This window comes from Paraburkholderia terricola, from assembly GCF_003330825.1.
GTDB lineage: Bacteria > Pseudomonadota > Gammaproteobacteria > Burkholderiales > Burkholderiaceae > Paraburkholderia > Paraburkholderia terricola.
In genome coordinates, this window is record NZ_CP024941.1 from 3,260,676 (window position 1) to 3,488,609 (window position 227,934).

210 protein-coding genes, 1 tRNA gene, 1 other RNA gene, 4 pseudogenes and 1 riboswitch (2 of these 217 running past the window's edge) are annotated in these 227,934 nt (G+C 64.3%); of the genes and pseudogenes, 89 read left to right on the forward strand and 127 right to left on the reverse strand.

Features of this window, described 5'->3' with window-relative positions; translation table 11 throughout:
- Together sodB and xseA are read right to left on the reverse strand one after the other, a co-directional pair.
- A protein-coding gene (gene sodB, locus CUJ90_RS14550; protein ID WP_073427004.1) for a superoxide dismutase [Fe] crosses the window boundary here: on the reverse strand, positions 1-465 show its 5' portion. 114 nt of this gene lie to the left of the window's left edge; 465 of the gene's 579 nt are visible here — the first part of the coding sequence; the start codon lies at positions 463-465; its stop codon lies off the left edge, out of view.
- Positions 466-684: 219 nt separating this feature from the next.
- Positions 685-2,064: an exodeoxyribonuclease VII large subunit gene (xseA, locus tag CUJ90_RS14555; RefSeq protein ID WP_114163115.1), complete on the reverse strand. Its 1,380-nt coding sequence runs from the start codon at positions 2,062-2,064 to the stop codon at positions 685-687.
- Positions 2,065-2,653: 589 nt separating this feature from the next.
- On the opposite strand from xseA, the gene lpxK reads away from it, so the two are divergent.
- The 5 genes from lpxK (at position 2,654) to CUJ90_RS14580 (ending at position 6,720) form a co-directional block, all read left to right on the forward strand.
- Positions 2,654-3,670 (forward strand): tetraacyldisaccharide 4'-kinase, encoded by a 1,017-nt coding sequence (gene lpxK / locus CUJ90_RS14560; protein WP_114163116.1) that lies wholly within the window; start codon positions 2,654-2,656, stop codon positions 3,668-3,670.
- Entirely contained in the window at positions 3,651-3,854 is a 204-nt protein-coding gene (locus CUJ90_RS14565; RefSeq protein WP_007180583.1) for a Trm112 family protein, read from the forward strand. Before lpxK ends, CUJ90_RS14565 begins: the two co-directional genes overlap by 20 nt.
- A 230-nt stretch (positions 3,855-4,084) precedes the next feature.
- Entirely contained in the window at positions 4,085-4,885 is an 801-nt protein-coding gene (gene kdsB / locus CUJ90_RS14570) for a 3-deoxy-manno-octulosonate cytidylyltransferase (protein WP_114163117.1), read from the forward strand.
- A gap of 222 nt (positions 4,886-5,107) precedes the next feature.
- Positions 5,108-5,773: an adenylate kinase gene (gene adk / locus CUJ90_RS14575; protein ID WP_073427000.1), complete on the forward strand. Its 666-nt coding sequence runs from the start codon at positions 5,108-5,110 to the stop codon at positions 5,771-5,773.
- A gap of 188 nt (positions 5,774-5,961) precedes the next feature.
- Entirely contained in the window at positions 5,962-6,720 is a 759-nt protein-coding gene (locus CUJ90_RS14580) for a 3-hydroxyacyl-CoA dehydrogenase (protein WP_114163577.1), read from the forward strand.
- A gap of 111 nt (positions 6,721-6,831) precedes the next feature.
- Here CUJ90_RS14580 and CUJ90_RS14585 read toward each other — a convergent pair whose 3' ends face one another.
- Both CUJ90_RS14585 and murJ read right to left on the reverse strand, forming a co-directional pair.
- Positions 6,832-7,674: a SirB1 family protein gene (locus tag CUJ90_RS14585; protein ID WP_073427222.1), complete on the reverse strand. Its 843-nt coding sequence runs from the start codon at positions 7,672-7,674 to the stop codon at positions 6,832-6,834.
- Between the two features lie 5 nt (positions 7,675-7,679).
- Entirely contained in the window at positions 7,680-9,230 is a 1,551-nt protein-coding gene (gene murJ, locus CUJ90_RS14590; RefSeq protein ID WP_073426998.1) for a murein biosynthesis integral membrane protein MurJ, read from the reverse strand.
- A gap of 515 nt (positions 9,231-9,745) precedes the next feature.
- Between murJ and rpsT the strand changes: the two genes are divergently transcribed.
- Complete coding sequence (rpsT, locus tag CUJ90_RS14595) at positions 9,746-10,024, forward strand: 30S ribosomal protein S20 (RefSeq protein ID WP_020069158.1); 279 nt, start codon at positions 9,746-9,748, stop codon at positions 10,022-10,024.
- Between the two features lie 223 nt (positions 10,025-10,247).
- On the opposite strand, the gene CUJ90_RS14600 is transcribed toward rpsT, so the two are convergent.
- Complete coding sequence (locus CUJ90_RS14600; protein ID WP_073426997.1) at positions 10,248-10,586, reverse strand: DUF3579 domain-containing protein; 339 nt, start codon at positions 10,584-10,586, stop codon at positions 10,248-10,250.
- A 460-nt stretch (positions 10,587-11,046) separates the two neighbouring features.
- Here CUJ90_RS14600 and argF point away from each other — a divergent pair, with 460 nt between their 5' ends.
- Both argF and CUJ90_RS14610 read left to right on the forward strand, forming a co-directional pair.
- Entirely contained in the window at positions 11,047-11,976 is a 930-nt protein-coding gene (gene argF / locus CUJ90_RS14605) for an ornithine carbamoyltransferase (RefSeq protein ID WP_114163118.1), read from the forward strand.
- A gap of 240 nt (positions 11,977-12,216) precedes the next feature.
- Complete coding sequence (locus CUJ90_RS14610; protein WP_114163119.1) at positions 12,217-13,443, forward strand: argininosuccinate synthase; 1,227 nt, start codon at positions 12,217-12,219, stop codon at positions 13,441-13,443.
- Between the two features lie 240 nt (positions 13,444-13,683).
- Here CUJ90_RS14610 and murB read toward each other — a convergent pair whose 3' ends face one another.
- Entirely contained in the window at positions 13,684-14,730 is a 1,047-nt protein-coding gene (gene murB, locus CUJ90_RS14615; RefSeq protein ID WP_114163120.1) for a UDP-N-acetylmuramate dehydrogenase, read from the reverse strand.
- 195 nt (positions 14,731-14,925) lie between these two features.
- On the opposite strand from murB, the gene CUJ90_RS14620 reads away from it, so the two are divergent.
- Positions 14,926-15,411: a YajQ family cyclic di-GMP-binding protein gene (locus CUJ90_RS14620; protein WP_007180572.1), complete on the forward strand. Its 486-nt coding sequence runs from the start codon at positions 14,926-14,928 to the stop codon at positions 15,409-15,411.
- Positions 15,412-15,559: 148 nt separating this feature from the next.
- On the opposite strand, the gene plsY is transcribed toward CUJ90_RS14620, so the two are convergent.
- Positions 15,560-16,207 carry a glycerol-3-phosphate 1-O-acyltransferase PlsY gene (gene plsY, locus CUJ90_RS14625; protein WP_073426993.1) on the reverse strand — a complete coding sequence of 216 codons (648 nt, stop codon included), beginning with the start codon at positions 16,205-16,207 and terminating at the stop codon, positions 15,560-15,562.
- Between the two features lie 149 nt (positions 16,208-16,356).
- Complete coding sequence (ybaK, locus tag CUJ90_RS14630; protein WP_073426992.1) at positions 16,357-16,848, reverse strand: Cys-tRNA(Pro) deacylase; 492 nt, start codon at positions 16,846-16,848, stop codon at positions 16,357-16,359.
- 308 nt (positions 16,849-17,156) lie between these two features.
- Between ybaK and CUJ90_RS14635 the strand changes: the two genes are divergently transcribed.
- A complete protein-coding gene (locus CUJ90_RS14635) occupies positions 17,157-18,719 on the forward strand; it encodes a class I adenylate-forming enzyme family protein (RefSeq protein ID WP_114163121.1) in 1,563 nt (520 codons plus the stop codon).
- Positions 18,720-18,776: 57 nt separating this feature from the next.
- Here the strand turns inward: CUJ90_RS14635 and xerD are convergent, their stop codons facing one another.
- The 3 genes from xerD to queG form a co-directional block, all read right to left on the reverse strand.
- A complete protein-coding gene (xerD, locus tag CUJ90_RS14640) occupies positions 18,777-19,712 on the reverse strand; it encodes a site-specific tyrosine recombinase XerD (protein WP_114163122.1) in 936 nt (311 codons plus the stop codon).
- The gene (locus CUJ90_RS14645; RefSeq protein WP_073426989.1) at positions 19,709-20,179 is read right to left on the reverse strand and encodes a methylated-DNA--[protein]-cysteine S-methyltransferase; all 471 of its coding nucleotides are present in this window, start codon (positions 20,177-20,179) and stop codon (positions 19,709-19,711) included. The genes xerD and CUJ90_RS14645 overlap by 4 nt, the downstream gene beginning before the upstream one ends.
- 84 nt (positions 20,180-20,263) lie before the next feature.
- A complete protein-coding gene (gene queG / locus CUJ90_RS14650) occupies positions 20,264-21,505 on the reverse strand; it encodes a tRNA epoxyqueuosine(34) reductase QueG (RefSeq protein ID WP_114163123.1) in 1,242 nt (413 codons plus the stop codon).
- A 17-nt stretch (positions 21,506-21,522) separates the two neighbouring features.
- On the opposite strand from queG, the gene tsaE reads away from it, so the two are divergent.
- On the forward strand, positions 21,523-22,119 hold the full coding sequence (tsaE, locus tag CUJ90_RS14655; protein WP_114163124.1) for a tRNA (adenosine(37)-N6)-threonylcarbamoyltransferase complex ATPase subunit type 1 TsaE: 597 nt from the start codon (positions 21,523-21,525) through the stop codon (positions 22,117-22,119).
- A complete protein-coding gene (locus CUJ90_RS14660) occupies positions 22,101-23,669 on the forward strand; it encodes an N-acetylmuramoyl-L-alanine amidase (RefSeq protein WP_083083266.1) in 1,569 nt (522 codons plus the stop codon). The genes tsaE and CUJ90_RS14660 overlap by 19 nt, the downstream gene beginning before the upstream one ends.
- 109 nt (positions 23,670-23,778) lie before the next feature.
- Here CUJ90_RS14660 and CUJ90_RS14665 read toward each other — a convergent pair whose 3' ends face one another.
- The gene (locus CUJ90_RS14665; protein WP_114163125.1) at positions 23,779-24,660 is read right to left on the reverse strand and encodes an EamA family transporter; all 882 of its coding nucleotides are present in this window, start codon (positions 24,658-24,660) and stop codon (positions 23,779-23,781) included.
- A 173-nt stretch (positions 24,661-24,833) separates the two neighbouring features.
- On the opposite strand from CUJ90_RS14665, the gene CUJ90_RS14670 reads away from it, so the two are divergent.
- Both CUJ90_RS14670 and trxA read left to right on the forward strand, forming a co-directional pair.
- The gene (locus CUJ90_RS14670) at positions 24,834-25,709 is read left to right on the forward strand and encodes a pirin family protein (RefSeq protein ID WP_114163126.1); all 876 of its coding nucleotides are present in this window, start codon (positions 24,834-24,836) and stop codon (positions 25,707-25,709) included.
- 89 nt (positions 25,710-25,798) lie between these two features.
- Entirely contained in the window at positions 25,799-26,647 is an 849-nt protein-coding gene (trxA, locus tag CUJ90_RS14675) for a thioredoxin (RefSeq protein ID WP_114163127.1), read from the forward strand.
- 49 nt (positions 26,648-26,696) lie between these two features.
- Here trxA and tcdA read toward each other — a convergent pair whose 3' ends face one another.
- Positions 26,697-27,557, reverse strand: a complete 861-nt coding sequence (gene tcdA, locus CUJ90_RS14680; protein WP_114163128.1) for a tRNA cyclic N6-threonylcarbamoyladenosine(37) synthase TcdA — start codon at positions 27,555-27,557, stop codon at positions 26,697-26,699.
- 255 nt (positions 27,558-27,812) lie between these two features.
- Here tcdA and pdxH point away from each other — a divergent pair, with 255 nt between their 5' ends.
- From pdxH to CUJ90_RS14695, 3 genes are all read left to right on the forward strand, one after another.
- Positions 27,813-28,454, forward strand: a complete 642-nt coding sequence (gene pdxH, locus CUJ90_RS14685; protein ID WP_073426981.1) for a pyridoxamine 5'-phosphate oxidase — start codon at positions 27,813-27,815, stop codon at positions 28,452-28,454.
- 140 nt (positions 28,455-28,594) lie between these two features.
- On the forward strand, positions 28,595-29,809 hold the full coding sequence (locus tag CUJ90_RS14690) for an SAM-dependent methyltransferase (protein WP_073426980.1): 1,215 nt from the start codon (positions 28,595-28,597) through the stop codon (positions 29,807-29,809).
- A gap of 111 nt (positions 29,810-29,920) precedes the next feature.
- Positions 29,921-31,141, forward strand: coding sequence for a DUF72 domain-containing protein (locus CUJ90_RS14695; protein WP_114163129.1), 1,221 nt, complete (start codon positions 29,921-29,923; stop codon positions 31,139-31,141).
- 63 nt (positions 31,142-31,204) lie between these two features.
- Here CUJ90_RS14695 and msrA read toward each other — a convergent pair whose 3' ends face one another.
- The gene (gene msrA, locus CUJ90_RS14700; RefSeq protein ID WP_114163130.1) at positions 31,205-31,753 is read right to left on the reverse strand and encodes a peptide-methionine (S)-S-oxide reductase MsrA; all 549 of its coding nucleotides are present in this window, start codon (positions 31,751-31,753) and stop codon (positions 31,205-31,207) included.
- A 256-nt stretch (positions 31,754-32,009) separates the two neighbouring features.
- Between msrA and CUJ90_RS14705 the strand changes: the two genes are divergently transcribed.
- Positions 32,010-32,519, forward strand: a complete 510-nt coding sequence (locus CUJ90_RS14705; protein ID WP_073427221.1) for a flavin reductase family protein — start codon at positions 32,010-32,012, stop codon at positions 32,517-32,519.
- Between the two features lie 114 nt (positions 32,520-32,633).
- Here the strand turns inward: CUJ90_RS14705 and CUJ90_RS14710 are convergent, their stop codons facing one another.
- Positions 32,634-33,149, reverse strand: coding sequence for an Lrp/AsnC family transcriptional regulator (locus CUJ90_RS14710; RefSeq protein ID WP_073426977.1), 516 nt, complete (start codon positions 33,147-33,149; stop codon positions 32,634-32,636).
- 131 nt (positions 33,150-33,280) lie between these two features.
- Here CUJ90_RS14710 and kynB point away from each other — a divergent pair, with 131 nt between their 5' ends.
- The 3 genes from kynB to kynA are packed head-to-tail and all read left to right on the forward strand — an operon-like array spanning position 33,281 to position 36,143.
- Positions 33,281-33,919, forward strand: coding sequence for an arylformamidase (gene kynB / locus CUJ90_RS14715; RefSeq protein ID WP_073426976.1), 639 nt, complete (start codon positions 33,281-33,283; stop codon positions 33,917-33,919).
- Positions 33,920-33,946: 27 nt separating this feature from the next.
- On the forward strand, positions 33,947-35,197 hold the full coding sequence (kynU, locus tag CUJ90_RS14720) for a kynureninase (protein WP_114163131.1): 1,251 nt from the start codon (positions 33,947-33,949) through the stop codon (positions 35,195-35,197).
- A gap of 10 nt (positions 35,198-35,207) precedes the next feature.
- Complete coding sequence (kynA, locus tag CUJ90_RS14725; RefSeq protein WP_114163132.1) at positions 35,208-36,143, forward strand: tryptophan 2,3-dioxygenase; 936 nt, start codon at positions 35,208-35,210, stop codon at positions 36,141-36,143.
- Position 36,144: 1 nt separating this feature from the next.
- Here the strand turns inward: kynA and CUJ90_RS14730 are convergent, their stop codons facing one another.
- The 7 genes from CUJ90_RS14730 to CUJ90_RS14760 all read right to left on the reverse strand — a co-directional run bounded on the left by CUJ90_RS14730 (position 36,145) and on the right by CUJ90_RS14760 (position 44,241).
- Positions 36,145-36,882, reverse strand: a complete 738-nt coding sequence (locus CUJ90_RS14730; RefSeq protein ID WP_083083261.1) for an SDR family oxidoreductase — start codon at positions 36,880-36,882, stop codon at positions 36,145-36,147.
- Positions 36,879-38,423 (reverse strand): FGGY-family carbohydrate kinase, encoded by a 1,545-nt coding sequence (locus CUJ90_RS14735; RefSeq protein WP_114163133.1) that lies wholly within the window; start codon positions 38,421-38,423, stop codon positions 36,879-36,881. Before CUJ90_RS14735 ends, CUJ90_RS14730 begins: the two co-directional genes overlap by 4 nt.
- A gap of 48 nt (positions 38,424-38,471) precedes the next feature.
- Positions 38,472-39,566 carry an alcohol dehydrogenase catalytic domain-containing protein gene (locus tag CUJ90_RS14740; RefSeq protein WP_073426971.1) on the reverse strand — a complete coding sequence of 365 codons (1,095 nt, stop codon included), beginning with the start codon at positions 39,564-39,566 and terminating at the stop codon, positions 38,472-38,474.
- Between the two features lie 37 nt (positions 39,567-39,603).
- Entirely contained in the window at positions 39,604-40,611 is a 1,008-nt protein-coding gene (locus tag CUJ90_RS14745; protein WP_114163134.1) for an ABC transporter permease, read from the reverse strand.
- A complete protein-coding gene (locus tag CUJ90_RS14750) occupies positions 40,598-42,118 on the reverse strand; it encodes a sugar ABC transporter ATP-binding protein (protein WP_114163135.1) in 1,521 nt (506 codons plus the stop codon). Before CUJ90_RS14750 ends, CUJ90_RS14745 begins: the two co-directional genes overlap by 14 nt.
- Before the next feature lie 64 nt (positions 42,119-42,182).
- Positions 42,183-43,136, reverse strand: coding sequence for a substrate-binding domain-containing protein (locus CUJ90_RS14755; protein WP_073426968.1), 954 nt, complete (start codon positions 43,134-43,136; stop codon positions 42,183-42,185).
- Positions 43,137-43,245: 109 nt separating this feature from the next.
- The gene (locus CUJ90_RS14760) at positions 43,246-44,241 is read right to left on the reverse strand and encodes an AraC family transcriptional regulator (RefSeq protein ID WP_083083258.1); all 996 of its coding nucleotides are present in this window, start codon (positions 44,239-44,241) and stop codon (positions 43,246-43,248) included.
- A 382-nt stretch (positions 44,242-44,623) separates the two neighbouring features.
- Here CUJ90_RS14760 and dalD point away from each other — a divergent pair, with 382 nt between their 5' ends.
- From dalD to CUJ90_RS14775, 3 genes are all read left to right on the forward strand, one after another.
- The gene (gene dalD, locus CUJ90_RS14765; protein ID WP_073426966.1) at positions 44,624-46,033 is read left to right on the forward strand and encodes a D-arabinitol 4-dehydrogenase; all 1,410 of its coding nucleotides are present in this window, start codon (positions 44,624-44,626) and stop codon (positions 46,031-46,033) included.
- A gap of 114 nt (positions 46,034-46,147) precedes the next feature.
- Entirely contained in the window at positions 46,148-47,629 is a 1,482-nt protein-coding gene (gene xylB, locus CUJ90_RS14770; RefSeq protein ID WP_114163136.1) for a xylulokinase, read from the forward strand.
- A gap of 90 nt (positions 47,630-47,719) precedes the next feature.
- Positions 47,720-48,667, forward strand: a complete 948-nt coding sequence (locus CUJ90_RS14775) for a sugar-binding transcriptional regulator (protein WP_073426964.1) — start codon at positions 47,720-47,722, stop codon at positions 48,665-48,667.
- A 57-nt stretch (positions 48,668-48,724) separates the two neighbouring features.
- On the opposite strand, the gene CUJ90_RS14780 is transcribed toward CUJ90_RS14775, so the two are convergent.
- The 6 genes from CUJ90_RS14780 to CUJ90_RS14805 all read right to left on the reverse strand — a co-directional run bounded on the left by CUJ90_RS14780 (position 48,725) and on the right by CUJ90_RS14805 (position 54,754).
- Positions 48,725-49,834 (reverse strand): ABC transporter ATP-binding protein, encoded by a 1,110-nt coding sequence (locus tag CUJ90_RS14780; protein WP_073426963.1) that lies wholly within the window; start codon positions 49,832-49,834, stop codon positions 48,725-48,727.
- Positions 49,835-49,885: 51 nt separating this feature from the next.
- Entirely contained in the window at positions 49,886-50,575 is a 690-nt protein-coding gene (locus tag CUJ90_RS14785; RefSeq protein ID WP_083083255.1) for an HAD family hydrolase, read from the reverse strand.
- A complete protein-coding gene (locus CUJ90_RS14790; RefSeq protein ID WP_227470792.1) occupies positions 50,572-51,405 on the reverse strand; it encodes a carbohydrate ABC transporter permease in 834 nt (277 codons plus the stop codon). Before CUJ90_RS14790 ends, CUJ90_RS14785 begins: the two co-directional genes overlap by 4 nt.
- A gap of 38 nt (positions 51,406-51,443) precedes the next feature.
- Positions 51,444-52,379 (reverse strand): carbohydrate ABC transporter permease, encoded by a 936-nt coding sequence (locus CUJ90_RS14795; RefSeq protein ID WP_073426960.1) that lies wholly within the window; start codon positions 52,377-52,379, stop codon positions 51,444-51,446.
- Positions 52,380-52,565: 186 nt separating this feature from the next.
- Positions 52,566-53,888 carry an ABC transporter substrate-binding protein gene (locus CUJ90_RS14800; protein ID WP_114163137.1) on the reverse strand — a complete coding sequence of 441 codons (1,323 nt, stop codon included), beginning with the start codon at positions 53,886-53,888 and terminating at the stop codon, positions 52,566-52,568.
- 83 nt (positions 53,889-53,971) lie between these two features.
- The gene (locus tag CUJ90_RS14805) at positions 53,972-54,754 is read right to left on the reverse strand and encodes an L-iditol 2-dehydrogenase (RefSeq protein WP_114163138.1); all 783 of its coding nucleotides are present in this window, start codon (positions 54,752-54,754) and stop codon (positions 53,972-53,974) included.
- Positions 54,755-55,085: 331 nt separating this feature from the next.
- Here CUJ90_RS14805 and CUJ90_RS14810 point away from each other — a divergent pair, with 331 nt between their 5' ends.
- From CUJ90_RS14810 to CUJ90_RS14825, 4 genes are all read left to right on the forward strand, one after another.
- On the forward strand, positions 55,086-55,562 hold the full coding sequence (locus CUJ90_RS14810; protein WP_073426957.1) for a Fur family transcriptional regulator: 477 nt from the start codon (positions 55,086-55,088) through the stop codon (positions 55,560-55,562).
- A gap of 100 nt (positions 55,563-55,662) precedes the next feature.
- Positions 55,663-56,625, forward strand: a complete 963-nt coding sequence (locus CUJ90_RS14815; protein ID WP_114163139.1) for a metal ABC transporter solute-binding protein — start codon at positions 55,663-55,665, stop codon at positions 56,623-56,625.
- Positions 56,622-57,545, forward strand: a complete 924-nt coding sequence (locus CUJ90_RS14820) for an ABC transporter ATP-binding protein (protein WP_114163140.1) — start codon at positions 56,622-56,624, stop codon at positions 57,543-57,545. Before CUJ90_RS14815 ends, CUJ90_RS14820 begins: the two co-directional genes overlap by 4 nt.
- Positions 57,538-58,320: a metal ABC transporter permease gene (locus CUJ90_RS14825; RefSeq protein ID WP_114163141.1), complete on the forward strand. Its 783-nt coding sequence runs from the start codon at positions 57,538-57,540 to the stop codon at positions 58,318-58,320. Before CUJ90_RS14820 ends, CUJ90_RS14825 begins: the two co-directional genes overlap by 8 nt.
- Positions 58,321-58,374: 54 nt before the next feature.
- On the opposite strand, the gene fghA is transcribed toward CUJ90_RS14825, so the two are convergent.
- The 3 genes from fghA to CUJ90_RS14840 all read right to left on the reverse strand — a co-directional run bounded on the left by fghA (position 58,375) and on the right by CUJ90_RS14840 (position 62,027).
- Complete coding sequence (fghA, locus tag CUJ90_RS14830) at positions 58,375-59,226, reverse strand: S-formylglutathione hydrolase (RefSeq protein WP_114163142.1); 852 nt, start codon at positions 59,224-59,226, stop codon at positions 58,375-58,377.
- A gap of 23 nt (positions 59,227-59,249) precedes the next feature.
- Positions 59,250-60,356: an S-(hydroxymethyl)glutathione dehydrogenase/class III alcohol dehydrogenase gene (locus CUJ90_RS14835; protein WP_114163143.1), complete on the reverse strand. Its 1,107-nt coding sequence runs from the start codon at positions 60,354-60,356 to the stop codon at positions 59,250-59,252.
- Between the two features lie 225 nt (positions 60,357-60,581).
- Entirely contained in the window at positions 60,582-62,027 is a 1,446-nt protein-coding gene (locus tag CUJ90_RS14840; RefSeq protein ID WP_114163144.1) for a xylulokinase, read from the reverse strand.
- 428 nt (positions 62,028-62,455) lie between these two features.
- Here CUJ90_RS14840 and CUJ90_RS14850 point away from each other — a divergent pair, with 428 nt between their 5' ends.
- Positions 62,456-63,865 carry a nucleobase:cation symporter-2 family protein gene (locus CUJ90_RS14850; protein WP_083083249.1) on the forward strand — a complete coding sequence of 470 codons (1,410 nt, stop codon included), beginning with the start codon at positions 62,456-62,458 and terminating at the stop codon, positions 63,863-63,865.
- A gap of 195 nt (positions 63,866-64,060) precedes the next feature.
- On the opposite strand, the gene CUJ90_RS14855 is transcribed toward CUJ90_RS14850, so the two are convergent.
- Genes CUJ90_RS14855 through CUJ90_RS14865 form a run of 3 tightly spaced genes read right to left on the reverse strand, consistent with a single transcriptional unit; the run spans position 64,061 to position 70,064 of the window.
- Entirely contained in the window at positions 64,061-65,611 is a 1,551-nt protein-coding gene (locus CUJ90_RS14855; protein WP_114163146.1) for an efflux transporter outer membrane subunit, read from the reverse strand.
- A 1-nt stretch (position 65,612) separates the two neighbouring features.
- Positions 65,613-68,813 (reverse strand): efflux RND transporter permease subunit, encoded by a 3,201-nt coding sequence (locus CUJ90_RS14860; RefSeq protein WP_114163147.1) that lies wholly within the window; start codon positions 68,811-68,813, stop codon positions 65,613-65,615.
- An 18-nt stretch (positions 68,814-68,831) separates the two neighbouring features.
- Positions 68,832-70,064 (reverse strand): efflux RND transporter periplasmic adaptor subunit, encoded by a 1,233-nt coding sequence (locus tag CUJ90_RS14865; protein WP_073429014.1) that lies wholly within the window; start codon positions 70,062-70,064, stop codon positions 68,832-68,834.
- A gap of 427 nt (positions 70,065-70,491) precedes the next feature.
- Between CUJ90_RS14865 and CUJ90_RS14870 the strand changes: the two genes are divergently transcribed.
- The gene (locus tag CUJ90_RS14870; protein WP_083083246.1) at positions 70,492-71,160 is read left to right on the forward strand and encodes a TetR family transcriptional regulator; all 669 of its coding nucleotides are present in this window, start codon (positions 70,492-70,494) and stop codon (positions 71,158-71,160) included.
- Positions 71,161-71,173: 13 nt separating this feature from the next.
- On the opposite strand, the gene CUJ90_RS14875 is transcribed toward CUJ90_RS14870, so the two are convergent.
- Entirely contained in the window at positions 71,174-71,806 is a 633-nt protein-coding gene (locus CUJ90_RS14875; protein ID WP_114163148.1) for a cysteine hydrolase family protein, read from the reverse strand.
- 198 nt (positions 71,807-72,004) lie between these two features.
- Here CUJ90_RS14875 and CUJ90_RS14880 point away from each other — a divergent pair, with 198 nt between their 5' ends.
- On the forward strand, positions 72,005-73,000 hold the full coding sequence (locus CUJ90_RS14880; RefSeq protein WP_114163149.1) for a helix-turn-helix domain-containing protein: 996 nt from the start codon (positions 72,005-72,007) through the stop codon (positions 72,998-73,000).
- A gap of 292 nt (positions 73,001-73,292) precedes the next feature.
- On the opposite strand, the gene CUJ90_RS14885 is transcribed toward CUJ90_RS14880, so the two are convergent.
- The 6 genes from CUJ90_RS14885 to CUJ90_RS14910 all read right to left on the reverse strand — a co-directional run bounded on the left by CUJ90_RS14885 (position 73,293) and on the right by CUJ90_RS14910 (position 79,115).
- Positions 73,293-74,054 (reverse strand): SRPBCC family protein, encoded by a 762-nt coding sequence (locus CUJ90_RS14885; protein WP_114163150.1) that lies wholly within the window; start codon positions 74,052-74,054, stop codon positions 73,293-73,295.
- A 33-nt stretch (positions 74,055-74,087) separates the two neighbouring features.
- Complete coding sequence (locus tag CUJ90_RS14890; protein ID WP_114163151.1) at positions 74,088-74,480, reverse strand: DUF427 domain-containing protein; 393 nt, start codon at positions 74,478-74,480, stop codon at positions 74,088-74,090.
- A 206-nt stretch (positions 74,481-74,686) separates the two neighbouring features.
- Entirely contained in the window at positions 74,687-75,184 is a 498-nt protein-coding gene (locus tag CUJ90_RS14895) for a carboxypeptidase regulatory-like domain-containing protein (RefSeq protein ID WP_114163152.1), read from the reverse strand.
- A gap of 302 nt (positions 75,185-75,486) precedes the next feature.
- Entirely contained in the window at positions 75,487-76,989 is a 1,503-nt protein-coding gene (locus tag CUJ90_RS14900) for a DegQ family serine endoprotease (protein WP_073429021.1), read from the reverse strand.
- Between the two features lie 157 nt (positions 76,990-77,146).
- Complete coding sequence (locus CUJ90_RS14905; protein WP_114163153.1) at positions 77,147-78,448, reverse strand: ATP-binding protein; 1,302 nt, start codon at positions 78,446-78,448, stop codon at positions 77,147-77,149.
- A 4-nt stretch (positions 78,449-78,452) separates the two neighbouring features.
- A complete protein-coding gene (locus CUJ90_RS14910) occupies positions 78,453-79,115 on the reverse strand; it encodes a response regulator (RefSeq protein ID WP_073429023.1) in 663 nt (220 codons plus the stop codon).
- A 330-nt stretch (positions 79,116-79,445) separates the two neighbouring features.
- Between CUJ90_RS14910 and dacB the strand changes: the two genes are divergently transcribed.
- From dacB to CUJ90_RS14925, 3 genes are all read left to right on the forward strand, one after another.
- Positions 79,446-81,122 carry a D-alanyl-D-alanine carboxypeptidase/D-alanyl-D-alanine endopeptidase gene (dacB, locus tag CUJ90_RS14915; RefSeq protein WP_114163154.1) on the forward strand — a complete coding sequence of 559 codons (1,677 nt, stop codon included), beginning with the start codon at positions 79,446-79,448 and terminating at the stop codon, positions 81,120-81,122.
- Between the two features lie 194 nt (positions 81,123-81,316).
- Positions 81,317-82,267: a sterol desaturase family protein gene (locus CUJ90_RS14920; protein ID WP_114163155.1), complete on the forward strand. Its 951-nt coding sequence runs from the start codon at positions 81,317-81,319 to the stop codon at positions 82,265-82,267.
- A 93-nt stretch (positions 82,268-82,360) separates the two neighbouring features.
- Complete coding sequence (locus CUJ90_RS14925; RefSeq protein ID WP_073429026.1) at positions 82,361-83,521, forward strand: SGNH/GDSL hydrolase family protein; 1,161 nt, start codon at positions 82,361-82,363, stop codon at positions 83,519-83,521.
- Between the two features lie 106 nt (positions 83,522-83,627).
- Here the strand turns inward: CUJ90_RS14925 and CUJ90_RS14930 are convergent, their stop codons facing one another.
- From CUJ90_RS14930 to CUJ90_RS14970, 9 genes are all read right to left on the reverse strand, one after another.
- On the reverse strand, positions 83,628-84,686 hold the full coding sequence (locus CUJ90_RS14930) for an L-threonylcarbamoyladenylate synthase (RefSeq protein ID WP_083083239.1): 1,059 nt from the start codon (positions 84,684-84,686) through the stop codon (positions 83,628-83,630).
- An 8-nt stretch (positions 84,687-84,694) separates the two neighbouring features.
- On the reverse strand, positions 84,695-85,891 hold the full coding sequence (locus CUJ90_RS14935) for a 5-(carboxyamino)imidazole ribonucleotide synthase (protein ID WP_073429028.1): 1,197 nt from the start codon (positions 85,889-85,891) through the stop codon (positions 84,695-84,697).
- Positions 85,892-85,984: 93 nt separating this feature from the next.
- On the reverse strand, positions 85,985-86,503 hold the full coding sequence (gene purE / locus CUJ90_RS14940) for a 5-(carboxyamino)imidazole ribonucleotide mutase (protein WP_083083238.1): 519 nt from the start codon (positions 86,501-86,503) through the stop codon (positions 85,985-85,987).
- A gap of 138 nt (positions 86,504-86,641) precedes the next feature.
- A complete protein-coding gene (locus CUJ90_RS14945; protein ID WP_073429030.1) occupies positions 86,642-87,532 on the reverse strand; it encodes a phosphoribosylaminoimidazolesuccinocarboxamide synthase in 891 nt (296 codons plus the stop codon).
- 144 nt (positions 87,533-87,676) lie between these two features.
- Entirely contained in the window at positions 87,677-88,741 is a 1,065-nt protein-coding gene (fba, locus tag CUJ90_RS14950) for a class II fructose-bisphosphate aldolase (RefSeq protein WP_083083237.1), read from the reverse strand.
- Between the two features lie 248 nt (positions 88,742-88,989).
- Positions 88,990-90,426, reverse strand: a complete 1,437-nt coding sequence (gene pyk / locus CUJ90_RS14955; protein WP_073429032.1) for a pyruvate kinase — start codon at positions 90,424-90,426, stop codon at positions 88,990-88,992.
- Between the two features lie 316 nt (positions 90,427-90,742).
- On the reverse strand, positions 90,743-91,936 hold the full coding sequence (locus CUJ90_RS14960; protein WP_083083236.1) for a phosphoglycerate kinase: 1,194 nt from the start codon (positions 91,934-91,936) through the stop codon (positions 90,743-90,745).
- 281 nt (positions 91,937-92,217) lie between these two features.
- Positions 92,218-92,541 carry an AzlD domain-containing protein gene (locus CUJ90_RS14965; protein ID WP_073429034.1) on the reverse strand — a complete coding sequence of 108 codons (324 nt, stop codon included), beginning with the start codon at positions 92,539-92,541 and terminating at the stop codon, positions 92,218-92,220.
- On the reverse strand, positions 92,538-93,287 hold the full coding sequence (locus CUJ90_RS14970) for an AzlC family ABC transporter permease (RefSeq protein WP_083084193.1): 750 nt from the start codon (positions 93,285-93,287) through the stop codon (positions 92,538-92,540). Before CUJ90_RS14970 ends, CUJ90_RS14965 begins: the two co-directional genes overlap by 4 nt.
- A 314-nt stretch (positions 93,288-93,601) precedes the next feature.
- Here CUJ90_RS14970 and CUJ90_RS14975 point away from each other — a divergent pair, with 314 nt between their 5' ends.
- The 6 genes from CUJ90_RS14975 (at position 93,602) to CUJ90_RS15000 (ending at position 98,564) form a co-directional block, all read left to right on the forward strand.
- Entirely contained in the window at positions 93,602-94,525 is a 924-nt protein-coding gene (locus CUJ90_RS14975; protein WP_114163156.1) for a branched-chain amino acid transaminase, read from the forward strand.
- A gap of 69 nt (positions 94,526-94,594) precedes the next feature.
- Entirely contained in the window at positions 94,595-94,789 is a 195-nt protein-coding gene (locus CUJ90_RS14980; RefSeq protein WP_064268765.1) for a zinc-finger domain-containing protein, read from the forward strand.
- Positions 94,790-95,191: 402 nt separating this feature from the next.
- Positions 95,192-96,217, forward strand: coding sequence for a lipopolysaccharide heptosyltransferase II (gene waaF / locus CUJ90_RS14985; protein ID WP_083083234.1), 1,026 nt, complete (start codon positions 95,192-95,194; stop codon positions 96,215-96,217).
- Positions 96,218-96,384: 167 nt separating this feature from the next.
- Positions 96,385-96,831, forward strand: coding sequence for a nuclear transport factor 2 family protein (locus CUJ90_RS14990; protein WP_073429037.1), 447 nt, complete (start codon positions 96,385-96,387; stop codon positions 96,829-96,831).
- 40 nt (positions 96,832-96,871) lie between these two features.
- A complete protein-coding gene (locus CUJ90_RS14995) occupies positions 96,872-97,999 on the forward strand; it encodes a YheT family hydrolase (RefSeq protein WP_208645224.1) in 1,128 nt (375 codons plus the stop codon).
- Positions 97,992-98,564, forward strand: a complete 573-nt coding sequence (locus CUJ90_RS15000; RefSeq protein WP_083083232.1) for a DUF2946 family protein — start codon at positions 97,992-97,994, stop codon at positions 98,562-98,564. The genes CUJ90_RS14995 and CUJ90_RS15000 overlap by 8 nt, the downstream gene beginning before the upstream one ends.
- Positions 98,565-98,682: 118 nt before the next feature.
- Here CUJ90_RS15000 and CUJ90_RS15005 read toward each other — a convergent pair whose 3' ends face one another.
- Positions 98,683-100,410 carry a M48 family metalloprotease gene (locus CUJ90_RS15005; RefSeq protein WP_114163157.1) on the reverse strand — a complete coding sequence of 576 codons (1,728 nt, stop codon included), beginning with the start codon at positions 100,408-100,410 and terminating at the stop codon, positions 98,683-98,685.
- 187 nt (positions 100,411-100,597) lie between these two features.
- On the opposite strand from CUJ90_RS15005, the gene moaC reads away from it, so the two are divergent.
- Positions 100,598-101,077 carry a cyclic pyranopterin monophosphate synthase MoaC gene (gene moaC, locus CUJ90_RS15010; RefSeq protein ID WP_083083230.1) on the forward strand — a complete coding sequence of 160 codons (480 nt, stop codon included), beginning with the start codon at positions 100,598-100,600 and terminating at the stop codon, positions 101,075-101,077.
- Between the two features lie 43 nt (positions 101,078-101,120).
- Here the strand turns inward: moaC and CUJ90_RS15015 are convergent, their stop codons facing one another.
- The 8 genes from CUJ90_RS15015 to recA form a co-directional block, all read right to left on the reverse strand.
- A complete protein-coding gene (locus CUJ90_RS15015) occupies positions 101,121-102,905 on the reverse strand; it encodes a PglL family O-oligosaccharyltransferase (RefSeq protein WP_083084191.1) in 1,785 nt (594 codons plus the stop codon).
- 137 nt (positions 102,906-103,042) lie between these two features.
- Positions 103,043-103,666, reverse strand: coding sequence for a pilin (locus CUJ90_RS15020; protein WP_083083229.1), 624 nt, complete (start codon positions 103,664-103,666; stop codon positions 103,043-103,045).
- 179 nt (positions 103,667-103,845) lie between these two features.
- Positions 103,846-104,550, reverse strand: coding sequence for a TerC family protein (locus tag CUJ90_RS15025; protein ID WP_073429043.1), 705 nt, complete (start codon positions 104,548-104,550; stop codon positions 103,846-103,848).
- 146 nt (positions 104,551-104,696) lie between these two features.
- Positions 104,697-105,578, reverse strand: a complete 882-nt coding sequence (gene sucD, locus CUJ90_RS15030; RefSeq protein ID WP_073429044.1) for a succinate--CoA ligase subunit alpha — start codon at positions 105,576-105,578, stop codon at positions 104,697-104,699.
- A gap of 126 nt (positions 105,579-105,704) precedes the next feature.
- A complete protein-coding gene (gene sucC, locus CUJ90_RS15035; protein WP_073429045.1) occupies positions 105,705-106,874 on the reverse strand; it encodes an ADP-forming succinate--CoA ligase subunit beta in 1,170 nt (389 codons plus the stop codon).
- Positions 106,871-107,608: a DUF2889 domain-containing protein gene (locus tag CUJ90_RS15040; protein ID WP_073429046.1), complete on the reverse strand. Its 738-nt coding sequence runs from the start codon at positions 107,606-107,608 to the stop codon at positions 106,871-106,873. Before CUJ90_RS15040 ends, sucC begins: the two co-directional genes overlap by 4 nt.
- 117 nt (positions 107,609-107,725) lie before the next feature.
- Positions 107,726-108,481, reverse strand: a complete 756-nt coding sequence (recX, locus tag CUJ90_RS15045) for a recombination regulator RecX (protein WP_083083227.1) — start codon at positions 108,479-108,481, stop codon at positions 107,726-107,728.
- Between the two features lie 7 nt (positions 108,482-108,488).
- Positions 108,489-109,565, reverse strand: coding sequence for a recombinase RecA (gene recA, locus CUJ90_RS15050; RefSeq protein ID WP_073429048.1), 1,077 nt, complete (start codon positions 109,563-109,565; stop codon positions 108,489-108,491).
- A 232-nt stretch (positions 109,566-109,797) separates the two neighbouring features.
- On the opposite strand from recA, the gene CUJ90_RS15055 reads away from it, so the two are divergent.
- From CUJ90_RS15055 to CUJ90_RS15075, 5 genes and pseudogenes are all read left to right on the forward strand, one after another.
- Positions 109,798-110,583, forward strand: coding sequence for a response regulator transcription factor (locus CUJ90_RS15055; protein ID WP_083083225.1), 786 nt, complete (start codon positions 109,798-109,800; stop codon positions 110,581-110,583).
- Positions 110,584-110,593: 10 nt separating this feature from the next.
- On the forward strand, positions 110,594-112,132 hold the full coding sequence (locus CUJ90_RS15060) for a sensor histidine kinase (RefSeq protein WP_083083222.1): 1,539 nt from the start codon (positions 110,594-110,596) through the stop codon (positions 112,130-112,132).
- Positions 112,133-112,359: 227 nt separating this feature from the next.
- Positions 112,360-114,018 carry an MFS transporter gene (locus CUJ90_RS15065; protein WP_073429051.1) on the forward strand — a complete coding sequence of 553 codons (1,659 nt, stop codon included), beginning with the start codon at positions 112,360-112,362 and terminating at the stop codon, positions 114,016-114,018.
- Positions 114,019-114,104: 86 nt separating this feature from the next.
- A tRNA-Met gene (locus CUJ90_RS15070) sits at positions 114,105-114,181 on the forward strand.
- Between the two features lie 366 nt (positions 114,182-114,547).
- Positions 114,548-114,757 (forward strand): annotated as a pseudogene (locus CUJ90_RS15075) (alpha/beta fold hydrolase); the annotation flags it as partial.
- A gap of 114 nt (positions 114,758-114,871) precedes the next feature.
- Here CUJ90_RS15075 and CUJ90_RS15080 read toward each other — a convergent pair.
- The 6 genes and pseudogenes from CUJ90_RS15080 to CUJ90_RS33825 form a co-directional block, all read right to left on the reverse strand.
- Positions 114,872-115,210 carry a hypothetical protein gene (locus tag CUJ90_RS15080; protein WP_114163158.1) on the reverse strand — a complete coding sequence of 113 codons (339 nt, stop codon included), beginning with the start codon at positions 115,208-115,210 and terminating at the stop codon, positions 114,872-114,874.
- Positions 115,211-116,024: 814 nt separating this feature from the next.
- Positions 116,025-117,032 (reverse strand): PoNe immunity protein domain-containing protein, encoded by a 1,008-nt coding sequence (locus CUJ90_RS15090; RefSeq protein WP_083083219.1) that lies wholly within the window; start codon positions 117,030-117,032, stop codon positions 116,025-116,027.
- A gap of 12 nt (positions 117,033-117,044) precedes the next feature.
- The gene (locus CUJ90_RS33235) at positions 117,045-117,890 is read right to left on the reverse strand and encodes a hypothetical protein (protein WP_244219929.1); all 846 of its coding nucleotides are present in this window, start codon (positions 117,888-117,890) and stop codon (positions 117,045-117,047) included.
- Entirely contained in the window at positions 117,884-118,558 is a 675-nt protein-coding gene (locus CUJ90_RS33240; RefSeq protein WP_227470659.1) for a hypothetical protein, read from the reverse strand. Before CUJ90_RS33240 ends, CUJ90_RS33235 begins: the two co-directional genes overlap by 7 nt.
- Positions 118,555-119,784 (reverse strand): DUF2345 domain-containing protein, encoded by a 1,230-nt coding sequence (locus tag CUJ90_RS33820; RefSeq protein ID WP_479724647.1) that lies wholly within the window; start codon positions 119,782-119,784, stop codon positions 118,555-118,557. Before CUJ90_RS33820 ends, CUJ90_RS33240 begins: the two co-directional genes overlap by 4 nt.
- Before the next feature lie 12 nt (positions 119,785-119,796).
- Positions 119,797-121,390: pseudogene (locus CUJ90_RS33825) on the reverse strand (type VI secretion system Vgr family protein); the annotation flags it as partial.
- Positions 121,391-121,774: 384 nt separating this feature from the next.
- Here CUJ90_RS33825 and CUJ90_RS15105 point away from each other — a divergent pair.
- Positions 121,775-122,233: a hypothetical protein gene (locus CUJ90_RS15105; RefSeq protein WP_143326572.1), complete on the forward strand. Its 459-nt coding sequence runs from the start codon at positions 121,775-121,777 to the stop codon at positions 122,231-122,233.
- 351 nt (positions 122,234-122,584) lie between these two features.
- Positions 122,585-122,935, forward strand: coding sequence for a hypothetical protein (locus CUJ90_RS15110; protein WP_073429057.1), 351 nt, complete (start codon positions 122,585-122,587; stop codon positions 122,933-122,935).
- Positions 122,936-123,016: 81 nt separating this feature from the next.
- Here the strand turns inward: CUJ90_RS15110 and CUJ90_RS15115 are convergent, their stop codons facing one another.
- Positions 123,017-123,730, reverse strand: coding sequence for a FadR/GntR family transcriptional regulator (locus CUJ90_RS15115; RefSeq protein ID WP_083083215.1), 714 nt, complete (start codon positions 123,728-123,730; stop codon positions 123,017-123,019).
- A gap of 194 nt (positions 123,731-123,924) precedes the next feature.
- On the opposite strand from CUJ90_RS15115, the gene dgoD reads away from it, so the two are divergent.
- The gene (dgoD, locus tag CUJ90_RS15120; RefSeq protein ID WP_083083212.1) at positions 123,925-125,073 is read left to right on the forward strand and encodes a galactonate dehydratase; all 1,149 of its coding nucleotides are present in this window, start codon (positions 123,925-123,927) and stop codon (positions 125,071-125,073) included.
- Positions 125,074-125,272: 199 nt separating this feature from the next.
- On the opposite strand, the gene CUJ90_RS15125 is transcribed toward dgoD, so the two are convergent.
- Together CUJ90_RS15125 and copC are read right to left on the reverse strand one after the other, a co-directional pair.
- On the reverse strand, positions 125,273-126,202 hold the full coding sequence (locus CUJ90_RS15125) for a CopD family protein (protein ID WP_073429060.1): 930 nt from the start codon (positions 126,200-126,202) through the stop codon (positions 125,273-125,275).
- Entirely contained in the window at positions 126,199-126,576 is a 378-nt protein-coding gene (copC, locus tag CUJ90_RS15130; protein WP_073429061.1) for a copper homeostasis periplasmic binding protein CopC, read from the reverse strand. The genes CUJ90_RS15125 and copC overlap by 4 nt, the downstream gene beginning before the upstream one ends.
- 370 nt (positions 126,577-126,946) lie before the next feature.
- On the opposite strand from copC, the gene CUJ90_RS15135 reads away from it, so the two are divergent.
- From CUJ90_RS15135 to CUJ90_RS15150, 4 genes are all read left to right on the forward strand, one after another.
- A complete protein-coding gene (locus CUJ90_RS15135; RefSeq protein ID WP_073429062.1) occupies positions 126,947-127,678 on the forward strand; it encodes a c-type cytochrome in 732 nt (243 codons plus the stop codon).
- Between the two features lie 21 nt (positions 127,679-127,699).
- The gene (locus tag CUJ90_RS15140; RefSeq protein ID WP_073429063.1) at positions 127,700-128,998 is read left to right on the forward strand and encodes a c-type cytochrome; all 1,299 of its coding nucleotides are present in this window, start codon (positions 127,700-127,702) and stop codon (positions 128,996-128,998) included.
- A 122-nt stretch (positions 128,999-129,120) separates the two neighbouring features.
- Positions 129,121-129,741, forward strand: a complete 621-nt coding sequence (gene trhA, locus CUJ90_RS15145; protein ID WP_073429064.1) for a PAQR family membrane homeostasis protein TrhA — start codon at positions 129,121-129,123, stop codon at positions 129,739-129,741.
- A 211-nt stretch (positions 129,742-129,952) separates the two neighbouring features.
- Complete coding sequence (locus tag CUJ90_RS15150; protein WP_073429065.1) at positions 129,953-131,500, forward strand: DEAD/DEAH box helicase; 1,548 nt, start codon at positions 129,953-129,955, stop codon at positions 131,498-131,500.
- A gap of 46 nt (positions 131,501-131,546) precedes the next feature.
- Here the strand turns inward: CUJ90_RS15150 and CUJ90_RS15155 are convergent, their stop codons facing one another.
- The 3 genes from CUJ90_RS15155 to CUJ90_RS15165 form a co-directional block, all read right to left on the reverse strand.
- The gene (locus CUJ90_RS15155; protein ID WP_073429066.1) at positions 131,547-132,068 is read right to left on the reverse strand and encodes a pyridoxamine 5'-phosphate oxidase family protein; all 522 of its coding nucleotides are present in this window, start codon (positions 132,066-132,068) and stop codon (positions 131,547-131,549) included.
- 105 nt (positions 132,069-132,173) lie between these two features.
- Positions 132,174-133,001 carry a ferritin-like domain-containing protein gene (locus CUJ90_RS15160; RefSeq protein ID WP_073429149.1) on the reverse strand — a complete coding sequence of 276 codons (828 nt, stop codon included), beginning with the start codon at positions 132,999-133,001 and terminating at the stop codon, positions 132,174-132,176.
- A 346-nt stretch (positions 133,002-133,347) separates the two neighbouring features.
- A complete protein-coding gene (locus CUJ90_RS15165) occupies positions 133,348-134,985 on the reverse strand; it encodes a gamma-glutamyltransferase family protein (protein ID WP_114163159.1) in 1,638 nt (545 codons plus the stop codon).
- Between the two features lie 315 nt (positions 134,986-135,300).
- Between CUJ90_RS15165 and CUJ90_RS15170 the strand changes: the two genes are divergently transcribed.
- Both CUJ90_RS15170 and CUJ90_RS15175 read left to right on the forward strand, forming a co-directional pair.
- Positions 135,301-136,080, forward strand: coding sequence for a DeoR/GlpR family DNA-binding transcription regulator (locus CUJ90_RS15170; protein ID WP_083083208.1), 780 nt, complete (start codon positions 135,301-135,303; stop codon positions 136,078-136,080).
- Positions 136,081-136,388: 308 nt separating this feature from the next.
- Positions 136,389-136,586 (forward strand): hypothetical protein, encoded by a 198-nt coding sequence (locus CUJ90_RS15175; RefSeq protein ID WP_073429069.1) that lies wholly within the window; start codon positions 136,389-136,391, stop codon positions 136,584-136,586.
- Between the two features lie 260 nt (positions 136,587-136,846).
- On the opposite strand, the gene CUJ90_RS15180 is transcribed toward CUJ90_RS15175, so the two are convergent.
- The gene (locus CUJ90_RS15180) at positions 136,847-137,221 is read right to left on the reverse strand and encodes a hypothetical protein (protein ID WP_176035727.1); all 375 of its coding nucleotides are present in this window, start codon (positions 137,219-137,221) and stop codon (positions 136,847-136,849) included.
- 201 nt (positions 137,222-137,422) lie between these two features.
- Between CUJ90_RS15180 and glpD the strand changes: the two genes are divergently transcribed.
- The 4 genes from glpD to CUJ90_RS15200 all read left to right on the forward strand — a co-directional run bounded on the left by glpD (position 137,423) and on the right by CUJ90_RS15200 (position 142,345).
- The gene (gene glpD / locus CUJ90_RS15185) at positions 137,423-138,961 is read left to right on the forward strand and encodes a glycerol-3-phosphate dehydrogenase (RefSeq protein ID WP_083083204.1); all 1,539 of its coding nucleotides are present in this window, start codon (positions 137,423-137,425) and stop codon (positions 138,959-138,961) included.
- A 182-nt stretch (positions 138,962-139,143) separates the two neighbouring features.
- On the forward strand, positions 139,144-140,643 hold the full coding sequence (glpK, locus tag CUJ90_RS15190; protein WP_083083202.1) for a glycerol kinase GlpK: 1,500 nt from the start codon (positions 139,144-139,146) through the stop codon (positions 140,641-140,643).
- Between the two features lie 110 nt (positions 140,644-140,753).
- Positions 140,754-141,467 (forward strand): MIP/aquaporin family protein, encoded by a 714-nt coding sequence (locus tag CUJ90_RS15195; RefSeq protein ID WP_073429072.1) that lies wholly within the window; start codon positions 140,754-140,756, stop codon positions 141,465-141,467.
- A gap of 191 nt (positions 141,468-141,658) precedes the next feature.
- Positions 141,659-142,345, forward strand: coding sequence for an HAD family hydrolase (locus CUJ90_RS15200; protein ID WP_114163579.1), 687 nt, complete (start codon positions 141,659-141,661; stop codon positions 142,343-142,345).
- A gap of 105 nt (positions 142,346-142,450) precedes the next feature.
- Here the strand turns inward: CUJ90_RS15200 and ribB are convergent, their stop codons facing one another.
- The 4 genes from ribB to CUJ90_RS15220 form a co-directional block, all read right to left on the reverse strand.
- The gene (gene ribB / locus CUJ90_RS15205; RefSeq protein ID WP_083083199.1) at positions 142,451-143,167 is read right to left on the reverse strand and encodes a 3,4-dihydroxy-2-butanone-4-phosphate synthase; all 717 of its coding nucleotides are present in this window, start codon (positions 143,165-143,167) and stop codon (positions 142,451-142,453) included.
- Between the two features lie 147 nt (positions 143,168-143,314).
- A riboswitch (FMN riboswitch) is annotated at positions 143,315-143,499 on the reverse strand.
- A 127-nt stretch (positions 143,500-143,626) separates the two neighbouring features.
- A complete protein-coding gene (locus CUJ90_RS15210) occupies positions 143,627-144,316 on the reverse strand; it encodes a helix-turn-helix domain-containing protein (RefSeq protein ID WP_073429074.1) in 690 nt (229 codons plus the stop codon).
- A gap of 185 nt (positions 144,317-144,501) precedes the next feature.
- Complete coding sequence (locus CUJ90_RS15215) at positions 144,502-145,668, reverse strand: MFS transporter (protein WP_083083197.1); 1,167 nt, start codon at positions 145,666-145,668, stop codon at positions 144,502-144,504.
- Positions 145,669-145,672: 4 nt separating this feature from the next.
- On the reverse strand, positions 145,673-146,092 hold the full coding sequence (locus CUJ90_RS15220; RefSeq protein ID WP_083083195.1) for a VOC family protein: 420 nt from the start codon (positions 146,090-146,092) through the stop codon (positions 145,673-145,675).
- 120 nt (positions 146,093-146,212) lie between these two features.
- Here CUJ90_RS15220 and CUJ90_RS15225 point away from each other — a divergent pair, with 120 nt between their 5' ends.
- The 7 genes from CUJ90_RS15225 to lnt all read left to right on the forward strand — a co-directional run bounded on the left by CUJ90_RS15225 (position 146,213) and on the right by lnt (position 154,093).
- Entirely contained in the window at positions 146,213-147,196 is a 984-nt protein-coding gene (locus tag CUJ90_RS15225) for a LysR family transcriptional regulator (RefSeq protein WP_083084185.1), read from the forward strand.
- A gap of 128 nt (positions 147,197-147,324) precedes the next feature.
- Positions 147,325-148,725 carry a tRNA (N6-isopentenyl adenosine(37)-C2)-methylthiotransferase MiaB gene (gene miaB, locus CUJ90_RS15230; RefSeq protein WP_083083181.1) on the forward strand — a complete coding sequence of 467 codons (1,401 nt, stop codon included), beginning with the start codon at positions 147,325-147,327 and terminating at the stop codon, positions 148,723-148,725.
- Positions 148,726-148,770: 45 nt separating this feature from the next.
- Positions 148,771-149,850 carry a PhoH family protein gene (locus CUJ90_RS15235; RefSeq protein WP_073429079.1) on the forward strand — a complete coding sequence of 360 codons (1,080 nt, stop codon included), beginning with the start codon at positions 148,771-148,773 and terminating at the stop codon, positions 149,848-149,850.
- Positions 149,851-149,937: 87 nt separating this feature from the next.
- Positions 149,938-150,399, forward strand: coding sequence for an rRNA maturation RNase YbeY (gene ybeY / locus CUJ90_RS15240; RefSeq protein ID WP_114163160.1), 462 nt, complete (start codon positions 149,938-149,940; stop codon positions 150,397-150,399).
- A gap of 60 nt (positions 150,400-150,459) precedes the next feature.
- Entirely contained in the window at positions 150,460-151,113 is a 654-nt protein-coding gene (locus CUJ90_RS15245; protein WP_416448076.1) for a gamma-glutamylcyclotransferase, read from the forward strand.
- A 328-nt stretch (positions 151,114-151,441) separates the two neighbouring features.
- Positions 151,442-152,335: an HlyC/CorC family transporter gene (locus tag CUJ90_RS15250; RefSeq protein WP_073429082.1), complete on the forward strand. Its 894-nt coding sequence runs from the start codon at positions 151,442-151,444 to the stop codon at positions 152,333-152,335.
- Positions 152,336-152,383: 48 nt separating this feature from the next.
- Positions 152,384-154,093 carry an apolipoprotein N-acyltransferase gene (gene lnt, locus CUJ90_RS15255; RefSeq protein ID WP_114163161.1) on the forward strand — a complete coding sequence of 570 codons (1,710 nt, stop codon included), beginning with the start codon at positions 152,384-152,386 and terminating at the stop codon, positions 154,091-154,093.
- A gap of 130 nt (positions 154,094-154,223) precedes the next feature.
- On the opposite strand, the gene loiP is transcribed toward lnt, so the two are convergent.
- Positions 154,224-154,982: a metalloprotease LoiP gene (gene loiP, locus CUJ90_RS15260; protein WP_073429084.1), complete on the reverse strand. Its 759-nt coding sequence runs from the start codon at positions 154,980-154,982 to the stop codon at positions 154,224-154,226.
- Positions 154,983-155,082: 100 nt separating this feature from the next.
- Here loiP and CUJ90_RS32375 point away from each other — a divergent pair, with 100 nt between their 5' ends.
- Positions 155,083-155,370, forward strand: a complete 288-nt coding sequence (locus CUJ90_RS32375; RefSeq protein ID WP_152035352.1) for a hypothetical protein — start codon at positions 155,083-155,085, stop codon at positions 155,368-155,370.
- On the opposite strand, the gene CUJ90_RS15265 is transcribed toward CUJ90_RS32375, so the two are convergent.
- Positions 155,319-155,933 (reverse strand): glutathione S-transferase C-terminal domain-containing protein, encoded by a 615-nt coding sequence (locus tag CUJ90_RS15265; protein ID WP_176035726.1) that lies wholly within the window; start codon positions 155,931-155,933, stop codon positions 155,319-155,321. The genes CUJ90_RS32375 and CUJ90_RS15265 overlap by 52 nt on opposite strands.
- A 344-nt stretch (positions 155,934-156,277) precedes the next feature.
- On the opposite strand from CUJ90_RS15265, the gene CUJ90_RS15270 reads away from it, so the two are divergent.
- The 5 genes from CUJ90_RS15270 to purH all read left to right on the forward strand — a co-directional run bounded on the left by CUJ90_RS15270 (position 156,278) and on the right by purH (position 162,079).
- Positions 156,278-157,684: an aminopeptidase P N-terminal domain-containing protein gene (locus CUJ90_RS15270; protein ID WP_083083173.1), complete on the forward strand. Its 1,407-nt coding sequence runs from the start codon at positions 156,278-156,280 to the stop codon at positions 157,682-157,684.
- A 6-nt stretch (positions 157,685-157,690) separates the two neighbouring features.
- Complete coding sequence (locus CUJ90_RS15275) at positions 157,691-158,920, forward strand: UbiH/UbiF/VisC/COQ6 family ubiquinone biosynthesis hydroxylase (protein WP_083083171.1); 1,230 nt, start codon at positions 157,691-157,693, stop codon at positions 158,918-158,920.
- Between the two features lie 239 nt (positions 158,921-159,159).
- Positions 159,160-160,227, forward strand: a complete 1,068-nt coding sequence (gene dusB, locus CUJ90_RS15280) for a tRNA dihydrouridine synthase DusB (RefSeq protein ID WP_073429087.1) — start codon at positions 159,160-159,162, stop codon at positions 160,225-160,227.
- Positions 160,224-160,457, forward strand: coding sequence for a Fis family transcriptional regulator (locus CUJ90_RS15285; RefSeq protein ID WP_006049915.1), 234 nt, complete (start codon positions 160,224-160,226; stop codon positions 160,455-160,457). The genes dusB and CUJ90_RS15285 overlap by 4 nt, the downstream gene beginning before the upstream one ends.
- Before the next feature lie 56 nt (positions 160,458-160,513).
- A complete protein-coding gene (gene purH / locus CUJ90_RS15290; RefSeq protein WP_083083169.1) occupies positions 160,514-162,079 on the forward strand; it encodes a bifunctional phosphoribosylaminoimidazolecarboxamide formyltransferase/IMP cyclohydrolase in 1,566 nt (521 codons plus the stop codon).
- Positions 162,080-162,206: 127 nt separating this feature from the next.
- Here the strand turns inward: purH and CUJ90_RS15295 are convergent, their stop codons facing one another.
- Complete coding sequence (locus tag CUJ90_RS15295; protein ID WP_083083167.1) at positions 162,207-162,446, reverse strand: hypothetical protein; 240 nt, start codon at positions 162,444-162,446, stop codon at positions 162,207-162,209.
- Between the two features lie 130 nt (positions 162,447-162,576).
- On the opposite strand from CUJ90_RS15295, the gene ruvC reads away from it, so the two are divergent.
- The 3 genes from ruvC to ruvB all read left to right on the forward strand — a co-directional run bounded on the left by ruvC (position 162,577) and on the right by ruvB (position 164,865).
- A complete protein-coding gene (gene ruvC / locus CUJ90_RS15300; RefSeq protein WP_073429090.1) occupies positions 162,577-163,119 on the forward strand; it encodes a crossover junction endodeoxyribonuclease RuvC in 543 nt (180 codons plus the stop codon).
- Positions 163,120-163,190: 71 nt separating this feature from the next.
- Positions 163,191-163,772 (forward strand): Holliday junction branch migration protein RuvA, encoded by a 582-nt coding sequence (gene ruvA, locus CUJ90_RS15305; protein WP_083083165.1) that lies wholly within the window; start codon positions 163,191-163,193, stop codon positions 163,770-163,772.
- Positions 163,773-163,800: 28 nt separating this feature from the next.
- Positions 163,801-164,865, forward strand: a complete 1,065-nt coding sequence (ruvB, locus tag CUJ90_RS15310; protein ID WP_073429092.1) for a Holliday junction branch migration DNA helicase RuvB — start codon at positions 163,801-163,803, stop codon at positions 164,863-164,865.
- A gap of 59 nt (positions 164,866-164,924) precedes the next feature.
- On the opposite strand, the gene CUJ90_RS15315 is transcribed toward ruvB, so the two are convergent.
- From CUJ90_RS15315 to tyrS, 3 genes are all read right to left on the reverse strand, one after another.
- Complete coding sequence (locus CUJ90_RS15315; RefSeq protein WP_083083163.1) at positions 164,925-165,584, reverse strand: histidine phosphatase family protein; 660 nt, start codon at positions 165,582-165,584, stop codon at positions 164,925-164,927.
- A 105-nt stretch (positions 165,585-165,689) separates the two neighbouring features.
- Positions 165,690-166,148, reverse strand: coding sequence for a D-aminoacyl-tRNA deacylase (gene dtd, locus CUJ90_RS15320; protein WP_083083161.1), 459 nt, complete (start codon positions 166,146-166,148; stop codon positions 165,690-165,692).
- 31 nt (positions 166,149-166,179) lie between these two features.
- Complete coding sequence (gene tyrS, locus CUJ90_RS15325) at positions 166,180-167,424, reverse strand: tyrosine--tRNA ligase (RefSeq protein WP_073429095.1); 1,245 nt, start codon at positions 167,422-167,424, stop codon at positions 166,180-166,182.
- A 204-nt stretch (positions 167,425-167,628) separates the two neighbouring features.
- Between tyrS and CUJ90_RS15330 the strand changes: the two genes are divergently transcribed.
- The gene (locus CUJ90_RS15330) at positions 167,629-168,759 is read left to right on the forward strand and encodes an anhydro-N-acetylmuramic acid kinase (RefSeq protein ID WP_073429096.1); all 1,131 of its coding nucleotides are present in this window, start codon (positions 167,629-167,631) and stop codon (positions 168,757-168,759) included.
- Positions 168,760-168,818: 59 nt separating this feature from the next.
- On the opposite strand, the gene erpA is transcribed toward CUJ90_RS15330, so the two are convergent.
- From erpA to rplM, 3 genes are all read right to left on the reverse strand, one after another.
- Complete coding sequence (erpA, locus tag CUJ90_RS15335; protein WP_073429097.1) at positions 168,819-169,184, reverse strand: iron-sulfur cluster insertion protein ErpA; 366 nt, start codon at positions 169,182-169,184, stop codon at positions 168,819-168,821.
- A gap of 267 nt (positions 169,185-169,451) precedes the next feature.
- On the reverse strand, positions 169,452-169,844 hold the full coding sequence (gene rpsI / locus CUJ90_RS15340; RefSeq protein WP_073429098.1) for a 30S ribosomal protein S9: 393 nt from the start codon (positions 169,842-169,844) through the stop codon (positions 169,452-169,454).
- Between the two features lie 11 nt (positions 169,845-169,855).
- Positions 169,856-170,284, reverse strand: coding sequence for a 50S ribosomal protein L13 (rplM, locus tag CUJ90_RS15345; RefSeq protein ID WP_020069304.1), 429 nt, complete (start codon positions 170,282-170,284; stop codon positions 169,856-169,858).
- Positions 170,285-170,957: 673 nt separating this feature from the next.
- Between rplM and CUJ90_RS15350 the strand changes: the two genes are divergently transcribed.
- Complete coding sequence (locus CUJ90_RS15350) at positions 170,958-171,380, forward strand: OsmC family protein (protein WP_073429099.1); 423 nt, start codon at positions 170,958-170,960, stop codon at positions 171,378-171,380.
- Between the two features lie 110 nt (positions 171,381-171,490).
- On the opposite strand, the gene rnpB is transcribed toward CUJ90_RS15350, so the two are convergent.
- The 3 genes from rnpB to pyrC all read right to left on the reverse strand — a co-directional run bounded on the left by rnpB (position 171,491) and on the right by pyrC (position 173,922).
- An RNA gene (gene rnpB / locus CUJ90_RS15355) (RNase P RNA component class A) lies at positions 171,491-171,904 on the reverse strand.
- A gap of 108 nt (positions 171,905-172,012) precedes the next feature.
- Positions 172,013-172,849, reverse strand: a complete 837-nt coding sequence (locus tag CUJ90_RS15360) for a DUF3025 domain-containing protein (protein WP_073429100.1) — start codon at positions 172,847-172,849, stop codon at positions 172,013-172,015.
- 11 nt (positions 172,850-172,860) lie between these two features.
- Positions 172,861-173,922 carry a dihydroorotase gene (gene pyrC, locus CUJ90_RS15365; protein WP_083083155.1) on the reverse strand — a complete coding sequence of 354 codons (1,062 nt, stop codon included), beginning with the start codon at positions 173,920-173,922 and terminating at the stop codon, positions 172,861-172,863.
- 164 nt (positions 173,923-174,086) lie between these two features.
- Here pyrC and CUJ90_RS15370 point away from each other — a divergent pair.
- A pseudogene (locus CUJ90_RS15370) lies at positions 174,087-175,026 on the forward strand (class II glutamine amidotransferase).
- Between the two features lie 134 nt (positions 175,027-175,160).
- Here the strand turns inward: CUJ90_RS15370 and CUJ90_RS15375 are convergent.
- The 6 genes and pseudogenes from CUJ90_RS15375 to CUJ90_RS15400 form a co-directional block, all read right to left on the reverse strand.
- A pseudogene (locus tag CUJ90_RS15375) lies at positions 175,161-175,887 on the reverse strand (amino acid ABC transporter ATP-binding protein).
- A complete protein-coding gene (gene gltK / locus CUJ90_RS15380; protein WP_073429104.1) occupies positions 175,884-176,561 on the reverse strand; it encodes a glutamate/aspartate ABC transporter permease GltK in 678 nt (225 codons plus the stop codon). The pseudogene CUJ90_RS15375 and the gene gltK overlap by 4 nt, the downstream one beginning before the upstream one ends.
- Positions 176,561-177,301: an amino acid ABC transporter permease gene (locus tag CUJ90_RS15385; protein WP_073429105.1), complete on the reverse strand. Its 741-nt coding sequence runs from the start codon at positions 177,299-177,301 to the stop codon at positions 176,561-176,563. The genes gltK and CUJ90_RS15385 overlap by 1 nt, the downstream gene beginning before the upstream one ends.
- 80 nt (positions 177,302-177,381) lie before the next feature.
- Positions 177,382-178,275, reverse strand: coding sequence for a glutamate/aspartate ABC transporter substrate-binding protein (locus CUJ90_RS15390; protein ID WP_073429106.1), 894 nt, complete (start codon positions 178,273-178,275; stop codon positions 177,382-177,384).
- 291 nt (positions 178,276-178,566) lie between these two features.
- Positions 178,567-179,880, reverse strand: a complete 1,314-nt coding sequence (locus CUJ90_RS15395; RefSeq protein ID WP_083083153.1) for a Glu/Leu/Phe/Val family dehydrogenase — start codon at positions 179,878-179,880, stop codon at positions 178,567-178,569.
- Between the two features lie 139 nt (positions 179,881-180,019).
- Positions 180,020-180,982, reverse strand: a complete 963-nt coding sequence (locus CUJ90_RS15400; protein ID WP_083083151.1) for a LysR family transcriptional regulator — start codon at positions 180,980-180,982, stop codon at positions 180,020-180,022.
- Between the two features lie 162 nt (positions 180,983-181,144).
- On the opposite strand from CUJ90_RS15400, the gene purB reads away from it, so the two are divergent.
- Positions 181,145-182,533: an adenylosuccinate lyase gene (gene purB, locus CUJ90_RS15405; RefSeq protein ID WP_073429109.1), complete on the forward strand. Its 1,389-nt coding sequence runs from the start codon at positions 181,145-181,147 to the stop codon at positions 182,531-182,533.
- An 89-nt stretch (positions 182,534-182,622) separates the two neighbouring features.
- Here the strand turns inward: purB and CUJ90_RS15410 are convergent, their stop codons facing one another.
- From CUJ90_RS15410 to edd, 4 genes are all read right to left on the reverse strand, one after another.
- A complete protein-coding gene (locus CUJ90_RS15410; RefSeq protein WP_073429110.1) occupies positions 182,623-183,117 on the reverse strand; it encodes a gluconokinase in 495 nt (164 codons plus the stop codon).
- 10 nt (positions 183,118-183,127) lie between these two features.
- Positions 183,128-184,513, reverse strand: a complete 1,386-nt coding sequence (locus CUJ90_RS15415; RefSeq protein ID WP_073429111.1) for a GntP family permease — start codon at positions 184,511-184,513, stop codon at positions 183,128-183,130.
- A 258-nt stretch (positions 184,514-184,771) separates the two neighbouring features.
- Complete coding sequence (gene eda / locus CUJ90_RS15420; protein ID WP_073429112.1) at positions 184,772-185,413, reverse strand: bifunctional 4-hydroxy-2-oxoglutarate aldolase/2-dehydro-3-deoxy-phosphogluconate aldolase; 642 nt, start codon at positions 185,411-185,413, stop codon at positions 184,772-184,774.
- 2 nt (positions 185,414-185,415) lie between these two features.
- Positions 185,416-187,326, reverse strand: a complete 1,911-nt coding sequence (gene edd, locus CUJ90_RS15425; protein WP_073429113.1) for a phosphogluconate dehydratase — start codon at positions 187,324-187,326, stop codon at positions 185,416-185,418.
- A 315-nt stretch (positions 187,327-187,641) separates the two neighbouring features.
- Between edd and CUJ90_RS15430 the strand changes: the two genes are divergently transcribed.
- Complete coding sequence (locus CUJ90_RS15430; RefSeq protein WP_073429114.1) at positions 187,642-188,487, forward strand: MurR/RpiR family transcriptional regulator; 846 nt, start codon at positions 187,642-187,644, stop codon at positions 188,485-188,487.
- Positions 188,488-188,508: 21 nt separating this feature from the next.
- Here the strand turns inward: CUJ90_RS15430 and CUJ90_RS15435 are convergent, their stop codons facing one another.
- From CUJ90_RS15435 to CUJ90_RS15475, 9 genes are all read right to left on the reverse strand, one after another.
- Positions 188,509-188,925 carry a CopD family protein gene (locus CUJ90_RS15435; RefSeq protein WP_083083147.1) on the reverse strand — a complete coding sequence of 139 codons (417 nt, stop codon included), beginning with the start codon at positions 188,923-188,925 and terminating at the stop codon, positions 188,509-188,511.
- A gap of 106 nt (positions 188,926-189,031) precedes the next feature.
- A complete protein-coding gene (locus tag CUJ90_RS15440; protein ID WP_083083145.1) occupies positions 189,032-190,303 on the reverse strand; it encodes a glutamate-5-semialdehyde dehydrogenase in 1,272 nt (423 codons plus the stop codon).
- A 236-nt stretch (positions 190,304-190,539) separates the two neighbouring features.
- Entirely contained in the window at positions 190,540-191,661 is a 1,122-nt protein-coding gene (gene holA / locus CUJ90_RS15445) for a DNA polymerase III subunit delta (protein ID WP_083083143.1), read from the reverse strand.
- Between the two features lie 54 nt (positions 191,662-191,715).
- The gene (locus tag CUJ90_RS15450; protein WP_073429118.1) at positions 191,716-192,267 is read right to left on the reverse strand and encodes an LPS-assembly lipoprotein LptE; all 552 of its coding nucleotides are present in this window, start codon (positions 192,265-192,267) and stop codon (positions 191,716-191,718) included.
- Positions 192,268-192,421: 154 nt separating this feature from the next.
- Positions 192,422-195,013, reverse strand: a complete 2,592-nt coding sequence (gene leuS / locus CUJ90_RS15455) for a leucine--tRNA ligase (RefSeq protein ID WP_083083141.1) — start codon at positions 195,011-195,013, stop codon at positions 192,422-192,424.
- A gap of 145 nt (positions 195,014-195,158) precedes the next feature.
- On the reverse strand, positions 195,159-195,590 hold the full coding sequence (locus tag CUJ90_RS15460) for an ExbD/TolR family protein (RefSeq protein ID WP_083083139.1): 432 nt from the start codon (positions 195,588-195,590) through the stop codon (positions 195,159-195,161).
- A 27-nt stretch (positions 195,591-195,617) separates the two neighbouring features.
- Complete coding sequence (locus tag CUJ90_RS15465) at positions 195,618-196,328, reverse strand: MotA/TolQ/ExbB proton channel family protein (RefSeq protein ID WP_073429121.1); 711 nt, start codon at positions 196,326-196,328, stop codon at positions 195,618-195,620.
- 71 nt (positions 196,329-196,399) lie between these two features.
- Positions 196,400-197,197: a 4-hydroxy-tetrahydrodipicolinate reductase gene (gene dapB, locus CUJ90_RS15470; protein WP_083083137.1), complete on the reverse strand. Its 798-nt coding sequence runs from the start codon at positions 197,195-197,197 to the stop codon at positions 196,400-196,402.
- A gap of 189 nt (positions 197,198-197,386) precedes the next feature.
- Complete coding sequence (locus tag CUJ90_RS15475; RefSeq protein ID WP_073429123.1) at positions 197,387-198,208, reverse strand: outer membrane protein assembly factor BamE; 822 nt, start codon at positions 198,206-198,208, stop codon at positions 197,387-197,389.
- Between the two features lie 158 nt (positions 198,209-198,366).
- Between CUJ90_RS15475 and fur the strand changes: the two genes are divergently transcribed.
- Positions 198,367-198,795 (forward strand): ferric iron uptake transcriptional regulator, encoded by a 429-nt coding sequence (gene fur, locus CUJ90_RS15480; RefSeq protein ID WP_006051897.1) that lies wholly within the window; start codon positions 198,367-198,369, stop codon positions 198,793-198,795.
- A 113-nt stretch (positions 198,796-198,908) separates the two neighbouring features.
- On the opposite strand, the gene CUJ90_RS15485 is transcribed toward fur, so the two are convergent.
- The 3 genes from CUJ90_RS15485 to CUJ90_RS15495 all read right to left on the reverse strand — a co-directional run bounded on the left by CUJ90_RS15485 (position 198,909) and on the right by CUJ90_RS15495 (position 201,884).
- Positions 198,909-199,421: an ureidoglycolate lyase gene (locus CUJ90_RS15485; protein WP_083083133.1), complete on the reverse strand. Its 513-nt coding sequence runs from the start codon at positions 199,419-199,421 to the stop codon at positions 198,909-198,911.
- Between the two features lie 13 nt (positions 199,422-199,434).
- Positions 199,435-200,445: an allantoicase gene (alc, locus tag CUJ90_RS15490; protein WP_083083131.1), complete on the reverse strand. Its 1,011-nt coding sequence runs from the start codon at positions 200,443-200,445 to the stop codon at positions 199,435-199,437.
- 110 nt (positions 200,446-200,555) lie between these two features.
- On the reverse strand, positions 200,556-201,884 hold the full coding sequence (locus CUJ90_RS15495; RefSeq protein WP_083084183.1) for a C4-dicarboxylate transporter DctA: 1,329 nt from the start codon (positions 201,882-201,884) through the stop codon (positions 200,556-200,558).
- A gap of 226 nt (positions 201,885-202,110) precedes the next feature.
- Between CUJ90_RS15495 and CUJ90_RS15500 the strand changes: the two genes are divergently transcribed.
- Positions 202,111-202,803 carry a FadR/GntR family transcriptional regulator gene (locus CUJ90_RS15500; protein ID WP_083083129.1) on the forward strand — a complete coding sequence of 231 codons (693 nt, stop codon included), beginning with the start codon at positions 202,111-202,113 and terminating at the stop codon, positions 202,801-202,803.
- Positions 202,804-202,884: 81 nt separating this feature from the next.
- Here CUJ90_RS15500 and gap read toward each other — a convergent pair whose 3' ends face one another.
- Both gap and tkt read right to left on the reverse strand, forming a co-directional pair.
- Positions 202,885-203,895 carry a type I glyceraldehyde-3-phosphate dehydrogenase gene (gene gap, locus CUJ90_RS15505; protein ID WP_073429127.1) on the reverse strand — a complete coding sequence of 337 codons (1,011 nt, stop codon included), beginning with the start codon at positions 203,893-203,895 and terminating at the stop codon, positions 202,885-202,887.
- A gap of 95 nt (positions 203,896-203,990) precedes the next feature.
- Positions 203,991-206,012 carry a transketolase gene (tkt, locus tag CUJ90_RS15510; protein ID WP_114163162.1) on the reverse strand — a complete coding sequence of 674 codons (2,022 nt, stop codon included), beginning with the start codon at positions 206,010-206,012 and terminating at the stop codon, positions 203,991-203,993.
- A gap of 279 nt (positions 206,013-206,291) precedes the next feature.
- Between tkt and speE the strand changes: the two genes are divergently transcribed.
- The 3 genes from speE (at position 206,292) to CUJ90_RS15525 (ending at position 208,441) form a co-directional block, all read left to right on the forward strand.
- The gene (gene speE, locus CUJ90_RS15515; RefSeq protein WP_114163163.1) at positions 206,292-207,164 is read left to right on the forward strand and encodes a polyamine aminopropyltransferase; all 873 of its coding nucleotides are present in this window, start codon (positions 206,292-206,294) and stop codon (positions 207,162-207,164) included.
- Positions 207,165-207,267: 103 nt separating this feature from the next.
- On the forward strand, positions 207,268-207,681 hold the full coding sequence (locus tag CUJ90_RS15520; RefSeq protein WP_073429130.1) for a VOC family protein: 414 nt from the start codon (positions 207,268-207,270) through the stop codon (positions 207,679-207,681).
- 19 nt (positions 207,682-207,700) lie between these two features.
- Complete coding sequence (locus CUJ90_RS15525) at positions 207,701-208,441, forward strand: 16S rRNA (uracil(1498)-N(3))-methyltransferase (protein WP_114163164.1); 741 nt, start codon at positions 207,701-207,703, stop codon at positions 208,439-208,441.
- A gap of 196 nt (positions 208,442-208,637) precedes the next feature.
- Here CUJ90_RS15525 and CUJ90_RS15530 read toward each other — a convergent pair whose 3' ends face one another.
- From CUJ90_RS15530 to CUJ90_RS15540, 3 genes are all read right to left on the reverse strand, one after another.
- Complete coding sequence (locus CUJ90_RS15530; protein ID WP_073429154.1) at positions 208,638-209,198, reverse strand: barstar family protein; 561 nt, start codon at positions 209,196-209,198, stop codon at positions 208,638-208,640.
- 16 nt (positions 209,199-209,214) lie between these two features.
- Complete coding sequence (locus CUJ90_RS15535; protein WP_073429132.1) at positions 209,215-209,628, reverse strand: ribonuclease; 414 nt, start codon at positions 209,626-209,628, stop codon at positions 209,215-209,217.
- Between the two features lie 422 nt (positions 209,629-210,050).
- Positions 210,051-212,390, reverse strand: a complete 2,340-nt coding sequence (locus CUJ90_RS15540; RefSeq protein ID WP_073429133.1) for an NADP-dependent malic enzyme — start codon at positions 212,388-212,390, stop codon at positions 210,051-210,053.
- Between the two features lie 228 nt (positions 212,391-212,618).
- On the opposite strand from CUJ90_RS15540, the gene thiL reads away from it, so the two are divergent.
- The 4 genes from thiL (at position 212,619) to CUJ90_RS15560 (ending at position 215,280) form a co-directional block, all read left to right on the forward strand.
- The gene (gene thiL, locus CUJ90_RS15545; protein ID WP_083083126.1) at positions 212,619-213,617 is read left to right on the forward strand and encodes a thiamine-phosphate kinase; all 999 of its coding nucleotides are present in this window, start codon (positions 212,619-212,621) and stop codon (positions 213,615-213,617) included.
- Entirely contained in the window at positions 213,607-214,164 is a 558-nt protein-coding gene (locus CUJ90_RS15550) for a phosphatidylglycerophosphatase A family protein (protein ID WP_176035725.1), read from the forward strand. The genes thiL and CUJ90_RS15550 overlap by 11 nt, the downstream gene beginning before the upstream one ends.
- A gap of 73 nt (positions 214,165-214,237) precedes the next feature.
- Positions 214,238-214,738 (forward strand): CinA family protein, encoded by a 501-nt coding sequence (locus CUJ90_RS15555; RefSeq protein WP_073429135.1) that lies wholly within the window; start codon positions 214,238-214,240, stop codon positions 214,736-214,738.
- 23 nt (positions 214,739-214,761) lie between these two features.
- Positions 214,762-215,280 (forward strand): cupin domain-containing protein, encoded by a 519-nt coding sequence (locus CUJ90_RS15560; protein ID WP_083084181.1) that lies wholly within the window; start codon positions 214,762-214,764, stop codon positions 215,278-215,280.
- An 88-nt stretch (positions 215,281-215,368) separates the two neighbouring features.
- On the opposite strand, the gene pyrF is transcribed toward CUJ90_RS15560, so the two are convergent.
- From pyrF to CUJ90_RS15620, 12 genes are all read right to left on the reverse strand, one after another.
- Positions 215,369-216,184 carry an orotidine-5'-phosphate decarboxylase gene (gene pyrF, locus CUJ90_RS15565; RefSeq protein WP_083083124.1) on the reverse strand — a complete coding sequence of 272 codons (816 nt, stop codon included), beginning with the start codon at positions 216,182-216,184 and terminating at the stop codon, positions 215,369-215,371.
- Positions 216,185-216,336: 152 nt separating this feature from the next.
- Positions 216,337-217,389, reverse strand: a complete 1,053-nt coding sequence (locus tag CUJ90_RS15570; RefSeq protein WP_083083121.1) for an aldose 1-epimerase — start codon at positions 217,387-217,389, stop codon at positions 216,337-216,339.
- 208 nt (positions 217,390-217,597) lie between these two features.
- The gene (locus CUJ90_RS15575) at positions 217,598-218,503 is read right to left on the reverse strand and encodes an SMP-30/gluconolactonase/LRE family protein (RefSeq protein ID WP_114163165.1); all 906 of its coding nucleotides are present in this window, start codon (positions 218,501-218,503) and stop codon (positions 217,598-217,600) included.
- Positions 218,500-219,300: an SDR family NAD(P)-dependent oxidoreductase gene (locus CUJ90_RS15580; protein ID WP_073429139.1), complete on the reverse strand. Its 801-nt coding sequence runs from the start codon at positions 219,298-219,300 to the stop codon at positions 218,500-218,502. The genes CUJ90_RS15575 and CUJ90_RS15580 overlap by 4 nt, the downstream gene beginning before the upstream one ends.
- A gap of 51 nt (positions 219,301-219,351) precedes the next feature.
- Complete coding sequence (araH, locus tag CUJ90_RS15585; protein ID WP_073429140.1) at positions 219,352-220,368, reverse strand: L-arabinose ABC transporter permease AraH; 1,017 nt, start codon at positions 220,366-220,368, stop codon at positions 219,352-219,354.
- Positions 220,369-220,422: 54 nt separating this feature from the next.
- Complete coding sequence (gene araG / locus CUJ90_RS15590; RefSeq protein WP_073429141.1) at positions 220,423-221,961, reverse strand: L-arabinose ABC transporter ATP-binding protein AraG; 1,539 nt, start codon at positions 221,959-221,961, stop codon at positions 220,423-220,425.
- A 304-nt stretch (positions 221,962-222,265) separates the two neighbouring features.
- Positions 222,266-223,264, reverse strand: a complete 999-nt coding sequence (locus CUJ90_RS15595; RefSeq protein WP_073429142.1) for an arabinose ABC transporter substrate-binding protein — start codon at positions 223,262-223,264, stop codon at positions 222,266-222,268.
- A gap of 190 nt (positions 223,265-223,454) precedes the next feature.
- Positions 223,455-224,231, reverse strand: coding sequence for an SDR family oxidoreductase (locus CUJ90_RS15600; RefSeq protein ID WP_073429143.1), 777 nt, complete (start codon positions 224,229-224,231; stop codon positions 223,455-223,457).
- Positions 224,228-224,908: a 2-dehydro-3-deoxy-6-phosphogalactonate aldolase gene (locus CUJ90_RS15605; protein WP_073429144.1), complete on the reverse strand. Its 681-nt coding sequence runs from the start codon at positions 224,906-224,908 to the stop codon at positions 224,228-224,230. The genes CUJ90_RS15600 and CUJ90_RS15605 overlap by 4 nt, the downstream gene beginning before the upstream one ends.
- Positions 224,909-224,944: 36 nt before the next feature.
- Positions 224,945-226,012: a 2-dehydro-3-deoxygalactonokinase gene (locus tag CUJ90_RS15610; protein ID WP_083083116.1), complete on the reverse strand. Its 1,068-nt coding sequence runs from the start codon at positions 226,010-226,012 to the stop codon at positions 224,945-224,947.
- On the reverse strand, positions 226,009-227,007 hold the full coding sequence (locus CUJ90_RS15615) for an IclR family transcriptional regulator (protein WP_083083114.1): 999 nt from the start codon (positions 227,005-227,007) through the stop codon (positions 226,009-226,011). The genes CUJ90_RS15610 and CUJ90_RS15615 overlap by 4 nt, the downstream gene beginning before the upstream one ends.
- Positions 227,008-227,484: 477 nt before the next feature.
- Positions 227,485-227,934: the 3' end of an IS4 family transposase gene (locus tag CUJ90_RS15620; protein ID WP_244219930.1), read on the reverse strand. It continues 720 nt past the right edge of the window; 450 of the gene's 1,170 nt are visible here — the last part of the coding sequence; its start codon lies beyond the right edge, outside the window; its stop codon occupies positions 227,485-227,487.

Sequence of the window (227,934 nt, forward strand, 5' to 3'; positions counted from 1 at the left end):
CGTAACCAGTGCTTTTGCGTCGGTCGTGAGCGGCGTGGCGGCGTTGCTCGTCGACACGAGATCCAGCGAACCGTCTGCCTTCTTCACCAGCCATGCCCAGCCCGAGCCGAAGGTGCCGACCGCGGTCTTCGCGAACTCTTCCTTGAACTTGTCGAACGAACCCCACTTGGCGTTGATCGCGTCAGCCAGTGCGCCGGTCGGCGCGCCGCCACCTTGCGGCGACAGGCTGTTCCAGAAGAACGTGTGGTTCCACACTTGAGCCGCATTATTGAAGATGCCGCCGGAGGACTTCTTGACGATTTCTTCGAGCGACAGATTCTCGAACTCCGTGCCCTTGATCAGATTGTTCAGGTTGGTCACATAGGTCTGGTGATGCTTGCCGTAGTGAAATTCGAGCGTCTCTTCCGACATGTGCGGAGCGAGTGCGTTTTTCGCGAACGGCAGCGGCGGGAGCGTATGTTCCATGGTGCTTTCCTTCTGTCTGTATCTGTTGTGGGGAGTCTGCGGATAACGCTATAGAGCACTCGATTGTAGGCGAGTTGGAATAACCCCGCAAACCAACGGACTTTATGCACGGCATGGGTGAAACCGCCGTGAATAAAGCGTATTGAGTGCTCTCGCATCGCATGTGCCCGCTCCATGCGAGAGCTCGAAATCCCGCTGCCGCAACCTGTCGGCGAAATGTCAGAAACCGTCGGTAAGACGCGGCTGCACATCGGCGAGCGCGATGTCCGCGGCGCCTTCCGCGAGATGCACCGTCAGGCGCCGGCCCGGTTTCAACGACGACGGCGCGCGTATCGCGCGTCCGCTTTGCGCATCCAGCACGGCCGCATAACCACGCTCGAGCGTGCGCTGCGGACTCAGCACTTCGAGCCGTGCGGCGAGCGTTGCGATGCGAGCGGTCTGACGTTCATGGTGGCGCAACAATGCGGCGTCCAGCCGCTGCGTGAGATTGCCGAGCTTCGCCTGATGCGCGGCGAGATCCGGACGCCAACGCTGCCAGCGCATCTGCAGCAACGAAAACCGCGCTCGTGCGTCACGCACCGGCCGCGCGCCCGCCGATGCGAGGCGCATGCTCAGTTGCTGCAAATGCGTGCGTTGCCGCGCGAGGCGCTCGCTCGGCGACACGAGCCTGCGCGCGAGCCAGTCGAGTTGTTGCGCGCGCCGCTCCATCATGCGGCCGAAGCCGCGCGCGAGCGTCGCATGCCGGTGATCGAGCTCGCGCAACAACAGGACACGCTGCGGACTGACGAGTTCGGCGGCGCCGGTCGGCGTGGGCGCGCGCACGTCGGCGGCGAAATCGGCGATCGTGAAATCGGTCTCGTGACCGACGCCGCTCACCACCGGTATCGCGCTTTCCGCGATCGCGCGCGCCAGCACTTCTTCGTTGAACGCCCACAGATCCTCGATCGAGCCGCCGCCGCGGCACATGATCAGCACGTCGACTTCGCGCCGCGCGTTCGCCTTGTCGACCATCGCGGCGAGTTTGGCGCTCACGCCCGCGCCTTGCACGGGCGCGGGGTAGACGATCACCGGAATATGCGGCGCACGGCGGCACAAGGTGGTCAATACGTCGCGCAACGCGGCAGCTTGCAGCGACGTCACGATGCCGATCGCGCGCGGATGCGCCGGCAACGCGCGTTTGCGCTCGGCGGCGAAGAGCCCCTCGGCTTCGAGTTTCGCCTTCAGCTTCAGGAACGCCTCGTACAGACGCCCCTGTCCTGTGCGGCGCACCGCCTCGACATTCAGTTGCAGTTCACCGCGCGGCTCGTACATGGTGACGAGCGCGCGCACCTCGATGCGATCGCCCTCGCGCGGCGTGAACTCCGCGTACTGCGCCCGGCCGCGGAACATCACGCAGCGCATCTGCGCCTGCGCGTCCTTGATCGAGAAATACCAATGGCCGCTCGCGGCGCGCGTGAAGTTCGACACTTCGCCGACCACCCAGACGAGCGGAAACGAGCGTTCGAGCATCGTGCCGATCGCTCGATTGAGCGCGGAGACGGGGACGACAACCTCACCGCCCGGCGTGGCGGACGAAGAAAAAGGACTTTCGGGATTCATGCGGGGACTATCCGTGACTGGCCGGACAGACGATAGACCGAGTGGCTATCGTCGTCCAGCACGGCGGCTGAATTGTTAAAAGTGTCCACATGGCGGGACGCGCTCGGCAAATAGCGCCGGCGCATCCGCCGGAGCGCGCGAATTCGAAGCATGTCATTGATTTATATCGCGTTTCCGTCCCAATAACGAGAACGATTGCCGATAAGTCGCGCTCGCGACGGCCCTCCCAGCCCATTCGATGGCAGGTTCTCCACAAAGTTATCCACAGGCCATGCGCATCGGCTGAAGCGCTCGTCCGCCGCGCGGCGGTGAAGCACGCGACTTGCCGGGCGGGACGCGCGCGCGCTAGAGTGGCGGGTTCGACCGCATGCCGAACGCTGCGCCGGTCGTGCCAGTACGGCCCATCGGCAGGCAATTGCGCGACATGCGGCGCAACTGCATTGGATGCCGCCGCAGCTTCATTTGCGCTTCATTTTTCGATCGCCAGGAGAACCGCGTTGATGTCTGTCCCGCGTATTGCGCCTAGCCTCTCCACGCCGCCGTCCTTTACGACGACGAACGGCGTGCCGCTCGTTCATCCGGCGTGCCGATGAGCAATCTCACCGACCGTCTCGAGGCCCGACTTGCGCGCGAATGGCAACGGCGCGGCCCGCTTGCATGGGCGCTGACGCCCCTCGCCTGCGTGTTCGGCGCAATCGCCGCCGCTCGCCGCGCCGCCTTTGCGCTCGGCTGGCTGAAATCGGTGCGCGTCGGCGTGCCCGTGGTGGTGGTCGGCAACGTGACCGTCGGCGGCACCGGCAAGACGCCGACCGTGATCGCGCTGGTCGAAGCACTGCGCGCGGCGGGCTTCGAACCCGGCGTGGTGTCGCGTGGCTACGGCGCGCGCGTGAACCAGCCGACGCCGGTCACGCCCGCTTCCACGGCGAGCGTCGGCGGCGACGAGCCGTTGCTGATCGCGCGCCGCACCGGCGCGCCGGTGTGGGTCTGTCCAGACCGCGTGGCGGCCGCGCAAACGCTGTGCGCCGCGCATCGCGATGTCGACGTGATCGTGAGCGACGACGGCTTGCAGCACTACCGCCTCGCGCGCGACGCCGAAGTGGTCGTGTTCGATCACCGGCTCGGCGGCAATGGCTTTCTGCTGCCCGCCGGGCCGTTGCGCGAGCCGCTGTCGCGCCGCCGCGACGCGACGCTGATCAACGATCCGTATGCGCGCAGCCTGCCCGCGTGGCCGAACACCTTCGCGCTGCGGCTCGCACCCGCCGACGCGTGGCATCTCGACAATCCCGCGCTGCGCCGTCCGCTCGCGCAATTCCAGGGTGAGCGCGTGCTGGCCGCGGCCGGCATCGGCGCGCCGGAGCGCTTTTTCGCCACGCTGCGCGCCGCCGGCCTCACGCCCGCCACCCGCGCGCTGCCCGATCACTATGCGTTCGAGCGCAATCCGTTTACCGACGTCGACGCCGATGCCATCCTGATAACGGAAAAGGATGCGGTAAAATTGGGGTCCTGGCACGACGCGCGCATCTGGGTTGTCCCGGTCGAAGCCGCGCTCGATCATCGCCTCATTGCATTAGTTGTGGAGAAAATCCGTGGACGCTCGCCTGCTTGAAATTCTCGTCTGCCCGATCTGCAAGGGCCCGCTCAGCTACGACCGCGCCGCGCAGGAATTGATTTGCAACGCTGACAAGCTCGCCTATCCGATCCGCGACGGCATCCCCGTCATGCTGGTCGACGAAGCGCGGCAGACCGTCGAAGGCACGCCGGTGGATTTGAATCCAGGTTCCGTGGCTTGAATTGGCGGGATCGGCGTTGCGCTTGCGAGGTTGCTTCGGTCGCGGCGCCCCGCGGGTTTGAGCGGCAGGTTCGAGCAACGCCGCCAGGTTGCGTCAGGGTCCGCGCGTCTGGTCGGAGCCTCCACCCAGGTTTTCACGCCGCGTCCGCAGTCCTCGTTTGCCGTCTTTCCCATCCGCGACCGCTGCATGCGCGGTCGCTTAATTCCCGTCTTATCGCCGCCCGTCTTTAGATGACTCACGCCAACGTCAGCCCTCCCCCGTTCGTCGCCGTCGTGCCGGCCCGCCTCGCCTCCACCCGTCTGCCCAACAAGCCGCTCGCCGACATCGGCGGCAAACCGATGGTCGTGCGAGTCGCCGAACGCGCGCGCGAATCGGGCGCGCACCAGGTGCTGATCGCGTCGGACGCGCAGTCGGTCCTCGACGCCGCCCGCGAGCATGGCTTCGAAGCCGTGCTGACGCGCGCCGATCATCCGTCGGGCACCGACCGTCTCGCGGAAGTCGCGGCGCGATTCGGCTGGAGCGACGAAACGATCGTGGTCAACGTGCAAGGCGACGAACCGCTGATCGATCCGGCGCTCGTGTGCGGCGTGGCGTCGCACCTCGCGGCCAGCAACGGCTGCGCGATCGCCACCGCCGCGCATCCGATCACCGACCCCGCCGAAATCTTCAACCCGAACGTCGTCAAGGTCGTGATCGATGCGCGCGGCGTCGCGCTCTACTTTTCGCGCGCGCCGATTCCGTGGGCGCGCGACGCCTATCAGCCGCATTGGCCCAGCGTCGGCGCGATGCCCACGCCGCCCGCGCCCGCGATCGTCCACCGGCATATCGGCTTGTACGCGTATCGCGCGCAATTTCTGCGCACGTACCCGAGTCTCGCGATCTCGCCGATCGAGCAAGCCGAGGCGCTCGAACAACTGCGCGCGATGTGGCACGGCGAGCGGATCGCGGTGCTCGTGACCCACGACGTGCCGCTTCCCGGCGTCGACACACCCGCCGATCTCGCGCGCGTGCGGGCTTTATTCGGGTCTTGAGCGTAAAAACCCGTGGCATAATCGGACGGTTGTGCGCGCCTCCTGGCGCCTCCCGTTAAGCAGCGAGAATGAGGGTTTGCCCGGTCGCACCGTTTCCGTCTTGCAGCGCCGTCATAGCCGATGTGCAGCGCGAGACTTGAACGGCAGTTCGATGCGGGCCCCCACGAATCGCGGGATGGCCGCAGCGCCACCAAAGAATTCACATAGATCTGGAGATATCACATGCGTTTGATTCTTTTGGGTGCGCCCGGCGCGGGTAAGGGCACTCAGGCCACGTTCATCAAGGAAAAATTCGGCATTCCGCAGATTTCCACCGGCGACATGCTGCGCGCGGCCGTCAAGGCGGGCACGCCGCTCGGCATCGAAGCCAAGCGTTTCATGGACGCCGGCGAACTGGTCACCGACGAACTGATCATCAATCTGGTGAAGGAGCGTTTGCAGCAGCCCGACTGCGTGAACGGCTATCTGTTCGACGGTTTCCCGCGCACCATCCCGCAAGCGGAAGCGATGAAGCAAGCCGGCGTCGCGATCGACTACGTGCTCGAAATCGACGTGCCATTCGAGGAGATCATCGTGCGCATGAGCGGGCGCCGCTCGCATCCGGCCTCGGGCCGCACGTATCATGTCAGGTTCAATCCGCCGAAAGTCGAAGGCGTGGACGACGTGACCGGCGAACCGCTGATCCAGCGCGACGACGACAAGGAAGAAACGGTCAAGAAGCGTCTGCAAGTGTACGAGGCGCAAACCAAGCCGTTGATCGAGTACTACAACAACTGGGCGAAGAACGGCGATGCCGCCTCCCCGCTGAAGGCGCCGCAATACCGTCGTATCTCGGGTCTCGGTAGCGTCGACGAAATTCGCGAACGCGCGTTCGAGGCGTTGAAGTAACTCGCTCGTCGCTGCATTCGTTGTGCTGGAACCCGCCCATGTCGGCGGGTTTTTTGTTGCGTGCCGCGCGCCCCGCGCTGCCTTGTCGCGCGGCCGCTTTCTTTTATGCGTTGCAGCATAGTCGCTACAATCGATCGTCCAAAACATACTCGATCGACACATTACCGAACCGTAGCAAAGGAGAAGACATGGAGATTCGTGACAACGTATTCCTGATCACCGGCGGTGCATCGGGCCTGGGCGCGGCCACTGCGCGCCTCGTCGTGGAGAACGGCGGCAAGGTGGTGCTCGCGGATCTGAATCAGGATGCCGGCGACGCGCTCGCGAAGGAACTCGGCGGCGTGTTCGTCAAATGCGACGTCAGCCGCGAAGACGACGCCACGCAAGCGGTCGAAGCGGCAACGAAGCTCGGCACGCTGCGCGGCCTCGTCAATTGCGCGGGCGTCGCGCCGGCCATCAAGACGGTCGGCAAGGACGGCCCGCATCCGCTCGATTCATTCGCGCGCACCATCTCCATCAATCTGATCGGCACCTTCAACATGATCCGGCTCGCCGCCGCGGCCATGTCGAAGTACGAACCGAATGCGAACGGCGAACGCGGCGTGATCATCAACACGGCGTCGGTGGCCGCGTATGACGGCCAGATCGGCCAGGCGGCTTACGCGGCATCGAAAGGCGGCGTGGTCGGCATGACGCTGCCGATCGCACGCGACCTGTCGCGCAACGCAATTCGCGTGATGACGATTGCGCCAGGCATCTTCGAAACGCCGATGCTGCTCGGCATGCCGCAGGAAGTGCAGGACGCGCTCGGCGCAATGGTGCCGTTCCCGCCGCGCCTCGGCAAACCGGCGGAATATGCGATGCTGGCCAAACAGATTTTCGACAATCCGATGCTCAACGGCGAAGTGATTCGGCTGGACGGCGCGATCCGCATGCAGCCGAAATAACGAGGTGTCCGGTGTGCTGTTTGACAGGCGCGCCGCAAATTAAAACGCCTGCGCATGAGTCATGCGCAGGCGTTTTGTTTTGGCTCGTCGTTCGGACCGATTGCCGGTCTGTCAGTCGCGATCGTCGGGCTGGGTGCGTTGACGCAGTTCATGCAATTGCGACTCCACCACCGTTGCGTCCTCGGCATCCGGCCGCTCGCCGAGATAACGTTCGAGGTCCTCGAGCGCGGGGCGCAGATAATCGAGCCGCGCATAGGCGAAGCCGCGGTCGCGCACTTCCTCGATGCTTTCCGGCAGCAGAATCACGAGACGCTGCTGCACGGCCAGCAAACGCTGCCAGCGCTCCGTCTGAAGATACGTGGACTTGAGATTGCGCAGCATGCGGGCGAGAATCTCGCGCCGCGTGGCCGGCTGCAACAAGATGCGCAGCGCGCGGCTCACCGACTCGCCCGCCGACGCCACATACGGCTCCAGCATTTCCACCATCTCCGATTCGGACAGCGATTGCCCGCTGGTCGGATCGAGCATCACATCGCCGTCGGGCGTCGTCACACGCAGCAGGAAGTGCCCCGGAAACGACACGCCACGCACCGGAATGCCGATCTGCTCGGCCATCTCCAGATACAGCACCGCCAGCGAAATGGGAATGCCGCGGCGCCGCTTGAGCACGGCGTTCAGGTGGCTGTTGTCGGGGTCGTAGTAATCGTTGAGGTTGCTGGCGAAACCCAGCTCGCGAAAGAAAAACCGGTTCAGGATGCCGACCTTCTGCTTGATGTCGGCGTCGTCCGGCATGCGGCGCTGCAGGCGCACCACCAGTTCGTCGATCTCGGCCAGCGTGCCTTGCAGATCGAGGTCGGGATAAGCGTCCTGCGCGAGCGAGAGCGCCGCCTCGGTCAGCGGCAGGCTCTCGTCCTCGGCGACGAGTGTGCTGAAATAGTCGAGAACCCGCGTCATCGTGATCACTTCACTCGCCTTCTGAAATACGCGTACTTGAAGCCCATCAGCCAAAGCATACCGAAATATAGCGCGGCGAACAGCACGAGGCACGCGCCCAGCAACGCCATCCGGTCGAGCGGCCGGCTATGCATGCCGATCCAGTCGAAGCTGATTGCCAGCCAGTGCATCGCGCCGGCCAGCACCAGACAGGCGCCGAGCAACTGCACGAAAAATTTGGGCCAGCCGTGCGACGGCATATAAATGCCGCGCTTGCGCAAGCCGAGGAACAACAACAGCGCGTTGCCGCAAGCGCCGAGCCCGACGCTCAGCGTGAGGCCGGCGTGCGAGAAAATCGGCACGAACAGATAGTTGCTCAACTGCGTGAGAATCAGCACGCCGACGCCGATTTTCACCGGCGTCTTGATGTCCTGCTTCGCGTAAAAACCGGGGGCGAGGATCTTGATGAGGATCAGGCCGATCAGGCCGACGCCGTAGGCCGACAGCGCGCGAGAGACCATCACGACCGCGTTGCCGTCGAACTTGCCGTAATGAAACAGCGTGGCGGTGAGCGGCTGGGCAAAGAAAAACAGCGCGACCGCGCTCGGCGCGGCCAGCAGGAACGTGACGCGCAGCCCCCAGTCGAGCAGCGACGAATATTCGTGCGGATCGGCGTCGACGTGCGCCTTCGAGAGACTCGGCAACAGGATCGTGCCGAGCGCGACGCCGAGCAGCGCGGTGGGAAACTCCATCAAACGGTCGGCGTAGTTGATCCACGACACCGCGCCGGGACCGATGCGCGATGCAATATTCGTGTTGATGATCAGGCTGATTTGCGCGACCGACACCGCGAACATGGCGGGCACCATCTTGGAGAGCACGCGCTTCACGCCGCGATGCGCGAGCGCCTTCACCGGGTTCAGGCCGATGCGCGGAATCATGTCGATCTTCTTCAGACCCGGCAGTTGCACGGCAAACTGCAGCACACCGCCCGCGATCACGGCCCACGCGAGCGCATAAACCGGCGTTTTCAGATGCGGCGCGACGAACATGGCCGCGACGATGAACGCAACGTTCAGCAGGACCGGCGCGAATGCGGGCAGCGAAAAGTTCTTGTACGTATTGAGCACGCCCGACGCCAGTGACGTCAGCGAGATGAAAATGATGTACGGGAACATGATGCGCGTCATGGTGACCGCGAGCGCGTACGCCTGGCCCTCATGCGCGAGACCCGACGCGACGACGAACACCACGCCCGAGGCGCCCACGACGCCGATCAGCGAGAGGATCGCCAGCGCCCACGCGAGCACCGTCGAGGTCGCGTCGACCAGCGCCTTGGTGGCGTCGTGCCCTTGCTGGTTCTTGAATTCGGCGAGGATCGGTACAAAGGCTTGGGAGAACGCGCCTTCGGCGGAAATGCGGCGCAGCAGGTTGGGGATGCGGAAGGCGACGTAAAACGCGTCGGTATATTGACTGGCGCCGAACGCGCGAGCAATCAGCGTTTCGCGGGCCAGACCGGTCACGCGCGACAGCAGCGTGAAGCCGCTGACCGTCAGCAGGGCTCGGAATAGATTCATGGGGCGCTTATTATACGGGTGCCGCAAAGGCGGACGACGAGCCGGAACGCGATTCGGACCGTTTTTCGAGGTGGACGTTCGCTGAGGTGTCGTCGGCCGAGGCGTTTTTTGTTGCGGAGGGCGCGCGTTTGTTCATCGTCCGCTCATATCGCCGCCCGCTCGTGGACTTCGGCGGGCTGATGGAAACGTGGCCGCGCGAATCGTCAGGCGCATCGGAATCGGCGATTCCCCGTTGTCACGTGCCTGATTTTGTTGCTATAATCGCCGGTTTCGAAGCTCGCTTAACTTTCGGACGGGGTAAAAGTACGCAATCAAGCACGCCGCATTCAAGCGTGAGAAAGCGTCAACCAACCTCGAAGTACGCCGGAACACGGGCCCGCCTTCGCGTAGTTCGATCGAATTTTTCGACACTTTTTGCGCTCTTGGGCAATCGCTTCCAAGAGTTCGGATCTAAAAGCAGCACCTCACCACTTGAAGGTCAGGTACTGGAAACAGGAACAGGATAAGGAACCGTCATGGCTAACTCCGCACAAGCACGCAAGCGCGCCCGCCAGGCCGCCAAGGCAAATTCGCACAACTCGGCACTGCGCTCGAAGTTCCGCACGGCTATCAAGGCTGTCCGCAAGGCGATCGACGCCGGCGACAAGGCCAAGGCCGCTGAAATCTTCCAGGCATCGTCGAAGACCATCGACATCATCGCCGACAAGAAAATCGTTCACAAGAACAAGGCAGCTCGCCATAAGAGTCGTCTCGCTGCAGCCATCAAGGGTCTGCAAGCGTCCGCAGCCCAGTAATTCCGGTCGGCCCGCTCCGGTGGGCCACGTCCTGTTTCCGCTGCACGGAAAAGCCCGCCTCGGCGGGCTTTTTTGCCTCGATTCAACTCCCCCCCGCCGGCTCCGCGACTCGTCTCATACATGAGCGAGACAGGCTGTCCGCTGAAGCTTCCCGCTTTTAGCCACAAAAAAACCCGCTGCTTGCGGGTTTTTTGTTTTTGGCGGCCTTGCGACGACGTGCGCCTTAACGCGTGTTCTTACCTTGCTGCGTGCCGTGCTCAGGCGGCAACTCGCATGCCTCGGTCACCACGAGATCATTGTCTTTCGCGAAGTTCAGAACGAAATCGAAAGCCATAGGTTCGATGTCGCGCAAGCGTGAATCGAGGATCACGCATTTGAGGTCGCCGATCATGGTCGGCCGGACGTACGACGAGTACTGCAGATAAGCGTTCGGCCCCTTTGCACCGGGGCCGAAGCATGACATCACGCCTGCGAGCCGCTCCGACCAGTCGCTCGGCCGAAACCTCTTTCCCGTCGACGTGATGCCCTGAATGAAATATTCGGTTGGAGCTGCTTCGGCCATGTAGGAATACCTGTGTGACTGCCCAGCGGGATGACGGCACCATGACGGCGATGCGGCTCTGAGATGCCTGAGCCCGCCATGCATGCGGCGTTGGCGAACTGCGCCAGGTGCACTGGCGAAGCGCCGGCTAGCTAGCTTGACTGCGTTGCTTGACTGAGCCACCTCGGCGCCAGCCATGACCGCACCCGGGAAGGTTTTTCGAACCGCGTGAGCCATGTCCCGCAAGCGAAATACCAGCCTGCCGGGCTTTGGGATAACTTGCGGATTATAGCGCAGCGTGCCTTTTTCCGCACCGCACACAAGCTTTATCCGACGGGCCCGCGAGCCTTTCGGACAGCTTTCCCAGCCTTTTGCCTGACTCGTCAAATCAGGCGAAATCCTTTATGCTGCATTGAGTTACCACAAACGACGGCGGCGCCGTCCGGCAATCCCTGCCGGGTGAGACCGCCGTATTTGTTTCATGACCGCCAAGAAAATTCGCCACTATCTGCAGTTCAAGGATTTCTCGCTGGAAGACTACGAGTACGTGTTGGAGCGCGCACGCATTCTGAAGCGCAAGTTCAAGAACTACGAGACTTACCACCCGCTGCACGACCGCACGCTGGCGATGATCTTCGAGAAGAATTCGACACGCACGCGCCTGTCGTTCGAAGCCGGCATCTTCCAGCTGGGCGGCCACGCCGTCTTCATGAGCACGCGCGACACGCAGCTCGGCCGCGGCGAGCCGATCGAAGACGCGGCGCAAGTGATCTCGCGCATGGTCGACATCATCATGATCCGCACGTTCGGCCAGGACATCATCCAGCGCTTCGCCGAGAATTCGCGCGTGCCGGTGATCAACGGACTGACCAACGAATATCACCCGTGCCAGGTGCTGGCGGACATCTTCACCTTTTTCGAGCATCGCGGCCCGATTCGCGGCAAGACCGTCGCGTGGGTCGGCGACGCCAACAACATGCTCTACACGTGGATCGAAGCCGCGCAGATTCTCGGCTTCAAGCTGCGCCTGTCCACGCCGCCCGGCTACAAGCTCGACCGCGCGCTGGTCGCTGCCGAAAGCGCGCCTTTCTACGCGGAATTCGACAACCCGAACGAGGCCTGCGCGGGCGCCGACCTGGTCACCACGGATGTGTGGACCAGCATGGGCTTCGAGGCGGAAAACGAAGCGCGCAAAAAAGCTTTCGCCGACTGGTGCGTCGACGCCGAAATGATGGCGCGCGCCAACTCCAATGCGCTCTTCATGCACTGCCTGCCCGCCCACCGCGGCGAGGAAGTCAGCGCGGAAGTGATCGACGGTCCGCAAAGCGTCGTGTGGGACGAGGCGGAAAACCGTCTGCACGTGCAAAAGGCGTTGATGGAGTATCTGCTGCTCGGCAAGCTCAATCACTGAGCGAGCCGCGTTTCAGCAGCTCAGCCGGCCGTTGCGTGCAGTGCGACGGGTTCTCGACTATGAATCCGCGTCGCGCGCGCCGCATCCGGCTGCAGTCCATTGCGCAAGCGGACCGCCGATCACACCGCACCGTCCCAAAAACGCGGGCCGCCGGCGGTTTAGTGTCAAAATAGTGTTTTTCCGTGCTCCGGAACCGCCGGCGCGCCTTGTTTTCCCGCTTTCTCCAGCTACGAGTTCACCATGAGCGATATCAAGAAAGTCGTGCTCGCCTATTCGGGCGGCCTCGACACCTCCGTCATCCTGAAGTGGTTGCAGGACAACTACGACGCCGAAGTCGTCACGTTCACGGCCGACATCGGCCAGGGCGAAGAGCTGGAACCGGCGCGCAAGAAAGCCCTGCAACTCGGCATCAAGCAAGACAACATCTTTATCGAAGACCTGCGCGAAGAATTCGTGCGCGACTTCGTGTTCCCGATGTTCCGCGCCAACACGATCTATGAGGGCGAGTACCTGCTGGGCACGTCGATCGCGCGTCCACTGATCGCCAAGCGCCAGATCGAAATCGCCCGCGCCAGCGGCGCGCAAGCGGTCTCGCACGGCGCAACCGGCAAGGGCAACGACCAGGTTCGCTTCGAACTCGGTTACTACGCGCTTGAACCGGGCATCAAGGTGATCGCACCGTGGCGCGAATGGGATCTGCTGTCGCGCGAAAAACTGCTCGCCTACGCGGAAAAGGCCGGCATTCCGATCGAAATGAAGCACAAGCAAGGCGGCGCGCCGTATTCGATGGACGCGAACCTGCTGCATATCTCGTTCGAAGGCCGTCACCTGGAAGATCCGAAAGCGGAAGCCGAGCCGGAAATGTGGCGTTGGACGGTGTCGCCGGAAGAGGCGCCGGACCAGGCGGAATACCTGGACATCGAGTACGAGCACGGCGATCCGGTTGCGATCAACGGCAAGCGTTTGTCGGCGGCCGAAATGCTGACCGAGTTGAACCGTCTGGGCGGCAAGCACGGCATCGGTCGTCTGGATCTGGTGGAGAACCGTTACGTCGGCATGAAGTCGCGCGGCTGCTATGAAACGCCGGGCGGCACGATCATGCTGAAGGCGCACCGCGGCATCGAGTCGATCACGCTCGACCGTGAAGTGGCGCATCTGAAAGACGATCTGATGGCCCGTTACGCGTCGCTGATTTATAACGGTTACTGGTGGAGTCCGGAGCGCCGCGCGCTGCAGGTGCTGATCGACCATACGCAGGAGAAGGTCAACGGCTGGGTGCGTGTGAAGCTGTACAAGGGCAGCGTCTCGGTCGTTGCGCGCGATTCGAAGGAAACGCTGTTCGATAAGACGATCGCCACGTTCGACGACGACGGCGGTGCTTACAACCAGGCGGACGCTGGCGGGTTCATCAAGCTCAACGCCCTACGCATGCGAATCGCGGAAAACGCGCGTCGTCAGCGTAGCTGACGACGCGCGTTTCGGCGAAGGCTAACTTCGCGCAAGCGAAGTTAAGCGCCGCAAGGCGCGGGCCGAAGCCAAAACACCCCCGTCAGCGCAGCTGACGACGCGCGTTTCGGCGAAGGCTAACTTCGCGCAAGCGAAGTTAAGCGCCGCAAGGCGCGGGCCAGCAACCAAAACGCAGACACAAAAAAGGCGCCGGGAGGCAACTCCCGGCGCCTTTTTCCGTCCCGCGGACAAATCACGCCATCACAAACAAACCGGCTCCGCTTCCAGTTCCACGCCAAAGCGCGTCAGCACATCCTGTTGAATCGCCTTCGCGAGCGCCAGCACTTCTGCGCCGCTCGCGCCGCCGCGATTCACCAGCACCAGCGCCTGCCGCTCATGCACGGCCGCGGCGCCCATCGCGCGCCCCTTCCAGCCGCATCGATCGATCAGCCACCCCGCCGCAAGTTTGACCCGGCCGTCCGGTTGAACGTAGGACACGAGGCCGGGCTCGCGCAGCTTCAGCGCCTCGAACTGCGCCGCCTCGACGACCGGATTCTTGAAAAAACTCCCCGCGTTGCCCAGCTCGAGCGGGTCGGGGAGCTTCGCGCGACGCACCGCGACCACTGCATTGAAGATAGCCTGCGCGCTCGGCGACGCGGCGTCGTCCCCATTGCCGCTCGCGGCCAGTTCACGCGCCAGATCGGCGTAACCGGCGCGCGGCTGCCAAACCTTCGGCAAGCGGAAAGTAACCGACGTAATCACGAAACGGTCGCGCCCTTCCCGCTTGAAAAAACTGTCGCGATAGCCGAACCGGCAAGCCTTCGCATCGAGTTCGACCACCGCCCCCGTTGCCAGCTCCACCGCGCGCAGCGACGCAAACCGCTCGCACATTTCCAGCCCGTAAGCGCCGATGTTCTGAATCGGCGCCGCGCCCACCGTGCCGGGAATCAACGCGAGGTTCTCCAGACCCGGCAGCCCTTGCGCCAGCGTCCACGCGACGAACTCATGCCACGGCTCGCCGGCTGCGGCCTCGACATACCAGGCGTCGCCGTCCTCCCGCACGATGCGGCGGCCCCGCAGCGCCACCAGCAGCAGCAGCCCCGCGAAATCCCCCGTCAGCACGACATTGCTGCCGCCGCCCAGAACGAGGCGCGGCAGGCCGGCGGCGCGCGGATCGCGCACGGCCGCCATCAATTGCTCTTCGCGCTCGATACGGCACGCAAGCTGCGCGCGAACATCGAAGCCGAAGGTGTTGTGCGCCTTTAGCGGATAGCCGGCAATGAACGCGGCGGAAGCGGATTCGGACATCGGAGCGGGAACAATGAAACGACGAATGGGCGGCGGATAAGACCAGATCGAGCCTCGGCCGCGCGACAATGCGCGGCGGCCTTGGGCAAAAGGGAGTGGCGTCGGTAAAATGACATCCGGTCCGTGATTATAGCGAGTGCCCCGTGAGCAGCCGACCGGCCGCGTCATGCACCGCAGCACTATTGGGAGAAAGCAATGCCATCGTTTGACGTCGTCTGCGAAGCGAACATGATCGAAGTCAAGAACGCGATCGAGCAGTCCAACAAGGAAATTTCAACCCGCTTCGACTTCAAGGGGTCGGACGCGCGCGTCGAACACAAGGAAAACGAGATCACGGCTTATGCGGACGACGACTTCAAGCTCGGTCAGGTGAAAGACGTGCTGCTGTCGAAAATGGCCAAGCGCAACGTGGACGTGCGCTTCCTCGACTACGGCAAGATCGAGAAAATCGGCGGCGACAAGGTCAAGCAGGTCATCAAGATCAAGAAAGGCGTGTCCGGCGACCTGTCGAAGAAAATCGTGCGCCTCGTGAAGGACAGCAAGATCAAGGTCCAGGCGAGCATTCAGGGTGACGCGGTGCGCATCACCGGCGGCAAGCGCGACGATCTGCAAAGCGTGATCGCGATGCTGCGCAAGGACGTCACCGACACGCCGCTCGACTTCAACAACTTCCGCGATTGAACGCGTAGTGCGCGCGGTATCGAGCGCGCGCTGAAGGTTTGGCGCACGCGCAGTGGATAGTCATTGCGTCATCGCGCGCCGGCCGCGAAGCGGCCACGATTACAAGTTGGACCAATCAACACCGTTCGACGCGCAACGCAGCTCCCGCTCAAGCTCCGTTGCCCGACGCCGGCCCTCCTGCCGCATCGACCTTCTTTTTCTTGTCGCCGATGCGGCTTTCCTCACCGCGGATCAGCTTGGCGATATTGCCGCGATGACGCCAGATCAGCAGCGAACTCATCACGACGATCGCGAGCGCAATGACGTGCGGCCCGAACAGAAAACCGTCGAAGATCGGCGCGAACGCCGCCGCGGCCAATGCCGCGAGCGACGAATAACGCGTGAAGAAAGCCACGATCAACCACGTCAGCAAAGTCGCAAGGCCGAGAATCGGATTGATCGCGAGCAGCACGCCCGCCGCGGTCGCCACGCCTTTGCCGCCCTTGAAGCGGAAAAAGACCGGATACAGGTGGCCGAGAAACACGGCAACGGCTGCGATGGCAACCGAGGTGTCGTCGAGTCCGTAACGCGCGCCGAAGTGCACGACGAACCATACCGGCAGCCAGCCTTTGAACGCGTCGCCGATCAAGGTAAGGATCGCGGCCTTCTTGCTGCCGCTGCGCAGCACGTTGGTGGCGCCGGGGTTGCCCGAGCCATATGAGCGCGGGTCGTCCAGCCCCATCGCGGCGCTCACGATCACGGCGAACGACACCGAACCGATCAGATAGGCAACGACGGCAACGATCAGATTTTGCATCTAGGACTCTTATAAGGATCGGCGGTCTGAAACTCGATACCCCAACCGCAACAGGGAACGAAACACGGAGCAAAGCGCGGAACAAAGCGCGGAACAAAGCGGCGCACATTCTACCGAACCCGCCCGCCCGAAAAACATTCAGGCAAACGTCAATCGACGCTCGCGCATTGCACCGGTTTCGCCGCCAGCAAATCTGCGAGCACCTTCGGCTCGATACTGACCAGAAAACCGCGCCGCCCGCCGTTCAGCCAGATGGTGTCCATCTCGAGGATGCTCGACTCCACGTAGACCGGCATCGGCTTGCGCGTGCCGAACGGCGACGTGCCGCCGATCAGGTAACCCGAATGACGGTTCGCCACCTCCGGCTTGCACGGCTCGACGCGTTTCGCGCCGATCTGCCGCGCGAGATTCTTGGTGCTGACGGTGCGGTCGCCGTGCATCAGTACGATCAGCGGCTTGGCATGCTCGTCTTCCATGACCAGCGTCTTGACGACGTGATGCTCGTCCACGCCGAGCTGACGCGCCGACTCCGCGGTGCCGCCGTGCTCGACGTAATCATAAGGATGCTCGCCGAACGCGACGCCGTGACGGCGCAGAAACTGCGTCGCGGGCGTTTCGGAGACGTGTCTGGATTTGCTCATCGGCGCATTGTAATGGCGAGTTTGCACAACGGCTATTTGCCGAATGGCCAATTGTGCGGGTCGGGCGCTTGTGGCACGATCGTTCGGGAATGTTCCGGCGCAGTGTACGCCGGGCGCGAGCCGCAAGAGCGGGGAACTGTGGTCGGCTGCTTTGCATGGGACCGGGGTAACGCGCTTTGGCGTGAACTGTGGTCGACCGCCTTGCATGGGACCAGAGTAAGCCGCTAAAGCGGCAACTCTGGTCGACCGCTCTGCATGGGACCAGAGTAAGCCGCTAAAGCGGCAACTCTGGTCGACAGGAGACAGTGTTGAGTATTGACTTATCCACCCGTTCCACCATCGATATCCCCGCGCTGCTGGCGGCGCTGCCCACGCGCATCGCCGAGATTCCGGCGCTCGCGGCCGCGCGCGATCCGCAACACGTCGCGTTGATCGAGGACGCGCGTCGTTTGACCTGCGCGCAGCTCGCGCAGGCAGTCGAAACCGTCGCCGCGTTGCTAAGTGATTGGGGCGTGCGCGGCGGCGATCGCGTGATGATCGTCGCGGAAAACAGCATCGTCCAGATCGTGCTGCTGTTCGCGGCGGCGAGGCTCGACGCGTGGGCGCTCGTGTCCAACGCGCGGCTGTCCGCGGCGGAACTCGACTCGATTCGCGCGCACGCGCAGCCGCGCGTGGTCGCCTATGCGGTGGAAAGCTCAACCGACGCCCAACAGCACGCGCAGCGGCATGAAGCGCAACCGGCGCCGGCCAGCACGCCGGACATCGGCGCATGGTCGTTCACGGTGGACGCCACGGCGAAAGCCGAACCCGTCGAAGCCGCCAACGACCGCCAATGCGCCGCGCTGATCTACACCACCGGCACCACCGGCGCGCCGAAGGGCGTGATGTTGTCGCATCGCAATCTGCTGTTCATCGCCGCGATCTCGAGCCGCTTGCGCAAGGTCGGCCCCGACGACGTCGTCTATGCCGTGCTGCCGATCTCGCACGTGTACGGCTTCGCGTCGGTTTGCCTCGGCAGTCTCCATGCCGGCGCAACGTTGCGGCTCGCGCCGCGCTTCGCGCCGGAAGCCGTGCGCCGCGCACTCGCCGAAGAACACGTGTCGATCTTCCAGGGCGTGCCGGCCATGCACGCCAAACTGCTCGAACATCTGGAGACACACGGTCATTCGTGGTGCGCGCCGCATCTGCGCTTTGCCTATTCGGGCGGCTCGCCGCTCGAGGCCGCGTTGAAGGCGCGCGTCGAAAGCGTCTACGGTCTGCCGCTGCACAATGGCTACGGCATGACCGAAAGCAGCCCGACTGTCTCGCACACCATGCTCGATGCGCCACGCGGCGACTGCTCGGTCGGTGAAGTCATTCCGGGCGTCGAGGTGCGCTTCGTCGGGCTCGACGGCGTCGATGCCGCGCGAGGTGAAATCGGCGAGCTATGGGTGCGCGGCCCGAACGTGATGCTCGGCTATTACCGCAGCCCGGAGCAAACGCGCGCCGTCGTAACCGAGGACGGCTGGCTCAAGACCGGCGACCTCGCGCGCCAGGACGCGGATGGCGCGTTGCATATCGTCGGACGCAGCAAGGAGCTGATCATCCGTTCGGGCTTCAACGTGTATCCGGCCGAGGTCGAACACGTGTTGAACGCGCATCCGCAGGTCGTGCAATCGGCGGTGATCGGACGCGCGGTCGAGGGTAATGAGGAGGTGGTCGCGTTCGTCGAACTGATTGCCGGTGCGCAGGTGACGCCGGCCGAATTGGTCGAGTGGTGCAGCGAGCGTCTCGCGCCGTACAAGCGCCCTGCCGAAGTGAAGGTGCTCGCCGCGCTGCCGGCGGCGTCGACCGGCAAGATTCTCAAGCACCGGCTGCGGGAATTCGTCTGAAGCAAGCGTCGCGACAGCAACGATAACCGCAACCAGCACGGCGCGAACGCCCGCTCCTCACCCCCGCGGATGATGCTGCGCATGCAGCGACTTCAAGCGCTCGCGGGCCACGTGCGTATAGATCTGCGTCGTGGAAATGTCCGTGTGGCCGAGCAGCAGTTGCACGACGCGCAGATCGGCGCCGTGATTCAGCAGATGCGTGGCGAACGCGTGCCGCAGCGTATGCGGCGAAAGCGGCGCATGCACGCCGGCCGTCGCAGCGTGCCGCTTGATGATGTTCCAGAACTGCTGCCGCGTCATGCCCTCCGCGCGGCTGGTGACGAAGAGCGCGTCCGTCGCTCGCGCACCCAGCAGCGCCGGGCGCGCTTCGCGCAGATAGCGCTCGATCCAGCCGTGCGCTTCCTCGCCGAACGGAATCAGGCGCTCCTTGGAGCCCTTGCCCATCACGCGCACCACGCCTTCGTTCAGACCCACTTCCACGGTCTTCAGCGTGACGAGTTCGGTGACGCGCAAACCGCTCGCGTACATCAGCTCCAGCATCGTGCGGTCGCGCAAACCCAAAGGCGTGCCGACGTCGGGCGCGCCGAGCAGCGCTTCGACTTGCGCTTCGCTGAGCGTCGACGGAAAACGCGGCGGCTGCTTGGCCGAGCGGATGCGCAGCGTCGGATCGACCTTCGCGCGATGCTCGCGCACCGCCCAGCCGTAGTAGCGGCGAAACACCGAAAGCCGCCGGTTCGCGGAGGTGGATTTGTCTTTCTGCCGCGCCGCGCTATAGGCATTGAGATCGGCCTCGCTGGCGGTGTCGAGCGACGTGTTGCGGGTTTTCGCGAGCCATTCGCAAAAGAGTCTCAGGTCGCGCCGGTATGCATCGAGCGTGTTGCGCGACAGGCCGTGTTCGAGCCACAGCGCGTCGCAGAACGCATCGATCGACGCGGAGCTCGCCAGAAAAAGAGGTGACGCGATGGGCGCGTCGTCAGCCAGAGTGTCGCTCATGCGTATGGAATGCCTTCATGCGCCAGGAGCCAGCGCTTGACGTTGCGAAAGAAGCCGTCTTCGGCGTGATGCGAAAACCCGCCGATGCCGCTCGAACTCACCACCCGATGGCACGGAATCACGATTGGAAAATAGTTGGCGCCGCACGCCTGACCGACCGCGCGCGGCGCGCTGCCGAGTTGCTTCGCCAACTGCCCGTAGGTGCGCACGGCACCCGGCGGAATGTCGCTGATCGCCTGCCATACGCGCTGCTGAAACGCCGTGCCGACCGATGCCAACGGCAAGTCGAACTTCGCGGACGCCCGCTCGAAATACCGTTCGATCTGTTCGGCCGTCTGTTTCGCCAGTGGCGTCTCGGGCGCGACGTTCGCAATCGAGTCGGGAAGATAGACGATCTCGCGCACGGCATCGCCTTCGAGCCGGATGCCGACCTTGCCGAACGGCGCATCGATCACTGCGTTGAACATGGTTGCCTGCTCCTCACTGGCGGCGCTTTTTTCCGATTTCGCTAGCGTACCTGCATGGCGTGCAGGCGTTCGAGTGCCGCTACTTTACGCCGCTTCCAACGCCCATTCCACATGCTCGCGCACGACGGCGGACGGGTCGTCGGCACGCGAGCGCAGCGCCTCCACGATCGCCTCACGTGCGTCCCCGCTCAGACTTTCCGAAGACGCACGCAGCGCATTGCCCATCCCCACCGCGAGATTGCGCAGCCAGCTCTCGTAACCGATGCGGCGAATCGCGCTGCCCTGCATGCGCGTGTCGAACTCCTGCGCGCTCCATGCAAATAGCTCGACCAGCGACGCGCGATCGAGCCCATGCCGCACGTCGAAATCGTCGACCGGCGCGGCTTGCGCGAACTTGTTCCACGGACACACGAGTTGGCAATCGTCGCAGCCATACACACGATTGCCGATCAGCGGCCGCATTTCCAGGGGAATATTGCCCTTCAGTTCGATCGTCAGATAGGAAATGCAGCGGCGCGCATCGACCTTGTAAGGCGCGACGATCGCACCGGTCGGACAGGCGCCGATGCAGCGCGTGCAACTGCCGCAATGCGAGCCCGGCGTTTCCGGGGCCACTTCGGGCGAGGTCTCGGCATCGGTCGGCAAGGGCACGTCGACGTAGATTTCACCGAGGAAAAACAGCGAACCGGCGTCGCGTTGCAGCAGCAGCGTATGCTTGCCGCGCCAGCCGATGCCGGCCTTTTGCGCCAATTCCACTTCGAGCACCGGCGCCGAATCGGTGAACACGCGGTAGCCGAATACGCCGATCGCGGCTTCGATTTTCTCGGCCAGTTGTTGCAAACGGTTACGCATGACCTTGTGATAATCGCGGCCGCGCGCATAGATCGACACCACCGCCGCCGACGGATCCGCGAGCCGCGCATGCTCGGCCGCGCGCCAGTCTCGCGGTGCGGGCGGCGCGTCCGGCAAGGCGCTTTCGTTCGCCTTTCCGTTCAATGTCCGCGCGGGCAAATAGGCGATGCGCGCGGTAATTACACGTCGCGTGCCGGCCACAAGCTCGGCGGGCCGCGCGCGTTTCATGCCGTGTTTCGCCATATAATCCATCTCGCCGTGGCAACCCGCTTCCAGCCAGGCTGCAAGCGGCGCCTCCGCGGCGGAGAGATCGGTATCACTAATGCCGATCGCCGCGAAACCCAGTTCACGGCCCCACGTTTTGATGTCCAGCGCGAGCGCATGCAGCGCCGCTTCATCCAAACGACGCTCGGCACGCGCATCGTCGTCAGACGCAGGCGTGCGGGACACAGGGGACTCCGGACTTCGGTTCATCACGTCATTTTACGAGAATGCCCGTCAATCCCGATCACGCGATCCAACCGCCCGCGAAGGTCCTGCTCGAACGCACCTTCGCGCTCGCGGACGAAGCCGCCACGCACGCGTTCGGCGAGCGCTTCGCGCTGGCGATCGAAAGCGTGCGCGCGATGGCGCAAGAAGCGTCGCAGGAAGCACAGCGGCACGCTCCGGCCGCTGCCGGCGGCCAGGCATTCCACGGGCTGCAAGTCCAACTCATCGGCGACCTCGGCGCCGGCAAAACCACACTCGTGCGCGCCACGTTGCGCGGCCTCGGCCACACCGGCCGCGTGCGCAGTCCCACGTACACGCTCGTCGAACCTTATGTGCTCGCGCGGCCCAATGGGGAACTCGCGCTCTATCACTTCGATCTGTATAGATTCACCGATCCGGCCGAATGGGCCGACGCGGGCTTCCGCGAATACTTCGACAGCGGCGCGATCTGCCTCGTCGAATGGCCGCAACGCGCGGGCCGCCTGCTTGGCGTGCCGGATCTCGTCTTCTCGCTCGACCTGGACCACGCGGGCGACGGCCGCGTACTCGTCGCACGGGCCTACAGCGAATCAGGAAAGGCATGTCTCGAAAGATGTTGATCAAACCGTTCCGCTCGATCGAATCGGCGGCCACCGCAACGCATAACTGGCGGCGCCGGCAGATGCTGCGCGCGGGCGCATCCACGCTCGTGCTCGGTCTCGTCGCCCCGCGCCTCGCGTGGGCCAGCTCGGTGCTCGGCGTGCGCGTCTGGCCGGCGCGCGACTACACGCGCGTGACGATCGAATCGGATCAGCCTTTGCAAAACGCGCAGCAATTGCTGCAAGGCCCGGACCGGCTGGTGGTCGACCTGAACGGCCTCGATCTGGACCAGGCGCTGAAGGATCTCGTGTCGAAGATCACGCCGAACGATCCGCAGATCCAGTCGGTGCGCGTCGGGCAATATCAGCCGCATGTGGTGCGAATGGTGTTCGACCTGAAGGGTTCGGTGAAGCCGCAGGTGTTCACGCTGCCGCCGGTCGGCGCGTACAAGTACCGGCTGGTGTTCGACCTGTACCCCGCCGTCGCGCCCGATCCATTGATGGACCTCCTCGCGCAGACCGAGCGCAAGGAACAGAGCCTGAATGAAAACAGCGCGCCGCCCGCCACGCTGAGCGGCCCCGGCACCACACCGCCCACCGCGGACAACAGCGAAGCGTTCTTCGAGCGTTATGCGCAGAACGGCGGCTCTGCCGCGCCCAGCGTGCCGCACGCGCCGGCGCCGCTGCCGCCGATTCTCGGCAAGCCGGCCGCGCCCGCCGCGCCCGTCACGCCGCCGAGCGCGATCGCCCGCAACAAGGGCGGCGCCAGCGGCGGAAGCAGCGCCGGCAAGCTCGGCGACGACAACGGCGGCGACGACACCTACGCCTTCACCACGCCGAAACCCGGCAAGAGCAACACGGTGCGTCTGTTGACCGTCGCGATCGATCCGGGTCACGGCGGCGAGGACCCCGGCGCGATCGGCGGCTCGGGCACTTACGAGAAGCACGTCGCACTCGACATCGCCAAGAAGCTGCGCGCGAAGATCGACGCGCAACCGAACATGCGCGCGATGATGACCCGCGACGCCGACTTCTTCGTGCCGCTGAACGTGCGCGTGCAGAAGGCGCGGCGCGTCGGCGCGGATCTGTTCGTATCGATTCACGCGGACGCGTTCACCACGCCCGACGCGAAGGGCTCCTCGGTGTTCGCGTTGTCCGAGCACGGCGCGTCGAGCGCGGCGGCGCGCTGGATGGCGAACAAGGAGAATGCCTCGGATCAGATCGGCGGGATCAACATCAAATCCGCCGACGCCACCGTCAACCGCGCGCTGTTCGACATGTCGACCACCGCGCAGATTCGCGACTCCATGCGCTACGGCAACTTCGTGCTGAAGGAGATCGGCGGCATCAACAAGCTGCACAAGGGCTCGGTCGAACAGGCGGGGTTTGCGGTACTGAAAGCGCCTGACATTCCGTCGATCCTCGTGGAAACCGCCTTCATCAGCAACCCGGACGAGGAGCGCCGCCTGAACGACGACGCCTATCGCGAGAAGATGGCCGATGCGATCATGACCGGCATCAAGCGCTATTTCGCGGCGAATCCGCCGTTGGCGAAGAACCGCATGACTTGACGGCGCGCGCAGTCGCGCCGCCCCGCATCAAGCCGCGCCCTGGTGCGCAACGCAGAACGGCCGCTCGATCGCGGCCGTTCTGCTATCCGGTCTCACATCCGCTCAACGCTCAACGCGCCGGCGACAAACGCTGCACGACCCAGCCGCCGAACACGTTCACCGCCAGCCCCGCCATCACCAGCAAGGCGCCGACGATTTGCGCGACGGACAAGCGCTCGTCGAGAAACAAAGAGGCGGACGCGAGCCCGACGATCGGCACCAGCAACGAGAACGGCGCGACCTGGCTCGCCGGATAGCGCGAGAGCAGCCGGCTCCACAACCCGTAGCCGAGCAGCGTCGCGACGAACGCGAGATAGACGACGGCGAAAATCGACATCGCGCTGATGCCCGAGAGCGCCGCGGCGATTCGCTGCGGTCCCTCGAACGCATACGAGAACGCGAAGAACGGCAATGGCGGAATCAGGCTGCCCCACACCACGAGCCCGACCAGATCGACCTTGCCCACCTTCTTCGTGACGATGTTGCCGAGCGCCCACGAACACGCGGCGCACAGCGTGAGGACGAAACCGGCGAGCGTCATCTCGTGACCGCCTTGCAAGCCGATCAGCGCGAGCCCGCCCGCGGCGATCAGCAATCCGACGATGTTCGGCACGCGAAAGCGCTCATGCAGGAACAGCGCCGCGAACATCAGCGTGAAAAACGCCTGCGCCTGCAGGACCAGTGAAGCGAGCCCCGCCGGCATGCCCACATACATGGCCGAGAACAGAAACGCGAATTGACCGAACGAGATCGTCGCGCCGTAGGCGAGCAGCCAGCCCCACGGCATGCGCGGACGCTTGACGAAAAACACCGCCGGCACCGCGGCGAGCGTGAAGCGCAGCGCGCCGAGCAGCATCGGCGGCACACCATGCAGGCCCACCTTGATCACGACGAAATTGACGCCCCACGCCAGGACGACCACCAGCGCGAGCAGCAAATCCCTGGGCGACATCCCAGTCTCCGATTGGTTGTTCAATCCGGCAGTTTAGCGGAGGCGGCCGCAAGCGATGGGCCGCGCTACGGATTGCCGGAGCGCCGACGTGCTTCGATCCGTCAGCATTCCGCCCTCCGCAGTAGAATCATCCATTGAGCAAAATCCCCCCATCCTTCCAGCCGAGCCGCCCCATGTCCTCCTCGATCAAAGCAGTCCTCAAGCCGCATCTGCGCGACGTCGGCAATCTGACGGTGCGGCGCGTGCTGCCAGCCCTGGCTGCGCGTCTGATCGGGCCGTTCATCTTCTTCGACCACATGGGCCCCGCCACGCTCGAACCCGGTGTCGGTCTCGACGTGCGCCCGCATCCGCATATCGGCCTCGCCACCGTCACCTATCTGTTCGAAGGCGCGGTCATGCATCGCGACAGTCTCGGCTCCGAGCAGAAGATCGTCCCCGGCGACGTCAACTGGATGACGGCCGGGCGCGGCATCGTCCACTCCGAGCGCACGCCCGCCGAAGACCGCGCGAGCGGCCTCACCATGCACGGCATCCAGACCTGGGTTGCGCTGCCGTTAGAGGACGAGGACATCGAGCCGTCGTTCGCGCATCACGCCGCCCACACGCTGCCCGTGGTCGAGCGCAACGGCGTCACGCTGCGCGTGATCGCGGGCACGGCCTTCGGCGAAACCTCGCCGGTCGCGACGTTTTCGGGCACGCTGTACGTCGCCGCGCAGTTCGCGCCGGGCGGCGCCTTCGCGCTCGAACCGGAGCACGAGGAACGCGGCGTGTACCTCGTGGACGGCGACCTGGAGATCGACGGCGCGCCGCTCGAACCGGGTCAGATGGCGGTGCTCGCGCTCGACGAAACGGTCACGCTCGCGAGCACGCAGGGGGCGCGCGTCATGCTGCTCGGCGGTGAGAAACTCGATGGCGAGCGCTTTATCGAATGGAATTTCGTCGCCAGTTCGCGCGAGAAGATCGAAGCCGCGAAGCTCGCGTGGAGCAATCAGGAGATGGGCAAGGTGCCGGGAGAAACCGAATGGATTCCGCTGCCGACCCGAAAATGAACACCGGCAGGCGCGGCCGAACGCGCCGCGTTGAATCCACGGCACTCGCCCCCAACTAGTCAACAAACCGTTTTATCGACGAGGACGCAATGGACACCACTCTGGCCACTTTCGAACAGGACGTCATCACGGCGTCGACACTGGCTCCCGTGCTGGTCGATTTCTGGGCGCCGTGGTGCGGCCCCTGCAAGACGCTCGGCCCGATGCTCGAAAAGCTCGAAGCCGAAGCCGCCGGCAAATGGAAGCTCGTGAAGGTGAACGTGGACGAGAATCAGGAACTGGCCGCGCACTTCCAGGTGCGCAGCATTCCGCACGTCATGGCGTTCGCCGACGGCCGGCCGGTCGATCAGTTCGTCGGCGTGCTGCCGGAAGGCCAGTTGCGCGAGTTTATCGAGCGGCTCGTGCCGCAAGGCGCGGACGCGTCGCGTCTCGAAGCGCAAACCGCGCTGGCCGAAGGCCGCCGTGAAGATGCGTACGATGCGCTGCAAGCCGCGCTCGCCTACGACCCCGGCTTCGACGAAGCGCGCATGGACCGCATCGAAATGCTGCTCGAAGACAACCGTATCGACGAAGCGCGCAACGAAGTCGATCTGCTGTCGCCGAAAACCACGCAAGGCATCGACGCGCGCTTCAACGCGATCAAGACGCGGCTCGACGCGGTGGACGCCGCCGCCGACCTGCCGCCCACGGATGCGCTCGAGGCCAAGGTCGCGTCGAACCCGGACGATCTCGAAGCGCGCTTCGATCTGGCTAGCGCGCTGATCGCGCGCCGCAAGTATGCGGGGGCGCTCGAACACCTGCTGGCGATCGTGCAGCGCGACCGCACGTTCCGCGACGACATCGGCCGCAAGACGATGCTGTCGGTGTTCGATCTGGCCGCGCATCAGCCGGAACTCGTGTCGCAATGGCGGCGCAAGCTGAGCGCTTCGCTGTTCTGATCCGTGCCGCCGTTCAGGTGCGGCCGGTGCGCCGCGCCTGGATGCGCTCTCAAGCTGCTGCCGCCTGCTTCGCCAACGCCCGCAGCACGTGCGCGGCCGCGGCAAACCCGAAGCTCGCCGTCACGCATACGCTCGAACCAAAACCCGCGCAGTTCAGACCGACCGGCCCGGTGTGCCCCGGCGAGGTCGTGACGTGCTCGGCTTCCTCGTCGATATCGCAGACGGCCGCTTCGGGATAGATCAGCGGCTCGTCGGAATACACCGCGCTCACCTTGAACTTCGCCTTCGGCCCGCGCGGAAAACCATGCTGTTTGCGTAACTGTCCACGTACTTTCGAGAGCAACGGGTCCTGGATCGTCAGCGCGAGATCGTCGATGCGAATGCGCGTGGGATCGATCTGGCCGCCCGCGCCGCCCACCGTGATCAACGGCTGTTTCTTCTCGACGCACCATGCGATCAACGCGGTCTTGGTGCGCACGCTGTCGATCGCGTCGACCACATAATCGAAACCGCCGCCGAGCGTCGCCGCGAAGTTATCCGGCTCGACAAAATCCTCCACCAGCCGCACGTCGCAAAACGGATTGATCGCCGCGATGCGCTCGGCCATCGCTTCCACTTTGGGCTTGCCGAAGTTGCCGTCGAGCGCGTGGATCTGCCGGTTGGTGTTGCTTTCGGCGACGTTGTCGAGGTCGATCAGCGTGAGCGTGCCGACCGCGCTGCGCGCCAACGCCTCCGCCACCCACGAGCCCACTCCGCCGATGCCGATCACCGCGACATGCGCGCCTTCGAACGCGGCGAGCGCCGGCGCGCCATACAGGCGAGCGATGCCGCCGAAGCGCCGCGCGCGGTCGGCGGTTTCGCTCCCGTCGACGCTGGTAGTAAGATCGGATTGCGCGGTGGTGCTGGACATGGTGACAAGGCTCGTTGAAAAGAGGCAATACAGAATGGGGCGACGCCTGGGTACTCGCAGTCGGTATTTTGCCTGAACGCGACGGTCGGGATGGCCGTGGGCGTCGCGGCGTCGCCAGCTAACCGAAGGCTTTACGAAAGGCGCGCAAGCGCGAGACGGCATGCCTCGATGCAATGTCCGATCCCTTGATCTGGCCGCGCGCAAAGATTTCGCTCCTTAGCTATACTGGCCGAACTGTAGCGTTCGCATAAGAACATGACCTCACTCGCCGAACTTCGAAAAAATTATTCGCTCGGTTCGCTGGACGTTGGCGATGTCGACCGCAACCCGTTCCGTCAATTCGAAACGTGGTTTCAACAAGCGGTGGACGCCAGGCTGCCGGAGCCGAACACGATGACTCTGGCCACGGTCGACTCGCGCGGCCGGCCTTCGGCGCGCATTGTGCTGATCAAAGGCGTGGACGAACGAGGCTTCGTGTTCTTCACCAACTACCAGAGCCGCAAGGGCCTGGAGCTGGCCGCCAACCCCTACGCCAGCCTCCTGTTCTATTGGATCGAACTCGAGCGCCAGGTGCGCGTCGAGGGCCGCGTCGTTAAAACCAGCGAGGAAGAAAGCGATGCGTACTTCGCGTCGCGCCCGCTCGGTTCACGCATCGGCGCGTGGGCGTCCAATCAAAGTCAGATAATTGAAAGCCGCTCGCAGCTTGAAACACGCGAGCGCGAAATCCGCCTGCAATACGGCGACCAGCCGCCGCGCCCGCCGCACTGGGGCGGCTATCGTCTGGTCCCCGAGGCCATCGAATTCTGGCAGGGCCGGCCGTCGCGTTTGCACGACCGGCTGCTCTACACACGTTCAAGCGAAAGCAGCGACTGGCTGATCTCCCGCCTCTCGCCTTGAACCCGAATACAACGCCGCCAGCGCGTTGCCAACGCAGCAGCGCGCGGCGGCAGGATCGTGCTCGCGGCATGGGAGTTGCGTCGCACTGAGTAACGATCCGCACGAGCTTTGCTTTAGTTCAACAGACACGGAGAAATCACATGTTCTGGGAGAAAAAGCTGGCGCAGTGGGTGGACGATGTAAAAACGAGGGCGAACTTGCCAGCGCGCCTTGTGCTGTGGGACGGCCAGCAACACGACTTCGGGCAGTTCGCCGCGCCTCAGGTCACGCTGCACGTCAAAAGCGCCACGGCGCTGCCCTATCTGCTCGAACCGAGCCTCGACAATCTCGGCGAGGCCTACGTCAAGGGCAAGATCGACATCGAAGGCAAGCTGTCGGACATCATCAATATCAGCTACCAGCTCGCGCGCAGCACCGTCACCAGTGCGAGCAAGCTGGCGCGCGTGCGGCGCTACTTCAATCATTCGAAAGCGTCGGACAAGAAGGCGATCCAGTATCACTACGACGTCTCGAACGAGTTCTACAAGCTGTGGCTCGACGAGAACATGGTGTACTCGTGTGCGTACTTCGAAAACGGCGACGAGGATCTGGCCACCGCGCAGATCAAGAAGATCGACCACATCCTCACCAAGATCCAGTTGCAGCCGGGGCAGCGCCTGCTCGACATCGGCTGCGGCTGGGGCGCGCTCGTATTGCGTGCGGCACGCAAATTCGGCGCGAAGTGCGTGGGCGTGACGCTCTCGCAGAATCAGTACGATCTCGCCACCGCTCGCGTGAAAGCCGCGGGCCTCGAAAGCCAGATCGAGATTCGTCTGCAGGATTACCGCGACGTGGTCGGGCAGTTCGACCGCATCACCAGCGTCGGCATGTTCGAACACGTCGGCCGCAAGAATCTGCCGGGCTACTTCGAGAAGATCCGCGACCTGCTGGTCGACGACGGCATCGCGATGAATCACGGCATCACGTCGAGCGATGCGGACAGCGGCGAGACCGCGCTCGGCGGCGGCGAATTCATCGACCGCTATGTGTTCCCGGACGGCGAACTCCCGCACATCAGCCTCGCGCTCGAATCGATGCAGCGCGGCGGGCTCGAAGCGGTTGACGTGGAAAGCCTGCGCCGTCACTATGCGCACACGCTGGAAATCTGGGCGGAGAACTTCGAGGCGCATGCGGAGGAAGCCCGCAGTCTGGTCGACGACGAAAAATTCCGCATCTGGCGCGTGTATCTGGCCGGCTGCGCGTATGCGTTCGAGAACGACGACGTGTCCATCTACCAGGTGGTGTGCCGCAAAGCCGGCCGCAGCGCGAAAACCTTGCCGTGGTCGCGCCGCTATATGTACGAGAAACCGCTGTGATACGGGTACGCCGCCACGACTTGCCGTGGCGGCGTACCCAGGTTGCGTGACGGGGCGGCGTCCATTGGCGGGCCGACGTGGCGCAACCTTTGAACAGCAGGCCGAACATCGATGGACCAGAGCGGGACGAGTGAAGTGGGAGAGCCGGTGAACGGCGAGCATGACGCGGCAGCCGAGGCCGGGCAATTCGATCTGTTCGGCATGCCGGTGGAGCCCGCGCCATGGCCATCGAAAGCGGCTCAAAACGCACAAGCGGAGCGCCCGGCCGTTCCCGCCGACGCCCCCAAGAAACGCCGCGCCCGCGAGGTGCTGGCGGCCACGCCCTCGCCGGAACTCCTCGCGCTCGCCGCCGAACTGCCGCCGCAAGTCCACCTCGGCACCTCGACGTGGTCGTTTCCCGGTTGGAACGGCATTGTCTACGGCGACGAATACAGCAACAGCAAACTCTCGCGCGAAGGTCTCGCGGCCTACGGCGCGCATCCGCTGCTCAAGACGGTCAGCATCGACCGGTCGTTTTATCAGGCGCTCACCGTCACCGAGTATTTGCGCTACGCGCAGCAAGTGCCGGCGCATTTCCGCTTCATCGTGAAGGCGCCGATGACGATCACCGACGCCACCGTGCGCGCCGAACGCGGCGAGCCGGTCTCGCTGAATCCGTGTTTTCTGAATGCGCAAATGGCGATCGACGACTTCGTCACGCCATGTCTCGAAGGACTCGGCGCGAAAGCCGGCGCATTGGTGTTTCAGTTATCGCCGTTGCCCGATCAGATGCTGGCCGAGCCGGCGGTGTTCATCGAACGCCTCGCCGGATTCCTCGCGGCATTGCCGACGTTGCCCGAAGGCACCTGCTACGCAATCGAAATCCGCGACGCCAGTTTGCTGACGCCGCGCTTTATCCGCACGCTGAAGGCGGCGGGCGTGCGCTATTGCGTCGGCATTCACGCGCGCATGCCGGACCCGCTGCGCCAGGCCGCGGCGCTCGCGCTGCTGGACGGCGAGCCGGCCGGGCCGCTGATCGTGCGCTGGAGTCTGCACGGCGGCTTCAAATACGAACAGGCGAAGGCGAAGTACGAACCGTTCGATCGACTGGTGGACCAGGACCCGGCCACGCGCGCGTCGCTCGCCGAACTGGCCGCGCGCTACGCGCTGGCCGGCCAGCCGGTGGTGATCGCGGTCAACAATAAAGCGGAAGGGTCCGCGCCGCTCAGTTGCGTGGAACTGGCGCGGGCGATCGTCGAGGCGTATGCGCGGCTGGCTCACGAGCATGAGCATGACCCAATGCAGCCGGCGCCCGGCGAACATGAACGAAACGAAAGCGGCGAACCAGGCTAGGCGAACCCTCGCTCAACGAGGGCTCGTTGGCTATCGCCCGGCTGAATCGAACCACCGCTCCGCTCAACTCGCCTTGACGCGATGCGCGAACTTCTGGCGAAACTTCGCGACTTTCGGCGCCACCACGAACGAGCAATACCCCTGGTTCGGATGCTGCGCGAAATAGTTCTGATGATAGGCCTCAGCAGGCCAGTAGTTGCCGTCGAGCGGCAGCACTTGCGTGACGATCTGCCCGTCGTAAATGCCCTGTTCGCCGATCTCGCGAATCGCCTGTAGCGCCGTTTCGCGCTGCGCGTCCGAATGCGTGAAGATCACCGAGCGATATTGCGTGCCGACGTCGTTGCCTTGCCGGTTCAATTGCGTCGGATCGTGGATCGCAAAGAAGATATCCAGTATCTCGCGATAACCGATCTTCGCCGGATCGAAGTCGACGTTCACGACTTCCGCGTGGCCGGTCACGCCATCGCATACCTGCTCGTAGGTCGGATGCTGCGTCTGACCGCCCGCATAGCCCGACTCCACCGAGTTCACGCCATCGACGCCCAGATATACCGCTTCGAGGCACCAGAAACACCCGCCACCGAGGGTGGCGACTTCGCCTGTCTGACTCATGCTGCTCGCTCCTTGAGACTCATAGTCGGCCGATGCCGGTCCCCGCGTGGCCGCAACGCTCATGCCCATCGCGGCGTTCCAGCTTAGCGGGTTTTCCACATACCGGCAGGGGTCGCGGCCAATGCCGCCGCGATTGCAGTTAAAATTGGGACAAATCGACGATTTTCACTATGACTTTCGAATCATTTGTTTCCGGCCGCACGCGCGATGGGTTCAGCCTTGGATTCTCAAGGCTTGCGCCGAAGGCTTTCATCCGATGAAGCGCGCCAGCCCGCCCAACTTCGACCAGAACGCCTTCAAGCAGGCGCTCAGCCAATTCGCCACCGGCGTCACCGTCATTACAACGCGTGCGGAGTCCGGCCAATTGATCGGCATCACGGCCAGCTCGTTCAATTCGGTTTCGCTCAATCCGCCGCTGGTGCTGTGGAGTCTCGCCACGCGCTCGGCGTCGATGCCGGTATTCCGCGCCAACAGCCACTATGTGGTCAACGTGCTGGCCGGCTCGCAACTCGATCTGTGCAAGCGCTTCGCCACCGTGAAGGGGGATCGCTTCGAAGGCGTGTCGCACGCGCAAGGCGATACCGGCATGCCGGTGCTCGACGGCGCGCTCGCCTGGTTCGAATGCCATAACCGCAGCCGCTACGAAGAAGGCGACCACGTGATTTTCGTCGGCGAGGTGGAGCGCTGCGGCGTGCACGAGCATGTCGCGGAGGTGTCGCCGCTGGTGTTCCAGAACGGCCAGTTCCACGGACTCAAACCACTCTGAAGGCGACGCCCTGTTTTACACGCGGTACAGGTAGGCCGCGCAGCATGAGCGGGCGATGTGTGAAACGTCCGATAAACGCATGGCACTTCGGGGCTTGCGCGATCGGCGGTGGATTCAACGATCGTTATGCGACGCGCCATGCCCACCGGTTTTCGTCACCAGCGACACCGGCACGCCCGAATCTTCCTTGAGCGTCTGCAGCACGATATTCGAGCGAATATCCATCACGCCCGGCGCTTTATAGAGGCGATGCAGCACGAAATCGGAATAGTGCTTGAGGTTGTGCGCGAGCACGCGCAGCAGGTAATGCGTTTCGCCGGTCACGACGAATGCGCCGACCACTTCCGGCCAGTCTTGCAGCGCCTGTGCAAAACGCTCATGCCAGTTCTCCTGGTCGTTGCGCATCGACACCTGCACGAACGCCTCCAGTTCAAAACCCAGCACTTCGCGATTCAGACACGCGCGGTAATGTTCGATGACGCCCTGCTCTTCCAGGAGGCGCAAGCGTCGCAGACACGCCGACGGCGAGAGCGAGATGCGCTCCGCGAGATCCAGATTGCTGATGCGTCCTTCCTGCTGAAGCACCGCCAAAATACGGCAATCGGTGGCGTCGAGCGAGATCGCGTTCATATTCGGTCTCCCTTTCCCATTTGACTCAAATTATGTTCCAAGACAACGCGTAGAAGGAGATTTTTTCGCAATCACATTTCGCGGCAAGCCACCTATCATTCCCGGATAGACAAAACACCGCAGATGGAGATATGGACACACTCTGGGACATCACCCCCGCCGTCGATACCGCGACGCCGGTCTGGCCGGGCGACACGCCGGTCGGCATAGAACGCGTGTGGCGCATGGAGGCGGGCTCGCCGGTCAACGTCGCGCGGCTGACCTTGTCGCCGCACACCGGCGCTCACACCGACGCCCCGCTGCACTACGACGCCGAGGGCGCCGCCATCGGCCACGTGCCACTCGACGCCTACCTGGGCCGCTGCCGGGTGATTCATTGCATCGGCGCCTCGCCTGTTGTCACGCCACAACACCTGAACGGTTCGCTCGACGATCTGCCGCCGCGAGTCTTACTGCGCACTTACAGGAACGCGCCCACCGCGGCCTGGGACAGCGCGTTCTGCGCGGTCGCGCCGGAGACCATCGACCTGCTGGCCGCGAAGGGCGTGAAGCTGATCGGCATCGACACGCCGTCGCTCGATCCACAGGAATCGAAAACGATGGACGCTCACCACCGCGTGCGCGCGCATCGCATGGCGATACTCGAAGGCATCGTGCTGGATGCCGTCGCGCCCGGCGACTATGAACTGATCGCGCTGCCGCTGAAGCTGACCACGCTCGACGCGAGCCCGGTGCGCGCGGTGTTGCGCGCGCTGGCCAGCACCCACTGAACGCTTTTCCTGACCGACTGGACCACCATGAACCATCGTGACGAAGCACTGGCGCTCGACCGCGCCGACCCGCTCGCGGCCCTGCGCGACCAGTTCGCGCTGCCGCCGGCCACTATCTATCTGGACGGCAACTCGCTCGGCGTGGCGCCCGCCGCCGCCGCGCAGCGCGCGCAAACCGTGATCGGCGCCGAATGGGGCGAAGGCCTGATCCGCAGCTGGAACAGCGCCGGCTGGTTCGCGTTGCCGCGCCGGCTCGGCAACAAGCTCGCGCCGCTGATCGGCGCGGCGCAGGACGAAGTCGTCATTACCGATACGATTTCGATCAACCTCTTCAAGCTGCTGTCGGCCGCGTTGCGGCTGGCGAATGCGCGCGATCCGAAGCGGCGCGTGATCGTCTCCGAGCGCTCGAATTTCCCGACCGATCTGTACATCGCGCAAGGGCTGATCGAGCAGCTCGATCGCGGCTACGAACTGCGTCTCGTCGACGATCCGTCGGAACTACCGACCGCGATCGACAACGACACGGCCATCGCGATGATCACGCACGTGAACTACCGCACCGGCTATATGCACGACATGGCCGCGGTCACGAAGCTGATCCACGACCAGGGCGCGCTCGCGCTATGGGATCTCGCGCATTCGGCGGGCGCGGTGCCGGTCGACCTGAACGGCGTCGGCGCCGATTACGCGGTCGGCTGCACGTATAAGTATCTGAACGGCGGACCGGGCTCGCCCGCGTTCGTATGGGTGCCGCAGCGTCACCAGAACGACTTCGCTCAACCGCTGTCCGGTTGGTGGGGTCATCGCGCGCCGTTCAAGATGGACCCGACCTATCAACCGGACGACGGCATCGGCCGCTTCCTGTGCGGCACGCAGCCGATGGTGTCGATGTCGCTGGTCGAATGCGGGCTCGACGTGTTCCTGCAGACCGACATGCAGGCGATCCGCAAGAAATCGCTGGCGTTGACCGATCTGTTCATCGAACTCGTTGAAACGCGCTGCGGCGAGTTTCCGCTGAAGCTCGTCACGCCGCGCGCGCATCGGCAGCGCGGCTCGCATGCGAGCTTCGAGCATCCGCACGGCTATGAGGTGATGCAGGCGTTGATCGCGCGCGGCGTGATCGGCGACTACCGCGAGCCGCACGTGTTGCGCTTCGGCTTTACGCCGCTGTACACGCGCTTTGTCGACGTGTGGGATGCCGTGGAAACGCTGCGCGACGTGCTCGCGAACGAGACCTGGCGAGCGCCTGAATTCGCCGCACGCGGCGCTGTGACCTGAGGAGCACGCAATGACCGATCACATGCAAACGCCGGGTTTGCCGGAAGAAAAACCGGCGCAAGGATGTCCGTTTGGGCATGGGCAGACCGCGGCGCCCGGCGCATCCACGAAGTCCGCTTCTTCCGGCGACGGCTGGCACGACGCGCAACTCGATTTCTCCGAATCGATGAGCTACGGCGACTATCTGTCGCTGGGAACGGTGCTGAATGCGCAGCATCCGCTGTCGCCGGATCACAACGAGATGCTGTTCATCATCCAGCATCAAACCAGCGAGTTGTGGATGAAGCTCGCACTGTATGAATTGCGCGCGGCGTTGAAGGCGGTGCATCGCGACGAGTTGCCGCCGGCGTTCAAGATGCTCGCGCGCGTCTCGCGGATCATGGAACAACTCGTACAGGCATGGAGCGTTCTCGCGACGATGACGCCGTCCGAGTACACCGCCATGCGACCATACCTGGGAAGTTCTTCCGGGTTTCAGTCGTATCAGTACCGGCAGATCGAGTTCCTGCTCGGCAACAAGAACGAGCAGATGCTCAAGCCGCACGCGCATCGCGCGGACGTGCTTGCCGAGGTGAAGGCTTCGCTGGAAGCGCCTTCTTTCTACGACGAGGTGGTGAGGCTGCTTGCGCGTCGCGGGTTTGCGATTTCACCTTCCAGACTGCAGCGCGACTGGACGCAGCCCACCACGCACGATGCTTCCGTCGAGGCGGCCTGGCTCGAGGTCTATCGCAACCCGTCGCAACATTGGGAGTTGTATGAGATGGCCGAGGAACTGGTCGATCTCGAAGACGCGTTTCGCCAGTGGCGGTTCCGGCATGTGACCACGGTGGAACGGATCATCGGCTTCAAGCAAGGCACGGGCGGCACGAGCGGCGCGCCGTACCTGCGAAAGATGCTGGACGTGGTGCTGTTTCCCGAGCTTTGGCATGTGAGGACGATGCTGTAGTTCACCTCGCGGTATAGCCCCCATCGATCGGCAAACACACACCGCTGATCATCGACGCCGCGTCGCTCAACAAAAACATGATCGGCGCGGCGACCTCGGCGGACTCCGCAAACCGCTGCAAGGGAATCGCCCGCAACGCGGGCTCGCGCTTCGCGGGATCGCTCCATGCCTGCACCGCCATCGGCGTCAACGTGACGGTCGGATTGACGCTGTTCACGCGAATGCCGAACGGCCCGAGTTCGATGCACAACGCGCGCGTCACCGCATCCATCGCCGCCTTGGAAGCCGAATAGCTCAGATGATCGTCCAGCGCGACGAGCGCGGCCTGACTCGACACGTTCACGATACTGCCGGCGCGCCTGGCGTCGATCATCCCGCGCGCCACGTGCTTCGCCACCAGCACGGCGCCACGCGTATTCACCGCCATCACGCGATCGAAACTGGCGGCCGTCGTATCCACCGCGCGTTCGAGCAACGCGATCCCCGCGCAATTCACGAGGCCGTCGAATGGATCGAGCGAGCCCAATGCATCGTCGATCGCGGCTTCGTCGCTGACGTCGAGCGTCAGCGGCTCGCAGCCGGTCTCTTCAGCGAGGCGCGCGAGTTCATTGACGTTGCGCGCCGCGGCGACCACGTTCGCGCCGGATGCGCACAACGCCTCGACCGTCGCGCGCCCGATTCCGCTCGATGCGCCCGTGACCAGAATCGACTTGCCGGAAAAATCGAAAGTAGCATTCATGATGATTGCAACCGATGCATGACCGGCTTCAACGCCGGATAAAGGTCCGTATAAAGGCCGAAGCGCTTTTCGTACAGCGCGAGGCGCGCGGCGTCGGGCTGCGCGCGCTCGATCAGCGTCACCCAGCCGCCCTGCGCTGCCTCGGGCGACACCAAACCGGCGCCCACCCCGGCCAGCAGCGCCGCGCCCATCGCCGCTTCCACTTCCTGCTCGATCGTGTAGACCGGATAGCCGGTAATGTCCGCGATGATCTGCATCCACAGATCCGAATGCGCGGCGCCGCCCACGACGATCAATTTGTCGTCCAGCGACTGCGCGCCTTTGCGTCCCGCCTCGATGTTGTGCTTGAGCGCGAACGACACGCCTTCCAGCACCGCCCGATACAGATGCGCGCGCGTATGGAACAAACTCAGGCCGACAAAAGCGCCGCTCGCCTTCGCGTCCCACACCGGGCTGCGCTCGCCCATCAGATACGGCAGGAACATCACGCCATCCGAACCGGCGGCCACCTTCGCGGCGGACTCTTCGAGCAGGCGATGCGGGTCGCCATGCGGCGTCGCGCGCGCGGCCTCGATCTCCGCATGACAGAACTGCTCGCGATACCACGTCACCGACGCGCCCGCCGTGATCGCGCCGCCGAACACATAGATGTCGCGCTGACCGTTGAAGACGTGCGGCATGCTGATCAGGCCGTGCCGCGCATCGACGGTCTGGTTGATATAGCCCCAGCACATGCTGGTGCCGATCATCGCGACATGCTGGCCGGCACGCGTGACGCCTGCGGCGAACGTCGCCACCGCCGCATCCACGCCGCCCGCGACGATCGCCGTGCCCGCTTCGAGTCCGAGTTGTTCGGTCCATTGCGATAGCAGGCCGCCCACCACTTCGGACGATTCCACCAGCCGCTCCGGCATCATGGTCGCCGGAATGCCGAGCATGTCGAGCGCTTCGTCGGACCAGTCGCGCCTGGCGATGTCGTAGATGCCGCCGATATTGCCCGCCGAACTGTGATCGACCGCGACCTCGCCGGTGAGCATATAAATGATGTACGCGTTCGGCGGCAGGAAATAGCGCGTGTGCGACCAGACGTCCGGCTCGTGATCGCGCAGCCACAGCATCTTGGTGTAGCCGTAATAGCTGTCCACGCCGTTGCCGGTGATCGCGTACAGGCGTTCGAGATCGACGTTGCCGCGCACCCATTCGACCTGATCGGTCGCGCGCCGGTCCATCCAGATCAGGCACGGATAGAGCGGCCGCATATCGCTATCGACGACGATGCCCGAGCCGCCATACAGGCTGCTCACGCACACCGCCTTGATCGACGCCGCCGCGACGCCCGTCTCTTTCGCCTTCGTCACGCAAGCGGCGATGCATTCCACCACCGCCTTGAACCACACCGCAGGCCATTGCTCGGCCCACAGCGGCTTGGGCGTATCCGGCTGATAGCTCGACGCATGCTGCGCGACGATCGCGCCGTGCTGATCGACGAGCAGCGCCTTGGTGCTCTGCGTGCCGATATCGACGCCGATGACGTAGTTCATACTGTCTCCGTTTATATGCCGCTCGCGTTCGCTCGACGCTGCAAACGTTCAGGCGCGCGGCTTCATCAATACCTTGATCGAATCGAGCGAGTCGGCGACCTTGATCGCCTCCTCCCATTCCTCCAACGAAAAGCCGTGCGTGACGATGCCCTTCGAGGTGACGAGTCCGCGCGCCAGCAGATCGATTGCGATCGGATAACAGTAGGGTCCAAGATGCGCGCCGCGCACGTCGAGTTCCTTGCGATCGCCGATCACCGACCAGTCTAGCGTGGTATCCGCGCCGAACACCGAAAACTCGACGAAGCGCCCGAGCTTGCGAATCAGGTCCATGCCCTGGTTCACGCCGACCGGCGCGCCGGTGGTCTCGATGTACACATCGCAACCATAGCCGTCAGTGAGCGAATGGATGATCGCGAGCGCGTCGTCCTGCTTCGGATTGATCGTCACGTCGGCGCCGTACTCGCGCGCGAGCGCGAGGCGCTCTTCCACCAGATCGATCACGACGAGCTTCTTCGGCGTTTTCAGATGCGCGACTTGCGTCATCATCAGGCCGAGCGGTCCGGCGCCCGCGATCACCACCACGTCGTCGAGTTGCACATCGCCGCGATTGACCGTGTGAATCGCGCAGGCGAGCGGTTCGATGATCGCCGCGTCTTCGAGCGAGATGCCGTCGGGAATCTTGTGGACGATCGCGGTCGGCGGAATGCGCATGTATTCGGCCATGCCGCCGTCCGCGACTTCGCGCTGAAAGCCGAAGATGTTGTGCACCTCGCACATCCAGTATTGGCCGGACTTGCAGTAACGGCACTTGCCGCAGGGCACGATCTGCTCGGCGATCACGCGGTCGCCGGGCTTCACGCCGAAGTGCGCGGCCGCGCCTTCGCCGATCTCCTCGACGAAGCCGAAGAATTCGTGCCCAGGAATCACCGGCGCTTTCACCCACGGGCTCGGGCCGCCCCAGAACATCTTCGCGCCCGAATGGCATTTGCAGTCGCTCGCGCAGATGCCGCACGCGGCGATGCGGATCACCAGTTCATGCGCGCGCGCCTTGGGCTTCGCCACCTGTTCGACCCGATAGTCTTTCGGCGCATGACAGACGATGGCCGTCATGCTCTGCTTGTCAGCTTGAGTGGATTGAGTCATTGCGTGGTCCTGCTGGAAAGAGAAAGTCAGTGGAGAGTTATTTTCTGCGGTCGCGGCTGATGTAGATCGCGAGCAGAATGATTCCGCCCTTGATCACGTTCTGCACGTACGGATTCACGCCGACCATGTTCAGGCCGTTGTTCAATACGCCGAGCAGCAGCGCGCCGATCAACGTGCCGATGATCGAGCCGCGTCCGCCGGAAATCGAGGTGCCGCCCATCACCACCGCCGCGATGGCGTCGAGCTCGAAGCCCACGCCCGCGTTCGGCTGGCCGCTCATCAAACGCGCGGTCAGCACGATCGCGGCGAACGCCGAGGTCAAGCCGGCGATCGTGTAGACGATCAGCTTCACGCGCGCCACGCGCACGCCGGAAAGACGCGTCGCCTGTTCGTTGCCGCCGATCGCATACACGTAGCGGCCGAACGGCATGCGTTCGAGCAGCACCCAGGCGATCGCGTAGATCACCGCCATGATCACGACCGGCGCCTGAATGCCGACAATCTTGCCGCTGCCGAAGAAGCTGACCCAGTCGGGCAAGCCGTCGATCGGATAGCCGCCCGTGTAGATCAGCGCGAGGCCGCGGGCGATGCCCATCGTCGCCAGCGTGACGATGATGGGCGGCATGCCGGCGAACGCGACGAAGAAACCGTTGGCCGCGCCAAAGCCGAGACCGACCGCGACGCCGATCGCAAGCGCCGTCACCGCATTCATCCCGGCCACCATCAGGCCGGCGGCGAGCGTGCCCGATAAAGCCATCACCGAACCCACGGAAAGGTCGATGCCGCCGGTCAGAATCACGCAGGTCATGCCCACGGCGATGATCGCGTTGATTGACACCTGGCGCAGCACGTTCTCCAGATTCGCGCCGGAGAGGAAACTGTCGCTCGCGAACACCATCACGATGCACACCGCCACCAGGCCGACGAACGGATAGAACAGCGTCGAGCGCTTCAACGCGGCCCAACTGAAACGCAGCGGCGCACCGGGGACGCCCCCGCTGACGGTGGACGTTTTCGGCGAGGAAGAAGGATTAGGCGAGTTCATGGCTTGCTCCACGGGTGCCGGCTGTTGCATAGGTCATCACGGCGTTCGAGTCGATCTGGTCGCCTTCGAGCATGGCTTCGATGCGGCCCTGGCGGAACACGGCGACGCGGTCGCACATGCCGACGATCTCCGGCAATTCGGACGAGATCATGATGATCGAGTAGCCGCGCGCGGTGAGTTCGCGCATCAGCAGATAGATTTCGGCTTTCGCGCCGACGTCGATGCCGCGCGTGGGTTCGTCGAAGATCAGGATGTTGGTGTGGTGATTCAGCCAGCGCGCGATCACCACCTTCTGCTGATTGCCGCCGGAGAGCGTCGCGACTTCGGTGTGCATGGTCGGCGCCTTGACGCCCACGCGTTTCATGATGTCGGCGGTCGCGCGCGCTTCGCTGCGCTGGTCGATGAAAAACCGCAGCGAGCGATACTTGCCGAGGTTGTTGATCGAGATGTTCTGCTTGATCGAGAAATCGGTGATCAGCCCTTCGGTCTTGCGGCTCTCCGGCAGAATGCCGACGCCGGCGCGCAATGCGTCGGCCGGATCGGACAGCTTCGCGGCCGTGCCGTTGATGCGAATCTCCTTCACGTAGGCCGCGTCCGCGCCGATCACGGCGAGCGCGATTTCGGTGCGCCCCGAGCCGACCAGTCCCGCGAAGCCGAGAATCTCGCCTTCACGCAAATCGAAACTCAGCACCGGACTGTCTTTGCGCAGTTGCAGCTTGTCGACCTGGAGCACGGTTTTCGCATCGGCGGCGAGCGGCGGCTTCGGCGGAAAGCTGTTTTCGATGCGGCGGCCCACCATCATCTCGACGAGCCGGCTCACATCGGATTGCGCGACCTCGGTCATGCCGACGTACTGGCCGTCGCGCAGCACGGTAATGCGGTCGCACACTTCAAAGATCTCTTCCAGATGATGCGAGATGAAGATCATCGCCACGCCCTGCTTCTTCAGGTCGCGCATGATCGCGAACAGATGCTCGGCTTCCGCGGGCGTGAGCGTCGCGGTGGGTTCGTCGAGAATCAGAATGCGCGCTTCCAGCGACAACGCCTTGCCGATTTCGACGAACTGCTGCTGCGCCACCGACAGCTCGCGAATCGGCACCGACAGATCGATCGCCACGCCGAGCCGCTGAAAGATCGCCGCCGCCGCGCGCCGCATCTTGCCGCGCTCCAGAAGGCCCAGGCTGTTTCTCAACTCGCGGCCGAGAAACATGTTCTCCACCCCGTTCAGATACGGAATCAGGCTGAACTCCTGAAACACGATGCCGACGCCCGCGGCCACCGCGTCGTGATAATTCGTGAAGTGGCGCGCGGCGCCGTCGATCGTGATCGTGCCTTCGTCCGGCTGATAGATGCCGCACAGGATTTTCATCAACGTCGACTTGCCCGCGCCGTTCTCGCCGAGCAACGCGTGAATCTCGCCGCGCGCGATCTCCAGGTGAATGTCTTGCAGCGCCTTCACGCCGGGAAAACTTTTGCTGATGTGTTCGAGCTTGAGTATCGTGTCCATCGGGTCCTCCTTCACGGCTCGCCGACGCGCCCATTCGAACGCGGCACGGCGGCGAGCCTTCGCCTTACCAGCTGAAACCCTTGGCGTTGCTCTTGTCGACCATCTTCACGTCGACCGGAATCGCTTTCGGCACATTGGCGCCCCACTTCTTCGCGAGCGCGACGCCGAGGGCGATGCGCACCTGGTCGGCGGGGAATTGCGCGGACGTTTCGACGAACTTCGAATTCGGCTTCTGGATCGCGGCAATCGCTTCGGGCGCACCGTCGACGCTCGTCAGCTTGATGTCCTTACCCGATGCTTCGATCGCCGAGAGCGCGCCCATCGAGCCGCCGTCGTTCACGCTGAACACGCCCTTCAGGTTCGGATGCGCCTGAATCATGTTCTCGGTGACGGACAAGGCCGTCGCGCGTTCCTGCTTGCCGTTCTGCGTATCCACGAGCTTGACGCCGGGGCTCCTCGCGAGCGCCGCCTTGCAGCCGCGCACTCGTTCGAGAATCGGCACCACCGGAATGCCGTCGAGAATCGCCACTTCGCCGCTGCCGCCGATCGACTTCGCCAGATACTCGCAAGCCATCACCCCGGCGTCGAAGTTCTTCGAGCCGACGAACGAATCGACCGGACCGTTCGCGTTCGCATCCACGGCGACCACCACCACGCCCGCCTTTTTCGCCGACGTCACCGCCGATTGAATGCCGGTCGAATCGGTCGGATTCACGAGCAGGATGTCGATCTTCTTTTGCAGCATGTCCTCGACGTCGCTGACCTGCTTGCTGACGTCGTGATGCGCGTCGGTGACGACCACGGTCGCGCCCATCGACGCGGCCGCGTCGTTCAGCGCTTTTTGCATCGTCACGAAGTACGGGTTGTTCATCTCCTGGAACGTCATGCCGATTTTCAGCGGCGCGGCCTGCGCCGCCGGCGCGGCGATGAACGACAGGCCGACCGCAAGCGCCGTCACCGCGGCCGTGCGGCGTGCGAGGGTCTTCAACGATGCCTGCTTCGAATTGGATTGCGTCATGGTTGTCTCCGTTTTTAAAAATGAGCACGTCCCTCACGCTGTCGAAAGACAGCGCGATACGTGTTTGCAACGCGGGTCGGTGAAACGCTTCGGCTCGAGGCCGGGAATGCTACGTGGGTGCCAGGTTGGGGGGATAAGCGGCGGCGGCGCTGCGCGGCAAACCCGGCGCGAGCACGATTGCGGGCACAGCGTCGTCGATGCCCACGCCGCGCGCGGCGGCTTCCTCGGAAGCGTCGCGGCTCGCGCCGTTCAGTTGCTGATAGCGGCGAAACTTCGAGGGCGCCATGCCCTTCACGGCAAGGAACTGCCGGTTGAAATTCGACAGGTTGTTGAAGCCCGCCTTGAAGCAGATCTCGGTGACGCTCAGGTCTTCGTCCGTCAGCAGTTGGCATGCGAGGTTGATGCGCATGCGATTCACGTACTGCACGAAAGGCAAGCCCGTATGACGGCGGAAGTAACGCGAGAACGCGCTCACGCTCTGCCCCGCCAGTTGCGCGAGGTCGGATTCGCGCAATTCGCCCGCGAGGTTCTTGCCGATATACGAGAGCACGTGATTGATGCGGGTCGATGCGAAACCCGTGGGGTCCGCCTGATACGCGGGGCTGGCGAGCGTCTCGCGATCCTCGGCGCTCACGAGGATTTCGAGCATCGACATGAACAGCACCAGACGGCGCAGCCCGCGCGCCGCCAGCAATTCCAGAAAGAGCGGCTGGATCACCGCGCTCGTCGTCGCGCCGAACGACACGCCGCGGCGCGAGTCGGCCAGCAGCGCTTCGACCTGACGCCACTCCGGAAAACTGCCGACGCAGCTCGACACGAACTCCTGCCCGAATTGCACGACCAGATTGCGTTGCGCGATCGTCTCGCCTTGCGGCACGTCGCTCACCCAGTTGTGCGGCAGGTTCGGCCCCATCAACACGAGGTTGCCGGGCGCGAAGCTGCTGATATGGTCGCCGACGAACATCTTGCCGGTGGTCGCGACGATCAGATGAATCTCGTACTCCGGGTGAAAGTGCCAGCGCACCGTGCGATACGGATAGCCATGCGACCACACCTTGAAGGATTCGTCGCGGCGTACGGCCACGATCTCGAGATCGGGTTGCACTGTCTGCCTCCATGAAGCGGCTTCGTGATCGCGCCGCGGGTCTTCGTGTTGTATAGCGAAAAGTAGCCTTCAATGGCGTTATCCACCACTAAAAATGAAACCGCGGACCGATACTTTTTTGCATTCGGGTTAGTCCCGACCCGGTTCGCGTCAAATTTGATGCAACGCAATACACGGGGCAACGCGTTCCCATCATGCGACGACGCATCGTCACGCATGCCGGAACGCACTGCCGCGCCGCGCTGCGCCACGAAAACCCTGCGAGCTCGCCTTGACTTTCGTTTCGGCGGATACGATCATTCGTTCACAGTAAGAGCAAATGCTCCATCCAGAGAAAAACGCACGCGCAAGCCGTGCGAGTCAAGGCATTCAGGAGACGCACATGAACAGCGGGCAAGGCGGCGCGGCCGCACACGTGATCCTCCACATCGGCGCGGGATCGTTTCATCGCGCCCACCAGGCGTGGTATCTGCATCGTTTGAATGAAGCGAACGTGGCGGGCGAGCCGCACTGGTCGCTGGCGGTGGGCAATATTCGCGGCGACATGAATGCGGTGCTCGAAGCGCTCGCGGCGCAAGACGGCGTCTACACGCTCGAAACCGTCACGCCGCAGGGCGAGCGCGCGTATGAAACGATTCGTTCGATCGAGCGTGTGGTGCCGTGGACCGAAAGCCTCGACGCGCTGATCGAAGCGGGCGCCGACCCGGCCTGCAAGATCATTTCGTTCACGGTCACCGAGGGCGGCTATTACCTCGACGAGCACCACAAGCTCGATACCGCCAATCCCGATCTCGCCACCGATCTCAAGGGCGGCCACACCACCATCTACGGCGCGCTCGCGGCCATTCTCGACGCGCGCATGAAGCGCGGCGCCGGTCCCGTCACATTGCAGACTTGCGACAACCTGCGCAGCAACGGCGAGCGCTTTCACGCCGGCATGAGCGAGTTTCTCGAACGGCGCGGCGCGAACGAACTGGCGCGATGGTTCGACGACAACACCGCCTCGCCGAGCTCGATGGTCGACCGCATCACGCCGCGCCCCACGCCGGACGTGCGCGAACGCGTCAAGGCCGCGACCGGCGTCGACGACGCCTGCCCGGTGATGGGCGAAGCGTTCATTCAGTGGGTGATCGAAGACCGCTTCATCGCGGGACGGCCGGCCTGGGAAAAGGTCGGCGCGGAACTCGTGGACTCGGTGCTGCCCTACGAGGAAGCGAAGATCCGCATTCTCAACGCGACGCATAGCTGCATTGCGTGGGCGGGCACGCTGGTCGGACTGAACTACATTCACGAAGGCACGCTCGACGCGGACATCCAGAAGTTCGCGTTCGATTACGTCACCGAAGACGTGATTCCGTGTCTCACGCCGAGTCCGCTCGATCTCGAACGTTATCGCGACGTGGTGCTCGAGCGCTTCGGCAATCCGTATATCCAGGACACCAATCAGCGTGTCGCGGCCGACGGCTTTTCGAAGCTGCCCGGCTTTATCGCGCCGACGCTGGCCGAATGTTTCGAGCGCGGCGTCACGCCCGCGGCCACGGCAATGCTGCCGGCGCTGTTCTTCCGCTTTCTCGATCGCTGGCAAGCCGGCAAGCTGCCCTACGCGTATCAGGACGGCGTGATGGACGAGCGCGTCGCGCGCGGCTTCTTCGCGGCGCCCGATCCGTTGCAGGCGTTCGCCGCCGACCGGCTGCTGTGGGGCAGCATGGCGCAGACGCCCGAACTGGAATCGGCGCTGGCGGGCGCGCTCGCGCGCGTCGACGTGTGGCTGGCCAAACGCGGCGCGGCCTGAACATCGCGCTCGAACAATCCGCTTGAATATCCCGCACTCAGGCATAACGCGCATGGCACCGTGCGCGATGTGCGGCTAAAGTAGCGCATCCCTAACGACGAAGGTTCCGCGCCCATGTATCTCGGCATCGACCTCGGCACGTCCGAAGTGAAAGTCCTGCTGCTCGCCTCCAATGGACGCGTGATCGGCACGGCAGGCTCCCCGTTTACCGTTTCGCGCCCGCATCAGCGCTGGTCCGAGCAGAATCCCGAGGACTGGTGGGCCGGCACGCGCGCCGCGCTCGCCGCGTTGCGCGCCAAACATCCCGACGAGTTCGCGGAGATTCGCGGCATCGGCCTCTCGGGCCAGATGCACGGCGCGGTGCTGCTGGATGCGCAAGACCGCGTGCTGCGTCCCGCGATCTTGTGGAACGACATGCGCAGCGACAAGGAATGCGCGGAACTGACCGGGCGCGCGCCGCAACTGCACAGCGTGGCGGGCAATCTCGCGATGCCGGGCTTCACCGCGCCGAAGCTGCTGTGGGTCGCGCGCCACGAGCCCGAGATCTTCGCGCAAACCGCCTGCGTGCTGCTGCCGAAAGATTACCTGCGTCTGCAACTGACCGGCGGCAAGGTATCCGATCCATCGGATGCGGCCGGCACCCTGTGGCTCGACGTCGCCAAACGCGACTGGTCCGACTCGCTGCTCGCCGCCTGCGACATGACGCGCGCACAGATGCCGAAGCTCGCCGAAGGCAGCGAGCCGTCCGGCACGCTGCTGCCCGAGGTGGCGCGCGAGTTCGGCTTGAGCGACGGCGTGGTCGTCGCGGCGGGCGGCGGCGACAACGCCACGAGCGCGATCGGCATCGGCGCGACACAACCGGGCGACGGCTTCGTGTCGCTCGGCACGTCAGGCGTGCTATGCGTGGTCGGCGACAGCTTCAGGCCGAATCCGTCCTCGGCGGTGCATGCGTTCTGTCACGCGATTCCCGATCGCTGGCATCAGATGAGCGTGGTGCTGTCGGCGGCGAGTTGCCTGCGCTGGGTCTGCAAGCTCACTTCCACCGACGAACCCACCCTGCTCGCCGAAATCGAGGCGCTGCCCGTCGACGCGTTGAACACCGCGCCGCTCTTTCTGCCCTACCTCTCCGGTGAACGCACGCCGCACAACGACCCGTACGCGCAAGGCGTGTTTTTCGGCATGACTCACGCGACCGACCGCGCCTTGCTCGGCTACGCGGTGCTCGAAGGCGTGACCCTCGCGCTCACCGACGGCCTCGACGCGCTGCGCGCGGCCGGCACGGAAGCGAAGGCGCTCTCGCTGCTGGGCGGCGGCGCGCGCAGCGATTACTGGGCGCAACTGCTCGCCGACGCGCTCGACACCGCTACCCGCAAGCACGGCGGCGGCGAAACCGGCGCGGCGCTCGGCGCGGCACGCCTGGGCTGGCTGGCCGCGGGCGGCGACCCGGACAAGGTGCTCGCCAAACCGCCGATCGAAAAGGAGTTCACGCCGAACCCGCGCCGTCACGCGGAACTGCGCGCACGGCTCGACGCGTATCGCGCGCTGTACCGCCATGTGCGGCCGCTGTTCGACCCCGCGCGTCAGCGGCTCGCGTAAGCGACGCCGGCGCAGCCGGTTCTCCGCCTGTTCCCGTTAACACGCGAGGACCGGCTGCTATCATCGGCGCACTTCAAGCAGAACCTCACCGTGCCCAAGTCCACAGAAAAATTAGATCTTGCTACCCGCGCCGCGTGGCTCTACTACGTCGCCGGCAATACCCAGAACGAGATCGCCGAAAAGTTGCAGGTATCGCGCCCGGTCGCGCAACGGCTGGTCGCCTTCGCGGTGGAAAAGAATCTGATTCGCGTGCGCGTCGATCACCAACTGGCCGATTGCCTCGCGCTCGCCGATCAACTGTCGAAGCGCTACGGCCTCTCCATGTGCGAAGTGGTGCCGGTCGACAGCGATACGTCCGAGGAAGTGGACCGCAAGCTCGCGGTGGCCGGCGCGCAGGTCATGGAGCGCTATCTCAGCGCGGAAAAACCGATGGTGGTCGCGGTGAGCAGCGGCCGGACGCTGAAGGCCGCGGTCGATCAGATCGCGCAGCTCGACCGTCCGCAGCACAGGCTGGTGTCGATGGTCGGGGCGATCGCCTCGGACGGCTCCTCGAACCGCTACGACGTCGCGCTGCACATCTCGGAAAAGACCGGCGGCAAACACTTTCTGCTGCCCGCGCCGTTGCTCGCCGATAGTGAGGCCGAGCGCGCGCAATGGTGCAATCACCGGCTTTATCGCATCGTCGAATCGCTGTCGGCCAAAGCGGATGTCGCGTTCGTCGGCATCGGCGATATCGGGCCGAAATGTCCGCTGCACGTGGACGGCTTCATCACGTCGGCGGAAGTGAAGGAGTTGATGCGCAACGGCGCGGTGGCCGAAATGCTCGGCCTCACGATCGACGCCAGCGGCGCGCATGTCGAATCGCCGACCGGCCGGCGCGTGACGAGCATCCCGCTCGATTCGCCGCCGCGCCGTCCGACCATCGGCTTTGCCGGCGGCGCGCGCAAGCGCGAAGCGGTGATCGCGGTGCTCAAGGGCGGCTGGCTCTCGGGACTCGTCACCGACGAGTTGTGCGCGCGGGCGGCGCTCGAAGCCTGAGCGCCGTTGTCGGCCAAACGTGGCCAGGCAGCGGCGCGAACGCCGCCGTCCCCGTCGTCACGCGGCCAGCACTTCCACGATCTTGCGCTGGAACGCCTTGCCTTCGCTGTCGAACAGATGACAGTGTTCCGGCGTCGCGCCGAGTTTCTGCACCGCGCCTTTCGACTGCCGTTCGAGCGGCGGAATCCGCGCGATCAGGCCGTCCGGCGCGACGCTCGACTCCGCGTACAGATAGGCCGCGTCGCCGAGCGATTCGACCGCCATCGTGCGCGCCGACACGCCGTCTTCGGTCGTGCCGACATGCAGATGCTCGGGGCGAATGCCGACCGTCACCTTGTCGCCCTGCTTGACCGACGCCGGTTCCACCGCGACGCGCTGCGTCTCGCCGGTTTCGTACAGCACCGTCACGCCGTCGTGCGCGACCGACTGCACGATGCCTTCCATGAAGTTCATCTTCGGCGAGCCGATGAAACCCGCGACGAAGCGATTAGCGGGCGCGTGATACAGCATCGTCGGGCTGCCGACCTGTTCCAGATTGCCCGCCGACAGCACGACGATCTTGTCGGCCAGCGTCATCGCTTCGACCTGATCGTGCGTCACGTAAATCATCGTGGTCTTGAGTTCGTCGTGCAGGCGCGCGAATTCGAGGCGCATCTTCACGCGCAATGCGGCGTCGAGGTTCGACAGCGGTTCGTCGAACAGGAACACTTTCGGCTTGCGCGTGATCGCGCGGCCAATCGCCACGCGCTGGCGTTGGCCGCCGGAAAGCTGCTTGGGCTTGCGATCGAGCAGATGATCGATGTGCAGGATCTTCGCCGCGTTGCGCACGGCCGCGTCGATTTCCGGCTTTTTGGTGCCGGCGAGCTTCAGGCCGAACGCCATGTTGTCGTACAGCGTCATGTGCGGATACAGCGCGTACGATTGGAACACCATCGCGATGCCGCGCTTGGCGGGCGGCACGTCGTTCATGCGCGTGCCGTCGATGGTGAGATCGCCGCCGCTGATGTCCTCGAGGCCGGCGATCATTCGCATCAGCGTCGATTTACCGCAACCGCTCGGGCCCACGAACACGACGAACTCGCCGTCCGCGATGTCGAGGTTGATGTCGCGCATCACCTCGTTGTCGTCGTAAGCCTTTCTGATGTTGCGCAGAGTTACGCTTGCCATGATGTGTCTCCGTGTCATGCTGTGTGTTGCTTATGCGTTGATGAAGCGCGCTTACGGCGCCGCCGCCGTCGCGCTCAGCGTCCATTGCGCGACCAGTTCGGGCAACTGCCGCATGTCGTCGAATACGTGGCGCGCGCCCGCTGCGTGCAGCTTGCCGATCTGCGCCTCGCTCGCATGGCCGCCGCCGATGAAACCGAGCACCGTCATGCCCGCCGCGCTCGCCGCCGTCACGCCGGTGACGCTGTCCTCCACCACGAGGCACGCGGATGGCGCGAGGCCCAGGCCTTGCGCCGCCGCGAGATAGACATCGGGCGCGGGCTTCGGATTGGGCACCGCATCGGCGCAAAAAAGACGGTCGCCGAAAAACGTCACGAGGCCGGTGCGCGCCAACACGGCTTCCACGTAGGGGCGGAAACTGTTGCTCGCGCACCCCTTGATGAGCGGCACCTGGCCGAGCGCGGCCACGATGCCTTCGACCGCGCTCGCCTGCATCGCCGCCGCTTCCACCGCGCAGCGAATCGCGTCGATGTCCTCGACGGTGAGACTTTTACCGAGCTGCGTCGCCGTGCCTTGCAACACCCTCTCGATGCGCAAGCCGAGCAGCGGCAGCACGACCGGCTCGACGTCGCTGCCCGGCCAGCGGGCTTCGAGTTCGTGCACCAGCATGCGCGCCGCCACGGCTTCGCTGTCGATCAGCACGCCGTCGCAGTCGCAGATCAGGGCGAGATTGCCTGCCGTCATTTGACCGCCCCGAAGGTGAGACCGCGCACCAGTTGCTTTTGCGACAACCAGCCGACGATCAGGATCGGCGCGACCGCGAGCAGCGAGGCGGCGGACAGCTTGGCCCAGAACAGGCCCTCAGGACTCGAGTACGAGGCGATGAACACGGTCAGCGGCGCCGCGCTCGAACTCGATAGATTGATGCTCCAGAACGCTTCGTTCCACGACAGGATCACGAGCAGCAGCGCGGTGGAGGCGAGTCCGGGCAACGCCATCGGCATCAGCAGATAGACGATCTCCTGCCACGTCGCGGCGCCGTCGATGCGTCCGGCTTCGAGAATGTCGCGCGGAATCTCGGCGAAGTACGTGAACGACATCCACACCGCGATCGGCAGATTGATCAGCGTGTAGACGATCACGAGGCCCGACACCGTATCGAGCAAGCCGCTGTTCTTCCACAGCAGATAGATAGGCACGAGTACGCCGACCGACGGCATCATCTTGGTCGACAGCATCCACAGCAGCACTTTCTGCGTGCGGCGCGTCGGAAAGAACGCCATTGCATAGGCGGCCGGCACGGCGAGAATCAGGCACAGCACCGTGACGCCCGCCGAGATCAGGATCGAATTCCACGCGAACGAAAAGTAATTGCTGCGCGCGAACACCTCGCGGAAGCTGTCGAGCGTCGGGATGAAGAATAGCGACGACGAATACGCCTGCTGTTCGGTCTTGAATGCGGTGATCGTCATCCAGAAGATCGGAAAGAACAGCAGCAGCGCGACCAGCCAGGCGATCACGCCGGGAATGCCGCGGCGAATCGCGGCGAACGGCGACCTGGCCGGCACGGTCATGGGCGTCGCGCTCGACGCCGGAGTGGAGGCAACCTGGCTCATTTTTCGTACTCCCCTTTCAGGTTCTTCGCGAGCATCCGCACGAGGAAGAACGACACGATATTGGCCAGCACGACGGCGAGAATGCCGCCCGCCGAGGCGAGACCGACGTCGAACTGTTGCAGGCCGAGCGAATAGATCAGGTACGACAGATTGGTGGTCGCGGTGCCCGGACCGCCGCCCGTGGTCGTATAGATTTCAGCGAAGATCGACAGCAGGAAAATCGTCTCCATCATCACCACCACCGCTATCGCCCGTTTCAGGTGGGGCAGCGTGATGTAGAAGAACATCGAGAACGGACCGGCGCCGTCGATGCGCGCCGCTTCCTTCTGCTCCTGATCGAGCGACTGGATCGCGGTGAACAGAATCAGGAACGCGAACGGCAGCCACTGCCACGCCACGATCATGATCACGGCCGTCAACGGATACTCGGCGAACCAGTCGATCGGCTGCATGCCGAGCGCGCGCATGCCGTCCGCGATCAGACCGTACACCGGATGCAGGATCATGTTCTTCCAGATCAGCGCGCTGACCGTCGGCATCACGAAGAACGGCGCGATCGCGAGCAGCCGCGCCACGCCCTGGCCGTAGAACTTGCGGTCGAACAGGATCGCCATCAGCACCCCGCCGACCACCGTGATCACCAGCACCGCGACGATCAACTCGAGCGTGTGTCCGATCGAGGGGCCGAACGACGGATCGCTGGCCAGATATTTGTAGTTGTCGAAACCGGCAAAACCCTTCAGGTCCGGGTTCAGCAGGTTGTAGCGCGAGAACGAAAACCAGATCGTCATCGCGAGCGGAATCGCCATCCACAGCACCAGCACCGCGACCGAGGGCGAAACCAGCCAGCGGGCGGAATTGGCTTTGCGGACTTCGCGTTCTTTTTCCGTCTGGGGATGCGCGGACATGAGAGGCAGGCGCAGAGGACGCATGATTGACCACCTGTTCGGTAATGCGCGGGACGTCGGCCTTGGCGGCCCGAACCGCGTTCGGCTACCGCGATTTGAAAGCGCTGTCGCGGCGCGTGCGCGGCAAGGACGGCCCGCTGTGCTGCGTGAGCCGGCTGACGGGCGTCAGCCGGCGCGTGCCACGGGAAGTCAGTGACTTACCTCAGTGACTTACTTCTGATAACCGGCCTGTTTCACCGCGCGATCCGCGGTGGCCTGGCCGGCGGCGAGCGCCTGATCGACCGTCATCTGACCGGCGATCGCACCCGAGATGCTCTGACCGACCACCGTGCCGAACGACTGGAACTCGGGAATTCCGACGAACTGCACACCCGTGTACGGCACCGGCTTCGCCGTCGGATGTTCCGGGTCGGCCGTTTCGATCGCCTTCAGCACGAAGTCGCCGAACGGCGCGGCCTGCTTGTACTCGGGGCGCGCATACGTGGACTGGCGCGTTCCCGGCGGCACCGAGGCCCAGCCTTCGTCTTTCGCGACCAGTTCGATGTACTGCTTCGAGGTGGCCCACGTGATGAACTTCTTCGCCGCGTCGGTTTGCTTCGACGATTTCGGAATCGCCAGCGCCCACGCCCACAGCCAATGCGAACCCTTCGGCGTGACGGCGACCGGCGCGGCGGCGAAACCGACCTTGTCCGCGATCTGCGATTGCTGCTTGTTGTAGAGCATGCCGGCGGCGACCGTGGCGTCGATCCACATCGCGCATTTACCCGACGACATCAGCGTGAGATTTTCGTTGAAGCCGTTCGAGCTCGCTCCGGGCGGGCCGTTTTTCTTCAGCAGGTCGACGTAGAAGCTGATCGCCTTCTTCCATTCCGGCGAGGTCAGTTGCGCGTTCCATTTTTCGTCGAACCAGCGGCCGCCGAAGGTGTTCACCACCGTCGTGCCGTAGGCCATGTTCTCGCCCCAGCCCGCCTTGCCGCGCAGGCAGATACCGTAGATGCCGTTGGGCTTGTCGGTGAGCTTGTCGGCGAATTGGGAGATCTGCTCGTAGGTCGGCTGATCGGGCATCTTCAGGCCCTTCGCCGCGAACAGGTCCTTGCGGTAATACGTCATCGAGCTTTCCACATAGAACGGCAGCGCGTACAACTGGCCGCCGCTGGAAAGGCCGTCGCGGGCCGTCTTCACGACGTCGTTCAGATCGTAATCCGCGGGCAGGTTCGTGAGCGGCGTGAGCCAGCCGCGCTTGCCCCATTGCGGGGTTTCATACGCGCCGATCGTCACCACGTCGAACTGGCCGCTGCCGGTCGTAATGTCGGTGGTGGCGCGCTGGCGCAGCACGTTTTCCTCGAGAATCACCCAGTTCAGCTTGATGTCGGGGTTGGCTTTCTCGAACGCGGGCGAGAGCTTCTTCAGCTCGATCATGTCGGGATTGTTCAGCGTCGCGATCGTCACCGTGGCCGCCGACGCGCTCAGCGCGAAGCAGGCGATAGCGCCGGCGCTGGCCGCTTTTAGCGCGGATTTGAGGGCTGGTTTCATGTGTTGTCTCCTTTCTCGTACGTTATGTGATGCTGCGTTTATTCGACGAAATTTGTGTGACGGCGGCGATGAAGGGCCGTGCTTCAGCTCATCCAGTTGCCGCCGTCGACGTTCAGCGTTTGCGCGGTGATGTAGTCCGCATCCGCCGAGGCGAGAAACAGCGCGGCGCCGGTCAGATCGTCGGGCACACCCATGCGCCCGAGCGGCACCGCTTCGCCGACGAGGCGCTTCTTCTCGCCGAGCGGTCGGTTTTCGTAACGGGCGAAGAGCGCGTCGACCTCGTTCCACATCGGCGTATCGACGACGCCCGGCGCGATGCCGTTCACATTGACCTTGTGCGGCGCGAGCGCCAGTGCCGCGGATTGCGTGTAGCTCAACACGGCGGCCTTGGTCGCGCAGTAATGCGACACCAGCGCCTCGCCGCGCCGCCCGGCTTGCGACGACATATTGATGATCTTGCCGCCGTGGCCCTGCTCGACCATCTTCTGCGCGACGGCTTGCATCAGGAAGAACATGCCCTTCACGTTGACCGCGAAGAGGCGGTCGAACACGTCCCAGGATTCATCGAGGATCGGGCGCATGTCGAAGAGCGCCGCGTTGTTGAACAGAATGTCGATCTGGCCGAAGCGCTCCAGCGTGCTCGCCACGATGCGATCGATGTCTTCGCGGCGCGTGACGTCGGCCCGGACCGTCAGCACGCGATCGCCGTAGGCGGTGCGCAGCGCGTCGCCGAAACTGCCCGCCGGCTTCACGTCGACCAGCACGCAGCGCGCGCCTTCGTCCAGATATCGCCGGGCCACGGCCTCACCGATGCCGCTTGCCGCGCCCGTCAGAATGGCCACCTTGTCTTGCAATCGTGCCGACACTGCTCGTCTCCGGTTCGTTTCGCTTTTTGAGGCGCGGTGAGCGAACGCTCATTGCGCGAACAATTGCTCTGTTTGTGATCGAATGATCGGATACGGACCGGGTCATGTCAAGGCGCGCAGTGAGATTTCGATGGTGCAGCGCGGCAGGACCGCACGGGACGTGATTCCCGCAGCGATGTCGCTTCGAGCAATGAATGCGGACACCGCGCTCGACGTTCAGATGACTGACAAAAATTCGAGATACGTTATATCATTGCCGACTCGCACCGCTCCGCAACCTTGCCGGTTCGTTGCCGCCGACATGCCACTTCGTCAGGAGGTCCGTACTGATATGGCTACATCGATTGCAGAACATCACGCCGTGCGGCTCGCGCACGCCGACGCGCACGCCGCCTTGCACGGGCTCGCGCTCACGCCGCTGCGTCGTCAGGTGTATGCGGCGATCGTCGCGAGCGAACGGCCGGTCGGCGCCTACGAGTTGCTGGCCGCGCTCGAACCGCAACGCGGCCGCATGCCGCCCACCACCGTCTACCGCGCGCTCGACTTTCTGCTCGCGCACGGCTTCGTCCATCGGATCGAATCGAAGAACGCCTACGTGGCCTGCTGCGAAGTCGGCGTGCCGCATCGCAGCCAGTTCCTGATGTGCGACCGCTGCGGCGCGACCGTCGAGATTCCCGGCGACGATCTCGCGGAACAGTTGTCGCACAGCGCGCCGGCGCACGGCTTCGAGGTGCATCGGCAGGTCGTCGAATTGAGCGGCTTGTGCGCGGTGTGCGCTCGCGCGACGCAGCCGGGTGCGCCGGCTTGAGCGTCGCCCGAACGCGGCACGCGGCCCTGGCATCCAGGCCGCGGCTCGCCGCTCCTGAAACCCTTTGACCCATCCACCTCTCACGCAGCAGGAAACAACGATGAAGAAAATCGGCTCGATGTTATTCGGAGCGCGCCGTGCGCTGAAGCTGTCGAAGTACGTGGCCGCCGCCGCTGCCGTCTGCGCGCTCGGCCACAACGCCTTTGCCGCGGATACGAAAATCCCCGTAGTCGCCGCCGAAAACTTCTACGGCGACGTGGTGCGTCAACTGGGCGGCGAGCGCGTCGACGTGACGAGCATCCTGAGCAATCCGGACCAGGACCCGCATCTGTTCGAAGCCAGCCCGAAGACCGCGCGCGCGCTGGAGCATGCGAGCCTTGTGGTCTACAACGGCGCCGACTACGATCCGTGGATGGCAAAATTGCTGGCCGCGTCGAAGAACACGAAGCGCACGACGATCGTCGCCGCCGAGCTGGTCGGCAAGAAGAGCGGCGATAATCCGCACCTCTGGTACGACCCGGCAACCATGCCGAAGGTGGCGCGCGCGGTGAGCGAAGCGCTCGTCGCGGCTGACCCGGCGCACAAGTCGGCGTACGATGCGAACCTCGCGAAGTTTCTCGATTCGCTGAAGCCGATCGACGCGAAGGTCGCCGACCTGCATGGCCGCTACGCCGGCGTGCCGGTGACGGCAACGGAGCCGGTGTTCGGCTATATGTCGGACGCGATCGGCCTCACGATGCGCAACTTGCGCTTCCAGATGGCGACGATGAACGACACCGAAGCAAGCGCGGCCGATATCGCCGCGTTCGAACGCGATCTGCGCGAAAAGCGCGTGCGTGTTCTGATCTATAACAGCCAGGCAACCGAGGCTCTGACCCAACGCATGTTGAAGCTCGCGCAGCAATCAAAGGTGCCGACGATGAGCGTCACCGAAACCGAAACGACCGGCAACACCTATCAGACGTGGATGCTCAAGCAGCTCGACGCGCTGGGCGCGGCGCTCGCCGCGGGCGATACGGGCAAGGCGGCAGCCGCTTCGAGTGTCAAAGGAACAACGCAATGAATCCGACTGGCCGCGCCACGCCGGCAAATCCATCGACGAGCGCGGCACCGCACGCGCCCGTGCTCGAACTCGAGCACGTCACGCTCGAACTCGGCGGCCGCGTGATTCTGCGCGACACGGGTCTGGTCGTGAACCAGGGCGAATTCATCGGCGTGCTCGGGCCGAACGGCGCGGGCAAGACCACGTTGATGCGCGCCGTGCTCGGCCTTGTGCCGGCGGCCAACGGCGCGATTCGCGTGCTCGGGCAACCGGTCGAGCGCGGCAACGCGTCGATCGGCTACATGCCGCAGACGCGTAGCGCGCTCGCCGGGCGCCGCGTGCGCGGCCGCGATTTCGTCGCGATGGCGGCCGACGGCCACCGCTGGGGCTTGCCGCACGCGGACAGCGCGACCCGCGCGGATGTCGAACGCGTGCTCGATCTGGTCGACGGACGCAAGCTGGCCGAACGGCCGTTGTCGGAACTGTCGGGCGGCGAGCGTCAGCGTCTGCTGCTCGCGCAATGCCTGCTCGGCAACCCCAAGCTGCTGCTGCTCGACGAACCGCTGATCAGCCTCGACCCGCATCATCAGAAGAGCGTGGTCGAACTGGTGCGGCGCGTGCAGCAGGAACTCGGCATCGCCGTGCTGTTTTCGGCGCACGAACTGAATCCGCTCCTGAACGCGCTCGATCGCGTGCTGTACCTCGGCAGTGGCGTGGCCGCGCTCGGCACCGTCGATGAAGTGATCACGAAGCCGGTGCTCTCGCGCCTCTACGGCTCGCCGATCGACGTGATGCGCGTGAACGGCCGCATCTTCGTGATGTCGGGCGACGTCGAAGTGGAAAAGCACGATCACGAGCACGAACACGACGAGAACGGCGGCCATGCGCATACGCATGGGCACCAGCACGACTCACGCAACGGACACATGCACGATGTTTGAATACGATTTCATGGTGAATGCGTTCGCGGCGTCGGGGATCGTCGCGGTGCTGGCGGGCGTGGTCGGCTATTTTCTGGTGCTGCGCGGACAAACCTTCGCGGGTCATGCGCTCTCGCACGTCGGCTTCACCGGCGCGACCGGCGCCGTGCTGATCGGCATTTCGCCGATCTGGGGGATGATCGGCTTCACGCTCGCGGCGGGCGTCGGCATGGGCGCGCTCGGTGAGCGTCTCGCCGGACGCGATGTGGCGATCGGCGTGATTCTCTCGCTGTCGCTCGGTTTCGGCCTGCTGTTTCTGCACTTCTTCACCGCCTACGCGACCCAGGTCACCGCACTGCTGTTCGGCAACGTGCTCGGCGTGAATACGTCGACGCTCGGCGTGCTGGCGGCGTTGGGCGTCGTCAGTTTGCTGGCGCTCGCAGCGATCATGCGGCCGCTGCTGTTCGCTTCGTTGCAGCCGGAACTGGCCGAGGCCAAGGGCGTGTCGTTGCGTCTCGTGTCGGTGCTGTTTCTGGCGATCGCCGCGCTGGCCGTGGCGGCGTGCACGCAGATCGTCGGCGTGCTGCTGGTGTTCACGCTGATGGTCGGTCCGGCCGCCGCGGCGCAAAACGTGACCACGCGGCTTTCGATCGGCCTCGTGCTCGCCGCCGCGCTTGCACTGGTGCAGGCATGGCTGGGATTGACGCTGGCGTTCCATACCGATTGGCCGACCAGTTTCTGGATTACCGTGCTGTCGGCGGCGGTGTATGGCGGGAGTCTGTTGGTGCGGCGCTGAGTTGGCGGGTCGCGGCGGCACACACCTGAATGCCGCCGCGATCGCCTCAGGACTTCAGCCGAGCAGCACCTTCGCGTGATGCGCGATGTGATCCTCGATGAAGGTCGAGATGAAGTAGTAACCGTGGTCGTAGCCCGCATGACGGCGCAGTGTGAGCGGCTGCCCCGCGGCCTTGCAGGCGGCCTCGAACACATCGGGATTCAGTTGCTCGGCGAGGAATTGATCCGCGAGCCCCTGATCGATCAGAATGCCCTGCGCGAACTTGCGCTGCGCATGCGCGACCAGTTCGCTCGAATCGTATTGCTTCCAGGCCGCACGGTCCTCGCCGAGATAACCGCTGAACGCCTTCTCGCCCCACGGGCAACGCGAAGGCGCGGCAATCGGCGCGAACGCCGACACCGAGCGATAAATCTCAGGATTGCGCAGCGCCAGCATCAACGCGCCATGACCGCCCATCGAATGCCCGAAGATGCCGAGGCGCGCGCCGTCCACCGGCAGATTCGCGAGCGCCGTTTCGCGCAGCTCGTCACGCACGTACGAGTACATCCGATAGTGCTGCGCCCACGGCTGCTGCGTCGCGTCGACATAAAAGCCCGCGCCCACGCCGAAGTCCCACGCCGCGCTTTCGCCCGGCACGCCCGCGCCGCGCGGACTGGTGTCCGGCGAGATCAACACGATGCCGTGCTGCGCGGCGAAGCGTTGCGCGCCGGCCTTGATCGGAAAAGTCTCTTCCGTGCAGGTCAGTCCCGCGAGATAGAACAGCGCGGGCACGTTCGCGTTGGCCTGCAGGGCCTGCGGCGGCAAATACACGGAGAAGCGCATCGGCAGACCGATGGTCTGCGAGTCATGCCGGTAGATACGCTGCTCGCCGCCGTGGCAGGCATGCTGCGACAAAAGTTCAAGCATCGCGATGCTCCTTTTTACGCGGGTCAATAAAGCACGACGGAGCGGATCGACTCGCCCTTCTTCATCAGATCGAAACCTTCGTTGATGCGCTCGAGCGGCAGACGGTGCGTAATCAGGTCGTCGATATTGATCTTGCCTTCCATGTACCAGTCGACGATCTTCGGCACGTCGGTACGGCCGCGCGCGCCGCCGAACGCCGAGCCCTTCCACTCGCGGCCCGTCACCAGTTGGAACGGACGCGTGCTGATCTCCTCGCCCGCCGCCGCCACGCCGATGATGAACGACTGCCCCCAGCCCTTGTGCGTGCACTCCAGCGCCTGGCGCATCACCTTCGTGTTGCCGATGCATTCGAACGAGTAATCGGCGCCGCCATCGGTGAGTTGCACGATGTGATCGACCACGTTCTCGACGTCGTTCGGGTTGATGAAGTGCGTCATGCCGAATTTCTTCGCCAACTCGACACGGCCGGGGTTCAGATCGACGCCGATGATCTTGTCCGCGCCGACCATCTTCGCGCCTTGAATCACGTTCAGGCCGATGCCGCCGAGACCGAACACCACCACGTTCGCGCCCGCCTCGACCTTCGCCGAATACACAACCGCGCCGACGCCGGTGGTCACGCCGCAGCCGATGTAGCAGATCTTGTCGAACGGCGCGTCTTCACGCACCTTCGCGACCGCGATTTCCGGCACGACAATGTAGTTCGAAAACGTGGACGTGCCCATGTAGTGGAACAAGGGCTTGCCGTCCAGCGAGAAACGCGAGGTGGCATCGGGCATCAACCCCTTGCCTTGCGTCGAGCGGATCGCCTGGCACAGGTTGGTCTTGCGCGACAGACAGAACTTGCATTGGCGGCATTCCGGCGTGTAGAGCGGAATCACGTGATCGCCCTTCTTCAGCGTGCCGACGCCGGGACCGACATCGACGATCACGCCCGCGCCTTCATGGCCGAGAATCGCCGGGAAAATGCCTTCGGGATCGGCGCCGGAGAGCGTGTAGTAGTCGGTGTGGCAGATGCCCGTCGCCTTCACTTCGATCAGCACTTCACCGGCGCGCGGCCCTTCGAGATCGACTTCCTCGATGGTCAACGGGGCGCCGGCTTTCCATGCGATTGCTGCTTTGGTCTTCATCGTGAATGCTCCTGTGAGTCTGTGAATGCGAGTCGCGTCGCGGCGGGGAAATCTCGCGACGCGCTGTTGTCCGGTTCGGAAGCTGCGGCCGTGCGTGTGTCGCTTCACGAACTCGCGCTGGCGCAGTCGCCCTGCACGGCTTGCCGAGCCATAGCTTAACGTGCGGGAAGCGTCATGGTATTGCAAAGTGCGCCGCAGCATTGTCGGTAGCTGACATCGCCGCGGTTACCGGCGCGCGGTGTCGTCGAACCAAGTCTCCACGCGGCCGTACAGATCGAGAAAGCGCGCGTAGCGTTCGGCGAGCGCCGCATCGCCTTGCGGACCCGCGACACGCGTCGCGCCCGGCGCGAGCGCGGCGAGATCGCCGGCATGCCAATGCCCGCTCGCGAGGCCGCCGAGAATCGCCGCGCCGCGCGGCGCCGCGTTCGGGCAATCGACCGCGTGCAGCTCGACGTTCAACGCATCGGCGAGCAATTGCCGCCAGCGCGCGTCGACGGAACCGCCGCCCGCGAGCTTCAACGTCGTCACGCTGGCGCCGCTCGCGCGGATCGCGTCGAGACCGGCGCGCAGCGAGAAAGCGACGCCTTCGAAAGCGGCGCGCATCATCGTGCCGCGCGTGTGGTCGAGCGCGAGGCCGAGCCAGCCGCCGCGCGCCGCGGGGTTGAGCCAAGGCGTGCGCTCGCCTGTGAGGTAGGGGAGAAAGCTTAAGCCCGTAGGCGCATTGACGGCTGCACCGGTTGCATCGCCAAACGCATCGCTATAAGCGTCCGCCCATTCGTACGACAACCATCCGCGCACGCGCTCGAGCGCGATACCGACGTTTTGCATCGCCGCCATCCGATACCAGTGATCGCTCGCCGCCCGATAGCGATGCAGTCCCTTCACCGCCACAGGCTCCCGCTCGGCGAGCACGACGATTTGTCCGCCGGTGCCGGTGGTGAGCAACGCGTCGCCATCGCGCGCGAGTCCGCTGCCTAACGCTGCGCAGGGTGTATCCGCCGCGCCGGTCGCGAGCATGATGCCGGCGCGCAGCCCCAGCGCCTGCGCCGCCTTCGCCGACAACGCGCCGCCCGCGGCATAAGACGGCGCCAACGGCGCGAACCACTCACGCGGAATACCGAGCCGCTGAAGCAGTGCGTCGTTCCATGCGCCGGCCGGGTCGGCGAGCGCGGTCGCGCAAGCGTCCGAGGGATCGGTGAGCACCGCGCCGCCGAGCGCCACGCGCAACCAGTCTTTCGGTTGCAACGCCCAGCGCGTCTCGCGCGCGGCTTGCGGTTCGTGCCGCACGATCCAGCCCAACAAGGGACCCGCCATGCCGGGCGCCACCGGATTCGGCTGCGGCTCGCGCCACTGATCGAGCAAGGCCAAGGCGCGCGTGTCGGGCCACAACATCGCGGGGCGCACCGCTTCGCCCTCGGCGTCGATCAGCACGACGCCGTGCATCTGCCCGGAGAAGCCGATGGCCTGCACGTCGAGCCGCGCGTCGGCAGGCAAGCGCGCCATCGCTTCGCACAGCGCGCGCCACCAGGTTTGCACGGGAGTTTCCGCCCAACCCGCATGGGGTGTTTCGAGTGCGTAAGCGACGCTCGCCACCGCCTGCTCGCGGCCGTTTTCGTCGACGATCGCTGCCTTGAGGGAACCGGTGCCGAGATCGATGCCGAGAAAGCTCATGGGAGATAGAACGTCAAGTTGGAATGGAGAACAGCGTGCAAAAGCTGCCGGGGAAGGCGTCGTTTTTCTCAGAACCGTGCGGTTCCGCGAGCGCGCCAGGAAGCAAACCGACGATCGACGAATCGCGGGTTAACCCCGCCGCGCCACGCGCCATACGAAAACCGCACTATGCGGTCAGCCGGATACAGCGCATCGATTCTCACATATATCCGCTCGACTCGGGCGCACCTGGCAGGCCGCTTCGCAGCGCCTGCGCGAAGGGGCACCGGACGCGCCTCGACGCGCCGCGCGCCGCGAATCCGGCTTTGAAAAGCGCCTCGCGCATATCGTGAGCGGGAATGCCGGAATAGGCCCCAGCGGTCTTGTTGTGCTTTTTCGTCGCCGATACCTTGGAGCCATCCCAAAACGAGACGGTGGAGACAGACGATATGCAAGCCAACACGGTTCATCCGTGCGACGAGCGGCTGCCCGCGGGCCAGTTGCTCACCCTCGGCATTCAGCACGTTCTGGTGATGTACGCCGGCGCGGTCGCGGTGCCGCTCATCGTCGGCGCGGCGCTCAAGCTGCCGAAGGACCAGATCGCGTTCCTGATCAGCGCCGATCTGTTTTCCTGCGGCATCGCCACGCTGATACAGACGCTCGGCCTATGGATCTTCGGCATCCGCCTGCCCGTCATCATGGGCTGCACGTTCGCGGCCGTCGGTCCGATGGTCGCGATCGGCACCAACCCGTCGCTCGGCATACTCGACATCTTCGGCTCGACGATCGCGGCCGGCGTGGTCGGCATTCTGCTCGCGCCGGCGGTCGGCAAGCTGCTGCGCTTCTTCCCGCCGGTGGTGATCGGCGTGGTGATCTCGGTGATCGGGCTGTCGCTGATGGAAGTCGGCATCAACTGGGCGGCCGGCGGCGTGGGCAATCCCGAGTACGGCAATCCGGTTTATCTCGGCCTTTCGCTCGTCGTGCTGATGCTGATTCTGCTCATCAACAAGTTTGGCAAAGGCTTCGTCGCCAATATCTCGGTGCTGCTCGGCATCGTCGCGGGCTTCGTGATCGCGCTCGCGCTCGGCCGCGTCGACATGGACGGCGTCACGCACGCGCCGTGGGTCGGCTTCGTGATGCCGTTCCACTTCGGCCTGCCGCACTTCGATCCGCTTTCGATCGCGACGATGGTCACCGTGATGTTCGTCACCTTCATCGAATCGACCGGCATGTTCCTCGCGGTCGGCGACATGGTCGATCGTCCGGTCGATCAGAAGACGCTCGTGCGCGGCTTGCGCGTGGACGGCCTCGGCACGCTGATCGGCGGTATCTTCAACTCGTTTCCGCACACCTCGTTCTCGCAGAACGTCGGCCTGATCGGCGTGACCGGCGTGAAGAGCCGCTTTGTCTGCGCGATGGGCGGCGTGATCCTGGTGCTGCTGGGCCTCTTTCCGAAGATGGCGCAAGTGGTCGCGTCCGTGCCGGCCTTCGTGCTCGGCGGCGCGGGCATCGTGATGTTCGGCATGGTGGCGGCGAACGGCATCAAGGTGCTGTCGAAGGTCGACTTCGTGAAAAACCACCACAACCTCTTCATCGTCGCGGTGAGTATCGGGCTGGGCCTGGTGCCGGTGGTCTCGCCGCACTTCTTCTCGAAGCTGCCGGCCGCGCTGTCGCCGCTTCTGCATAGCGGGATTTTGCTGGCGTCGGTGTCGGCGGTCGTGCTGAACCTGATCTTCAACGGCGTGAAGAGCGAGAAGAACGCGCAGTGCGAAATTCGCCAGGCGGGCCATGATCTGGACGGACGCGGCGACAATGAAGCGCCGGGCGACGAGATGCTGCGAGCCGCGGATCTGCACTGAGCGTGGAGAGCGGCACTGCGCCGCGCTGTGCGACCGATGGGCATCGCCCGTCGCTCACACGCTGCGGACAGACGAAAACGCCACGGCATGCCGTGGCGTTTTCGCGTGTTTTCGCGCGTTTTTGATTACCGGCTGAACAGGACGGCTTCCCTTGAAACAGAAAGCCGCCCCGCAAGCCTGTTGTTGCTACAAGACCTAACCCGCCGTGGCCGCCGACACCGCCACCGGTGCGCTCGCCGCACCGTAGTCGACCGGTGCGTCAGCCGGACGCGGCTGCTCGCCGTTCCGCTCGATCCAGCCACCGCCGAGCGCCTGGTAAAGCGTGACCAGGTTTTGCAGACGTTCCATTCGCGCGGTAACCAGCAACTGCTGCGCCGAATACAGACTGGTCTGCGCGGTCAGCACCGACAGATAGCTGTCGACACCATTCGTATACCGCAGATTCGACAAATCCAGCCGGCGCTGTTCGGCGAACGTATTGCGCTCCAACGCCTGAATCTGCTGATCGTAGGTGCCGCGTGCCGCCAGCCCGTCCGCCACTTCACGGAAGGCCGTCTGGATCGCCTTTTCATACGTCGCGATCTGGATGTTCTTCTGCACGTGGGCGAGATCGAGGTTGGCCTTGTTCTCGCCGCCCTCGAAGATCGGCACGGTAATCGACGGCGCGAAGCTCCATGCCGCCGAACCGGGCTTGAACAGACCGCCCAGCGTCGGGCTCAGCGTACCGAAACTGCCGGTGAGCGAGACCTTCGGGAAGAACGCCGCGCGCGCCGCGCCGATGTTCGCGTTGGCTGCGAGCAGATTCTGCTCGGCCTCCATGATGTCCGGACGACGGGTCAGCAGATCGGACGGCAGACCCGCCGGAATATCCGTGAGGAGATTCTGGTTGTCGAGCGGCATGCCCGGCGGAAGGTCGGCCGGCAGCGGCTCGCCGAGCAGCAACGTGAGCGAGTTCTCCGCCTGCGCCCGCAGACGCGCCTGCGACTGCAGGTTGGCCAGAGCCTGCTCGACCACGGTCTGCGATTGCCGCAAATCGAGTTCCGAACCGGTGCCGTTATCGAATTGCAGCTTGGTGATCCGATACGACTCCTGCGCGGATTTGAGCGTGTCCTGCGTGACCTTGAGCAGATCGTCGAGTTCGAGCACCGTGAGGTACTGATTCGCGACCTGCGACACCAGCGAAATTTCCGCCGCCTTGCGCGCTTGCGCGGTGGACAGATACTGCGCCAACGCCTGGTCTTTCAGGCTCTGAATCCGGCCGAAGAAGTCGATCTCCCACGACGCGTTCAGACCCACCGAATACGTGTTCGAGATCGTCTGGCCGCCCACCGACAGATTCCTCGGCGTGCGCTGCTTGCTTTGCGACGCCGCCGCGTCCAACGTCGGGAACAGCGCCGCGCGCGTGATCCGGTACTGCGCCTGCGATGCCTGGATATTCAGCACCGACACGCGCAGATCGCGGTTGTTCTTCAGCGCGATGTCGATCAGCCGCTGCAGGCGCGGATCGACGAAGAAGTCGCGCCAGCCGATGTCGGCGGCAGCCTGGCCGTTCGCGCTGCGCGCCGCGCCGGACGCGCCGGGCTGGCCGGACTGGGCCGGCTGGGTCGCGCCCGGCTGCGTGTCGTACACGCCGCCGGTCGGGAAGGCGCCCGACACGGGCGCGGCCGGACGCTCGTACTTCGGCGCCATCGTGCAACCCGCGGCGAGGAACGCGACCGCTACTGCAATCAAAGAGTGTTTTTGCATCTCAATGTCCGTCCTTGCCCGAGCCTTGATCCGTCGACCCGCCGCCTTGCGGATGGTGCTGGTTGTAGTGTGCGAGCGCCTCATCCGGGTCTTCCTTCTCGCCGCCGAACTTCGCGCGGATCACGACGAAGAACATCGGGATCATGAAAATCGCGAGGAAGGTGGCCGTCAACATGCCGCCGATCACGCCGGTGCCGATGGCGTGCTGGCTCGCCGAACCCGCGCCGTTGCTGATCGCGAGCGGCATCACGCCGAGAATGAAGGCGAGCGAGGTCATCAGGATCGGACGCAGCCGCAGACGCGCTGCTTCCAGCGCGGCTTCGATCGGCCCCATGCCTTGCCCCTGCTGCAGCTCGCGGGCGAACTCCACGATCAGAATCGCGTTCTTCGCCGACAAGCCCACCGTGGTCAACAAGCCCACCTGGAAGAACACGTCGTTCTCCAGCCCGCGCAGCGTGGCGGCCAGCAATGCGCCGATCACGCCGAGCGGCACCACCATGATCACCGAGAACGGGATCGACCAGCTTTCATACAGCGCCGCGAGACACAGGAACACCACGAGGATCGAGATGCCGTACAGGATCGGCGCCTGCGAACCGGACTGGCGCTCCTGCAACGACAGGCCCGTCCATTCGTAGCCGATACCCGCGGGCAGCTTCGCCACGAGCGCTTCCATCGCCGTCATCGCCTGACCGGTCGACTTGCCCGGTGCCGCCGCGCCCTGGATTTCCACTGCGGAAATACCGTTGTAGCGTTCGAGCTTCGGCGAACCGTAGCCCCACGAACCGCTCGCGAACGACGAGAACGGCACCATGCCACCCGCGGTATTGCGCACGTACCAGGCGTTCAGGTCTTCCGGCTTCATGCGGAACGGTGCGTCGCCCTGCAGATACACCTTCTTGATCCGGCCGTCGATATCGAGGAAGTTGTTCACGTACTGCGAGGCCCACGCGATCGAGAACGTCTGGTCGATCGCGGACAGCGACACGCCGAGCGCGGCAGCCTTCTCGTGGTCGATGCTCACCTTGAACTGCGGCGTATCGTTCAGGCCGTTCGGGCGCACCTGAGCCAGCGTCGGATCTTTCGCCGCCATGCCGAGCAGCATGTTGCGTGCTTCCATCAGCTTCTCGTGACCGACGCCCGCGCGATCCTGCAATTCGAAGTCGAAGCCCGCGGCGGTGCCGAGTTCGGGAATCGACGGCGGATTCACCGGATACACCAGCGCGTTCTTGTAGCCGCCGAAGTGCATGAACAGACGTCCCACCAGCGCCTGGACCTTTTCGTCCGCATGCTGGCGCTGCGAATAGTCCTTCATCCGCACGAACACGAGACCCGCGTTCTGGCCACGGCCGGCGAAGCTGAAGCCGTTCACCGTGAAGGTCGATTCGACGATGGCCTTCTCGCTGTCGAGCAGGTAGTCGGACACGCCCTTCAGCGCGCGCGCCGTGGTTTCCTGGGTCGAGCCCGACGGCGTTTGCACGAGCACGAACATCGTGCCCTGGTCTTCGTCGGGCAGGAACGACTTCGGCAACTTCACGAACAGCAGGCCCACCGCGAAGATCACCACCATATAGATGATGAGCCAGCGGCCCGAGCGCTTGATCACGTGGTGCACGCCCGAGTGATACTTGTCGCGGCTCTTGTCGAAGGTGCGGTTGAACCAGCCGAAGAAGCCCTTCTTCTCCTCGTGATGCCCTTGCGGAATCGGCTTGAGGATCGTCGCGCACAAGGCCGGCGTGAGAATCAACGCGACCAGTACGGAGAGCACCATCGCCGCCACGATCGTCAGCGAGAACTGCCGGTAAATCGCGCCGACCGAGCCGCCCGAGAACGCCACCGGCACGAACACCGCCGACAGCACGAGCGCCACGCCGACCAGCGCGCCGGTAATCTGGTCCATCGCCTTGCGAGTGGCCTCGCGAGGCGACAAGCCCTCCTCGGCCATGACCCGCTCGACGTTTTCCACCACCACGATCGCGTCGTCCACCAGCAAGCCGATCGCCAGCACGAGCCCGAACATGGACAGCGTGTTGATCGAGAAGCCCACCAGACCCATGACCGCGAAGGTGCCGAGCAGCACCACCGGCACGGCGATCGTCGGGATCAGCGTGGCCCGCAGGTTCTGCAGGAACAGGTACATGACCAGGAACACCAGCACGATACCTTCGAGCAGCGTCTTGACCACTTCCTCGATCGACAGGCGCACGAACGGCGTGGTGTCGTACGGGTACTTCACGACGAGGCCGTGCGGGAAGTACTTCGACAGTTCGTCGACCTTCGCGCGCACCGCCTTGGCAGTGGCCAGCGCGTTCGCGCCGGTGGCGAGCTGAATACCGAAGCCCGCCGTCGGCTGGCCGTTGTACTTGGTGTCGAAGTTGTAGTTCTCGCCGCCGAGTTCGATGCGCGCCACGTCCTTGATACGGACTTGCGAGCCGTCAGGATTGACCTTCAGCAGCACGTTGCCGAACTGTTCGGGCGTATTGAGCAGCGTGGCTTCCGTGATGGTGGCCTGCAGCACCTGGCCCGGCACCGACGGCGTGCCGCCGAGCGAGCCGCCCGCGACCTGCACGTTCTGCGCTTGCAAGGCCGATTGCACGTCCACCGGCGTCAAGCCGAAGTTGGTCAGCTTGTTCGCGTCGAGCCAGATCCGTATTGCGTACTGCGAGCCGAACAGCGTCACCGTGCCCACGCCGTCGATACGGCTGATCGGATCCTGAATGTTCGACGCGACGTAGTTCGCCAGGTCGTACCTGTTCATGCTGCCGTCTTCGGACACGAACGCGAGCACCAGCAGGAAGCTGCTGCTCGATTTGGTGACCTTGGTGCCCAACTGCTGCACGGCCTGCGGCAACAGCGGCGTGGCGAGCTGCAGCTTGTTCTGCACCTGCACCTGCGCGATGTCGGGATTGGTGCCGGCCGCGAACGTCAGCGTGATGGTGGCGGTACCCGAGTCGTCCGACGTGGACGACAGATACAGCAAGTGGTCGAGACCACTCATCTGCTGCTCGATCACCTGCGTGACGGTGTTTTCCACCGTTTTCGCCGATGCGCCCGGGTACGATGCGCTGATCTGCACGGCCGGCGGCGCGATGGTCGGGTATTGCGCGATCGGCAGTGTGAACACCGACGCGATACCCGCGAGCATCAGAATGATGGCGATCACCCATGCAAAAATCGGGCGATCGATAAAGAACTTTGCCATGAGGCGGGCTCCCTGTTATTACGCGCCCGATGCAGCAGAGGCAGGTTGAGCCGTCTGGGCAGCACCGCTGGCGGCCGGCGCGCTCTGAGCTGCGGCGCCGGAAGCCGGGGTGGCGGGAAGTTGCGCGGCGATGGCCTTGACCGGCGCGCCGGGGCGCACCTTCTCGGTACCCTGGACGATCACGCGGTCACCCGGATTCAGGCCGCTTTCGACCACCCAGTTCGAACCGTACGTACCGGTGGTGACGAGCTGACGCAGGCTGACCTTGTTGTCCTGGCCGACCACCAGCGCGGTGGGCTGGCCCTTCTGGTCATGCGTCACGCCGATCTGCGGCACGAGAAGCGCGTTTTCGTTGACGCCTTCCTCGATCTTCGCGCGCACGAACATGCCCGGCAGCAGCACCTTGTCCGCGTTCTTGAAGATCGCGCGCACGGTGACCGAACCGGTGCCCTGATCGACCGTCACGTCGGTGAACTGCAGCTTGCCCTTTTCCGAATAGGTGCGGCCGTCTTCGAGAATGAGCGAGACCTTGGCGGCCTCCGGGCCGCTCGTCTTCAGGCGCCCTTCCTGCATTTCGCGGCGCAGCTTCAGTCCGTCGAGGCTCGACTGCGTCAGGTCCACGTAGACCGGATCGAGTTGCTGGACGGTTGCCATCAGCGTGGCGGCGCTCGCCTGCACATAGGCGCCCGGCGTGACTTGCGACACGCCGATCTGGCCGGTCACGGGCGAGGTCACGTCGGTATAGCCGAGGTTGATCTGCGCCGTGTCGACCGCCGCCTTGCCCGCGGCGACGTCCGCCGCGGCCTGGCCTTGCGCGGCCACCGCGTTGTCGTAGTCCTGCTTGCTGACCGCATTGGCGGCGACCAGCACCTTGTAGCGGTTGGCCTGCGCGGTGGTGGACGCGAGGTTGGCTTGCGCCTTCGCAAGCGCCGCCTTCGCGTTGTTCAAGGTCGCGATGTACGGCGCCGGATCGATCTTGTACAGACGCTGACCCGCCTTGACCTGGCTGCCTTCCGTGAACTCGCGGCGCAGCACGATGCCGTCGACCCGCGCGCGCACTTGCGCGACGAGGAAGGCACTGGTGCGGCCGGGCAGTTCGGTGACGACGGGCACGGCCGTCGGCTGGACGGTGACGACCCCGACTTCGGGCGTTTGTGGCGGCGGGGCAGATTGTTTTGGTCCGCACGCTGCCAGCAATACGGCAGCCGTCGCGGCACTGATTAGGCGGAATGGAATCCGTTCGACGCGCATGGAGCGACCTCTGTCAAGGACTGAGAATGAAAAAGTGCGCGCATCCCTACCCCGGGGACGGCAGCGCACACAGGCGTCTCGCGACGCTAGACCGGAAGCCCGGGGATGCAAGCCGAACCTGCGGGACACCTTGGGCGAAATGCGCCATACCTGGGAATTGCCGCACGAAGCCGCCCGGAGAAGCGCGGCGCAAAAGTGTTTTGAAAGGCAACAGTGACGGATATTAACTGCTCGTCACGGCTTGGGCTATCCGATCGTGGGGTGCTATTATATATACATTCACGAATGCATGTAAAAGTACGTTTCCCTTCTCGCAGCGCGGGGACCTGCAAGATCGGTTCAAAATTTGCTTGTCAGCAGACGGATTGTCACCGGGCGCACTTCAAAACGCTCGGGAAAACCCCATGATTACGGCAGGTTATACCGTATGGCCAGAAGAACCAAGGAAGAGGCGCTGGAGACGCGCAGCAGCATCCTCGATGCGGCCGAACAGGTCTTCTTCGAGAAGGGCGTGTCGCGCACTTCGCTCGCCGACATCGCGCAGGCGGCCGGTGTCACGCGCGGCGCGATCTACTGGCACTTCGCGCACAAAAGCGATCTGTTTACCGAAATGTTCGACCGCGTGCTGCTGCCGCTCGACGAACTCAAGGCCGCCTCGCAAAACCCCAATGAACCCGATCCGCTAGGGCGCCTGATGGAAATCTGCACGGTGTGTCTGCGCGACACCGCTAACGATCCGCGGCGCAGGCGCGTGTTCGACATCCTGTTTCTCAAGTGCGAACTGGTGGAGGAAATGGGCCCGGTGATGATCCGCTATCAGGCCACCATGCGCGAGGGGCTCAACAGCATCGAGGGCGGCCTGCGCAACGCCATCTCCAAAGGGCAAATGCCGGCCGACCTCGATGTCACGACGGCGGCGTCGATGGTGCACGCGTTCGTCGGCGGCTCGCTGCGCGACATGCTGCTGTTGCCGGACGCCACCGATTTCGGCAAGCACGCGCAACAGATGGTCGAGGGTATGTTCGACGCGCTGCGGCTGAGCCCGGCGTTGCGCAAGGGCTATGCGCAGCGGCCGGCCGGCAGGCCGGCCGTCTAGCGCTGTCGTCGTTCTACGCGGCAGCCCGGCTGGCCCGCGCCTTCTGATTCGAAGCATGGATATTGCCGCGCTCGAGGGGTGTCCCGTTCGTCACCGCGGCGATCCACTCGTCCGTGCTGGCCACCGCCGCGAAGCGCGAGTGCAGCACCACGCTGAATACGCGGTGAATGTCCTCTGCGCTGGCAAAACCCGCGCTGTTCTCATACGGCACGGAACCCGTCGCGTCGTGCAGGAATTCGACGGCCAGCCCCGCGTGAACCGCATGATTGATGGTCGACGCGTCGCAGTTATGGGTCATGTAGCCGGCCACGGTCAGCGTGTCGATCCGCTGATCGGCAAGCCAGTCGGCCAGATCCGTTCCGGTGAACGCGCTCGGCAACGACTTCTCCACATAGTGATCGTGAGCGCGCGAACTCACTACCGGATGCAGGTCCGCGCCCTCGGTGCCGCGCGCGAACAGCGGCGAGCTGGCGGGCGCAAGGTTCTGCACCACCACCACCGGCACGCCGGCGGCGCGTGCCGCATCCATCGCGCGTCCGATGTTGGCGAGCGAGCTTTGCACGTCCGGGTATTCGATCGGCAAATTGCCGCTTACGTATTCGTTCTGTACGTCGATGACGATCAGCGCGCGGCGCGGTGTGGTCATGGCAAGACTCCTTCCTGTTCGATGAGTGGGGGGGGGCTCGCTTCTGCCCCGGCCGGTCGTCGGCCTTGCTCGACTTCCGATCCAGCCTTCGGGCAGCGGGCGATGACTGCATTGTTCGCCCGCCGCCGTTTTCCCGACAGCGGCCCGCACGACAATAGTCGCTAGAATCGGGCCATCGTTTAATTCACGAGGTGACGGATGGCTACACCGGCTCTGCCTGCCGCAATGGACGACGGCGCGTCCCGACATGTCATCGCGGTGATCGCGTTCGACCGCATCAGTCCTTTCCATCTTTCGGTGCCCTGCGTCGTATTCGGCGAAGAGCGCAGCGGCGGCGATCTGCCCGATTTCGACTTTCGCGTCTGCGCCGCCGAAAGCGGCACGCTGACCACCACGGCCGGCTTCACGATCGCCGTCACGCACGGACTGGCGGCGCTCGCCGACGCCCACACGATCATCGTGCCGAGCTGGCGCGATCCGGACGAGCCGCCGCCCGCCGCGCTGCTCGACGCACTGCGCGCGGCCCATGCGCGCGGCGCGCAACTGGTCGGGCTCTGTCTGGGCGCATTCGTGCTGGCCGCCGCCGGCATCCTCGACGAACGGCCGGCCTCCACTCACTGGGCGTGGGCCGACGACTTCGCGCGCCGCTATCCGCGGGTGCGGCTCGATCCGGACGTGCTTTATGTCGACGACGGCAACGTGCTGACCTCGGCCGGCACGGCGGCGGGTCTCGACTGCTGTTTGCACGTGCTGCGCAAGATGTGCGGCGCGCGGGCGGCGAACTACGTGGCGCGTCGGCTGGTGGTGCCGCCGCATCGGCAAGGCGGCCAGGCGCAATACGTTCAGCAGCCCATGCCGCCGAACCTGCGCGGCGACCGGCTAGCGGGCCTGCTCGATTGGGTCAGCGGAAATCTGGATGCGCCGCATACGCTTGACACGCTCGCCGAACGCGCATTGATGAGCCGCCGCACTTTCACGCGACGCTTCCGGCTCGCCACCGGCACGACCGTCGGCGCATGGTTGCTGGCGCAGCGGCTTGCGCGCGCGCAGCAGTTGCTCGAGAGCACCGACGAGTCGGTGGAACGGATCGCGGCCATTGCGGGGTTCGGCTCGACAGCTTCGCTGCGGCAGCATTTCGCGCAGGCGTTTCGCACTTCGCCGTCCGCATGGCGGCGGGAGTTTCGTGGGGTTTGAGCGCGTGAATGTTGAACGCAGGTGCGAGCGTTCGACCGCTCGTAAAAGGACGCTGACCAGGGGCGCGGACCAGAGACGTACGCCAGTAGACATGCCGAGCGCACGCGGACGCACGCAGGGCCGCGCATCCCGAGCAACGGCGGAAGCGATCGAAAGCGCTCAACGGCGACGCCCGTGCCGGGCCGCCAACGCCGTTTCGTAGTGGCTCACCGGGATTTCGTAGTCGCGCCGGCGCGACAGCGGCGACACGCGCGGCGGACGTAAGTCAACGAAGCAAGGCCACGCCAACCGATCAATGCTCGCTGATCCAGCGCGCGACATACAACAACAGCGCCACCAGAAAAATCATCACGGCCCAAGCCCAGTTCGGCACCGCATGCGGACTGGGCTCGGGATGCGAGACCCCAGGCGACACACCGTGGGACGTCCCATGCGCCGCGCCCGCCGCCCGTCCGGGCAACGCGTTGCCATGATCGGCGCGCGTGCGCCGCGCCACGCTGCCGAGCGTGATCGGCCGCAGGAACACATGCTGACGGCGCACCGCCGAGCCGCGCGCGCGATTCGGCCCTTGTCCATGTTTGGCCCGCACGACCGCGGCGAATTCTTCGAAAAAGTCATCGGCAAGCTGATGCAGCGCGTTTTCCAACTGACGCGTGGGCAGTTCGGCAAGCGGTCCCGAGGAGGTTGCCCAGATCGTGTAGTCGATCCGCGTACCCCGCTCGCCGCTTGCGCCGTGCGCGCTGTCTTCACCGCGCAAGCGCACTTCGATCTGGCCGCGCAACGCGCCGACGCCTTCGGCTCGCGCCTTGAAGTTGATGGTGCGGTGCTCGGCATCCGCCGGCCCGGAATCCTGGCCGGCCACGTGGGCGCGCGCTTCGTAACGCGCGCGCAGCGGGCCGAGCGGTACGGTCAGGGTGAGCGCGTATTCGCCGTGGGCGAAGCGCGTGAACGACTCGCAGTTGTCGAGGCTGGCGCGCAGCAAGGCGAGGTCCTGCAACGCATCCCAGACATCGGACGGTGCAAGCGGAATCCGTAACGCGTCGTTCACTTCCATGGCAGCCTCCGCGATGAACGCGCGACAGCGGGATCAGGACGTCTGATCGATGCGGTCGACGCGCGATGCGTAAAACGCGAGATACCCCTTGATCCGCATGACCGACTCGAACGGCGTCTCATAGCTCCACACCGCGTTTTCGATCAGGCCGTCTTCGGTACGCAGATGGAAGTACGACGCCTCGCCCTTGAACGGGCAGTGCGTGGTGTGCGCCGAACGTTCGAGCCGCGCCATGTTCACGTCTTCGCGCGGAAAATAGAACACGTCCGGCAGACCGGTTTCCGCGAGCGTCAGCCCCGCGTGCGTGTCGGCCATGGTCACGCCGCCGTGTATCACCCGCACGCGGTGACGGTTACCGGTGATCGCGATGGTGTGCTCGCCCTGGCTGGCGGCAGACCTTCCGTGAGGTGTCAAGGCATCGCTCATGTCTCGGCTCCGTGAAGTGTGCGGTCCTATGCGGTCGTATGCGCTCGCGCAAAACAGTAAAGCCACGGGGGTGACCCGTGGCTTCATTATCGGCCAAACTCTGGCCGATTGCGCAGTGTTCCTCGCCGCGTTTGCGCCGCTATCCAGCCAGTGTTCCCGCATGGCGTCCGACGTTGCCGCGGCGCCGCCAGGCAAAGCCCAGGCGCTTACTGGGTATTCCAGTAGAAGGCGGCCTTGGCGCTGCCCTTGGCGGGTACGGTCACAGCCTTCGACTGGTCCCGGTCCTTGTATTGCGCATGCACGGTGTAGCGGCCCGGGCGCAGCTTGATCAGCATGTACGGCCCGCGCGACGTGGCGTTCAACACCTCGCCGTTGTGCGCGTCGACCACCCGCACGTGGACGTCCGCAAGAAACTCCGCGGTGGGACCGGTAAAGCGCAGCGACAGCGGCCACTGGCTTTGCGCCGCCTGCAACGCCTTCGATTCGTCGAGACCGACGCCGCCCGACACGAACGAGACGTCGCCCTGCTGCTGAACTTGCGGCAGACCGCTACCGTTCGCGTTGCCCGCGCTGGTGTCGTCGGCGGTGGTGCCGCCCGTGACCTCGCTCGCCTGCTGTGCATGGGCGCCGCCCGCCAGCCCGAGCGTGAGCGCCGCGCACACCGCGGCGGCTACGATCCTTCGCTGATTGCGTTGGGTTTTCATCGGTTCGCTCCTCGTTAAGGTCCTTATGGCCCGGTGTGCCTCGAACGGCCCCGGATCAAGTGAGACGCAACCTGCGTGCCACGCTGCGGATCGTGCCCGCTGCAAGCCGCTGGCCACGCCTTATGAGGTGGCGCGCGGCGTCTTCCGCACCGCTGCTGAACACGCGAAAAAAAGCCGGTCCGCGAGCAGGATGTGCAAGGACCGGCAAGCGTTACTTCTTCAGATTCCCGCGCAGACCGGCTCGAACGCCGGTCGTGCCGCGAATCGGCAATCCACTCGCCGATCCGCCCACGGCTCGGTTATCAGCCGAGATCGACGGGCACGAAAATCTGCGCATTGTCGCGCTGGATCAGCAACGCGATGCTGTTGCCGGCGCCGGCGATCATCTGCTTGAGTTGATCGACGCTCGCCACCGGCCGGCCGTTGACCGCCAGAATCACGTCGCCCGGCTGAATGCCGGCACTTTCGGCCGCGCCGCCCGATTGCTGCACCAGCAGACCATGCGACACCGACGCGCCGCTCTTCTCCTGCGGCGTCAACGGCCGCACGGCCACACCGAGCCGGCTTTGCAACTGGGGCGGCTGATCGGCCTTGTCCGAGGCGACCTTGGTATCCGACAACGAGCCGATCGTCACCTTCAGATCCTTGGTGCTCTTGTCGCGCCACACCTGCACGGTAGCCGGGCTGCCCGGCGCGAGACCCGCGACCTGCGACGGCAGATCCGCCGAGTCGTCGACCGGTTGGCCGTTCACGGACAGGATCACGTCGCCCGGCTGCAAACCGGCCTTGGCCGCCGGGCCGCCCGGATCGACCGAACTGACGAGCGCGCCTCGCGGTTTCTGCATGCCGAACGAGTCGGCGAGCGTCTGGTTCACGCCCTGCACCGCGACGCCGAGACGCCCGCGGCTCACGTGACCGGTCTTGACGATGTCGTCCTTGACCTTGATCGCTTCATTGATCGGGATCGCGAACGAAAGGCCCTGGAAGCCGCCGGTCTGCGAGTAGATCATCGAGTTGATGCCGATCACTTCGCCTTGCAGGTTGAAAAGCGGTCCGCCCGAATTGCCGGGATTCACCGGCACATCGGTCTGGATGAACGGCGTGTAATTCTCGTTCGGCAGCGAACGCGATTTCGCGCTGATGATGCCCGAGGTCACCGTGTTGTCGAAACCGTAAGGCGAGCCGATCGCGACCACCCACTGCCCGACCTTGCTCTGGCGTGGATCGCCGATCTTCACGGTGGGCAGATTGCTCGCATCGATCTTCAGCACGGCGACGTCGGATTGCTTGTCGGCGCCGATCACCTTGGCGCGGAATTCGCGCTTGTCGGTGAGCTTCACCGTGACGACATTGGCGCCGTCCACCACGTGCGCGTTGGTCAGGATATAGCCGTCATTGCTGACGATGAATCCCGAGCCCAGGCTCGCGCTCGGCTGATCGGGCGCATCGCCGCCGTCAGGGCCTTGCATGCCCGGCATGCCGCCGAAGAAGTGCTTGTAGAACTGATAGAAGGGATCGCTCGGATCGATCGGCAACTGGTTGCCGCCGCCGTTGCCGCGCAATGCCGCCTGCTTCACGACATGCTTGGCGCTGATGTTGACGACGGCCGGGCCGTAGGTTTCGACGAGGCCCGAGAAGTCGGGAATGCCGGTCTTGGCGGCGGCTTCGGCGGGCATCATCGCGGCTTGCGCGGGCGTGATGACCTGCGGCGCGGGCACGTCGCGATGGCCCGCCACGTAGCCGACGGAGAGCGCCGCGGCGACAGCGACTGCAACGGCGCCGCGGGACAAGGTTTTCGCGTTCATCGTGTACTCCTGGAGGGGAGAAAGAGGCTTTGGGATGTCACGAAGCGTACGTGCTATCGCTTAAAAGAGTCTTAAGCAGCGACAGATCGCTTGATTCCCGCTGATAAGGCCGCGTTAAGCCTCGTTTAAGCCTCTTTACGAACAGAAAGCCCCATCTTCAGAAACGCACGGTGACCTGCAAACCGCCCGCCGGCGATTCGGCGAGCGACACGGCCGCGTGATGCTGGGTGGCGATGCGGCGCACGATCGCGAGCCCCAAACCGCTGCCCGCCACGTCGGTGCGCGCGCGGTCCGCGCCGGCGCCGACACGGTAGAACCGATCGAACACACGATCGCGCTCGGCCGGTTCGATGCCCGGTCCGCTATCGGCGATCCGCACCACCGGACGCCCGTCTTCGACATGCAGCGAAACATCGACATGCCCGCCCGGCGGCGTGTACTTGGTCGCGTTGTCGACGAGGTTGTTGAACATCACGCCCAGCGCCTCCGCGTCGCCGATCACCGTGGCGGACTCGCTCGCCTCGATGCCGAGATCGACGCCGCGATTCTGCGCGAGCGGCGCGTAAGCCGCCACGCAGTCCCGCAGCAGCGCGCGCAAGTCGATCGTGCTGGTGGCGCCGAGGCCGTCCGGCTCGGAACGCGCGAGCGCCAGCAGTTGCTCCGCGAGGCGCGTGGCGCGCGTGACGCCCGTTTGCAGATCGGCAAGCGCTTCACCGCGGGCGGCATCGTCTTTCGCGCGCGCCACCAGTTGCGCCTGAATCTGCACCGCGGCGAGCGGCGTGCGCAGTTCATGCGCGGCGTCGGCGACGAACGCTTTCTGAATGTCGAGCGCGGTGGCGAGCCGTTCGAGCAGCCCGTTCAACGCGCGCACGAGCGGCTGCACTTCGAGCGGCAAGCGCTGGTCGGGCAAAGCTTCGAGCGCCTCCGGACGGCGCGTGTCGAGCGCGCTCGTCACGCGCCGCAAGGGCCGCAGTCCGCGCCCGACGATCACCCACACCGCCACGCCCAGCAGCGGCAGCAGCACGATCAACGGCCACAGCGTGCGCAGCGCGACGTCGGCCGCAAGCCGGTTGCGCACGGAAAGCGGCTGCGCCAGTTGCACGACGTTATCGCCGACGATCGCGCCGTACACCCGCCACTCGCCGCGTTCCGTACGTTCGGTCGAAAAGCCGAGTTCGGCGCGCGGCGCAAGCGGCGCACGCGGACGCGAGTAATACATCAATACGCCGTTGCGATTCCAGATTTGCAGCACGATGCCTTCGTCGCCGGTATCGCGAGAACCGAGCACCTGCGAGAACGGTTCCGACGGCAGCGCCGCGGCGATCTGCTCCAACTGGTAATCGAACAGTTCGTTGGCTTCGGCAAGCGCCTGCCGGTAGATCAGCCAACCCGCGATGCCGATGCCGAGCAGCATCAGCGCAAGGAGCCACACCAGCAGTTGATGGCGAATCGACCTCATCGGCTCAGGCGTCCTTCGCGATCATGTAGCCGAGGCCGCGCACGTTGCGGATCAGCTCCGCGCCGAGCTTCTTGCGCAGCGCGTGAATATAGACCTCGACGGTATTGCTGCCGATCTCCTCGCCCCAGCCGTACATCTTCTCCTCGAGCTGGCTCTTGGAGAGCACCGCGCCCGGCCGCGCGAGCAGCGCCTCCAGCAGCGCGAACTCGCGAGCCGACAGCGCGACCGGCGCGCCGTCGAGCGTCACCAGATGCGACGCGGGATCGAGCGTCACGTTGCCGTGACGGATGGTCGAATCGCTGCGGCCCGATTGACGCCGGATCAGCGCGCGCATGCGGGCGCCGAGTTCGTCGAGGTCGAAAGGTTTGACGAGGTAATCGTCCGCGCCGGCGTCGAGTCCTTTGACGCGATCGGCGATCGCGTCGCGCGCGGTGACGATCAGCACCGGAATCGCATGGCCGCGGGCGCGCAGCGTGCGCAGCACGTCCAGTCCGTCGCGCTTGGGCAGGCCGAGGTCGAGCAGCACCAGATCGTAAGGCTGGGCGGCCGCCGCGCTGAGCGCCGCTTCGCCGTCCTCCACCCAGTCCACCGCGAAGCCTTCGCCGCGCAGCGCCTTGCGCACGCCCTCGGCGATCATCCGGTCGTCTTCGACTAGCAATATGCGCATGGCCCCAAGGCTCCAAACATTTGATGATGCCGCATTCTAGCCTCCGCTCGCGGCGCGCGCCGCGTGGCGCTTTTTCCACCGCAGCGCGGCGGCATGTCTCTACAATGTGCGCTTTGCGTCGCGCGGCCCGGTTCGCCTACGCGTGCGTTGCGTATGCGGCATGCGTCGAGCCGCCGCCTTTGCATCATCGGGTCGATGCGGCGCTCGCGAACGCGCCACGCAATCGCTGCACGAACGACTCGCGCGCTGCGTCGGCATTCACACGCTCGCTTGTTTGCCCCACGTGCCACACGTGCCCCACGCCCTGAAATCTTGCCTGCCCGCCCGTCCATGACGCTCGCTTCGTTGTCTTTTCTTGTCCGCGACGTGCTGCCGCGGTTATTCGCTTCGTCCGCTTTTGTGAACGCCAAGCCCCGCCGGTTCGCGCCGCGCACCGCAGCCCTGCTGCTTGTCTGCGCCGCGCTCGGCTGCGGCGGCGCGGCGCTGCCGCTTGCCGCCGAGGCTCGCGTCAAGGCCGCGCATCCGCGCGTCAACGTCACCACGGTGTTGCCGCCGCAGGTCATGGCCGGCTTGCAGCGCGCCCACGTGCCCTTGTCGTCGATCAGCGTGGTGGTGGAAAAAATCGGCGACCGCACGCCGATCGTCGCGCTCAACGCCGGCAAGCCGATGATGCCCGCCTCGACGATGAAGCTCGTCACCACTTACGCCGGCCTGTCGATTCTCGGCGCGGACTATCGCTGGCGCACGAACGCCTACGCGGACGGCAGCGTCGACGCCAACGGCGTGCTGCACGGCAATCTGTACATCCAGGGCACGGGCGACCCGAAGCTGGTGCCGGAAGAACTGATCGACCTCGTGCAGAAGATCCGCAAGGCGGGCATCACCGGCATCGACGGCGCGCTGGTGCTCGACAAGCGCTACTTCGATCCGTCCACGCGCGACCTGCCGCCCTTCGACGACGACGCCAGCGCGCCGTACAACGTCGGCCCCGATCCGCTGCTCTACGCGTTCAAGTCGCTGTCGTTCACGCTGACGCCTTCGTCCGACGGCAGCGTCGCGATCGACGTGCTGCCGGCGCTCGCGCAGTTGCAGATCGACAATCAGATGCGCGCGGTCAACGGCCCATGCCGCGGCGACGCGGCTTCGGTGTCGCCGTCCGTCGCGCCGCAAGCCAACGGCACGGTCATCGCGTCGTTCACCGGCGACTACTCGGTGCGCTGCGGCCCGCGCACTCTCAACGTCGCGGTGCTCGATCACTCCGCGTTTTTCGCGGGCGGCTTCCTCGCGCTCTGGCAGCAAAGCGGCGGCACCTTCAGCGGCGCGACGCGCGAGGGCGCGGTGCCGCTCGGCGCGCGCCTCGTCGCCATGCATCAGGGGCCGGTGCTCTCCGATATCGTTCGCGACATCAACAAGTTCAGCAACAACACGATGGCGCGCAACCTGTTCCTGACGATCGGCGCGGCCGAGGAAAAGCCGCCCGCCACGCCCGCCAAATCGGCGCGCGCGATCGAGGCGTTTCTGCGCCGCGACAGCGTCGACATGGAATACCTGACGCTCGACAACGGCTCGGGCCTCTCGCGCGACGAGCACATCACCGCGCTCGCGCTCGCCGATCTGCTGCAGCGGGCCAACGCGAGCCCGGTCGCCCAGGTGTTCGTGGAGTCGCTGCCGATCGCGGGCGTCGACGGCACGATGCGCAACCGCTTGACCAACCGGGGCGCGGGCGGCAACGCGCACATCAAGACCGGCACCTTGCGCGACGTGCGCGCGATCGCGGGCTATGTGGCCTCGGCGGACGGCAACAGCTACGTGGTGGTCAGCCTCATCAACGATCCGCATTCGGAAGCGGCGCGCGCCGCGCACGACGCGTTGCTCGAGTGGGTGTACCAGGGACCGGAACAGGGCGCGAGGCAAGTCGCGGCGCCCGTCACCGAACCGCGCGCTAAATCGGCCGGCGCGGCGGACGGCAAACCCAGGAAAAACCCGCGCAAACGCGGCGCCCATTGAGGATTCCTTCTAGCGAAGCCGCGCGCGCCCATGCCCTAAGCGTGTACGCTGTCGGGCAGTGTTCGAGGGGCGCGTAAAACACCCAGCGCGGCGCGCGAGCCGCGCAGCCGCCACGGTAGCGAGGGCTCCTCAAACGATAACGACACCAACCGCCGCGGCACACGCGGCGCTCAGGGACCACGGAGGAAGACACGATGCAATTCGATGCCGAATTGCTGCTGCTCGCCATGGCGCCGGTCTTTCTCGCATGCATCGGCTGGGAGGCGTGGCATGTGCGGCGCACGCGCCCCGGCGCGCGGCTCTATAGCTGGCCCGACACGCTCTGCAACGCCGCGCTCGCGCTGATGCAGCAAGCCGCCGACAAACTCGCGTGGCTCGCCATCATTCCCGTCTACGCGTTTGTCCACGACCACTACCGCGTCCACACCTGGCAGGCGAGCTGGGTGTCGTTCGCCGTGCTGTTCGTCGCGCAAGACCTGCTCTACTACGTGTTCCATCGTTGCAGTCATCGCGTGCGCTGGCTGTGGGCCGCGCACGTCGTGCATCACTCGTCGGAGCGGATGAATTTTTCCACCGCGTTCCGTCAGAGCCTGATGTATCCGGTCGCCGGCATGTGGCTGTTCTGGATTCCGCTCGCCGTGCTCGGCTGTGCGCCGACGCAGATCGTCGCCATCGTGTTGATCAATCTCGGCTTCCAGTTTTTCGTGCATACGCAGGCGATCGGCAAATTCGGCGGCAAGCTCCGCTGGCTCGAATACGTGTTCAACACGCCGTCGATTCATCGCGTACATCACGCGCGCAACGATCGTTATATCGACCGCAATTACGCCGGCGTGCTGGTGATCTGGGACCGGCTATTCGGCAGCTATGTCGAGGAAGATTCGCGCGAGGCGCCGGTGTACGGCATCGTCGAACCGCTTCACACGTATAACCCGCTCAAGGCGACGTTTCACGAATGGGCATCGATGGCCGCGGACTTCGCGAGCGTGCGCGGCTGGCGCAACAAGCTGCGCGCGCTGTTCGCGCCGCCCGCGTGGGCCGCGGATTATCACGCGCGCCGCGCCGCGGACCCGGCGCCCACGACCCTGGATACGACGATGAACGAACGCAATACGGCCGCGTTTCAAACGACGCGCAGACCGTAGAAGATTCTGTAAGCTGTCGTCACGCCGCCGACGCGGCGGGCGCTGCCTGCAACACATGGCATAGGGCCAGACATACGAGGAGATGAAGTCAAAATGAATCAAACAGCATCGAGGAAACAGCGGTGGTCGCGCGTCACGAAAGTCACGCTGGCCAGCACGGCGTTTGCGCTGCTTGCGGCGTGCGGCGGCGGCGATGACAACAACAATTCAAGCAGCACGCCTGCGGGCGGCGTGAAGTTGCAGATCGTGTCGTTCGGCGACAGCTTGTCGGACGTCGGCACCTATGCGCCGGTGATCCAGGGCAGCTTCGGCGGCGGCCGCTTCACGACCAATCCCGGTGAGGTGTGGACGCAGAAAGTTGCCGAATACTATGGCGACACGTTGTCCGCCGCGGCACTCGGCGGCTTTGGTCAACCGCTCGTGAACACCTCCGGCTATGGCTACGCGCAAGGCGGCGCGCGCGTGGTGGACCCGAACGGTCCGGGGCACGCGGCGGCCGGACAACCGAGCTATGCGCAAGCCACCACCGTGCCGGTCGTCACGCAGGTGCAAAACTATCTGTCCGCTCACGGCAGCTTCAATTCGAATCAATTGGTGCTCGTGAACGGCGGCGCCAACGACATTTTCGTGCAACTCTCCGCGCTCACGGCCGCGATTCAGACCGACATCGCCGGCGGCATGGACGCGCAAACTGCGGTACTGAAGGAAACGCAAAACACGCTGGTGCCGGTGGCCGTCGCGCTGGCGCAGCAGGTCGGCGTGATTCTGCAGAACGGCGCAACGCACGTGGTGGTGGCGAACGTTCCGGACATCGGCAGCACGCCGCTCGCGCAGTCGTTGATCCCGACGTCGGGGCCGCTCGCGCCGACGTTGTTGTCCGGGATCACGAAGGTGTATAACGCCGCGTTCTTCGGTGCGTTACAGCAGGCCGGCATCTACAGCAAGGTCATTCCTATCGACGCTTACACATGGCAAGACACGCTGATGGCCAACGCATCGGCCAGCGGTTTTACCGTGACGAACACGGGCACGGCGTGTAATTTGACCGCGATGGCGGCGGCCGCCGCGCAGTACGGCGTACCCAATCCGTCGGCGTATGCGTCGTCGCTGTTCTGCTCGCCGCAAACCTACACGGTCGCGGGCGCGGATCAGACTTACATGTTTGCCGATACGGTGCATCCGACGACGCACGTGCATGCGCTGTTCGCACAGTACGTGCAGCAGCAGATCGCGGCTAGTGGGCTTGGCAAGTGAGGTGATTCAGGGCGCCGTGTGACGGCGTTGGTTTTTTATTCCGCGAACGCCTGGCTGATTTCAAGCCAGGCGTTTTTCATGGTGTGCGCGAATAAAACGCCGGGGCCTACCCTTGCGCTTCAAACGCAGCCGCGGCGCGGCCAAGCCGGTCATTGACGGCGATCCACTCGATCGTGTCCGGCAGCTTCTCGATGAGAATCCGCGCTACGTTCGCCCGATCCAACGCTCGCAGCAAACCGTACAACTCGCGCGCGTAAACGTGCGGATCCTCAGGCGCGGCAACGAAATGCACGCCTTCGGCGTCAGCCCAGCGTCCGGCACGCGAAGCGCGCGCCACCAACGCGACACGTTCGTCGGCTCGATCCGCATGACGCGCGGCAAGCAACGGCTCGATCGCCTCGAAAGGCAGCAGCGCCAACGGCGTGCGCGGCGCATAGTGCGCTTTCAGCGTACCCGAGGCGCGCGGCGCGGTCGCGTCGGAGCCATCCGGCAGGCGCGGCGCCTCGCCGAGCACGTCGGCGATATCTTGCGGCGTCACCCGCCCCGGTCGCAACAACGCGGGAAAGCCGCGCGACAGGTCCACGATCGTCGACTCGATGCCGACATCCGACGCGCCGCCATCCAGCACATGAATCGTGCCGCCGAACTCGTCGCGCACATGTTGCGCGGTGGTCGGGCTCACATGCCCGAACCGGTTCGCCGATGGCGCCGCCACCCCGCCATGTCCGTCGCGCAACGCGCTGAACGCCTCCAGCAAGGCCTGCGCCACGGGATGCGACGGACAGCGTAGCCCCACCGAATCCTGCCCGCCGCTCACCGCCGGATTGATACGCGCGGCACGCTTCAGAATCAACGTGAGCGGACCCGGCCAGAACGCGTCGATCAAACGCTGCGCCTCGGCCGGCAGATACTCGACCCAATAATTCGGATCGCCTTGCGGCGCGAGATGCACGATCACCGGATGATTCGCCGGCCGGCCCTTCGCCGCGTAAATACGCGCGACCGCGTCCGGGTTCTCGGCGTCGCCGCCGAGTCCGTACACGGTCTCCGTGGGGAAGGCGACGAGACCGCCCGCGTCGAGCAGCGCCGCGGCATGCTCGATCTGCGCGGCGGTGACGGGCAACGCGTTCGCCGCGCCCTCGGCCGGTTTCTGTTGATCGGGCATGGCGCGCGTCAGCTCGTTGCGATATGCAGAAGCCGCGCGCAATCGCGCGCCGCCGTGCGGGCTTCTTCGAGCGTCGCCGCCGTGAAGTTCACGTGACCCATCTTGCGGCCGCAACGCGCCTCTTCCTTGCCGTACAGATGCAGACGCGCCGCCGGCATCGCGGCGACCTCGTGCCATGGCGGCGTGGCCGCCGCGCGCTTCGGGCCGTCCGGAAACCACACGTCGCCGAGAATGTTCAGCATCACCGCCGGCGAATGCTGACGCGTGTCGCCGAGCGGCATGCCGGTCATCGCGCGCACCTGCTGCTCGAACTGGCTGGTCGCGCAGGCGTCGACGGTGTAATGGCCGGAGTTGTGCGGACGCGGCGCCATTTCGTTGGCGACGAGCGAACCGTCTTCGAGAATGAAGAATTCGACGCACAGCACGCCCACATAGCCGAGCTTGTCGGCGATTTGCAGCGCGGCCTGCTGCGCTTGCGCGACGAGCGTCGCGCTGGCATCCGGCGCGGGCACGATGGTGTGCGACAGCACGCCGTCGCGATGCGTGTTCTGCGCGAGCGGATAGACCGCCGACGCGCCGCTCGACGCGCGCACGATCAGCGCGGACACCTCGAACTTCAGCGGCAAGCGCTTTTCCAGCACGCACGGCACGCCGCCGAGCGACGCATGCGCCTCGCGCACTTCGTCGGCATTGCGCACGCGAATCTGGCCCTTGCCGTCGTAGCCCATGCGAGCCGTCTTGAGGATGCCCGGCAGCACGGCTTCAAGCTTGGCGTCGTCGAGCGCGGCCAGCGCGTCCGACGATTCGATCACCACATGCGGCGCCACCGTCACGCCCGACGACGCGATAAAGCGCTTCTCGGCGATGCGGTCCTGCGCCACCGCCACGCAGCGGCCGGCCGGGCTGACGAACGTGGTTCGCGCGAGGAAATCGAGGCTCGCGGCCGGCACGTTCTCGAATTCGGTCGACACCGCGGCGCACAGCCGCGCGAGTTCGGTCAGCGACGCTTCGTCGTCGTAAGCCGCGCGCAAGTGGCGGTCGGCGACCGCGCCCGCCGGGCTGTTTTCGTCGGGGTCCAGCACGGCGACGCGATAGCCCATCGCCTGGGCGGCAAAGCAGAACATGCGGCCGAGCTGGCCGCCACCGACCATGCCAAGCCATGCGCCGGGCAGAATCGGTGAAACCGGTGTGTTGTCTGGGTTCATCTTAGTGGTCGGTCGCGGCTGGCGCTTCAGCAGTCAAACTGCACGCCGGCCGGGGGTCAGACAGGGGGACGTCTAAAACAATCGCCTTCGCGCTTACAGCGCAGGCAGCACCATGGCGTGAGCCGCCTCGTTCTGGCGCACACGGAACGCCGCCAGTTTCTCCGCGTACTCCGCGCTCGTGCCGCTCAAAATCGACACCGCGAACAGCGCCGCATTCGCCGCGCCCGCTTCGCCGATCGCAAACGTGGCGACCGGCACGCCCTTGGGCATCTGCACGATCGAATGCAGCGAGTCGACGCCCTTCAGATACTTGCTCGCCACCGGCACGCCGAGCACCGGCACCGTGGTCTTGGCGGCCAGCATGCCCGGCAGATGCGCCGCGCCGCCCGCGCCCGCGATGATCGCGCGGATGCCGCGCTCGCGCGCCCTCTCGGCGTAGGCGAACATCTCGTCGGGCATGCGGTGTGCGGAGACGACCTTCGCTTCGTACGGCACGCCGAATTGCTGGAGAATCGCCACGGCGTTTCTCATCACTTCCCAGTCGGAACTGGACCCCATCAGCACGCCGACGACTGGCGCGGCATGCGTGTGGGCAGTCTGGACTTCACTCATGTTGCGGCTTCCTTGTTTCTTGAGAGCGCCCCGGACCTGTCGCTGCGCGCCTGGCCTTCAGGGGACTTCCTGCCGGAGCGAAAACCTGGGGCGGCCCGGCGTTTTCCCGCGCGGCGCGGTCCACCCAGGCGCGCGTAATCAGGCCAGCTTGTGACCGGTCAGGCGTTCGAGCGCTTCCTGATACTTCTCGCCCGTCTTCGTCACCACGTCGTCGGGCAGCTTCGGCGCCGGCGGTTCTTTTTTCCACGACTGCGTTTCGAGCCAGTCGCGTACGAACTGCTTGTCGAACGAAGGCGGATTGGTACCGACCTGATACTGGTCAGCCGGCCAGAAACGCGACGAATCGGCGGTGAGCGCCTCGTCCATCAGGTATAGCTTGCCGTGATTGTCCAGACCGAATTCGAACTTCGTGTCCGCGATGATGATGCCGCGCGTGGCCGCGTAATCAGCGGCTTCCTTGTACAGCTTGATCGAGATGTCGCGGATCGTGGCCGACAGTTCCGTGCCGATGCGGCGCTCCATCTCGTTGTAGGTGATGTTTTCGTCGTGGTGGCCCATCTCGGCCTTGGCCGCCGGCGTGAAGATCGGCTCAGGCAGCTTCTGCGCGTTCTGCAGCCCGGGCGGCAATTCCACGCCGCACACCGAGCCGGTGGCCTGGTAGTCTTTCCAGCCGCTGCCGGCCAGATAGCCGCGCACGACTGCCTCGACGAGAATCGGCTCGAGGCGCTTCACGACGACCGCCCGGCCCTTGACCTGCTCGACTTCGTCCGCGGCCACGACGGATTCGGGCGCCACACCCGTCAGATGATTCGGCACCACGTGCTTCAGCTTCTCGAACCAGAAGTTCGCCATTTCGTTGAGCACGCGGCCCTTGTTCGGAATCGGCTCGCCCATGATGACGTCGAACGCCGACAGACGGTCGGTCGTGACGATCAGCAACTGGTCGTTGCCCACCGCATAGTTGTCGCGGACTTTACCGCGGCCGAGCAGCGGCAGCGAGTGGAGCGTGGATTCGTAAAGGGTAGACATCGTCGTGGTTCGCTAAAAGTGAGGCAAAAAAGTGTGAGCGGAACAAAAGGGAAACGCCGTTCCCCGGATGATGCGGGAACGGCGATCTAACGACAACCTGGCCAAACGGCCAGGCGCAGAGCCAAAGCTTGACCCCGATGCAGCTTAACGGACGACTTGCGCCAGCTCGCCCGACTTGTACTTCTCCGCGATTTTATCAAGCGAAACCGGCTTGATCTTGCCGGCCTGGCCTTCGCAGCCGAACTGCGTGTAGCGCTCGATACAGATCTTCATCGCGGCTTCGCGCGCCGGCTTCAGATAATCGCGCGGATCGAACTTGCCCGGATTGGTCGCCATGTAGCGGCGGATCGCGCCGGTGATCGCGAGGCGCAAGTCGGTGTCGATGTTGATCTTGCGCACGCCGTTCTTGATGCCTTCCTGGATTTCCTCGACCGGCACGCCGTAGGTTTCCTTCATGTCGCCGCCGAATTCGCGGATTTCCGCGAGCAGTTCCTGCGGCACCGACGACGAACCGTGCATCACCAGATGGGTGTTCGGAATGCGCTGGTGAATTTCCTTGATGCGCTGGATCGACAGGATGTCGCCCGTGGGCTTCTTGCTGAACTTGTACGCGCCGTGCGAGGTGCCGATCGCGATCGCGAGCGCGTCGCATTGCGTCAGCTTGACGAAGTCGGCGGCCTGTTCGGGATCAGTCAGCAGTTGCTCGCGGGTCATCGTGCCTTCCGCGCCGTGGCCGTCTTCCTTGTCGCCCTTCATGGTTTCCAGCGAGCCCAGCACGCCCAGCTCCGCTTCCACGGTGATGCCGATCGAATGCGCCGCTTCCACCACCTTGCGCGACACCTCGACGTTGTATTCGTAGGAAGCGACCGTCTTGCCGTCGGCTTCGAGCGAACCGTCCATCATCACGCTGGTAAAACCGCTGCGGATCGCCGCCATGCAGACCGCCGGCGACTGCCCGTGGTCCTGGTGCATCACGACGGGGATGTGCGGATAGGACTCGACCGCCGCTTCGATCAGGTGGCGCAGGAACGCCTCGCCCGCGTACTTACGCGCACCGGCGGAAGCCTGCATGATGACCGGTGCGTTGACCTTGTCGGCCGCCGCCATGATCGCCTGCACCTGCTCCAGGTTGTTCACGTTGAATGCCGGAAGGCCGTAGCCGTTTTCAGCGGCATGGTCCAGCAGTTGACGCATTGATACGAGAGGCATGCTGTAACTCCTTAGATTGAAACGAATTCTTATGCCGTCGGCATCTTTTGGGCGATTCGATCGCGAAGCAAGCTGCGCACCCTTTCGGTCGGTCGGCGCAGTTCGCGCAGCCTGGAAAGCGCGCGGCGCATCTACCTTCGCCCAAGCGCGCTGTTCGAGTCTGTGCGCCGCCTCTCGCGGGGCATGACAGCCTGCTTCGCTCGATCAAGCCTGTGCCGATCGAGCAGTCTGCTACTCGTCGCAGCGAATCAATACGGTTCGCCGACCCGCACGATCTTCAGCGTATTCGTGCCGCCGGCCTGGCCCATCGGCTCGCCGACGGTCAGCACCACCATGTCGCCGCGCGACGCGTAGCCCTTGCTCACCACGGTTTCCAGCGCCTGTTGCAACGCCGTGTCGCGGTCGGTGTTGGTGTCCAGATGCAGCGAGGTCACGTTGCGGTACAGCGCCATCGCGCGTTCGCTGCCGACGCGCGGCGTGAGCGCGAAAATCGGCACGTGCGTCCAGTGACGCGACATCCACAGCGCGGTCGAACCGGATTCGGTCAACGCCACGATCGCCTTCGCGCCCAGGTGATACGCGGTAAAGAGCGCGCCCATCGCGATGGACTGGTCGATGCGCGTGAACGTTCGATTGAGGAAGTCCTTGTCCAGCTCCGACTGTTCGGACTTTTCGGCTTCGATACAGATCGCCGCCATCGTCTCGATGGTTTGCACCGGGTACTTGCCCGCCGCCGATTCCGCCGACAGCATCACCGCGTCGGTGCCGTCGAGCACGGCGTTGGCCACGTCCGACACTTCGGCGCGGGTCGGCACCGGCGCGTTGACCATCGACTCCATCATCTGCGTGGCGGTGATCACGAATTTGTTCGATTCGCGCGCCATCCGGATCATGCGCTTTTGTAGCGCGGGAACCGCGGCATTGCCCACTTCCACGGCCAGATCGCCGCGCGCGACCATGATGCCGTCCGACGCGTCGAGGATGCCTTGCAGCGCCGGAATCGCTTCCGCGCGCTCGATCTTGGCGATCATCTTCGGCTTGATGCCGTACGGCGCGCCGGCGATGTTCGCCAGTTGGCGGGCCATTTCCATGTCCGTGGCGTTCTTCGGGAACGATACCGCGACAAAATCCACGCCGAGCGACATCGCCGTCCGGATGTCCTCCATGTCTTTCGCGGTCAGCGCGGGCGCCGTCAGACCGCCGCCCTGGCGGTTGATGCCCTTGTTGTTCGACAGATCGCCGCCGATCTTGACGGTGGTGTGAATCTCGTTGCCGAGCACGCGGACCACGTTCAGCACGATCAGGCCGTCGTTGAGCAACAGCACGTCGCCCGGCTTCAGGTCGCGCGGCAGATCCTTGTAGTCGAGACCGGCGCGTTCCTGGTTGCCGAGTTCACAGTCGGCGTCGAGAATGAACGGCTCGCCGGCGACCAGCGCGACCTTGCCGTTTTCGAATTTGCCCACGCGGATCTTCGGGCCTTGCAGGTCCGCCATGATGGCGACTTCGCGGCCGGCCTGACGGGCCGCCTCGCGCACGAATTCGGCGCGCTGGCGGTGGTCGTCGGCGGTGCCGTGCGAGAAATTGAGCCGCACCACGTCGGCTCCTGCCTGAATCATTTGCAGGAGGATTTCCGGCGTGCTGGAAGCCGGTCCGATGGTGGCGACAATCTTGGTGGCGCGATGCATGAGTCTCCTCGTCTGGGTGAGATCGCTGGAAAGAGCGCTGCGAGTCGGATGCGGAGGCTGCGCACCGAAGGATGCTGCCAGGGGCCGCGCGCCGGTTGAAACCAGCGTCGCTTTATTGGATGAAGCGGTGTTCGATACGGGCACGCGGGGCGCCGGCGGGGGAGCGAGCACGGCCGTTTCGCCGAGAGTCCGCGCCGCTATCGGGGCGGCGGCGGAGCGCGCCGGGCGCTCCCCTGCCGATGCTGCCGCGGTGTTGCGCGGCGACTTGCCGCCGCGCGCCTTGGCGGACTTGACCGTGGGGGAGCGCGTCGCCACGTCAGGCCCGCGATTCGAGGATTTCGACCGCCGGCAGCTTCTTGCCCTCGAGGAATTCGAGGAAGGCGCCGCCGCCCGTCGAAATGTAGCTGACCTTGTCGTGAATGCCGTACTTGGCGATCGCCGCGAGCGTGTCGCCGCCGCCTGCGATCGAGAACGCCGGCGATTTGGCGATCGCCTCGGCCAGCGTCTTCGTGCCGTTGCCGAACTGGTCGAATTCGAACACGCCGACCGGGCCGTTCCACACGATCGTGCCGGCTTTTTCCAGTTGAGCGGCCAGCGCCTTGGCGGTTTCCGGTCCGATGTCGAGGATCAGGTCGTCGTCCTGTACGTCGGCGACGGCCTTGACTTCGGCCTTGGCGGTGGGCGCGAACTCCTTGGCCGTGACCACGTCGGTCGGGATCGGCACCGAGGCGCCGCGGGCTTTCGCGGCCTCGATGATGGCCTTGGCCTCGTTCACCAGATCGGCTTCGGCGAGCGACTTGCCGATCTTCAGACCCGCGGCCAGCATGAACGTATTGGCGATGCCGCCGCCGACGATCAACTGGTCGACCTTGTCGGCGAGCGACTTCAGAATGGTCAGCTTGGTGGACACCTTCGAGCCGGCGACGATCGCCACCAGCGGGCGCTTCGGCGCGCCCAGCGCCTTGCCGAGCGCTTCGAGCTCGGCGGCCAGCAACGGCCCGGCGCACGCGACGGGCGCGTACTTCGCGATGCCGTGCGTGGTGGCCTCGGCGCGGTGCGCGGTGCCGAATGCGTCGTTCACGTAGACGTCGCAGAGCTTCGCCATTTTCTGCGCGAGTTCGTCGGAATCCTTCTTTTCGCCCTTGTTGACGCGGCAGTTTTCCAGCAGCACGACCGAGCCCGGCGCCACGTTCACGCCGTTCTCAACCCAGTTGGAGACCAGCGGCACGTCCCGGCCGAGCAGATCGGCGAGGTGTTTGGCGACCGGCGCAAGCGAATCTTCCGGCTTGAAGTCGCCTTCGGTCGGACGGCCCAGGTGCGACGTGACCATCACGGCCGCGCCGGCGTCGAGCGCGGCCTTGATCGCCGGCACGGAGGCGCGGATGCGGGTGTCTTCGGTGATGTTGCCTTGATCGTCCTGCGGCACGTTCAAATCGGCGCGGATGAACACGCGCTTGCCGGATAGCTTGCCTTCGGCGATCAGATCGGAGAGACGCAATACCTTGTTCATGGGCGTTTGTGTGCGAGTTGATGAGAAGGCGGTGGCGGACGACGCGCGGCGGGCGAGGCGCGACAAGCTTCAGCGCTTCGGCACGGCGGCGGCTCCACTGAATCGGGTGCCGGCGGCGGGGCCGCGGCTCGCGCGATGCAGCGGCGCGGTTATCCCGGAAACGGCCATTTTAACTGATCCTTACGGCCTTCTGACCCGCGGCGGGGCGTATGCCCCGTATTTGCCAGCCGCTTGGCCCGTGTCGCGACGCAGCATTTACCGCCCGATCCACGCCCCCCAACTCACACGACAAGGCGCAGGACGGTGAATACGAGCATCCCGACGACGATCGTGCCAAGCATGGTGCGCCGCCACAAAAACCACCCGAGACCGGCTAGCGTCGCATAAAACTCGTGGTTGGACGGCGCGAACGACAGACCTTCGGGCGTCGCCAGCACGTCGGGGAGCACGACGGCGGCCAATGCGGCCGCCGGCGCATAACGCAGCATCCGCTGCACGCGCTCCGGCAACACCGTGCGCTCACCACCGATTAGAAACATCGCGCGTGTCACGGCGGTGACCAGCGTCATGCCGAAAATGGCCAGCCAGATTTGCGTGGATGTCATCGGGAATCTCCGGCGCTGTTGCTACGGATACGGCGCAGATCGGCGCGCTCGACCATCAGATCGGCGGCGCTGCCGGCCACGATCGCGGCGATCACCGCGAGCGGCAGCCCGAGCCGGTACGGCAGATCGAAGGCGAGCAGCGACACCACGCCCGCCACGCTGACCGCGACCAGCGTGGAGCGCGTCGCGATCGCCGCCACCATGATGGGCAGCAGCGCCAGCGTGCCGGCGAGGCCAAGGCCCCAGTTGTCGGGAATCATGCTCGCCAGCAAGATGCCGGCGACCGACGACACTTGCCACGACAGCCAACTGCACAGCGCCATGCCCCAGAAATACGCCTCCTTGCCCGGCACGTAGCCGGTCGGGAAGCTCTTTTTCTGGAACAGCAGATAGATCACGTCGCCGTTGAAGTAGCCGAGCACGATGCGCCGCCACATCGACAGATAGGAGAAGTGCGGCGCGAGGCCGACGCTGAAGATCACAAAACGCGTATTGACCATCGCGGCCGTGAGCAGCACGGTCCAGATCGGCAGCTTGGCGGCGAGCAGCGGCAGCACCGCCAGTTGCGACGAACCGGCGTAGCACAGCAGCGACATGGCGAGCGCCTGCGGCACCGTGAGCACCGACTTGCTCATCGCGATACCGGTGACGAGGCCCCACGAGAAAATCGCCATGAGCGTGGGCGAATACGCGCGCGCGCCCTCGATAAAGGCGCGGCGATCGGTATCGGACAGACGAGCGAGCATGAGGCGAAACGCGGACGCGAGGCGGCGCCGCAACGAAGGGGAAGTCGGCGCCAGGTCGTCAAGCACCCGCTGGCGCATCCGGATATGAATTATGCGTGCGCCGAATTATAGCGCCCGAAGTGCGGCCAAATGCCCGTTTGGTGTGCAAAAGACGCTAAAATAACGCTCCTCGCATGACCCCACGAGAAAACGCCGGGCAGCCCCAGGTTTTCTTGTCCCTGCGCTTGTCCCCGCGCTTGTCCCCCGCGGCCTCGCGCAAGGCGCCGGGTTCGAGGGCACTCACAAACGCACAACCGCACCCGCTGGAGAATCGTATGTCAATGGCCGACCGCGACGGCAAGATCTGGATGGATGGCAAGCTCATCGAGTGGCGCGATGCCAAGATCCACGTGCTCACCCACACGCTGCATTACGGCATGGGCGTTTTCGAGGGCGTGCGCGCCTATAAGACGGCCGACGGCGGCACCGCGATTTTCCGTCTGCAGGAACACACCAAGCGGCTACTCAACTCGGCCAAGATCTTCCAGATGGACGTGCCCTTCGACCACGAAACGCTCGCCGCGGCGCAGCGCGAAGTGGTCCGCGAAAACAAACTGGAGTCCTGCTATCTGCGCCCCATCATCTGGGTCGGCTCGGAAAAGCTCGGGGTGTCGGCCAAGGGCAACACGATCCACGTGGCGATCGCCGCCTGGCCGTGGGGCGCTTACCTCGGTGAAGACGGCATCGCCAAGGGCATCCGCGTCAAGACCTCGTCGTTCACGCGCCATCACGTGAACGTGTCGATGGTGCGCGCGAAGGCGTCGGGCTGGTACGTGAACTCGATCCTCGCCAACCAAGAAGCGATCGCCGACGGCTACGACGAAGCGCTGCTGCTCGACGTCGACGGCTACGTGTCGGAAGGCTCGGGCGAGAACTTCTTCCTCGTCAACAACGGCAAGCTGTACACGCCCGATCTGTCGTCGTGCCTCGACGGCATCACGCGCGACACGGTCATTACGCTGGCGCGCGACATGGGCATTCCGGTGATCGAAAAGCGCATCACGCGTGACGAGGTCTACACCTGCGACGAAGCGTTCTTCACCGGCACGGCCGCCGAAGTCACGCCGATCCGCGAGCTCGACAACCGCACGATCGGCGCGGGCGCACGCGGCCCGATCACCGAGAAGCTGCAGTCGGGCTTCTTCGACATCGTGAACGGCAGGAGCGAGAAGTACGCGCACTGGCTCACCAAGATTTAACGCGCGTTGCCCTGGCTTCGGCTGTTTAACGGCGCAACGCCCGCACCCTGCATACAACGAGAAAGTCTCATGAGCGAAATCAAGGAAATGCCGCTGGTCGAACTGTCGGCGAAAGATTTGCCGGCGTACTGCCCAAACCCGGCCATGCCGCGCTGGAGCGCGCATCCGCGCGTTTTCATCGACGTCACGCACGGCGAGGCGCGCTGCCCGTATTGCAGCACGCGTTACAAGCTGCGCGACGGCGAAGTGGTCAAAGGTCATTAAGACCGAACGCTACCCACTGAGCAGCGGGCGCTGGCGGCGCGGCGCGCCTGGCTGGTCCCTCGCGGGACGGCAGCCGGGCTTTCCGCTTGCTCCTGAGTTGCTGTCGGCTGATTCACCGCCCGATCTACCGCCTGATCCATTGCGGATTCCACTGCCCGGTTCGCCGTTCGGCGAGCCGCGCGTGGCCTTTCAGCGGGCAGCGGCGAACGTTAGGCGGCAGCCAGGGCAGAGGCAAACGCGGCTACGAGCGCCACACCGGGCGCGCGGGACGCAAGCCGCCACTGCGCATCCGGCTTTGCGGAACGAGCGCCAGGCAGCTCGCGGCAATTTCCCTTTTACCTATCCGAACGCCGCGCGCATGGCTCGCGCGGCGCTTCGACTGAACACCGGACACTCACTCTGATGCGTCGCGCGTTGGTTATCGCACCGAACTGGATCGGTGACGCATTGATGGCGCAGCCGCTGTTTGCGCGCCTCGCGAAATTGCACCCGCGCATGGTCATCGACGCGGTCGCGCCCTCCTGGGTCGCGCCCGTGCTCGAACGCATGCCGGAAATCCGCGACGTCTACGCCACCGACCTCGCGCACGGCAAGCTGCAAATGCTGCGCCGCTGGCAACTGGCGAGCGACTTGCGCGACGTCGGCTACGACGCCGCCTACGTGCTGCCGAACTCGCTCAAGTCGGCGCTGATTCCGTGGATGGCGGGCATCCGCTTGCGCATCGGCTATACCGGCGAAAGCCGCTACGGCCTGTTGAACGTGCGCCACGCCAATCCGCGCAAGGACGAGCGCCCGCCGATGGTCGACCAATACGCCGCCCTCGCCTACGCGCCCGGCGCGAAGGTCCCCGGCGATCTGCCGATGCCGCGGCTCGACGCCGATCTGAACGAAGCGGCGCGTGTCTCCGCGCGCTTCAATCTCGATACCCGCGTGCCGCTGCTGGTGTTCTGCCCCGGCGCCGAGTACGGTCCCGCCAAGCGCTGGCCGCCCGAGCATTTCGCGGCGCTCGCGCAAATGGTCGGCCAGTCGTTCCCGTACACGCAGATCGTCGCGCTCGGTTCGCCGAAAGATGCGCCGTTGGCCCAGGCAATCGCCGAGAAGGCGCCGAACGTGCGCAACCTGTGCGGCCAGACCGCGCTGGGCGAAGCGTGCGCGTTGATCTCGCGGGCCGGCGCGGTCGTCACCAACGATTCCGGTCTGATGCACGTGGCGGCCGCCCTGCGCCGGCCGCTGGTGGCGGTGTACGGTTCCACCGATCCGCGCCACACGCCGCCCTTGTCGGAGCTTGCGAAGGTACAATGGCTTCATCTCGAATGCAGCCCCTGTTTTCAGCGCGAGTGTCCGCTCGGCCATCTGAACTGCCTGAAGCAGTTGAGCGCCGAGCAGGTCTTCGGCGATTTGCGCGGCATGCTGCTCGCGCAACGCTGAGCCCACTGACACTCGCACGCAACACCGCACGCCCTGAGCGCGTCGCGTCATGTTCGCGCCTTGCGGCGCGGGCATTCTGGCGCTCGGGTGCGATCGTCCGGCGCGCCGGACTGTCCCGCTGACCGCTGCCCCGCAACCGCGCGCCGCGCACAAGAGACTGACGAGCCATGCCACGTTTTGCCCATATCTTCGAAGCCGCCGCCGATACGCTGAATGCCTACTATCAGGCCGTCGCCGAGGTCAATATCGACAGCTTGATGGGCCTGTGGATCGATGAGGAGTTCGTCAGTTGCATCTGCGCCGACGGCTCGCATCTGCACGGTCTCGACAGCATTCGCGCCGGCTTGCAGATCCAGCTCGAAGCCGCGCCTGTTTCCATCGAACCGCTCGATATCCGCGTCTACGACAGCCTCGGCACCGTCGTCTACGCGATCGCCGAAGCGCATCGCCCGGCCGATCCTACCGCCACGCCCGCCATGGTGTTCACCACTTACGTGATGGTCCACGAGCGCGGCGAATGGCGCATCGCGCACATTCATGCAAGCCCGATGCCGAACGAGGCCGCCAGCCAGTTCGCCACGAAAATGCGGCATGGCCAGGGCTCGCTGCACTGACGCGCGCCTTGTTCCGTTTCATCTCCTGTTCGACGCCGGAATGAGCACGCCCCGCACGAAGTCCCCCGCCCCGAAGGAAGCCCTCTTGGGGAGCTGGGCGGCGACGCACGATCAATCCGCCGCTTCCGTCGCCGCCCGCGCCGCGGTCGCTGTCGACGCTACTGTCGAACTGCTCTATCGCGCGCCGCTCTGGCTGCCGAACCGGCATGCGCAGACCATCGTTCCGTCGCTGTTCGCGCGCCGCCCGGCGGTGACGTTCCGCCGCGAGCGCTGGGACACGCCCGACGGCGACTTCATCGACCTCGATTGGGTCGTGCACGATCCTGCCGGCAACGCCACTTCCGCCCCTCGGGCGCCTGCCGCCGACGCCCCGCTCTTCGTGCTGTTTCACGGCCTGGAAGGCAGTTCGGCGTCGCACTATGCGGCCACGCTGATGTCGGCCGCGCGCGAATACGGCTGGCATGGCGTCGTGCCGCACTTTCGCAGTTGCAGCGGAGCGTTGAATCTGTTGCCGCGCTTCTACCATCTCGCCGACAGCAACGAAGTCGATTGGATTCTGCGGCGCTTGCGGGCCGCGCATCGCGGGCCGATCGTCGTGGCGGGCGTGTCGCTCGGCGGCAATGTGTTGCTGCGCTGGCTCGGCGAGCGGCGTGACGATGCGGCGCCGGTTGTCTCGGCCGCGGCGGCCATTTCCACGCCGATCGACGTGCACGCCGGCGGACGCGCGCTGTCGCAGGGCTTCGGCATGGTCTACACGCGCAGTTTCCTGAAGACGTTGAAGCAGAAGGCCGAGCAGAAGCTGGTCCAGTTTCCGGGCCTGTTCGACCGTGACGCGATGCTCGCGAGCCGCACGATGTACGAGTTCGACAACGTCGTGACCGCGCCGCTGCACGGCTTTCGCGATACCGACCACTACTGGAGCAGCGCGACCACGCGGCCTTTGCTGCCGCACGTTCAGGTGCCGACGCTGGTGCTGAACGCGCGCAACGATCCGTTCCTGCCGGCCGCTGCGTTGCCGTCACGGCACGACGTGTCGGTCGCGGTCGAACTCGATCAACCGAGGCACGGCGGCCACGCCGGCTTCATGACGGGGCCGTTCCCCGGCCGCATCGACTGGCTGTCGCGACGCGTGTTCGGCTACCTGGAGCGGCACGTCGATCATGGATGACATCGTCAGGCAGGCCCTCGCCAAGTGGCCTAATGTGCCGGGTTGCACAGGGTGGCTGATGCTGGACCGGCGCGGCAACTGGCGCATGCGGGACGAGGCGGCGCAGGCGAGCGGCTTGCCCGGTGAGCCGATCCGGCATGAGGCGCTGCTCGGATTCATCAATCGGAACTACGACGCCGACGAACACGGACAGTGGTTCTTTCAGAATGGCCCGCAGCGGGTTTATGTCGAGCTGGGCTATACGCCGTGGGTGGTGAGGTTGTCGCTCGATGCCGCCGGCGCGCTTTCGCTGACGGATCAGGCCGGCGGCGCGTTCGAGCCCTCGGCGGTATTCGTCGACGATGAAGGCGGGATCGTGTTCGTCGATGGCTCCGCGCCGCCGAGGGTCGCGGTTTTGCATGATCACGATCTGGAAATTTTCGCCGATCACGCCACACTGACAGACGATTCGACGGGCGGCGAGTTGCGCTGGAACAATGGGCTGGTCTTGCCCTTGCAACCGGTGCGGCGAGCGGAAGTCGCCGCGCGGTTCGGCTTTGTTGCCAGTCCGGCGGCGCGAGTCTAGGGTCTCGGTTCCGGCTGTTTGCTCCGCGCGAGCTGTATCGCGGCTCTGCCGTTGAGCGGCAACGATGCCAACACGCCGCTAGCTCTTCTCGTCGAGCGGCAACGATGCCAACACGCCCCTAGCTCTTCTCGTCGAGCCGCTCCTCCTGATAGCGGCCCTCCATCTCATGCAGCCTCGCATCGACGGTTGCGAGGTCGTAGTAGCCAATCGCCTTCAAATCGCGCGCGTCCTTCAGTTGACGGATGGCCGATGGCCACGCCCCCTCGAGCGCGAACTTTTCCGCCATTGCGCGATGCTGTGTCAACGCATCGCCGCTGCCGGCGCTGGCCTGCGCGAGATACATCCACCAGGCCGGCTGGTCCGGTTGAGCACGCGTCTCCTGGCGGGCCAAGACCTGCGCATCGGCAAAACGCCGCAACGTCAGCAGTGTGCGGATATGCATGTCGATCGCAGCATTCGACTGCGGCCAGCGCTTTTGCGCGAACTCGGCGAGACGAACTGCTTCGTCGTTGCGACCGGCGCGCCGCGCGATATCGGCGGCCAGCACGTCGAGGCTCGGCGAGCTGCGCGCGGGCTCCCCTGCTCCTTGCTCGCTCACGCCAAACGCCGCGCGCGAGGCAGCCAGCGACGCCGCCGCGTCGTCGTAACGGTCCAGCAGCATCTGTCCATAGGCGATGCCGTACCAGTTCGCGGCGACATTCACCGCTGTCCGGTCCTCGATCTCCGAGCGCAAGCGCGAAATTTCGTCCGCGTATTCGCCGCGCGAGCGATCCTGCAGCAAGCGCGCCCGCGCTCGCACGAAACCATATTCGGACGCTTGATGCGGCTGCCGGTACGGCGCGCGGCGCGCGCGGTCTTCCATGTCGGCAATCCGTTCGCCGGTCAGCGGGTGCGTGCGCGCATAGGCCGGGATGCCCGTGTCGCTCATCGACGCGCGATCGAGGCGGCCGAAGAAGCTCGTCATCGCATACGGGTCGTAACCGGCGCCGGCGAGCAGCAGGAAGCCGACGCGGTCCGCCTCGTGCTCGGCGGAACGCGAGAAACGCAACTGGTTGTCGATGGCATACGCCTGGCCGCCTATCGCGATCGCGCTGCCCAGGTCGCCGCTGTGCGCGAGCACGCCCGCCAGGACGCCGAACAGCATGCCGGCGAGCGCGGCGTAGGTGCTGCGCTCGCCGGCCGTGAGCATCCGCGAAATGTGCCGCTGCAAGACGTGGCCCATCTCGTGGCCGACGACGGACGCAAGCTCGGACTCGGTTTGCGTCGCCACGATCAAGCCGGTGTTGACGCCGATAAAACCGCCCGGCAACGAGAACGCGTTGATCTGCGCATCGCGCACCGCGAACAGATCGAAGTCCGGACGATAGCCGCCGATGTAGAGCGTGCTCGCCGCCGCGGCGAGTTTCGCGGCGACCGAGTTGAGGTAGTCGCGCACCAGCCAGTCGTCGAGATAGTCGGGATCGCGGCGCACTTCGCGCATCACGCGTTCGCCGAGTTTGCGCTCGGCCTGCGGCGTCAGCGAGTCTGAACCGCCGCTGCCGAGGTCGGGCAATTGCTGCGCGACGATCGGCGCGCGCCAGCCGGTGTTTGAACCGCCGCCCCGAAGGAAGTCCCGTTGGGAAAAGCGGCTCCGCGCGCCGCCATATACGCCGAACACGCCTTGTGCGATGCCGGGCGGCACGATCGGGTCCGCATAAGAATCGGCCGGGCCACTCACCAACGGCGATTCCGCGGACTGCATGGTGCCGGGCGTGACATTGGACGCGGCATGCGATTGCGCGAACGCGCCCGGCGGCGCGGCGAGCGCAACGGACAACAACGCGGCAAGAAAGCGTTTGAGACGCATCCGAGATCGGTATGACGAAGTCGAAAAGCGACGCCCGCCGCTCGGACTAAGATAGCGGGCATGGGGTCATTGTAGTCAGTCGCCGCAGTGCTTCGGACAGTTTGGCTGATCCGGGCCGCAGACACCTCGCTACGAATCCCCGCCCCGGCGCGCTGCTATGATAGGCGCCCTCTGAAGGAGCCCAACCATGCCTGAACTCACTCATTTCGACGCTGCCGGCCAGGCGCATATGGTGGACGTCGGCGGCAAGCAGGAGACCAAGCGCATCGCCATCGCGCGCGGCTCGATCCGCATGTTGCCGGAGACGTTCGCGCTGATCCGCGACGGAAACGCGAAAAAAGGCGACGTGATCGGCATCGCGCGCATCGCCGCGATTCAAGGCTCGAAGCGCACCGCCGATCTCATCCCGCTCTGTCATCCGCTTGCGCTGACGCGCGTCAAGGTGGACTTCGAACTCGACGACACGCTACCCGGCGTCCATTGCACGGTTCAGGTGGAAACACTCGGACGAACCGGTGTGGAGATGGAAGCGCTGACCGCCGTTCAGGTTGGGCTGCTGACGGTGTACGACATGTGCAAGGCGGTCGATCGCGGGATGACGATCACCGATGTGAGGGTGATGGAAAAGCACGGCGGGAAATCGGGGGATTGGGTGGCCGGGGGGTGACGACGCCCCGCTCACCTCTGCGGCGTATGAACGACAGCGCGGCTCAATCCTCCTCGCTCTCGTCGTCCTGATTGACGTCGTGCGGCGGCATGCCATAGCGCTTCATCAATTCCGCCTTGAAGCCGGTCAACGTCTTCTGCTCGTCGCACAGTTCGTACAGATAGCTCAATTGCGACGGCCAGTCTTTCAATTCCTCGGCGAAGATTTTCAGGCGTTCGACGGTGTCGAATGCCGCCGCCGTATCGCCACTCAGCGCCTGCAATACCGCATAGCGGCGCAGCACCGTTTCGCCCGGCAAGAGCGCCATCGCCTGCCTGTGCATGGCGAGCTTGTGCTGCAAGTCCATCGAATTCATCGGCAGCAGCGTCGCGAGACCGTAATCGCCCCACGCCCGAAAGAGGAACGACGGGTCCGCGCGATACTGCTCGGCGGGACGCGCGCCGTAATACAGCACCTCGGCGCGCGCGTAGTCGCGATACACCGGATAGAGCGCCGCGAGGCCGCCGAATACCACCACCACAAACGCGCCGAACGACAGACGCCCGGGAACGAGCCGCAACGGCCGCGTCTCCAGCAAGCCGAACACGAACATCGCCGGCAGCAGAAAGAACATGTACTGCTGCGGATATTCGACCAGCGCATGCATCACCAGCACGCCGATCAGCGCGATGCCGAACACGCGCGCGGCAGTTTGCGGCGCACGCACCACACGCACGAGCCACGTGACGAGGCCGAACAGCACGATCGCGAGGCCGATCAAGCCGGTCTTGGCGAGCAGGTCGATGAAAATGTCATGCGAGTTGTTGGCGATCTCGACGCCGCCCAGCGTCTTCGCGAACTCGTATTGATAGCTCGGGAATTCGCCCCAGCCCACGCCTAGCAGCGGATGCGTCTTGAACATCGTCCACCCGTACCTCCACAACGCGAGGCGCGGCGCGATCTGGCCGGCGTCCTTGAAGCGGTCGGCCGCGGATTGCCCGAGCTCCAGGTGATAGCGCACATTGGCCCAGCGGATCAAAGCATTGATCGCGAAGAACAGCACCGCCAGCACGATCGGGATGATCCATTCGCGATTGCCGCGGCGTAACTGAGCGTGATCGCGCGTCTGTGCGAACGCCATCCAGAAACCCGCCACCACGAGCACGCCCATCTGCAGCCACGGACCGCGCGAGACGGTCAACGCGAGTCCAACCGCGAAAATCGTCGACACCAGCAGCCAGATGCCGACGGCGATGCGCCGCGTCTGCACGAGATACAGCGCCCCCGCCATCGCGAACGCGATGTAGGTGGCGAGGTGGTTCGCCTGCGCCATATTGCCGAACGGCCGGCGCTCGGTGGTCACGTTATAGGCGACGACGAACGGCGACACGCGCACCTCGAGATGAAACAACTGGATCAGCTGACAGAACACCGCGAACAGACCGCCCACGATCAATGCCCCGGCCGCCCAGCGCAGCGCCGTCTCATTGAGCTTCGCGCGCGTGAAACCGTAGCCCGCCTGCGTCGCCATGAATGCGGCGAGCAGAAACCCGCCGCCGAGCCAGTTCATCGACGGCTGCGCGACCGGCAGCAACACCGATTGCGCCACCAGCAGCAGCCCGAACAGCAACGGTACGAGCGCGACGACGGGCGATGCGAACGAAATGCGCGGTGTCGCGCTGACGAACAGGAGCACGACACCCGCGCCGGTCAGCAGATACAGCGCGAGCGCGGTGAATTCAGCGTAGAACGTCGGAATCGGATACGTGTGGTTGACAACTGCATACGGCAGCACCAACGCGAGAGCCAACAGAACGAGAGAGAGGTAGCGCGCGAATGGGGTGGGCATCGAGTAACCGGTGGGCGTCAGCAACCGGCGCACTATACAAAAAAATCCTCCCGCTGTGCGCCGGCCGAGCTGAAATATGCCAAAAATCAGCCTTTTACGTCGATGCGCTCACTCATCCATCCGATTCGCGTCGTCGGTCACGAGCGGCATTCCGGCGGGGCGAGATTCGACGGCAAGGTGGGCGCTTCAGCGGGTGCGGGACCGGCGCCCGGCGCCGGCAGCGACGACGCGGCTTTACCGCCGGTGAAGCACTCCCACGTGAGCGAGCCCGCCTGCATGGCGCCCTTGCTCAACGCGACGCGCGCGGTCGGCGCATCCGCGTTGTCTGGAACCGATGGTACGAGCGCGAGCGTGTTCGAGCCGGCCGGCGCAACGCGCGTCGTGAAGGCGACGGTGATCTGGCCGGTATCTTCGTCGACGCGAACGGACTCCACGTTGCGCGTGGCCGGCGGCGACGCATAACCGCCGCCGAACGCATTGCCGCTCGCGGCATTTTCGGCCACCGCGAGCCGCGCCGATGCGGCGAGCGACAGCCCCTCGCCCACACGGCTGCGAGCCAGATAGTCCTGGTACGCGGGAATCGCGTAGGCGGCAATCACACCGACAATCGCCAGCACGATCATCAGTTCGATCAGCGTGAAACCGAAGCCGACGCGGCGGAATGCGCGCGTAAGCCGCGCGGACCAGCGCGCTTGCATAAACGTGGAACGCGAGCGCGGCACGGCGTGGGAATAAGGGGAATACGGCAAGGTAACGATCATCTGCAAGCTCCTGAAACGAAAAAAACGCCTGCCCCGCAAATCGGGAACAGGCGTTTCAATCGTAGCCAGCAGCGCTTGTTTCACCCAGTCGGCCGAATGGCTAACGTTGGGCCGGCGCGACGGCACTGGCCGCGCTCACCACAAGACGCCGCGCGTTTCACTCCGCTCGAGATCGAACCTCAAGCCGCCGCGCGATGAGCATTGCGGCGCTTGAACAGATAACCGACGATCACGACGAACAAAGCGCCCGCGATGCACATGCCGTACTCGGCTGCGGGCGTATCGAGGATCGGCCAACGGTCGCCCGCCGGGTCGTTGATGATGAGGCCGCCCGCGATCCAGCCGAGCAACGCGGCGCCGAGCGTGATGACGATCGGAAAGCGGTCGAGCAGCTTGAGCACCACCTGGCTGCCCCACACGATCAGCGGAATGCTCACCACGAGGCCGAAAATCACCAGCGCGAGACGGTGCTCCGGATCGGCCGCCTCAGCCGCGCCCGCAATCGCGATCACGTTGTCGAGGCTCATCACCGCGTCCGCGACGATGATCGTCTTGATCGCCGACATCAGCTTGTCGGCCGGCTTGACGTTCTCGTGGGGGTCATGCGCGGGCGCCATCAGGCGCACGCCGATCCACAGCAACAGGAGGCCGCCGGTAAACTTCAGCAACGGCACGTCGAGCAGCGCCACCGCGAACGCGATCAGCGCCACGCGCAACAGAATGGCGCCGACCGTGCCCCACAACACGCCCTTCGTGCGCTGTGCCGGCGGCAAGTTGCGGCAAGCCAGCGCGATCACGACGGCATTGTCGCCGCCGAGCAGAATGTCGATAACGATGATCTGTATGACTGCGCCCCAATGGAGCGTGGCGAAAAACTCGAGCATGAGTAAAAGAATAAGAAGAAATCGGACACGGGGCCAATAAAAAAGCGGAGGAGTCTAAAAACTCCCCCGCTTCTTAGAACCGCACGCTGACGAAAGGACTCCGTAAGCGTATCAAAAACACGCCGGCATTGCAGGCGAATTTCGACTTACAGCATCGCCTTCAGAAGACGCGCCATTTCCGACGGGTTCTTCGTGACCTTGATGCCGCAAGCGTCCATGATTTCCAGCTTCGCTTCGGCCGTATCGGCACCGCCCGAGATGAGCGCGCCGGCGTGGCCCATGCGCTTGCCCGGAGGCGCCGTGACACCGGCGATGAAGCCGACCACCGGCTTCTTCATGTTGTCCTTGATCCAGTACGCAGCGTTCGCTTCGTCCGGACCGCCGATCTCGCCGATCATGATGACGGCGTCCGTATCCGGATCGTCGTTGAACATCTTCATCACGTCGATGTGCTTCAGACCGTTGATCGGGTCGCCGCCGATACCGACCGCCGACGACTGGCCCAGGCCGATCGCCGTCAGTTGGCCGACTGCTTCATACGTGAGCGTGCCCGAACGCGACACGACGCCGATGCGGCCCTTGCGGTGGATGTGACCCGGCATGATGCCGATCTTCAGTTCGTCCGGCGTGATCGTGCCGGGGCAGTTCGGTCCGAGCAGCAGCGTCTTGCGATTTTCGCGGCGCATGCGGTCCTTGATCTCGATCATGTCGCGCACGGGAATGCCTTCCGTGATGCAGATCGCCAGATCCAGATCGGCCTCGACCGCTTCCCAGATCGCAGCCGCGGCGCCTGCCGGCGGCACGTAAATCACCGACACGGTCGCGCCCGTTTCAGCCTTGGCTTCAGCGACGCTCGCGTAGATGGGAATGCCTTCGAAATCTTCGCCGGCCTTCTTCGGGTTCACGCCCGCAACGAACGCTTCGCGGCCGTTTGCGTATTCACGGCAAGCACGCGTATGGAACTGACCGGTCTTGCCGGTGATGCCCTGCGTGATGACCTTGGTGTCTTTGTTAATCAGAATCGACATGTATTGACCTCTGTTCGTTTGGCGCCGCGCGGTGGCGCCACGAGGCGGGATGTTCTCCGCCCGCGTCGCTTACGCGCCGCCATTCGTAATCCTGGTTAATCCTGGCAAAAAACCGTGGACTAAGGCTTACGCCTTGCCCGAAGCGGCCGCGACGACCTTCTGAGCCGCTTCTTCCATGCTGTCCGCCGCGATGATCGGCAGACCGGATTCAGCGAGCATCTTCTTGCCGAGGTCCTCGTTCGTGCCCTTCATGCGGACGACGAGCGGCACCTTCAGCGACACGGCCTTCGACGCCGCGATCACGCCTTCCGCGATCACGTCGCAACGCATGATGCCGCCGAAAATGTTGACCAGAATCGCCGTCAGGTTCGGGTTTTTCAGCATGATCTTGAACGCTTCCGTGACCTTCTCGGTCGTGGCGCCACCGCCCACGTCGAGGAAGTTCGCCGGTTCGCCGCCGAACAGCTTGATGGTGTCCATCGTTGCCATGGCGAGGCCCGCGCCGTTCACGAGGCAGCCGATGTTGCCGTCGAGCGAGATGTACGCGAGGTCGAACTTCGACGCTTCGACTTCAGCCGGATCTTCTTCGTCCAGATCGCGATACGCGACGATTTCCGGATGACGGAACAGTGCGTTCGAATCGAAGTTGAATTTCGCGTCCAGCGCGATGACCTTGCCGTCGCCGGTCAGGATCAGCGGGTTGATTTCGGCGAGCGATGCGTCGGTTTCCCAGAACGCCTTGTACAGACCTTGCAGGATCGCGCGCGCTTGCGGGATCGATGCGTCGGGCACGCCGATTTTCTTCGCGAGGTCGTCGGCTTCGGCGTCCTTCAGGCCGGTCGACGGGTCGACCGCAACCTTGTGGATCAGCTCGGGCGTCTTTTCCGCGACTTCCTCGACGTCCATGCCGCCTTCGCTCGATGCCATCACGACGATCTTCTGCGAAACGCGATCGATCACGAGGCCGACATACAGTTCCTTCTTGATGTCAGCGCCTTCTTCGATCAGCAGGCGATTCACCTTCTGGCCTTCCGCGCCGGTCTGGTGCGTGACGAGCTGCATGCCGAGGATCTGGTTCGAGTACTCGCGAACCTGTTCCAGCGTCTTGGCAACCTTCACGCCGCCGCCCTTGCCACGGCCGCCCGCATGGATCTGAGCCTTCACGACCCACACCGGGCCGCCGAGCTCTTCCGCGGCCTTGACCGCATCATCCACCGAGAAGACCGGCTTGCCGCGCGGTACCGCGACGCCGAATTTCCGCAGGATTTCCTTACCCTGGTACTCGTGAATCTTCATGCGTGATTCCCTTCAGTCTGAGAGTTGGATTGAACTTCGTTTCCGTCGCCGCCGTTCATGCCGGACGCGTTGCCGCCCTCGCCCTCGTGGCGGGCCGCTCCATCTGACGATGCGCCGCGATCCGCTGTATACGGAGCGCGGACATACCAGCGCGGATAAAACTGCTGCACCGCCTCGCCGTCGAAACGCAGCGCGTGGCAGCGTCCCAATTGGAATGGCGGTTTGTCGTTGGAATGCTCGCCCGCGCCGCTGGACGATGCGCGTTCCGAACTGGCGCTAGCGCCCGGCGCACCCTCGTTGATGTTCCACACGTCGCCGGCGAACGCCTGGATCGCGACGGTCGGCAGGAGCGCGCACAACTCGGTGAGATGCGTGCAGCCGGCCGTGCCGGCCAGCAAACGGGCGGCATCACGACGGAAGTTGCGGAACAGATTGAGCCCGATGAGGGCACGGTAGGCGGGATTGCTGGCTTGGCACAGACCGGGATAGGGCACCCAGTCGGACGACGCCTCGGCGTCGACGACATTGAGCTTGCGATCGATGGTGATGCGAAGCCAGAGTTCATGAATCGGCTGACCATGAGGCCGGACGCCCGACGCAAGCACCACGTCGCGCGGTTTTTCGTCGGTCAAGCACGCTTCCACATCCCACAGGCCATCGGCTCGCTCGTAGGCTTCCGCTCTGATTGCGCGACGGTGGCGCAACTGACGGGACACTGGCGGGGAGAGCGGCATGCGGAAAGGAAAGGCCGGATTGGAAAACCGGTGAATTTTAGCATACTGGGTATTTGAGACAGGTCGGAATGCGCGGCGACGCCCAGCGGGCCGGGGCGAGCGAGCAGCGCCCGCTGGCTACTCGCCGCTCCACTCCTCGTCGATACCCTTGAGGATCTTGCCGATCGTCGCGCCCGAAAAACCGCGCGACGCCAGAAAACGCGCCTGCTTCGCGCGTTCGGCGGGCGTTTCGGGAAGCTGGCCGAATTTCTTTTGCCAAACGGCTCGGGCTCGCGCGAGTTCAGTTTCGCGCAATTGCGCGCCGGCTTCCTCGACTAGCGCCGGGTCGACCGCGTGTTGCTTCAATTCGCCGACGATCCGGCTCGCGCCCAACCGCGACGAGCGCCGATGAACCAGACTTTCGGCGAAGCGTGAATCGGACAGCCAGTTTTCCGTTTCCAGTGAATCGAGCAAGGTGTCGAGCGAATCGGTTTCCTCGACGAACGGTTTCAGCTTGCGCGCGAGTTCGGCGCGGCTGTATTCACGGCGAGACAAATAGCCGAGCGCGCGCCCTTTTAGCGAACGGGCCGGGCGTTGGGATTTCTTCGCTTCGTCTTGATCCGGCTTCGCTTCGCCAGGCGCGCGACGCGAGCGGGTGTAGGTGGTTTCGGTGACTGAAGCGGCTTCAGAAGAACCCGAGGGGCTTCCGGAAGGATCAGAAGTAACACGTGGGGAGGAGTCAAACTGCGCGCGCCGCGAGCGACGGCCCGCGGCGCGATCATGTGCGTCGAACGATTCGGACGGGTCGAACGGATCGTTCGAATCGCCGTTACCGTCACGCGGGCCGCCCGCGTTGCGTCCAGCATTGGACAACGGCCGGCCCTTGCGTATCACGTGATGGTTACTCTTCTTCGCCCGCGACTTCGGCGCCCGCCCCGGTCACTGCTTCGGCCATGGCGTTCACACCCAGCGATTCGCGGATACGGTTTTCAATTTCACGAGCGATATCAGGATTCTCGCGCAGGAATTCGCGCGCGTTGTCCTTGCCCTGACCGATACGTTCGCCGCTGTAGCTGTACCAGGCACCGGCCTTGTCGACGATCTTCGCCTGCACGCCGAGGTCGATGATCTCGCCCTGGCGCGAGATACCCTCGCCATACAGAATGTCGAAAATCGCTTCGCGGAACGGCGGCGCCACCTTGTTCTTGACGACCTTCACGCGCGTTTCATTGCCGATCACTTCGTCGTTCTTCTTGATCGAACCGATGCGGCGAATGTCCAGGCGCACCGACGCGTAGAACTTCAGCGCATTGCCGCCCGTGGTGGTTTCCGGATTGCCGAACATCACGCCGATCTTCATGCGGATCTGGTTGATGAAGATCACGAGGCAGTTCGTGCGCTTGATCGTGCCGGTGAGCTTGCGCAGCGCTTGCGACATCAGACGCGCTTGCAGACCTGGCAGCGAGTCGCCCATTTCGCCTTCGATTTCGGCCTTCGGCACGAGGGCCGCGACCGAGTCGATCACGATCATGTCGATCGAGCCCGAGCGCACCAGCGCGTCGGCGATTTCGAGCGCCTGCTCGCCGGTGTCCGGCTGCGAGACCAGCAGGTCGTTCACATTTACGCCGAGCTTGCCCGCGTACTGAATATCCAGCGCGTGTTCCGCGTCGATAAACGCCGCCGTGCCGCCGATCTTCTGCATTTCGGCGATGACCTGCAGCGTCAGCGTGGTTTTACCGGATGACTCCGGGCCATAGATTTCGACCACACGGCCACGCGGCAAACCGCCGACGCCCAGTGCGATGTCGAGACCGAGCGATCCGGTTGAGACCACCTGGATGTCTTCGACTGCCTCACCTGCGCCGAGCCGCATGACCGACCCTTTGCCGAACTGCTTTTCGATCTGCGCGAGTGCGGCAGCGAGTGCCTTGCTCTTTTCAGCAGTCAGTCCAGCCGAGCCTTTCTTGCTTTCTTCCATGAATCGTCCTTTGCTATGATGAACGGCGTCTGAGGCAGGTGCGCAGCGCGTTTTCAACGAACGGCGCACGAAACTCAGACACTGTATAAAAAAACAGTGGTTTTGGCAAGCACGATTCCATGCGAACGCGCATATTTACTCTCGCGCTACCCCACCACCCACAATAATTTTCGGAGACCGCTGTGCGCCGCGGGGACACCCAAGGTGCCGGCAAGGCCAAAGCTGGCGCACCATGCGAATTCTGATTGCCGAAGACGACAGCATACTCGCGGACGGTCTGGTTCGATCACTCCGCCAATCGGCCTATGCCGTCGATCACGTGAAGAGCGGCGTCGAGGCCGACACCGCCCTGTCGATGCAAACCTTCGACCTGCTGATCCTCGATCTCGGCCTGCCGCGCATGTCCGGGCTCGAGGTGCTGCGCCGCCTACGCGCGCGCAATTCGAACCTGCCGGTGCTGATCCTGACCGCCGCGGACAGCGTCGACGAACGCGTCAAGGGCCTCGATCTCGGCGCCGACGACTACATGGCCAAACCCTTCGCGCTGAACGAACTCGAGGCGCGCGTGCGGGCGCTGACCCGGCGCGGCGCGGGCGGCGGCCCGACCGTCGTGCGGCACGGCTCGCTGTCGTTCGACCAGGTTGGCCGCATCGCCTATGTCAACGAACAGGTGATCGACCTGTCGGCGCGCGAGCTGGGCTTGCTCGAGGTGCTGCTGCAGCGCATCGGCCGCCTGGTCTCGAAAGAACAACTCGTCGACCATCTATGCGAATGGGGCGAGGAGGTCAGCAACAACGCGATCGAAGTCTACGTGCACCGGCTGCGCAAGAAGATCGAGCCGAGCGGCGTGCGCATCATCACTGTGCGGGGCCTGGGATATTGCCTCGAGAAGGCGGCGTCGCCCGCGAACGTGAACGCCCACGCCGGCGAGAGCGAGGGCGCGCCGCCGCCGTCCGCCGCCGGGCCCGAACCCGAGCCGCCGTCGGGCCCGATGCCGGCGAGCCACCATTTCAAATAGGGAACGCCCCATGGCCGCTCGCGCAGATCGCCCCACGGCGCACGCGGCGGACCTCGACGAAGCGCGCGACGAGCGCTACGCCAATCCGTTCGCCCCGCCCGACGAGACCGAAGCCGCCGCCGCGGCGCGTCCGCGCTCGCTATTCGGCGAGATTCTCGACTGGATGTTGGCGCCGCTCCTGCTGCTGTGGCCGATGAGCCTCGCCGTCACCTATCTCGTCGCCAAGTCGATCGCCAACGGGCCGTTCGACCGCGCGCTCGAAACCGACGCCTATGTGCTCGCGCGCCAGATTCATCCGGTGAATGGCGTGGCGGAGCTGTCGCTGCCCGATTCCACGCGCGATTTTCTACGCACCGACAATGTCGACAGCCTGTTCTATCAGGTGCTCGGCACGCGCGGCGAACTGGTCGGCGGCGAGCGCGACATGCCGTTGCCGCACGAGGACGATCGCCCGCCGCCCGGCCTCGTCGAATTCCGCGACGACGTGCTGCACGGCAACGACATCCGCGTCGCCTATACGACCGTCGAGTTTCCGCAGACGCCCGGCGCGCAGCCGGTGCTGGTGCAGGTCGCCGAAACGCTCGACAAGCGCAGCCAGCTCGCCAACGACATCATCAAGGGCGTGATCCTGCCGCAGTTCGTGATTCTGCCGCTCGCGATCCTGCTGGTGTGGTTCGGCCTGTCGCGCGGACTCGCGCCGCTGCATGCGCTGCAGGACCACATCCGCGCGCGCCGCCCCGACGATCTGTCGCCGCTGGAAGCACGCCGCGCGCCGCCCGAGATAGAGCCGCTGGTCACGTCGTTCAACGATCTGCTCACGCGCCTCGAACAGAACATGGAATTGCAGAAGCGCTTCATCGCCGATGCCGCGCATCAGATGAAAACGCCGCTGGCCGGCCTGCGCACCCAGGCGGAGCTGGCGTTGCGCCAGGACGTCTCGGCGGAAGTTCATCGCTCGCTCGAACAGATCGCCACCAGTTCCGAGCACGCGGCGCGGCTCGTCACGCAGTTGCTGGCGCTGGCGCGTGCCGAGAACCGCATGTCGGGGCAGATTTTCACCACCGTGGAGGTCACCGAGGTCGCGCGCCATGCCGTGCGCGACTGGGTTCAAGCCGCGCTCGCCAAGCAGATGGACCTCGGTTACGAAGCGCCCGAGGAACCGGTCGAAGTGGACGGCAATCCGGTGATGCTGCGCGAAATGCTGTCGAATCTGATCGACAACGCGATCCGCTACACCCCGGCGGGCGGACGCATTACCGTCAGGGTTCGGCATGAGGCGACAGCGCGGCGCGTCCATCTCGAAGTCGAGGACACCGGCATGGGCATTCCGGCGGCCGAGCGCTCGCGGGTGATCGAGCGCTTCTACCGGATTCTCGGCCGCGAAGGCGACGGCAGCGGCCTTGGGCTTGCGATCGTCCGGGAGATCGCAACCATGCACGGCGGCGAACTGACGATCGAGGACAACGTCTATCAAACCTCGCCGCGGCTTGCCGGAACGCTGGTGCGTGTCAGCTTGCAAGCGCACGAACCGGCACGGGACTTACCCTAACGCTGATTGAACGCCAAACCGGACGGCGGCAATTATTGAGACACGTTAGCCGCGCGTTGGCGTGGCTTTTAGCCAAATTGGAAGGTGTTAGCCAAAATTCGCCGCATGAACGACGCAACCCTGTTCACCCCGCCACGTCAGTAGCCCGTAAGTTTCCATTCCAATAATCGGTTCCACGGGGACGCCTTGCCGGCGAACCGCGTGCATATCAATATTGGAGACGACATATGGCTACCGTTGGCGGGCAACTCTCGCATACGCCGATGACGCGAGAAGAGAAGCGGGTGATCTTCGCATCGTCGCTGGGTACGATTTTCGAGTGGTACGACTTCTATCTGGCCGGTTCGCTCGCGGCTTTCATCAGCAAGAGCTTTTTCTCCGGCGTCAATCCGACCGCCGCCTTCATTTTCACGCTTCTCAGCTTTGCCGCGGGTTTCGCGGTGCGGCCGTTCGGCGCGATCGTGTTCGGGCGCCTCGGCGATATGGTCGGGCGCAAGTACACGTTCCTCGTCACGATCGTGATCATGGGTCTGTCGACGTTCCTCGTCGGCTTCCTGCCCGGCTACGCGGCGATCGGCATGGCTTCGCCAGTGATCTTCATCGCGATGCGCATGCTCCAGGGTCTCGCGCTCGGCGGCGAATACGGCGGTGCCGCCACTTACGTCGCAGAACATGCGCCGGCGGGACGCCGCGGCTTCTACACCGCATGGATCCAGACCACCGCCACGCTCGGCCTGTTCCTGTCGCTGCTGGTGATTCTCGGCGTGCGCACGGCGATGGGCGAGGACGCGTTCGGCGTATGGGGCTGGCGCATTCCGTTTATCGCGTCGATCGCGCTGCTGGCCGTGTCGGTGTGGATTCGCTTGCAACTGCATGAGTCGCCGGTGTTCGAGCGCATCAAGGCCGAAGGCAAGACCTCCAAGGCGCCGCTCTCGGAAGCATTCGGCCAGTGGAAGAACCTGAAGGTCGTGATCCTCGCGCTGATCGGCCTGACAGCCGGCCAGGCCGTGGTCTGGTACACGGGTCAGTTCTACACCCTGTTCTTCCTGACGCAGACGCTGAAGGTCGACGGCGCGAGCGCCAACATCCTGATCGCGATCGCTCTCCTCATCGGCACGCCGTTCTTTCTGTTTTTCGGCTCGCTGTCGGATCGCATCGGCCGCAAGCCGATCATCATGGCGGGGTTGCTGATCGCCGCGTGCACGTACTTCCCGTTGTTCAAGGCGCTCACGCATTATGCGAATCCGGCGCTGGAAACCGCCACGCTGAAATCGCCGATCGTCGTGATCGCGAATCCGGACGAATGCTCGTTCCAGTTCAACCCGGTCGGCACGGCGAAGTTCACGAGTTCGTGCGACATCGCCAAGAGCGCGCTCTCGAAGTCGGGCTTGAACTACGAGAACGTCGCGGCGCCGGCGGGCGCGCTCGCGCAGATCAAGGTCGGCGACACGGTGATCAACACCTATGACGGCAAGGCCGCCGACGCCAAGGAGCAAGGCAAGACGTTCGACAAGACGCTCGCGACGACGCTGAAGACGGCCGGCTATCCGCCGAAGGCCGATCCTTCGCAGATCAACTGGCCGATGACCGTGGCGATCCTGACGATCCTCGTGATCTACGTGACGATGGTGTACGGGCCGATTGCGGCGATGCTGGTCGAGATGTTTCCGACGCGCATCCGCTATACGTCGATGTCGCTGCCGTATCACATCGGCAATGGCTGGTTCGGGGGCTTCCTGCCGGCGACCGCGTTCGCGATCGTCGCGGCGAAGGGCAACATTTACTCGGGGTTGTGGTATCCGATCGTGATCGCGCTCATTACGTTCGTGATCGGCATTCTGTTCGTCAAGGAGACCAAGGACTCGGACATCTACGCGAGAGACTGAACACGGGGTGTCCGGGGCTGCTTTGAAAAAGTAGCGCGCCGGGGGTTGACAGCCTCCGGCGCTATCCCCATAATCTCGCTTCTTTCGGCGAATTAGCTCAGTTGGTTAGAGCGACGGAATCATAATCCGCAGGTCCGGGGTTCGAGTCCCTGATTCGCCACCAGTTGCAAGAAAAAGCCCGCTTCGGCGGGCTTTTTTTCGTCCTTGATTTTTATACGGTTTCTGGCAATTCGAGGACGCGGCGCGTTTGGCCGATAAGCTCACCGGTACAACCTGCTGGTACAAACCGGGCTCGCAGGGAGGTCCACATCCGGATGGACGACGAATTGGCCAAAAAACTGTACGTGTGCCGTCCGCGCGGTACTTCGGTGCCTCGATTTCGCGCTGTCATCCTGGACAGTTTGCGCCCCTACGCCGACGGCCAAAAATGTTCAAGCGGACACTGGGGCAAAGACCCGTCGCGACAGCGCGAGCGACGGCGACTATTTCGGTTTGGACTGACTGACGGCGTTGCGCGCCCGTCGACGACCACCTCGCCGCCGGTACCGCGCCGATTCTCGACTTGCAGGGTGAGAACGACGCAGTGTCGCCTCGTCGGTTCTCACAGCTTCTCAAGTCCATGCTCGGCGACCGCGAGACGGTAGTCGTATTGCCGAATGCGGGACACGCGATGGCGCCCGCGCAGCCCAAAGCGATGGCTGATGCGATCTCAACGTTTGCGAAGCGAGTCAACCAATAACGCGACGCTTGACGTCGGGGCAGCGAAGCGGCCCTGGCGTCTCCCGAAAGAACAAGGGAACAGCAATCACGTGCTAACCAGCGTGGCAGACGCAGACTGCTAGCGATGTCTGTTCTAATCGGCAGCAAAGACCACGGCTGCGGTATCGCCGACTTCCGTAAAGCTTCGGACAAAGCGATAGGCTTGGCTATCGATATGAATCTGGTTCCCGCCCGAGGAGGTTAGCTCGAGCATGTCGTTTGCAAGCGAAGTTGCGATCGTGCCAATCTGCTTCAGGTCCTCGGGCAAACCTGCTGGGTCGCCCAAATAGACGGTACACGCATCGACCGTGTGTCGCATCATCACGATGCTTGTCGCGCTATCGAGTGCGCGCTCAAGATACCCGGCGAGAATTCGCAGCGATTCCGGCACGTCTGCGCCATAAGCGTTCGCTAAGCCAATATCGTCTGTCACTTTGAACTCCTTCGGCCGTTTGGGCCATGTGAGCGGCTCGTGTCTTTTTTCCACTGACAGGCGGGTGGGCCGCTTCCGTCCTAACCGACAGTGATGCAGCACATGGCTCGGCTGCCAGTCAGGCTTACATCTCACCGGGACCGTGCATCATCCGATGATGACTGCGGCGGCGTCGTGTTCATGCGAGCATACGTGATCCGCGTCCCCGCTCGGAATCACGCAGCGGCGGTACGGCCCCGCGCTATTCGCGTCGGCGCGATTCGCCATGCGAGAACATCCGCCGCTTTGCGGTTGGAGACTTCGAGCCAAGTCACGACCCGCCTTTGTACGTCTCAACGAAGCTCGCGAGGTCTGCCCAGTTCGGTGACGATAGCAGCTCCGGATGGTCCTGTTGCACCTTTAGCGCGACGCGACGAAAGGCCTGTGCGCATGCAGAGAAGCCAGTCGATCGTGAGACAGAAGACGCACCCACGTGCGCCGTTCGTGGTAAGCCAATCGTCAACCCGCGACTGCTCCGGAAGAAAACCAGACATGTTGTCGCTAATCGCACGCTCGCCTGCCATTGCCATCAAGCGATTGGCACGGTGCCCGTCGGGAGCGGCGCAAACCAGCTATCGCAAACGGTGAAATTCCTTGCGAAAAATCATAAACAGGCAGCGCGTCGGCGGTGTAATAGCCCATCACCCATTGATAGGTCGGCCGGTGGTGGGTCGTGTCGCGTAGACGTATCCGTCGTATTGCGAATGCTACTTGCGGATGTGGATCTGACGAAGAACGTCCGAGAACATGTCGCTCGCCGCTGACCGTGAGAGATTTACGCCTTGCGCTCGAATTCCCATAGTGCCGGCTGTTGACGGAGAGTCCCATTCCGGTCCGGGGCGAAAACATCTGGCATACGCTCTCCCTGCTGCACTAGCACGCCCGGGACATTGTGGCCTTGTGCCTTCCAGATACCGGTTTCGGGGCAAACCTGACCGGTACGTACTGTCACAGGCTCAGTGTCCAGCGAGGTCGGCTGAGACTGTTGGCGTGCATCGAAATCCCGTGCGAAGTCAACGAGGTCCTTCGGGTAGGCGACGTGGTCGCGAAACGCCGAGTCGTCGAGTTCGAGAAGAAAAGTAGCGGCAGCCGCCTCCACGGCCCAATAGCCAACGTAGGCGCCGCCCTCCTGCTCGTTAGCCTTCAGGTGGCTATCGTGCCAAGGCGCGTCATTCATGGCTGCGTACCAGCCCTCAAGATACGCAGTGATATCTCGAATGCTTTCCTCTTCGGAATCGCGGTAGAAACTGTTAATGAGTAACCGATAGGGTCGGTCATGAAACCATTTGTCAACATCGTACCGGCCATCCATGCCATATGACAGGAGGTCTTCATAAAGTGTGTCCTGCGCACGGTAGAACGGGTCCAGCATGTTCGAAAGACGCGGGAGCAATTCGGTGCGATGCAGGAGAAGGCAAAGGCTGATGAGCTGCATTGCCTTGTCGTACTCGCCAATCTCCCCAAACATCAGGGGTGGGACACTATCGTCCTTTATTGCAGCGCGGTTCAGCGTCGTGTACGACTCAAGCGTATCGACCAGCAGTGGCAATTCATCTCGCAAGGCGATCAGACTTTTTCCGCCAGTGAACTCCAGTAGAAATCGACGATGAGCATAGGACGCCCGGTACCTTGCCGCGAGCGCTTTGCGCTCTGTGTCCGTCGAGCCACTGGGCGCTTCATGTCGGGCCCAATACTCGATCTGTTCGGTGAGTTGCGGCAGCAACCAGTCGTAATACTGCTTGCTCAGGAATCTTTGACGCCTTCCTGCTTCAAAATCGTCCATGAATCGGGTCTCTTAAACTGATTGCCGTAGTAGTTTGCGTTGCTTTTTTTCGACTGCAGCTTGCACTTCCGCATCGCGGTAATGATGCGTCGAAGGTACCCCGTGGTCCGAATGGCTATGTTCGTCTCCCTTCAGCAGAGCAGCTTCATGCTCGACTGCCGCCGGTAAATAGAACGGCACATACAGGATGTGTCGAGAATAACCTTCAATCAAAATCTTGGCCGCAACTGTCTCAAGAACCGCTTTGCTTAGGTTCGTTTCTATCCATTGATGGCTCATCTGAACCATTTTTCCCGTACTTTTCTTCGGCTCCGCCTTGCCCTCGAGAACATCCGGCGGTGGAGCTTGAGTCCGGGGCCGATTACGCCCGCCGCCCGGCTTGCCGCCGGCGGGCGGCGACACAGCAGCGGTCTGCTGGTCATCCGCAGGCGGTTCAAGGAGTTCATCAGCAGACGGGCGCACTGCATCCTTGATGCGTGACGCCAGGCCAAGCTTCGGCGACATATTCCGCTTTCCTTCCGGGTCCTTCATCGGCTTGTCGACCTTCGACGACTTCGCCTCCACGATAGCAAACGGCTTTCCTTCGTTCCTTCCGGGGTTCGCGCGCCATACACCGTCAATACCGTGACCTCGTGGCCGCAAATCGAACAGCTTGTTCAGCTTGCCGTGGTCATTCAGTTTCCCCGGCACATCGGCGCCCGGCTCATGCGACCATTTGCCAAGCAGCCCCTGGTCATGCGCTTCCCATCCCTTTCCCCATCTCAGAGTCTCATAGCAATAATAGTCAGCAATATGCTCGCCGAGGATGCCGGTGACTCCGTTTGTGATGTCGGCCACCGCGAGCTTTGCGTTCACCACGCCCGGACTCGACGATGCCGATGGCCGGTTATGCCCCTCTTCAGCCTCGACCCCCACTTCCCCGGCTTATCAGTTTCCTTACGACGCTTGAGCGTCGTCTGCGCCGACGAGTTCGGCTGCTTCTTCTTCCAATGAAGGAGCTTGCGCTCGAGGAACTGCGTCAGCCAGTACGGCAGGTTAGTTTCCACCCATACGAGCGCCTGCCTGAACGTAGCCTGCGCCGCGACCGGCATCTCCCTGAACAACCAGGATTTCTCGATGTGTTCACGCGCACCGGTCAGCACGGTCTTCAGGCCCGACGCGTCGAACAGCTTGTCGACCAGTTCTTCCGGGCTCGTGTGAACGCCCGCGCGCTGCAGCACCAGCCGGAGGATATCGAAGAGCAGCGGTCCGTAGATGTCGGACTTGTGATTGACGAGGCGGAACGTGCGCTTCACGCCGGCGCCGACCACCGGTACCCATCCGACCACGGCAAACACGAGGTCGATGCCCGCCTCGACCTTGACCATCTCGTCGGTGCTGTCGCGACTGTTCCACACTGTCCAGACACTCTCACTCGTGTCGTACACGTTCTGTGCGACGTAGAAGAGCGGAAACGCATTCGAAGCCATCGACAGGCCAATCTGCTCGACCGCGTCCTCGATCGCCTGTTGGTCGTTATCGCTCATTGCACGTCCGGCCGGCCAGAGAAACGGTCAAAAAGACTTGCGAGATTCTCGTGAGTGATTCCGTCATGGCCCGCTGCGTGGAGTTCCTTCAGAACGTCGTCCGGCGCAAGCTCCGTTGCCGCCGGAAGCGGTGCCCGGGTGAAGGGACGCGCATCCTCACCGAAGAATGCCTTCACGGGGCCGGGCGGTACATCGTGCAGCACCGCATAGCCATTCGCATCGAGCTTGCCGGACATCACCCCACCGTTTTCGAACATCACCTTGTACGGCGCATTCGGTACGGGTTTCAGCGAATCGTCGGCGAGATTCAGTTCAAGCCTGTTGTGCAAGTCCCCCTTCGGCAGCACAGGCATGTCGTAATTGCCCTGCGTCGGACCATTGAACGAATGCTGGCTACCCTTGATGTCAATCTTTCCGGGGGCGTGAATTTCGATGTTTCCGCCCGAGATGCGGATGTAAGCGCCGCCCGAAGTCAGCAGGATGTCCTGCTTCGCCGCCATTTCGATTTTTTCGGTCGCGGACAACAGCTTGACCGTCTTCTGCGCGGTCAACTCGACATTGTCGGCATGGGCCCGAATCTCGACCTTGCCCTTTGCGGCAAAGACCTTCACCCCAGCATGCTGTGCAAAAAGACTGATGCGCTCGGCAACGCTCGCGATAAGCGACTTGCCGGTCGCAATATGAGCGCTCTGGCCGCTCACAATATTCAGTTGCTCGTCAGCAGTGGTATGGGCGGTTTGCTGCGTCGACAAGGCGATGCCGGCCGGGCCGGCGAACAGCATGACAGGTTGCCTGAACGCATTCGCATTGCCGGTGCCGCCGCCTGCCGTCCGGCCGCCCGATGTCGCGCCTGACACGCTGTCCTGCGTGGCTTCGGTAAATGCCTTCAGCGCGTCGCGCCCATCCTTCAGGCTTGCAGCTTGATGGGTGGTGCTTGCATCCGACAATGCTTCGAGCACGCTTTCCGCGTTAACCAACTGCTGTTGCGCCTGCCGCGCTTCGAGCTGCTGAACCGCGGTCCCCGTGCCGGGGTGCGTCGAGACATACAGCCCTTTTGCTGCCCGGATGGCGTCGTAGGCGTCGGACTTCAGGTCGAAGCCGCTGCCGACATAGCCGCCCCGCGTATTGCCGGTCTGCTCGATGAGATAGCCCAGATGCAGGTGTGCGTTGGTGCTCGACGAATATAGGCGAACGCGATTCTGGCCGGTCGCGTCATCCATGACCATCTCGTTGTAACCGCTACCCTGGTATTCTTTCGACCGGTAGCCTGAGAGCAGTCCGTTCGAGTGCCATTGCGGCCTGGTCGCACCGTTGTACACGCGTCCTGTCACAATCGGGCGGTCGCAGTCGCCCCCGACCCAGTCGATGACGACCTCCTCGCCAATGCGCGGAATGTGGACGGCACCATATCCGCCACCGGTGTCCGAATAGGCCGCCCGCACCCAGCAAGATGCTTTCTCATCGCCATCGTTCAGGCGGTCCCAGTGCATTCGCACCTTGATACGATTCAACGAGTCGGTATAAACCTCCTCGTTCGCTGGCCCGACCACGGTTGCCGTCTGCAGATACATAGCCGGCTTACGGTGTTCGAGGAGACTGCGAAACGGCACGGCGCGGCGTTGGGCTTCGATTTCGACCAGGAAGAATCCCTCGCTGCCGTCCGCATGAGGCACGAGATGCGAATCCGTCGTCGCGGCCTTGACGGCCCGCTTCGTCTCAAGCTCCCGCTTCAGGCTATGCGGGAAATCCGGCGTTTGACTGGACACCGGCAAGTTGTTCTCGATGAACCACGCGGTCGCGATAACGACGAACTGCCGGTCCTGCTCGCTGTCCCGGTCGTGTTCCGGATGGTCGGTCAGTTCGAACCAGCGGCCGGCATCCGCCCGCCGCAACCCACCGACGCCGTAAAAACGCTTTGCCCGCGATTCCCATTCCTCCATGCGGATTTTGGAGAGCTGGTCGCCACGCTGCTGCTCACCGTAGGTGTACGCGCCCGTGTATTCGTATACTTCGGCCTGCTGGGGCAGGTTGCCCTGATTGTCCAGCGTGGGAACACTCGTACCTTTCGGGTTCCCGGAGGTCGGCGGTGACCTGTAATCGAACGTGCGAGTCGTCAGCGTCGTACTCTGCAGAGCGCGCGTGCCGCTCCACTGCACCAACGCGTCCGCCTCGCCGCCTGTGCCGGCCCGATAAAACGGCACACTCTGCGCGTGATAACGCCGGCAACGAAAACACTCGATCGGTGATAACGAGCATGTGCGACTTGCCGTCCGCCGCCTGCTCGAAATAACCGTACAGACCCTCGGACTCCATCAGGCGATGAACGAAGTTCCAGTCGTCTTCATACTGGACACAGAACGAGCGCGAAGGAAGCTGCGTTTGCAGGTCGAAGCGAAATGCGCCTTGTGCCTGCGGATGGCCGTTGAATACTTCGATCAGAATGTCTTCAGCGGTCTTTTCCTGAAATATGCGTGCGTCCTTCCGGAATCGCAGCAAATGCAACCACGAAGAGAAAACCAGTTGGTAGCCGACAAGGCCGCCGTCAGACCCAAGCCGCCGTGCCGTATGCACATAACCGTGGTGAGGCAGATAAGTCTTGTCGGTCTGTTGAATCCAGAGCGTGACAGACTGGGCAATGAGCGTTTTCAGTTCAAGCGAATCGCGCAATGAGACCACATCGACCGTAAATTCAAAGTTTCGGCCGATACGCGACTTGCCAATAACCCGTTGAGGCACCAGAACGTCGGCGCCAAGGGGCGTGTCCAGCCTCAGCAGCCTTTCGGTTTGATTGATGCCCGCGTTGATTGCCGCAGCAAGATCCTGCGCACCCATCTTTCTGGTCTCCGGAAAGTTCAAATCTCGAAGCGTCCGAAATCATATGATGAACGCGAATATCGCACAATACTGCGTGCGCGCCGCGCTCCGAGTGACACGTGAATTACATATTCCAGCCAATATTCATTTGCTCCATCGGTAGCTTCCAGAAAAGCCGTTTCACGAACGTGACGCCCACTAAATTACATATGTATTCATGCAATCAGCGTCTTCAGATTGTTAAATATTGCAATTCGAGGCTCCGCTTTTCGTTATCGCTTCATACTGCCTTCGTTTCCGGTTTGGCATTAGCCAAAGGCTGCGCAAATTGAAAACGGAAACAGCGGACACGGATTTCAAGGACCAGCACGGAAATCAATCGAATTTCGCCGTTTATACAAAATGAATAGAAAGAGAAAGGGAATTCGTTGCCCGTCCAATAGGACATCCGCAAAGGCCACGCTTTTACCCGCGACGCTGGAGTCCGTCCGTTCGGTTTCGCTACGCAATCACCTGGCGCTCGCGGCATTGCGTGCAGGCGACGGAAACGGACACCTGCTCAGCGACCTGATACACGTGCTGTACATGGCCTGGTATCTACGGGAGGCCGGCTTCGGAACCGCCGACCACGCACTGTTTCACGAAGCTGCCGAGGCGCTCGAGCGCAGCGCGGCACGAGCGACAGCAGCCGATGTCTGGCAGGTTAGCCCGGACGACGCGGCAAGTCTGGAACGGCTGCTGGCGCTCCATGACCAGCAGTTGGCGAGTACGCCTGTCGGCGTCATGCTCGGGGCACAAAGGCGGCTATTGCGATTCGCAACGAGTGACCGGAAAACGCCTTGGCACGACGCGGGGCCGTGATCAGCGAGGACGATCCCGTAGCGCTCACGCGCGGCTCTGCAGAAACGCTGCGGACACTGCGCGCGCGGAGTCCGACGAACTGACATCACTACGGCCGACGAAGACACCTAACCAAATCGAGGCGACGCTAGAGCCGTCCCTGAAACCGATTGTAAAACCATGCGCAACGGCTACCCGAAGCTGCTATCTTGAGAACGATGGTAGCCGCGAAGCCAAGCCGGACAAGGGTCACCGGCCATCTGCCGCGAGTCCCTGATTCGCCACCAGTTGCAAGAAAAAGCCGCTGATCCGCAAGGTTCAGCGGCTTTCCTGTTTTGGCCTTCCAAACAGCAACTTCAAGGAGGTTTCTTGATGACGTTCCGCACTGCCGCGCTTGCCGCGGCCACCGCTTCCATCGCGCTCGCAGGCAGCGCTTGCGCGCTTACGGCTCACGCGCAGACGCCGTCCGACAGCCAATGGCGTCCGAGTTCGATGACACTCCCCACCTTGCTGCAGAACGGCTACCGCATCGTTGCGGTCGTCAACGGCGCGCAAGGCGCTGCCGGTCCGGCCGATACGATCTTCGTTCAGCGCGACCAGAGCGCCTTCAAATGTATCGACTCACAGCAGCCGGACGCCAAGGCGAAACCGTCGACACCGCCGCCAGGGTGCTTCGAACTGGTGCCGCCGTCGGGAGCGGCCGCTGCTTCCGAAGCAAAGTAAGCGCGTCAGCGTGAGCGGCGCAAGAGCGGTTGCGCGCTCAACCCACGCTCGCGCTCCGCTCACCCTTCCGCCAAGCGACGCTCAAGCCTCGATCCGCCCGCGCGTCACGCCGAGCAAACCCGCCATCGCCTCGCGCGCCGCGGCGGCGTCTCGATCGCGAATGGCCTCGAACACCGCCGTATGCTCACCCAGCGACGCGTTGAACACCGCCGCGCGCTTGGCATTCAGGCGTAACTGCGCTTCGAGCGTGCGCTCGATCAGTGTGCCGAGCGGGATCAGCAATTCGTTGCTGCACGCGATCAGCACGCTCAAATGAAATTGCAGATCGGCACGCACCCATTCGTCGACGTTGCGCGCCGCCACCATCGCCGCATGAGCCGCCGCGAGCGCATTGAAAGCCTCGTCAGTGCGCGACGCCGCCGCGAGAGCCGCCGCATACGGCTCGATCATCTCGCGCATCTCCTGCAATTTGAGCGCGAACGCAACGGGCTCGGCGACTCGCGAGTACCAGTCGAGCACATCGACGTCGAGCAGATTCCACGCGTGCTTCGGCCGCACGCGCGTGCCGACCCGCGGACGCGATTCGATCAGTCCTTTCGAGGTCAGCGTGCGCAGCGCCTCGCGCAACACCGTGCGGCTCACGCCGAAGGTGTCCATCAATTCCGCTTCGCGCGGCAGGATCGAATCGGGCGCGTAGTCGCCGCGCAAAATCGCGGTCGCCAGCATATGGGCAACGCGCCCATGCAGATCGTGCTGAATAGGTTTCTCCAAACGGCCTTGCGGCTCTATCGACATCGGCAGGCGGAGCGTTCGAGATCAGCCGGCACTTCGAGGCTCACCAGCACTGCTTCGGCCCGGTGCCGCAACGACCAGCGCTTCGCCACTATGTGGCAAATAGTACTATTAATAGTACTGAAGCGCGCTTTTGTTGTAGCATGTGGATCCCCCGAATCGTCAGCAGACGCGCAAGTCGCAAGGAGACGCACACCATGAAAATCACCAAGCTCGAAACCTTCATCGTTCCGCCGCGCTGGTGCTTCCTGAAGATCGAGACCGACGCAGGCATCGTCGGCTGGGGCGAGCCGGTGGTCGAAGGCCGCGCGCATACGGTCGCGGCAGCCGTCGAAGAACTATCCGACTATCTGATCGGCAAGGATCCGCTGCTGATCGAAGACCACTGGCAGGTCATGTACCGCGCGGGCTTCTACCGCGGCGGCCCGATCACGATGAGCGCGATTGCCGGCGTCGACCAGGCGCTGTGGGACATCAAGGGCAAGCATCACGGCGTGCCGGTTCATGCGCTGCTCGGCGGCCAGGTGCGCGACAGGATCAAGGTGTATTCGTGGATCGGCGGCGACCGTCCGAGCGACGTCGCGAACAACGCGCGCGCCGTGGTCGAACGCGGCTTCAAGGCGGTGAAGATGAACGGCTCGGAAGAGCTGCAGATCATCGACACCTTCGACAAGGTGCAAGGCGTGATCAACAACGTCGCGGCGGTGCGCGAGGCGGTGGGGCCGAACATCGGCATCGGCGTGGACTTCCATGGCCGCGTGCATAAGCCGATGGCCAAGGTGCTGGCGAAGGAACTCGATCCGTACAAGCTGCTCTTCATCGAAGAGCCGGTGCTCTCGGAAAACGCGGAAGCATTGCGCGACATCGTCAATCAGACCAACACGCCGATCGCGCTGGGTGAACGCCTGTATTCCCGCTGGGACTTCAAGCACATTCTGGCTGGCGGCTACGTCGACATCATCCAGCCGGACGCGTCGCACGCGGGGGGCATTACCGAGTGCCGCAAGATCGCGTCGATGGCCGAAGCCTACGACGTCGCGCTCGCACTGCATTGCCCGCTCGGCCCGATTGCATTGGCCACCTGTCTGCAGATCGACGCGGTGAGCTACAACGCGTTCATCCAGGAGCAGAGCCTCGGCATCCACTACAACCAGGGCAACGATCTGCTCGACTACATCAAGAATCCGGAAGTCTTCAAATATGAAGACGGTTTCGTGTCGATTCCGCAAGGCCCCGGTCTCGGCATCGAAGTGAACGAAGAGAAGGTGCGCGAGATGGCGAAGGTCGGGCACCGCTGGCGCAACCCGGTGTGGCGCCACGAAGATGGCAGCGTCGCCGAATGGTGATTGCGTGAAGCAACGCCGCCCACGGGCGGCGTTGTCGTATTAGCGGGCACGTTACGGTGACGTGACGCACGCGCGGCGACCGTCACGCGACACGCCGCAACACGGGTCGGAACACGTGTTTTCCGGCCGTTACGCCGCGCGGCCCCTGCTCCGCAGAGCCTTACACAACAAAGGCCCTTACGTCGCGATTGACCCGGCCTCAGCCCAGCGCGGCAAACGCCGGCACGCTATGCGACAATGCCGCCGCCGCGACGAACACGCCGATGATCGCCAGCGCTTCCAGATACAGGATGTTTGCGAAGGTATGCGCGTCGATTGTCGCGGCCGTGCGACGCAGGCGCGGCAGCGCCACGAAGCGGTTGAGCCCGCCGAGCACGAGCGCCAGCGCGACAAGCGCAAGCTTGAGCATCAGCACGTGACCCCATGCGCTGAATTCGAGCGCTTCGAATGAGCCGCCCGACCCGCGCACCGCATTGAATACGCCTGAAAACAGCACGAGCACGACCGCCACCACCGAGACGTTCGACATCTGCGTCGCCGTGCGGATCAGCATTCCGCGCGCGGTCGACGTGCCGAGCGCGGGCATCACCGAAAGCCCGCCCGCCATCGCGAGCCCGCCCCACACGCTCGTCACGAGCACGTGCAGTGTTTGCATGGCGATTGCCGCCGACGCGAGCCCGGCGTCGGCCGCATGACCGAGCGATGCCTTGCCCGCCGCGATCGCGACCACCGCGAGCCACAGCAGCGCATTGCGCAGCATGCCCGTATGACTCGCCATCGCCGTGCCGAGCAATACGAGGGCACCCGCGAACGCAACACTCCAGCCATATCCGACATGCGTTTGCGTGAGCACCGTCGGCACCACGCCGATCGCGGCAGCCAGCCCCACACCGCTCATCGAGGCCGCCTGATACAGCAGCCAGCCCAGATCCGCGAGCACCAGCACGACGGTGGCCGTCAACATCGCCCGTTGGGCGCGCAACCAGCCTGGCCGCGCGGGTGCGATCTTGGCTTGGGCATCTTTCGCGAGCCACGCGCCGAACAACGCCGAGCCGACGGCAAACGCAAACGCGACGTTCATGAGCGCGGCCATGGCGACCTGCCCGATCCAGAGTCCGTCCATGCTCATTTGACGGTAAACGCAAAGTCGCCCTGGGTACGGTGGCCGTCCGTGGCGACCGCCGTCCAATGCACCGCGTAGCGGCCCGCGCTCAACTGCGGCAGCGGCAGGTGCAAGACCTTCGCATCCTGGCTGTCGACCTGCGACGCAGCCGGTGCGGCCGACTTGCCGCTCGCGTCGGCGAGCGCAATCTTGCTGAAAGCCGGTTCGAGCGGCTCGGTGAAGCGGATCGTCACTTGCGTGGGCGCGGCCACTTCGGCGTTCGCCGCCGGCTCGCTCGACACCAGATGCGCATGCGCGAAAGCCGTGGACGTCGCAAGCAGCGCCGTGGCGCCGAGCGTCAACACAAGCAGCCTCGGGCGGGAGAAATTGGATAGCTTCATGTAAGGCCGATAGCGGATAAACAGGAAAACGATGGAGGCGGAACCAGCGCGGTCTGAGTCACGGGGACGCCTGCGAGCCCGCAAGTGTACGCTTCGATGCCGCCCTCGCGGCTCGGTTCAACCTGCTTTATCACGCGAGACGCCGGGTACAACGCTGACGTCCGCGATCGCGCGGATTGATGCGGGACAACGTCAAATTCGTCCTGATCCGACACTGCGCGTCAAACTGTCGCACGACTGTGAGGACTGGAACCTTCTCTAATGTGGCAAATAGTCACCATCAGCCTTCGATGATAGAATGCTGCGTCGCCGCAGCGCCGGCTGCCCTTCACACCGAGCCGCTCGAAGTTCGGTCAGGTCCCCGATTTTGATGGAGTTACGCGTGTCTTCAAGACGCATTTTCCGCCCGTTGCTTGCCCTTCTGCTGATCGGCTCCGCGGGTGTCTATAGCGCTGCGAAAGCGCAGACTCAACCGAAGGCCCCCGATACGATGGAAGCGCGCGTGCAAGGTTGCACGGCCTGCCACGGCACGCATGGTCAAGGTACTGATAACGACTACTTCCCGCGTCTCGCCGGCAAGCCGGCCGACTACCTGTACAACCAGTTGCAGAATTTCCGCGAAGGTCGCCGCAAGTACCCGCCGATGAACTACCTCGTCACGTATCTCTCGGACGACTACCTCCATCAGATCGCCACGTACTTCTCGCAGCAACGCCCGCCGTATCCGCAACCGGCCAAGCCGACGGTGTCGGCGGCCACGCTCGCGCGCGGTCAGCAGATCGTGCTGAAGGGCGACGCATCGAAACAGATTCCGGCTTGCGCGGCTTGCCACGGCAAGGGCTTGACCGGCATGGAACCCGCTATTCCGGGTCTGGTCGGCCTGCACTCCGATTACATCAGCGCCCAGCTCGGCGCCTGGCGCTCGGGTTCGCGCCACGCCATCGCGCCTGATTGCATGCAGACCATCGCCACGCGCCTGACCGATGAAGACGTGAACGCCGTCGCTGCATGGCTTTCCACGCAACAGGCCCCACAAAACCCCGTGCCGGCTCCGGCCCGCTCGATGAAGACTCCGCTTGCCTGCGGCAGCGAACCGCAATAAGGCACCAGGAGAGACACTCACATGAAACGCAAGTCTTTGTTCGCCCTCTCGGCAGTCGTCGTCGTTGCGGCTGCCGCACTCGTTCCCGTCCTGTGGTCGGGCGGCGACAACCTGCATAACGGCACGGCCGTCGCGGCAACGCCCGCCGACCAGGCCGCGCTGATCAAGAAGGGCGAGTATCTCGCCCGCGCCGGCGACTGTATCGCCTGCCATACGGTGCGCGGCGGCAAGCCGTTCGCCGGCGGCCTGCCCATGGCCACGCCGTTCGGCACGATGTTCACGCCGAATATCACGCCTGACGACCAGTACGGCATTGGCAAGTGGACCCAGGACGACTTCTATCGCGCGATGCATACGGGCCGCTCGAAAGACGGCAGCCTGCTGTATCCGGGCTTCCCGTTCACGAGCTACACGAAGGTCACGCGCGCCGACTCGGACGCGATCTACGCGTACCTGCGCTCGGTCGCGCCGGTCAACGTGGCAAGCCGTCCGCACGAACTGAAGTTCCCGTTCAATCAGCGCAACATGCTGATCGGCTGGCGTACGCTGTTCTTCCGCGAAGGCGAGTACAAGCCTGATCCGACCAAGTCGGTCGAATGGAATCGCGGCGCGTATCTGATCGAAGGCCTCGGCCACTGCGGCATGTGCCATACCTCGATCAACGCGATGGGCGGTCCGGTCAGTTCGGCTGCGTTCGCCGGCGGCCTGATCCCGCTGCAGAACTGGTACGCACCGTCGCTGACGTCGAACAAGGAAGCCGGCCTCGGCGACTGGGAAACCAAAGACATCGCCGATCTGCTGAAAACCGGTGTGTCGAACCGCGGCGCGGTATTCGGTCCGATGGCTGAGGTGGTTCACAACAGCCTGCAGTACATGACGGACGCGGACATCAACGCAATGTCCACGTACCTGAAGACGATCCCGCAGAAGAGCGAAGCGCCGGAACCGCTGCAGTTCGAAACGTCGGAAAAGTTCGGTGGCGAACTGTTGAAGCAAGGTCAGAAGATCTACGCTGACAACTGCGCGAAGTGTCACGCGGAGAACGGCCTCGGCATGCCGCCGGCCTTCCCGCCGCTCGCGAACAACCAGTCGATTCAGATGTCGTCGGCGGTGAACCCGATCCGCATGGTGCTGAACGGCGGTTATCCGCCGAGCACGGAAGGCAACCCGCATCCGTACGGCATGCCGCCGTTCGCGCAGTCGCTGTCGAATCAGGAAGTGGCCGCCGTCGTGACGTACATCCGTATGTCGTGGGGCAACCACGGCACGGCTGTCTCGCCGCAGCAAGTGGCTGAACTGCGTTCGGCGCCGCTCGACTAAGCAGCGTGAGATGCACCCTGGGCGCGGCCGGCGAAACTCGCGGCCGCGCCCTTCGTTTTTTTCAGCACCGGTATCATGTGGGCCACATTGGCCTCGATGACGCCGCGCAGGAGGAAAGAGCCGTGCATGTCGGTGAGCGTTTCAACAGCATTACCCACCTCGTCGGCGCCGTGCTGTCGGTGGCGGGGCTGGCTACGCTCGTGACGATGGGCGCGCTCGCGGGCGATGCGTACAAGGTGGTGAGCTTCAGCGTGTACGGTGCGATGCTGTTCGTGCTGTATGCTATCTCGACGCTGTACCACAGCGTGCGCAACCCGCGCGTGAAAGCTGTCTTGCAGAAATGCGACCACTCGGCGATCTATTTGCTGATCGCCGGCAGTTACACTCCGTTCACGCTTGTCACGTTGCGTGGGCCGTGGGGCTGGTCGCTGTTCGGCGTAAGCTGGGGGCTTGCCGCCCTCGGCATCGTGCAGGAACTGACGCTCGGGCGTCGCACCCGCAGCGTTTCGATGGTGCTGTATGTATTGATGGGATGGCTCGCGCTCGTTGCCATCCGTCCGCTGGTCACGGCTTTACCGACCGCGGGTACCGCCTGGCTCGTGGCCGGCGGAGTCATTTACAGCGCCGGCATCTACTTCTTCATCAACGACGAGCGCATCCGGCACGGACATGGTATCTGGCACCTGTTCGTACTGGCGGGCAGTCTGTGTCAATTCGTCAGTGTCGCGCGCTACGTCGCGTGACACGCCACGGCGGCGAAATGCAACTTAAGGCCAGTCAACGTGTCTGCATAGCGCGTTGAAGCATTCGGCACGCGTTCCCGCGTGCCGCCGATTTCTCCGCGACCGGAACTGGGCTCTGGCCTCGAATACGCCACGAAGGCGTATTCATGCCGCGTTTTGCCCACTTGGGCCCCGTTGTGCCGTTCGCGATACTGCATTGCAAAGAGTTTTTATGTCTTTTGATTCCCTCGGCTTGTCCGAACCCTTGGTCCGCGCTGTACACGAACTCGGCTACACCACGCCGACTCCGATCCAGACACAAGCGATTCCCGCCGTGCTCAACGGCGGCGATCTGCTGGCCGGCGCGCAGACCGGCACCGGCAAGACCGCCGGCTTCACGCTGCCGATCCTGCAGCGCCTGAACACCATGCCGGGAGTCGCCACGGCTTCGGGCAAGCGCGCGGTGCGCGCGCTGATCCTCACGCCCACGCGCGAGCTTGCGGCCCAGGTCGAAGAAAGCGTGCGCGCTTACGGCAAGTACCTGAAGCTGAAGTCGACCGTGATGTTCGGCGGCGTCGGCATCAATCCGCAGATCGGCGCGTTGAGGAGCGGCGTCGATATCGTCGTGGCCACGCCGGGCCGTCTGCTCGACCACATGCAGCAGAAAACCATCGACCTGTCGCATCTAGAGATTCTCGTGCTCGACGAGGCCGACCGCATGCTCGACATGGGCTTCATCCACGATATCAAGCGCGTGCTCGCGAAGTTGCCGCCCAAGCGTCAGAACCTGCTGTTCTCGGCGACGTTCTCCGACGAGATCAAAACGCTCGCCGACAACCTGCTCGACTCGCCGGCGCTGATCGAAGTCGCACGCCGCAATACGACCGCCGAGACGGTCGCGCAAAAGATTCACCCGGTGGATCGCGACAAGAAGCGCGAACTGCTCACGCACCTGATCAAGCAACACAACTGGTTCCAGGTGCTGGTGTTCACGCGCACCAAGCACGGCGCGAACCGCCTCGCCGAGCAGCTCACGAAAGACGGCATCAGCGCGCTGGCGATTCACGGCAACAAGAGCCAGTCGGCTCGTACGCGCGCGCTCGCCGAGTTCAAGGACGGCACGCTGCAGGTGCTGGTCGCCACCGACATCGCCGCACGCGGCATCGATATCGACCAGTTGCCGCACGTGGTCAACTACGATTTGCCGAACGTGCCGGAAGACTACGTGCACCGCATCGGCCGCACGGGTCGCGCGGGCGCGACGGGCGAAGCGATTTCGCTGGTGTGCGTCGACGAACTGCAATTGCTGAAGGACATCGAGAAGCTGATCAAGCGCGCGGTGCCCCAGGAAGTGATCGCCGGTTTCGAACCGGATCCGACTGCGAAGCCGGAGCCGATCCTGCGCCGCGGTCAAGGCGGTGGCGGTGGCGGCGGACGTTCGCCGCGCCAGGGCCAAGGTGCGCCGAAGCGCGATGGCGCTTCGTCCGCGAAACCGGCGCAGCGCTCGGGTCAGCGCCCGGCGAACGGTCAGCAGCAACCGAGGCCGCAAGGCGCAAAGCCGGCCGGCAACGGCGGCCAGCCGCGCCGCGACGGTCAGCGTCAAGACGACCGGCCGCGCGCTGTCGCGCATGAAGGCAACGGCGCGCAGCATGCGCCGCGCAAGCCGCAGGCCAATAAACCGCAAGGCGGCAACCCCGGCGCTTTGCTCGGCGGCACCAAGCAGCGCAACGACGCGCCGCGCGGCGGCCAGCCGACACGCAGCGGCCAGCGCGGCCGGTAAACTTCAAGGCTCGCCAGCCGTCGTCCTGATTTAGCGCAACAAGGGACTAACGGCTGGCCGCAGTTCGCTTCAGGTGCTCGATCTGCCGTTTCCATCGGTCGAGCACCGCCTCCTTCCCCTCTTCTTCCAGTTCGAACGTGATGCCGCTCGTCAGGCGCGCATAACGCACGCTTTGCGTCTCCGCCGAGTCGATCGAGCAGATCAGATAGACCAGTCCGCTGTCGTCGCCTTCAACGCAAGGCAGCGGCGCGACCCGCAACTGCACCTGATAAAACGCCTCATCGCAAACAAAGGTCAATGCGGCCCGGCCGTTGCGCTCGATCGCGCGCGTCGCCCTCGCTTGCGGCCACAACGCGATGCACAGCGTGCGCGAATCCGGCGCATACAGTTCGCCGACGCCGAGCAGCGACGTACGCACATGACCATTCGTATCGACGCTCAGCAGCGAGGCGGTGAACCCCGTCTTGCTCGCCAGCGACGAACCGTCGAACAGCGCGCGCACGGCATCGGGCCATTCGTCGAACACGTTCTGTTCGAGCGGACGGGGGGGTGCGGGAGAGTCGCTCATCGTGTCGATCCGTCGAGTAAGTCGGTCAGGCTCAAAAATGCCTCGAAGAGCGAATGGCCCGCACGAGCGGGCCATTGGTGTTCATGCGGCAAGCCAACTGAAAACTCAGCGGAAGAACACGTGCTGCGTGATCTTGGCGAGCGGATAATGCACGCCCGGCTGAATCCTCGCGGGCAGGTCGAGCGGCTTGAGCAGCATCTTCACGCACATATCGGCCGACAGATTGCGCCGCACCAGCGCATTGATGCGCGCCGCGCGCTCGCGGTTGTAGAGCGAATCGTGCACGCGCTCCGGATAGCGAATTGCGAACACGTGGCGCAGCGCGATCTCCGAGTCTTCGTTCTTGATCTCCATTACCCGGCGCATCAACGCGCCGAGCACGGCGAGACGGCCGTTGCCTTCGATCTTGTTGTACTTCTTGAAGTATTTGAAAAAGTGCTTGTAGTGACGGACTTCGTCGATGCGGATGTTGTCGGTGATCTGCTTGAGCACGGGTTCGTCCGAGCATTCGCCGATCGCGCGATACAGCGTTGCCGTGCCTGTTTCGACCACGCAGCGCGCGACCATTTCGAGCGCACGCGTCTTTTCGAAATCTTCCACCGAACACGTGAGCGAATACTCGTCCATGAAATTGCGGAACGCGGTGTCCCAATCGAACTCCGGCCAGACGTAAGCGATATACGTCTTGAGCGCCCGGCCGTGCTGCATTTCCTCCGGCTCCCACTCGTTGTTGAGCCAGGCGGAGACCTCGGGATCGCCGTCGAAGAACGTGCTCAGATTACTCGTGTAAAGATCGGTGCCGCTTTCGATAAACGAAGCGGCGCACAGCAGCAACAGCAAATCTTCGTTGGCGACAGCCTTCTGGCGATCTATGCGGGTGAGGTCGATATCCTCGATCCGCCAGGGCATGGCGTGGTTCGGCTCTGTGTGCATCGTGTCTTGCTCCGAAAGCTGTATCGACTCGTGGAGCATGCTCGCAACCGCCCGCTCTCGCCAGGTGGTCCGCCGTGTCTGATACAGCGTCGTGAATTAGAGTTAACCCCTTGTATCTTGCATCTTAGCCGGTGTTTCGCAACTCTGCAGATAACCCAGCACAGACCATGCCGGAACGTCGCAGTTCAATCCCAGGGTAGTCGATTACACCGTCGAACGGGAGCGCCGTGCGTGAGGCGTAAAAAAGCCAGCTCGGCGAGCTGGCTTGAGTCTGCATGAAAAGCCCTGCGGATAGCGCATGCGAAGCGCCCCTTTGAACGGCGCCGCGCTTCGCGAATGGAACCGCTCAGAACCCGGCGGCCAGGCCGTCGCGACGGCTGTCGCTCGCCGCCACATAGCCGCGCTCGGGATCGTTGCGATCGAGCTTCCAGATGTACTGGCCGGAGCCAAAGTCCATGTACGGATCGTCGACCGACTTGATCGTGTGGCCGAGCTTCTGCAAGGCTGCGGCGGTGTTCGAATCGAGCGTCGCTTCGACGTCGAGCGTGAAGTCGCGGTTGACCTTCCAGCGCGGCGCATCGCAAGCGGCCTGCGGCTGCTGACCGTAGTCGAGCATCCTGACGATCGATTGCAGATGACCTTGCGGCTGCATGTCGCCGCCCATTACGCCGAAGCTCATCACCGCTTCCTGCTTGCCGTCCACCTGCTGCGTGAGGAACGACGGAATGATCGTGTGGAACGGCCGCTTGCCGCCTTCCACGACGTTCGGCGACCTCGGGTCCATCGAGAAACCGCAGCCGCGATTCTGCATGGAGATGCCGGTGTCCGGCACCACGATGCCCGAACCGAAACCCATGTAGTTCGACTGGATGAAGCTGACCATCATGCCGCGCTCGTCGGCCACCGACATATAGATCGTGCCGCCCGCTTTCGGCATGCCGAAGTCGAACGGCGTCGCGCGCTTGTGGTCGATCAGCTTCGCGCGCGAAGTGAGGTAGGCGTCGTCGAGCATCTGCTCGGGCGTGACTTCCATCGAACGCGGATCGGCCACGTAGCGATAGACGTCGGCGAACGCGAGCTTCATCGCTTCGATCTGCAAATGCTGCGATTCGACGTTGTCGACGGCGAGCGCCTTCACATCGAATTTTTCGAGGATGCCCAGCGCGATCAGCGCCGCGATGCCCTGCCCGTTCGGCGGAATCTCATGCACGGTGTAGCCGCGATATGCCTTGCCGATCGGCTCGACCCAATCCGCGCGATAGTTGCGCAGGTCGTCGATGGTCAGCGCGCCGCCGCCCTCGCGCGAAAATGCGGCGATCCGCTCGGCGATCTCGCCTTCGTAGTAAGCGCGCGGACCTTGCTCGGCGAGCTTGCGCAGCGTCTTCGCGTGGCCCGGAAAGCGCACCAGCTCGCTCACTTCGGGCGCGCGGCCACGCGGCATGAAGGTTTGCGCGAAGCCCGGCTGGTCTTTCAGGTCGGGCACGGCCGCCGCCCACTTATGGGCGACGATGCTCGCCACCGCGTGACCGCGCTCGGCGATTTCGATCGCCGGCTCCATCAGATCGGCGAACGGCAGCGAGCCGAATTTTTGATGCAGCGCTTCCCAGCCCGCGATCACGCCGGGCACCGTCACGGCATCCCAGCCGCGCACGGGCTGCTTCGCGAGGCCGTTTTGCTCGCCGTACTTGCGCTTGAAATAGTCGACGTTCCACGCCGAGGGCGACACGCCCGACGCGTTCAAGCCGTGCAGCTTCTTGCCGTCCCACACCAACGCGAACGCGTCGCCGCCCAAGCCGCACGACACCGGCTCGACCACCGTGATGGCGGCCGCCGCCGCGATCGCCGCGTCGACGGCATTGCCGCCTTTCCACAGCATGCGCAGCCCCGCCTGCGCGGCAAGCGGATGCGACGTCGACACGATGTTGCGCGCGAATACGGGCAAACGCGGCGTTGCATAAGGGTTTTGCCAGTTGAAGCCAGTCATGGTCGAACACTCTCGAAAGCGCGGCCCGGCGCATGAACATCGCCGCAACCACAGGAACGGGTAAAAAAAAGCGGAACCCCGGATTGCAGCGCGATCCGGCACAAAAAACAAATTCATTTGCGAAATGAATCAATGCATGGCGAGGCTGAATGCCGTCACGCATCGTCGCCGATCGCACGCATCTTGCGCGAGATGACGGACACGGCTCGCGATGGTCTTACAATACGCTCACCCCGTTCACGCATCGCTCGTTTCCGGCCCGGCTGAGCCCGCCGCCGGCGGGCAGCGCCGATAAAAACCCACGACCCGAGACACATGACCCGAGACCCCCGCCTGACTCTCAATGCCCGGCAACAGGAACTGCTGGAGTGGGTGCAACGCGACGGCTTCGTGACCGTGGACGACCTCGCGGCTCACTTCGACGTGACGCCGCAGACCATTCGCCGCGACGTCAACTGGCTCGCCGACATGAACCTGCTGCGCCGCTATCACGGTGGCGCCAGTTTGCCGACCAGTTCCGAGAACGTGTCCTACACGGCGCGTCAACGGATGTTCCATGACGAGAAACGGCGCATCGCGGCGCTGGTCGCCACGCACATTCCCGACCAGGCCTCGCTGTTCATCAACCTCGGCACCACCACCGAGGAAGTCGCCCGCGCGCTCAACCGGCATCGCGGCCTGCGCGTGATCACCAACAATCTGAATGTCGCCAGCATGATGAGCGGCTATCCGGATTGCGAAGTGCTGGTGACGGGCGGCATCGTGCGGCCGTGGGACAAAGGGATCGTCGGCGAACTGGCGATCGATTTCATCCGCCAGTTCAAGGTGGACTTCGCGATCATCGGCACGTCGAGCATCGAAACGGACGGCACGCTGCGCGATTTCGACACCCGCGAAGTGCGCGTGGCCGAGGCGATCATCCAGCATGCGCGCACCGTCTTTCTCGCCGCCGACAACTCGAAGTTCGGCCGGCCCGCGCTAGTTCGCCAAGGTCATCTCGACCAGATCGACGCCCTTTTCACCGACGCCGCGCCGCCCGCCGAAATGATGGAAACGCTCACCGCCGCCAATTGCCAGGTGTACGTCGCCGGGTAAGGCCAGGCGTTCTCCGCCATGTTGCAGCGCACGCGAAACTTCGAGTGAATTCAAGGATTTGCCCGCTGCCTTGAACCGCCTCGACGGCGCTGGATTGTCAAAGGGAAAATTTACTGGGACTCCTTTGGTGTTTAACGTGCGGTTGACTACACTCCAGTTCCCCGACGTTCGTTTCGCATTCCGCGTAGCGCCGGTTGCGTGAACCCGTCGCGTAAGCCGTACTTCCCGCCTGATCCTGTAGCGGACCTCACTGGCCTCTGGCCAGTTGCCGGCAAGGCCGTCCGCGTTTGCTTGACATGGAGAGAACGATGCTGAGTCCGCATGAATTCGCCACGCTGTTGCTCGTCAAGGACGCTCCCAATCAGGTCGACATGGAGCGGGAAGAACTCGATGCACTACTGGAACGCCAGTTGGTGCAACTCGAACGGCTCGCATCGGGCAATGAACAATGGCGCGTCACTGAAAGCGGCGATAGCGCACTGAGGGCCATCAAACGTTTTTCCTAGCTACGTTCTGGGTTATGGCTGCAGCCACCGGAGTCGCCAGCCGACATCCGGAGGCGTGAGCATGGGTTGCGCCACAGACGTGACGCGCCCGCGTCGCCTTGACGATGCACCTATTTGCTTCGAGTAATCCGGCCGCCGCCGTGGGGCGCGGCCGCTTCGTTGCGTCCCGAGCCAGGCGCGCGCCGTCACGCCGCAATGCCGCGTGGATTTTATCGAGCTTTGTCGGGCGAAAGCCCCGCGGCCCCGGCCGAAGCCGAGCCTCAACCGCTGCGCAAGGTCGGATCGACCGCGGCGCGCCAGCTCAACGCCCTGGCCCGCTGATCGGTGAAGAACGCGACCCACTGGTTGCGCACCTGCGGATCCGCGCTCATGCCTTGACTTGCATAGCGCTGCGCGATCGTGGCCTGAAACGCGCAGTACTGGTCTTTCGACAGCTTGCCGCGCCGGTTCGCCACATAAGCATCGAATAACGTCGCATACACGCCTTGGGCGTCGTTGCCGTAATCGACCGGCTCGGCGCTGCACATCTGCTGCAACGACGCGAACGACGGCGCGCCCATCGTCCCGTTCAGGCTTGGCGTGCCGACGCACCCCGTGAGAAGCGCAGCGGCGCCGATCATCAAAAGTCCACGCATGAATTCCCCTCGAAATGGCTACTGCGCAGAGTATCGTCCGTGGCCGCGCGTTGCGCCACCACTCGACCCGCGAGACAAAGAGGTGAGCCCGGCAAACCGAACTTTACTTTTTCGAATATGTTCATTAAAGTTCGAAAACGAACACCAGCGGTTCGATAGATTTTCCATACGACTTCCGACAACACCTAGGGGACACAGCAGGTGACGCAAGGCTCGAGATACGATTTGCTCGTCGTGGGCGGCGGGATCAACGGCGCGGGAATTGCTCGCGACGCGGCAGGCCGCGGCCTGTCGGTGCTGCTGTGCGAACAGGACGACCTCGCGGCGCACACGTCGTCGGCGAGCACCAAACTGATTCACGGCGGCCTGCGCTATCTCGAGTACCGCGAGTTCGGTCTCGTGCGCAAGGCGCTGCAGGAGCGCGAAACGCTGCTGCGCGCAGCGCCGCACATCATGTGGCCGTTGCGCTTCGTGATGCCGCACATGCCCGATCTGCGGCCGGCCTGGCTGATTCGCGCCGGCCTGTTTCTCTACGATCACCTCGCCAGGCGCGAACTGCTGCCCGGTTCGCGCGGCATCGTGATGCGCAATCATCCGGCGGGCGCACCGCTCGTCGATTCGATCAAGCGCGGCTTCGTGTATTCGGACGGCTGGGTCAACGACGCGCGGCTCGTCGTCCTGAACGCGCTGGATGCCCAGGAGCGCGGCGCGAAAATCCTCACGCGCACGAAGCTCGTCAGCGCGGTGCGCGCGGGCGGCGAATGGCGCGCGCAACTCAAGCGCGGGGACGGCACGCTGCTCGACGTTCGCGCAGCCTCGATCGCCAACGCCGCGGGCCCGTGGGTCGGCGAACTGCTGCAAGGCGCGCTCGGCCGCAAGGCGTCGCATAGCGTGCGCCTCGTGAAAGGCAGCCATATCGTCACGCGGCGCCTGTTCGAACACGATCACGCGTACATCTTCCAGAATCCCGACAAGCGGATCATCTTCGCGATTCCGTACGAGCACGATTACACGCTGATCGGCACGACGGATATCGAATATCGCGGCGACCCCTCGCAGGTGGCGATCAACGCGGAGGAAATCCAGTACCTGTGCGATTCGATCAACCGCTACTTCAAGGACAAGATCTCGCCGGCCGACGTGCGCTGGACCTATTCGGGCGTGCGGCCGCTGCTCGAGGAAGAAGGCGCGGACAATCCGTCGGCGGTCACGCGCGATTACTCGCTCGAACTCGACGCGCCCGCGGACGAAGCGCCGCTGCTCTCGGTGTTCGGCGGCAAGATCACCACCTTTCGCAAGCTCGCTGAAGAAGCCGTCGACAAACTCGCGCAAGCGTTGGGCGGCAACGCGAACGCCGCACCCTCGTGGACGGCCGGCGCGCCCTTGCCCGGCGGCGACATCGCGCACGCGAACTTCGAGCGCTTCGTCACCGAATTCAAGCAGCAGCATGCGTGGCTGCCGGCCGACCTGGCTTACCGCCTCGCCCGCGCATACGGCACGCGCGTTGAGCGCGTGATCGGCAACGCGCGCTCGGTGGCCGATCTCGGCCGCGCATTCGCGCCGGGTCTGTACGAGGCCGAGCTGGTTTATCTGCGCGACACCGAATGGGCGCGCAGCGCTCAGGACGTGCTGTGGCGCCGGTCGAAACTCGGGCTGCATGTCGAGCCGGGCACGCTCGATTCGATCACGCACGACATCGACGTGTGGTTCGCACGCGAACCGGTGCGACAGAGCGCATAGTTAGACTCTCGACGCAGCCGTCGCAACGCACCGCGCTCGCGGCTCACGTGAACCCGACCGATTCACCCCTCGGCTAGACGAAGCCGGCACGCACGAAACCATTGCGGCCCGCTCAAAACAACAAGCCGTTCCCGTCGCCGGTCCGCAGTCCGGCGATCCATAAAACGCATGGAGAAGAGACAATGCAGGATCAGTACATCCTCGCGCTCGACCAAGGCACCACTAGTTCGCGTGCGATGCTATTCGACCGGCTCGGCAATATCGTGTCGACCGCTCAGAAGGAATTCCAGCAAATCTACCCGCATCCGGGCTGGGTCGAGCACGATGCGCAGGAAATCTGGTCGACGCAAGCCGGCGTCGCCGCCGAAGCCGTGACGCGCGCCGGCATGAACGGCACCTCGATCGCCGCGATCGGCATCACCAATCAACGCGAAACCACGGTCGTGTGGGACCGCGAAACCGGCCATCCCGTCTATAACGCGATCGTCTGGCAAGACCGCCGCACCGCCGACTTCTGCGACCAGCTCAAGGAGCGAGGTCTGGAGGAAAAGGTCCGCGCGAAAACCGGCCTGCCGATCGACTCGTACTTCTCGGCCACCAAGATTCGCTGGATTCTCGACAACGTCGAAGGCGCGCGCGAAAAGGCGAGGCAAGGCCGCCTCGCATTCGGCACGGTCGATAGCTGGCTGGTGTGGAATTTCACCAAGGGCGGCCTGCATGTCACCGACGTGACCAACGCATCGCGCACGATGCTCTTCAACATCCATACGCTGAAGTGGGACGACGAACTGCTCGACGCGCTCGACATTCCGCGCAGCATGTTGCCGGAAGTGCGGGCATCGTCGGAAGTCTATGGGCCGACCAGGACCACCGTGTTCGCCTCCAAGATTCCGCTCGCGGGCATCGCCGGCGATCAGCACGCCGCGCTGTTCGGGCAGATGTGCACGCAGTCGGGCATGGTGAAGAACACCTACGGCACGGGCTGCTTCCTCGTGATGAACACCGGCGACAAGCCGATCGAGTCGAAGAACAATCTCGTCACCACGATCGCCTGGCAAATCGGCGACCAGATCAACTACGCGCTCGAAGGCAGCATCTTCATTGCCGGCGCGGTGGTGCAATGGTTGCGCGACGGCCTCGGCATCATCAAGAGCGCGGCGGAAATCGAAACGCTGGCGCGCAGCGTGCCGCATTGCGACGGCGTGTACCTGGTGCCGGCCTTCGCCGGGCTCGGCGCGCCGCATTGGAATGCACGCGCGCGCGGCACGCTGTTCGGCGTGACGCGCGGCACGACCTCCGCGCATATCGCACGCGCCGCGCTCGACTCGATCGCCTATCAATCGCTCGACGTGCTGAAGGCCATGGAAGCCGACTCCGGCATTCGCATCGGCGAATTGCGCGTGGACGGCGGCGCCTGCGCGAATAATCTGCTGATGCAATTCCAGGCCGACATTCTCGGCGTCGACGCGGTACGCCCGAAGGTTGCCGAAACGACCGCGCTCGGCGCGGCCTACCTGGCCGGCCTCGCGGTCGGCTACTGGAAGGACGTGGACGAACTCCAGAACCAGTGGAAGCTGGAGCGCCGCTTCACACCCGCGCTGCCGCACGCCGACGTCAAGCAATGCCTCGACGGCTGGCAACGCGCGATCCGCGCCGCCAAGGCCTGGGCCGACGCGTCCTGAGCGTCCTGACCATCCCACGCGGCCCCAAACCCGCTCGACTCCAAGCTCTCGATGCAACGAAGCCGCTTATCCGGCGGCTTCCTGACAACCCTGTTTCGGATCAACCTTCGATGTCTCCTTACATTGCGGAATTCATCGGCACGGCGCTGGTGGTGCTGCTCGGCGACGGCGCCGTCGCCAATGTGCTGCTCGCGCGCACCAAAGGCAAAGGCGCGGACCTGATCGTCATCGTGATGGGCTGGGCGATGGCCGTGTTCATCGCCGTCTACGTCACCGCGTCGTTTAGCGGGGCGCACCTGAATCCTGTCGTGACGGTGAGTCTCGCACTGGCCGGCAAGTTCGCCTGGGCCAAGGTGCCCGGCTACATCGCGGCGCAGATGCTCGGCGGCATGGCGGGCGCGCTGCTCGTGTGGGTCGCGTATCGCCAGCATTTCGCGAAAGAAGGCGATGCCGATGTGAAGCTCGGCGTGTTCTGCACGTCGCCGGCGATTCGCAGCGTGCCGCACAACCTGTTGACTGAAATGATCGCGACCTTCGTGCTGATTCTCGGCGTGCTGTATCTGGCTGCGCCCGAAGTGGGTCTCGGCGCGCTCGACGCGTTGCCGGTCGGCCTGCTGGTGCTCGGCATCGGCATCTCGCTCGGCGGCCCGACCGGCTATGCAATGAGCCCGGCGCGCGACTTGTCGCCGCGTCTGATGCACACGCTGCTGCCGATTCCCGGCAAGCGCGACAGCGACTGGCGTTATGCGTGGATTCCGGTGTTCGGTCCGCTGGTGGGCGGCGCGGTGGCAGCGGGGCTGTATTTGTACCTGCACACGCACTGACCTTGCGGCCAGGCAATGCGGTTAAGAAGCGGTAGTTAAAGAGCGGGCACGAAGCCGCGCTCAAGAAGCGCGCGAACGCAAAGCAGCGGCGTCGCGCAGCCCGCGCCAAAGCACGTATCATGGCGCTTTTCAATCCGCGCCCGAGCTTGCTTCCGCCTGGCTCACGCGCTTCCCGCTTTCCGTTTCAAGGCATGATCGACCACCTCATCTGTGACTGCGACGGCGTGCTCGTCGACAGCGAAATCATCGCCGACCGCGTAATGGCCGAAACGCTGACCGCCGCCTTCCCCGGTCTCGACTTCGAAGCGGTCGTCAAGACGGCCTTTGGCCAGCAAACCTCGCGCTTTCTCGAAGGCATCGAGAAGTCGTTCGATATCGTGCTGCCCGCGGACTTTCTCGCGACCGTCGAACATCAGGTCGAACTCGCGCTCGCGGCATCGCTCAGCCCGATCAACGGCGTGCACGACGCATTGCAACGCGTCACGCTGCCGGCCGCGGTCGTGTCGAATAGCCGGATGGCGCGCGTGCATGCCTCGGTGCGGCGCGCGGGCTTGCAGCAGATTTTCGGCGAGCGAATCTTCAGCGCCGAACAGGTGGCGCGGCCCAAGCCTTATCCCGATGTCTATCGCTTCGCCGCGCAGACGCTGGGCGTGGATCCGTCACGATGCATCGTCGTGGAAGACAGCGTGGCCGGTTTGAACGCGGCGCGCGCGGCGGGCATGAAGACGATCGCGTTCGTCGGCGCGAGCCATATTCCCGACGGGTACGCGGACGCGCTGCGCAACATGGGCATGACGCGCATCATGAAGCACATGGATCAACTGCCCGCGCTGATCGAGGCGGGCGTGCGCGGCGAGTTCAGAGACGTGCAGTCGTAGCCGTTTCGCTTCGCGGCACGAGCCACAAAAAAGGCCGACTGCGCAACAGTCGGCCTTGTCGTTTGAGCGGCGTGCCGGATCATCCGGCGCCGCACATGCCACGCTTCAGGCTTCGGCCACGCATTCCCGCGCCGCCGCCAGCGCCTCGCGAAACGCCACCAGTTCGGCGATCGTCAGCATCGGCAGATCGTGTTGCCGTGCGAAGCGCTCGACGTCCGCGCCGCGCGTCATCGTGCCGTCCGCGTTCATCAGTTCGCACAGCACGCCGGCCGGCTTCAGACCCGCGAGAATCGCCAGGTCGACCGTCCCCTCGGTGTGACCGCGACGCGCGAGCACGCCGCCGGGCATCGCCCGCAACGGGAACACGTGGCCCGGCCGCACGATGTCGGCGGGCTTCGCCGTATCGGCGATCGCGGCGCGAATCGTCGTCACGCGATCGAGCGCGGATACGCCGGTGGTCACGCCGTCGCGCGCCTCGATCGACACGGTGAACGCGGTGCCGTGACGGCTTTCGTTGTTGACGGCCATCGGCGGCAGTTCGAGCGCGCGGATCTTCTCGTCGGGCAGGCATAGGCAGACGATGCCGCTGCATTCGCGGATCAGCAGCGCCATGGTTTCGACGGAAAGACGCTCGGCGGACACGATCAGATCGGCTTCGTTCTCGCGGTCGTGGTCGTCCTGCAGGACGACGGCGCGGCCATCGCGCATGGCTTGCAAGGCGGCGGCGATGCGCGGCGGAACGGCTTCGGTGGCGAGCAGCGGGAGATCGAGGAATGCATCGGGTGCAATCGTCGACGGTGCGGGAAAAGCAGCAAAAGACATGGTTGAAACGCTCATCGCAAAAGTTGGGCGAGAAACGTTTCAGGGCATTGCAAACAGACAAGGACGCGCCGTTGAACGCCGCCCGAAGCGCCGTTCACGCACCGCTCGAATGACTCGCGGCGCCACGGAAAACGTAGATGACTATCTGCACATCTTCTTCCATCCGGACTCTGACCGTCGGCTCTGGCTTCGCACCAGATCTGCTGACCCCGCTACGGCTTTCGATACGCTGAGAACCTGAACGACGCGGGCGCTCGCGGGCTCGCCGGCTCACGCTTTCGCGCTGCCGGCATACCGCCGGTGGGGAATTTCGCCCCGCCCTGAAGACGCACTGATTGCCGGATCGACCGGCTGGCAAAGCATACAGCAGTCGCGCGCGGCTCGCAGCGCAACCCTACTGGACAGACGGGCATCGCCAGGGCAGCGCCGCGGCGCCCGCGTCCGGCCTACAGCGTTCCATCAAACCGGCGCGGCCTCGCGCGTCGTCTCGTGCGGCGCGGGCACGTCCCAACGCGGCGGCGTCTCCGCCTTCAGCGTGACGCGAAACGCGCGCGCTTCCGTGTCGCCGGGATTGCGCAGGCTATGCGGCTGATCGGCGTCGAACACGATCGCGTCACCCGTGGCGAGCAACTGGCGTTGATCGTGCACGCTGACTTCCAGCGTGCCTTCGCTCACCACCAGATTCACCGTCGTGCCCGGCGCGCGGCGCGTGCCGGCTTCGGTGTGCAACGGCGCGATGCGCAACTCGTGAAACTCGGCGGCGGTCGGTTCGGCGTCGGGATAGAGCGGCCGCGCCGAATAGCGCCCGTTCGAGCTGACCACGCGCGACGAGCGCTCCGCCGGCAGATGCTCGAAGCCGTTCGTCGCATGCCGCCGCAAGAACGCCGCCACCGACACCTTCAGCGCCGCCGCCACCTTGCACAGCACCTTGATGGACGGCACGCTGCGCGCCGATTCGATCTGCGCGAGCATCGCGCGCGACACGCCGGAAGCGCGAGCCAATGCGTCGAGCGAGAGTTGCCGCTCGGCGCGCAAACGCGCGAGATTCACGCCGACCAGATGCTCCAGTGCATCGAAGGGTTCGGATGCACGCGGCGACGTGCCGGGGTCGGCGGCGGGATCGCGAACCAGCGCAAGCGGGGAATGCATGATTGCCTCCTGTAGCGCCGCCGGACGGCGGGCAAGCGGTTAGTGGAAGCAAGATAGCATCGGGTCCGGCCGCGCCCAACGAAGTTATCTTCACACTGTTATCAGCATTGCGGAGGACGCTTCCCGCAAAGCTTGTGCGAATTTTTTATATGAGCCGAGCGCCCGGCTGAGCGGCGCACGCGCGGTCATGCGCGCTGCGTCACCACCGCCTCCGGCGAATCCATACGCGCGGCGACCCACGTCAGCAGCAACGCGGCCACGCTCACCGCCGCCGCGACCCACGGCAACGTATCGAGCGAATGGCCGTGATCGATCACGACACCGCCGAGCCACGCGCCGCCCGCATTGCCCACATTGAACGCGCCGATGTTCAGCGTAGAGGCCAGATTCGGCGCCGCAGCCGCCTTCTCGACCACGCGCATCTGCAGCGGCGGCACCGTCGCGAATGCCGCGATGCCCCACACGAAGATCGTGATCGCTGCGGCCACCTGCGAATGGCTGGTGCGCGCAAAGATCGCCATCACCACCGCGAGCGCGACCAGGATGCCCATCAGCGAAGGCATCAGCGCGCGGTCGGCGAGCTTGCCGCCCACCGTATTGCCGATCGTGAGGCCCACGCCGAACAGCACCAGAATCAGCGTGACGCCGCGCGGCGAGAAGCCGCTCACCTGTTCGAGAATCGGCGCGATATAGGTGAACACGACGAACACGCCGCCGAAGCCGAGCACCGTCATCGCGAGCGCGGTCCAGACTTGCGGGTCTTTCAGCACGCGCACTTCATGACCGAGACCGAGCGGCCCGGCATCGTGACGATTCGGCACCAGCGCCGTCACGCCCGCCAGCGACAGCACGCCCAATGCGCTGACGATCCAGAACGCCGCGCGCCAGCCGAATTGCTGGCCGATGAACGTGCCGAACGGTACGCCCAGCACATTCGCCAGCGTCAGGCCGGTGAACATCAGCGCAATCGCGCTCGCGCGCTTCTCGGCGGGCACGAGCGAAGCCGCGACCACCGCGCCGATGCCGAAGAACGAGCCGTGCGCGAACGACGTCACCACGCGCGCGATCATCAGCACCGAATAGCTGGACGCGATTGCGCACAGCGTGTTGCCGACGATGAACACGCCCATCAGCAACTGCAACGCCAGCTTGCGCGGCATCTTGCTGGTGAGCACCGCGAGCAGCGGCGCGCCGACCGCGACGCCCAGCGCATAGCCGCTCACGAGCAAGCCGGCCGATGGAATCGACACGGCCAGGTCGTGCGCGACCTCGGGCAACAGACCCATGATCACGAATTCGGTCGTACCGATCGCGAATGCGCTGATGGCCAGCGCGAGCAATGGAATGGGCATGCTTCTACTCCAGGTTCTCAAGTTGAGCGTGATCGCCGTGGCGCAGCGCGGTCACGAATTCGATGACGACGCCCGGCGCGAGCGCGACGAACAGTTGCAGTTCGGCGGGTTGCGCGCGCATCCGAGGCACTTGCGCGAGCCGATAGTCCACGCCGGCCGCATGCAAACGGTCGAGCAGCGACTGCCATTCGGCGGCGCCCTCCAGCCGGAATGCGATGTGATCGATGCGCGGCGTCGATCGTCCCGCTTGCCCGGGCGCCGTCGCCTCGATCAGATGGATGACCGGGCGACCGTTCGCGTACAGCCAATGGCCATCGATCGAAAACGGCGGACGCGCGCCGTCCGCCAGCCCGACGATGTCGACGAAAAAACGTCGGACGGCGTCGGGTTCGGCGGTGACGATCGTCGCGTGATCGAGTTGCATGGCGTGAGCGGCTGGCCGCACCAGGGTTTTCGAGGACTGGATTGTCGCCGCGACGCGTGGTTTTGATAATTGGCGTAGCATTTGAAGCATTATCAAATCCAAATTGAAAGTCTGACGACGATGGATAACCTCGGTGACATCCGCCTCTTCGTGGAAGCCGCGCAGCAGGGCAGCCTGTCGGCGGCGGGCCGCAAGCTGGGTTTGACGCCCGCCGCGGCGAGCGCACGCCTCGCCAAGCTGGAAGCCGGCCTGAAAACCCGACTCTTCGAGCGCACCACCCGGCAACTCAGGCTCACCGACGAAGGCCGCCTGTACCTGAACTGCTGCCGCCAGGCGCTGCAATCGCTCGACGACGCCGAAGCCGCGCTGCAAGCGGGCCAGGGCGTGGTGCGCGGCAAGGTGCGCATCTCCGCGACGTCCGACTTCGGCCGCAATCTGCTGATGCATTGGCTGGACGAGTTCAACGCGCTCTACCCGGAAGTGACCTTCGCGCTCACGCTGTCGGACTCGCTGTCGAATCTGGTGCAGGAGGACATCGACCTGGCGATCCGCTTCGGCGTGCCGCAGGACAGTTCGCTCGTCGCGCGCAAGCTGGCGCCGAACCGGCGCGTGCTGTGCGCATCGCCCGACTACATCGCGCGCAAGGGCGAACCCAGGGATCCGCACGACCTCGCGAATTTCGACTGCATCGTGCTCGGCACCGCGTCCGGCCCGGTCAACGAATGGCGCTTCACCCGCGGCGATGAAGTACAGAGCTACACGGTGCCGCTCGAAACGGCCCGCGAGACGAACGACGGCGCGGTCGCCCGCGAATGGGCGCTGCGCGGCTACGGCATCGCGATCAAGTCGATGTGGGACGTGGAAGCGGATCTGCGCACCGACGGCCTCAAAACCCTGCTGCCGGAGTGGCGCTATCCCGATGCGCCGCTGCACGCGCTCTACCATCGCAACCGCTTCATGGCGCCGCGCGTGCGCGCGCTGCTGGATTTCTTGAGCGAGCGCTTCGCGCAGGTGTCGGACGAACTGGAAGGCTTGCTGGGCCTGCCGCCGGAGCGGCCGCGCGCGAACGGAGCGGCCGAAACCCCATCCGATGAAGGGCTATAATATTGAGCTACGCGGCAAACCTGCATTGAAAAGGCGACAGCGCCGCTCCGCGGCCCGCCCGCATGTTTCGCCCCTCTTCACCTTTTAATTGACGCCCCCAGGTTAACCACTGCGACCGGCGAAATTCGATGACCAAGAAAGTTTATGTAAAGACCTTTGGCTGCCAGATGAACGAGTACGACTCCGACAAGATGGTCGACGTACTCGGCGCGGCTGAAGGGCTCGTCAAGACCGACACGCCGGAAGACGCGGACGTCATTCTGTTCAACACCTGCTCGGTGCGCGAAAAAGCCCAGGAAAAAGTGTTCTCCGACCTGGGCCGCGTGCGCGAACTGAAAGAAGCGAATCCCAACCTGATCATCGGCGTGGGCGGCTGCGTGGCGAGCCAGGAAGGCGCGTCGATCGTGTCGCGCGCGCCGTATGTCGATCTGGTGTTCGGTCCGCAAACGCTGCACCGTCTGCCGCAAATGATCGACAAGCGCCGCGAAACCGGCCGCGCGCAAGTCGACATCTCGTTCCCCGAAATCGAAAAGTTCGACCATCTGCCGCCCGCGCGCGTGGAAGGTCCGAGCGCATTCGTGTCGATCATGGAAGGCTGCAGCAAGTATTGCAGCTACTGCGTCGTGCCGTACACGCGCGGCGAGGAAGTGTCGCGCCCGCTCGACGACGTGCTGACCGAGATCGCCGGTCTCGCCGATCAGGGCGTGCGCGAAGTCACGCTGCTCGGCCAGAACGTGAACGCTTATCGCGGCGCGCTCACGTTGGGCGCCGCCGAAATCGCCGACTTCGCGACGCTGATCGAATACGTCGCGGAGATTCCGGGCATCGAACGGATTCGCTACACCACGTCGCATCCGAAGGAATTCACGCAGCGCCTGATCGACGCCTACGCAAAGGTGCCGAAGCTCGTCAGCCACCTGCATCTGCCGGTGCAGCACGGCTCCGACCGCATTCTGATGGCGATGAAGCGCGGCTACACGGTGCTCGAATACAAGTCGGTGATCCGCAAGCTGCGCGCGATCCGCCCCGACCTGTCGCTGTCCACGGACATGATCGTCGGCTTTCCCGGCGAGACGGAAGAAGACTTCGACAAGATGATGGCGCTGGTGCACGAGATGAAGTACGACACCAGTTTCTCGTTCATCTACAGCCCGCGTCCGGGCACGCCCGCCGCGAATCTGCACGACGACACGCCACGCGAGGTGAAGCTCAAGCGCCTGCAATATTTGCAGGCTACGATCGAACAGAACGTGCAGCGCATCAGCGATTCGATGGTCGGCAAGATCGAGCGCATTCTGGTCGAGCGCCCGGCGCGCAAGGACCCGAACGAACTCGCGGGCCGCACGGAGAACAACCGTGTGGTGAACTTCCCCGCGCCGCTGGCTTCGCACGCGCGGCTGATCGGCCAGATGGTCGACGTGAAGATCGTCCACGCGTACCCGCATTCGCTGCGCGGCGAACTCGTGCTGGTGCACGACGACGCACGCCCCGAAGCAAGCGCCCTTGCGGCAGCGGCCACCACTCACTGAGCGACGCGCGCCAGCGTCACGAACCGACAGGATCGATCCTCCGCCTTGAAGACCACTCAGCAGCATCTGGAATTCACCGCACCGCGCGACGACAACGCGCGGCTCGCCAACCTCTGCGGCCCGCTCGACGAAAATCTGCGGCAGATCGAGCAGGCGCTCGACGTGACGCTGCAACGCCGTGGCCACCGCATCACGATCCGCGGGCGCGGCGCGAAACTCGCGCTCACGGCGCTCGAAAACTTCTACAACAACGCGCGCGAGCCGCTGTCGGTCGACGACATCCAGCTCGCGCTCGTCGAAGTGCGCCACCCGGCGCGGCATCGCACGAACGGCAATGGCAACGGCCATGGCGATGCGGCGGTCGATCCGCGCTTTCCCGGCAATCCCGATCATCCGTTCGACGAACCCGCCGACAACGGCGAGGACGACCTCGAAGAGTTGGGCCCGAAGCTGTACACGCGGCGCGCCGATCTGCGCGGCCGCACGCCGGCGCAACGCGACTATCTGAAGCAGATCATCTCGCACGACGTGACCTTCGGCGTCGGTCCGGCGGGCACGGGCAAGACCTATCTGGCGGTGGCTTGCGCAGTGGACGCGCTGGAGCGCGATCAGGTCAAGCGCATCGTGCTGACGCGGCCGGCCGTCGAAGCCGGCGAGCGTCTCGGCTTCCTGCCGGGCGATCTGGCGCAGAAGGTCGATCCGTATCTGCGTCCGCTCTACGACGCGCTGTACGACCTGCTCGGCTTCGACAAGACCGCGAAGATGTTCGAGCGGCAGATGATCGAAATCGCGCCGCTCGCATACATGCGCGGGCGCACGCTGAATCATGCGTTCATCATTCTCGACGAGGCGCAGAACACCACGCCCGAACAGATGAAGATGTTCCTCACGCGCATCGGCTTCGGCTCGAAGGCGGTGGTCACGGGCGACACGACCCAGGTCGACTTGCCGCGCGGCGCTAAGAGCGGGCTGATCGAAGCGCAGCAGGTGCTGTCGGATGTGCGCGGCATTGCGCTCACGCGCTTCACCAGTGCGGACGTGGTGCGGCATCCGCTGGTCGCGCGAATTGTGGAGGCGTACGATGCACATTCGCAGAAAACGGCCAATCCGGCGGATTCGCGCTGAGCCTCGCCGATTTGCGTCGAGCGGCGCCGAATGCCACGGCATGGGCCGCGGAAAACAAAGCAACAAGAGCAACAAAATCCATCACGCATGAGCCGCGCCCCGAAACTGACGTTGAATCTGCAATTCCCCGCCGCCAAGGCCTGGCCGGAACACAAGGCGCTGCTGCCGCGCGCCGCCGTGGCCGGCTGGATCAAGGCGGCGCTTTTCGCGGACGGCGAGCTGACCGTGCGTTTCGTCGATGCCGAAGAAGGCCGCACGCTGAATCGCACCTATCGCGGCAAGGACTATCCGACCAACGTGCTGACCTTCGCCTACGCCGAATCGGAAGACGATCCGGTGACGGGCGACCTGATCCTGTGCTGCCCGGTGGTCGAAAAGGAAGCCGCCGAGCAGAACAAGCCGCTGATCGCGCACTACGCGCATCTGCTGGTGCACGGCACGCTCCATGCCCAGGGCTACGACCACGAAGTCGAGGAAGAAGCCGAGGAAATGGAAGCGCTCGAAACGGAAATCCTCGGCAAGCTGGGTTTTCCCGATCCGTACCAATAGCCGCCGCCAACCCCGTTCAAACCGACCGTGAGCACCTCTTCCCCCGAAGCCGACACGCGAATGCCCTGCCCCGACTATCCGCCGGCGCTCGGCGAATCGCGGCTCCTGACGGACGAGGAACTGCGCGCGTCGCTCGAATGCACATTGCGCGATTGGGACCGCGCAAGCGATCTGTGGCTGTTCGGCTATGGCTCGCTGATCTGGAACCCCGGCCTGCCGACGCTCGAAGCCACTCGCTCCAAGGTGCACGGCTATCACCGCGGGCTGTATTTGTGGTCGCGCGTGAATCGCGGCACGCCCGAGCAGCCTGGCCTCGTGCTCGCGCTCGATCGCGGCGGCTCGTGCACCGGCATCGCGTTCCGCCTCGCCGCGGAGGGCGCGATGCCGCATCTGGAAGCGCTTTGGCGCCGCGAAATGGCGATGGGTTCGTACCGCCCGGCATGGCTGCCGTGCGTGCTCGCCGACGGCCGGCGCGTCGACGCGCTCGCCTTCGTGATGCGCCGCGACGTGCCGAGTTACACCGGCAAGCTGCACGACGAGGTCGTCAAAACGGTATTCGGCTGCGCGTGCGGACGCTACGGCACGACGCTCGACTATGTCAGCCGCACGGTCCACGCGCTGCGCGAAAGCGGCATGCCCGACCGTGCGCTGGAAGCGCTGCTAGAACGGTGTCGGGCGGCCGGGCAAGCGGACGGCCGCCGCTCGAACCAGTGAGTTGTTTGCGCGCTCATCGGCGCGCCGCCGGTGAGGCCTGTGTGAAACCCCTGCGCGGTCGTCGAACGCGGTAACCGCCGATGCGCCGCCCGCCGAACGGAACGCGCCCGCCGCAAGCATGCTCATCGCGTAACCAGCCGCGCTTTTTTGCTTCGGAACGCTTTTCCCCGCGTAATCAGTTAGGATTGACCTACGCTTCGCCTGCGCGACGGGGCGGTTTCACCGTTGCTTCACTCATCGCCAGCCAGGCGGGACACGGTCCTGCCATGTGCGTGGTGTATCCTTAATGCTCTGCAACAGCGCGCCCAGTCTTGCCGGGCGCACTACCATGAACGACACGTATCCCAGTCGACGCCAACTCGACAAACCGCACGAAAAACGCTCACTTCTCGAGCGTCTGACCGACTTCATTTCGCCCGAGCCCGACTCGCGCGCCGAACTTCTGGAAATCCTGCAGGACGCGCACGAGCGCAACCTGATCGACGCCGACTCGCTGTCGATGATCGAAGGCGTATTCCAGGTCTCCGAACTCAGCGCCCGCGACATCATGGTGCCGCGCGCGCAAATGGACGCGATCAACATCGCGGAAAGCCCCGCGGAATTCATTCCCTACGTGCTGGAAAAAGCGCACTCGCGCTATCCGGTCTACGAAGGCAATCGCGACAACATCATCGGCGTGCTGCTCGCCAAGGACCTGCTGCGCTATTACGCCGAAGAGGAATTCGACGTGCGCGGCATGCTGCGCCCCGCCGTCTTCATTCCCGAATCCAAGCGCCTGAACGTGCTGCTGCACGATTTCCGCGTGAATCGCAATCACCTCGCGGTGGTGGTCGACGAATACGGCGGCGTGGCCGGCCTGATCACGATCGAGGACGTGCTGGAGCAGATCGTCGGCGACATCGAGGACGAATACGATTTCGACGAGGAAAGCGGCAACATCATCGCGTCGCCGGACGGGCGTTTCCGCGTTCGCGCGCTCACCGAGATCGAGCAGTTCAACGAGGCCTTCGGCACCCATTACTCGGACGAGGAAGTCGATACGATCGGCGGCCTCGTCACGCATCACTTCGGGCGAGTGCCGCATCGCGGCGAAAAGGTCCGCCTCGACGACCTGATCTTCGAAATTCTGCGCGGTGATGCCCGCCAGATCCACATGCTGCTGGTGCGCCGCGATCCGCTCGCCGGCCAGCGCGAGCGCGAAGCACAGCACGTTCAAACCTGACCGGCTTCGTTTCTTCGCTTCCCAACTCCTCACGCCGACCGCGCAATAATGGCCGACCCGATTACCACCCGTTCGCGCAGCGGCGTGAGCGCCGCTGCCGCCGACACCCGCGGCCGCGCACTCCCCCGCTGGCATTACCTCGTCGCACTGGCCGCCGGTGCGGCGAACACGCTGTCGTTCGCGCCCACGCCGCATGGCGGCTGGCTCGAACTCGTCACCTTCACGTTCTTTTTCGCGTGGCTCACGCGCAGCACCGGCTGGAAAAGCGCCGCGCTGACGGGCGGCGCCTTCGGCTTCGGCAACTTCGTCTCGGGCGTCTGGTGGCTGTACGTCAGCATGCACGACTACGGCGGCATGGCCGCGCCGCTCGCGGGCGCGGCGGTGGTGCTGTTCTCCTTGTATCTGGCGCTCTATCCCGCGCTGGCCGCGGGCGTGTGGTCGTTTTGCGCCGGCCACGCGCGCAACGGCGCGTCGGCCTCCGACAAACCCTTCTCGCCGACGTGGCACGGCGCGCTCGCCTTCGCGAGCGCCTGGGCGATTAGCGAATGGCTGCGCGGCCTGATATTCACCGGTTTTCCGTGGCTCGCGAGCGGTTATGCACAGGTGGATGGACCGTTCGCCGGTTTCGCGCCGGTGGCGGGCGTGTATGGCGTCGGCTGGATATTGGCGCTGACGGCGGCGCTGATCGTGCAGGCGCTGCTGCCGCTGCTGCCCGCGCGCGTGTTGACCGACAGCGGCGGCAGTCAGCCCACCGGCTCTGAACGCCGCATTGCGCGCATCGCGGTTCCCGGCGGCATGGCCTTGGCGCTGATCGCGGCCGGCCTGCTGCTGCCGCTCGTGCAATGGACGGTGCCCGCCAACGCGCCACTGACGGTGCGCCTCCTGCAAGGCGACGTCAAACAGGAAATGAAGTTCGAGGAATCCGGCATGCGCGCCGCGATCGAGCAGTATCAGCAGATGATTACGTCAAAGCCCGCCGACCTCATCATCACGCCGGAAACCGCCATTCCCGTGCTCGCGCAGCAGTTGCCGCCGCGGTTCGCGTCGGCGGTGCGCGATTTCTCGGATTCGACCGGCAGCGCGATCCTGTTCGGCGCGATCGGCGGCACCATCACGCCGGAAGGCCGGGTGGTCGACTATACGAACAGTCTGTTCGGCGTCACGCCCGGCACCCGCGACGTGTACCGCTACGACAAACATCACCTCGTGCCGTTCGGCGAATTCGTGCCGTGGGGCTTTCGCTGGTTCGTCAATCTGATGAGCATTCCGCTTGGCGATTTCGCGCGCGGCGCGCCGGTGCAGAAGCCGTTCATCGTGCATAACCAGCCGGTCGCGGTCGACATCTGCTACGAGGACATTTTCGGCGAGGAGATCGCGCGCACCATCCGCGAGAGCGACACGCCAGCCGGCGTGCTGATCAACTCCACCAACCTCGCCTGGTTCGGCGACACCATCGCGCTCGACCAGCACTTGCAGATCGCGCGCATGCGCTCGCTGGAGACGGGCCGGCCCATGCTGCGTGCCACCAACACCGGCATGACCGCCGCGATCGACGCCAACGGCAAGGTGCTCGGACGGCTGACGCCGTACACGATCGGCTCGCTCGATCTGACGGTGCAAGGCACTTCGGGCAGCACGCCCTATGTGACGAGCGGCAACAATACGGTGCTGGCGGTTTCGTTGCTGCTGCTGGCGTTCGGGTTTGCATTCGGGCCGGGGATAACGCGGCGCCGGAATGGAAACAATAAGCCGCAGTAAATCCTGCGTCACCGCGCCGTCCGTTTATACGTGAAAGCGGCGCGGTGAATTCATCGCCGAACATCAACCCTCAATAGAAAAACGCGCGCTGACGGGATTCCGCCAGCGCGCGTTTTCCATAAATCAGGCGTTACTGATTCGAAGCGATCCGCTGCTGAATATGCTGCGCACGCGCCGGTGAAGCGGGATGCGAACTCAATATGCTCGATTTGCCGCCGTCCGCCTGCGCGAGTTTGTTAAATGCCGTCACCAATCCCGACGGATCGAGCTTCTTCTTTTTCTGCAAATCGAACGAATAATCGTCGGCCGCGCTTTCCTGGGCTTGCGAGAATTGCGCGTTAATCAGCTTCTCGGAAAACTCGCCGAGCTGCGAACCGGACAGCGCCGCCGCCACGCCGCCCGTTGAAGACGCCACCGAGCGCACCGCCGAGGTCGCGTATGCGACCTGCATCGCCTTCTTCGTATGGCCCAATGCCACGTGGCCCATTTCGTGGCCGACCACGCCGCGCACTTCGCTGTCGTTCATCATGTCCATCAGGCCGCTATAGACGCGCACACAGCCGTTGGCCATTGCCCAGGCGTTGACGTCCTTCGTGAGATACACCTTGTAGTTCACCGGCGTGCCGTTGATGTTGTCGCCCAGTTGCGCGGCGATCTTGTCGAGGCGCTTCTGGTACTTGCTGTTCGGCGCGGCGATCTTGTTTTCGCTGTCCAGTTGCGCGCAGGACTTGTCGCTCAGCGCGCGCACGTCGGTGTCGCTCAAGGTGGCGGCCTGGGTGGCCAACTGGCCGGACTGGATCAAGGCGGACGGATCGACATTGCCGACACTGGAGCATGCGGCAAGCAACGCGAACGCCGAAGCGGCGATGACGAGGCGATACTGTTTCATCGTGGAAGTCTCTTTGCGATGTTATTGATTTCGGCGGCGCGCTTTTAATACGCCGCCCCATTCGCAATGGCCGCCTACTGCCGACAAATAAAATCAGTGTATGTCGATTGCATCAGCCATTGCGCCACGCGCGCAGACAAAAAAAACGCCTGACGAGCAGGCGTTTTTTACCACGATGCAAGGTTTTATTCATGCTTTTGCAAGCTTGAATGACCTCAATTTTCAAAGTTGCCGCGAATTCGGGCAAGCATTCGTTCACGACGGCCGCATCGCTGGCGCGGTGCTTACTCGCTGCTTATGCGGTTCTTATTCCCTTTGTACGTCGATAACGCCCGTTCAATTCGCCGGCACGGTGTCGATAAACGACTGGCGCAGCGAAAGCTTCTGAAAATGCTTGTCCAGATTCGGATACGGTTCACGCCAGTTCAACTCGGGCATGCGGAAGTCGAGGTAGCCCAGCGCGCAGCCCACCGCGATGTCCGCGAGCGTGTAGTGATTGCCCGCGCACCACGGCTTGCTGCCCAAACCCTGCGACATCGCGATCAGGCTTTCGTCGATCTTGCGCTGCTGCCGCGCGACCCAGGCTTCCACGCGCTGCTCGGGCGCGCGCTGCGTGCCTTCGAGACGAATCAGCACTGCCGCGTCCAGCATGCCGTCGGCGAGCGCCTCCCAGCAACGCACCTCGACACGCTCGCGCCCCGACTGGGGAATCAGCTTGCCGACCGGCGACAGCGTGTCCACGTATTCACAGATCACTCGCGAGTCGAACACCGCTTCGCCATCTTCCATCACGAGGCAGGGCACCTTGCCGAGCGGATTGAAGGTGTGAATCTTCGTGTCCGGCGCCCAGACGTTCTCGGGCACCAGTTCGTAGTCGATCTTCTTGTCGGCCAGCACGATCCGCGCTTTACGCACGAAGGGGCTGGCGAGCGAACCGATGAGTTTCATCATGACCATCTGCCTTTTCTTGAATTCGGCGAAAGTATAAGGGCTTGGCGGCATTCCCGAGCAGCACGCCGCATGTTCGCGAGCCGCATGCAGACTCGCTGTGGATGGATTGCAACATTGCCCCGTCGCTCGTTCTGCGTCTAGCCGGCCGAACGGCCAACGCGGCGGCAAGGGGCGCGCGGACGGCATGCATGGGCGGCCATCGCGCTGTCTTACGTTGGCGCGGTGTAGCGGCCACGGGGGCCGGGCGGCGGCCTCCACCACGTCGTGGGCCCGAGCGCCCTCACGGGCCTGCGCGCCAGTAGCCCCGCCAAATAGGTCGCCGCATTGGGCGCTACAATCGCACGATGAACCAGCCGACCGAACCCACCATCGCCATCGACGTCTACCGCACGCGCCGCGAGCGCGTACTCGCCGCGCTGCGCGCCGCGGGCGGCGGCGTCGCCATCGTCCCCACCGCGCCCGAAACGGTGCGCAACCGTGATGCCGACTATCCGTACCGGCACGACAGCTACTTCTATTACCTGACCGGCTTCACCGAACCCGAGGCATTGCTGGTGCTCGACGCCAGCGCCGCGACCGGCGAGCCGGCGTCGATCCTGTTCTGCCGCGAGAAAAACGTCGAGCGCGAGACGTGGGAAGGCTTCCGCTTCGGCCCGGAAGGCGCGCGCGCGGCGTTCGGCTTCGACGCCGCATTCGCCGTCGGCGAAATCGATGCGCAACTGCCTCGGCTTCTCGCCGACAAGCCGTCGGTGCATTACGCGCTCGGCACGTCGGCGCAACTGGATGAGCAAGTGCGCGGCTGGCTTGAGGCGGTGCGCGCGCAGGGCCGCAGCGGCGTCGCGGCGCCCGGCGCCGCGCGCGACCTGATGCCGCTGCTCGACGACATGCGACTCTTCAAGGACGACCACGAACTCGCCGTCATGCGCCGCGCGGGGCGGATTTCCGCGCAAGCGCATCGCCGCGCGATGGCCGCGTGCCGCCCTGGCGTGCGCGAGTACGAACTCGAAGCCGAGTTGCTCTACACGTTCCGCAAATTCGGCGCGCAGGCGCCGGCTTACACATCGATCGTCGCGGCGGGCGCCAACGCTTGCGTGCTGCATTACCCGGCAGGCAACGCGATTGCCCAGGACGGCGACCTGATCCTGATCGACGCGGCGTGCGAACTCGACGGCTACGCGTCCGACATCACCCGCACCTTTCCGGCGAGCGGCCGCTTCACGCGGGCGCAGCGCGAGCTCTACGACATCGTGCTGGCCGCGCAGCAGGCCGCCGTCGACGCCACGCGTCCCGGCGCCAGCTTCGACGAGCCGCACCAGGCCGCCGTGCGCGTGCTGTCGCAAGGCTTGCTCGACACCGGCATCGTCGAACGCACGAAGTTCGCCTCGGTCGACGACGTGATCGCCGAGCGCGCCTACGCGCCCTTCTACATGCACCGCACCGGCCACTGGCTCGGCATGGACGTGCACGATGTCGGCGACTACCGCGAGCGCGGCGCGCCGCGCGACGAAGCGGGCGCGCTGCCGTGGCGCACGCTGCAGGCGTCGATGACGCTGACCGTCGAGCCGGGCCTATACATCCGTGCGGCCGAAGGCGTGCCGGAGCGCTACTGGAATATCGGCATCCGCATCGAGGACGACGCGATCGTCACGCCGACCGGCTGCGAGCTGATGACGCGCGACGTGCCGGTAGCCGCCGACGAGATCGAGGCGCTCATGCAGGAAGCCCGCGCGGCCCATGAAACGAGGACGTAATCCGCGATGAACGACGTTTCCCAGTCGGCGGTGATTCTGAAGCCCGCCGCCTCCGCTCAGTCATTCGATTTCGACGTGACGATCGTCGGCGCCGGTCCGGTCGGGCTGGCGCTCGCCGGCTGGCTGTCGCGCCGCAGCGCGACGCATGCGCTCAAGATCGCGCTCGTCGACGCGCGCGAGCCGGAGGATTCGATCGCCGATCCGCGCGCGATCGCCGTGTCGCACGGCAGCCGGATGATTCTGGAGCCGCTGAACTGGCCCGCCGACGCCACCGCGATCGAGCGCATTCACGTGTCGCAGCGCGGACACTTCGGCCGCACGCTGATCGACCAGCGCGAGCACGGCTTGCCGGCGCTCGGCTACGTGCTGCGCTACGGCTCGATCGTCCACGGTCTCGCGCAAGCGGTGCATGCCACGCCCGTGCACTGGTTCCGCTCCACCTCCGCCGCCGCGCCCACGCAGGAACACGACGGCGTCACGCTGCCGATCGAAACCGCGGGCGTCACGCGGCATTTGCGCACCCGCATTCTGGTGAACGCCGAAGGCGGCCTGTTCGGCGATCAGAAGAAAGCCGGCAAGAGCGCGGCGGCGGGCGACACGCGCGACTACGGACAAACCGCGCTGGTCGGCACGGTCAGCGCATCGGCACCGCAGCCGCACGTGGCGTGGGAGCGCTTCACGTCCCAAGGGCCGATCGCGCTCCTGCCGATGGGCGGCGTGCGCGGCGCGGATTACGCGTTGGTGTGGTGCTGCGCGCCCGAGGAAGCCGCGCGCCGCACGCAGCTTTCCGACGACGAATTCCTGCGCGAACTCGGCGCCGCCTTCGGCGACCGGATGGGCCGCTTCACGCAGATCCGGGGACGCGCGTCGTTTCCGCTCGGACTGAACGCGGTGGATACGCTCGTGAAGGGCCGCGTCGTCGCGATCGGCAACGCGGCGCAGACGCTGCATCCGGTGGCGGGCCAGGGTTTGAATCTCGGCCTGCGCGACGCGCACGCGCTCGCCGACGCGCTATCCGCGGAAGGCCCGACGCCGCTCGCCCTCGCGACTTTCGCGCAACGCCGCGCGCTCGACCGGCGCATGACGATCGGCGCCACCGACACGCTCGCGCGACTGTTCACCATCGACTTTGCGCCGCTCGCGATCATGCGCGGCCTCGCGCTCACCGCGCTCGAATTCGTGCCGCCGGTGAAAACCGCGCTGGCGCGTCAGATGATGTTCGGACAGCGCCGCTGAGCGCACCGCCCGCTTGCGCCGCGCGGTTTTTTTGCGCGGTTTTCCGGGCGCTTGGAGCAAGCGGCGCAAACGGCGGCGGCTCTATGAACCGGCCCGCTTTCATAGAAGATTTAATGGGTTACGGTCGACACATGTCGAATCCCGGTTATCCGTTAACGCTAAAATAGCGGTTTTCCCTTGCATTTCGCGAATGCTCCGATTGACGAAATTGAACAATCGGTTGCGCGCGCGTCCACGTCATGCCCACTCTCGGCTCCCACAATCTGCGTAACAACCTGTTCGTCGCCCCGATGGCCGGCGTGACCGACCGGCCGTTCCGGCAGCTCTGCAAGCGGCTGGGCGCGGGCTATGCGGTGTCGGAAATGGTCGCCTCGAACGCGCAGTTGTGGAAAAGCGAAAAGACCATGCGCCGCGCCAACCACGCGGGCGAGGTCGAGCCGATCGCCGTGCAGATCGCCGGCGCCGATCCGGCCATGATGGCCGAGGCGGCCCGCTACAACGTGGCGAACGGCGCGCAGATCATCGACATCAACATGGGCTGTCCGGCCAAGAAGGTGTGCAACGTGGCGGCGGGTTCGGCGCTGTTGCAGAACGAACCGCTGGTGCAGCGCATCGTCGAGGCGGTGGTGGGCGCGGTGGGCGTCGGCCCCGACGCGGTACCCGTCACGCTGAAGATCCGCACCGGCTGGGATCGCGACAACCGGAACGCGCTCACCATCGCGCGCCTCGCCGAAGCCGCCGGCATTTCGATGCTGACCGTGCATGGCCGCACGCGCGCCGACCTGTATCACGGCGAGGCCGAGTACGACACCATCGCCGCGGTGAAGGCGGCGGTGCGCATTCCGGTGGTCGCCAACGGCGACATCACGTCGCCGCAAAAAGCGCGCGAGGTGCTCGCCGCCACCGGCGCCGACGCGATCATGATCGGCCGCGCCGCGCAAGGGCGCCCGTGGCTGTTCCGCGAGATCGAACATTTCCTGCAAACGGGCGAGTTGCTGCCGCCGCCGCGCATCGACGAAATCCAGCAGGTGATGAACGAGCATCTCGAGGATCACTACGCGTTCTACGGCGAATTTACCGGTGTGCGCACTGCGCGCAAGCACATCGGCTGGTACACTCGCGGCCTTTCTGGCGCCAACGTGTTCCGGCATCGCATGAATACGCTGGACACCACGCGCGAACAACTCCTCGCCGTCAACGAATTCTTCGACGCACAGAAGGCGATCTCCGAGCGCCTCGTCTACGTCGACGAAACGCTCGACAACAACGACGGCGAGCCGGACCATACCGACCGACTAGCAGCATGAGCAAGAACAACATCGAACAATCTGTCCGCGACAGCCTGGGCATCTATTTCCAGGATCTCGACGGCTCCAATCCGCACGACGTCTACGACATGGTCATTTCATGCGTGGAAAAACCTTTGCTCGAAGTGGTGCTCGAGCAGGCCGGCGGCAATCAGTCGCTGGCCGCCGAGTATCTCGGCATCAACCGCAATACGCTGCGCAAGAAGCTGCAACAGCACGGTTTGTTGTAGCGCGTCGTCATTTCTTCGCGCCCTGCCACGTTTCCCTTCGGCTTTTCGTCTTCATCATGATCAAGCAAGCGCTCATCTCCGTTTCCGACAAGTCCGGCATCGTCGACTTCGCCAAGTCGCTGTCGGACCTCGGCGTCAAGATCCTGTCGACCGGCGGCACCGCGAAACTGCTCGCGGACGCGGGCCTCTCCGTCACCGAAGTCGCGGATTACACCGGCTTCCCGGAAATGCTGGACGGGCGCGTGAAAACGCTGCATCCGAAGGTGCACGGCGGCATTCTCGCGCGCCGCGATCTGCCGGAGCACATGGCTGCGCTCGAAAAGCACGACATTCCGACAATCGACCTGCTGGTCGTGAACCTGTACCCGTTCGTGCAGACGGTGTCGAAGGAAGCGTGCTCGCTGGAAGACGCGATCGAGAACATCGACATCGGCGGCCCGACCATGCTGCGCTCGGCTGCGAAGAATCATCGCGACGTGACGGTGGTGGTCGACCCGGCGGACTACGCGGTGGTGCTCGAGGAAATGCGCGCGAACGGCAACGCGGTGTCGTACAAGACGAACTTCCGCCTCGCCACCAAGGTATTCGCGCACACCGCGCAATACGACGGCGCGATCACGAACTACCTGACGAGCCTGACCGACGAATTGCAACACGCGTCGCGCAACACGTATCCGTCCACCTTCAATCTCGCGTTCAACAAGGTGCAGGACCTGCGCTACGGCGAAAACCCGCACCAAAGCGCCGCGTTCTATCGCGACCTGTCCGTGCCGGCCGGCGCGCTCGCGAACTACAACCAGTTGCAAGGCAAGGAACTGTCGTACAACAACATCGCGGATTCCGACGCGGCGTGGGAATGCGTGAAGACCTTCGACGTGCCGGCCTGCGTGATCGTCAAGCACGCCAATCCGTGCGGCGTGGCGGTGGGCTCGGACGCGAACGAAGCGTATGCCAAGGCGTTCCAGACCGATCCGACCTCGGCGTTCGGCGGCATCATCGCGTTCAACCGCGAAGTGGACGAAACGGCGGCGCAAGCCGTGGCCAAGCAGTTCGTCGAAGTGCTGATCGCGCCGTCGTTCAGCGTCGAGGCTCGCCAGGTGTTCGCGGCCAAGCAGAACGTGCGTCTGCTCGAAATCGCCTTGGGCGAAGGCCATAACGCGTTCGATCTGAAGCGCGTCGGCGGCGGTCTGCTGGTGCAGTCGCTCGATTCGAAGAACGTGCAGCCGCGTGAATTGCGCGTGGTCACGAAGCGTCACCCGACGCCGAAGGAAATGGACGATCTGCTGTTCGCGTGGCGCGTCGCGAAGTATGTGAAGTCGAACGCCATCGTGTTCTGCGGCAACGGCATGACGCTCGGCGTCGGCGCGGGCCAGATGAGCCGCGTCGATTCGGCGCGCATCGCGAGCATCAAGGCGCAGAACGCCGGTTTGACGCTGACCGGTTCGGCCGTGGCGTCGGACGCGTTCTTCCCGTTCCGCGACGGTCTCGATGTGGTGGTGGCCGCGGGCGCGACGTGCGTGATCCAGCCGGGCGGCTCGATGCGCGACGACGAAGTGGTCGGCGCGGCGGACGAGCACAACATCGCGATGGTGTTGACCGGGGTGCGGCACTTCCGGCATTGATTCCGGCTTTTGGGGCACGGCGCGCGGTTCGATTGGCGCATCGGTCACCCAGTTGGCTTGAATGAGACGGCTTGGTGGAGACTTCCATCGGGCCGTTTTTTGTTGCATTCCCTGTGCGCTGCACCGTTCAATCGTCCGGGTCCTTTCTCTCGTAACCTCCGCTGACATCGGGATGCTGGCTGATGTAAGTGCTGAGCCCCTGCCCTCGTCGCGCGAGACGCTTGAGCGCGGCAACGTGCTTCACACCGACGCTCGCCTCCGTGTACCAATACGCGACACCGGCCTTGAAACGGACCGCGACATAGTCGTCGCCAATCTCATACGCCGCGACGCCCGAATCGCCACTGACATTACGATAGCGCTCCATCCGCGATGACCTCCCTGTACGCATGCAGCAGCAGTTTCTATTCCGCCGACATCGCCGCATGCCGGCCGCCGCGCGGCACGTTCGTTGTAGTATCGCAGGCACCAGCTTTTTACCGCGCGTGCGGCACTCCATGAGAATTCTCGGCATCGACCCCGGCTTGCGCGTGACCGGCTTCGGCGTGATCGATCAAAGCGGTCACACGCTCAGCTATGTCGCGAGCGGCGTCATCAAGACCGCCGACGCGGATCTGCCGTCGCGTCTCGGCACCATTTTCGAAGGCATCTCCACGCTGATTCGCCAGCATTCGCCGGATCAGTCGGCGATTGAAAAAGTGTTCGTCAACGTCAATCCGCAATCCACTTTGCTGCTCGGCCAGGCACGCGGCGCGGCAATCTGCGGACTGGTGGCGGGCGGCGTGCCGGTCGCCGAATACACCGCGTTGCAGTTGAAGCAGGCCGTGGTGGGCTACGGGCGCGCAACCAAGGAGCAGATGCAGCAGATGGTGGTGCGGCTGCTCAGTCTTTCCGGCGTACCCAGCACCGACGCCGCCGACGCGCTCGGCATGGCGATCTGCCACGCTCACGGCGGATCGACGCTGAGCACGCTCGGCGGCATCGCACCCTCGCTGGCGAAGAAGGGGCTGCGCGTCAGGCGCGGACGCCTCGTCGGTTAAGCGAAAAAGCGCGCGACGCGCCGCCCGCTCGCTGCGCTACACTCGCCCTTTCTCTCAAGAATGAACTCCCCATGATCGGTCGCATTGCCGGCGTTCTGCTGGAAAAAAATCCGCCGCATTTGCTCGTCGACTGCAACGGCGTCGGTTATGAAGTCGACGTGCCGATGAGCACGTTCTACAACCTGCCGTCGACCGGCGAGCGTGTCGTGCTGCTCACGCAAATGATCGTGCGCGAGGACGCGCATCTGCTGTATGGCTTCGGCACGGCCGAGGAACGCTCGACCTTCCGCGAACTGCTGAAAATTTCCGGCATCGGCGCGCGCATGGCGCTGGCGGTGCTCTCGGGCATGAGCGTGCACGAACTCGCGCAGACCGTCACGCTGCAGGATGCGGCGCGTCTCACGCGCGTGCCGGGCATCGGCAAGAAAACGGCGGAACGGCTGCTGCTCGAACTGAAGGGCAAGCTCGGCGCGGATCTCGGCGCGACGGCCGGCGCGGCGTCGGCATCCGGCCACGCCCCCGATATCCTCAACGCGCTGCTTGCCTTGGGCTACTCCGAGAAAGAAGCGTTGGCGGCCGTCAAAAACGTGCCGGCCGGCACCGGCGTTTCCGAGGGCATCAAGCTGGCGTTGAAGGCGCTGTCCAAGGGTTGAAGCCAGGCGCGCGCGGTACAATGAACCCATGATCGAAACCGACAAACTCGCCGCCGAACGCATCATCGCGGCCACGCCCGTCTCGCCGAACGAAGAAGCGTTCGAGCGCGCGTTGCGCCCGCGCCAGCTCGAGGAATACGTCGGGCAGGAAAAAGTGCGTGGCCAGTTGGAAATTTTCATCGAGGCCGCCAGGCGCCGTTCGGAATCGCTCGACCACGTCCTGCTGTTCGGGCCGCCTGGTTTGGGCAAGACCACGCTCGCGCACATCATCGCGCGGGAAATGGGCGTGAATCTGCGGCAAACGTCCGGCCCAGTGCTCGAACGCGCCGGCGATCTCGCCGCGCTGCTCACCAATCTCGAAGCCAACGACGTGCTGTTCATCGACGAAATCCACCGGCTCTCTCCGGTCGTCGAGGAAATTCTGTATCCGGCGTTGGAGGACTATCAGATCGACATCATGATCGGCGAAGGGCCGGCCGCGCGCAGCGTGAAGCTGGACCTGCAGCCGTTCACGCTGGTCGGCGCGACCACGCGCGCGGGCATGCTGACCAATCCGCTGCGTGACCGCTTCGGCATCGTGGCGCGGCTGGAGTTTTATAACGCCGAGGAACTCTCGCGCATCGTCACGCGTTCGGCATCGCTGCTGAATGCACAGATCCATCCGGACGGCGCCTTTGAAATCGCCAAGCGCGCGCGCGGCACGCCGCGGATCGCCAACCGGCTGCTGCGGCGCGTGCGCGATTTCGCCGAGGTGAAAGCCGACGGCAACATCACCGCGCAAGTGGCCGACGCGGCGCTCAAAATGCTCGACGTGGACGCGGTCGGCTTCGACCTGATGGACCGCAAGCTGCTCGAAGCGATTCTGCACAAGTTCGACGGCGGCCCGGTCGGCGTCGACAATCTCGCGGCTGCCATCGGCGAAGAGCGTGACACGATCGAAGACGTGCTCGAACCGTATCTGATCCAGCAAGGCTTCCTGCAGCGCACGCCGCGTGGGCGGGTCGCCACGCTGCTGACCTACCGGCATTTCGGTCTCGCCGCGCCGGACTCGTCGAGCGGACTGCCCGGCTTGTGGGATTCGGCCGCGACCTGAGCCAGGCGCATGCAGTTCGAAGCGGCGCGCCCCAGCGCCCCGCCCGATCGACTTCGCGGTTACAGCACCTTCTTGAAACTATCGTCCGCGCTGGGCGCATCGAGATGCGACACGTCCGCCCACGACACGATGGACGCCTTGCCGTCGTCAAAATCCACCACGTTCACGCTCGTATTCAGCAACGCGTAATCACGCGGCGCATCGAGCGGCAAAGCGCATGCGAACCGGCGCACGCAATCGAGCACACCGCCATGCGCGACACACGCGATTCGTCCGCCAGGATGCGCGGCCACTAGCGGCTCGACCGCATGCAGCACGCGATGGTAGAAGACGCGTTGCGACTCGCCTTCCGGCGGTGCGAAACCCGGATCACGGGTTTGCCAGTGCGCGTGTTCATCGGGGAAACGCGCGGCGATCTCGTCGCTGTCATGCCCCTGGAACGCGCCATAGGAGCGCTCGCGCAAACCCTCGCGCAGTTGCAGCGGCAAGCCGAGCATCTCGGCAATCGGCTGCGCGGTTTGCTGCGCGCGCTGCAGGTCGCTGGAATAAATCGCATCGAGCCGCGCGCCCTGCTTCGCTTCATTCGCGATGCGGCGCGCAAGGCGTTGCGCCTGCTCGAGCCCGGTCGTCGCAAGCGGAATGTCGATGTGACCTTGAATGCGCTTGATGCGGTTCCAGTCGGTCTCGCCGTGGCGGATGAACAGAATCTGCGTGGTCATGGGATGAAGTGGGCGCTATTCGCCGGTTATGCCGAGCCGGTATTGTCGCAAATCCGGCTGGAGAGTAGACGCGCGCGCCGTTGCGCGCCTGGTGTTGACGCGCGCTTAGGCGTTCGCCTGGAGCCAGAAGGTCACCGGCCCATCATTGACGAGCGACACCTGCATGTCAGCGCCGAATTCGCCTGTCTCCACAATCGGATGCTTCACGCGGGCCGCCGCAACGAAGTAATCGAAGAGCCGCTTGCCTTCATCCGGTGGCGCGGCTGGCGTGAAGCTCGGGCGCAAGCCGCTGTTCGTATCCGCGGCCAGCGTGAACTGCGAAACGAGCAGCAAACCGCCTGCGCGGCCCGCGCCGTCGAGATTCTGCACGGAGAGATTCATCTTGCCGGCCGCGTCGCTGAACACGCGGTAGCCGAGCACCTTGGCGAGCAGCCGGTCGGCTGCGGCTTCCGTGTCGCCGCGCTCCGCGCAGACGAGCGCCAGCAGCCCCGCTTCGATCGCGCCGGTCACGCGATCGTTCACGCGCACTTCCGCGTGCCGCACACGCTGGATCAGCGCGATCATCGGCGCGGCTCCGAATGCAATGCCCGGCTCATCAGGCCGTCAGCGTGACGCGCGCAAAACGGCGCTTGCCGACCTGCACGACGTACTCGCCGGCCTCAACCTTCAGGCCCTTGTCGGACACGGTCGCGCCGTCGATCTTCACGCCGCCTTGCTCGATGTTGCGCAGCGCTTCGCTCGTCGACGGCACGAGGTTGGCCTGCTTGAGCAACTGGCCGATCGCGAGCGGCGCGCCGGCCAGCGTGAGCGACGGAATATCGTCCGGCACTCCGCCCTTCGCGCGATGGTTGAAGTCTTCGAGCGCGCGCTCGGCGTCGGCTTGCGAGTGAAAGCGCGCGACGATTTCCTGCCCGAGCATCACCTTGAAGTCACGCGGATTGCGGCCCGCTTCGATCTCTTTCCTGAAGCCGGCGATCTCTTCCATCGGGCGGAACGAGAGCAGCTCGAAGTAACGCCACATCAGCACGTCGGAAATGCTCATCAGCTTGCCGAACATGTCGTTCGGCTTTTCGCTGATGCCGATGTAGTTGTTCTTCGACTTCGACATCTTCTCGACGCCGTCGAGCCCTTCGAGCAGCGGCATCGTCAAGATGCACTGCTGTTCCTGGCCGTACTGCTTCTGCAACTCACGGCCCACCAGCAGATTGAATTTTTGATCCGTGCCGCCGAGTTCGAGGTCGGCGTTCAGCGCGACCGAATCGTAGCCTTGCATCAGCGGGTACAGGAACTCGTGGATCGAGATCGGCACGCCGCTCTGGAAACGCTTGGTGAAATCTTCACGCTCGAGAATCCGCGCGACCGTGTAGCGCGACGCGAGCTTGATCATGCCGTCCGCGCCGAGCGGCATCGACCACTCGCTGTTGTAGCGGATCTCGGTCTTGTCGCGGTCGAGCACGAGCGCGGCCTGCTCGAAATAGGTTTTCGCGTTCGATTCGATCTGCTCGCGCGTGAGCGGCGGCCGCGTGGCGTTACGGCCCGACGGATCGCCGATCAGCGACGTGAAATCGCCGATCAGAAAGATCACCGTGTGACCGAGGTCCTGCAACTGACGCATCTTGTTCAGCACGACCGTATGGCCGATGTGAATGTCCGGCGCGGTGGGATCGAGCCCGAGCTTGATGCGCAGTGGCGTGCCGGTCGCCGCGCTCTTCGCGAGCTTTTGCGCGAATTCCTCTTCGATCAGCAATTCGTCCACGCCGCGCTTGGTGACGGCGAGCGCATGACGGACTTCGTCGGTGATCGGAAAAGCGGGACTGGGCTTGGTGGACTCGGTGCTCATGCTGGAAACTTGAAGTCGCGAAAAAGGGTGATTGTCCCATAGATGCACGCCGCCGCGCCCATTGACTCGGCCACAACGGGCGCGGCGGCGCACGATTTCCATGTGCGGACGTGGCGGTGAGCGCGGTCGCGTTTTTTCTTCAGCCGCGCTTGCGCCAAGAATCTGCTACAACCAACGCAACGAACCATCGACAGGAGCAGCAACGTGGCGCAAGACCCCGCAGACGGCATCTACTTCGGATTGATGTCAGGCACGAGCATGGACGGCGTGGACGGTGTAGCCGTCAGATTTGCCCAAGGGAAACCGCCGGAAGTGCTGGCCGAGGCGTTTGTCGGCTTCGCGGCGGGCTTGCGCGAAGCGCTGTTCGCCTTGCAACAGCCTGGAGACAACGAAATCGAACGCGAGGCGCTGGCCGCCAACGCGCTCGCGACCCGTTACACGGTGTGCTGCCACGAACTGCTGCGCGGCGGACGCCTATCCGCCCCGGAGGTGCGCGCGATCGGCGTGCACGGGCAGACGGTGCGGCATCGGCCGGAAAAAGGCTACACGCGGCAGATCAACAACCCCGCGTTGCTCGCGGAAATGATGCATATCGACGTCATCGCCGATTTCCGCAGCCGCGACGTCGCGGCGGGCGGCCAAGGCGCGCCGCTCGTGCCGGCGTTTCATGCCACGGTGTTCGGCATGAAGGACGAGACGCGGGTGGTCTGCAATCTCGGCGGCATCAGCAACATCACGGTTCTGAACGCGACCGGCAGCGTGCGCGGCTTCGACTGCGGGCCGGCGAACGCGCTGCTCGACGAGTGGGCCGAACGCCATCTCGGCAAACCCTTCGACGAGAACGGTCATTTCGCGGCGGGCGGCCAGGTGGACCGCACGCTGCTCAACGCTTTGCTCGATGAGCCGTTTTTCGCGCAGCAGCCGCCGAAAAGTACCGGCCGCGACCTGTTCAATGCGGAATGGCTCGACGCAAAGCTACAGCCGTTCGCAACGCTCGCCCCCGCGGATGTGCAAGCGACCCTGGTCGCCCTCACGGCGGTGACGGTCGCACGCGAAATCGAGCGGCATGCGTCGGATGCGAGAGCGGTCTACGTATGCGGGGGCGGCGCGCGCAACCCGGAGATTCTGAAGGCGCTGCAGCAGGCGCTGGAGGACAGCGGCGTCAGCGGCGTTCCGGTAATGACGACCGACGCGCTCGGCGTGCCGCCGAGCCAGGTCGAGGCGCTAGCGTTCGCCTGGCTGGCGATGCGCTGCGTGGCGCGCCTGCCGGGCAATCTGCCGGCGGTCACCGGTGCGGCCGCGGAACGCGTGCTGGGGGCGATTTATCCTCGCTGACAAATGGAAACGGGGCCGAAGCCCCGTTTCCATTTACAACTTGTTCGCCTAACCGGCCATCAAACCGAGAACGACGAGCCGCAACCGCAGGTGGTCGTGGCGTTCGGGTTCTTGATGACGAACTGCGCGCCGTTGATGTCGTCCTTGTAGTCGATTTCGGCGCCAACCAGATACTGGTAGCTCATCGAATCGATCAGCAACTGGACACCGCTCTTGTTCATGATGGTGTCGTCTTCATTAACGGCTTCGTCGAACGTAAAACCGTACTGAAAGCCCGAGCAGCCGCCGCCCTGCACGAAAACGCGCAGTTTGAGGTCCGCATTGCCTTCTTCTTCGATCAGTTGCTTGACCTTGTCAGCCGCTGCGTCGGTAAAAACGAAGGGGGCGGGCATCTCGGTCACGGGTGTGTCGGTGACTGCGTTCATTCGAACTCTCCAAAAAGCTTCTAACCGCTATTGTAGGGCTGATCTCGATATCGTGCCGAAGCCCACAAAATCAATGGGTTCTTCCACGAAAATCGACGGGCGGCGCGATTGCCGGCAGCAGCCCGCCCGAGCGGATGAATCGCCGGCCACGCGCTGAATCCACCGCGACAGAGCGACGCCGCGCGAGCAATAAAAAAGCCGCCTTCGCGAAAGCGTTGGCGGCTTTTGCAGCGCTCCAGCCCGAAAGCCGGTTCGCACCCGAAGCGATTAACGCTTCGAGAATTGCTTCCTGCGACGTGCCTTGTGGAAGCCGACCTTCTTACGTTCGACTTCACGAGCATCACGCGTCACGAAGCCGGCGTGCGACAGTTGCGGCTTCAGCGTTGCGTCGTAGTCCATCAGTGCGCGGGTGATGCCGTGGCGAACCGCACCGGCTTGACCCGTTTCACCGCCACCCGTGACGTTGACCTTGATGTCGAACGTAGCGGCGTGGTTCGTGAGTTCCAGCGGCTGACGCACGATCATGAGCGACGTTTCGCGCGAGAAGTAATCGGCGATGGGCTTGCCGTTCACAACGATATCGCCCTTGCCTGCCTTGATGAAGACGCGTGCGACGGCGCTCTTGCGGCGGCCCGTGCCGTAATTCCAGTTACCGATCATGTGGGCTCCCCTTAGATCTCGAGCGCTTTCGGCTGTTGTGCCGAATGCGGGTGCGTTGCTTCAGCGTAGACCTTCAGCTTCTTGATCATCGCGTAGCCCAGCGGGCCCTTCGGCAGCATGCCCTTGACCGCTTTCTCGAGCGCACGGCCCGGGAAGCGTTCCTGCATCTTGCCGAACGTCGTTTCATAGATACCGCCCGGGTAACCCGAGTGGCGATAGTACTTCTTGTCAGTAGCCTTGTTGCCCGTGACCTTCAGCTTGCCGGCGTTGATAACGATGATGAAATCACCGGTGTCGACGTGGGGAGTGAATTCAGGCTTGTGCTTGCCGCGAAGACGGTGTGCCACTTCGCTGGCGACACGCCCGAGAACCTTATCCGTCGCGTCAATCACGTACCATTCGCGCGTCACCTCATGGGCTTTTGCGGAAAACGTCTTCATGATCGATCCAAAAAAATTGCTGCGCCCAATGTGTTTTTTCCTGCTTGTAGTGTGCGCATCGAGGCGCGTGCAGGCTCTCCCTGTTCTTCCTCCGCGGGCGCGGATGCGGAAAAGCCCTGAATTATAAAGGAATTTGCTACACCAAGTCAAAAGGCGCGGGAGTTTGCGCGAGATGTGCGGTGATCTGGCTGGCAAGGCGCGCTATGTAGCCCGCTGTCCTACTGAAATCAGCCTCGCACGGAAAAAGGCGCGGACGAAAAAAAACCCGAACGAGCGGTTCGGGTTTAATCCACCAAAGGAGGAGGTGGAGGAGACAGCGGAGGTTGCGAACTGCTGCAACCGATGAAATCGATTATATGAGACGCCCTTGTGCAACGCAAGAACATTTGCATTGCGAAATGCAATCCCGCAATGTGAGAAACACTATCGTTGCAGGCCGGACGTCGAGTTTCCTTTGAAATTAAGGTACAAGGCCTTTTTGCCAGCGCATGCGGACGTGCCGTCTAGAGTAAAACCCCTAAAGCCCCCAGGCATTCCCCGAACCGACTGCGGATGCCGCAGTGCAACACGCAAGTAGCTAGTTCGCATAATTTCGGGCGAAAGTCGCCTCGGGCGGACACCCAAACGCCGGGCTACAATGCGTCTCTCATAGCGAAGCGCGGTGGAGCACAGCATGGAATGCAAAGTTAGCTGGATGGGACAGGACGGGATGGCGTTTGCGGCCGAGACGGGCAGCGGCCACCTCGTCACGATGGATGGCGCGCCGGAAGGCGGCGGCCGCAATCTCGCGCCGCGCCCGATGGAAATGGTTCTGCTCGGCACCGGCGGCTGCACCGCCTACGACGTCGTGATGATCCTGAAGAAAAGCCGCCAGGAAATCGCCGGCTGCTCGGTGACGCTGAAGGCCGAGCGCGCCAGCGAAGACCCGAAAGTGTTCACCAAGGTTCACTTTCATTTCACCGTGACCGGCAAGAACCTGAACCCCGCCACGGTCGAGCGTGCGATTAATCTGTCGCACGACAAATACTGCTCGGCGTCGATCATGATCGCGAAAACCGCCGAGCTCACGCACTCATTCGACATCGTCGCGGGCTAAGGAGTCGCGCGGCGCGCGGTTCGGCGCGCTCGCTGCTAACCGCCGCCCAGGATAAGCACGAAATAAAATGCCGGCGTCCGCATGGACGCCGGCATTTTTGTTATATCAGGTGGCAAAGCAGGCCGATAAGCCGGATTCTGTGCACGCGCCACGTCCGAAAACGCGACGCGCGTGGCAGCCATTCCTCTAGGCGCGCCATTACTGACACGCTCGAGCTTCCTACCCGCAGACGTGACGGGGGCCCCGTCCTGCATCTCGAAGATGCTAGCCTGCCTACTTGGAATTGCTCCGGGTGGAGGTTACCGTGCCGGTCTGCCTTGCAGCAGCCGCGGTGCGCTCTTACCGCACCGTTTCACCCTTACCTGATCCCGGCTTGCGCCGGGCCATCGGCGGTTTGCTTTCTGTTGCCCTGTTCCGCGTGTCGCCACGGATGGCCGTTAGCCATCACCCTGCCCTGTGGAGTCCGGACTTTCCTCGCCCTCTTTGGCCGAAGCCGCGGAGGCCGCGACTGCCTAGCCTGCTTTGCTGGCGAGGATTTTAACACTTGGGTAGCCGGCAAGCCGCTTGAACCGCTGAAATAGCCGAATGGCCAAGTCGATGAGTGGATCCAGTAGAAATCCGGCGCCAGCCCCTTAAAGCCTCTGGCCGGCGCGCCGGCCTGCCCGAAACACGGAAATGTCGTCGTAAAACGCGGGCGATTCGTTCTCCGCCCACCAGCCGGGAATGCCCAGCACGGGAAGCGGCGCGAACATACGGCTCGTCAAGGCGTCGGTGTTCAGGAGCGCCGCGCTCACGGATTCGTCGAGCCACGCGTCGCGCGCCACGGCGTCCCATCGGAAATAGTCGGACGGCACATCGACGATCCACGCATGCCCCGTGCAGGCCTTGAACGGCGCGATCAGCTTTTCCAGCAACGCGTGGCCGAAGCAACGCACTTCGCAACTCGCACCCCAAGCGTCGCGCCGGGCAACCAGCAGCGTCCGCCAGTCGAATCCGCGTAACGCGGCGCTCAATGCCGGATCGGCGCAGGCGAACAGCAACGCGTTCTCGTCGAACAAGGTCAGCGTGTCGCGTACGCCGCCGCGGGTCGGACCGACGCCCAGCACATCGATTGCCGCCGACTGCCGCGCATTCAGCGCCGCCTTGATACGCGGAAATGCAAACCACATCGAACCGTTGAAGAAGTCATGCAGATTGTGGCGTGTCGGCACGCAGCCGGTGGCCGCGATATGCGCCTCGTATGCGGCGCCGGGCGGCAGATCGTCTTGCGCGATGAACGCAAGCCGCTGCCCGCGCCCGGTGGTCTGCCGCATCTCGCCGGCATCGGCGTTCATTTCGGCGAGCAAGGCCGCGTAACTGGTCAGCGCGGCCTGCTGCCAGCGCTGGCCGCGCCCGGCGAACTGCGCGAACCACGGCGCCGTCCAGTCGATATCGGCGAAGCCTGGCCGCGCCGCGTCACGCACCTGCATCTAAGGCGACCTCAAACCAGGCGCCAGGCGATCGACTCACCGCCACGCAGCGGCACAACCGGCGTGTCGCCGACCGGCAGCTCGGCCGGCAACGTCCATTCCTCGCGACGCAGCGTGACCTTCTCCGCGCTGCGCGGCAGGCCGTAAAAATCAGCGCCGAAAAAGCTGGCGAAGCCTTCGAACTTGTCCAGCGCGCCCGCTTTGTCGAATGCTTCCGTATAGAGCTCGAGCGCGTGCAGCGCCGTGTAGCAACCCGCGCAGCCGCACGCGTGTTCCTTCAGACCCTTCGGATGCGGCGCGCTGTCGGTGCCGAGAAAGAAACGCGGATTGCCGGAAGTGGCCGCCTCGACCAGGGCCACGCGATGCGTCTCGCGCTTGAGCACCGGCAAGCAGTAGTAATGCGGACGAATGCCGCCCTGGAAAATCGCGTTGCGGTTGTACAGCAGGTGATGCGCGGTGATGGTCGCGCCCAGCAGCCCCGGCGCCACGCCGGCTTCGCGGATGTAGTCGACCGCATCTTTCGTGGTGATGTGTTCGAACACCACCTTCAGCGCCGGAAACTCGCGGCGCAGCGGCGTCATCACGCGGTCGATGAAAACTTTTTCACGGTCGAACAAATCGATCGACGAATCCGTCACTTCGCCATGCACGAGCAGCGGCATGCCGGTTTCCTGCATCACTTGGAGCGTTTTCGCGCACTTCATGATGTCGGTGACGCCCGCGTCGGAGTTGGTCGTCGCGCCCGCCGGATACAGCTTCACGCCATGCACGAAACCGCTTTCGCGTGCGCGGCGGATTTCGTCGGGCGGCGTGTTGTCGGTCAGATAGAGGGTCATCAGCGGCTCGAACCGCGCGCCGGCCGGAATCGCGGCGATGATCCGCTCGCGGTACGCCTGCGCCATCGCCGTGGTGGTGACCGGCGGCTTCAGGTTCGGCATGATGATCGCGCGACCGAACTGGCGTGCGGTATCCGGCAGCACGGCGGCGAGCATCGCGCCGTCGCGCACATGCAGATGCCAGTCGTCCGGGCGAGCGATGGTGAGGGAATCGATGGGAGCGTTGGGAGCGGTCATGGCGAAGGGGCGAGATTATGCGGCAAAAAGCCAATCGACCTGTTCAAACCGCAACATTGCAGCCTAAACACACGTCAATTTTGCTATTTGGCGTTTCTGGCTCGGTGATATGCTTGGAATTCATCATTGTAACGGCTCGCCCCGTTCACAGGCTTACCCGCAACATGTGCCAACTTCTCGGAATGAACTGCGCCGCGCCAACGGACGTCACGTTCTCGTTCACCGGCTTTGCGGCGCGCGGCGGCGTCACCGATCACCACGCGGACGGCTGGGGTATCGCCTTCTTCGAAGACAAAGCCTGCCGCCTGTTCATCGACCATCAATCGTCGGCCACCTCGCCGATCGCCGAGATGGTCAAGCGCTATCCGATCAAATCGAAGAACACCATTGCGCATATCCGCAAGGCGACGCAAGGGCACATCCTGCTGGAAAACTGCCATCCGTTCATGCGCGAATTGTGGGGGCGCCACTGGATCTTCGCGCATAACGGCGACCTGCAAGATTACTCGCCGGCGCTGACGGGGCGTTTATCAGCCGGTCGGCACGACCGATAGCGAGCTCGCGTTCTGTGCGCTGTTGCAAGGCTTGCGCAAGGCTTTCCCCGGCACGCAGCCGCCGCTCGACGAACTGTTCGCCGCGCTTGAAACGCTCACGCGTGAGATCACGCAATTCGGCGTGTTCAATTTCCTGATGTCGAACGGCCAGGCGCTGTTTGCGCATTGCTCGACGCACCTGCACTACATCGTGCGGCGCTGGCCGTTTTCCACTGCGCATCTGGTCGACGCGGACGTCTCGATCGACTTCGCCAAATACACCACGCCGGAAGACCGGGTCGCGGTGATCGCAACCAAGCCGCTGACCGACAACGAAGTGTGGACCGCGTTCGAACCGGGCGATCTGCTGATGTTCCAGCACGGCGACGTCATCGGCCGCGTCAACGTGCCGGTGCCGGCCTCGGTACTCGAGAAGCTGCGGAATCCGGCGCTGGATGCGTCGGCCTCGGTGAGCACGATAGCGGCTTCGGTCGAACCCGCCAGTCCTGCCGGGACGGAGGCCGAAGTCGATCTCGAAGCGGCCGACGACGCCGCCGCGTTCGAATCCTGAGCCACGACGCGCCTGCACTCGCAGGCGTCGACAGTCCGCGCGCCGCACATGAAAAAGCCGCTTCGTCCCCGAAGCGGCTTTTCTTTTTCTCCCGGCAAGGGCCGCGCCCAATAAACCGCGCGGCCGCAAAAGACTCAGTGAAGGATTTTCGCCAGAAAATCCTTCGCGCGATCCGACTTCGGGTTCGCGAAAAAATCTTCCTTGCGGTCGTCTTCGACGATCAAGCCCTTATCCATGAAGATCACGCGATGCGCGACCTTCTTCGCAAAGCCCATTTCGTGCGTGACGCACATCATCGTCATGCCTTCCTGCGCGAGTTCGACCATCACGTCGAGCACTTCGTTGATCATCTCAGGATCGAGCGCCGAGGTCGGCTCGTCGAACCAGCATCGCGATCGGGTCCATCGACAACGCGCGTGCAATCGCCACGCGCTGCTGCTGCCCGCCCGACAACTGCCCCGGATACTTGTCCGCGTGCGCACGCAAACCCACGCGATCGAGCAGCTTGTAGCCCTTGGTCGTGGCTTCCTCGTTCGAGCGGCCCAGCACCTTGATCTGCGCGAGCGTCAGGTTCTGCACGATCGACAGATGCGGGAACAATTCGAAATGCTGGAACACCATGCCGACTTTCGCGCGCAACTTCGAGAGATTGGTTTTCTTGTCGGTGAGCGACTGGCCGTTGATGACGATCTCGCCCTTCTGGAACGGCTCGAGGCCATTGACGGTTTTGATCAGCGTGGACTTGCCCGAACCCGACGGCCCGCACACCACCACCACTTCACCCTTTTTGACTTCCGTCGTGCAGTCGGTCAGTACTTGAAATTGACCGTACCACTTCGAAACATTCTTGATAGAGATCATCTTGCGACCTTTTTCTGAAGACCTTTGACGAGGCTCGACGCGACCACACAGATCACGAAATAACACGCGCCAGCGAACAGTACCATCTCGACATTCGTGCCGTCACGGTCGCCAATATTCGTGGCGGTGCGGAAGAAGTCGGCGAGGCTGATCACGTAGACGAGCGACGTATCCTGAAACAGCACGATGCCTTGCGTGAGCAGAAGCGGCACCATTGCGCGGAATGCCTGCGGCAGCACCACGAGACGCATGGCCTGCGCGTAGTTCATGCCGAGCGCGAACGACGCATTGACCTGCCCGCGCGGCACCGACTGGATGCCGGCGCGAATGATCTCGGAATAGTACGCCGCCTCGAACAGCGAGAAAGCGACCATTGCCGACGCGAGGCGAATATCGATATCGGGCGAGAGCCCGAGCACGTTCTGCAACACCTGCGGCACGATCAGGAAGAACCACAGCAGAACCATCACCAGCGGGATCGAACGGAAGATCGTGACGTAGCCCTTCGCGAACCACTCGAAAGGCTTGAACGACGACAACCGCAACATGGCGAGCACCGTGCCCCAGATGATGCCGATCACGATCGCGATCAGGGTGATCTTGATGGTAACGATGGCGCCGGTCCACAGCGTAGGCAGTGCGCCCGGAATACCGCTCCAGTCGAAATGGTGCATCACTTGCCTCCGATATAGCCGGGCAACCGGGTCTTGGCTTCGACCCAGCGCATCAGTTGCATCACGATCAGATTGATCAACACATACGCCAGCGTGACCGCGATGAACGACTCATACGTCTGCGACGTGTAGTCGACCAGTTGGCGCGCCTGCGCGGACAGATCCAGCAGACCGATGGTCGACGCAACCGCCGAGTTCTTGAAAATATTCAGAAACTCGGACGTAAGCGGCGGCACGATGATGCGGTACGCGACCGGCAACAGCACGTAGCGATACGTCTGCCATTGCGTGAAGCCCATTGCCAGGCCCGCGGCGCGCTGGCCGCGCGGCAACGCGTTGATGCCCGAGCGCACCTGCTCGCACACGCGCGCCGCGGTGAACAGTCCGAGACAGATAATCGACGATGAGAAGAACTGCGCACTCGGCGGCAGTTGCTTGTACCAGGTGCCGATCGACACGGGCAGCAACTCCGGTATCACCAGATACCAGATGAAGAACTGCACGATCAGCGGGATGTTGCGGAAAATCGCGACATAGAGCGTGCCGATGCCCGACGCCCATTTGTTCGGCACCGTGCGCAGCACGCCGAACAGCGAGCCGACGATCAGCGCGATCACCCATGCCGACAGCGACACGGTAATCGTCACCCAGAAGCCGGACATCAGCCAGCCCAGATAGGTGGTCGGCTCGCCGGTCGAGACCGGACTCAGCAGAATGCCCCAGTTCCAGTGATATGACATGACCAAGACTCCAGCAAAAAGAAACGGAAGAAGCGTGCGGCCCCTTCCGTTTCGTTCAGCAATTCAAAAACAGCTAAGGTTTAATCGATAGCCTTGTCATTCGGGCTCTTGTAGAGCGCCTTGATGTCGTCGCTTTCCGGGAAGTTCAGGTTCAGGCCCTTCGGCGGAATCGGCGATTCGAACCACTTCTTGTAGATCTGACTGGCTTCGCCCGAGGTTTCGACCTTCGCGATCGCGTCGTCGACAACCTTCTTGAACTCCGGATCGTTCTTGCGAATCATGCAGCCGTACGCTTCGTGCGATTGCGGCGCGCCGACGATCACGAAGTCGTCCGGCTTGTTCGATTTCGCGCGTTCGCCTGCCAGCAGCGCGTCGTCCATCATGAACGCGGCGGCGCGGCCGGTGGAGAGCGTCAGGAACGACTCGCCATGATCCTTCGCGCTGATGATGTTCATGCCCATGCTCTTGTCCTGGTTCATCTTGCGAAGCAGGCGCTCGGAGGTGGTGCCGGCGGTCGTGACGACCGTCTTGCCCTTCAGGTCGGCCCAGTCCTTGATGCCGGAGTCTTTCTTGGTCATCAAGCGTGTGCCGATCACGAAGATCGTGTTGGAGAATGCGACCTGTTGCTGGCGCTCGGCGTTATTCGTGGTCGAACCGCATTCCATGTCGACGGTGCCGTTCTGCACCAGCGGAATACGGTTTTGCGACGTAACCGGCGTCAGCTTGACCTTCAGGCCAGGCATGTTCAGCTTCTGCTTGACCGCCTCAACCACTTTCAGCGCGAATTCCTGCGAATAGCCGATGACATTCTGCTTGTCGTCGTAATACGAGAACGGGATCGACGATTCGCGATGGCCCAGCGAAATGACGCCCGTGTCCTTGATCTTTTTCAGCGTACCGGCGTCTTGCGCATGCGCGCCAACCGTAAACAGTCCGAGAGTCGCGAGCAGCAGCGCAGCTTTTTTAACCTTCATTTGTGATCTCCTTGGCAAGAACCGGCGCCAGTTTAGCAAAGTAATTATTCTGAAAGTATGGCTATAAACCATGTTTGTTGCGTCTCGCCCAAAGGGGACTTGCTTCGGGGCGCGCGCCGCTATGGTTTACAGCGCCTTAACCCAATCAGTCAAGCTTTACGGGCATGCGAATGCGGGCGGCATCGATACGATGCCGCCCGCCGGGTAAAACACGCGGTCTTGTGAACCGCGTTGAAGCAAGCGTATTCGAGCGGGTCCGCGGGTGGCGGAGCCGCCGTTCACGCAAACCGATCAGGGATACAGGCCGCGCATTTCGCGCGCTTGCAGAATCCGCTTACACGCGACGATAAACGCCGCGGTACGCACGGAGACGTTCTGCTCGCTCGACACCTGCCACACCGCGGCGAATGCTTCTCGCATCACGCGCTCGAGGCGCTGGTTGATTTCGTCCTCGGTCCAGAAGAAGCTCGAGAAATCCTGCACCCATTCGAAGTACGACACCGTCACGCCGCCCGCATTGGCCACGACGTCCGGAATCACGAGAATGCCGCGATCGTGCAGGATGTCGTCCGCCGCCGTGGTGGTCGGGCCGTTGGCGCCTTCCACGATGATCTTCGTCCTGATCTTGCCGGCGTTCTTTTCGGTGATCTGGTTTTCCAGCGCGGCCGGAATCAGGATGTCGGACTCGACGGTCCAGAATTCCTCGTTCGTCACGGCATCCGCTTCGGGGAAGCCGCCCACGCCGCCCGTCTTCGCCACGTGTTCGAGCAAGGCGACCGCATCGATACCGGTCGACTTGTACAGCGAGCCGGTGTGATCCTGCACCGCGACCACCTTCGCGCCCGCTTCCTGGAACAGACGCGCGGCGATGCCGCCCACGTTGCCGAAGCCTTGCACGGCGATGCGCGCGCCTTCGATATCGAAGCCGATGCGGCGCGCCGCTTCGCAGCCGACCACGTACACGCCGCGGCCCGTCGCCTCGCGGCGGCCCAGCGAACCACCCAGCGTGATCGGCTTGCCCGTCACGACGCCGGTCGCCGTTTGGCCCTGGTTCATCGAGTAGGTGTCCATCATCCACGCCATGATCTGCTCGTTCGTGTTCACGTCCGGCGCGGGAATGTCGGTGTTCGGTCCGATGATGATGCCGATTTCACTCGTGTAGCGGCGCGTCATGCGCTCCAGTTCGCCACGCGACAAGGTGCGCGGGTCGACGCGGATGCCGCCCTTGGCGCCGCCGTAAGGTACGTTCACCGCCGCGTTCTTCACCGACATCCACGCGGACAGCGCCATCACTTCCGACAGCGTCACGTCCTGGTGATAGCGCACGCCGCCCTTGCCCGGACCGCGCGACACGTTGTGCTGCACGCGATAGCCCTCGAAGTGCGCGACGGTGCCGTTATCGAGTTCGATAGGCACGTCGACGATCAGGATGCGCTTCGGGCGCTTCAGGGTTTCGAGCCAGCGGGACAGCGAGCCGAGGTACGGCGCGACGCGGTCGACCTGACGCAGGTAGTTGCCCCAGGGGCCGAGGTCTTCGCTGTTGAGGTAGGAGGGAATGGACTGCAACGTTGCGGCGGATTGTGCGGCTTGCTGCTGGGAAGACATGAACGCTCCGGCGTTGATCGAATAGCAGCATTGTGGAAAAACGCCATTTTGAAATCCAATGCCGTTTCCTTATCCGATTATGTTTTATTTGCATAACCATCGGAAAGCCGCAAATCCACGTCGCGGCAAAGCATGTTTTTCAGCGGGCATCCGCGCCATGCGCCAGTTCCTCGGCGACGACCTCCCACAACCGCCGCACGAGTACCTGCCGGGCATCGTCGCTCTTCGCCGCCAGTTTGTCGCGGTAGAGGCGAATCTCCATGGTCAGCGTGAGTTGCCCTTCCGGCGTGCCGCGCGTCGCGCGATCGAGACGGATCAGCTTGCCCTCGGCGACCGCGTCCTCCACCGCGCTATGCGGCAGGAACGCGACGCCGTGGCCGGCCAGCGCCATCGCCTTGAGTCCCTCGGCCATGTCGGTTTCGTAGAGCCGGTCGAGGTACAGGCGCTCCGGCGCGTTGGCGAGGATCACCTCGGTCATGCGGCCCAGATACGCGTTCGGCGTGTACGACAGATACGGCGTGGACGCCTCGGCGGTGCCCGGCAGCGTATGGCGCGGACGGCCGGCGCGGCCCGGCGCCGAGAACGGACTGATCGGCTCGTTGCCGAGCGTCAGCATGTCGTAGCGGGCAGGGTCGAGCGCGACCGGATGGCTCGGGTGGTGATAGCCCATCATCAGATCGCAGCCGCCCTCCACCAGCGACAACGCCGCGTCGTGCACGTTCAGCGCGCGCAGTCGCGTGTGGATCGTGCCCATCTGCGCTTCGATGCGCTGCAGCCAGCGCGGAAAGTACGTGAGCGACAGCGTGTGCGGCACCGCGAACTCGATGGTCGCTTGCGGCGTCGCCGTATGGCCGCGCAGCAACGCGCGCGCCTCGTGGAACTGCGACAGCATCGCGAGCGCCTGCTCGTTGAAAACCTGACCGGCCGCCGTGAGCCGCGTCGGATAAACGGAACGGTCGATCAGTTCAGTGCCGAGCCACGCTTCGAGCGCCTGAATGCGCCGGGAAAACGCCGGCTGGGTGACGTGGCGTAATTCGGCCGAACGGCTGAAACTGCGCGTTTCCGCGAGCGAAACGAAGTCTTCGAGCCATTTCAGTTCCATGCGTAGCCTGCCGCCGGCGGGAGAGAAGAAGTCAGCATTCTAGATCGTGCCGCCATGCGGGTCGCGGGCGGGAGCGGAAATCAGGAGCGGCACCGTCCGGTGGTAAAATTCGCGGTTCCCGCAGTTTCCTCCGCGTTTTTCATCCTTGCGTCAGCCCCCATCATGTCCGACACCCGCCCCGACACCCTGTTCGCGCTGAACGCGCTCTCCCCGCTCGACGGCCGCTACGCCGCGAAAACCGAAGCCCTGCGCGACTGGCTTTCGGAAGCCGCATTCATGCGCAATCGCGTGACGGTCGAAATTCACTGGCTGATCGCGCTCTCGCGCGCGGGTTTCGCCGAAGTGCCGCGCTTTTCCGAAGCCTCCGAGCAATTCCTGCTGCAACTGGCCGAGCGCTTCACCGCGCACGACGCCGCGCGCATCAAGGAAATCGAGCGCGTGACGAATCACGACGTGAAAGCGGTCGAGTACTGGCTGAAGGAATCGGTGAAAGGTCAGGAAGAACTGGAGCGCGCCAGCGAGTTCATTCACTTTGCCTGCACGTCCGAAGACATCAACAATACGTCGCACGGGCTGATGCTGGCCGGCGCGCGCGAGCACGTCATTTTGCCCGCGCTGCGCTCGGTGCATCAGCGCCTCGTCGCGCTCGCGCATGCGCACGCCGAACAGCCGATGCTCTCGCGCACGCACGGCCAGCCGGCGAGCCCGACCACGCTCGGCAAGGAAATCGCCAACGTCGCCGCGCGCCTGGAACGCGCGATCGACCGTGTCGCGAAGGTCGAACTGCTCGGCAAGATGAACGGCGCGGTCGGCAACTTCAACGCGCATCTGTCCGCCTATCCCGAGTTCGACTGGGAAGCGTTCTCGCGTGAAGTGGTCGAGCAGCGTCTGAAGCTCACGTTCAATCCGTACACGATCCAGATCGAGCCGCACGACTACATGGCCGAACTGTTCGACGCCGTGTCGCGCGCCAATACGATCCTGCTGGATCTGGACCGCGACGTGTGGGGCTACATCTCGGTCGGCTACTTCAAGCAGCGCACGAAGGCCGGCGAGATCGGTTCGTCGACGATGCCGCACAAGGTCAATCCGATCGACTTCGAAAACTCGGAAGGCAATCTCGGCCTGGCAAACGCCACGCTGCGCCACCTCGCCGACAAGCTGCCGGTTTCGCGCTGGCAGCGCGACCTGACCGACTCGACGGTGCTGCGCAATATGGGGGTCGCGTTCGGTTACTCGCTGCTCGCGTACGACTCGCTGATCCGCGGTCTCGACAAGCTCGAAGTGAACGCGCAGCGCCTGAACGAAGATCTCGACAATTGCTGGGAAGTGCTGGCCGAGCCGGTGCAAACGGTGATGCGCCGCTACGGCATCGAGAATCCTTACGAGCAGTTGAAGGAATTGACGCGCGGCAAGGGCATCACGCGCGAGGCGCTGCAAACGTTCGTCAGCGGCCTTGCGATCCCGCAAGACGCGAAGGATCGCTTGCTCGCGATGACGCCGGCTTCGTACATCGGCAAGGCGGTCGAACTGGCGAAGCGGATTGCCTGAGCTTCCCGCCGGGGCTCATGACATGAAAACCCGGGCATGAAAAAGGCGCTCCACGGAGCGCCTTTTTTCATTCCACGTCAGCTAACCGCTCACCGCGATTGGACCTGCTTCAACACATCGTCGATGATCGCCTCGGGCGACAACTCGATGCTCACCGTGATCGCCTCATCCGGGCCCGGCTCCTCGAGCGTATCGAGCTGGCTTTGCAGCAGCGACGGATCGAAGAAGTGGCCGGTGCGCATCGTCAAACGCTGTTCCAGCACTTCGCGCGAACCCTTCAGGTAGACGAAGCACACATCCTTGTCGCCGTCGCGCAGCACGTCGCGATACGAGCGCTTGAGCGACGAACACGTGAACACCGCCGTCTCGCCCGCCTTCTGCTTTTCTTCGATCGCGGCGCGGATGGTTTTCAGCCAGGGCCAACGGTCCTCGTCGGTGAGCGGAATGCCCTGGTGCATTTTCTCCTTGTTGGCGGCGCTGTGAAACGCGTCGCCGTCGGTGAACGCGCACTGCAGGCGTTCCGCCAGCATTTCGCCAATCCTCGTCTTGCCGGCGCCCGACACGCCCATTGCGATCAAAATCATCAAAAACTCCTTACACGACCGTCGACAATGCGAAGGTCAACGCCAAACCCATCACCGAGATGATGGTCTCGAGGAGCGACCATGTCTTGAAGGTCTGCCCCACCGTCATACCGAAGTACTCCTTGATCAGCCAGAAACCGCCGTCGTTCACATGCGAAAAGATCAGCGAGCCGGAGCCGGTGGCGAGCACCATCAATTCCGGCGTGACCTGCACGCCGCTGGCCGCCGCGATCGGCGCGACGATACCGCAGGCGGTGGTCATCGCGACCGTTGCCGAACCCGTGGCGAGGCGAATCAACGCGGCCACCAGCCAGCCGAACAGCAGCGGCGACAGATGCATCGCCGTCGCCACGCCGACGATTTCCTTCGAAATGCCGCTATCCATCAGCACCCGCCCGAAACCGCCGCCCGCACCGACGATCAGCGTAATGCCCGCGATCGGCGCGAGACATTCGCCGCAGAACTTCTGGATCTGCTCGCGGTTGAAACCGCGGCTCGCACCGAAGGTCCAGAAGCTGACCAGCACGGCGATCAGCAGCGCGACGTCCGAATTGCCGACGAAATGCAGCAGGTCGTTCGCCAGCGTTTTCGGCGTGAATACGAGATCGGCCCAACTGCCGACCAGCATCAGGATCACCGGCAGCAGGATCGTGAAGAGCGTCACGCCGAAGCCCGGCAACTCCCGCTTCGGCGCCGCATTCTGCGCGCCGTTCATGCCAAGCTCGTCATGGCCGACAAATTGCGCGGCGAGCGGATTGTCCTTCGGCAGCTTGATGAAGCGGTTGATCAGCAACGCGAACAGCGGGCCCGCGACGATCGCGGTCGGCACGCCGACGATCAGCCCATAGGCGATCGTCTTGCCGATATCGGCGTGATACTGCTGCACCGCGAGCATGGCGGCCGGGTGCGGCGGAATCAGCCCGTGCACGACGGAAAGCCCCGCGACCATCGGCAAGCCGACCAGCAGCAGCGATTTGTTGGTGCGCTTCGCGACGTTGAACGCGATCGGAATCAGCAGTACGAAGCCGACCTCGAAGAACACCGGCAAGCCGACGATGATCGCCACGACCATCATCGCCCAATGAATATTCTTCTCGCCGAACCAGTCGATCAGCGTGGTGGCGATGCGTTCGGCGCCGCCGGATTCGGCCATCATCTTGCCGAGCATCGTGCCGAGGCCGACCACCACCGCGATGTGCCCGAGCGTGTTGCCGTTGCCGGTTTCGAACGATTTGACGATGGTGCCGATCGGCATGCCGGACACGAGGCCCAGCAGCAACGACACGATGATCAGGACGAGTAGCGGGTAAATCTTGTAGCGGGTGATCAGCAGGATCAGCAAGGCGATGGCGATCACCGCGTAGACCAGCAGCATGCTGCCGTGAACAGCTTCCATGAAGCTCCTCCTTCGTTATTGGTTGTGGGTGCGCACGGCTGGCACCTCGTCTCGTGGTGGCCAGCGGCGATGCCGGAAAAACCGGCTCGCCGCGCGGACGCTGAATTTTACTTGCTGTTCTGCCTGAAGGCGCGCGAATCCAGCACGCATATCGAAAGAAGCCCCGCCGCGACAGCCGTGGTGGCTATATCGACGAGGCTCCTTGCAGGCAAGACGGGGATGACACGGAATCGCGCGCCGCTTCGGTTCAGTGAAAACTCAATGCGCAGGCGCCGCCAGTTGGCTGGCCGCACGCGCGAGACGCGTGACTTCGTCCCAGTGCTGCGAGGCGAGCGCGGCCTTCGGTGTGAGCCATGAGCCGCCCACGCACACCACGTTCGGCAGCGCCAGGAAATTCGGGGCCGTTTCGGCCGTGATGCCGCCGGTCGGGCAGAACTTCAGCGTCGGGAACGGGCCGTGGAACGCTTGCAGCATCGGCACCCCGCCCGCCTGTTGGGCCGGGAAAAACTTCACGATCTCGTAGCCGAGTTCGAGCGCGGTGATGATGTCGGTCGGCGTCATGACACCCGGCAGCAGCGGCAAGCCGGCGTCCTGCGCGGCCTTGTGCATGTCTTTGGTCAGCCCCGGCGAGACGCCGAACTTCGCGCCGGCTTTCTTCGCCTGCGCGCAATGCTCGGGCTTCGTGATCGTGCCGACGCCGACCACGATGTCCTCGGCCAACTGGCTCGCGCGTTCGATCGCTTCGAGGCCCGCCGCGGTGCGCAGCGTGATTTCGAGCACCTTCACGCCACCCGCGTGCAGCGCGCGCGACACATGCTCGCCCTGTTCGACGGAGTCGAACGCGAGCACCGGAATCACCGGGCCGAGGCGCACGATATCGCTTACTGTTTTCGAGGTCATGGTCAGACTCCTTGTTTCTGCAGCGCTTGGCTGGCTTGAGTGGTGCTGGTGTGTGCATGGCCGTGCTGGTGCGCGCCGCGCTCGCCCACCATCGGGCCGAACACCGACGCGCCCTGCTCCGCGGGCGCCGCCGCCGCACGGAACACGCCGAACAGTTCACGGCCGAAGCCGACTTCGTTTTCCGCCTGATGCCGCGGCACGGCGCCCGGCCGCGCGGCCCATTCGGCCGCGTCGATTTCGATATCGAGCACGCCGGCTTCCGCGTCGATCACCAGCATGTCGCCGGTGCGGACCTTGCCGATCGGGCCTTGCAGCAATGCTTCCGGCGACAGGTGAATCACCGCGGGCACCTTGCCCGAGGCGCCCGACATGCGGCCGTCGGTGACCAGGGCCACATGGAAGCCTTGATCCTGCAACACGCCGAGCAGCGGCGTCAAACGATGCAGTTCGGGCATGCCGTTTGCCCGCGCGCCCTGAAAACGCACGACGGCGATGAAGTCGCGCTTCAGCTCGCCGTTGTCGAATGCTTCCTGCACGGCTTCCTGCGAATCGAACACGATGGCCGGCGCCTTCACCTTGCGATGCTGCGCCGCCACCGCCGAAATCTTGATCACGCCGCGGCCGAGCTTGCCCTGCATCAGACGCAAGCCGCCGTCCGGCTGGAACGGCTCCTTGATGCCGCGCAGCACCGCGGTGTCCGCGCTTTCGGCCGTGCCCGGCACCCATTGCAGCTTGCCGTCGAGCAGCTTCGGCTCCTCGGTGTAGTGCTTCAGGCCCTTGCCCGCGACCGTGTTCACGTCTTCGTGCAGCAAGCCGCCTTCCAGCAGATTGCGAACGAGGAACGCGACGCCACCGGCCGCGTGGAAATGGTTCACGTCGGCCTTGCCGTTCGGATAAATCTTGGCGAGCAGCGGCACCGCTTGCGACAGCGTGTCGAAGTCGTCCCAGTCGATCACGATGCCCGCCGCGCGCGCAATCGCCACTAGGTGCAGCGTGTGATTGGTCGAACCGCCCGTGGCCAGCAACGCGACGATGCCGTTGACGATCGCCTTCTCGTCGATCACGTGCCCGATCGGCATGTAGTTGCCGCGCTCCACCGTCAGATCGAGCACGCGACGCGCGGCTTGCGCGGTCAGCGCGTCGCGCAGCGGCGTGTGCGGATGCACGAACGCCGAGCCCGGCAGATGCAGGCCCATCACTTCCATCAGCATCTGGTTGCTGTTCGCGGTGCCGTAGAACGTGCAGGTGCCGTGGCTGTGATACGCGGCGGCTTCCGCTTCGAGCAGCGCATCGCGGCCGCACTGGCCGGTGGCGAAAAGCTGACGCGTCTTGGCTTTCTCGTCGTTCGAGAGGCCGCTGCCCATCGGGCCGGCCGGCACGAAAATCGTCGGCAGATGGCCGAATTGCAGCGCGCCGATCAAAAGACCGGGCACGATCTTGTCGCAGATGCCGAGGCACAGCGCCGCGTCGAACATGTTGTGCGTGAGCGCGACCGCGGTGCTCATCGCGATCACCTCGCGCGAGAACAGCGACAGCTCCATGCCCGCGTTGCCTTGCGTGACGCCGTCGCACATGGCGGGCACGCCGCCCGCGAATTGCGCGACGCCGCCGTTTTCACGCGCGGCTTCCTTGATGATGTCCGGGTAGTTTTTGTACGGCGCGTGCGCCGACAGCATTTCGTTATACGACGACACGATGCCGATGTTCGGCTCGCGGATCGCCTTGATGGCGAGTTTGTCGCGGCCCTCCAGCCCGGCAAAGCCGTGAGCCAGATTCGCGCACGAGAGCGCGCCGCGCGCCGGGAACCGGCCCTGTGCCTGGTCGATGCGCGACAGATAAGCCTCGCGAGTGGGCTTGCTGCGCTCGATCACGCGTTGGGTGACCTTCAACAATTGCGAATGCGGGGAAACCATCGGAGCTCCTTCTTCGCTGGCTAAAGACGACTTGCGGACGACTTGCGGGCGTTGCGCGCACTATGCCAGGCAGGTATCGCGGGGGATGTCGGATCAGTCGACGCCGCCAATGTTAGTAGAAAAACTACACGGTCGCAATCGCGAGTCGTGCTGCGCTGCGGCATCGCCGAACCGCCCGTCTCGGCCTGCTGGCTTGGGTTGGGCGCTGCGCCTGTGAACCTAGGGATTACACCTAGACCCGAATATGTAGTTTTTGTACCTTGTTTGGCAATCAGATATAGTCCACGCATTCTTCAGCATAGTGCGAGTTTTACGATGATGCTGTCCCAAGTGGAAGAGATGCGCGATCAGTTGCGCCCATCCGAGCGCAAGCTGGCCGACTACGTGATCGAGTCGCCGCGCGAGGTGCTCGATCTGTCGATGACGGAAGTCGCCGCGCGTGCCGGCGTGAGCCAGCCGACCATCGCGCGTTTCTGTCACGCGCTCGGCTTCTCGGGGTTTCGCGAGTTCAAGATCCGGCTCGCGCAGGGCATTGCGTCAGGCGTGCCGACCGTCTATCGGGACGTGCGGCCGGACGAAGGCGCGCCGGGGCTCATCGCGAAGGTCTTCGACCGAACCATCGGCACGCTGATCCAGGTGCGCAACAGCCTGTCGCCGGATAGCGTCGAAGCGGCCGTCGAATTGCTGGCGAACGCGGCGCGCATCGAGTTCTACGGGGCGGGCGGCTCGGGCATTGCCGCGCAGGACATTCAGCACAAGTTCTTCCGGCTCGGCATGCCGAGCGTCGCTTACTCCGACCCGCACACCTATTCGATGTCGGCGGCGCTGCTCGGTCCCGGCGACGTGGTGGTGGCGGTTTCCAACACGGGCCGGACCCGCGACATCATCGAAGCCGCGCGCTCGGCGCTGGCTCGCGGCGCGAAGGTGATCGCGATCACGCATGGCAATTCGCCGCTGGCGCGGGTCGCGACGATCTGCCTGTTCTCGAACGTCGTGGAGGAAACCGACGTGTTCTCGCCGATGACTTCGCGCATGTCGCATCTGGCGATCGGCGACATTCTGGCGGTCGGCGTCGCGCTCAAGCGTGGACCCGATCTGGTGGAACGGGTGGGGCAGGCGAAAGGGGTGATCGCCCGATTGAGGATCGATGGGGAGGTTTGAGCGACCGGGTCCGAAGCTTTCTCAGAACGGCTTGATCACCACCAACGCGACCGCTGCCAGCATCCCCAGTACCGGCAGCTCATTGAACATCCGATACCACTTGTCCGTCCGCCGATTCTCGCCGCGCTCGAACCTGCGCAGCAACACGCCGCAATAGGCGTGGTAAACGATGAGCAGCAGCACCACGCCCACCTTCGCGTGAATCCAGCCCTGCCCGCGCCCGATTCCCACCGCGAGCCACAACCACAGCCCGCACGCGAGCGCCGGCACCGCGATAAACGTCATGAAGCGAAACAGCTTGCGCGCCATCGTCAACAGTCGCGCCGTCGCGGCGGGCTCCGTTTCCATCGCCAGATTGACGAAGATGCGCGGCAGATAGAACAGACCGGCAAACCAGGAAGCAATCAGGACGATGTGAAACGTTTTTACCCAAAGCATCGGCGGTCCTTGTCGTTCGTATAACGCGTTGGCGCGAAAAGAAGCGCGCTCGGCGGCGCGCTTGTGGTTGTGCTTGTGCGGAGAAACCGGGGCGGCGGCGCGGTTTTTATTGCCGCCCTTCGCCGTGCCCCAGCACGATGTATTTGAGCGACGTCAGCCCTTCGAGCCCCACCGGTCCGCGCGCGTGCAGCTTGTCGTTCGAAATGCCGATTTCCGCGCCCAACCCGAATTCGAAGCCGTCCGCGAAACGCGTTGACGCGTTCACCATCACGCTCGCCGAATCCACTTCGCGCAGGAAGCGCATTGCGCGGTCGTGGTCTTCCGTAACGATCGCGTCGGTGTGCCGCGAGCTGTACTCGTTGATATGTTCGATCGCCGCGTCGACACCGTCGACCACCTTGATCGCCAGCACCGGCGCGAGATATTCGGTGCGCCAGTCTTCCTCGGTGGCATCGACCAGCGGGCCGACGCCGGCTTCCGCCAGCACCGCGCGCGCCGCGGCATCCACCCGCAGCTCGACTTCCTTGCCGCGGTACAGCTTGCCAAGCGGCGGCAGCACTTCGGCCGCGATACCGCGCGCCACCAGCAGCGTTTCCATCGTGTTGCAGGTGCCGTAGCGGTGCGTCTTCGCGTTATCGCAGACGGTCAGCGCCTTGGCCAGATCGGCGCGATCGTCGACATACACGTGGCAGATGCCGTCGAGGTGCTTGATCATCGGCACGCGCGCTTCGTTCATCAGGCGCTCGATCAGGCTCTTGCCGCCGCGCGGCACGATCACGTCGACGTATTCGGTCATCGTGATCAGCTTGCCCACCGCGGCGCGGTCGGAGGTGGCGACTACCTGTACGGCGTCCGGCGGCAAACCGGCCGCCGCCAAGCCTTCGCCGATCAGCTTCGCCAGCGCGGTGTTGCATTCGAGTGCCTCGGAACCGCCACGCAGGATCGTCGCGTTGCCCGATTTCAGGCAGAGCGCGGCGGCGTCGATCGTCACGTTGGGACGCGATTCGTAGATGATGCCGATCACCCCCAGCGGCACGCGCATCTGGCCGACCTGGATGCCGCTCGGCCGGTACTTCAGATTGCTGATTTCGCCGATCGGATCGGCGAGCGCGGCGACTTGCCGCAAGCCTTCGACCATCGTCTTCAACGCCTTGTCCGACAGCGTGAGGCGATCGATGAAAGCGGCGTCGAGACCCTTTTCGCATGCACGGGCGACGTCGCGCGCATTGGCTTCCTTCAGCAACGCGGTGTCACGTTCGATCGCCTGGGCGACGGCGGCAAGCGCGGCGTTCCTGGCCGCCGTCGACGCCCGCGCCATCGCACGCGAAGCGTGGCGGGCGCGGCGGCCGAGGTCGGTCATGTACTGGTCGATATCCATGGTGATTCTCGTGGTGCCGCGCACGTTCACGTGCGGCGGACGGGCAGAATTAGCGAAAGATCAAACGATTGTAAGTCGGGCGGCGGTGCTTTGCTTGCGCCACCGAACGGCAATGCGGGGGACTTCATATTGCGCCGCCTGGGCGTGGGAGCGATGCAAGCGGTACGTGCCGGCATCGGCGGCGGACATCAGCCTACCTTCACCGCTCGCCGGGTCAGCGCGCGAGCCATGCCCAATCAGCCGGGCCTTCGCCCCGGCGCAACAGCCGCGGTGCGAGGTCGCGGCGGCGGCACAGGCACCGCTTTTGCCGGCGACGCCACCGTCATGGCCAGTTCGAACAGTCCGTTCCACGGATCGGGCGGCGGGTCGTTGCGATGATTGCCCGGCGTGCCGCCCGACAAACCCTTCACCTGCCGGTCGAGGCGCGCCGCCAACGCGAGCGCCTTCTCCAGGGCGCTCTCGGTGACGCGCGACAACGCCGGCCCGATCAGCCGCTCACGCGGGCCCCACACGCGGTTCTCGCGCACCAGCATCGCGAGCGGCTTGCCGGCCGCGACACCGCGCTTGATCCGCAGCAGCGTGCGCACTTCTTCCACGACCGCCCACAACACCAGCACCGCGGCCTCGCCTTCGCCGCGCAGACCGTCTAGCATGCGCGTCAAGCGGCCGACGTCGCCCGCGAGCATCGCTTCGTTCAATTTGAAAACGTCGTAACGCGCGACGTTCAGCACGGCGTCCTGAACCTGCTCGAAACTCAGCGACCCGGCCGGATACAGCAGGCCCAGCTTCTGGATTTCCTGATGCGCGGCAAGCAGATTACCTTCCACGCGCTCGGCGATGAACGCGAGCGCGCGCCGCCCTTCCTCGCCTGCGGCCACTCGCTGCCCTTGAGCGGCGAGCCGCTGCCCCACCCAATTCGGCAACTGCGCGCGCTCGACGGGATCGATCTTCAACGCGACGCCGGCTTCGGCCAACGCCGTGAACCACCCCGACTTCTGCGTGGCCGCGTCGAGCCGCGGCAGTGTGATCATCGTCAGGACGTCATCGTTGACGGCGGCGGCAAGCGCCTTCAGCGCGTCGGCGCCTTCCTTGCCGGGCTTGCCCGACGGAATGCGCAACTCGACCAGTTGACGGTCGCCGAACAACGACATCGACTGGCTCGCGCCGAGCAGCGAACTCCAGTCGAAACCCCGCTCGACGGTGAACACCGAGCGGTCGGTGAAGCCGGCCGCGCGCGCGGTGGCGCGAATCCGGTCGCACGCTTCCTGCGCGAGCAGGTGCTCGTCGCCGTACACGACGTAGAGGCCGGCGAGTCCCTTGGCGAGATGCGCTTCGAGCGCGTCAAGTCGGAGTTGCATGGCTACCGATCGGCGAGGTTGAACAGGTGCGGCAAGTGAATCGAAATACGGCGCTCACAGCGGCGGCGGCGGCAAAGGCGCGCGCGGCGCAACCGCCGGCGCTTCCTGACCCGGCGCGGGATGCAGCGACTTCACGATCTCGAGACGCCGCGTGAGCTGGTCTATCGCGTCGTTCTCCATGTCGGCGAAAAGAATGTCGGACTCAGCCGCCTTCGCCTGCGAATACTGGTCGCTATAGGTCATCGCCCGGTTCAGCGCGATCACGCTCGGCGGAATCAGGATCGTGCCGTCCTTGCCGGTCAGCGTGTAGTTCATCGAGAGATTCAATTGATACTCCGCGACGACACCCAGCGAGTTGAGCGTCAGCGTGCTGATGCCGCGGTTCTCCGAGATCAGCAGCGTTGCGTCGGCATTCGCGGGCGACTTGACCACCACCGTGTCGCTGCCGCCTTGCACCATGCGCGTAAGCCGCGCGCCCGCCGCGGCCGAACCGCCGGAGATATAGAGACGTTTGAACGCGTAGTCCTGCTGGCCGCGCAGTTGGAAGCCGCAGGCGGACAACATCAGCACGCTGCAAGCCAGCGTCAATAACGATCTGCGAGTCACATTGGCTCCTGGTTCGCAGTAGATTCCGCAGCGAGGACAAGCGCCGCCGCATGTGGCGGCGTCCTGCCTGCTGTCGTGTCTTGATGGATCTTCACGAGAAAACGCCGGGCCACCCCAAGGTTTTCCGCTCCGCGCGAAGTTTCCCTGGTGGCGCTCAAACGACGACGTTCACGAGGCGGCCCGGCACCACGACGATTTTCTTCGGCGCCTTGCCTTCGCTGAACTTCGCGACCATCTCGTGAGCGACCGCGAGTTGTTCGACCGCTTCACGCGAGGCGTCTTTCGCCACCGTCAGCGCGCCGCGCACCTTGCCGTTCACCTGCAGCACGAGTTCGATCTCGGCCTGCTCCAGCGCCTTCTCGTCGACCTTCGGCCACGGCGCGTCGAGCAGCGAGCCGAATTCGTCGGCGTAACCGAGTTCGCGCCACAACTGGAACGTGAGGTGCGGCACGACCGGATACAGCACGCGCAGCATCACGCCGTAGGTTTCGCGCAGCACGCCCGGCAGGGCGCTCTTCGCGCTGTCGAGCGCGTTGAGCATCTTCATCGCCGCCGATACGACCGTGTTGTACTGCAAGCGCTGGTAGTCGAAGTCGGCCTGCTTCAGCACGCTATAAATCTCGCGGCGCAGCGCCTTGTCGGTCTCGCCGAGTTGCGCGGCATCGAACTTGCCGCCCGCGCGCAACGCTGCCTCGTTCGCGTGGCCGAAGCTCCACACGCGGCGCAGGAAACGGCTCGCGCCTTCCACGCCCGAACCGGACCATTCCAGCTGCTGCTCGGGCGGTGCCGCGAACATCACGAACAGACGCGCGGTGTCCGCGCCGTGCTGATCGATCAGCAATTGCGGATCGACGCCGTTGTTCTTCGACTTCGACATCTTCTCGACGCCGCCGAGCACCACCGGCTGACCGTCCGCGTTCAGCACGGCGCCGACCGGGCGGCCCTTGTCGTCGAACGAAACGGTGACCTCGGCCGGGTTGTACCAGGTTTTCTTGCCCGCTTCGTTTTCGCGGTAGTAGGTTTCGTTGAGCACCATGCCCTGCGTGAGCAGATTTTTGGCCGGCTCGCCGAACTTGACCAGGCCCATGTCGCGCATCACCTTCGCCCAGAAGCGCGAGTACAAAAGGTGCAGAATCGCGTGCTCGATCCCGCCGATGTACTGGTCCATCGGCGCCCAGTAATCGGTGCGCTCGTCGACCATGGTCCTCGCGTCCGGCGCCGCATAACGGTAGAAGTACCAGGCCGAATCGACGAACGTGTCCATCGTGTCGGTTTCGCGCCGCGCCGCGCCGCCGCAGGTCGGGCACGTGCAATTCACGAATGCCTCCGACTTGGCGAGCGGGTTGCCCGTGCCGTCCGGCACGAGGTCTTCCGGCAACACCACCGGCAAGTCTTGTTCCGGCACCGGCACATCGCCGCAAGTCGGGCAGTGGATGATCGGAATCGGCGTGCCCCAGTAACGCTGGCGCGACACGCCCCAATCGCGCAGGCGCCACGTGATCTGCTTGTCGCCGAGGCCGAGCTGCTTCAGATCGGCGGCGATCGCATCGACCGCCTGCTCGTAGTCGAGGCCGTCGTACTTGCCGCTGTTGACCAGCGTGCCGGTTTTATCGCCGTACCATTCTTGCCAGGCGTCCGTCGAGAATGCCTTGCCTTCGACAGCCACCACCTGCTTGACCGGCAAACCGTATTTCTTCACGAACGCGAAGTCGCGCTCGTCGTGCGCCGGCACACCCATCACAGCGCCTTCGCCGTAGCTCATCAGCACGTAGTTGCCGATCCACACTTCCACCTGTTCGTGCGTCAGCGGATGCGTGACGTAAAAGCCGGTGGCCATGCCCTTCTTTTCCATCGTCGCGATGTCGGCTTCAGCCACGCCGCCACGCTTGCACTCCTCGATGAAGGCTTGCAGTTCCGGCTTGTCTTGCGCGAGATGCGTGGCGAGCGGATGCTCGGCGGCGATCGCGGCGAAAGTCACGCCCATGATCGTGTCGGCGCGCGTGGTGAACACGCGCAACAGCTTCTGTTCGCCGTCGATTTCATACGGGAAGCCGAAGTTCACGCCGAAGCTCTTGCCGATCCAGTTCTGCTGCATGATCTTTACGCGCTCGGGCCAGCCGAGGCCTTCGAGGTCGTTCAGCAGTTCATCCGCGTAATCGGTGATGCGCAGGTAGTACATCGGGATTTCGCGCTTTTCGACCAGCGCGCCCGAACGCCAGCCGCGTCCGTCGATCACCTGCTCGTTGGCGAGCACGGTCTGATCGACCGGGTCCCAGTTGACGGTGCCGGTTTTCTTGTACGCGATGCCCTTTTCGAGCATCTTCAGGAACAGCCACTGATTCCACTTGTAGTAATCGGGGCTGCAAGTGGCGACTTCACGCGACCAGTCGATTGCGAGGCCCATCGACTGCATCTGCTTCTTCATGTAAGCGATGTTGTCGTAGGTCCACTTGGCGGGCGGCACGTTGTTGGCCATCGCAGCGTTTTCCGCCGGCATGCCGAACGCGTCCCAACCCATCGGCATCAGCACGTTGTAGCCGTTCATCCGCAAATAGCGGTACATCACGTCATTGATCGTGTAGTTGCGCACGTGCCCCATGTGCAGCTTGCCCGACGGGTACGGCAGCATCGAGACGCAATAGAACTTGGGCTTGCTGGCGGTTTCCGTCGTCTTGTACGCGTCGATCGCGCGCCATTGCCCTTGCGCGGCGGATTCGACGTCGGAGGGAACGTATTTTTCGTGCATGGTGTGATGGTGTCGCTGGGTTCGGTGCTTTCGCACCGGCCGCTTGGTGCTCTGCTGGATGAAATGGCGTCGTTTCCCCTTCTGCGGGGGAAAGGGCTGATTATACCGTTCGCGGACGGGTGCGCCGCGCGGTATGGCTAGCTGGCTAGCGGCTCGCGCCAGGCGGCGGCGGGTCCGTCACGAAGCCGATCCGCTCGAGCCCGGCCTGCTGCGCCGCGCCCATGACCTGTGCGATCACTTCGTAACGCGTGGAGCGCTCGGCGCGCAGTTGAATCTCCGGCTGCTCCGGCTGTTTGCCCGCTTGCGCGAACCGCGCGCGCATCTGCTCGAGCGTGATGACGTTGCCGTCCCAATAGAGCTTGCCGGCGGCGTCGATGGAAAGGGAAATGGTTTGCGGCGTTTGCCGCGCGGGCGCTGCCGCCACTTTCGGCAAATCGAGGCGGATTGCGTGCGTGAATAAAGGCGCGGTAATGATAAAAATCACCAGCAACACCAGCATCACGTCGATCAGCGGCGTCATGTTGATCTCGGCCATCGGCGCGGCCGTCTGCTTTTTCTCGAGTCCGCCGAATGCCATGTCGCCTCTTTCGCGTGAGCAACGCGCTTAGTGAGTCGGAGCCTGCCGGGCCCGCGGCGCGGTGTGGGCCTGCTCGACGGGCGCGCACACGTATGCGTGCAGATCGTGCGCGAAGCCGTCGAGTTCCTCCGACAATTGCCGCACGAGGCGCCCGAGCACGTTATACGCAAGCACGGCGGGAATCGCGACCACGAGGCCGAACGCGGTCATGATGAGCGCCTCGCCCACCGGACCGGCGACGTTCTCGATTTGCGCCTGGCCGCTCGCGGCAATGCTGCCGAGCGCGTGATAGATACCCCAGACGGTGCCAAGGAGGCCGACGAAGGGTGCCGTGCTGCCTACCGAGGCCAATAGCACCTGGCCGAATTCGAGCCGCCGCTGCGACGCATTGAGCGCCTGGCGCAACGCCCGCAGCACCCGTTCGCCGCGCTCGACGCGGGCGAGCAGCGCACCCGGAATGTCCACTTCGGACGCATGCAGGGCCGCCTCGGCGAGCGGCGTGAAGACACGCTCACGGTCCACGCGCTTCAACGCCGCGACACCCTCGGAGAGCGTGGGCGCCTGCCAGAACTGCGCGATGGCGCGCGCCGCCTGCCGTTTCGCGCGGGTGAGAATCCAGCTCTTGACGATCAGAAAACACCAGCTCGCAATCGACATGGCCAGCAGCACATAAGCGACGCCATGCGTGATCGCGTCACTGGTTTGCAGGTAATGGATGATGCCGCTGCTGCCTGCCATCTGACCTCGCCGTGGAAAGTGATTCGAGGGACGCGAACGGGCGCCGCGGTCCGGCACGCCCGGACAGACGCTCAACGCAGGCCGAGCACGTCCTGCATGTCGAAGAAACCGGTTTTGTGGCCTGCGAGAAAACGCACGGCACGAAGCGCGCCTTGTGCATACGACAAACGGCTCGCCGATTTGTGCGTGATTTCGATGCGCTCGCCGATGCCCGCGAACAACACCGTATGGTCGCCGACAATGTCGCCGCCGCGAATCGCCGAGAAGCCGATGGTGGACGGATCGCGTTCGCCGGTCACGCCTTCGCGGCCGTACACCGCGCAGTCGTCGAGATTGCGGCCGAGCGCGTTGGCGATCACTTCGCCCATGGTCAGCGCCGTGCCCGACGGCGCGTCGACCTTGTGGCGGTGATGCGCCTCGATGATTTCGATGTCGTAGCCGGTCGCGAAATGCCTGGCGGCGTATTCGAGCAACTTCAGCGTGACGTTCACGCCGACGCTCATGTTCGACGCGAACATGATGGCGATCTTGTCCGCCGCGGCGCGCAATTGCACTTTCTGTTCGTTGTCGAACCCGGTCGTGCCGATCACCATTTTCACGTTGTGGCGCTGCGCCGCTTCGAGATGGACCAGCGTGCCTTCGGGACGCGTGAAGTCGATCAGGTAGTCGGATTTGGCGAATACGCTTTCGATGTCGTCGGTGAGCGCGACGCCCGTCTGTTTGCCGACCAACGCGCCGGCGTCCTGACCGAGTTGCGGGGAACCCGCACGGTCGAGCGCGCCCGAGAGCGTGACTTCAGGATCGTTAAGGACGGTTTCGATGAGCATGCGGCCCATACGGCCCGATGCGCCAGCAATGGCAATTTTCATGGCTACGAGGGTTCGAAAAGGCAAAACCCGGCAAGTGCGGGAGAAAGCGGCGCCGGGCAGCACGCACCGGCGCCGCGCATCATGGGAAAGCGGAGAATCTGGCGGGCGCCACGCGGGGCGCCCTTGCCGTGACGCGGCACGCGTTCGCCACGCCCGCGCCGTATTCATCTTAAAACACCGACCGCCTGGTTACTCGCTCGTTCCCGAAGTCGACGGAGTAGTCAGCGGCGCACTGTTGCCCGTTTGCGAGCCAGTCGGTCCCACCGGATTGCTCTGCGCGCCCTGCGCCTGCGGAGGCGGCGGACGGTGGAACTGGAACTGCGGCTGACCCGGGGCCGTCGGGCCCTGTGGCGGTACGCCGCCGGCGTTCGGGGTCGGCGCGGTGGAGCGCACGGAAGACCGCGTATTGCCGGACGGCGATTGCACCGCATTGGTCGCACGATTGGCCGCTTGCGCGGCTTCCGCATTGGCGTCCGTGGACGGTGCGGTTACCGCGGCAGCGCCCTCGACGGACGGCGAACGCACCGTGTCCACCGCGATCGGCGCCGCTGCGGCCGCCACCGGCGCGCTCGCGCCGCCGGCACTGCTGGCTACGTTCGGCGCAGCGGCCTTTTTGCCGCGCCTGTCGCCGTCGATCTCAGCCAGCAATTCGAGGTTGGACGGCAGGTCCTCGCCGCCCGACCAACTGGCGACGCGGTCGCCCGCGAACATGACCACGAAGTCGCGCTGCTGCACGACGTTCGTCGAACCGCGCTTGAAATAGAACACGTAGTCCCAGCGATCCGCGTGGAACATGTCGGCCAGGAGGGGCGTGCCGAGGATCTGCCGCACCTGAGCGCGGGACATGCCGACCTGCATCTGCGAAGCCGCTTCTTTCGAGACAAAATTGCCTTGCACCACCGTGATGCGATACGGGGTAATGCTTTGCGCAATGCGCTGCGTCAGACTGTCGTAAGTGGAACATCCGGCAAGAACCGCGACAGTCGCAACAGCGATCAAGGTACCCCGCATGCGGCTCCCCCGGTAGATCAATTGAGATTTTGAAATCATTTCACTCACCGTGCGGGCCCGCTGACGAGCCGCGCGAGTTTCATTCCATCGAAGATGACCAGAACGGCAAAAACACATTACTATGAGAGCCCAGCATTGTACTCTAGGGATCCCTTGCCATGACCAATCCAACCGATCTCAAGAATATCGGGCTCAAGGCGACCCTTCCGCGCCTCAAAATCCTTGAGATTTTCCAGCACAGCCCGGTGCGCCACCTGACCGCCGAAGACGTCTACCGCAACCTGTTGCACGAGGAACTCGATATCGGCCTTGCCACCGTCTATCGGGTCCTCACGCAATTCGAACAGGCGGGCTTGCTGTCGCGCAGCAATTTCGAATCGGGCAAGGCGGTGTTCGAATTGAACGAAGGATCGCACCACGACCATCTCGTGTGCCTCGATTGCGGGCTCGTCGAGGAATTTTTCGACTCCGAAATCGAGAACCGTCAGCAATCCATCGCGAAGGAACGCGGCTTCAAGCTGCAGGAGCACGCGTTGGCGTTGTACGGCGCGTGCACCAAGGAGAATTGCCCGCATCGCAAGCATTGATGCGATCCGGGCCGCGTCGGGGTGCGCGGTCCGGTGGAAAAAAGACCCGCCCGGTGTGAATCGGGCGGGTCTTTTTGCGTTTGGGGCACGGCGGCGGGCTTGGGCGGGCAGTCCTATACCGACAGTTCGGCGCCTGCTTCGAACATCAGCCGCCACGGCTCTTCCAACGTCAGTTCGTCGCAGTTGGGCTGCTCGCCGCCGCGATCGACCACCACGAAATCGCTCATCTCGTCGAGCGCCAGCAGCGGATGGTGCCAAACGCCTTTCGCGTAGTTCACGCCCTGCCAGCCGTCGCTCCAGAATGCGCGCATCCGCGCCGGATCGAATTCGCCCGCCGGCGCGACCACCACCAGATAGCGGCGCGCCGTCAAGGGAATGAACGCCTGGCTGCCGAGCGGGTGCCGCTCCATCATCGTGATGTCGACCGGCAACGGACGCGGTTGCGCGCGAAACAGGTTGATCAGCGGCCGGCCGCCCTGCTCCGTCACATCGACGGCGGCGAGGTCGTGATAGCGCTCGGTCGTGCCGCCGTTGATCGCGAAATGGCGCGCGCCGTCCAGTTCGATCACGTCGCCGAATGGCGCGAAGGCGGCTCGCGTCAGGCGCTCCATCTGCAATGTCTTCATCGACGCCGCTCCGTTATGCGAGGTCGCCCCACAGGCGCAGACGCGACACGCCACCGTCCGGAAAGATATTGAAACGCACGTGCGTGACAGGCCCGAGCGATGCGATGCCGTCCGCGAACGTGTGCACGTGGTCCATTTGCAGCTTCTGCTCGGCGAGCAGTTCGGGCCAGAACATCGCTTGCGTGACGAGCGATTCGTCCGTGCCGCCCGTCACGCGAGCGGCTTGCAGCGAACAGCGGTCGGGGAAATTGCCCTTGAAGTGCGCGGTGTCCACCTCGATCTTGCGGATCACGCCCGGCCGCGCCAGCGCGACGATCGCCCAGTCGTTGCCCGGCTCGCGGCGGCGCCGCGTCTCCCAGCCGTCGCCCATGTTGACGCCGCGGCCCGGCATCAGCATCTGCGAGGCCGGACCGAAATGCTGGTTATTCGCCGCGACCAGATACGCGCCGTTCTCAATCGCCGCAAGGTCCAGCAGCGTGCCGCGCTCCACGCGCGCCCAGTCGCGCTTCGGTTGGCCGTACACGCGCAGGCGCGCGAGGCCGCCGTCCGGATACAGATTCACGCGCAGATGCGTGAAGGCGCGCGCGTCGTTCACTTCGACGTAGTGGTGTTGGTTGCCCTGCAGCGTGGTCGGCGGCACGAGCGTTTGCCAGTCGGCGTTGTCCGGCGGCACGTCGCTGTCCACATGGCAGGCGTCGATCGACGCCGCCGGCGGAAAATTGCCGGTGAAGTGGCTCGTATCCAGATCGACGCCGTGCACGACGCCCGCCCGCGCGAGCCGGATCACGCAATAGTCGTGACCGGTCGTGCGCTTACGGCGAGTTTCCCAGCCGTCCATCCACTTGCCGTGGTCGTCGTATTTGCCGGGAATGAACACCGCGGGCTGAGGGTCGAGCATGCGTTCTTTCGGCGCGAAGAATTCGTCGCTGGCGTGGAGCGCTTTCGCGCCCAGACGCGGGTCGGCGAGGTTCATATAGCGGCGGGTGAAGGCAGGCGCGTTCGGGTCGAGGATCGGATTGGCCATAGTCTCGGTAGGCGACGAAAAGTGAAGGAGCGCCAGCGGATTTCGGAGCATCCGCCGGCGCGGAAAAGCGCGCTGCGTTGGCGCGCTGGTCGGTCAGACGATTCGGGATATCAGACGGCTGGCGCGTGTTCGCCGGCGGCAGACTCGGGGTCCATGCCCTCGCCAGTCGGGACGTAGCGCAACGCCGCGTCGCGATTCAGCACGCGATGCGCCCGCGCCCGGTCGATATCGTTTTCCCACACCGCGACGACCACCGTCGCCACGCAATTGCCGATCAGGTTGGTCAGCGCGCGGGCAATGCCGACGAACCAGTCGACCGGCAGGATCAGCACGAGGCCGAGGACGGGAATCGCCGGAATGGCGGACAACGTCGCGGCCAGAATCACGATGGCCGAGCCCGGAATGCCGTGCGCGCCCTTCGACGTCACCAGCGATACCAGCACCACCACGATGAGGTCGTGCGTGGACAGCGGCGTGTTGGTGGCCTGCGCGATGAAAATCACAGCCAGGGTCAGATAAATGGAGAAACCGTCGAGATTGAACGAGTAGCCGGTCGGAATCACGAGACCGACCGTCGAATCCTTCACGCCCATCCATTCGAGCTTGCGCATGACCTGCGGCAACACCGCATCGGACGACGCCGTGCCGAGCACGATCGACAGTTCCTCCCGCAGATAGCGGATCAGCTTGAAAACGTTGAAGCCGGCCAGCCGCATCACCACGCCCAGCACCACGACCACGAACACGATGCAGCTCGCGTAGAACACGAGCACCAGCATGCCGAGTTGCTTGAGCGAGTCGACGCCGTACTTGCCGGTGGTGAACGCGATCGCGCCGAGCACACCGAGCGGCGCCAGCTTGATGATGAAGCTCATCACCCGGAAGAACACCTGGGCGAGTTCGTCGATCAGGCTGCTCACACGCTGCGCCTTGGTGCCGAGCAGAGACAGCGCCGAGCCGAACAGCACCGAAAACACGAGGATTTGCAGGATGTCGCCGGTCGCGAACGCGTTCATCGCCGTATCGGGGATGATCTTCAGCAGAAAGCCCGCCGTGTCCTTGAGGCTCTTCGCGTGCTCGGCGTATGTCGACAGCGAAGCCGGATCGAGCGAATGCAGATCGATGTTCATGCCGACGCCCGGTCGCGTGACATAGGCCAGCACGGCGCCGATCACGAGCGCGATCGTCGTCATCACCTCGAAGTAGATCACCGCCTTCAGGCCGACGCGCCCGACCTTGCGCAGATCGCCGGCATGCGCCATGCCGCTCACCACGACGCAAAAGACGATTGGGCCGATCACCATCTTGATCAGCTTCAGGAAGCCGTCGCCGAGCGGGCGCAGCGATTGGGCGAAGTGCGGGAACACCGCGCCGATCACGATGCCGGCCAGCAGCGCAATGACGACCCGGCCAAATAGCGAATTGAAGAATTTCAACACGGCTTCCTCCTGGTTGCGGTTCACTCAGTTCAGACTGGTCCGACCAGTGCTGTTATGGCGAATAGTAGGAAGCCGATATACTGGCGTCAAGGATTACAAAAACAGTGTTTACCCGCTATTTTCCCTGACTGCCAAGGTTCGGCGAATATGCCGATGACGCTTGACCGCACGGCATTCGGGACACGTATTACAATGCTGGTCAGACCGCATTCTCAAGTGAGCCACGATGAAGAACGTCCCGCACACCGTCACAGACGCCGCCATCGCGACCATCCGCGAACGGATCGAGGCGGGGGTCTATCCGGTGGGAAGTTTGCTGCCGGCGCAGCGTCAGCTCTCCGAGGAACTGACGATCAGCCGCGCGTCGCTACGCGAGGCGCTTTCCACGCTGGAAGCGCTCGGTCTGCTGGTGATACGGCCCGGCAAGGGCGTCTACGTGGAAAGTTCGCAGGCCAAGGCCGCGCAATCCTGGCGCTTCGCAAACCAATCGTCGCTGCCGGATACCTATCAGGTGCGCTTTGCGTTGGAGGGTTTTGTCGCACGCATGGCGGCGCTCGCCGTCAGCGAATCCGACCTCGTGTGGTTCGAGGACAATATCGCGGCCATGCAAACAGCGCTCGCCTGCGAAGAACTCGACGAAGCCGCACGCCTCGACTACGACTTCCACATGCGGATGGTGGGCATTGCCGGCAACGCGGCGATCGAATCGATCCTCAGCAGCAGCGCCGACATCATGAAGGAAAGCCAGCGTCTGCCGTTCTATCGGCGCGAACTGGTGCTGTCCACCTACAACGAACATCGCGCGATTCTGGATGCGCTCACGGCGCGCGACTCGGCAGCGGCGGGCAAGGCGATCGAAACTCATATCTCCAACGCCGCGCAGCGGGCCGGCGTCTATTTCCCGACGCCGCGGACGTAAAAAAACCGCTCCGAGGAGCGGCTTTTTTTCTCCCTTCGCCTGCCGTCAAAACAAGACCGCAGGGCGAACGAAGCAGACGACTTACTTCGCGTTGGCCAGCGCCACCGCCGTGTCCAGCATGCGGTTGGAGAAACCCCACTCGTTGTCGTACCAGCTCGACACCTTCACCAGGCGGCCCGACACCTTGGTCAGCGTCGCGTCGAACGTCGACGAAGCCGGGTTGTGGTTGAAGTCGATCGACACCAGCGGCGCGTCGTTGTAGCCGAGAATGCCCTTCAGCGCGCCTTCCGACGCTTCCTTCATGATCTTGTTGACTTCATCCACCGTCGTGTCGCGCGCGGCGATGAAAGACAGATCGACAACCGACACGTTGATCGTCGGCACGCGAATCGCGTAGCCGTCCAGCTTGCCGTTCAGTTCCGGCAGCACCAAGCCGACCGCCGATGCGGCGCCGGTCTTGGTCGGGATCTGGCTATGCGTGGCCGAGCGCGCGCGGCGCAGGTCTTCGTGGTACACGTCCGTCAAAACCTGGTCGTTCGTGTATGCGTGGATCGTGGTCATCAGACCGTTCACGAGGCCGATCTTGTCGTTCAGCGGCTTGACGAGCGGCGCGAGGCAGTTGGTCGTGCACGATGCGTTCGAGATCACCGTGTCCGATGCCTTCAACACGTTGTGATTCACGCCGTAGACGATCGTTGCGTCGACGTCCTTGCCGCCCGGCGCGGAGATGATCACTTTCTTTGCGCCGCCCTTGATGTGCGCGCTCGCCTTTTCCTTGGTCGTGAAAAAGCCCGTGCATTCCATCACGACGTCGACGTTCAACTCGCCCCACGGCAGTTCCGCCGGATTGCGGTTGGCCAGCACGCGGATCTTGTCGCCGTTGACGACGAGGTAGTCGCCGTCCACCGACACTTCGCCGGGGAACTTGCCGTGCGCGGTATCGTATTGCGTCAGGTGAGCATTGGTCTTGGCATCGCCGAGATCGTTGATGGCGACGATTTCGATATCGTGCTTCTTGCCGTTTTCATAGAAGGCGCGCAACGTGTTGCGGCCGATCCGGCCGTAGCCGTTGATTGCGACGCGAATCGTCATGGTCTATCTCCTGATGGCTGAAAAAATACGTCCATGTTCGTCTGACCGGCAGCGTTGCCGCGCGTTCGCACGCAGACGGCAACGCTTGCGGAAGATCAGCCGAGTGCGGCTTTAGCCGTCTCCACAACATGCTCGACGGTGAAGCCGAAATGCTTGAACAGCACGCCAGCGGGGGCCGATTCGCCGAACGTGTCGATGCCGACCACGCCGCCCTCCAGACCCACGTACTTGCGCCAGAAATCCGTCACGCCCGCTTCGATCGCGACACGGCGCACGCCCTTCGGCAGCACGCGCTCGCGGTATTCGGCGTCCTGCTTGTCGAACACGGTGGTCGACGGCATCGACACGACGCGCGCCGCGATACCTTCGCGCGCGAGCGGCTCGATTGCCTTCAACGCCAGTTCCACTTCCGAACCGGTCGCGATCAGGATGACCTTGCGCGCGACGATCTCGTCATTCCAGTCGCGCAGCACATAACCACCCTTTTCGATGTTGGCGATCTGCGCGTCGGTGCGCTCCGAGAACGGCAGGTTTTGACGGCTGAAAATCAGGCACGACGGACCGTGATGTTCCACCGCGTGGGTCCAGGCCACGGCCGTTTCGACTGTGTCGGCCGGCCGCCACACTTGCAGATGCGGAATCAGACGCAGGCTCGCGACGTGTTCGATCGACTGGTGCGTCGGACCGTCCTCGCCCAGACCGATCGAGTCGTGCGTGAATACGAAGATCGACGGCGCCTTCATCAGCGCGGCGACGCGCAGCGCGTTGCGGCTGTAGTCAGAGAACGTCAGGAACGTGCCGCCGAAGGCCTTGAAGCCGCCATGCAGCGCCACGCCGTTGATCGCGGCGCTCATGCCGAACTCGCGCACGCCGTAGTTCACGTAGTTGCCGGCTGCCAGGCCTTCCGGGTTCACCCGCACGGGCTTGGCGGCCTTCCAGTTGGTCAGGTTCGAACCGGTCAGGTCGGCGGAACCGCCGAGCAGTTCCGGCAGCACGGCCGACAAACCTTCGATGGCCTGCTGCGATGCCTTGCGCGTTGCGACGGTTTCCGCGCGTTCGTTCGCGCCGGCGATGATCGCCTTCGCCTTGTCCGCCCAGTCGGTCGGCAGTTGCTTGGCCATGCGGCGCGAAAATTCGGCGGCTTCCCGCGGATATTTTGCCTGGTAAGCAGCGAATGCCTTATCCCAGTCGGACTCGAGACGCGCGCCGCCCTCCTTCGCGTCCCACGCCGCATACACTTCCTGCGGGATCACGAACGGCTCCCACTTCCAGCCGATCGCTTCACGCGTCGCCGCGATTTCCTTGTCGCCGAGCGGCGCGCCGTGCGAGTCGTGGCTGCCGGCCTTGGTCGGCGCGCCTTCGCCGATGACGGTCTTGCAGCAGATCAGCGTGGGCTTGTCCGATTGCTTCGCTTGCTTGATCGCCGCGTCCACCGCGTCGACGTCGTGGCCGACCACGTTCGGGATCACGTTCCAGCCGTAGGCTTCGAAGCGCTTCGGCGTGTCGTCGTGGAACCAGTGCACCACTTCGCCGTCGATCGAGATGCCGTTGTCGTCGTAGAACGCGATCAGCTTGTTCAGCTTCAGCACGCCGGCAAGCGAACAGGCCTCGTGCGAAATGCCTTCCATCAGGCAACCGTCGCCGACGAACACATACGTGTGGTGGTCGACGATCTTCGCGTCGGGCTTGTTGAATTCAGTGGCGAGTAGCGACTCCGCGAGCGCCATGCCGACGGCGTTCGCCAATCCCTGGCCGAGCGGGCCGGTGGTGGTCTCGACGCCCGGCGTGATGCCGTATTCCGGATGGCCCGGCGTCTTCGAATGCATCTGGCGGAAGTTCTTCAGCTCCTCGATCGGCAAATCGTAGCCGGTGAGGTGCAGCAGCGAGTACAGCAGCATGGAGCCATGGCCGTTCGACAGCACGAAACGGTCGCGATCGGCCCATTGCGGGTTCTTCGGGTTATGGCGCAGATGGCGCGACCACAAAGCCACACCGATTTCGGCCATGCCCATCGGCATGCCGGGGTGACCGGAATTCGCTTGTTGAACGGCGTCCATGGACAACGCGCGGATTGCGTTGGCCATCAAGGAAGTGGGTGCGGGAGACGGGGTCGTCATGTCGAGTCCGGAGACAGAGTCAAAAGGCGGTGTGCGCTTGAGGCCCGGAAGCTCGGCGGCCAGTCCGCCTCGGCGCACGGTGCGGCGCCGGGAGACGCGAAACGGGCAGAGCAAACGGACAAGGCTGAAAGCGTCACATTCTAACAGAACGTTAGACCCGCCCTGCGCGGAAAGCCGCCCGTCCGTGCGGCCCCCGCGCCCTGCAACGCCGCGCGGCGCGTGGTCCTTTACAATTATGCAACCTGAATTCGCCGCGCTCCGGACAGAGCCCGTCATCCCGTGAGCACTCTCTTGCTGTTCCACCCGAGTCCCGACGCCGTGTACGGTTTTCCGAACGCGAAACTGGTTGCGCGCGTCGATTCGCCTTATCAGCGCATCGAGGTGTGGGACACGCCGCAGCTCGGCCGGCTCTTCACGCTCGACGGCCGCCCGATGACTTCGACCGGCGACGAGTTCATCTATCACGAATGCATGGTGCATCCGGCCGCGCTGGCGCATCCGTCGCCGCGAAGTGCTCTGGTGCTGGGCGGCGGCGATGGCGGCGCCGCGCGGCAACTGCTCAGGCACCCGAGCATCGAGCGGATCGTGGTCGCGGAGCTCGACGAGGAGGTAGTACGCCTGACGCGCGAACATCTGCCACAGGTGCAAGGCGGGGCTTTCGACGATCCGCGCGTCGAACTGGTCATCGGCGACGCCGCGCATTACGTGGCGGCAACGGCAACGGCGCGGTTCGATCTCGTCGTATTCGACCTTACTCCGCCCGATTCGCCTGCCGCCGGGCTCTATACACCCAATTTCTACGCACACCTCAAGCGGGTAATGAGCCCGGCCGCCGTGCTCTCCGTACACCTCGGCTCGCCCTACTTTCATCCGCGGCGTATCGCGGACCTGCTCGACGGCTTACGGACCACGTTCGCCGTCGTGCGCACGATGAACACCTTCGTTCCGCTCTACGGCTCGCTGTGGATGATGGCGACCGCCAGCGACGCGCTCGACCCGGCCGCCATCGCTTCCGAAACGCTTGCACAGCGCCTCGAAGCGCGGCAAATTGACTCGCTCAAGCACTATGCCCCGGCCTTGCACGCCGGCCTCTTTTCGGCATCGTCGTTAGCGCGGGATAAACTAAGTCGATTCCTAAAGCCGTTGTGCTAACACGCGGGCACAATATACGGTTCAGTCAACGCGCAATCGGCGTATCGATCGCGGTTGCCTGCCTCGCCTGCGTCTCGCAAACCCCATAGATCCGGAGAACTCCATGACCGCCTCCCGCCCAGCCGGTGTGCCTTGGTTGACCCCCTATCTGACGGTGCGCGACGCGCGTGTCGCGACTGCCTTCTTCGAGGCCGCTTTCGGTTTCGAGGTCCGTGACAGCGTGCAGGACGACGGGGTCGTCATGCATGTCGAAATGACTTATCAAGGACAGTTGATCGTGATGTTCGCGCCGGAAGGCGCGTTCGGCTCGGCGGCGAAAACCCCGAAAAGCGCGGGCGCAATTGCGCCGCAATCCTTCTATGTCTATGTCGACGATGTCGACGCGGTTTACGCACGCGCGCTAGCCGCCGGTGCAAAATCGCTGAGCGAGCCACAGGATCAGTTCTGGGGCGACCGGTTCGCCCAGGTCGAAGATCTGGACGGCTACCGTTGGGCGCTCGCTCGCCACCTTTCGTGAACCAATGAGTATTTTTCTGATGCCTCGCTTTTTCGTCGGTATGCCCCTCAACCCCGACGACATCTTGCAGTTGCCCGATGACGTCACCCGCCACGTTCTCGTGCTGCGCTTGCAGCCCGGTGATTCGATTGTGCTGTTCAACGGCAAAGGCGGTGAGTACAGCGCCGAACTCGTCGAGGTCGAACGCCGCTCGGCCAAGGCGATAGTTCGTGAATTTCGCGCGGTGGAAGTCGAAACGCCGTACCACCTCACACTCGCGCAAGGTATTGCGGGCGGCGACAAGATGGACTGGCTCATCGAAAAGGCGGTCGAACTCGGCGCCTCCTGTTTCGTGCCGCTAACCACCACGCGCAGCGTCGTGCGGCTTGCCAGCGAGCGTGCGCAACGGCGGCATGCGCATTGGGAAGGCGTCGTGCGCGCGTCGTGTGAGCAGTGCGGGCGCAATCGCCTGCCGGAAGTCATGCCGGTGCGCGAGATCGCCACCTGGCTCGGCGCGCTGCCACGGACACCGCAAGAAGGCGAATTGCGCATTCTGTTGTCGCCGCGCGCCAACATGAGCTTTTCGGCATTGCCCACCGAGCCGCCGCAAGGACGCGTCACCGTGCTGATCGGTCCGGAAGGCGGTTTTTCCGCAGTCGAGGAAGCGGCCGCCACCGCCTACGGATTCGCGGTCATCGGCCTCGGGCCACGCGTGTTGCGCACCGAAACGGCTGGCATCGCGGTCCTCGCCGCGCTGGCGGCTCGCTGGGGCGGCTGGTAAGTCGGCGCCCACGCCGTCCCGCGCACGGCACTATCTCGACGAGCTGCCGCGCTATGCGCCCGACTCGTCAGACGAAGCAGCGTCAAGTGCATCGCCCCCCGTTTAGAGAGCAGAAAAGAGAAAGGCCCGCCAAAAATCGGCGGGCCTTTCTCTTTTCTGCAACCTTTCCCGGAACAAGCGGCGCTCGGGCGACTGATCAGGCAAACGAGTAAAACACCCGGAACGCCACCTTGCGCTCGGCCCAGAACTCGGCCGCTTCGCGGAACACGTCGAGCAGCGTCTCGCGGCCTTCCTTGTCGAACTTTTGCGCGACCGGCAATTGTTCGAGCACGATCACGAAACCGGGCTGGGCGCCCGCCTTTTGAACCAATTCGGTGAGGCAATCGTAAAGCGCGTCGTAATTCTTGCCGAAATGCTTCGGGAACAGGAACGACGTGGCGATAGTCTCGAGCACTTCCTGTTTGGACTGCGCGTTAGCGCAATACGCATACAGGAAATGCTGACCGAGTTGATTGGCCTCGTCAGCGAGATCCTGCACGCGAAACGCGCGGATCGACTGTACGATGTTCGGTCGTACGGTCTTGAAAAGGCTCATGGGCTCCTCGTTCGATGAAAGCACAGTGCTGGCTTCGCTCTGGTTATCGCGGCCCTGATCGCCGGCACGCATCTGCATGACGCGTTGGAACAAATTGCCGTCGCCGGCCGCGAAAAGATCCGTCGCGACTCCGGAGTCGTGCGCGTAGACGTTGTCGCTCATGCCGTTCATCCCGATGTCATTCAACAATACGATTAAAAGTGGTGTAGTGGTCGTCCGAGTAGTAGCAGTTATCGGTGCGCCTTAGCGGACCTCCGCAGACGATGCGGCGCGCCCCGCGATTACGTGAGCGAGGCGTGGGAACGGTGTATTCGTGGTAGTAGCCGCGCCGATGGGCCGGCAGCAATCGTTCGCGATTGCCGAACACGATGCCGTCCTTTTCATAGGGATAAGGCCCGCCAGCGTCGATCAAGTTCAATGTATTGACTGCCTCGCGCGGCAATTGCGCCACCGCGATGCCGCCCTGCCCCTGAGCGTTTGTACCCGGTGCCGTGGAGTCGCGAGCAAACGCGCCAGGCACGGTGCCGGATAAAGCGCAGAGCGTCAAAGCACCGATCAGCACGCCTTTCATGCCCAACCACTTGCGTGCCATGTATCAGGGGTTCCCCGCTGTTAGATCACGAGTTTGACGACCATGAAAGTCGTAAGGGTATCGCTAATAGCCAACGGAATCAACGTTCGCCGGGCAGGCGAAATCTTTCGTCAGGCGGGAAAGGGCCCCGGAACGGGCTTTGACGACTTTTGACAGATTACTTAGCCTGATCAGGCTAATATTAGCGCGACGGCGCAAACAGAGACCGATGGCATGGTGTTGCGACATCGCATGCGTGCCTCTGCCGCTATTTCCCGTCGCGGGGACTTTGGGCTCTCGAAGTCCCGAAAGCTTGACTGTGTCGTTTGCCTTTTGGGTGGCAATCCCCTGCTTACCCGCAGGCGTGCCCATTGCGGGCACGCCTTTTTTTGCGTGGCGCCGAAGAAAGTCGATCAGCGCTACACATTCCGCCCCGCCAGGGATCAGCGGGCGGCGATCACATCCGCCACCAGCAACGCCGTCATATTGACGATACGGCGCACGGTGGCCGAAGCGGTCAGCACGTGAACCGGCTTGGCCGCGCCAAGCAGCATCGGACCAATCGCGATGTTATTGCCCGCAGCGGTCTTCAACAGGTTGTACGAGATGTTGGCTGCGTCGATGTTCGGCAGCACGAGCAGGTTCGCATCGCCTTCGAGCGTCGAATCGGGCAGCACTTCGCGGCGCAGATTGGCGTCGAGCGCGACGTCGCCGTGCATTTCGCCGTCCACCTGCAGATCGGGCGCACGCTCCCGCAGAATCTCCAGCGTGTCGCGCATCTTCTGCGCGGTCGGCGCATTGCTCGAACCGAAGTTCGAATGCGACACCAGCGCGACCTTCGGTTCGATACCGAAACGGCGCACTTCCTCGGCGGCCATGATCGTGATCTCGGCCAGTTGTTCCGGCGTCGGATCGACGTTCACGTGCGTATCGACCAGGAAAATCTGCCGATTCGGCAGCACCAGCGCATTCATCGCCGCGTAGACGGCGCAACCCTCGCGCTTGCCGATCACCTGGTCGATGAAGTGCAGATGCCGATGCGTCGTGCTGATCGTGCCGCAGATCATGCCGTCCGCTTCGCCCTTCTTCACCAGCATCGCGCCGATCAGCGTGGTGCGGCGGCGCATTTCGAGCTTCGCCATCTGCGCCGTGATGCCCTTGCGGGACATCATCTTGGCGTATTCCTGCCAGAAATCGCGGTAGCGCTCGTCATGATCGGTGTTCACGACCGTATAGTCCTGACCCGCCACCAGACGCAGGCCGTAACGCGCGATCCGCTGCTCGATCACCGCCGGACGGCCGATCAGAATCGGCTTGGCCAGCTTTTCATCGACGATGATCTGCATCGCGCGCAGCACGCGCTCTTCCTCGCCCTCGGCGAACACGATGCGCTTTTTCTCCGGCTCGACGCTGCGCGCGAGCTGGAAAATCGGCTTCATGGTCGTACCGCTGTGATACACGAACTGCTGCAGATGCTGTTCGTACGCGTCCATGTCCTCGATCGGACGCTCGGCGACGCCCGAATCCATCGCGGCCTTCGCCACCGCCGGCGCGACCTTGACGATCAGGCGCGGGTCGAACGGCTTCGGAATCAGATATTCCGGCCCGAACGACAGATCCTGAATGCCGTAAGCCGTCGCGACGATATCGCTCTGCTCCTGGCGCGCCAGTTCGGCGATCGCATTCACCGCCGCGATTTCCATTTCACGCGTCACCGTCGTCGCGCCCGCGTCCAGCGCGCCGCGGAACAGGAACGGGAACACCAGCACGTTGTTCACCTGGTTCGGGTAGTCGGTGCGGCCCGTGCACAGCACGGCGTCCGGGCGCACTTCCAGCGCCAGCTCCGGGAGGATTTCCGGTGTCGGGTTGGCCAGCGCCAGAATCAGCGGCTTGTCCGCCATCTGCTTGACCATCTCCTGCTTGAGCACGCCGCCGGCCGAAAGACCCAGGAAAACGTCCGCGCCGCCGATCGCCTCGGCAAGCGTGCGCGCCGCGGTTTCGCGGGCGAAACGTTCCTTGTCCGGGTCCATCAGTTCGACGCGGCCCTTGTAGACCACGCCGGCCAGGTCCGTGACGGTAATGTTTTCGAGCGGCAGGCCGATGTCGACCAGCAGATCCAGGCAGGCCAGCGCCGCCGCGCCCGCGCCCGACGACACCAGCTTGACTTCCTTGATGTCCTTGCCGACCACCTTCAAACCGTTGGTGATGGCCGCCGCGACGACGATCGCCGTGCCGTGCTGGTCGTCGTGGAAAACCGGAATCTTCATGCGCTTGCGGCATTCGCGTTCGACGATGAAGCAGTCCGGCGCCTTGATGTCCTCGAGGTTGATGCCGCCGAAGGTCGGCTCCAGCGCCGCGATCACGTCGACCAGCTTATGCGGATCGGATTCGTTCAGCTCGATATCGAACACGTCGATGCCGGCGAACTTCTTGAACAGCACAGCCTTGCCTTCCATGACCGGCTTCGACGCGAGCGGCCCGATGTTGCCGAGACCCAGCACCGCGGTGCCGTTCGTGACGACGCCGACCAGATTGCTGCGCGCGGTGAAGCGCGCGGCGTTCAGCGGATTTTCGACGATCTCCTCGCACGCGAACGCAACGCCCGGCGAGTACGCGAGCGCGAGGTCGCGCTGGTTGATCATCTGCTTGGTGGGTGCGATCGCGATCTTCCCTGGGGTGGGAAACTCGTGGTAATCGAGGGCGGCTTCGCGGAGTTTGCTATTGACGGGAGTCGACATAAGGCGGGCTTCGAAGGGCAGATTAGAATAGATGTTCGACGGCATTGTAGCCCCAATCGCCCGCTGTATCCCTTCAATACGGGTACAACTGCCGCGACTGAAACGTAGCGAAAGACCAGCCCGGCGTGCTTCGGGCCAGGCGCAAACCGCGCTCGAACCACCCGCGCGCCGAGTGCCGAACCGTGGCATCTTCGTCGAATGCGCGTCGCGCGGCGGCTCTCGCAGCCTTGTCGTGACGCTTTCGCGGCCCCTATCCTTCACCCATCGCCACCCATGCTCTCCGAGTTCTCGCTGATCGACCGTTTCTTCGCGCGCCGCGCCGCGGCCCAACCGTCCGACGCCGCGGCGGACACGCTCGGCATCGGCGACGACTGCGCACTACTCGCGCCCCGCGCCGGCGAGGTGCTGGCGATATCCACGGACATGCTGGTGGAAGGCCGCCACTTCTTTCCCGATATCGATCCCGAGGCGCTGGGTCACAAGGCGCTCGCGGTGAACCTGTCGGACCTCGCCGCGATGGGCGCGCAGCCGCAAGCGTTCACGCTGGCGTTCTCCCTGCCGAAAGCGGACGAAGCCTGGCTCGCCGCCTTCAGCGAGGGCCTCTTCGCGCTGGCCGAACGCCACGGCTGCGCGTTGATCGGCGGCGACACCACCGGCGGCCCGTTGAACCTGTGCATCACCGTGTTCGGCAGCGTGCCGCCGCGCATGGCGCTGCGCCGCGACGCCGCGCGGCCGGGCGACGACATCTGGATTTCCGGCACGCTCGGCGACGCGCGCGCCGGGCTCGGCGTGCAGCGCGGCGAATGGTCCGCGGACGCCGACGACGCCGCGAGGTTTCGCCATGCGCTCGAACGCCCGGAGCCGCGCGTCGCGCTCGGTCTCGCGCTGCGCGGCATCGCGCACGCGGCGCTCGATCTGTCGGATGGACTCGCCGGCGATCTGCTGCACATCCTCGAACGCTCGAACCTGCGCGCCACCGTCGACGCCGACGCCGTGCCGCGTTCGGCCGCGCTGCGCCGTCTGTCGCCCGAGGTCCAGCGGCGCTGCACGCTCGCGGGCGGCGACGATTACGAACTGTGCTTCACCGCGCCGCCCGCCGCGCGCGCCTCGGTGGAAACAGCCGGCCGCGAGGCGGGCGTGCCGGTCACGCGCATCGGTACAATAAGCGCTCTTCAAACGGCGGCCGACCGCCCCGCGATCGACTGGCGCGATGCCGCCGGCGCGCCGCTCACTCTGACGTTGCAAGGCTTCGACCACTTTCATGCAGACTGATCAACCGCTCGGCCCCGCCGACGATCTCATCGGCAACGAGCCGCCCAAAGCGCCCCGCCCGCAGCCGCGCCGCGCCACCGCGCGTTTCATGCTGTCGCATCCGCTGCACGTTCTGTCGCTCGGTTTCGGCAGCGGCTTGTCGCCCGTCGCGCCGGGAACGGTCGGCACGCTGTTCGCCTGGGCCTCGTTCGCGGTATTGAGCCGCTATCTGACCGTGATCGAGTGGGGCGTGCTGATCGCCGCCGGCTTTATCTTCGGCATCGCGATTTGCGGGTTTACCGCGAGGAAGCTCGGCACCGACGATCCGTCGCCTGTAGTGTGGGACGAAATCGTCGCGTTCTGGCTGGTGCTGCTGATGGTCACGCCCGTCACGCTGACCGGCCAGTTCTGGGCCTTCATCGTGTTCCGCTTCTTCGACATGGTGAAACCGCCGCCGATCAGTTATTTCGATCGCCGTCTGAAGGGTGGTTTTGGCATCATGTTCGACGACCTGGTCGCCGCGTTTTTCACGCTGCTCGTGATTGCGCTCTGGCGCATGTCGGTTTAACCGCGCCGCCCGGCAACGCCGCTGTGCCGCCGGGATTCCAACCGCCGCCCCTGTTTTTCGGATTGACGACGCCATGCCTACCGATTCCGTGGTTCATCAGCTCGCGATTCGCGTGAGCAACCGCCTGCGCGATGAGCGCCTGCTGCTCGTCACCGCCGAATCCTGCACGGGCGGCATGGTGGCGACCGCGATTACCGATATTTCCGGCAGCAGCGGCTGGTTCGAACGTGGCTTCGTCACGTATTCGAATCAGGCGAAGTGCGAGATGATCGGCGTGCCGCCCGATCTCATCGACAAGCACGGCGCGGTCAGCGAACAGGTCGCGCGCGCGATGGCCGAGGGCGCGCTGCGCAACAGCCGCGCGCAGGTGTCGCTGTCGATCACCGGCGTCGCCGGCCCCGGCGGCGGCACCGCGGCCAAGCCGGTCGGCATGGTGTCGTTCGGCTGGAGCAACCGGCTGCATACGTCGGTGGAAACGAAAATCTTCAAGGGCGATCGCGAACAGATCCGCGTGCAGGCCGCCGCGCATTCGCTGCGCGGCATGCTCGCCTTGCTCGACGAACGCGAACATTAAACGTCGCTGGAATGCCGAAACCGATGACCGATTCCCTCGCAGCCAAGGACGCATTGATTCGCCGCTTCGATCTGAAACCGCATCCCGAAGGCGGGTTTTTCAGCGAGACGTACCGGTCGGCGGAACGCGTGACGCGCGCCGACGGTTCAGCGCAAACGCGCTCGGCATCCACCGCGATCTATTACCTGCTGTGCGACGGCGCGCATTCGGCGTGGCATCGGATCAAGTCCGACGAGCTCTGGCATTTCCATGCCGGCGAGCCCTTGCTCGTTCATGTGCTCGATGAAGCGGGCGCGCTGGTGACGCACCGCCTGGGCAATGCGCTGACGCATGCCGATGCCGTGTTTCAGGCCGTGGTGCCGGCGGGTTTGTGGTTTGCCGCGGAATGCGCCGATCCGTCGACGTTTGCGCTGGTGGGCTGCACGGTGGCGCCGGGATTTGAATTCAGCGAGTTCGAACTGGCGGATGTCGGCGCGTTGAAGGCGCGGTATCCCCGGCATGCGGCATTGATCGAGCGGCTCGGGCCGGGCCGCACCGGGTAGCGTTGAATCGCGCTCGGGCGCACCCGATTCGCAAACCGGTCGCGCCCGATTCCCTCAAGACACGGTTGTAATCAACGACCGCCGTCCATCACCGAAACGCATTGATCCGGTCCCGCGTTTGCTTCGCGGCGTTCGCCGCGGCGTCGGCGAAATCGTCGTCCTTGCCGGCGTAAATGATCGCGCGCGACGAGTTGATCAGCATGCCCGTGCCGTTCGCGGTGCGCCCGGCATTCACCGTTGCCTCGACGTCGCCGCCTTGCGCGCCGATGCCCGGAATCAGCAGCGGCATGTCGCCGACGATCCCCCGCACCGCTTCGATTTCCTTCGGGAAAGTCGCGCCGACCACCAGACCCAGCTGGCCGCTCGCGTTCCACTTATCCGCCGCCAGTTGCGCGACGACCTGATACAGCGGACGGCCGCCCGTCTCCAGGAATTGCAGATCCGAGCCGCCCGCGTTCGAGGTGCGGCACAACACGATCACGCCCTTGCCTTCGTGCGCCAGATACGGCTCGATCGAATCGAAACCCATGTACGGATTCACCGTCACCGCGTCCGCCTGATAGCGCTCGAACGCCTCGCGCGCGTACTGTTCGGCGGTGCTGCCGATGTCGCCGCGCTTCGCGTCCAGAATCACCGGCAAGCCCGGATGCTTCGCATGAATGTGGGCGATCAGCTGTTCGAGCTGGTCTTCCGCGCGATGCGCCGCGAAGTAGGCGATCTGCGGTTTGAACGACGACGCATACGGCGCGGTGGCGTCGACGATGGTGCGGCAGAAATCGAAGATCGCGTCGGAACGGCCCGCGAGCGCGCCCGGAAATTTGCTGGGCTCGGGATCGAGGCCGACGCACAGCAGCGAGTTTGTGCGCTGCCACGCGTCGTTGAGTGTCTGGATGAAATTGGACATGGAGGGTCTCGCGGCGAGCCGATTGCGGAAAGAGGCGCGTATTTTACCCGTGCTGAGCGGCGGGCCGCGCTCGGGCGTGTCGGGCGCCAGCGGCTGGTCCACGCCTGCACCATGCCAATGCTCCTCGCGCGCCCCTCTCGCCCCGCTCCGCCCTACTGCCGCCGCCGCGACCCGCGCGCGCCCGGCATCGAGCGCAAACCCGTGCGTTCGACCGTGAAGCGAAAGGTGCGCGTCAAGCGCTCGCCGCGTCCTAGCAACGTCATGCCGTTTTCGCACGCGCCGCCGGCCAGGTTCATCGCGTTGATCGGATGATCCACCGGTTCGAAACAGAAGAAATCCTCACCGCGCGGCGTGTACAGCACGTAATAGTCGGTGTCGGCTGCGATGTTCAGCGACAGGCGGCGCTTGGGCCACACCACCGCCGCCTGTCCGCTCCAGCCGGTAAACGCGTGATTGACGATGGTGTCCGGCAGCGGATACGCCACGCCGAATTGCCACGCGGGCGGCGCCGGCACGTGGCGCACCGGCAGCCAGTCGTCGCCGGAAAGCCAGAGGCCGCCGGCCGCGGCCGATAGTTCGGTAGCGGCGTCGCGCACGAAGAAGGGATGCACGCCGAGTCCGAACGGCAGCGCCTCGCGGCCCGCGTTCTCGACTTCGAGCGTGATGACGAGCGTGGGGCCGTCCAGCGTATAGCTTTGCGTCGCGCGAAACGCGTAGGGCTTGCCGTCGTGACGATCGAGCGTCAGACGCACGTTCTCGCGGTCCGACTCGGCCACCTGCCAGGCGGATTGCCAGCCGTCGCCATGAATCGGCAACGGTTCGTCGGCGCGATTGCGCGGCACGTCGACACGCCGTCCCGCGACGGTGAAGCGCCCGCCGCCGATCCGGTTCGAATACGGCAGCAGCGGATAGCAAGCCAGTTCATTCGGCTGCGTATCCGCGGTGAGGTGGCGGCAGCGACGAAAAATCGGCGTAAGCGCGCCGTCGTCGCGCCAGTCGAAACGCGTGATGCCGCCGCCGAGCGTGGGCGCGACGTCGAGACGCAACTGCGCGTTGGCGAGCGTGATGCACGCGAGTTCGCCGCCGCTGGTTTCGCCGACCGCCACCGCCGACGTGCTGGGGCCCGCCAGCACGGGATTGGCCGCGGCGGCGAGTCGCGAGCGCCGGCTCTGGGACGAAGAGGAAACAAGATTCGCAACAGTCATATCTGGCTCCATCGAGAGGCGTGGGACGTGGCCGTCATTGCTGACGGATGCTGTGGGCGATTTTTTACACCGGTCGCCTCTGGGTCCGAACTGCATGCTGCCGATGTGCTGCCATCGGATTTGCGACGTCGACTTCTGATTGGCTTTCAAATTCACTGCATCGACACGCCGCGCCGCCGCCCCGCGAATGAGGCAGCGTCATTCTGCGCTATGCGGGCGCGCCCTGGAACACCGGCTCAGGCAATCCCCGATGCGCGGGCGTGGCGATGAACACGCCGCCCGCGCGAGCGTCGCCCGCGAGCGCCGCCGCGTCCAGCCCGATGCGCGCGCTCGTGATGTAGAGGGTGCCCAGTTGCGGGCCGCCGAACGCGACGCAGCTCGGCTGCGTGGTCGGCACGTCGACGCGTTCCGTTTCCACGCCGTCCGCGCCATAACGCACGACGCGCCCGCCGCCCCACTGCGCGTTCCACAAGCCGCCGTCGCGATCGACGGTCGAGCCGTCGGGCTCGCCGGTGGCGTCCGTCAGCGTCGCGAAGAGGCGGTCGTTGGCGACACCGCCGTCCGCGCGATAGTCGCAGGCGCGGATTTCGCGAGTCGGCGAATCGCAGTAGTACATCGTCGCGCCGTCGGGGCTGAACGCGATGCTGTTCGAGATCGCCGGCGCGGGCAGCGGCAGACGCTCCAGCGAGAGATCGCGGTTCAGCCGGTAGAAACCGCCGATCGCTTGCAACGGCGCGCCTTCGTCTTTCGTGCCGAACACGAAGCGCCCCTGGCGATCGCAGCGGCCGTCGTTGACGCGCGTGTTCAGGCCGGGTTCGACGTCGACGATACGCTGCGTCTCGCCGGTGGCCAGGTCGAGGAACGCCAGATGCGTGGCGAGACCTAGCAACAGGTAATGCGGATCGGCGCACAACGCGAAAGTGCCAAGGCGCTCGGGCATGCGCCAGAACGTCGTGCGGCCGTCGCTCGGATCGTGGCGCCACAGGCGCGCGCCTTCGATGTCGACCCAGTAGAAGCGGCCGGTTTGCGCACACCACGTCGCGCCCTCGCCGAGCGTGCATTTCGTATCGAGCAGCAGCGCCGCGCGATGCGAGGTACGCGATCCCGCACTCACGCCCAGCCTCCGTCCACCACGATGTCCTGCGCGGTGATCATCTTGCTGTCGTCCGCCGCGAGGAACAGCGCCATGCGCGCGAGGTCAGCGGGGTCCAGCTCGGCGTCGATGCACTGCCCTTCCTTGATCGAGCGGCGGCCCGCGTCGTCGAGCCACAGGCGCTTCTGCTTCTCCGTCATCACCCAGCCCGGCACCAGCGTATTCACGCGAATATTGAAATGCCCGAGGTCGCGCGCGAGACCGCGCGTCAAACCCTGCACCGCCGATTTCGAAATCACGTACACCGGATAGCCGCCGTTCTTCAGCATCCAGCTAATCGAGCCGAGATTGATGATCGAGCCGCTGTTGGCCGCTTTCATGTCCTCCATCACCGCCTGGGCCGCGAAGAACTGGTGGCGGATATTCACCGCGATGCCCGCGTCGAACGAAGCGGCGGTGACTTCGCCGATCGTGTGACGCTTGTCGTTCGCGGCGTTGTTCACCAGCACCTGAATCGGGCCGAGCGCGGCCCTGACGTCGGCGATCGCTTTTTGCAGCGCGTCGATGTCGGTCAGATCGCACGGCAGGAACAGCGGCTTGTGCTTCGAATCGCCGAGTTCGTCGGCGAGCGCTTCGCCCGCTTGCGCATCGATATCGAAGAACGCGACGCGCGCGCCTTGCGCCGCGAAATGCTCGACGAACGATGCGCCGATACCGGTCGCGCCGCCCGTGATCAACACCGTGCGGTCGACGAGACTCGGGTAGCGCGCGAACACGTTCCCCGCGAGACGGGCGTTTGCATTGGCCGGAGACGACATCGTTCGATTCCTTTTAGAACAAAGTGGTGAGTCGCAGCATTGATCGCGAGTTTAGTCGCGCGATCCGCGGTTCTTCAACTGGTCGAGCAGCACGGCGGCGAGCAGGATCGCGCCGCGCACGAGGTACTGGTAGAACGCGTCGATGTTCAGCAGGTTCATCACGTTCTCGACCGTGCCCATGATCAGCACGCCGATCACGACGCCGGAAATCGTCGCGCGGCCGCCGAGCAGCGAGACGCCGCCCAGCACGCACGCCGAAATCACGTTCAGCTCGAAGCCTTGCGCCGCGTTCGGCTGACCCGACGTGATCCGCGACGCGAGGATCACACCCGCCAGCGCCGTCACCGCGCCTTGAATCAGGAAGATATAAACGCGCGTGCGTTCGACGTTGATGCCGGCGAGACGCGACGCTTCGGGATTGCCGCCGATCGCGAGCGTATTGCGGCCGTACACGGTCTGGTTGAGCATCACCCCGAATACGATGAAGCACATCAGCGTGACCCAGATCGGCAGCGACACGCCGAAGAAGCTCAGGCCGCCCAGCTCGATGAACGTATCCGACGACACGCCGACCGCCTGCCCGTGCGACACGATAAAGCCGAGACCGCGGACGATTTCCATCGTCGCGAGCGTGGTGATCAGCGCGTTGACGCGCAGATACGCGATCACCGCGCCGTTCACGAAGCCGATCACCGCTCCGGCGAACACCGCCGCGACGATCGCGATGAACGTATTACCGGTGGCGTTCAGCACCATCGCGCACAGCACGCCGGCAAACGCGACCGTCGAACCGACGGACAAATCGAAATCGCGCGACGCGAGACAGAACATCATCGTGCACGCGACCATGCCGATCTGCGAGATCGACAGCGCGAGGCCGAGCATGTTGTCGATCGAGAAGAAGTGATCGACGGTCAGCGACATCGTGACGAACATCACGATGAAGATCACGATCAGGCTGTACTCGGTGATTTGCTGCCACCATTTCGCACGATCGTTGGGCTGCGGAATCAGCGCTTCGGCGGCGCTTTTGGCGGCCTGTTGCGCGAGGTTTTCTCTGGCTTGCATTTTGAATACTCCTCCCGTTCCCCACGGGTTGCCGGACTTTCGTCCAAATAAGGTTCAGGCCGCCTGGCTCACGGCGTTCGCCGTGCCTGGCAGCGCGGTCGAGCTTTGCGGCAAGGCGAGGCTCAACACCGATTGTTCCGTTGCATCCTTGCGCGACAGTTCGCCGGAAATCCGGCCCTGGCGCATCACGACGATGCGGTCGGACACGCCGAGCACTTCCGGCAATTCCGACGAGATCATCACGATCGCGCAGCCGCGTTCGGCGAGTTGATAGATCACGTTGTAGATTTCGTGCTTCGCGCCGACGTCGATGCCGCGCGTCGGTTCGTCGAGAATCACGACTTTCAGGTCCGGCTCGGCGAGCCAGCGCGACAGAATCGCCTTCTGCTGATTGCCGCCCGACAGAAAGCGGATCTTCTGGCGGCGGCTCGGCGTCTTGATCTTCAGCAGCTTGATGAAACGGTCGGCGGTTTCCGCTTCCTTGTTGCGATCGAGGAACATCCCCGCGCGCAGATAGTGCCGGCGGCAACTGATGTTGATGTTCTCCGACACGGTCGCCATCGCGACGATGCCCTCTTCCTTGCGATCCTCCGGGCACAGCACGATGCCGTGCCGGATCGCTTCGCCCGCGCTGCGCACCTTGATCGGCTTGCCGTCCAGCACGAGTTCGCCGCCCTTCTTATGATCCGCGCCGTACACGAGGTGCATCAGTTCGCTGCGGCCCGCGCCCACCAGCCCGAAGAAGCCGACGATCTCGCCGCGCCGCACCTCGAAGCTGGCCGGCTGCGCGAGCGCATGGCCTTCGATGCCCTTGGCGGCGAAGCGCACTTCGCCGAGCGGCCGCTCCGAGTAGTTATAGATGTCCGAGATTTCGCGCCCCACCATCTCGCTGACGATGGTGTCGCGCGACACGCCTTCGAGCGTCGGATGCGAGGCGACCTTGCGGCCGTCGCGAAAGATCGTGCAGGCGTCGCACAGTTCGTAAATCTCGTCCATGCGGTGCGAGATGTAGATCATCGCGCGGTTGTCGGCGCGCAGATCGCGCACCAGCTTGAACAGCACTTCGGTCTCGCGATGCGACAGCGAACTGGTCGGCTCGTCCAGCGCGATCACGCGTGCGTTGCGCAGCAGCGCCTTGCAGATTTCGACCATCTGACGCTGCGCGATCGAGAGCTTGCGCAGCTTCGCGCTCGGATCGAGCGCCACGCCCATCGCTTCGAGCCGTTCCAGCACGAAGCGCTTCGCCTCGCGCTTGTTGACCCAGCCGAGCGAGTTCGGCAATTGGCCGAGCAGCAGATTTTCCGCGACCGTCATGTCGGGCACGTATTGCAGTTCCTGGTGAATCACCGCGATGCCCGCCGCGATCGACGAAGCCGCGCTGGTGAAGCGCACCTCGTTGCCGTCGATCAGCACGCGGCCCGAATCGGGCTGATATTCACCGCCGAGAATCTTCAGCAGGGTCGACTTCCCCGCGCCGTTTTCGCCCATCAGGCCGTGCACCTGGCCGACGTTGACGTCGAAGGACACACCGTCGAGCGCGCGCACGCCTGGAAAGACCTTGCCGATATTGTCAAAACGTAGCGTCGCTGACACTTCGCCTCCTATGTCGACGGGAGTTAGCGCTTTAGCGCTTACTCCTGTCCCATGCAGTTGTATGTCGACAGGAGCTAGCGCTTCAGCGCTTACCTCTATCCCATACAGTTGTATGCCTACCTGACCTGGCGCTTGAGCGCTACTCAGATCCCATTCGTGTGACCGTGCGTCGAAGCGCTCGTGGATGCTTCAACGCACGGTTTGCCTCAACGCTTCATCGCTTGTTGCCGCCGCCGGTGCGCGCTTTCATGCACTTCATGAACAAGGGTGCACCGGCAGTTCGTTTCTCCGCGCGTCGAACCGCTTACTTCGACGCGAGGCCCATCTTCTCGCGCACGTCGCCGACGTTCTCACGCGTGGCCAGCATGCCGGTCGTGAGCGTCAGGGCCGGCGGCGCCTTGCCTTGCGTGATCCAGTCGTACATCAGCGTGGAGGTTTCCTCGCCGTGGCGCTTCGGGCTGATGATGACCGTGCCGAAGAAGCCCGTCGGCGACGGCTTCTTGAATTCGTTCAAGGCCGAGTCCGAACCGCCAATGCCGATACCGATCATGTTGTCCGCCTTGAAGCCGCGGCCTTCCGCTGCGCGCACCGCGCCGAGCACGCCTTCGTCGTTCAGCGCGTAAGCGACCCAGTGCTTGAACTGCGGGTTCTTGGTCAGCGCGATGTTGGCCGCGTTGAAGGCGTTTTCCGTGTCGGTCTTCGCTTGCGGCGCGGCGATCACGTTGGCCTTCGGGAAGCCGGCGGCGACCAGCGCATCGGTCGCGCCGCTGGTGCGGTCATGCGCGGTCGGCAGTTGTTCGTAGGTGACGTCGATCGCGCCGACGTCCTTCATGTCCCAGCCGCGTTTCTTGATTTCCGCGGCGAGGCCGTCGCCGACCTGCTTGCCGATGTTGTACGCCGAGATGCCCATGTGCGGCACCGAGGCGATCGGCTTGCCCGCGCCGTCCACCAGACGATCGTCCACCGTGATCATCTTCAGGTTATGAGCCTTCGCCTTCGCGACGATGCCCGGTCCGAGCTTGACGTCCGGCGTGCAGATCACGAAACCTTGCGCCTTCTGCGCCGACAGGTTGTCGATCGCGCTCATCACCTTCTCGCCCGAGGGCGCGCCGATCTTCACCAGCGTGAAGCCCTTTTCCTTGGCGGCGATTTCGGCGAACTTCCACTCGTCCTGGAACCACGGCTCTTCCGGCTGCTTCACGAGGAAGCCGATCTTCACCGGATCGGCGGCTTGCGCGGCCGTTGCGTTGAACAGCACACCCGCCGCCGCTGCTGCCAGCGTGAGGAAAATTCTACGTTTCATGATGCGTGTCTCCTGACTAATTGATAACGAGAAGGTATCGGCCGCGTCTTCTTGTACCGGTTGTGACACACGCGGCCAGCGCGTCGTCCGGTGAAACTTTGTTGCTTGTTTTACTGCCCGTTTTTTACTGCCCGTTTTGCTGCTGTTTTGCTGCTGCTTCGCTTTCAGTTGCGTGCGGCCACCGCCGCGTTCAGTCGTGATACAGCGCCGAGCGGCCGCCATCCACGGTGATGCACGTGGCGTTGATGAACGGCGCTTCGTCGGAGGCGAGAAACACCGCCGTCATCGCCACTTCTTCCGGGCGGCCGATGCGTTTCATCGGCTGCAGCGCGAGCGTCGCCTGTTGCGCCGCGGCCGGATCGGCTTGTTCGTTCCACCAGTCGTGCGTCAGTTGCGTTTCGATGTAGCCCGGCGCGATCGCGTTGACGCGCACGTTGCGCGGCGCGTACTCGATACCCAGCGCGCGCGTCAGACCGATCACACCGTGCTTCGCCACCGGATACGGAAAACAGCCGGGGATGATCTTGAACGCATGCGTCGAGGCGATGTTCACGATGCTGCCCGAGCCGCGCTCCACCATGCCCGGCAACACCGCGCGGCAACCGTTCCAGACGCCGTCGAGGTCGACCGCGAAGCAGCGGCGCCAGTCGTCGTCCGTCATGGTCAGCGGGTCGCAGAACACGTTGATGCCGGCGTTGTTCACCAGCACGTCGGGCGCGCCGAACGCCTGTTCGGCCTCGCTCACCGCCTGCCGCACCGAAGCCGCTTGCGTGACGTCGGTCTCGACCGCCAGCACGCGCGCGCCGGTTTCCGACTCGATCCGCTGCGCCGTCTGCCGCGCGGTTTCGAGGTTCAGTTCCGCCAGCACGACCGCCGCGCCCTCGCGCGCGAAGGCGAGCGCGATCGCCGCGCCGATGCCGCGCCCGGCGCCCGTGATCAACGCGACTTTTCCGGCGAGCCGATTCATTTCTTCGCGCCTGCGCGGGCGATGCGCAAACCGTTGATGAACGCCTTCGCGTGCGAAGCGGTCACGGCCGCGCTCTGACCCGGCTTGTACAGCGCCGAGCCGAGGCCGAAGCCGTTCGCGCCCGCGCTGAGAAACGGTCCCATGTTGTCCGGCGTGATGCCGCCGACCGGCACCAGCGGCACCTGCGCCGCGATCACCGCGCGCCAGGCCTTCACCACCTGGCAGCCGAGCTGTTCGGCGGGGAACATCTTCAGCACGTCCGCGCCGTTCTTCAGCGCGATGAAGGCTTCGTTCGGCGTCGCCACGCCCGGCGCGCATGCGAGACCTTGCGCCTTCGCGGCGATGACCACATCGGGATCGCTGTGCGGCATGACGATCAGTTCGCCGCCCGCCGACTTCACGTCGTTGACGAAACTCGGATGCAGCACCGTGCCCGCGCCGACGATCGCGTCGGCCGGCAACGCCTTGCGGATCGCGGCGATGCTGTCGAACGGCTGCGGCGAATTCAACGGCACCTCGACGATGCGAAAGCCCGCCTCGTACAGCGCCTGGCCGTGGTCGGCCGCATCGGCGGGCGTCACGCCGCGCATGATCGCGATCAGCGGACACACCTCGAACGCCGCGATCAGACCCGCGTGCGGCATGTAGGGAGCGGGCAGATTGATGTGAGGTTGCATGTCGGTTCCTTGTTTCGTGGACGGCGGCGCTGCCGGTTATCCGGCTCGCGCCGCCTGAGGCGCCGGATTGACGAGCCCCGCCTGCGAGGCGACGCGCCACAGGCCGCGCTCGGTGGCGTGCTTCACCAGTTCCGCCTGCGTGCAGCCGTAGAGCGCCAGCGCGAGCCGATAGCGCTCGCACAGCGCCTCATTGCCGATCAGACGCAGGCTCTCGCCGGCGAGCGAGTTTTGCTGTTGCCTGAGCACGGCCTCGAGGCCGGCCAGCTCGTGCCCGATCAGCAACCCCGACAGATAGTCGGGCTGCTGCTCGCGCGTCAGTTGTCCGGTGAGACCGAGCGTGCGGGCGCTGAAGATCGTCGCGAGCACGCCTGCCTGACCTTTTTCGCGGGCGATGCTCACGCCGTGCAGGAACGCCTCGGTATCGGGACGGTCCGGCGTGACCATCGTGCGGCCGAGGATCGTGTGCTCGCGCAATGCCGCGAACACTTCGCCGGTCATGAAGGTTTGAAAACGTTCGATGCGGCCCGCCTGCACCACCGCCCATTTGGCGTGCGTGCCGGGCAGGCCGATCAGCGCGCGCCTGCGGGTCCCGGCGGAATCACCGTCATCGCCGTCATCGCCGAGCGCGCCGAAGATCTGCGTTTCCTCGCCGCGCATCACGTTGGGCAGCTCGCCGCGTTGCAGGACGCCCGGCACGATATGCAGCGTCGCGCCGCACGCCGCCTTCACGCGGACGATGCCGGCCACCAGCGCGTCGGCGCTCGCCGGCGCATCGACATAGGGCGCTTCCATCCAGCCTTGCGCGCTGCCGACCATGCCCGCCGCGATCACCGGCAGCGCCGATGCGTGTTCGAGCCAGGGGCCGCAGGTGTCGTCGAATGCCGCGTCGAAGCCGCCTTGCTCGGCGCTGCGCGGCAGATTCATGATGCCGGCCGTCGACGCGCGCGTCGCCAGCACCTTGCCCGCCGCGTCGAACAGATACGCGCGCAGCGAGGTCGTGCCCCAGTCGAGCGCGATCAGGGCGGCGTGGGCGTTGGCGTTGGCCTCGGCGGCGCCTGCCGCAACGTGGTTGGCTGCCGGCGTGGGAGAACCCGCTTGCTTCATCGTTTGATCCTGCGGGTTGCCGGTTGAGGTGCGCGCCAACCGAGTTCCTCCGAGATCGCGCGCGCTTCGCGCTGCACGACCGGAATCAGCTCGTCCATGCGTTCGAGCGACATATACGGAATGGTGCTCGCCACCGACAGCGCCGCCACCACCGCGCCCGACGCATCGCGCACGGGCGCCGCCACGCAGCGGATCGACGCCTCGTTTTCCTCGAGGTCGAAGGTGTAGCCGCCGGCCGCGTAGTTAGTCATGCGCTGCATGAAGGTCTGCGCGTCGGGCCGGTTGTCCGGCTTGAAGCTGACGCCGGCGAGCGCGCGCCGCGATGCCTCGAACAGCGACTGCCAGAGCTCCGGCCCGAGGTCGAGCATCATCGCCTTGCCGATCCCCGTCGACGCGAGCGGCATGCGGTGACCGACGCGCGAGCGCATTTCCAGACCACGGGTGCCGGGAATCTTGTCGATGTACAGGACGTCGTCGCCATCGCGCACGCCGAGATGAATCGTGTCGAGCGTCTGCTCCGCGAGCGATTCGAGATGCGGTCGCGCGACCGCGGTGAGCGGCATCTGTTCGAGCGCGATGGTGCCGAGTTCGATCAGCTTCGGGCCGAGCAGATACCCGCCTTGCACCTGCCGCAGATAGCGCGCCTGCACGAGGCTGCTCACCAGCCGATGCGTGGTGCTGCGGGTCGTGCCGAGCGCGGCGCCGAAGGTGCGCAGATCGCGCACGCCGGCGGCGGCCGCTTCCAGAATCGCCAAGCCGCGCAGGAGCGTTTGGGTGCCGGCTTGCTGCGGGGTGATGTCCAGCAGCGTGCTGGGCAGCCCGATTTCGTTGACGACGGCCGGTTGCGCGACGGGGCGCGGGGCTTTCGCGGCGGCGGTCGGCTGCGGCCGCGGCTGTGATTGCGGCTGCGGCGCAGCGCTGCTCGCGTGGTCGGCTTGCGGAGCCAGATCGGCTTCGGACGCGCTCGCGGCGTGAGTGGGCATCGCTTTGTTCATGGCGATTCGCTTTTCGGTGGTTTTTTGCGCTTACAGCGCGGGGCCGGAGAGACGGCCTTCTGTGCTCGCCGTGCGGCGGGCGCGGGGGTGCTGCCTTTGAGTCTTAGGCATGGTTTGGCTTTGTCTCCGGTTTTCTTTTGCTGTCGCTGTTTCCTGCGGTCAGGTTCGTGGTTTTTTCTGACCTGCGGTGCGGCTTTTCTGACCTGCGGTGCGTCTTGGGGTGGATTGTAGGGCGGTTTTTGAGAAAGCTCCAATATGTGAGTGTTGGATTCAGATAATGGGATTTTTGGTTGCCGTGGGCTTTTGGGTTTGGTGGCCTTTCCTTGCAGGTGGCCTTTCCTTGCAGGTGGCCTTTCCTTGCTGGTGGCCTTTCCTTGCTGGTGGCCTTTCCTTGCTGGTGGCCTTTCCTTGCTGGCTTAGTGGTCTATTAGCGTCGCCCCTGTGCGGGGCAATGCTCTCAACTTAAGCCCCGCTGCATCAAGCGAGTTTGTACGCGAGATGGAAGTGGGGCTTGGCTTTTCTGGGTGGTCTTGGATAGGAGCGTGAGGGCTGTATCCGGCATCGGGTCTGGTGGATCATTTCCAGCACACCGGCGAGGCCGTCCAGACAGCGCTGGATGCGCAGAAGACACGCGCCGAGGATGGGCTTGAGTGCGCCCAGTGCATACACCCGGTTAGGACGGCTGGCATGTCTGTCGTCGTGCGGCGCATCGAGATCGCTGAGCAGTGTGCACAGGTTGTCGGCGAGGATTTTTGCGCCGAAGTCCTGCTGTAACGCCAGGTAATCGAGGCCTGTGACGGCTTCCAGCCGCAGCCGGTGCTTGAGTCGTTTGAATGCTTCCTCGACCCGCCAGCGCTGGTGATAGAGCGCGCCGAACGATGCCGCCGGATAACGCCCGCCATCGAGCAGCGAGGTCATCAGCACACG

Coding starts and splice junctions, on each gene's coding strand:
- leuS (WP_083083141.1), bottom strand. CDS start 195,013: ATGCACGAAAAATACGTTCCCTCCGACGTCGAATCCGCCGCGCAAGGG.
- CUJ90_RS14810 (WP_073426957.1), top strand. CDS start 55,086: ATGGCTACATCGATTGCAGAACATCACGCCGTGCGGCTCGCGCACGCC.
- CUJ90_RS15435 (WP_083083147.1), bottom strand. CDS start 188,925: ATGCTTTGGGTAAAAACGTTTCACATCGTCCTGATTGCTTCCTGGTTT.
- CUJ90_RS14580 (WP_114163577.1), top strand. CDS start 5,962: ATGGAGATTCGTGACAACGTATTCCTGATCACCGGCGGTGCATCGGGC.
- holA (WP_083083143.1), bottom strand. CDS start 191,661: ATGCAACTCCGACTTGACGCGCTCGAAGCGCATCTCGCCAAGGGACTC.
- CUJ90_RS15600 (WP_073429143.1), bottom strand. CDS start 224,231: ATGAATCGGCTCGCCGGAAAAGTCGCGTTGATCACGGGCGCCGGGCGC.
- CUJ90_RS14840 (WP_114163144.1), bottom strand. CDS start 62,027: ATGAGCTTTCTCGGCATCGATCTCGGCACCGGTTCCCTCAAGGCAGCG.
- CUJ90_RS15150 (WP_073429065.1), top strand. CDS start 129,953: ATGTCTTTTGATTCCCTCGGCTTGTCCGAACCCTTGGTCCGCGCTGTA.
- CUJ90_RS15285 (WP_006049915.1), top strand. CDS start 160,224: ATGAGCAAGAACAACATCGAACAATCTGTCCGCGACAGCCTGGGCATC.
- CUJ90_RS14820 (WP_114163140.1), top strand. CDS start 56,622: ATGAATCCGACTGGCCGCGCCACGCCGGCAAATCCATCGACGAGCGCG.
- CUJ90_RS14890 (WP_114163151.1), bottom strand. CDS start 74,480: ATGAGCGATGCCTTGACACCTCACGGAAGGTCTGCCGCCAGCCAGGGC.
- CUJ90_RS14585 (WP_073427222.1), bottom strand. CDS start 7,674: ATGACGCGGGTTCTCGACTATTTCAGCACACTCGTCGCCGAGGACGAG.
- murJ (WP_073426998.1), bottom strand. CDS start 9,230: ATGAATCTATTCCGAGCCCTGCTGACGGTCAGCGGCTTCACGCTGCTG.
- CUJ90_RS15525 (WP_114163164.1), top strand. CDS start 207,701: ATGCCTCGCTTTTTCGTCGGTATGCCCCTCAACCCCGACGACATCTTG.
- CUJ90_RS14995 (WP_208645224.1), top strand. CDS start 96,872: ATGAGCACGCCCCGCACGAAGTCCCCCGCCCCGAAGGAAGCCCTCTTG.
- CUJ90_RS15005 (WP_114163157.1), bottom strand. CDS start 100,410: ATGCGTCTCAAACGCTTTCTTGCCGCGTTGTTGTCCGTTGCGCTCGCC.
- ybaK (WP_073426992.1), bottom strand. CDS start 16,848: ATGAGCAAATCCAGACACGTCTCCGAAACGCCCGCGACGCAGTTTCTG.
- CUJ90_RS15400 (WP_083083151.1), bottom strand. CDS start 180,982: ATGGAACTGAAATGGCTCGAAGACTTCGTTTCGCTCGCGGAAACGCGC.
- CUJ90_RS15000 (WP_083083232.1), top strand. CDS start 97,992: ATGGATGACATCGTCAGGCAGGCCCTCGCCAAGTGGCCTAATGTGCCG.
- araH (WP_073429140.1), bottom strand. CDS start 220,368: ATGCAAGCCAGAGAAAACCTCGCGCAACAGGCCGCCAAAAGCGCCGCC.
- eda (WP_073429112.1), bottom strand. CDS start 185,413: ATGACCTCGAAAACAGTAAGCGATATCGTGCGCCTCGGCCCGGTGATT.
- CUJ90_RS15430 (WP_073429114.1), top strand. CDS start 187,642: ATGATGCTGTCCCAAGTGGAAGAGATGCGCGATCAGTTGCGCCCATCC.
- ruvC (WP_073429090.1), top strand. CDS start 162,577: ATGAGAATTCTCGGCATCGACCCCGGCTTGCGCGTGACCGGCTTCGGC.
- CUJ90_RS15535 (WP_073429132.1), bottom strand. CDS start 209,628: ATGGCACGCAAGTGGTTGGGCATGAAAGGCGTGCTGATCGGTGCTTTG.
- pyrC (WP_083083155.1), bottom strand. CDS start 173,922: ATGACCGCTCCCAACGCTCCCATCGATTCCCTCACCATCGCTCGCCCG.
- CUJ90_RS14960 (WP_083083236.1), bottom strand. CDS start 91,936: ATGAACAAGGTATTGCGTCTCTCCGATCTGATCGCCGAAGGCAAGCTA.
- tyrS (WP_073429095.1), bottom strand. CDS start 167,424: ATGAGCACCGAGTCCACCAAGCCCAGTCCCGCTTTTCCGATCACCGAC.
- CUJ90_RS14980 (WP_064268765.1), top strand. CDS start 94,595: ATGAGCGAAATCAAGGAAATGCCGCTGGTCGAACTGTCGGCGAAAGAT.
- CUJ90_RS14880 (WP_114163149.1), top strand. CDS start 72,005: ATGGCTACACCGGCTCTGCCTGCCGCAATGGACGACGGCGCGTCCCGA.
- CUJ90_RS15015 (WP_083084191.1), bottom strand. CDS start 102,905: ATGCCCACCCCATTCGCGCGCTACCTCTCTCTCGTTCTGTTGGCTCTC.
- ribB (WP_083083199.1), bottom strand. CDS start 143,167: ATGTCTTTTGCTGCTTTTCCCGCACCGTCGACGATTGCACCCGATGCA.
- CUJ90_RS15215 (WP_083083197.1), bottom strand. CDS start 145,668: ATGCCCATTCCATTGCTCGCGCTGGCCATCAGCGCATTCGCGATCGGT.
- CUJ90_RS15580 (WP_073429139.1), bottom strand. CDS start 219,300: ATGTCGTCTCCGGCCAATGCAAACGCCCGTCTCGCGGGGAACGTGTTC.
- CUJ90_RS33240 (WP_227470659.1), bottom strand. CDS start 118,558: ATGAGCGATAACGACCAACAGGCGATCGAGGACGCGGTCGAGCAGATT.
- CUJ90_RS14835 (WP_114163143.1), bottom strand. CDS start 60,356: ATGAAGACCAAAGCAGCAATCGCATGGAAAGCCGGCGCCCCGTTGACC.
- CUJ90_RS14930 (WP_083083239.1), bottom strand. CDS start 84,686: ATGCCCGATCAACAGAAACCGGCCGAGGGCGCGGCGAACGCGTTGCCC.
- gltK (WP_073429104.1), bottom strand. CDS start 176,561: ATGCACCATTTCGACTGGAGCGGTATTCCGGGCGCACTGCCTACGCTG.
- CUJ90_RS14695 (WP_114163129.1), top strand. CDS start 29,921: ATGGACCAGAGCGGGACGAGTGAAGTGGGAGAGCCGGTGAACGGCGAG.
- purB (WP_073429109.1), top strand. CDS start 181,145: ATGTCCGACACCCGCCCCGACACCCTGTTCGCGCTGAACGCGCTCTCC.
- alc (WP_083083131.1), bottom strand. CDS start 200,445: ATGGCCAATCCGATCCTCGACCCGAACGCGCCTGCCTTCACCCGCCGC.
- xseA (WP_114163115.1), bottom strand. CDS start 2,064: ATGAATCCCGAAAGTCCTTTTTCTTCGTCCGCCACGCCGGGCGGTGAG.
- CUJ90_RS15350 (WP_073429099.1), top strand. CDS start 170,958: ATGGAATGCAAAGTTAGCTGGATGGGACAGGACGGGATGGCGTTTGCG.
- CUJ90_RS15170 (WP_083083208.1), top strand. CDS start 135,301: ATGACCCGAGACCCCCGCCTGACTCTCAATGCCCGGCAACAGGAACTG.
- CUJ90_RS15530 (WP_073429154.1), bottom strand. CDS start 209,198: ATGAGCGACAACGTCTACGCGCACGACTCCGGAGTCGCGACGGATCTT.
- CUJ90_RS15270 (WP_083083173.1), top strand. CDS start 156,278: ATGAACCAGCCGACCGAACCCACCATCGCCATCGACGTCTACCGCACG.
- pyk (WP_073429032.1), bottom strand. CDS start 90,426: ATGCATCGCGCCACCAAGATTGTCGCCACCATCGGACCGGCTTCCAGC.
- murB (WP_114163120.1), bottom strand. CDS start 14,730: ATGTCCGAATCCGCTTCCGCCGCGTTCATTGCCGGCTATCCGCTAAAG.
- CUJ90_RS14690 (WP_073426980.1), top strand. CDS start 28,595: ATGTTCTGGGAGAAAAAGCTGGCGCAGTGGGTGGACGATGTAAAAACG.
- CUJ90_RS15265 (WP_176035726.1), bottom strand. CDS start 155,933: ATGATGAAACTCATCGGTTCGCTCGCCAGCCCCTTCGTGCGTAAAGCG.
- pyrF (WP_083083124.1), bottom strand. CDS start 216,184: ATGTCCAATTTCATCCAGACACTCAACGACGCGTGGCAGCGCACAAAC.
- CUJ90_RS15570 (WP_083083121.1), bottom strand. CDS start 217,389: ATGACTGTTGCGAATCTTGTTTCCTCTTCGTCCCAGAGCCGGCGCTCG.
- edd (WP_073429113.1), bottom strand. CDS start 187,326: ATGGTTTCCCCGCATTCGCAATTGTTGAAGGTCACCCAACGCGTGATC.
- CUJ90_RS14645 (WP_073426989.1), bottom strand. CDS start 20,179: ATGTTCAACGCAGTGATCGATGCGCCGTTCGGCAAGGTCGGCATCCGG.
- fba (WP_083083237.1), bottom strand. CDS start 88,741: ATGCCTCTCGTATCAATGCGTCAACTGCTGGACCATGCCGCTGAAAAC.
- CUJ90_RS15245 (WP_416448076.1), top strand. CDS start 150,460: ATGCCCTGCCCCGACTATCCGCCGGCGCTCGGCGAATCGCGGCTCCTG.
- CUJ90_RS15020 (WP_083083229.1), bottom strand. CDS start 103,666: ATGATCGTTACCTTGCCGTATTCCCCTTATTCCCACGCCGTGCCGCGC.
- CUJ90_RS14665 (WP_114163125.1), bottom strand. CDS start 24,660: ATGTCGCCCAGGGATTTGCTGCTCGCGCTGGTGGTCGTCCTGGCGTGG.
- CUJ90_RS15440 (WP_083083145.1), bottom strand. CDS start 190,303: ATGGATATCGACCAGTACATGACCGACCTCGGCCGCCGCGCCCGCCAC.
- CUJ90_RS14750 (WP_114163135.1), bottom strand. CDS start 42,118: ATGGACACGATACTCAAGCTCGAACACATCAGCAAAAGTTTTCCCGGC.
- CUJ90_RS14660 (WP_083083266.1), top strand. CDS start 22,101: ATGTCTCGAAAGATGTTGATCAAACCGTTCCGCTCGATCGAATCGGCG.
- CUJ90_RS15295 (WP_083083167.1), bottom strand. CDS start 162,446: ATGGAGCGCTATCGTAATGTCAGTGGCGATTCGGGCGTCGCGGCGTAT.
- kdsB (WP_114163117.1), top strand. CDS start 4,085: ATGACTCACGCCAACGTCAGCCCTCCCCCGTTCGTCGCCGTCGTGCCG.
- CUJ90_RS15360 (WP_073429100.1), bottom strand. CDS start 172,849: ATGCAGGTGCGTGACGCGGCGCGGCCAGGCTTCGCCGATATCGACTGG.
- moaC (WP_083083230.1), top strand. CDS start 100,598: ATGCCTGAACTCACTCATTTCGACGCTGCCGGCCAGGCGCATATGGTG.
- CUJ90_RS14825 (WP_114163141.1), top strand. CDS start 57,538: ATGTTTGAATACGATTTCATGGTGAATGCGTTCGCGGCGTCGGGGATC.
- fur (WP_006051897.1), top strand. CDS start 198,367: ATGACCAATCCAACCGATCTCAAGAATATCGGGCTCAAGGCGACCCTT.
- waaF (WP_083083234.1), top strand. CDS start 95,192: ATGCGTCGCGCGTTGGTTATCGCACCGAACTGGATCGGTGACGCATTG.
- purE (WP_083083238.1), bottom strand. CDS start 86,503: ATGAGTGAAGTCCAGACTGCCCACACGCATGCCGCGCCAGTCGTCGGC.
- CUJ90_RS32375 (WP_152035352.1), top strand. CDS start 155,083: ATGTCGATTGCATCAGCCATTGCGCCACGCGCGCAGACAAAAAAAACG.
- CUJ90_RS14965 (WP_073429034.1), bottom strand. CDS start 92,541: ATGACATCCACGCAAATCTGGCTGGCCATTTTCGGCATGACGCTGGTC.
- CUJ90_RS14730 (WP_083083261.1), bottom strand. CDS start 36,882: ATGAATGCTACTTTCGATTTTTCCGGCAAGTCGATTCTGGTCACGGGC.
- trxA (WP_114163127.1), top strand. CDS start 25,799: ATGGACACCACTCTGGCCACTTTCGAACAGGACGTCATCACGGCGTCG.
- tkt (WP_114163162.1), bottom strand. CDS start 206,012: ATGACGACCCCGTCTCCCGCACCCACTTCCTTGATGGCCAACGCAATC.
- rpsT (WP_020069158.1), top strand. CDS start 9,746: ATGGCTAACTCCGCACAAGCACGCAAGCGCGCCCGCCAGGCCGCCAAG.
- erpA (WP_073429097.1), bottom strand. CDS start 169,184: ATGAACGCAGTCACCGACACACCCGTGACCGAGATGCCCGCCCCCTTC.
- glpK (WP_083083202.1), top strand. CDS start 139,144: ATGCAGGATCAGTACATCCTCGCGCTCGACCAAGGCACCACTAGTTCG.
- CUJ90_RS14975 (WP_114163156.1), top strand. CDS start 93,602: ATGTCAATGGCCGACCGCGACGGCAAGATCTGGATGGATGGCAAGCTC.
- CUJ90_RS14755 (WP_073426968.1), bottom strand. CDS start 43,136: ATGACGCAATCCAATTCGAAGCAGGCATCGTTGAAGACCCTCGCACGC.
- purH (WP_083083169.1), top strand. CDS start 160,514: ATGATCAAGCAAGCGCTCATCTCCGTTTCCGACAAGTCCGGCATCGTC.
- dgoD (WP_083083212.1), top strand. CDS start 123,925: ATGAAAATCACCAAGCTCGAAACCTTCATCGTTCCGCCGCGCTGGTGC.
- CUJ90_RS14910 (WP_073429023.1), bottom strand. CDS start 79,115: ATGCGCATATTGCTAGTCGAAGACGACCGGATGATCGCCGAGGGCGTG.
- CUJ90_RS15105 (WP_143326572.1), top strand. CDS start 121,775: ATGAATAGAAAGAGAAAGGGAATTCGTTGCCCGTCCAATAGGACATCC.
- CUJ90_RS15560 (WP_083084181.1), top strand. CDS start 214,762: ATGACCGATTCCCTCGCAGCCAAGGACGCATTGATTCGCCGCTTCGAT.
- plsY (WP_073426993.1), bottom strand. CDS start 16,207: ATGCAAAATCTGATCGTTGCCGTCGTTGCCTATCTGATCGGTTCGGTG.
- CUJ90_RS15210 (WP_073429074.1), bottom strand. CDS start 144,316: ATGCATTCCCCGCTTGCGCTGGTTCGCGATCCCGCCGCCGACCCCGGC.
- CUJ90_RS14795 (WP_073426960.1), bottom strand. CDS start 52,379: ATGCGTCCTCTGCGCCTGCCTCTCATGTCCGCGCATCCCCAGACGGAA.
- lnt (WP_114163161.1), top strand. CDS start 152,384: ATGGCCGACCCGATTACCACCCGTTCGCGCAGCGGCGTGAGCGCCGCT.
- CUJ90_RS14790 (WP_227470792.1), bottom strand. CDS start 51,405: ATGACCGTGCCGGCCAGGTCGCCGTTCGCCGCGATTCGCCGCGGCATT.
- miaB (WP_083083181.1), top strand. CDS start 147,325: ATGACCAAGAAAGTTTATGTAAAGACCTTTGGCTGCCAGATGAACGAG.
- CUJ90_RS14865 (WP_073429014.1), bottom strand. CDS start 70,064: ATGCGCGTCGAACGGATTCCATTCCGCCTAATCAGTGCCGCGACGGCT.
- CUJ90_RS14895 (WP_114163152.1), bottom strand. CDS start 75,184: ATGAAAACCCAACGCAATCAGCGAAGGATCGTAGCCGCCGCGGTGTGC.
- CUJ90_RS14620 (WP_007180572.1), top strand. CDS start 14,926: ATGCCATCGTTTGACGTCGTCTGCGAAGCGAACATGATCGAAGTCAAG.
- CUJ90_RS15195 (WP_073429072.1), top strand. CDS start 140,754: ATGTCTCCTTACATTGCGGAATTCATCGGCACGGCGCTGGTGGTGCTG.
- CUJ90_RS15250 (WP_073429082.1), top strand. CDS start 151,442: ATGAACGACACGTATCCCAGTCGACGCCAACTCGACAAACCGCACGAA.
- CUJ90_RS15055 (WP_083083225.1), top strand. CDS start 109,798: ATGCGAATTCTGATTGCCGAAGACGACAGCATACTCGCGGACGGTCTG.
- CUJ90_RS14600 (WP_073426997.1), bottom strand. CDS start 10,586: ATGGCCGAAGCAGCTCCAACCGAATATTTCATTCAGGGCATCACGTCG.
- CUJ90_RS15275 (WP_083083171.1), top strand. CDS start 157,691: ATGAACGACGTTTCCCAGTCGGCGGTGATTCTGAAGCCCGCCGCCTCC.
- CUJ90_RS15460 (WP_083083139.1), bottom strand. CDS start 195,590: ATGGCATTCGGCGGACTCGAGAAAAAGCAGACGGCCGCGCCGATGGCC.
- CUJ90_RS15090 (WP_083083219.1), bottom strand. CDS start 117,032: ATGGACGATTTTGAAGCAGGAAGGCGTCAAAGATTCCTGAGCAAGCAG.
- gap (WP_073429127.1), bottom strand. CDS start 203,895: ATGACGATTCGCGTCGCAATCAACGGCTACGGCCGGATCGGCCGCAAC.
- CUJ90_RS14850 (WP_083083249.1), top strand. CDS start 62,456: ATGCAAGCCAACACGGTTCATCCGTGCGACGAGCGGCTGCCCGCGGGC.
- CUJ90_RS15385 (WP_073429105.1), bottom strand. CDS start 177,301: ATGTCATATCACTGGAACTGGGGCATTCTGCTGAGTCCGGTCTCGACC.
- CUJ90_RS15060 (WP_083083222.1), top strand. CDS start 110,594: ATGGCCGCTCGCGCAGATCGCCCCACGGCGCACGCGGCGGACCTCGAC.
- xylB (WP_114163136.1), top strand. CDS start 46,148: ATGTATCTCGGCATCGACCTCGGCACGTCCGAAGTGAAAGTCCTGCTG.
- CUJ90_RS14905 (WP_114163153.1), bottom strand. CDS start 78,448: ATGAGGTCGATTCGCCATCAACTGCTGGTGTGGCTCCTTGCGCTGATG.
- CUJ90_RS15065 (WP_073429051.1), top strand. CDS start 112,360: ATGGCTACCGTTGGCGGGCAACTCTCGCATACGCCGATGACGCGAGAA.
- CUJ90_RS14860 (WP_114163147.1), bottom strand. CDS start 68,813: ATGGCAAAGTTCTTTATCGATCGCCCGATTTTTGCATGGGTGATCGCC.
- CUJ90_RS14970 (WP_083084193.1), bottom strand. CDS start 93,287: ATGCTCGCTCGTCTGTCCGATACCGATCGCCGCGCCTTTATCGAGGGC.
- adk (WP_073427000.1), top strand. CDS start 5,108: ATGCGTTTGATTCTTTTGGGTGCGCCCGGCGCGGGTAAGGGCACTCAG.
- kynU (WP_114163131.1), top strand. CDS start 33,947: ATGAACCATCGTGACGAAGCACTGGCGCTCGACCGCGCCGACCCGCTC.
- queG (WP_114163123.1), bottom strand. CDS start 21,505: ATGAACCGAAGTCCGGAGTCCCCTGTGTCCCGCACGCCTGCGTCTGAC.
- tsaE (WP_114163124.1), top strand. CDS start 21,523: ATGCCCGTCAATCCCGATCACGCGATCCAACCGCCCGCGAAGGTCCTG.
- CUJ90_RS15615 (WP_083083114.1), bottom strand. CDS start 227,007: ATGAACAAAGCGATGCCCACTCACGCCGCGAGCGCGTCCGAAGCCGAT.
- CUJ90_RS15025 (WP_073429043.1), bottom strand. CDS start 104,550: ATGCTCGAGTTTTTCGCCACGCTCCATTGGGGCGCAGTCATACAGATC.
- CUJ90_RS14740 (WP_073426971.1), bottom strand. CDS start 39,566: ATGACTCAATCCACTCAAGCTGACAAGCAGAGCATGACGGCCATCGTC.
- pdxH (WP_073426981.1), top strand. CDS start 27,813: ATGACCTCACTCGCCGAACTTCGAAAAAATTATTCGCTCGGTTCGCTG.
- kynA (WP_114163132.1), top strand. CDS start 35,208: ATGACCGATCACATGCAAACGCCGGGTTTGCCGGAAGAAAAACCGGCG.
- dapB (WP_083083137.1), bottom strand. CDS start 197,197: ATGAAAATTGCCATTGCTGGCGCATCGGGCCGTATGGGCCGCATGCTC.
- dalD (WP_073426966.1), top strand. CDS start 44,624: ATGAACAGCGGGCAAGGCGGCGCGGCCGCACACGTGATCCTCCACATC.
- CUJ90_RS14670 (WP_114163126.1), top strand. CDS start 24,834: ATGTCCTCCTCGATCAAAGCAGTCCTCAAGCCGCATCTGCGCGACGTC.
- CUJ90_RS14800 (WP_114163137.1), bottom strand. CDS start 53,888: ATGAAACCAGCCCTCAAATCCGCGCTAAAAGCGGCCAGCGCCGGCGCT.
- CUJ90_RS15395 (WP_083083153.1), bottom strand. CDS start 179,880: ATGTCTTCCCAGCAGCAAGCCGCACAATCCGCCGCAACGTTGCAGTCC.
- CUJ90_RS15140 (WP_073429063.1), top strand. CDS start 127,700: ATGAAACGCAAGTCTTTGTTCGCCCTCTCGGCAGTCGTCGTCGTTGCG.
- CUJ90_RS15485 (WP_083083133.1), bottom strand. CDS start 199,421: ATGAAGACATTGCAGATGGAGCGCCTGACGCGAGCCGCCTTCGCGCCA.
- CUJ90_RS15390 (WP_073429106.1), bottom strand. CDS start 178,275: ATGAAGGTTAAAAAAGCTGCGCTGCTGCTCGCGACTCTCGGACTGTTT.
- msrA (WP_114163130.1), bottom strand. CDS start 31,753: ATGAGTCAGACAGGCGAAGTCGCCACCCTCGGTGGCGGGTGTTTCTGG.
- CUJ90_RS15315 (WP_083083163.1), bottom strand. CDS start 165,584: ATGACCACGCAGATTCTGTTCATCCGCCACGGCGAGACCGACTGGAAC.
- fghA (WP_114163142.1), bottom strand. CDS start 59,226: ATGCTTGAACTTTTGTCGCAGCATGCCTGCCACGGCGGCGAGCAGCGT.
- CUJ90_RS14705 (WP_073427221.1), top strand. CDS start 32,010: ATGAAGCGCGCCAGCCCGCCCAACTTCGACCAGAACGCCTTCAAGCAG.
- rpsI (WP_073429098.1), bottom strand. CDS start 169,844: ATGATCGGTAACTGGAATTACGGCACGGGCCGCCGCAAGAGCGCCGTC.
- CUJ90_RS15415 (WP_073429111.1), bottom strand. CDS start 184,513: ATGGAAGCTGTTCACGGCAGCATGCTGCTGGTCTACGCGGTGATCGCC.
- CUJ90_RS14925 (WP_073429026.1), top strand. CDS start 82,361: ATGAATCAAACAGCATCGAGGAAACAGCGGTGGTCGCGCGTCACGAAA.
- CUJ90_RS14900 (WP_073429021.1), bottom strand. CDS start 76,989: ATGAACGCGAAAACCTTGTCCCGCGGCGCCGTTGCAGTCGCTGTCGCC.
- ybeY (WP_114163160.1), top strand. CDS start 149,938: ATGAGCCGCGCCCCGAAACTGACGTTGAATCTGCAATTCCCCGCCGCC.
- CUJ90_RS15225 (WP_083084185.1), top strand. CDS start 146,213: ATGGATAACCTCGGTGACATCCGCCTCTTCGTGGAAGCCGCGCAGCAG.
- CUJ90_RS15465 (WP_073429121.1), bottom strand. CDS start 196,328: ATGGCAGGCAGCAGCGGCATCATCCATTACCTGCAAACCAGTGACGCG.
- CUJ90_RS14990 (WP_073429037.1), top strand. CDS start 96,385: ATGCCACGTTTTGCCCATATCTTCGAAGCCGCCGCCGATACGCTGAAT.
- xerD (WP_114163122.1), bottom strand. CDS start 19,712: ATGAGCGACACTCTGGCTGACGACGCGCCCATCGCGTCACCTCTTTTT.
- CUJ90_RS15160 (WP_073429149.1), bottom strand. CDS start 133,001: ATGCACACAGAGCCGAACCACGCCATGCCCTGGCGGATCGAGGATATC.
- ruvA (WP_083083165.1), top strand. CDS start 163,191: ATGATCGGTCGCATTGCCGGCGTTCTGCTGGAAAAAAATCCGCCGCAT.
- sucC (WP_073429045.1), bottom strand. CDS start 106,874: ATGAAGATTCACGAGTACCAGGGTAAGGAAATCCTGCGGAAATTCGGC.
- CUJ90_RS15605 (WP_073429144.1), bottom strand. CDS start 224,908: ATGCAACCTCACATCAATCTGCCCGCTCCCTACATGCCGCACGCGGGT.
- CUJ90_RS15125 (WP_073429060.1), bottom strand. CDS start 126,202: ATGAGCATGGACGGACTCTGGATCGGGCAGGTCGCCATGGCCGCGCTC.
- CUJ90_RS14780 (WP_073426963.1), bottom strand. CDS start 49,834: ATGGCAAGCGTAACTCTGCGCAACATCAGAAAGGCTTACGACGACAAC.
- CUJ90_RS14815 (WP_114163139.1), top strand. CDS start 55,663: ATGAAGAAAATCGGCTCGATGTTATTCGGAGCGCGCCGTGCGCTGAAG.
- dusB (WP_073429087.1), top strand. CDS start 159,160: ATGCCCACTCTCGGCTCCCACAATCTGCGTAACAACCTGTTCGTCGCC.
- CUJ90_RS15555 (WP_073429135.1), top strand. CDS start 214,238: ATGCCTACCGATTCCGTGGTTCATCAGCTCGCGATTCGCGTGAGCAAC.
- CUJ90_RS15410 (WP_073429110.1), bottom strand. CDS start 183,117: ATGATTTTGATCGCAATGGGCGTGTCGGGCGCCGGCAAGACGAGGATT.
- sucD (WP_073429044.1), bottom strand. CDS start 105,578: ATGTCGATTCTGATTAACAAAGACACCAAGGTCATCACGCAGGGCATC.
- CUJ90_RS14870 (WP_083083246.1), top strand. CDS start 70,492: ATGGCCAGAAGAACCAAGGAAGAGGCGCTGGAGACGCGCAGCAGCATC.
- CUJ90_RS15115 (WP_083083215.1), bottom strand. CDS start 123,730: ATGTCGATAGAGCCGCAAGGCCGTTTGGAGAAACCTATTCAGCACGAT.
- CUJ90_RS15135 (WP_073429062.1), top strand. CDS start 126,947: ATGGAGTTACGCGTGTCTTCAAGACGCATTTTCCGCCCGTTGCTTGCC.
- argF (WP_114163118.1), top strand. CDS start 11,047: ATGACCGCCAAGAAAATTCGCCACTATCTGCAGTTCAAGGATTTCTCG.
- CUJ90_RS15175 (WP_073429069.1), top strand. CDS start 136,389: ATGCTGAGTCCGCATGAATTCGCCACGCTGTTGCTCGTCAAGGACGCT.
- CUJ90_RS15155 (WP_073429066.1), bottom strand. CDS start 132,068: ATGAGCGACTCTCCCGCACCCCCCCGTCCGCTCGAACAGAACGTGTTC.
- CUJ90_RS14855 (WP_114163146.1), bottom strand. CDS start 65,611: ATGCAAAAACACTCTTTGATTGCAGTAGCGGTCGCGTTCCTCGCCGCG.
- rplM (WP_020069304.1), bottom strand. CDS start 170,284: ATGAAGACGTTTTCCGCAAAAGCCCATGAGGTGACGCGCGAATGGTAC.
- CUJ90_RS15540 (WP_073429133.1), bottom strand. CDS start 212,390: ATGCCGTCGAACATCTATTCTAATCTGCCCTTCGAAGCCCGCCTTATG.
- CUJ90_RS15200 (WP_114163579.1), top strand. CDS start 141,659: ATGATCGACCACCTCATCTGTGACTGCGACGGCGTGCTCGTCGACAGC.
- CUJ90_RS15610 (WP_083083116.1), bottom strand. CDS start 226,012: ATGAAGCAAGCGGGTTCTCCCACGCCGGCAGCCAACCACGTTGCGGCA.
- CUJ90_RS14610 (WP_114163119.1), top strand. CDS start 12,217: ATGAGCGATATCAAGAAAGTCGTGCTCGCCTATTCGGGCGGCCTCGAC.
- dtd (WP_083083161.1), bottom strand. CDS start 166,148: ATGATCGCGCTGATCCAGCGTGTGCGGCACGCGGAAGTGCGCGTGAAC.
- CUJ90_RS15520 (WP_073429130.1), top strand. CDS start 207,268: ATGACCGCCTCCCGCCCAGCCGGTGTGCCTTGGTTGACCCCCTATCTG.
- recA (WP_073429048.1), bottom strand. CDS start 109,565: ATGGAAGAAAGCAAGAAAGGCTCGGCTGGACTGACTGCTGAAAAGAGC.
- CUJ90_RS15595 (WP_073429142.1), bottom strand. CDS start 223,264: ATGAAACGTAGAATTTTCCTCACGCTGGCAGCAGCGGCGGCGGGTGTG.
- copC (WP_073429061.1), bottom strand. CDS start 126,576: ATGAAGCTATCCAATTTCTCCCGCCCGAGGCTGCTTGTGTTGACGCTC.
- CUJ90_RS15165 (WP_114163159.1), bottom strand. CDS start 134,985: ATGACTGGCTTCAACTGGCAAAACCCTTATGCAACGCCGCGTTTGCCC.
- dacB (WP_114163154.1), top strand. CDS start 79,446: ATGACGCTCGCTTCGTTGTCTTTTCTTGTCCGCGACGTGCTGCCGCGG.
- ruvB (WP_073429092.1), top strand. CDS start 163,801: ATGATCGAAACCGACAAACTCGCCGCCGAACGCATCATCGCGGCCACG.
- loiP (WP_073429084.1), bottom strand. CDS start 154,982: ATGAAACAGTATCGCCTCGTCATCGCCGCTTCGGCGTTCGCGTTGCTT.
- CUJ90_RS15110 (WP_073429057.1), top strand. CDS start 122,585: ATGACGTTCCGCACTGCCGCGCTTGCCGCGGCCACCGCTTCCATCGCG.
- tcdA (WP_114163128.1), bottom strand. CDS start 27,557: ATGTCCAGCACCACCGCGCAATCCGATCTTACTACCAGCGTCGACGGG.
- CUJ90_RS14785 (WP_083083255.1), bottom strand. CDS start 50,575: ATGACGGCAGGCAATCTCGCCCTGATCTGCGACTGCGACGGCGTGCTG.
- CUJ90_RS15180 (WP_176035727.1), bottom strand. CDS start 137,221: ATGCGTGGACTTTTGATGATCGGCGCCGCTGCGCTTCTCACGGGGTGC.
- CUJ90_RS14875 (WP_114163148.1), bottom strand. CDS start 71,806: ATGACCACACCGCGCCGCGCGCTGATCGTCATCGACGTACAGAACGAA.
- lpxK (WP_114163116.1), top strand. CDS start 2,654: ATGAGCAATCTCACCGACCGTCTCGAGGCCCGACTTGCGCGCGAATGG.
- CUJ90_RS15550 (WP_176035725.1), top strand. CDS start 213,607: ATGCAGACTGATCAACCGCTCGGCCCCGCCGACGATCTCATCGGCAAC.
- CUJ90_RS15475 (WP_073429123.1), bottom strand. CDS start 198,208: ATGCGGGGTACCTTGATCGCTGTTGCGACTGTCGCGGTTCTTGCCGGA.
- CUJ90_RS14920 (WP_114163155.1), top strand. CDS start 81,317: ATGCAATTCGATGCCGAATTGCTGCTGCTCGCCATGGCGCCGGTCTTT.
- CUJ90_RS14745 (WP_114163134.1), bottom strand. CDS start 40,611: ATGAACTCGCCTAATCCTTCTTCCTCGCCGAAAACGTCCACCGTCAGC.
- kynB (WP_073426976.1), top strand. CDS start 33,281: ATGGACACACTCTGGGACATCACCCCCGCCGTCGATACCGCGACGCCG.
- CUJ90_RS14710 (WP_073426977.1), bottom strand. CDS start 33,149: ATGAACGCGATCTCGCTCGACGCCACCGATTGCCGTATTTTGGCGGTG.
- CUJ90_RS14885 (WP_114163150.1), bottom strand. CDS start 74,054: ATGGAAGTGAACGACGCGTTACGGATTCCGCTTGCACCGTCCGATGTC.
- CUJ90_RS33820 (WP_479724647.1), bottom strand. CDS start 119,784: ATGGTCATGGATGACGCGACCGGCCAGAATCGCGTTCGCCTATATTCG.
- CUJ90_RS15500 (WP_083083129.1), top strand. CDS start 202,111: ATGAAGAACGTCCCGCACACCGTCACAGACGCCGCCATCGCGACCATC.
- CUJ90_RS15040 (WP_073429046.1), bottom strand. CDS start 107,608: ATGCCGCTCTCCCCGCCAGTGTCCCGTCAGTTGCGCCACCGTCGCGCA.
- CUJ90_RS14935 (WP_073429028.1), bottom strand. CDS start 85,891: ATGAACCCAGACAACACACCGGTTTCACCGATTCTGCCCGGCGCATGG.
- CUJ90_RS14735 (WP_114163133.1), bottom strand. CDS start 38,423: ATGAACTACGTCATCGGCGTCGATATCGGCACGCAGAGCACCAAGGCG.
- CUJ90_RS14945 (WP_073429030.1), bottom strand. CDS start 87,532: ATGTCTACCCTTTACGAATCCACGCTCCACTCGCTGCCGCTGCTCGGC.
- CUJ90_RS15220 (WP_083083195.1), bottom strand. CDS start 146,092: ATGCAACTCGATCACGCGACGATCGTCACCGCCGAACCCGACGCCGTC.
- thiL (WP_083083126.1), top strand. CDS start 212,619: ATGCTCTCCGAGTTCTCGCTGATCGACCGTTTCTTCGCGCGCCGCGCC.